The organism is Microbacterium helvum (assembly GCF_014779795.1).
Lineage (GTDB): Bacteria > Actinomycetota > Actinomycetes > Actinomycetales > Microbacteriaceae > Microbacterium > Microbacterium helvum.
In genome coordinates, this window is the sequence record NZ_JACXZS010000002.1 from 228270 (window position 1) to 458955 (window position 230686).

Consider the following 230686-nt stretch of genomic DNA (forward strand, 5'->3'; position numbering starts at 1 on the left):
ACACGGTGTCGCGCGAGATCGTCTCGCCGATGTCGTAGCGCTGCGAGTAGTTGAAGACGTTCTGCGCCGTCGGCAGCGCCGCGAGCACGGTCACGACGAGGACATCGTGCGCGCTCAGGCCGAAGACGAACTCGGCCGCCGCCCACGCGACGACCGGCATCGCGATCAGCTTGAGCGCCGTCGCGAGGACGATGTCGCGGCGTCGGCCGGACGGACCGAGCACGCGCTGACCGTGCAGCGAGATGCCGTACGCGATGAGCAGCACCGGCACGCAGGCGTTCGCGATGAGCAGCGCCGGCTCGAGCACGATGGGAGGCAGCTCGATGCCGAGCACCGAGACGAGCGTCCCCAGTGCCGATCCGAGCACGATCGGATTCGTCGCGACGCGTGCCACAGAGCGCCAGAGCGACGTGCGGGCAGTGGTGACGGCATCCAGGATCGCCATCGTGATGGGCGTGAAGACCAGCAGCTGCATGAGGATCACCGGCGCCGGATAGGCCGCGCTGCCGAGCAGATACAGCGACAGCGGGATGCCGATGTTGTTGGAGTTGACCTGCCCGGCGCTGAGCGCGCCGATGACGGTCTCGCCGACCGAGCGGCGGAACGCGAAGCGTGCGATGAGCGCGTAGACGAGGATCACCGCGACCGCCGCGATCGCAGAGACCGGCAGGAGCGACGAGAACAGCGTGTGGACGTCGGCCTGCGACAGCACGGTGAACAGCAGGAACGGCGACAGCACGAAGAAGGTGAGGCGCGCCAGCACGGGCTTGGCGTGCTCGCCGAGCAGGTCGATCCGGCCCAGGATCCATCCCACCAGGATCGCCACGCCCACCACGACGAATCCGGTGAGCGATTCCAGCATGAGTCGAGCCTAGAGAAATCGTTCTCTAGGCGGGAATCGTGTGTCGGGGTCTGACAGACTGTCTCGCTGAGAAGACAGGCCCGTGGTGAACAGACAGGCCCGTGGTGAACAGACAGGGGAGTCGGATGCCGGAACCACGTGATCGAGCCACACGCAAGGCCGACTTGATTCGGGCGCTCACGGCGCCGGCCGCCGACGTCTGGGTGGCGACGGCATCGCCGGATGCCGTGCCCCATCTCGTGCCGCTGTCGCTGGCGTGGATCGACGAGCGCGCCGTGATCGCGCTGGATGCGGCATCCATCACGGCACGCAATCTGCTGCGTTCGGGCGTCGCGCGTCTCGCCGTGGGCCCGACACGCGATGTCGCCGTGCTGGATGTGTCGCTGGACCGCTCTGCGGGCGTCGATGAGGATGCGGCGCTCGGCGAGGCCTACGCGGCTCAGGCCGACTGGGATCCGCGCGGCCTCAGCGGCTACGTCTTCCTGGTGCTGCGGCCCACGCGCATCCAGGCCTGGCGTGAGTCGAACGAGCTGTCCGGTCGCGTGCTGATGCGCGATGGTGCGTGGGTGGTCTGAGAGGACCTGCGCGCGCCGTTCGAGTCTTGCGTGAGATTGCGTGAAGTCTTGCGGTGGCTTGCGTGAGATGACAACTGGGTCATCGGGCGCGTCGCGCACCCTCGGCGGGGTTCTCGCGAGCGAGTGGATGCCGGCGGCAACCCCTTCTGGAGTGGTTGAAGGTCGAGAGGGGCTGGTGGCGAGGTCTCGGCCACCTGCGAAGGATCGCCGATAATACACATTATGTCAGATCGCGTGGAGCTGACTCAGTCGGTGCGGTTTCGACGCTCCCCTCGATCTCGCTCGCGCGTGAGCCACCGCTGGGGCTTGTGGCGCTGGGCGTCTTCCGCTGAAATGACTCGTGATCTCGTTCTTTCCCGTGTGTTCGCGTGGCCGGCCCTGACAACCGCGTCGAGATCGGTTCAGTGAGTTCCTGAGGAGCCAGGCATGAAGAAGCGAACGATCATCGCAGGCGCAATCGTCGTCGCGGCCGGTCTGGTGACGGTCGGCGGGCTGTCCGCGTTCGGTGGGTCACCTGCGAACCCTGAAGCAGGTCCCCTGCCCGACGGTGTGACCGTCGTCACTCAGCAGGTGTACGACGACGCCTACGCGAAGCTCAAAGCCTGCATGAAAGAAGGTGGCGCCTCGCTCGCCGCCGAGCGGGTCGTCGGTGGTGTGTACGAGTTCTCCGTCCTGGCGTGGGAGATGCCGGTGTACGACGAGTGCTACGTCGACTTCGCGCCGATCGACTTCAGGTGGCAGGTCGCCCATTCGTACGAGTCTGAGACATTCATCAGATACCGCGAGTGCCTGACCGACATGGGCATCGAGCCGGGCAAGGATGCCGACGCGGTCCTGGCGCAGGTCGAAGAGAGCGGCATGGACGTCAGGACGTGCTTCGAGCCGGCAGCGAACGGGTGAATGCTCCTCCGAAGCACTGAACCGGCATCACGGCGGCACCGCCCCCGTGACGCATCGATGCGTCAGTCGTACAGGCCGGCATCCGTCAGGATCGGGACGACATAGGGCTGTGCGGCCAGGCTCCGAAGGTCTTCTCGCATGAACCACGCGACGTCGGCCAGCTCGTCTTCTTCGAGCGTGAACGAGTCCGACCCGAGGCGGCACTCGTAGGCGGCTGTGACGTATGCGCACCGATCGCCGTTCGGGTAGGTGATGAACATCCTCTCGCCGCCGTAGACGCCGATGATCCGGTCGACCGTCGCATCGACGCCGAGTTCTTCGCGGATCTCACGGACGATCGCGGTGGCCGGCTCCTCCCCCGGCTCCAGACCTCCGCCGATGAGAGCCCATTGCTCATCGCCGTGGGACCGCGCCAGCAGAACCCGCCCTCGATCATCGCGGATCACTGCGGACACGGCCGGAAGAAGCAGCAGGTCGTGGCCGACTCGCTCTCGAAGTGACGTGAGGTACGGCGAGGCAGGCATGATCGACAGCCTAGGGTCCCGCTCCCCCGGCATCGCCGCGGCTTCGTACACTGTCTGCATGATCTCGCTCGTGCTCCCCGATCGCTCCCGTTGGAACTCATGGGTTGCGGCGATGGACGAGTTCGACGGCGCGGTGCTGCACGGCTTCTCCACGTTCGGATTCGACGACGCCGATCTGCGGACGTCCGACGTCTTCGATCAGTGGCTGCGGCGCGAGGTCCTCCAGCGGTCGGAAGGCCAGGACGGTTTCGTGCCCGCCACCGTCTGGTGGATCATCGATGACGCGGATCCCTCGGAAGTCCTCGGCTCGATCCACCTTCGCCACGAGCTCAACGACCTGCTCCTGGCGGAGGGCGGGCACATCGGGTACGCCGTGCGCCCCTCGGCGCGCGGCCGCGGCGTTGCGACCGCAGCGCTGGAGCTCTGCCTGGAAGAGGCTCGACGGCGCGGAATCACGCGGATCCTGCTGGTCTGCGAGACGGACAACTCCCTGTCTCGGCGGACCATCCTGTCGGCGGGCGGTGTGCTGGAGAACACGCACGGCATCTTCGAGCGGTACTGGATCGCACTCGACGGATCCCGCGGACGAGTGGATGCCTCGCACTGACCCGCGACGGGTGTCCGGGGTATCTCAGCCTGGGCCGTTCGGATGGGCCAGATCGTAGGCCCGTGACACCTTCTGGGGCACGACCATGCGCCATGCGTCCACGACGAACTCGCGGGCTTCCGCGGGATCGAGCGCGGCGAGATCCGAACTCACCCAGTGGAACCGCAGATCGGACGGTGACGGTAGCCGGAACTTGTCGGGTTGGCCCCCGATGAGCCCGTCACGCATCTCTTTCGGGAACGCGAACTCCATGGTGCGCTCGTCACGCGAGAAGGCGACGTAGACCAGCTGTGCGACACGGAACTTCAGTCTGCCGCGCACGACGACTTCGTATGAGCGTTCGAGGCTGGATCCCAGCGCTCGCACATCTTCGATCGTCGCCATTCTCGACCTCCACCCACGAGAATATGACCTCATCCCCGGTCTCGACAGGTCTTCGCGTTGTGAAACAAAGTCTCGACAGTCGTGACGATCCGGGCGGCGACAGATGTCAGGTTACGACGGGAAAATCAACGGAAAACCTGGCAATCGCCGAATAAAGCTACTAAACTGGGCCAATGGAGCCCTCCCTCTCGCCGGTCGTTGAGCGAGTGGACCATGCGTTCGTGCTGGGTGAGCTTTTCATGGATGCCGAGGCCGCCCAGTTCGAGACGAACAGACGTGCCGCGCGTCAGTGCGAGCACCTCGCGGAGGTCCTGGAGTTCGCGCGTGCGCATCCGGACCTTTATGTGAATCCGGATTTCGATCCGAGGCTGTCCGGCGGCGTCCCGCCGATGGGCGGCGATGCGGCACTCGCCGAACGGTGCGCCGTGCTGGAGGCATCCTCGAGGCTGCGGTTGACGGAGACCGAGGTGCGTTCCTCGGCGGCGTTGGCGCAGCAGGCGCGCGACGTGCTCCCCTGGGTATGGGGTGCCGCGCGGGACGGGATCGTGACACTCGCACATGTGCGAGCTGCGGTCGCCCAGGTGACGGCGTTCGACGGTGATGCTGATCTGCTGGATGTGTTCGACGAGGCGATGCGCGAGGTGGTGGTCTCAGCCACGGTCGCGGGCACGAGGCGTCAGGCTCGGGTCCTCGCCGATCGTCTGACGGGCCGGACTCGGACGCAGCGGCATGCCGAGGCTTTCGTCCGTCGCCGGACGTACGTCGAACACGTCGCGGACGGCATGTCATGGGTACGGATTGGTCACGACGGAACGCGCGCACGCCATCGATCGAGGGCTGACGCGGTCAGCGAAGGGGATGACCGTCGAGCAGCGCGACGGGCGCACGGACGCGCAGATCCGTGCGGATCTGTTCGCCGATCTGCTCAGTGGCGGCGAGGTGTCGACAGCGAAAGTGAAGGTGCTGGTCACGGTTCCGCTGGATCGGCTCGCGCCCGAGGCCGGCGCGAGCGTTCGCACGCAGATCTTCGGCGCTGCCGGCCTCGATCTGAACGCAGAGTGCCTGATACCCGGCATCGGGCCGATCGACGACGCGACCGCCCGGCAACTGCTCCTGGACGCAGGCGCGTTCACCCGGGTGATCACCGATCCCGTGACCGGCGTGGTCCTCGACATGGACCGCCGCGCTCGGAAGGCGACGCGCGCACAGCGCGAGTGGCTTGCCCTGGTTCATGGGACGTGCGCCCGCGACGGGTGCGAACGACTGGCGATCGACTCCGATATCGACCACCACTGCGCGTTCCACGGCCCTGGCCGAGGCGAGACCGACATCGGAAATCTCGACCCGCTGTGCGCCCCTGACCATGCCCTCAAGGACACCACGCTGCTCCGACATCACCGTCGCGACGATGGCAGCATCGAGGTGCGGTTTCCGGACGGGCATCACACCCGGCATCCCTTCGCGGGGTTGACGGACCGTGTTCGCCGACTGCTCGACAGCCGCCCCGTGCTGGGCGACACCCCGCCGTTCTGACCCGGTGGGACACCGGGCGAGCCTCAGTCCAGCGTCATCACGGACTGCTCATTGGTCGCGGTGTCGCAGGTGGTGATGCGCCATTTCGGGGTGCCGTCCTCCATCACGCGCGTCATCTCGACGATGAGCGGACTCGGCCACTGCTCGCCCGAAGACATGGCCGCGCCGACCGCGCTGCTGCCGGTCGGCTGCTGCTCGGCGTCGGTGAGCTCGGTCTCTTGCGTGCTCAGGATCTCGAGCGTCCGGACATCGACGAGCGACTCCCTCCCGAAGCTCGGATCGTCGACGCGCTCGCCGAACGCGTCCTCCCTGGTGTCCGCGCTCCGGATGCGCCACATCCATTCGGAGTCGACGTACTCGAGTCGCAGACCGACGACGCTTCCGCCTACCGCGGCGGACTCGCCCGGCAACGACTCCAGGAAGTCTGACGGCCACGACAGCTCGGGTGGCATGCAGGTGCCCGGGTAATCGTCTCCGACGGCCTCCGGCGGCGGCGCGACACTCGCCGAGCACGCCGTGCACAGAGCGAGCACCGTCGGGGCGGTCATGCTGAGGGCGATACGACGGACTGTGCCCATCGGCACTCCTTCCCGTGGCGGTCGTGGGTTGCGTTCCGAGCCAGAATAGACGGATGCGTGCGGTGATCCTCGGCGGGACTGGTGCGATCGGCGGGGCGGCGGCGTCACGGCTGGCGCGAGCTGGTTGGGCCGTCGATGTGACGGGGCGCTCCCCCGAACTCATGCCGCAGCAGCTTCGCGATGCGGGAGTGCGGTTCCACGAGATCGACCGTGACGACACATCGGCGATCGAGCGCCTCATCGGCTCCGGCGCCGATCTGCTCGTCGACCTGCTCGCGTATCGTGCCGCGCAGGCCCGAGCCCTCGTTCCGGCGCTGGGCGCGGTGGGCTCCCCCGTCGTGATCTCGTCCCGCGCTGTGTATGTCGATGCCGAGGGACATCACATCAACGGCGATGCCCCTCCGCGATTCCCCGTTCCGCTCGCTGAATCCCATCCGACGCTTCCGCCCGCGGGCGACGACGTCGACCCGTATACGCGCGAGGGCTACGCGCCGTGCAAGGTCGCCGTGGAGCGGGTGCTGCTCGACAGCGGGCTGCCGGTCACCGTGATCCGGCCCTCGAAGGTGCACGGCAGATGGGCTCGCAATGCGCGCACGCGGATGTTCGTCGAGCGGATGGTGCGCGGCGACGAGGCGATCCCGCTCGCCCGGCGGGGAGCATCCATCGATCACCTCACGGCGGCCGACAACACCGCGGCGCTCATCGAGACCGTGGCGGGGTCACCCGCCGCGCGTGTGCTGAACAGTGCCGACCCGGATGCCCCGTCCGCGGCTGAGATCGTGCGCGCCATCGGCGATGCACTCGAGTGGCGAGGCCGCATCGAGCTGCTGCCGGGTGACGAGGACCGTGGAGCGCACCCGTGGGCCGCGCCCAACCCGATCGTGCTCGACACCACCGCTGCGCGGCGGCTGGGGTACCGACCCGTGGGGCGCGGCATCGACCTCATCGCGGACGAGGCGCGCTGGGTGGCCACGACGCTCTGACGCTCTGCCAAGCTGGACGCGTGCCTGCCGATGCGGCTCGAGAGCTGTATGTGGTGGTCGCGCTGCCCGAACCGCTCAGCGTAGCTGCGATGATCAGCCGCCGTGCGTGGCCGGCGCACGTCACGCTCGCCTCGAACTTCGTCGTGGACGGCGGGCCCGAAACGGTGACCCGTGCGGTCGCGGACTGCTGCGTCGACGAGCCGCCGCTGCGACTCCGTTTCGCAGAGCAGGCGTGGTTCGGACCCCGCCACGACATCGCGGTCCAGCTCGTCGAGTCGGCCCAGATCATCGCCCTGCACGAGCGATTGGCCGTGGCGCTCGAAGCGCTCGCCGGCTTCGGCGCGGAGACCCCCGAGTACTGGCGCGAGGGCTACCGCCCGCACGTGACACACGTCCCGGGGGTGGTGACGTCACCCGGCATGACCGCGCAGTTGCGCTTCCTCGCGATCGCCGTCATGACGGGCAGCACGGCCACGATCATCTCGGCCATCGATTTGGGGCGGGATGCCGGCGGCAGCTGAATCCTCGGCGGACGAGGCTCACGTGCCTCAGCAGGGTGGCGATCCCGGCCGGCATGCCGACCGGGATCGCCCCGTGTGTGATCAGGACTCGTCGAGCTGCTTGTTGCGCAGGATCGCGATGCCGACGAACGCCAGCCACAGCACGGTCAGTCCGTTGAAGGTCGCCACCGATCCCCAGCCGTTCGCGGCGTAGAAGTCGTACGAGTTGAAGCCGAAGAACATCGACGGCACGAGCAGCAGCTGCAGCACGGCCACCCCGAACGCGGTCCAGGCGACCCAGCGGCGCAGCATCCCGGTGCGCAGCACGACGTAGCCGAACGCGATGCCGAACACCATCAGCAGCAGATGCGTGATGGAGCCGTAGAGCAGATAGGTCGGCACGATGCGCGTCGGGTCGATCCATTCGGATTCCCGGATCGCGGTGCTGCCCTCGAGGCCCTTCGCGACCAGGTCGACGATCGTCCACGCGGCGCCGACGGTGCCCGCGACGGTGCCGAACCATTCGTACCTGCTGTCTGTGCGCGCGACCAGGTGTCTCACCCCGCTCATGAAGACGAGGAGCGAGATCAGCGCCACGAAGCTGAACACGGTGCGGGTGAGGATCAGCCAATCCGGCATCAGGGCCCCCGTCTCGGGGCCGCAGACGTTCACGTCGCAGGCCGGCGTCGCGAAGTACAGCGGAATCTCGATGAGCGGCAGGAAGCCGCCGACGACGGCCGCCGCGCCGATCCAGCGGCGGGTGGTGCGAGTCACGCGAGCGGGTTCGGGGGTCGCGGACGAGTTCTGTGTAAGCAATGAAGTGTTCATGGCATGCACAGTAGCCTTAACTGTGTAAGCCGTCTACTATTTGTTTCGAAGACGTCGAGAGGATGCCGCGCATGACGCCCGCCACCCCCAGCCCCCCGCGGGGCGCTGACCTCGCCGCGCTCCCGCCCGGCCTTGCCGCGGCGTGGGGCGTCGTCGAGACCGAAGGGCGCCGTGGGCCGAAGCCGGCGCACACCGTCGACGAGGTGGTCGAAGCGGCGACGGTCCTGGCGGACGAGGAAGGCATCGCTGCGGCATCCCTCCCCCGTGTCGCGGCGCGGATCGGGGTGAGCACGAACGCGCTCTACCGCTACGTGAGCTCGAAGGACGAGCTGCTCGTGCTCGTCGCCGACCGCGCGTGGGGCGACCCGCCGACGCTCCCGGGTGACGACTGGCGCCCGGCCGCGGCGACGTGGGCGCGGCGGCTGTTCGAGCAGTTCGTGGCACGGCCGTGGCTGCTGGATGTGCCGCGGACCGTCCCGCTCACCCCGCACAACGCGGCCTGGCTGGAGGTGCTGATCGGCGCGCTCTCGCCGACCGGAATGGGTGCGCAGCAGATGCTCAACTGCGCATACCTGCTCGACAGCCACGCCCGATACGGCGCGGATCTGCGTCGCAATGCGCCTACTCCGGCCGAGCTGCAGCGCGCGAACCCGGATCAACAGCGCGCAGTGGGCGCGGTGCGCGAGTTCCTCGATGCGCAGCTGCGTGCCCGCCGCCTCGATGCGGTCGCGGACGTCATGCAGGAGCCGATGTTCCTCGCTGACGAGCCCCCGCTCGACGGGTTCGAGTTCGGGTTGGATCGCATCCTCGACGGCATCGCGGCGTACGTCGAACGATAGTCGCGCCGCTCAACGGGTGATCGCGGCCGCGGCGATCGAGGCCAGCAGATGGTCGCGGGACTCCTCGTGGGCGGTGATCGTCACCACCGACGTGCCGGCGTCGTCGATCACGACGTACTGCCCGTACTTGCCGTCCAGGCGCCATGTCTTGCCGGGGCCCTCCCAGACCGCGAGTCCGTAGTGCGAGGAGGAGCCGCCGTACGGCGTGGTGACCCAGTCCGCGTGCATGTGGTCGACCCAGTCCGCGCTGACGAGCTGCGACGATCCCCAGCGGCCACGGTCGCGCAGCACCCGGCCGATGCGAGCGAGCTCCTCGGTGCGCAGCTGCAGTCCGCTGCCGCCGATGATCCATCCCTGCGGACAGCGATGCCACTGCGGATTGTGGATGCCGAGCGGGTCGAACAGCCGAGGCATGAGCCAGTCGCGCACATCGCCGACGACGCTCCCGAGCAGCCGCATCGCGGTGTACGTGCTCGCGTCGCTGTACTGGAACGTCGTGCCGGCGCCCACCGAGGGCCGCCGCAGCATCTCCTGCGCGAGGTCGGGCCAGGGTGCGGGCTGGTCGCCGAACCACTCGAAATCGATGCCGCTCGTCATGGTCAGCAGCTGCCTCATCGTGACACGATCGACGCCGTCACCGAGCTCGAAGGCCGGCAGCAGATCGTCGACGGTGGAATCGAGCGAGAGGATGCCGTCGTCAACGGCCATCCCGACGGCCAGTGCGCAGACGCCTTTCGAGGCCGAGTAGATGTTGACGCGGTCGTCGCTGCGCCACCGGTGCTGTGCTTCGTCCTCGTCGACGCGCACGTGGATGCCGTACGCGGCCAGTCCCAGCGCGTCGATCTCGGTGACGATGGTCTGCAGGACGGCGGCGGCGCTCACGTCCAGCAGTCTGGCAGACCCGGGACTCAGAGCGATCCGGCGAGGAGGGACTCGGCGACCTCGTGCACGGCGGAGCGCTCCGGGAACGCCCCCAGCTCGCCCGCGTACAGCAGATGCGCACCGCCGACGAGCGCGAGCGAAAGCGCGGGCACGTCGGCGTCCTGGCGGATCCACCCCACCTCGCGCCCGGCACCCAGCACGTCGATGACGACGGCGGTGGCATCCATCAGCAGTGGGATCCCGAAGGCGCCGTCTGCCCGTGCACGACGCCGCACCTCGTCGCGGCTGATGACGAGGGCGATCAGCGCGAGAGTCGTCCGGGTGAAGATCTGCTCGATCACGTCCGCGACCGCCGCAGCAGCGGAGCCCGCGGCGCGGGGCTCGATCGCACGGATCCGCACCGCGTCCTCGGCGACGAGGGTGGCGAGGTACGCATCGAAATCCTCGAAGTGCCGGTGCAGCACGCCTTTCGCCACCCCTGAGGCGATCGTGACGGATCGGCTGGTCACCGCGCTCGCCCCCTCGGTCGCCAGCAGCCTGCGGCCCGCGTCGAGCAGCACGGTGCGGGGGTCTTCGAGGGCGCGACCGGTCGGCATCGCATCGACCTTTCTAGTGGGCGGGTGCCCACTCCTAATGGGCACCCGCCCACTCTAGTCTTCTGGCAGACTTCCGGAATGCCGCACCCCGACACCCTCGCCCGTCTCTGGCCCGCCTCTGCCATCCGCGCGCGGGCAGGTGATCTGGAACTCCGCTGGATCGACGACGAGCTGGTCGTCGAGCTGGCGGAACTGGCCGGGCGCGGCATCCATCATCCCGACGCCATGCCGTTCGACCATCCGTGGACGCGCGGTACCGCGGACGAGGTCGCCCGCAGCGTGCTGCTGTACCAGTGGGAGAGCCGCGGGCACGTATCGCCGGAGACGTTCCGCCTCGAACTCGCGGTGCTGCACCGCGGCGTGCCGGTGGGCATCCAGAGCATGACGGCCAAGGACTGGACGGTGCTGCGCGCCGTGCAGACCGGCTCATGGCTCGGGCTGGAGCATCAAGGGCAGGGACTCGGCACCCGCATGCGGGCGCTCGTGCTGCAGCTGGCGTTCGAGGGTTTCGGTGCGCAGGAGGCGCGGTCGGGCGCGTTCGCCGACAACCCCGCCTCCAACGGGGTGTCTCGGCGCCTCGGGTACGAACCCGACGGAGCGTATCTGTCGGCCCGCGAGGGTGTGGCCGCGCTCCACAACCGCTACGTCATGTCGCGTGAGCGGTGGCAGACGCAGCGCGCCGCGCACGAGGCGCTGCTGGGGGCACCGGTGGAGCTGCGGGGCGTCGAGGCCCTTCGCACGCCCGCGGCCGGCTGAGCACCGCCGCGAGCGGCCCGAGTGGAGCGGGCACCCCCGCGCACCCGCTCCACGACTGTCTCGTCAGAGGCCGGCGGTGTCGTCCGGAGTGCGCGTGGTGCGACGCGTCACCTGTGCATCCGCGGCAGGGTCGACCGACGTGCTCGTGACGACGTCCGAACGGCGGCGGCGCATCATCAGCACGATGCCGACCAGGAAGATCACGACGCCGGCCCCCATGAGGATGTAGCCGATCATGTCGAGGTCGACCCAGTCCACCTGGACGTTCAGCGCGAACGTCAGGATGGCTCCGATCGCGAACAGTACGATTCCTGCTCCGATGCTCATGTGAAGCTCCTTTCCGGAGTGCTCCTCAGCCCTCCCCGGGCCGGGGGGACGGGGTTGTCCCGGGTACCACGCTGGCCGATCCGCCCGCCGCGGTGCAGGGGCTTGACAAAGTGGATGCCGGCGGCCGAGCCGTCGGCGATGACTACGCTGGAACGGTGCCCAGCCTGTCTCGTCCCGCGATGACGGGGCCGGGGGTGCGTGCCTGGGCGATCTGGAGCGTCGGTGTCGCGGCGTACGTGCTCGCGATCACGAACCGCTCCTCGCTCAGCGCCGTGGGCGTCGACGCGGCGGCCCGGTTCGACGCCGATGCGGCGACGCTGTCGATGTTCGCCGTGGTGCAGCTCGCGGTCTACGGCGGCATGCAGATCCCGATCGGCGTGCTGCTGGACCGCTATGGCGCGCGTCCGATCATGACGGTCGGCATGCTGCTCATGGCCGTCGGGCAGCTGACGATGGCCATCTCTCCCAGTGTCGGGGTGGCGATCCTCGCCCGGACGCTGCTGGGCGCCGGCGACGCGGCGATCTTCCCCGGCGTGCTTCGTCTCATCGCGACATGGTTCCCCGCGCAGCGCGGGCCGATCATGGTGCAGCTGACCGGCATCGTGGGCCAGACCGGTCAGCTCGTCGCGCTCATTCCGCTGGCGGCGCTGCTGCATGCGACGACGTGGACCATCACCTTCGGCAGCATCGCGGGGCTGGGCCTGCTGTTCGCGGTGCTCGTGTTCCTGCTGATCCGCAACCATCCGCCGGACCGGACCGAGGACGTGTCGGTCGACACCGACACCGGGGCGATCCGGGTCGTGACCTCGGCTGTCGACACGGGCGCTGGAATCCGCGCCGCCTGGGCGCATCCGGGCACACGCCTCGCCTTCTGGTCGCACTTCACCACGCCCTTCGCGGGCACGGCGTTCGTGCTGCTGTGGGGAATGCCGTTCCTCACCGCAGGCGAGGGACGCACGACCGCCGAAGCGGCGTCGATCATGTCGCTGTACGTCGTCGTCGGGATGGTGCTGGGCCCGGTGATGGGCGGACTGTCGCAGCGGATCCCCCACCTTCGCTCCCGCGCACTCGTGCTGCCGACCGTCGCGGTGCAGGCGCTTGCCTGGCTCACGGTCATCGCTTACCCGGGGCCGGCGCCGCTGTGGCTGCTGCTCACCCTCGCGGTGGCACTGGCGACGGGTGGACCGGCGTCCATGATCGCGTTCGACCACGCGCGGACCCACAATCCTTCGCACCGGCTCAGCACCGCGACGGGCGTGACGAACGCCGGCGGGTTCCTCGCCGCGCTCGTCGCCATCCTGCTCATCGGTCTCGCTCTGGACCTGCAGGGCGCCGGCACTCCGGCGACCTACACGCTGGACGCGTTCCGCCTCGCGTTCCTCACGCAGCTGCCGCTGTGGGCGCTCGGCGCGACCTTCATCGTCATCGAACGCAAGCGCACCCGCATCCGGCTGGGCATCGACCCGCCGCGTCGCCCGCGTCGCTGAACCGCGCGTCGATACTGTGGCGGTGTCGGATCCGACGACGATCGCGCGCAGAAGGGCCTGCGCGAAGCGAAAGGACGCGCCGTGACAGACCCACTCGTCATCGCTCCCGAGGTGCAGGCGGCTCTCGCCGCCGGCGAGCCCGTGCTGGCGCTGGAGTCCACGATCTTCACGCACGGGCTGCCGAGGCCGCGCAACCTGGACGTGGCTCTCGAAGCCGAGGCCCGCGTGCGGGCGCTCGGGGTGGTGCCCGCGACGATCGGCCTCATCGACGGGCGTCCGACCGTCGGCCTGACGCCCGACGAGATCGAGCGGCTCGGCACGGCCGACGGTGTGGTCAAGGCCAGTGTGCGCGACGTGCCGGTCGCGGCGGTGAAGGGCCTCAGCGCGGGCACGACCGTCGCGGCGACGGCCTATCTCGCGGCGCGTGCGGGTGTGCGGGTCTTCTCGACGGGCGGACTCGGCGGCGTCCACCGCGGCGCCCCTTCGACCTTCGATGAGTCCGCCGATCTTCCCGCGCTGGCGGGCCTCCCGCTGGTGGTCGTGAGCGCCGGGGTGAAGTCGATCCTCGACATCCCGTTGACGCTGGAGCGCCTCGAGACCCTGGGCCTCGCCGTCGTCGGGTATCGCACCACCGACTACCCCGGCTTCTACGTCGCGGACTCGGGTCACGACATCGAGTACTCCGTCGACTCCCCCGCCGAGATCGCCGCCATCGCCCGCACCCGCGACGGCCTCGGGATCGCGTCGACGCTGCTCGTCGCCAACCCGCTCGCCGCCGAGCGCGAGCTCGATCCCGTCGAACACGACCGCGTCCTGCGTCAGGCGCTCGCGGCCGCGGAGGTCCAGGGCATCGCGGGGCACGACACCACGCCCTTCCTGCTCGACTTCTTCCAGCGCGAGACGGCCGGACGCAGCCTCGACGTCAATGTCGAGGTGTATCGCGGCAACGTCGACCTCGGCGCCCGGATCGCGGTCGCGCTCGCGGACGCCGGCTGATGCTCGTGGTCATCGGCGATCTGGTCGCCGACCTCATCGTGCTGGGCAGCGCGTCGCTCGAGCGCGGGACGGACAACCCCGCCGAGATCCGGCTCACTCGGGGTGGCAGCGCCGCGAACGTGGCGGTTGCGGCCGGGTCGCGGCATCCAGCCCGCTTCATCGGCCGCGTCGGGGACGACACGCTCGCCGGGGCGCTCGTGGGCGAGCTCGAGGCCGCGGGCGTGGACGTGCGCGTGCAGCGTGCGGGGCGCACCGGCTCGATCGTGGTGCTCGTCGACGCGGTCGGCGAACGCACCATGATCACCGACCGCGGTGCCGCCGCGGAACTCGACGCGATCGACCCGACGTGGCTCGACGGCGCGACGTGGGTGCATCTGCCGCTGTACGGCTTGGCCGTGCCCGGTTCCCGTCTTGCCGTGATGGATGCCGCCGGGCGGGCGGCCGCCGCCGGCGCTGTCATCAGCCTCGACCTGTCGAGCGTCGCCACGCTGCGCGACCTCGGCGGCGACGAGCTGCGCGGGATCCTCGGGCGGCTGCGCCCCGACGTCGTCTTCGCCAACGAAGACGAGTCACGGGTCGCAGCTGACCTCGGGCTGGCGATCCCCGGGACGTACGTGGTCAAGCGCGGCGCCGCTCCCGTGCTCGTGACCGTCGGCGGCGAGACGCGTGAGGTGCCGGTCGACCGTGTCGCCGACGTGCTCGACTCGACCGGCGCGGGCGACGCGTTCGCCGCCGGCTACATCACGGCCGCGCTGGCCGGGGCGGACGCGCACCAGAGCGCTCGGGCGGGCAGTGTGCTCGCGATGAGCGCGCTGCGGCGCCCGGGCGCCCTGTGACGTGCTCGCGGGGTCAGGCCTGGAGGCGCTCCAGCACGCGCTCGATGTCGTCGATGAACGAGTTGTAGCCGGCGATCGTGGCGGCGACCTGCTCGTCGCTGAAGTCGGAGCGGTCCTGCCGGATCGTCAGCACGGTGCCGTCGTCGGTCTCTTCGAGATCGAAGAGCACGGGAAGCCCCGCATCGTCGCCGGGCTGGTCGGTGAGGGTCATCGCCAGGTGCGACGGCGGCTCGACCACCTTGTACTCGCCGGCCCAGTCGATCCGGTTGCCGTCGGGCAGGTGCATCACGGCCCGGAACTGGCCGCCGGGGCGCACGTCCATCGTGAGTGTCTCGTGCGGCACCTCGACGGCGGCGGTGCCGAACCAGACCGCGAAGTGCTCGGGCTTGACGAGGGTCTCGAACACCAGTTCGCGGGGTGCGCGCAGGGTGCGGGTCACCGTGAAGTACTCAGTCATGGTCTTGCTCCTTGTCGGTGGTGCTGTCGGTGCCCAGCTGCTGCAGGGCGTTGAGGTACTGGTCGAGGGCCGAGAGGCTGTCGTCCCAGAACTTCGCGTAGTCGCCGATCCAGGCGGATGCCGCCGCCAGCGGCCGTGCGTCGAGCTGGGCGGGCCGATACTGAGCGGTGCGCCCGCGCGTCACGAGCCCCGCGTCCTGCAGCACCCGGAGATGCTTGGACACGGCGGCGAAGGTCATGTCGAACGGCTCGGCGAGCTCCCCCACGGTCGCTTCGCCCTCGCTCAGTCGCGCGAGGATCGCTCGCCGCGTCGGGTCGGCCAGTGCCGCGAACGTGCGGCTCAGGGTGTCGGTCATGACCTACCTCCCGTTCCCGTCCTTGGTATTCAACTGATTGGTACTGTACGGAATGGTTGAATACATGTCAACCCCTCTGTCAGCCGTCCGCGGTACCTTGACGGCATGCCTCGCGTGATCTTCTACACGGCCACCACGCTCAACGGCTTCCTGGCCGACGAGCACGATTCGCTCGAGTGGCTGTTCGCCGCTCCGGGCGGTGAAGGTGGCGACGCGGACTTCCAGGAGTTCCTGGCCGGCATAGGCGTGCTCGTCCAAGGCTCGTCGACCTACCGATGGGTGGTCGAGCACGAAGACCTCGTCGCGCATCCCGAGAAGTGGCCGTCGTACTACGGCGATCGGCCGACGTGGGTGTTCTCGAGTCGTGCGCAGCCGGTGGTTCCCGGCGTCGACATCCGCTTCGCCTCGGGCGATGTGCGAGAGGCGTGGCCGCGGATCCGCGAAGCCGCGGGCGGTCGCGACGTGTGGATCGTGGGCGGCGGCGATCTCGCCGGTCAGTTCGCCGACGCGGGGCTGCTCGACGAGATCCGCGTGTCGGTCGCACCAGCCACTCTTCGCTCGGGCAAACCCCTGCTCCCCCGCGCGCTCGGCGCCGATCGCCTCGAACTCACCGCGGTGCGAAAGGCCGGCGCGTTCGCCGAGCTCACCTATCGGGTGACCGGTGCCGCCGATGAGTGACGCCGCGCGCACCCGATCGGGCTCGGAATACGCGCGGCCGGCGTCAGACTGACGGCGCGAACGTGGTCCATCCGCCGCCGAACTTCGGCTCGCGGCCGTCGCCCGACGAGGTTCCGGTGAGTCGCCGGCGCACCCACGGCCCGACGTGCTCGCGATAGTACGCGGCGCCGCGTGCTCCGGTCGCCGGCAACGGCGGGAGCGACCACCATTCCGGGTGGGGATCGAGCCCGAGCGCATCGAGCACGCGGGCCGCGACGCGGTGGTGGCCGCGCGAGTTCATGTGCAGGCGGTCGTCGGACCAGAACGGCGGTGTCGCGAGCTCGGTGTCGAACCAGTTGTACGCGCGCACCACGTCCGAGCGCGGCTCCAGGTGCGCTTCGACCGCGTGAGACAGCAGATCGCCTCGACGCTGGATGAGGCGGCGCATCGGCAGCTGCCCTGACGGGTTGGCGCCCGACAGCACGATGAGTCGCACGCCCTCCTCGTCGCAGCGGCGCAGCACCGTGTCGAACGCCTGAACGACGCCCGACACGCTCGTGCGCGGACGCAGCATGTCGTTGCCGCCGCCGTTGAACGACAGGTGCGTGGGCTTCAGCGCGAGCGCGGGCTCCAGCTGCTGCTCGACGATCGGCCACACCAGCTTGCCGCGGATGGCGAGGTTGGCGTACTCGATCGGCTCGCCGACGGCATCCGCCCATCCCTGAGCGACGAGGTCCGCCCAGCCGCGCACGTGTCCGTCGGGAAGCTCGTCGCCCACGCCCTCGGTGAAGGAGTCGCCGATCGCGACGTATCGAACGGATGCCACGTGCCCAGCCTACGTCGCCCTCACGCCCCGGTTCGTGGACCCACGTTGCGCGACGAGAACGCGTATGACGCCGTGTTCCGTTCCCGGACGCGCCGTTACCGACGGGGATTTCCCAGATCACACGGGATCGCTTCGATGTTCAGCACCCCGCACGCCCCGGATGCGGAAACGAGAGGGAGCCCCACATGAACGTACAGACACAAGGCCGCCGACGGCCCCGGACCGCGATCGCCGCAGCCGTCACCGCGAGCGCCCTGGCGCTCGCGGTGGGCTTGAGCGGATGCTCGGGCCCGGCGGCAGCGTCGGCCGGCGCCGCGGAAGAAGTCGACGTGCTTCGGTACCAGGGCTGGTCCAACCAGGTCAGCCTGCCCGAACTCGCCGAGGACCTCGGCTACCTCGGCGACGTGAAGCTCGAATGGGTCGGCAACACCATCAGCGGCCCGCAGGACATCCAATCCGCTGCGACCGGGCAGACCGAGTTCGGCGGCGCGTTCGCGGGCGCGGTGGTCAAGCTCATCGAGGCCGGTGCGCCGGTGACCGCGGTGATCAACTACTACGGCGAGGACGAGCAGGCCTTCAACGGCTTCTACGTCGTCGACGGAAGTCCGATCGAGTCGGCGAAGGACCTCATCGGCAAGAAGGTCGGCGTTAACACGCTGGGTGCGCACTCGGAGGCCGTTCTCGACACCTGGCTCGCTGACGAGGGGCTCTCGGACGACGAGATCGCGCAGGTGCAGCTGATCGTGGTGCCGCCGAACGACACGGAAGAGGCGCTCCGCCGCGGCCAGATCGACGTCGGCGTGCTCGGCGGCGTGCTGCAGGACCGGGCGATCGCCAATGGCGGACTGCACACGCTCCTCACCGACTACGACCTGTTCGGCGCGTTCGCCGGCGGCCAGTACGTGTTCCGCGACGACTTCATCGCGAAGAACCCCGAGACGGTGCACACCTTCACGACGGCGATCGCCAAGGCCATCGAATGGGAGCGCGAGACGCCGAAGGACGAGGTGATCGCCCGCTTCACCAAGATCATCGAGGGGCGCGATCGAGACGAGAGCACCGCGAACCTTCAGTACTGGAAGAGCCCCGGTGTTCCCGGCGTCGGTGGGATCAGCGACGAGGACTTCACCCGCTGGGAGGACTGGCTCGTGGGCTCGGGAATCGTCGACGGGAAGCTGACCCCGTCGGACTACTACACCAACGAGTACAACGATCTGGCTGAGGACTGACATGACCGCCAAGATCAGCTTGCGCGACGTCACACAGCGCTTCACGGTGCGTGGCCCGCAGGGCCCGACACAGCTCACCGCCCTCGACGGGGTCACCCTGGACGTGCAGGCCGGCGAGTTCCTCACGCTGGTGGGCCCGAGCGGGTCGGGCAAGAGCACCCTGCTCGATCTGCTCGCCGGCCTCACCACTCCCACGTCGGGCGAGGTGCTCGTGGACGGCGCCACCGTGACCGGCCCCGGCCCGGACCGCGCCGTCGTGTTCCAGCAGTACGCGCTGTTCCCGTGGCGCACCGCCTCGCAGAACGTGCAGATCGGGCTGGAGGGCAGCGGAATCCGCCGCAGGGAGCGGGTGGAGCGCGCACACCGGTACCTCGACCTCGTCGGACTGACCGGCTTCGAGGACCGCTACCCCCACGAGCTGTCGGGCGGCATGAAGCAGCGCGTCGCGATCGCCCGCAGCCTCGCCTACGAACCCGAGATCCTGCTGATGGACGAGCCGTTCGCCGCGCTCGACGCCCAGACGCGCGAACAGCTGCAGGCGGAGCTGCTGTCGATCTGGCATGCGACCGGAAAGACGATCGTGTTCATCACGCACGGCATCGACGAGGCGGTGTATCTCGGCCAGCGTGTCGCCGTGCTCAGCGCCCGACCCGGACGCCTGACCGCCGTGGTCGACATCGACCTGCCGCCCCACGACACGACCGACGGCGACGTGCGCTCCACCCCGGCGTTCGTCGAGCACCGTCACCGCGTCTGGACCCTCCTGCACGACCGTGCCGACGAGAGGAAGGCAGCCTGATGAGCACGCTCACCGCTCCACCCCGGGTCGCGCTCAGCCCCACCGACGGAGAAGTGGATGCTGCGGCATCCACTCTCCCGTCCGCTCGCTCGCACCGCGCACGCGCAGGATGGGCGCGAGTCGGGCGCACCGCCGGCTCGATCGCCTGGAAGTCGGCCGCGATCATCGGCTTCCTGCTGCTGTGGGAGATCGGACCCCAGCTCGCGCCCGCTTCGACCCAGGTGTTCCTTCCGCCGCTGCACCAGGTGCTCGCGGCATGGTGGGACCTCGTCACCACCGGCGCGCTGCAGGCGCACCTGGCCGCGAGCCTGACGCGCTCGGTCGCGGGATTCAGCGTCGCCGTCGTCGTCGGGATCGTGGTGGGGCTGGTGATCGCGTGGTACCGGCCGCTCGGCACCTTCCTGACACCGCTGCTGGAGGTGTTCCGCAACACGGCCGCTCTCGCACTGCTGCCCGTCTTCACCCTGCTTCTCGGAATCGGTGAGGAATCGAAGATCACGATCGTCGCGTATGCCGCGTTCTTCCCGGTGCTGCTGAACACGGTCGCGGGCGTGCGCACCGTCGATCCGCTGCTCATCCGCGCGGCGCGCTCGCTCGGGCTGTCGCAGGTCGCGCTGTTCCGCAAGGTGATCCTGCCGTCGGCGGTGCCGACGATCTTCACCGGCATCCGCATGGCGGGCACCGCATCGATCCTCGTGCTCATCGCCGCCGAGATGGTCGGCGCCAAGGCCGGACTCGGATTCCTGATCGTCAACGCGCAGTCGAGCTTCCTCATCCCCGCCATGTACGCCGGCATCCTCACCGTCGCGATCCTCGGATTCCTCGTGAACTCGGGTCTCGTCGGCGTCGAACGGCGGCTGTCGCGCTGGCGCACTCCCGCCGGCCACTGAACCGCTCCACCCATTCCGCACCACCCATTCCGCACCACCTCGAAAGGAAAAGCCATGTCCACCTCGACCCTTCTTCCGACCCGCCTGGAGTTCCGCAAGCTCGGCGAGCGCATCGGCGCCGAGATCCGCGGCCTCGATCTGAGCGCCGACCTCTCCGACGAGACCGTCGCCGAGATCCGCGCCGCCCTGAACGAGCACAAGGCGCTCGTCTTCCGCGACGCGAACATCCGCACCGACGAGGAGCAGGTGCGCTTCGCCTCGCGCTTCGGACCGCTGACGACGGCCCACCCGACGGTCGCCGCCGTCGACGGCGCGGCCAACGTGCTGCCCGTCGACAGCGAAGACGGCTCGGCCAACACGTGGCACACCGACGTCACGTTCGTCGTCAACCCGCCGCAGGCCACCACCCTGCGCAGCATCACGCTGCCCGCGTACGGCGGCGAGACGCTCATCGCCTCGAGCGCCGGCGCGTACCAGGATCTGCCCGCCGAACTGCGTGCCTTCGCCGACACGCTCTGGGCGGTGCACACGAACGACTACGACTACGCCGTGCCGAAGAACCTCGAGCACGACGGTGCCGAGGAGCGGCGCAAAGTGTTCACGCGCGAGATCTACCAGAGCGTGCACCCGGTCGTCCGGGTGCACCCGCTCACCGGCGAACGTGGTCTGTTCATCGGCGGGTTCGCGCAGCGCCTGCGCATCGTGGGCCTGTCGAACACCGAGTCGAAAGACATCATCCGTCTGCTGCAGGCCTACGTCACGCGACCCGAGAACGTCGTGCGGGTGAACTGGGAGCCGAACCAGGTGGTGCTGTTCGACAACCGCATCACAAAGCACTACGCGCCCGCGAACTACGGCGATCAGGCGCGCAAGCTCAACCGGGTCACGATCGCCGGCGACATCCCCGCTTCGATCGACGGCACCCGCAGCCAGTCGCTGCAGGGCGACTCGTCGGCGTACTCCGTCACCGTGGAGGTGTGACATGGCGCAGCGTGCGCAGAGGCGACTGCACCTCAACGCCTTCCTGATGAGCACCGGCCACCACGAGGCGTCGTGGCGGCTGCGCGAGAGCGACCCGCACGCGGGCACCGACATCGCCCACTTCGTGCGACTCGCCCAGACGGCGGAGCAGGCGAAGCTGGACTCGATCTTCTTCGCCGACTCCCCCGTGCTGTGGGGAAGCGTCGCCAAGCGGCCGACCAGCGCGCTCGAGCCCACGGTGCTGCTGGCGGCGCTCGCCGTGGCGACCTCGCGCATCGGGCTCATCGCGACCGCGTCGACGAGCTACAACTCGCCGTACAACCTCGCGCGCCGTTTCGCCTCGATCGACCACATCTCAGGCGGCCGCGTCGGCTGGAACGTCGTCACCACCGCGGGCGCCGACGCGGCGCGCAACTTCGGGCTCGACGCGCAGCCGCTCCACGACGACCGGTACGCGCGTGCCGCCGAGTTCCTCGACGTCGCCGAGAAGCTCTGGGACTCGTGGGACGACGACGCCGTGCTGGCCGACAAGGCCGCCGGGGTGTGGGGCGATGAGGAGCGTGTGCACCCCGTCGAGCACACCGGTCGCTACTTCTCGGTGCGTGGCCCGCTCGACATCCCGCGCTCGCCGCAGGGGCGCCCTGTCATCGTTCAGGCGGGGTCGTCCGAGAACGGCAAGGACCTGGCGGCGCGATACGCCGAGGCCGTGTTCACCGCGCAGCAGACACTCGAAGACGCGCAGGCGTTCTACGGCGATCTCAAGCGTCGAACCGCCGCGGTCGGCCGCGATCCCGAGAGCATCAAGATCCTGCCCGGCATCGTCCCCGTGATCGCGTCGACCGAGGCCGAGGCGCGGCGGCGCGACCGAGAGCTCGACGAGCTGATCCGTCCTGAGTACGCGCGCAATGAGCTCGCCGGCGTGCTGGGGCTGTCACCGCGGGATCTTCCGCTGGACGCCCAGCTGCCGGAGGATCTGCCGAGTGAGGACGCGGTCGAGGGCGCGAAGAGCCGATACACGCTGATCGTCGAACTCGCCCGTCGTGAGCACCTGACCGTGCGGGAGCTCATCGGGCGTCTCGGCGGCGGACGCGGCCATCGCACCATCGCCGGAACGCCGGAGCAGGTGGCCGATGCGCTTCAGACATGGTTCGATGCCGGCGCGGCCGACGGGTTCAACATCATGCCCGCGACGCTTCCCGGAGGCCTGGACGACTTCGTGGACCACGTCGTGCCGATCCTGCGTGAGCGCGGCCTGTTCCGCGCCGAATACGAGGGAGCCACCCTGCGCGAGCACTACGGACTGGCGCGCCCCATTCCGGTCCGCGCGGAGGCCGTTCCCGCCTGACCAGCCCTCTCGGCACGCCGACCATGCCCTTCTCTCGCCGACCATGCCCGAACGTTCGGGCATGGTGGCGGAGGGAGGGGCATGGTCGCGCGGGGACGGGCATGGTCGCGGAGGCGTAGCGTGGAGGGATGGCCCTGTTCGCGGATCGGCGGGCGGCCGGACGAGCGCTCGCCGCGGACCTCGAGAACCGGCGCGGGACGGATGCCGTCGTGCTGGGCATCCCGCGCGGCGGCGTCGTGGTCGCGGCCGCGGTCGTCGCGGAACTCGGCCTGCCGCTGGACGCGGTGCTCGTGCGCAAGCTCGGCGCGACCGGACACGAGGAGTTCGCGATCGGTGCGATCGCGGAGGGGGTGCGCATCGTGACCCCGGACGCCGTGCGCTGGGCCGGCATGACCGCCGGCGATGTCGACGACGTCGAGAATGCCGAGCGGGGCGAGCTCGCACGGCGCGAGGACGCGTACGGTGCCGGCTCGATCGACCTCGCGGGCCGCGTCGCGATCGTCGTCGACGACGGCGTCGCGACCGGGGCGACCGCGATCGCCGCCTGTCGCGCGTTGCGGGCGCGGCACCCCTCGCGGATCGTCCTTGCTGTTCCCGTCGCTCCGGACCGATGGATGCCTCCCGCCGACGCCGCGGACGAGTACGTGTGTCCGCATCGCGAAGACGACTTCTGGGCCGTCGGCCAGTTCTACGACGACTTCGCCCAGACGAGCGACGAGGAGGTCGTGGCGCTGCTGCAGCACCACGACCTCCCCTCATGAGGGACGCGTCAGCGCGACAGCGCGAAGCGCAGCGTGTCGAGGCCGACACCGCCGATGTCGAGCGCGCGCTTGTGGAACTGCTTGATCGAGAAGGCGTCGCCCTCGCGCGCGGCGACCTCATCGCGCAGCTGCTCCCAGATGCGCTGGCCGACCTTGTACGCGGGAGCCTGTCCGGGCCAGCCGAGGTAGCGGTTCACCTCGAACTTGACGAACTCGTCGGGCATGTTGACGTTGTGGAGCATGAAGTCCAGCGCGTAGTCGGCGTCCCACACGCCCTGGCCGTCGAGTCGCGGCTTCTCCAGGTGCACGCCGATGTCGAGCACGACGCGGGCAGCGCGCATGCGCTGGCCGTCGAGCATGCCGAGGCGGTCTGCGGGGTCCGACAGGTAGCCGAGCTGCTCCATGAGGCGCTCGGCGTACAGCGCCCAGCCCTCGGCGTGACCCGACGTGCCGCCCAGCAGGCGACGGTACGTGTTCAGCTGCGCACGGTTGTACACCGCCTGCGCGATCTGCAGGTGGTGGCCGGGAACGCCCTCGTGGTACACGGTGGTGAGTTCGCGCCACGTGTCGAAGTCCTCGACACCCTCGGGCACCGACCACCACATGCGGCCCGGGCGCGAGAAGTCGTCCGTCGGACCCGTGTAGTAGATGCCGCCCTCCTTGGTGGGGGCGATCATGCACTCCAGATCGCGGATCGGCGCCGCGATGTCGAAGTGCGTCCTGCCGAGCTCTTCGATGGCACGGTCGCTGGTCTGCTGCATCCACTTCTGCAAGGCGTCCGTGCCGTACAGCTTGCGCGACGTGTCATGCTCGAGGAATGCCACCGCCTCTTCCACCGAGGCGCCCGGCTTGATCTCGTTTGCGATCGACTCCTGCTCGGCGACCATGCGCGCGAGCTCCTCGACACCCCAGTCGTAGGTCTCGTCGAGGTCGATCGTCGCTCCGAGGAAGCGGCGGGAGTGCAGCGCGTACAGCTCGCGGCCGACGGCGTCCTTCTCGGCGGCTGCCGGCGCGAGTTCGTTCGACAGGAACGAGGCGAGCTCGTCGTAGGCGACGCGCGCAGCGTTGGCGTTGTCGGCCAGATCACGTGCGAGGGATGCCGGAAGCTGGCCCTCTTCGGGCGCCGCCTCGGCAGCGAACGTGGCGAAGAAGCCGCCGTCGGCCGTGTAGCGGGCGATCTGCGTGACGACCTCGACCACCTGGCGGCGCGCAGGGACGACATTCTGCGCGATGCCCTCGCGCAGCGAGGCGACGTAGCCGTCGATGGCGCCCGGGACCGCGGCGAGGCGCGTGGCGATGACGGACCAGTCATCGGTGGTGGCCGTCGGCATGAGGTCGAAGGCCGAGCGGATGTCCTGGGCGTGCGAGGAGATCACGTTCAGGTCGCGCAGGTGCCACTTCGCCTCGTCGAGGTCGAGGCCGAGCTGGATCTCGCGCGAGAGGTCATCCTTGGTCACCTCGTCGACGAAGTCGACAGGGGCCGCGGCTTGCAGTGCGGCGAGAGTCTTGCGGCCCTCTTCGGCGAGGCGCTCCTGTCCGGCCGGGCTGTAGTCGCCGAACCGGCCGTTGTGCTCGGTGCGACCGATGTAGGTCGCGAGCGTCGGCTCCAGTTCGGCAAGGGTGTCGACCCACGCATCTGCGATCTTGTCGATCTGCGTGGGCGTGCGGGTTTCGTCTGTCATGACTCTGAGCCTAAGTGCTGTCGCGGGTGGGATTCAGTGCCGGGGCGGATCGTCAGTGCCCGGCTTCGTTCCAGTCGCCGCCTCGGCCGATCTGCACGTCGAGCGGCACCGACAGCGTGGCGGCATCGCCCATGCGGGTGCGCACGATCTGCTCGGCGGCATCCCACTCCCCCGGCGCGACCTCGACGACGAGCTCGTCGTGGATCTGCAGCAGCACGCGTGAGCGCAGCTCGGCCGCCGCGAAGTCGTCGTGGATGTGGAAGAGCGCGATCTTCATGATGTCGGCCGCGCTTCCCTGGATCGGGGCGTTGAGCGCCGCGCGCTCGGCGTTCTCGCGCAGCACCCGGTTGGGGCTGGCGAGATCGGGGAACGGCCGGCGGCGGCCGAAGATCGTCTCGGTGTAGCCGTCGATCCGAGCCTGCTCGACGGATGAGCGCAGGTAGTCGCGCACCGCGCCGAACCGGGCGAAGTACTCCATCATGAGCTGCTTGGCCTCGGCCTGCTCGATGCGCAGCTGCTTCGACAGTCCGAATGCCGAGAGGCCGTAGACCAGCCCGTACGACATCGCCTTGACCTTCGTGCGCATCTGCGGGGTGACGTCCTCGGGTGCGACGCCGAACACGCGGGAGCCGACGAAGCGGTGCGTGTCCTCTCCGGAGTTGAACGCCTCGATGAGTCCGGGATCCTCGGACAGATGCGCCATGATGCGCATCTCGATCTGCGAGTAGTCGGCGGTCAGCAGCGTCTCGTACCCCTCGCCGACCGTGAAGGCCGAGCGGATGCGGCGGCTCTCTTCGGTGCGGATCGGGATGTTCTGCAGGTTGGGGTCGGTGCTCGACAGGCGGCCGGTCTGGCTGCCGGTCTGCACGTAGGTCGTGTGGATGCGTCCATCGTCGCCGATCGCCTTGTCGTTGCCGATGGAGCTGTCGAGCGACTCGATGATCTGTCGCAGCTTCGTGGCCTCGCGGTGCTGCAGCAGCAGATCGAGGAAGGGGTGGGGATTCGTCTCCTGCAGGTCCGCGAGCACGGCGGCGTCGGTCGAGTAGCCGGTCTTGGTCTTGCGGGTCTTCGGCAGCTGCAGCTCGTCGAAGAGCACCTCCTGCAGCTGCTTGGGCGAGCCGAGGTTCACCTCGCGCCCGATCGCCGCGTACGCCTCTTGGGCGAGGCCGTCGGCGCGCGCGCCCAGCTCGCCCGAGAAGGTGGACAGGATCTCGTGCGAGACGGCGACGCCCGCGAGCTCCATGTCGGCCAGCGTGTGCAGCGTGGGCAGTTCGATGTCGGAGAGCACGCCGGCGACGCTCGCGGGCAGCTCGGCGGTCACGGCGTGGGCCACCCGCAGGGTGTACCACGACAGCTGACCCGGGGTCGCTCCCTCGGTCTCGGGCACGAGCTGCGACGGGTCGGCCTCGGGAAGCTTCTCGTCGAGGTAGCGGTCGACGAGGTCTGCGAGGGTCTTGTCGGGGAAGCTCGGACGCAGCAGCCATCCGGCCAGCACGACGTCCATCACCAGCCCGCCCAGGCTCAGCCCCGCGCGGCGCAGCGCCTTGACCTGCGGCTTCGCGTCGGCGAACACCTTGGGCGCGTCGGACGCGAGCCACGGCGTGAGGGACGCCTCCACCTCCGGCGTCCATGACGCTTCGGCCGCAGAATCGGCGGTGGCCACGCCGATGCGCGCGGGAAGCCCGCGCTCGACGGTGAGCGTCACGCCCACCTCGCCGGTCGCGGCGTCGAGCCACCCCGCGAGATCCGCGCCCGACAGCTCGGCGGCGACCGGGGCGAGCTCTGCCGCTGCGGAGTTGACCGCGGCCATCTGCTGCTCGATGCCGGCGAGCTCTGCCACCCGTGGGATGAGCGTCTTGAACTCGAGGCGGGAGAAGATGTCGCGCACGGCCTGCGCATCCATCGGCTGCACCTCGAGGTCGGCCGGGCCGTAGGGCAGCTCGACGTCGCGCAGCAGCCGGTTGAGGCGACGGTTGCGCCGGACGTCCTCGGTGTGCGCGACCAGGTTGCCGCCGACGACGCCCTTGATGGTGCTCGCGCCTTCGAGCAGCGCGTCCAGCGAGCCGAACTGGTTCAGCCACTTGACCGCCGTCTTCTCACCGACCTTCGGCACGCCGGGAAGGTTGTCGCTGGTCTCGCCGACGAGAGCGGCGATGTCGGGATACTGCTCGGGCGGCACCCCGTAGCGGTCGATCACGGCCTGACGGTCGTAGCGCTTGAGCTGCGACACGCCCTGCACGTTCGGGTAGAGCAGCGTGATGTCGTCGTTGACGAGCTGGATGGTGTCGCGGTCGCCCGAGCAGACGAGGACGTTGAAGCCCTGCTCGGCACCCTGCGTCGCGAGTGTCGCCAGGATGTCGTCGGCCTCGATGTCTTCTTTCTGGATGACGGTGATGCTCATCGCCGCGAGGCAGTCCTGCAGGAGCGGGATCTGACCCTTGAACTCGTTCGGCGTCTCAGAGCGGTTCGCCTTGTACTCCTCATACTCGCGCGTGCGGAACGACTGCCGTGACGTGTCGAACGCGATCGCGAGATGCGTGGGCTTCTCGGCCTTCAGCAGGTTGATCAGCATCGCGAGGAACCCGTAGATGCCGTTGGTGTGCTGCCCGTCCTTGGTCGAGAAGTTGTCGACCGGGAGCGCATAGAACGCTCGGTAGGCCAGCGAATGGCCGTCGACGACCAGAAGGGTAGGCTTTGCGGAGTCCGTCACCCTGCCAGCCTAGCCAGGGCCGACGACACCCGATCTCCGTCGCGGGCGCCGCCCCCGCGGCCCGACCGAAGGTGCGCCATGCCCGATCACTCCCCCGCTGCCGCCGCGTCCGCCGAGGTGGACGGACTCGCGTGGGCGATGAGCCGCGGCATCGGCGCCCTCGCCGAGAAGATGGGGTTCGAGTGGCTGGAGTTCACCCCCGAGCGTGCGGTCGCGCGCATGCCTGTCGAGGGCAACACCCAGCCCGTCGGCCTCTTCCACGGTGGAGCGTACGTCGTGCTCGGCGAGTCGCTCGGCTCCATGCATGCCAACTTCCACGCCGGTCCCGGCCGCCTCGCCGTCGGCGTCGACATCAACGCCACGCACACGCGCTCCGCGACCGCCGGCCACGTGACCGGCGTGTGCACGCCGCTGCACCTCGGCCGCAGCCTCACCGTCCACGAGATCGTCGTGACCGACGATCAGGGCCGCCGCTGCTCGACCGTGCGCATCACGAACCACATCAAGGATCTGCCGCCGCAGAAATGAGAAGAGTGGATGCCGCGGGTCGCGGCATCCACTCTCTCAAGAGTTCGGTCAGCCCTTCTTGGGCGCGAGCTGCTCGATGATCGCCTTCGCGACGTCCTGCATCGTGAGGCGGCGGTCCATCGACGCCTTCTGGATCCACCGGAAGGCCTCGGGCTCGGACAGGCCCATCTTCTCGTTCAGCAGGCCCTTCGCGCGGTCGACGAGCTTGCGGGTCTCGAAGCGCTCGACCATGTCGGCCACCTCGGCCTCGAGCGTGATGATCTGCTCGTAGCGGGCCAGTGCGATCTCGATCGCGGGCAGCAGGTCGTTGGGGGTGAAGGGCTTCACGACGTACGCGAGGGCGCCGGCCTCGCTCGCGCGCTCGACGAGCTCCTTCTGGCTGAAGGCGGTCAGCAACACGACCGGCGCGATGTGGTTCTTGCTGAGCTTCTCAGCCGCCGAGATGCCGTCGAGCTGCGGCATCTTCACATCCATGATCACGAGGTCGGGGCGCAGCTCGGTGGCGAGGGCCACAGCCGTCTCACCGTCCCCGGCTTCGCCGACGACATCGAATCCGTTGTCGCGAAGGATCTCGACGATGTCGAGGCGGATGAGCGACTCATCCTCTGCCACGACGACACGACGGGGGGTGGACGCCGTCGTAGCGGCGGTCTGCTCCTGCTCAGTCACCTGCCAATCCTACGGTATGGTCGTTCGCGGACGCGCGGAGGGCCGCGCGCGCCGGTGTGGCGGAATGGCAGACGCGACCGACTCAAACTCGGTTGCCCGCGAGGGCGTGTGGGTTCGACTCCCACCACCGGCACCTGAGCGAACAGAAGAGTGGATGCCTCGGCGCGAGGCATCCACTCTTCTTCTGTTCTGCGGGCGCTACTTCTCGTCGATCGTCGTGACCGCCGTGGTGTTCGGGTCGGGCAGGGTCTCGACCTGCTCCGGCGAGCGGAGATCGACGTCGGCCGGAGCCTTCTTGTCGAGCTCGGGCGGCACCTCCAGCGGCCGCCGCGAGTAGTAGACCTTCGCCTTCCGGTAGAAGAGCGCGAGCGGCACGATGCCCAGCACGATGAGCCCGATGCCGAGCCAGTTCACGATCGCGTCGTTGCTCGGGATAGACGCGAAGAACGCCCAGCCCATGAACACCGCGCCGGCGGCGGGCCACAGCCCGATCAGCAGGAAGTTCTTCACGGACTGGAAGAGCACTCTTCGATACGCCACCACGACGGCGACGCCGGCGAGCGTGTAGTAGAACGCGATCTGGAGGCCGATCGACAGGATGGCGTTCTCCATGATCTCGCCCACACTGCCGAGGAAGTTCGACCCCACGAAGAGCAGCAGCGAGACGACGAGGATCACGATCGTCGCGAACGTCGGGGTCTTCCATCGCGGGTGCACGCGACCGAACGCGCGCGGGATCGTGTGGTCGCGACCCATCGCGAACAGCGAGCGGGTGACCTGGATGAGCGTGGTCTCCAGCGTGGCGATCGTCGACAGCGCCACGGCGATGATCAGGATCTTGCCCCCGAGTCCCGGCCAGATGACATCGCCGAGCACGGACAGGATGTTGGCGCTGTTCGCCTCGATCTGCTCCTGCGACAGCATGATGAGCGTCGCGATCGTGAAGACCTCGAACAGCACGAAGACGATCCCCACACCGATGAGTCCTGCGGCGCCCGCCGACTTGTGGCCGTTCGTGGTCTCCTCGTTGAGGTTCGAGCTGACGTCCCAGCCCCAGTAGTAGAAGGCCGCGATGAGCGCCGCGCCGACGAAGATGCCCGGCCCGGCGAGATGCGAGAAGCCGAGCCACTCCCAGGAGAAGTCCGGGCCGTCGTGGGTGGTCGTGGCGGCGCGGAAGAGCGCGAGCGCCGCGAACACGACCAGGATGCCGACCTCGATGGTCGACATGATCCACTGGGCGCGCGCGGTGATGTGGACGCCGAAGTAGACGCACGCGGCCATGATCACGAACCACACGGCGCCGACGCTCGTGATGAGCGGCACGTTGTCGGCCTGCGACGGGTCGAACAGCGACACCGTCATGGCGCCGGCAGGCAGGGCTCCGGCGACCATGAAGATCGTCGCCGAGATCACCAGCGCCCACCCCGACAGGAAGCCGAGGGCGGGGTGGAGCGCGCGCGCCACCCACGAGTAGGCGGCGCCGGCGTTGACATCGGCGCGGCCCAGATACAGGAACGCCCACGCGATGCCGAGCATCGGGATGCCGCACCACAGCAGGGCGGCCGGGGCGCCCAGTCCTGCGACGCCGACGAGCGTCGCGGTGGTGGCGGCGATGGAATACGCCGGCGCGCTGCCGGCGACGGCCATCACGATCGAGCCTGCGGCGCTCACGCCGCCTGCCTGCAGGTCGTGACGCTCGGGGGTGCTCTGGTCGTCGGGTGCGACCGGTGAGCCGACTCGGGTCATCGAAGCTCCTTGCTGCCGCCCCTGTGGCGGCGGATGGATGGACAGTACACCCCGGCCTCGGAAAATCTTGCTATTCGGTGTTGCTAAGTACTGGTACTCAGTGTTACTTTGTACTGGTACTCAGCAAGACAGAGTAGCTGGCAAGAAAGGAGGTGCCGCGATGGGCAAGCAAGAGACCGAGATGCTCAAGGGCACGTTGGAGGGGATCGTCCTCGCGATCCTGTCCGGACGCCCCGCCTACGGGTACGAGATCACCGCATGGCTTCGTGACCAGGGGTTCTCCGACATCGCCGAGGGCACCGTCTACGCCCTCCTGGTGCGGATCGAACAGCGCGGACTCGTCGACGTCGAGAAGGTCCCGTCCGAGAAGGGGCCGCCGCGCAAGGTCTACACGCTGAACGCGCAGGGTCGCGATCAGCTCTCGGAGTTCTGGAGGACGTGGAGCTTCCTCGCAGATCGCATCGAACAGCTCCACCAGCAGAACACCGACAACTCCCCCGAGAAAGAGGACTGATCATGGCCGCCAAGTGGTACGAAGTCGTCACCGGCTCGCTCGAGCAGAAGAAGCAGTGGAGGCAGTACAAGGCACGCGTCGAGGCTCTCCCCGAGCCGTACCGGGGCGTCGCCAAGGCCGTCGAACGCTACCTCATGTACGCCGGCGGCCTGGTCGACGGCGACAGCATGATGGCGATGTACGGCGATCTCGCCGACCTGTGGGAGCGCGCGGTGGCCGACGGCACGTCGGTGCGCGACCTCGTCGGCGACGACCCGGCGGCCTTCGCGGAGGAGTTCGCCGCCGCCTACAACGGCAAGCAGTGGATCGACAAGGAGCGCGACCGCCTCAGCAAGGCGATCGACGAGGCAGAACGAGGTGAGAACCGATGACCGAGGCAGCGATCGCGGTCAAGGGACTGCAGAAGTCCTACAAGGACCTCCACGTGCTCAAGGGCGTGGACTTCGAGGTGGAGCGGGGCAGCATCGCCGCCCTCCTGGGCTCCAACGGCGCGGGCAAGACCACCGTCGTGCGGATCCTGTCGACACTGCTGCGAGCGGATGCCGGCACCGCCGTCGTCGGCGGGTACGACGTGTCGGCCGACGCCCAGCGGGTGCGCGAGACGATCAGCCTCACCGGGCAGTTCGCCGCGGTCGACGAGGTGCTCTCGGGACGCGAGAACCTCGTGCTCATCGCGCAGCTGCGCCACCTGAAGAACCCCGGCGCGATCGCGGACGACCTGCTCGCCCGTTTCTCGCTCACCGAGGCAGGCGGCCGCAAGGTCGGCACGTACTCCGGCGGCATGCGCCGCCGGCTCGACATCGCCATGAGCCTCATCGGCGACCCGTCCGTGATCTTCCTCGACGAGCCGACCACGGGGCTGGACCCCGCGGCCCGCCTGGAGGTCTGGGAGGCCGTCACGAAGCTCGCCCGCGGCGGCACCACGGTGCTGCTGACCACGCAGTACCTCGAAGAGGCCGAGCAGCTCGCCGACCGGATCGCGATCCTCCACAAGGGCACGATCGTCGTCGACGGCACGCTCGACGAGCTCAAGCGCCTGCTGCCGCCGGCGAAGGTCGAGTACGTCGAGAAGCAGCCCAGCCTCGAAGACGTCTTCTTCGCCCTCACCGGCGAGGTCGACACCGAATCCGCGAAGGAGGAATCATGACCACCGCAACCGCCACCGCGCCGCGCACCGCTTCCGGCGCCCGCTTCTTCAGCGACACCGCCGTCCTCACGAGCCGGTCGCTGCGCCACATCCTGCGCAGCCCCGACACGATCATCACGACCGCGGTCACCCCGATCGCGCTGATGCTGCTGTTCGTCTACGTGTTCGGCGGCGCGATCGACCTGGGCGCCGGCCAGGGGTCGTACATCGACTACATGCTGCCCGGCATCCTGCTCATCACGATCGCGTCGGGCATCGCGTACACGGCGTACCGGCTGTTCCTCGACATGCAGGGCGGGATCTTCGAGCGGTTCCAGTCGCTGCCGATCTCACGGTCGGGCGTGCTCTGGGCTCACGTGCTCACCTCGATGGTGTCGGTCGCGGTCTCGCTGGCCATCGTCATCGGTGTGGCACTGCTGATGGGCTTCCGCACGGGGGCGAGCTTCGCGGCCTGGCTCGGTGTCGCGGGGCTGCTGATGCTCTTCACGCTGGCGCTCACGTGGCTCGCGGTGATCGCCGGGCTCTCGGCCAAGACGGTGGACGGTGCGAGCGCGTTCTCTTACCCGCTCATCTTCCTGCCGTTCATCAGCTCGGCCTTCGTCCCGACCGAGAGCATGCCCGGCCCCGTCCAGTGGTTCGCAGAGAACCAGCCCGTCACCTCGATCGTCGACTCGATCCGCGCCCTGTTCGCGGGCCAGCCGGTCGGCGGCGACATCTGGGTGGCGATGGCCTGGCTCGTCGGGATCCTGATCGTCGCCTATGCGATCTCGATGTCGATCTACCGGCGCAAGATCAGCTGAGGACTCCCCCGCGCCGTGTGCGCACAGCAATGAGAAGAGTGGATGCCGGGCGCCCCGGCATCCACTCTTCTCATTCGTCTTACGCGCCGAAGTACTGGTTGCCCAGCGCCTTGCTCTTCAGCGCGTCATACTCGCCCTGCGAGATCGTACCGGCGTCCAGCAGCGCCTTCGCCTTCGCGATGTCGTCGGCGGGACTCGCCGACGCTGCGGGGCGGTAGTCGTCGGACTCGGGCACGACTCCGCGTCGAGCCGCCTGCGCCCGCTGAGCCATCCCCTTGCCACGGGCGATCACGTAGATCAGACCCGTCAGGAAGGGCACGAACACGAGCGCGATGATCCACAGCGCCTTGAACCAGCCGTTGAGCTTCTCATCACGGAACAGATCCATGATGACGACGATCACGATGTACAGGTACGCGACGAAGTAGAAGCTCCACAGAAGGAACCAGAACAGGTCCTGGAAGAACATTCGAGGTATCACTTTCCACGAGAAACGGGCTGACGCGATCACACTAGTGGTCGCGGCAGCCCGTTCGCGGGATCCGGTGAGGGATCAGCTCCGTGTCTGGTAGATCGGCGCCTTGCCGTGCACCGCGTCGCCCACCTTGTGGATGCGGATGTCGTTCGTGGAGCCGATGATCCCAGGAGGGGAACCCGAGATCACGACGACCTTGTCGCCGACCTTCGCGAGGTCGTTCGACAGCAGGTAGTCGTCGACCTGGATGAACATCAGGTCGGTGTGCGCGACATGCTCGACGAGGGTCGACTGGACGCCCCACGTGATCGCCATGCGACGGCGGATCGCCGGCTCGGGCGCGAACCCGATCATGGGGATGCGCGGACGCAGGCGCGACATGCGGCGGGCGGTGTCGCCCGACTCCGTGAAGATGCAGAGGTACTTCGCGTCGACGAACTCGGCGACCTCCATCGCGGCGAGCGTGATGGCGCCGCCCTGCGTGCGGGGCTTCGTGGTGAGGGGCTGGATGCGCTCCAGCCCGTGCTCCTCGGTCGAATCCACGATGCGGGCCATCGTCTCGACGACCGTCACCGGATACTTGCCGACACTGGTCTCGCCCGAGAGCATGACCGCGTCCGCGCCGTCGAGCACGGCGTTGGCGACGTCGCTCGTCTCGGCGCGGGTGGGCACCGGGTTCTCGATCATCGACTCGAGCATCTGCGTGGCGACGATGACGGGCTTCGCCATGCGACGGCACAGCTCGACCGCGCGCTTCTGCACGATCGGCACCGCCTCCAGCGGCAGTTCGACTCCCAGGTCGCCGCGGGCGACCATGATGCCGTCGAACGCGTCGATGATCTCTTCGAGGTTGTCGACGGCCTGCGGCTTCTCGATCTTGGCGATGACCGGGACGTGGCGTCCCTCTTCAGCCATGATGACGTGGACGCGCTGGACATCCTTCGCGTCGCGGACGAACGACAGCGCGATGAGGTCGGCGCCGGCGCGCAGACCCCAGCGCAGGTCGGCCTCGTCCTTCTCGGACAGCGCCGGTACGTTGACCGCGACGCCCGGCAGGTTGATGCCCTTGTTGTTCGAGACGGGGCCCGCGACGATCACCTTGGTGGTGACGACGGTGCCGTCGGTCTCGACGACCTGGACGCGCACCTTGCCGTCGTCGATCAGCAGGAAGTCGCCCGGCTTGACGTCGTTCGGCAGGCCCTTGAACGTCGTGCCGACGATCTCTTTCGTGCCGAGGATGTCTTCGGTCGTGATCTTGAAGATGTCGCCGACGGCGAGCTCGTGGGGGCCGTTCTCGAACTTGCCGAGGCGGATCTTCGGGCCCTGCAGGTCGACGAGGATCGCGACGGCACGTCCGGCGTCGTCGGCGGCCTTGCGCACGTTGGCGAAGTTGTTGTCGTGGACCGAGTAGTCCCCGTGGCTCAGGTTGAATCGGGCCACGTCCACGCCGGCGTCGATGATCGCGCGGACCATCTCATACGTCGATGTGGCGGGACCCAGGGTTGCGACGATCTTGGCGCGTCTCATCCGTGGTTTCTCCGGGTTGGGTGAATTGGCGAGTGCCTCGGCCAGCCTACGCGGGCTGCAGGCCGATGGCGATATCAGTCGGGCGGACCGGCTCGGGCAGCTCGGTCTTGCCCATCAGGAAGCGGTCGACGCTCGCGGCGGCCGCTCGGCCCTCGGCGATCGCCCACACGATGAGCGACTGTCCGCGTCCGGCGTCGCCGGCCACGAACACGCCCGGGGCGGTCGTCTGGTAGTCGTCCTCGCGGCGCACATTGCCCCGCTCGGTGAACCGGGCGCCGAGCTGCTCCTCCAGGAGCGCCTGCTCGGGGCCGGTGAAGCCCATGGCGATCAGCACGAGGTCCGCGGGGATCTCACGCTCGGTGCCGCTCTTGGGGACGCGGCGGCCGTCGACGAACTCGGTCTCGGCCACGCGCAGCGCGCGCACCTCGCCGGCGTCGTTCGCGAGGAACTCCACGGTCGAGGCGAGGTAGGCGCGGTCGCCGCCCTCTTCATGCGCCGACGAGACCTCGAACACGGTTGGATCCATCGGCCAGGGCTGGTGCTCCGGACGCTCGCCCGGGGGGCGGCGGCCGATCGCGAGGTTCGTGACGCTCAGCGCGCCGTGGCGGTGCGCCGTGCCGATGCAGTCGGCGCCGGTGTCGCCGCCGCCGATCACGACGACGTGCTTGCCCTCTGCCGTGATCTGATTCGGGACGGCGTCGCCCGCGACGGCCTTGTTCGACTCCACGAGGTACTCCATCGCGAAATGCACGCCCGCCAGGTCGCGACCCGGGATCGGCAGGTCGCGCGGGATCGTCGACCCGGTGGCGACCACGACGGCGTCGTAGCGTGCACGCAGGTCGGCCCACGTGATGTCCTTGCCGATCTCGACGCCGGCGCGGAAGCGCGTGCCCTCGTCCTGCATCTGGCGAAGACGCGCCTCGAGGTGCTTCTTCTCCATCTTGAAGTCCGGGATGCCGTAGCGCAGCAGTCCGCCGATGCGGTCGTCGCGCTCGAACACAGCGACCGTGTGGCCGGCGCGCGTGAGCTGCTGGGCGGCGGCGAGTCCCGCAGGGCCGGAGCCGACGACGGCGACGGTCTTGCCCGTCAGGCGCCCCGGCGGCTCGGGCTCGATCCAGCCGTTCGCGAACGCCTCGTCGGCGATCGACACCTCGACCTGCTTGATCGTCACGGCGGGCTGGTTGATCCCGAGCACGCACGCGCTCTCGCACGGTGCGGGGCACAGCCGCCCGGTGAACTCCGGGAAGTTGTTCGTCGCGTGCAGGCGCTCGCTCGCGGCGCGGCCCTCACCGCGCCACGTGAGGTCGTTCCACTCGGGGATCAGGTTGCCCAGCGGGCAGCCTTTGTGGCAGAACGGCACGCCGCAGTCCATGCAGCGGCCGGCCTGGCGGCGCAGCACCGCCGTGTCGCCGGGCTCATAGACCTCTTTCCAGTCCATGATGCGCACCGGCACCGGCCGCCGCGCGGGCAGCTCTCGCTCGGTGACCTTCAGAAAGCCCTTCGGGTCAGCCACCCGTCACCTCCAGGATGCGGTTCCAGACGACGTCGCCGTCGGGGTCGAGCCCCTCGGCCACAGCCTCCTGGCGGGTCTGCAGCACCGCGGCGTAATCGCGCGGCAGGACCCGGACGAAGTTCGCCAGCTCGGCCTCGAAGTCGTCGAGGAGAGCCTGGGCGAGGGTCGATTCGGTCTCCGTGACGTGCTGGACCAGCAGGTCACGGAGGATCTCGGCGTCGCCCGCGCCGAGCGCGCCGAGTTCGAGCTCGCCCGAGGCGAGCGCCTCGCGGTTGACGAGCTTGCTGTCGAGGCGGTGGATGTAGGCCATGCCGCCCGACATGCCGGCACCGAGGTTGCGCCCGGTGGCCCCGAGGATCACCGCGAGGCCGCCTGTCATGTACTCGAGCGCGTGGTCGCCCACGCCCTCGACCACTGCGGTCGCGCCGGAGTTGCGGACGAAGAACCGCTCGCCCACGACGCCGCGCAGGAACATGGTGCCCTGCGTCGCGCCGTAGCCGATGACGTTGCCGGCGATGACGTTCTTCGAGGCGTCGAAGGTCGCGCCGCGCGGCGGCCGGACGACGATCTGGCCGCCGGAGAGCCCCTTGCCCACGTAGTCGTTCGAGTCGCCCTCGAGGCGCAGCGTGATGCCGGCCGGCATGAAGGCGCCGAACGACTGCCCAGCCGAACCCGTGAGGTTGACGACGATGCTGCCCGACGGCAGGCCGTTCTCGCCGCGCGCCTTGGTGACGTGGTGGCCGAGCAGGGTGCCGACGGCACGCTCGGTGTTTCGGATCGGCAGGTCGATCGTGACCTGACCGCCGTTCGCGATGACGTCCTGTGCCTTCTCGAGCAGACCGATGTCGAAGTGCTCGTCGAGCTCGTGCAGCTGCGCGGTCGTGTTGCGCCGCGGCTCGTCCTCGGCGAACTGGGGACCCTGGAGCACCGGCGTGAGGTCGAGACCGCTCGCCTTCCAGTGCCGGACCGCGCCGTCGACGTCGAGCAGATCGCTGCGGCCGATCGCCTCGTCCAGCGTGCGGAAGCCGAGCTCGGCGAGGTACTCGCGCACCTCTTCGGCGATGAACTCCATGAAATTGACCACGAACTCGGGCTTGCCCGAGAAGCGCGCGCGCAGGACCGGGTTCTGCGTCGCCACGCCCACGGGGCACGTGTCGAGGTGGCAGACCCGCATCATGATGCAGCCTTCGACCACGAGCGCCGTCGTGGCGAAGCCGTACTCCTCCGCCCCCAGCAGCGCGGCGATGATCACGTCGCGGCCGGTCTTCAGCTGGCCGTCGGCCTGCACCACGACACGGTCGCGCATGCCGTTGAGCATGAGCGTCTGCTGCGTCTCGGCGAGGCCGAGCTCCCATGGCGTTCCCGCGTGCTTGAGCGAGTTGAGCGGGCTGGCGCCGGTGCCGCCGTCATGACCCGAGACCAGGATGACGTCGGCCAGCGCCTTCGCCGTGCCGGCCGCGACCGCGCCGATGCCGGACTGGCTCACGAGCTTCACGTGCACGCGGGCACCCGGGTTGGCGCGCTTCAGGTCGAAGATCAGCTGCTTGAGATCCTCGATCGAATAGATGTCGTGGTGCGGCGGCGGCGAGATGAGCCCCACGCCGGCCGTGCCGCCGCGCGTGCGCGCGATCCACGGGTACACCTTCGTCGGGGGCAGCTGACCGCCCTCGCCGGGCTTGGCGCCCTGTGCGAGCTTGATCTGGATGTCGTCGGCCTCGGTGAGGTACAGGCTGGTGACGCCGAACCGTCCGGACGCGACCTGCTTGATCGCGCTGCGGCGCTCGGGGTCGAGCAGACGCTCGACATCCTCGCCGCCCTCGCCGGTGTTCGACTTGCCGCCGATGCGGTTCATCGCGATCGCGAGCGTCTCGTGCGCCTCGCGCGAGATCGAGCCGTAGCTCATCGCGCCGGTCGAGAACCGCTTCACGATCGACGACACCGGCTCGACCTCGTCGATCGGCACCGGCGTGCGTCCCTCGGTCTTGAGGGCGAACAGCCCGCGCAGCGTCTTCAGCTCGTTCGCCTGGTCGTCCACCAGCTTCGTGTACTCGCGGAAGATGTCGTAGCGGCGCGTGCGCGTCGAGTGCTGCAGACGGAACACCGTGTCGGGGTTGAACAGGTGCGGTGCGCCGTCGCGGCGCCACTGGTACTCGCCGCCGGTCCAGAGCCGCTCGTGTGCTCGGACGGCAGCATCCTCGGGATAGGCGAAGTCGTGACGCGCCTGGTTCTCGGCGGCGATCTCTTCGATGCCGATGCCGCCGAGCTTGGACTCGGTGCCGGTGAAGTAGGCGTCGACGAACTCCTGCGACAGGCCGATCGCCTCGAACACCTGCGCGCCGGTGTACGACGACACCGTCGAGATGCCCATCTTCGACATGATCTTCAGGACGCCCTTGCCGAGCGCGTAGATCACGTTGCGGACGGCCTTCTCAGGCGTGATGCCGGTGATGAACCCGGAACGGACGAGGTACTCGACCGTCTCCATCGCGAGGTACGGGTTGACCGCCGACGCGCCATAGCCGAGCAGCGTCGCGACGTGGTGCACCTCGCGGACGTCGCCCGCCTCGACCAGCAGCCCCACCTTCATGCGGTTCTGCTGGCGGATGAGGTGGTGGTGCACCGCCGACACCATGAGCAGCGACGGGATGGGGACGAGGTCCTTGTTCGAGTCGCGGTCGGACAGGATGATGAACTCCGCGCCGTCGGCGATCGCCGCGTCGACCTCGGCGCACATCTCGTCGATGCGCGCCTTCATCGTGCCGGGGCCGGCATCGAAGTGGTACAGGCCGCGGATCGTGACCGCGCGGCGGCCCGGCATCGTGCGCTCGATGTTCTGGATCTTCGCGAGCTCGTCGTTGTCGAGCACCGGGAAGTCGATCGTGATCTGGCGCGCATGGTCGGGGCCGGACGAGAGCAGGTTGCGCTCGGGGCCGATGCCGGTGCGCAGGCTTGTGACGACCTCTTCGCGGATCGAGTCCAGCGGCGGGTTGGTAACCTGCGCGAACTGCTGGGTGAAGTAGTCGAACAGCAGGCGCGGACGCTCGCTGAGCACCGCGACGGGCGTGTCGCTGCCCATCGCGCCGAGCGGCTCTGCCCCGGTCTGCCCCATCGGGGTGAGGAGGATCTTGACCTCTTCCTCGGTGTATCCGAAGGTCCGCTGGCGGCGTGTGATCGAGGCGATCGGGTGCACGATGTGCTCGCGCTCGGGCAGCTCCGACAGCTGCAGACGCTGGCGCATCCACAGGCCCCACGGCTGCAGGGTCGCGAGCTGCTGCTTGATCTCTTCGTCCTCGATGATGCGCCGCTGGGCGGTGTCGACGAGGAACATGCGTCCCGGACGCAGGCGGCCACGGCGCTTGATGCGCGCGGGCTCGAAGTCGAGCACACCGGTCTCGCTGCCGATCACCACGAGACCGTCGGTGGTCTCGGTCCAGCGACCCGGACGCAGGCCGTTGCGGTCGAGGGTCGCGCCGACGGAGGTGCCGTCGGTGAAGATGAGCGCGGCGGGGCCGTCCCACGGCTCCATCTGCATGGAGTGGTAGTCGTAGAAGTCGCGCAGCTCGGGGCTGATGTCGGCCTGCTTCTCGTAGGCCTCGGGCACCATCATCATGATCGCGTGCGGCAGGCTGCGACCGGTGAGGGTCAGGAGCTCCAGCACCTCGTCGAACGAGGCCGAGTCGCTCGCGCCCTCGGTGCAGATCGGCAGCAGCGGCTGGATGTCGCCGAGCAGCTCGGACTCGAGCTGAGACTGACGGGCGCGCATCCAGTTGCGGTTGCCGCCGACTGTGTTGATCTCGCCGTTGTGGGCGAGCATGCGCAGCGGCTGGGCGAGCGGCCACGACGGGAAGGTGTTCGTCGAGTAGCGGGAGTGCACGACGGCCAGCTCCGAGGCGAAGCGCTCGTCCTGCAGGTCCGGGTAGAAGGGCTCGAGCTGCAGCGTCGTGACCATGCCCTTGTAGCCGAGCGTGCGCGCCGACAGCGAGACGAAGTACGCGTCGAGCTCGTTGCGCGCCCGCGTGCGCAGCCGGTACGCGCGGCGGTCCAGCGCGATGCCCGAGAGCGCCGGGGCTCCGTCGGTCGCGGGGTGCGAGACGAACAGCTGCTCGAACACCGGACGTGCCTCGAACGCGAGCTTGCCGAGGTTGTCGTCGACGGTCGGAACGTCGCGCCAGCCGAGGACGGTGAGGTTCTCGGATGCCGCGATCCGCTCGATCCCGGCCTTCTGAGCGGCGCGCGCGTCCGCGTCGCGGGGCAGGAAGGCCATTCCCGCCGCGTACTCCCCCACCGGCGGCAGATCGAATCCGACCACCGCGCGAAGGAACGCGTCAGGCATCTGCGTGAGGATGCCTGCGCCGTCGCCGGTGCCGGCGTCCGAGCCGATCGCGCCGCGGTGCTCGAGGTTGCGCAGCGCTGTCAGCGCCAGATCGATGATGTCGTGACCGGCCTCGCCGCGGAGCGTGGCGACCATCGCCAGGCCGCACGCATCCTTCTCGAAGGCGGGGTTGTACATCCCCTGCTTCTGCGGGAATCCGGCCCGGCCGGACGAAGCGGGGGTGGGCGCCTGCACAGAGGCGCTGTGACGGGGGCTCGAAGCCATACCTACCGTCCTCACGTTGATAGTCAAGATGGGACGACGTCGGCCCTGGAACGCCCGCTCAGAACGAGCGGAGCGTCATTTGCTGGCAGGAGTGCTTGTGGCGGTAGCCCCTTCGGCCTCGGACGTCGGGGGTTCGCTGACGTCGACGAAGTCGTCGGTGTTCTGCGATTGTACAGCCTGTCCGGCGGTCCACTCGCGGCCGGACACATAGGGCGACGGCTCGAGGCCCGGGTGACGGCGCTTCTGGACGAAGAAGATCACGATGCCGAGCACGACGCCGAAGATCGCCGCCCAGACGTTGCTGCGCAGGCCGAGGATGATCTCACTCGGGTCGATGCGGATCGACTCCCACACGATGCGGCCTGCGCTGTACCAGACGAGGTACACGGCGAACAGGCGGCCCCACTGCAGGCGGAAGCGGCGGCCGACCCAGACGATCACCAGCACGCCCAGGACGTTCCAGATGACCTCGTAGAGGAACGTGGGCTGGAAGAGTGTGCCCTCGGGAAGTCCGATGGGCCACGCCGGGTTCGGGTAGTCGATCTCGAGGCCCCACGGGGCGTCGGTGGGCCAGCCGAAGAGCTCCTGGTTGAACCAGTTGCCGAAGCGGCCGATCGCCTGGGCGAGCAGCAGGCCGGGCGCGAGCGCGTCGGCGAATGTCCAGAAGCGGATGCCGGTCCACTTGCAGCCGAGCCACGCACCGAACGCGCCGCCGATGAGGGCGCCGTAGATCGCGATGCCGCCCTCCCAGATGTAGAGGGCCGAGAGCGGGTTCGCGCCCTCGCCGAAGTAGAAGCCCCAGTGGGTGAGGACGTGGTAGATCCGAGCGCAGATGATGGCCAGCGGCACGGCGAGCAGCGCGATGTCGATCACGACCCACGGCTCGGCGCCGCGCTTGGTGAGGCGGGCATTGGTCCACAGCACCGCGACGATGATGCCCGCGATGATGCACAGCGCGTAGATGTGGATCCGCAGGGGCCCGATGTCGAAGTAGCTGATCGACGGGCTCGGGATGCTGGCGACGACGCTCGCGGCGGCGTTGATCATGGGAGAACCGTGTCCTTGCTGGATCCGTGCGTGGGATGCCGGCGCCGGGCGCCGACCTGAGAAGTCTAGTTCGCGTCGCGCGCTGTGCCTGCGGCGAGGGCGCGAGCGGTGTCGGCGAGACCGTCGAGGCCGCCCTCGCGCAGTGCGCGCACGAGCGCGGTTCCGACGATGGCACCGTCCGCGTACTCCAGCACGCCGGCCACCTGCTCCGCGTTGGAGATGCCGATGCCGACGCACGCGTGCCCGACCCCGTGGGCGCGCAGACGCCCGACGAGCGTGCGTGCGGCGGCATCCAACTCGGCACGCTCGCCGGTGATGCCCATCGTCGAGACGGTGTAGACGAACCCCGTGGAGTTGCGCACGATCAGGTCGAGGCGCTCGTCGGTCGAGGTCGGTGCGGCGAGGAACACCCGGTCGAGGCCGGTGCGCTCGCTCGCGGCGATCCATTCGGACGCCGCCTCGGGGGTGATGTCCGGCGTGATGAGGCCCGCTCCGCCGGCCGCCAGCAGGTCGTCGGCATAGCGCTCGACGCCGTACTGCAGCACCGGGTTCCAGTAGGTCATGACGAGGACGGGCACATCGACGCGGCGCGTGATCTCGCGTACCGCGGTGAAGGTGTCCCGCAGGCGGAACCCGCCCGCGAGCGCGGCCTGCGTGGCCTCCTGGATGACCGTGCCGTCCATGACGGGGTCGGAATACGGTGGGCCGAGCTCGAGGATGTCGGCGCCGTTCTCGGCCAGCGTGACCGCGGCGTCGATACTCGTCTGCAGGTCGGGGAACCCGAGCGGCAGGTAGCCGACGAAGGCGCCGCGGCGGGCGGCGTGGGCGGCGTCGATCGCCGCGGCGACCCGCGAGGTCATAGCTTCTCTCCCTCGCCGTGGGCGGCGTCGTCGGGCGGAGCAGATGCGGCGGCTGCGGCATCCGCACCCTTGTCGTACAGCCCGAAGTAGCGAGCGGCGGTGTCCATGTCCTTGTCGCCGCGGCCCGACAGGCACACCGCGAGGATCGCGTCGGGGCCGAGTTCGCGGCCGATGCGCAGCGCGCCGGCGAGAGCGTGAGCCGACTCGATGGCGGGGATGATGCCCTCGGTCTGCGACAGCAGGCGCAGCGCCTGCATGGCCTCGTCGTCGGTCGCCGGAATGTACTCCGCCCGTCCGATCGAGGCGAGCCACGAGTGCTCGGGGCCGACGCCCGGGTAGTCGAGCCCGGCCGAGATCGAGTGCGACTCGATGGTCTGGCCGTCCTCGTCCTGCAGCACGAACGTCTTCGCCCCGTGCAGCACGCCCGGACGCCCGCGTTCGATGGATGCCGCATGCCGAGGTGTGTCGACGCCGTCACCGGCCGCCTCGACGCCGTAGAGCTTGACGTCCTCGTCGTCGAGGAACGCGTCGAACATGCCGATCGCGTTCGAGCCGCCGCCGACGCACGCGAGCACGGCATCGGGAAGTCGGCCGGCCTCTTCGAGCAGCTGCGCGCGCGCCTCTTCGGAGATGACCTTCTGGAAGTCCCGGACCATGGCGGGGAACGGGTGCGGACCGGCGGCGGTGCCGAAGATGTAGTTCGTCGTCTCGACGGTCGCGACCCAGTCGCGGTATGCGTCGTTGATGGCGTCCTTCAGCGTGCGCGATCCGGTCTTCACCGGCACGACCTCGGCGCCGAGCAGGCGCATGCGCGCGACGTTCAGAGCCTGGCGCTCGGTGTCGACCTCGCCCATGTAGATCGTGCAGTCGAGACCGAACAGGGCCGCAGCGGTGGCCGTGGCGACGCCGTGCTGGCCGGCGCCGGTCTCGGCGATCACGCGGGTCTTGCCCAGGCGCTGGGTGAGCAGCGCCTGCCCGAGCACGTTGTTGATCTTGTGCGAGCCGGTGTGGTTGAGGTCCTCGCGCTTGAGGAACACCCGGGCGCCGCCGGCGTGCTCGGCGAATCGGGGCACCTCGGTGATCGGCGACGGGCGACCCGCGTACGAGAGCAGCAGCCGGACGAACTCGGCCTGGAAGGCGGGATCCGCCTTCGCCGCCTCGTACTCGGCCGTCAGCTCGTCGATGGCCGCGATGAGCGATTCCGGCATGTAGCGGCCGCCGAACTCTCCGAAGAACGGACCGGATGCCTCACGAAGACTCACTTGCCTGCCTCCAGGAATGCGCGCAGGGTGGAAACGGGGTCGCCCGTGACGAGCGCCTCGCCGACCAGCACCACGTCGGCGCCGGATGCCCGGTAGTGGGCCACGTCGGCGGGTGCGAGTACGGCGGACTCGGCGATCTTCACCGCGCCGGCCGGGATGCGCTCGGCGAGACGGCCGAACAGGTCGCGGTCGAGCTGGAACGTCGACAGGTCTCGCGCGTTCACGCCGATCAGCTTCGCGTCGATGTCGGCGGCGCGCTCGACCTCATCAGCCGAGTGCGTCTCGACCAGCGGCGTCATGCCGAGTTCGCGCACGAAGGCGTGCAGGCGCTCGAGCACGTCCTGCTGCAGCGCTGCGACGATCAGCAGCACCAGGTCGGCGCCCGATGCCCGGGCCTCGAGCACCTGGTACTCCGTGGCGATGAAGTCCTTGCGCAGCACCGGGAGCGACACCGACGCCTTCACGGCTTCGAGGTCGGCGAGGCTTCCCTTGAAGCGGCGGCCCTCGGTGAGCACCGAGATCGCCGACGCGCCGCCCTCCTGATACCGGGAGGCCTGCAGGGCGGGGTCAGGGATGTCGGCGAGGTCGCCGCGCGAGGGGCTGGCCCGCTTGACCTCGGCGATGATCTTGACGCGGTCGGCGGGGGCGAGGGCGGCCAGTGCGTCCAGCGCCGGGCGCTGAGCGAGGGCTGCGGCCTCGACGACCTCGAGGGGCCGCCCCGAGGCACGTGCCTCGGCATCCTCCACCGCGCCGGCCGTCAGGTCGGCGAGCACGTTCAGTGCTCTTTCGCCGCGACCTTGGAGCCGCCCACGCCGTAGCCGGCCTTCTTCATGCCCCAGCCCACGAGCAGGCCGACGACCAGCAGGGCCGCGGACGCCCACACGAGCGCCGGCACGTCGAGGAAGAAGAACAGGGTGCCGATCGACACGGCCACGAGCATGATCACGACGGCCGTCCAGGCGGCGGGCGAGTGTCCGTGGCCGGGGTCGCCGATGTTGTTGCTCATGGAAATCTCCTTGTGGTTCCGGGCAGAAGTGAAGCCGGGCGGGATGCCGCCAGTCTAGCGGTCTACGCGGTCGGATCCTCGCCACGCGACAGGTCGTCCCAGTCGTCGATGGCGTGCGATCCGGCTGCGTCGTGAGGGCGCGGTCCGGCGGGCGCGGCAGACTTCGCGGCGTCCCCGGTGGTCGAGTCGGAGGTGCGGTAGCGGCGGCCCGTACCGGCCCAGCCCCGCGCGGTGACGAGGACGAAGCCGCCGGCGATGATCAGCACCGCCCAGACGACCAGGGTCACCGCCGGCCAGCCCGACGCCGTGATGGTCGCGATGAGCTGAGCCACCGCCTTCTCACCGGCGATCCCGGTGGATTCGGTCACGACGGACGCGACCGCCGAGACGGGGTGCTCGAACGCGACCTGGGCGGTCAGCCAGGCCAGCGTTCCGCCGATGAGGATCGCCAGCGCGCCGAACAGGTAGCGCAGCACCAGGCCGACGATCGACAGCGCTGCTCCGAGCGCGAGGACGGCGAGGCTGAGCGGCGCCAGCACGGGCACGGCAGACGCGCCCGGCACCTCCAGGGTGTGATGGGCGCCGTCGGCGAGCTCGACCGTGAGCCATGTCTGCGTGGACGAGATCACGCCGATCGCTCCGCACAGCACGATCACGACGACCGACAGCAGTCGCGCGCGCCGCATCACGCCGGCAGCTCCGGACCGCGCGCGGCCTCGAGGTCGTCGGCATCGAAGCATGTGCGGGTGCCGGTGTGGCACGCCGGCCCCACCTGCTCCACCTCGACCAGCACGGCGTCGCCGTCGCAGTCGAGCCGTGCGCCGCGCACGAGCTGGATGTGGCCGGACGTATCGCCCTTGCGCCAGTACTCCTGGCGCGAGCGCGACCAGAAGGTCACGCGGCCCTCGGTCAGCGTACGGCGCAGGGCCTCGGCATCCATCCATCCCAGCATCAGCACCTCGCGGGAGTCCCACTGCTGGATGATGGCGGCGACGAGGCCGTCGCCGTTGAAGGTGACGCGTGCGATGCGCTCGTCGACGGTGTCGCTCATGCCGCCACCTCGCGCACCGGGATGCCGTCGGCCAGCAGCGAGCGCTTGACGTCGCCCACCGTGAGCTGGCCCGAGTGGAAGACGGATGCCGCCAGCACCGCGTCGGCGCCGGCCTCGATCGCGGGGCCGAAGTCCTCTGCCTTGCCCGCCCCGCCCGAGGCGATCACCGGGACGCTCGACACCTCGCGCATGAGGCTCACGAGCTCCAGGTCGAAGCCCTCTTTGGTGCCGTCGGCGTCGATCGAGTTCACGAGCAGCTCGCCGGCACCCCGCTCGATCGCCTCGCGGGCCCATCCCAGCGCGTCCAGCTCGGTCTCGGTGCGGCCGCCGTGCGTGGTGACGACGAAGCCGGAGTCGGTGTTCGGCGACCGTTTCACGTCGAGCGAGAGGACGAGCACCTGTGCGCCGAAGCGGTCTGCGATCTCATCGAGCAGCGGCGGCCGGGCGATCGCCGCGGAATTGACGCCGATCTTGTCGGCGCCGACGCCCAGCAGACGGGCCACGTCGTCGGCGCTGCGGACTCCCCCGCCGACGGTGAGCGGGATGAAGACCTCTTCCGCTGTGCGGCGGACGACGTCGTACGTGGTCGAGCGCTCGTCGACGGTGGCGGTGACGTCGAGGAACGTGATCTCGTCGGCACCCTGCCGGAAGTACTCCCGTGCGAGTTCGACGGGGTCGCCCATGTCGCGCAGGTTCTGGAAGTTGACGCCCTTGACCACGCGCCCGCCGGCGACGTCCAGGCACGGGATCACGCGGCATACGAGCGACATCAGAGCCTCGCGTTGTGGATCGCGGTGACGAGGATCGCGCGGGCGCCGATCGCGTACAGCGCGTCCATCACCTGGTTGACGCCGGCGCGGGCGACCATGACCCGCACGGCGACCCATTCCGGGTCGCGCAGCGGCGAGATCGTGGGCGACTCGACGCCCGGGGCGATCTCCACGGCTCGGTCGATCAGTCGAGCCGGCAGGTCGTAGTCGACCATCACGTAGCGCCGGGCCACCATGACGCCGCGCAGGCGGCGCAGCAGCGTCTCGGTGCCCTCCGCCTCGGTCGGAGCGCCGATCAGGACGGCCTCGGATCTGAGGATCACCGGCCCGAACACCTCGAGGCCCGCCTGACGCAGGGTGGTCCCGGTCTCGACGACGTCGGCGATCGCGTCGGCGACCCCGAGCTCGACGGCCGACTCGACCGCGCCGTCCAGCGGCACCAGATCGGCCGCGACGCCGTGCTCGTCGAGGAACCCGTCGACCAGGCCCGGGTACGACGTCGCGATGCGGACGCCGTCGAGGTCCTGGACGTCGGCGAAGCGTCCCGCCGGGGCGGCGAAGCGGAAGGTGGATGCCGCGAACCCGAGCTTCTCGATCTCTCGGGCGCCCGGCATCCGGGCATCCAGCAGCAGGTCGCGACCCGTGATGCCGACGTCGAGCGCACCCGAGCCGACGTACGTGGCGATGTCTTTGGGGCGGAGGTAGAAGAACTCGACCTCGTTGGCGGGGTCGATGACGTGGAGGTCCTTCGGGTCGCGGCGACCGGTATAGCCCGCCTCGGCGAGCATCTCAGCGGCGGTCTCGGCCAGCGATCCCTTGTTCGGCACGGCGATGCGCAGCATTCGCGGATCCTTAATGTGGGGATGAGAGGGGTCGGAGCGGGAGCTCAGAGATGTCGGTAGACATCCTCGAGGCTCAGACCCTTCGCGAGCATCAGCACCTGCAGGTGGTACAGCAGCTGCGAGATCTCTTCGGCCGCAGCATCCGTCGACTCGTACTCGGCAGCCATCCACACCTCGGCGGCCTCTTCGACGATCTTCTTCCCGATCGTGTGCACGCCGGCGTCCAGCTCTGCGACGGTCCCCGATCCCTCGGGGCGCTCGGCCGCCTTCGCGGTCAGCTCGGCGAACAGGGCATCGAACGTCTTCACGATTCCAGGGTATCGAACCGCAGGGCGCCGAGGCGCCGCGTGACGCCGCGTCAGTGCGCGTGGGCGCGCGCGGCAGCGGCGCGCAGCCCCGCGATGGCGTTCGCGGGGTCGGCCGCCCCGAAGACCGCGGAGCCCGCGACGAACGTGTCGGCCCCCGCTTCGGCGGCCTGAGCGATCGTCGACTCGCCGATGCCGCCGTCGACCTGCAGCCACACCGACGATCCGCGCCTGCGGGCCTCGTCGGCGAGCCGGCGCAGCTTGGGCATCGTCTCAGGCATGAACGACTGGCCGCCGAAGCCGGGCTCGACGGTCATCACGAGGATCTGGTCGAAGTCGTCGAGCAGGTCGAACAGGCTCTCCACCGGTGTGGCGGGTTTGACGGCGACGCCCGCGCGCGAGCCGATGTCGCGCAGCCGCCGCGCGAGCGCGACGGGCTCGGTCGCGGCCTCGAGATGGAACGTCACCGACGCGGCGCCGATCTCGGCGTAGCCCGGCGCCCAGCGGTCCGGATCGGCGATCATCAGGTGCACATCCAACGGCACGGGGCTCGTGGCCTGCACGCGCTCGACCATCTGGGGGCCGAACGTGAGGTTCGGCACGAAGTGGTTGTCCATCACGTCGACGTGCACGAAGTCCGCCGTGGCGATACGTGCGAGCTCAGCCTGCATGTTCGCGAAGTCCGCCGCGAGGATGCTGGGGTTGATGCGGATGCCGTCGTCGCGGCCGGTCTCGGAGGTCGGGAACACGCCTCCATTATGGTCGAGCCGTGGATCCGATCACGGCGCTCTTGCATGAGGCGCTCGAGGGGGTACGCGGCCTGGATGCCGGTGCACCCGCGAGCTACATCCCCGAACTGGCGAACGCAGACCCCGAGCTGCTGTCGCTGGCGGTGGTCGGGCCGCACGGCCGCGTACGGGTCGTGGGCGACGTCGAGCAGGACTTCACGATCCAGTCGATCTCGAAGCCCTTCGTGCTGGCGCTGGCGCTCGCGGATCGCGGGCGCGACGCCGTGCTGCGCAAGGTGGGCGCCGAGCCGAGCGGCGAGCCGTTCAACGCGATCAGCCTCGAGGCCGGCACGGGCCGCCCCGCGAACCCGATGGTCAACGCGGGCGCGATCGCGACGTCGGCCCTCATTCCCGGCGACGGGGTGGACGACCGCACCGCACGCATCGTGGCCGGTCTGTCGGCGTTCGCCGGACGCTCGCTGTGGGTCGACGAGCAGGTGTACGCCTCGGAATCCGGCACCGGCGATCGCAACCGGGCGCTCGCCCACCTGCTGCGCTCGTACGGCGTCATCGACGGATCGGTCGACATCGCGGTCGAGACCTACTTCCGCCAGTGCTCGCTGCTGGTGACCGCGCGCGACCTGGCGGTCATGGGGGCGACCCTCGCCTTCGGCGGCATCAACCCGGTGACCGGCGACCGGGTCGTCGCCGAGGCCGTCGCCCGCGACGTGCTGTCGATCATGACGAGCTGCGGCATGTACGACTACTCGGGCGAGTGGCTGCTGCGCGTCGGCCTTCCGGCCAAGAGCGGCGTGAGCGGGGGTCTCATGGCGGTCGCCCCCTCGCAGTTCGGCGTTGCCGCCTTCAGCCCGCGACTGGACGCCTATGGCAACTCCGTGCGCGGCGTCGCGGTGATCGAGTCCCTGTCGGAGAGGTTCGGGATGCATCTGCTTGAGCCGCACGACAGCGTCGCGGTGCCGGCCTTCACTGTCGACGACACCGACAGTGGTCGTGTGCTGCGGCTCTCGGGCGAGCTCGGGCTGGCGGGGACGGAACGGGTGGTCGCCGTCCTGCGCGAGCTCGCCGATGCGATGCCCGCCGGCGCCGCGGTCACGGTCGACGCGCGGGAGCTCGGACGCACGCACCGCGAGGCGCTCATCGCCCTGCGCGCCGAGTTCGAACGGATGCCGCGCAGCTTCGTGCTGCGCGAGTGAACCCGGCCGCGGCGTGACCGCTCAGACGCCGCACGACCGCTCAGACGCCGCACGACCGCTCAGACGCCGCACGACCGCTCAGACGCCGCACGACCGCTCAGACGCGTCGCAGCAGCGAGATCGACATACCGTCGGTGTTGTGGCGATGGGGCCACAGCTGTGCGCGACCGCTGCCGTCCGCCTGTGCGGGCAGCGCGGGGTCGGCGTCTGAGAGCCCGGTGATGACATCGCGCGCCGAGATCTCTTCGAGCGCCTCGCCCCATTCGCGGCGGATGTCGCCGACGACGGCCGACGTCTCGGCGAGATGCGGCGAGCAGGTCACGTAGGCGACCACGCCGCCGGGCTTCAGCGCGCCGACGGCCGCGGTGAGCAGTTCGCGCTGCAGGGTGGTCAGCGCCGGGACGTCGCCCGGCGACTTGCGCCAGCGCGCCTCGGGGCGGCGGCGGAGTGCCCCCAGCCCGGTGCACGGCGCATCGACGAGGATGCGGTCGTAGGCGGCGGGGGCGGCCTCGGCGCGTGCCCGCCCGTCCGCTTCTGAGACCGGGACCTCGAGCGGCACGCCCGCGAGCGCCTGGCGCACCAGTCCGGCGCGGGCAGGCGAGATCTCGTTCGCCTCGAGCCGCGCGCCGTGCGCGAGGGCTTCGGCGGCGAGCACGGCGGTCTTGCCGCCCGGCCCGGCGCACAGGTCGAGCCAGCGCTCCCCCTCGGCGACCGGCAGCGCTCGGCTGAGCGCCAGCGCGGCCAGCTGCGAGCCCTCGTCCTGCACCCGGATGCGCCCCTCGGATCCGCGCACCGTCTGGTCGGGGTCTCCCCCGCCGAGGCGGAATCCGATGGGCGAGAAGGGCGTGCGGCGCGCGTCGTCCGGAGCGTCGGCAAGCCCCGGAAGGGCGGCCATCGTCACGCGGGGCGATGCGTTGTCTGCCGTCAGCAGAGCTTCCAGCTCTTCGGCACGCCCTTCGGCTGCGAGGGCGCGGCGGAAGGCCCGCACCACCCACACCGGATGCGAGAACAGCAGTCCGAGCTGCTCATCGTCGGAGCGGGCGCTGGCGGCGACGTGCGTCATCCAATCGCCGGGAGTGTCGCGCGAGACGCGGCGGAGCACCGCGTTCGCGAAGCCGGCGGCGCCGCGGCCGCCTGCGGCGCGCGCGAGTTCGACGGACTCGTTGACGGCGGCGTGCGAGGCGACACGCGTCGACAGCAGCTGGTGCACGCCGAGGCGGAGCGCGTCGAGCACGGCCGGATCGATGCTCGAGACGGGGCGGTCTGCGGCGATCGCGATGACGGCGTCGTAGGTGCCCTGCCGGCGCAGGGTGCCGTAGGTGAGCTCGGTGGTCAGCGCGGCGTCGGCGGGCGAGAGATCGGCGCGCGCGATCGCGGTCGGCAGCAGCAGGTTGGCGTACGCGTCGGACTCGTGGACGGCCCGCAGCGTCTCGTACGCGATGCGTCGCGCGGCGACCGGGCGGCTCATGAGCCGGCCACCGGGGTGTCGCGCAGCCCCCGCCACCAGTCCGCGGCCCGCATCGCCGCCTTGCCTGCAGGCTGGACCATATCGAGCGCGATCGGCGTCGACGCGGTGCCGGCCAGCACCCGCTTGTCGTGCAGCGCGAGTTCGCCCGGTCTCAGCGCGGGCGCACCGGAGGGCGCCGCCGACACGGCCAGCACTTTCATGCGGGCGCCGTCGATCGTCGTGTGGGCGCCGGGTTCGGGGGTGACGCCGCGGATCCGGCCGAGCACCGCAGCGGCCGGCTCGTCCCAGCGGATCCGGCCGTCGTCGTCGCCGAGCTTCGCGGCGTAGCTCGGCTCGCCCACCTGCGGACGCGCGACCGCCGACCCCGCGGCGATCGCGTCGACGACGTCGGCGAGCAGGTCCGCGCCCGCATCGGCGAGGGCCGAGAGCAGATCGCCGGCTGTGGCGTCGGCGGGTACGGGATGCTCGAGCTCGGCGAACACGTCGCCGGCGTCGAGCTCTGCGACCAGCTGGAACACGCTCGCCCCGGTGGCGGCATCCCCCGCGATCAGCGCATGCTGCACCGGGGCGGCACCACGCCACCGCGGCAGCAGCGAGAAGTGCAGGTTGATCCACCCGTGCGCGGGAGTCGACAGCAGCGGCTCGCGGACGAGACCCCCGTACGCGACGATGACGCCGAGGTCGGGCCTCAGGGCGGCGATTCGGGCCGTCGCGTCGTCATCGAGACGGTCCGCCTTGATGACCGGCAGGCCGAGCTCGTCGGCAGCCGCCGCGACGGGCGACGGCGTGAGCACGCGCTTGCGTCCCAGCGGGGCGTCGCGCCGTGTGATCACCGCGGCGATGTCGTGAGTGGATGCCGCAAGCCGGCGCAGTGACGGGACCGCCGGCGTCGGAGTGCCGGCGAAGACGAGACGCATGTGACTCCAGGTCGTGTGGCGGTGGGGATCAGAGATCGAGGTCGGGGATGTCGACCCGGACTTTCAGTGTATTGGCGGCGCCGGGCGGGCGGCCCTTGGCGGGGCGCCGGCCCTTGACCGCCTGGCTGACGACCGAAGCGCGCAGGCTCTCGGCCACCCGGGTGCCCAGACCATAGTCGAAGCGCACGAGGGCGCGCACCGTGTCACCGTGGGCCAGCGGGCCGAGCACCGCCTCGGCGTCGAGTTCGGGAACCGCGCGGCGCAATTCGGCCAGGGCGGCATCGACCGTCTTGCGGGGGCCGTCGAGTGCGGCGACGCGCACCGTCGGAGGCATGCGCAGCGGCGCACGGTCGGCGAGCTCGGATCGCGCGTAGGCGGGCTGGGTCCACGTCGCCAGCGAGCGGGCGATATCGCCGCCGACGCCGACGAGATGGACGGGCGCGCCGGGCGCCGCGAGGGCGGCGGCGTTGGACCACCAGCGCAGACAGGACTCGCCGATGCGCAGGTCGTCGGCCATGAGCATGCGGTCGCCGTCCAGCAGGATCACGGCGCGGTAGCCGCCGACCGCGAGGGGCTCGGCGCCGCGCGTGGCGACGACGAGCGCCGGGCGGCCCTCGACGCTCACGACGGGGTGGTCGCCGTCGGCCACGATGACGCGCACCCCGGGAAAGGCACGGCCGAGTTCGTCGGCCGTGCGCTCGCTGCCAGAAGAGGCCATCCGCAGCATCGTCGACGAGCACTCCGGGCACGTCCAGGCGTGCGCCGCGCGTCCGCACCAGGAGCACGCCGGGACCGCGCCGTGCCGCGCCGCGTGGAGCGGGCCGCCGCAGTGCGGGCAGCGGGCAGGATGCCGGCACTGGGCGCACACCAGCACGGGTGCGTAGCCCGGACGCGACACCTGCACGAGCACCGGCCCCTCGACGAGGGCTTCGCGGGCGGCGGTGAAGGCGGAGGACGGCACGCGCGCCGCACGGGACTCGCCTTCGCGCTGGGCCGTGAGGACGACGCGCGGACTGCGTCGACGTGCGGCCGGGACCTCTCGCACCCAGCCGACGGCGACGAGGCGCTCGACGTCGGTCGTCCGCGTGTGGCCCGCGAAGACGAGCGCCCCGCCGTCGAGCTCCTGGCGCAGGAGCGCCGCGTCGCGAGCGTGCACGCCGGGGCTGAGCGGCTCGCCGAACAGAGGGTCGCCGTCGTCCCAGATCGCGACCATCCCCAGGTCGGCGACAGGCGCGTACACGGCCGAGCGGTTGCCGATCACGATGCACGGTGCGTCGGCCAGCGCGCGCAGGAACGCGGTGTAGCGGGTCGGACCGCTCTGCTTCGCGTCGTCGCGGACCAGTGCGTCGGCGGGCACGCGCGCCTGCAGTGCCGCCTCGAGCTGTGCACGATCGCGGTGATCGGGGACGGCGACGATCGCGCTGCGTCCTCCGGCGAGCACCCGCACCGCGGCGGCGGCCAGCAGCAGCGCCCACGCGCCGACCGGAGTCCCGTCGTCGAGAAGCGCGGGCTGCGGCGGGGCATCGACGGCCAGCCGTGCGCCGGCGAGGAGCTCGTCGGCCAGCCCCGGGTACTCGTTCAGGACGGCGTCGGCCCAGGCGCGCGCGTCGCCGGTGACCTCGGGGACGGCCGGAGGATCGGCCGCGAGCCAGGCCTTCTCTGCCCGCACCATCCGCTTCGGGATCGCCAGGCGCAGGATGTCGCCCGCCGATCCGGCCGCGCGGTCGGCGGCGCGGCGCGCGAGCGCGTACAGGCGCGGCGTGAGCACCGGCATGGGCGAGACGACGGCCTCCAGCTGCGAGAGCGGCCGATCGGAGGCATCCGGCTCCCCCAGCTCCACGAGGAATCCGTCGACGACCCGCCCCGCGCTGCGCAGCGGCACGCGCACGCGCACGCCGGGCACCGCGTCGCCCGCGAGCTCATCGGGGATCTCGTAGTCGAACAGGCGATCGAGCTGCGGCAGGGGCGAGTCCAGCAGCACACGCGCGACGCGTCGGCGGCGGATCGGCGTCGGCACCGCCTCGGCGTCGCACTGCGCCTCGTCGGGCACCGCGCTCATGCGGCTCGAGTCAGAGACCGGCGGCCGCGCGCAGCGCGTCGGCGCGGTCGGTGCGCTCCCACGTGAAATCAGGCAGTTCGCGCCCGAAGTGCCCGTACGCGGCGGTCTGTGCGTAGATCGGGCGCAACAGGTCGAGCTGCTCGATGATCGCCTTCGGCCGAAGGTCGAACACGTCGAGGATCGCACGGGTGATGACGTCGTCGGCGACGCGGCCCGTGCCGAACGTCTCGACGTACAGGCCCACCGGCTTCGCCTTGCCGATCGCGTATGCCACCTGCACCTCGAGGCGCTCGGCGAGTCCGGCCGCGACGGCGTTCTTGGCGACCCAGCGCATGGCGTACGCGGCTGACCGGTCGACCTTCGACGGGTCCTTGCCGCTGAAGGCGCCGCCGCCGTGACGCGACGCGCCCCCGTAGGTGTCGATGATGATCTTGCGGCCGGTGAGGCCCGCGTCCCCCTTCGGGCCGCCGATGACGAACGGGCCCGCCGGGTTGATGTAGAACTTGACGTCCGACACGTCGAGGCCGGTCGATTCGAGCACCGGGTCGATGACCTCGGCGCGCACGGCGGCCCGCAGCGCCTTCTGCGAGATGTCGGGGTGATGCTGGGTCGACAGGACGACGGAGTCGACGGTCCTCGGCGTCTGGCCGTCGTAGCCGAGCGTGACCTGGGTCTTGCCGTCGGGGCGCAGGAACGGCAGCTCGCCCGACCGGCGCACCTCGGCGAGGCGCTCGGCCATGCGGTGAGCGGTCCAGGCGGCCATCGGCATGAGCTGCGGCGTCTCGGTCGTCGCGTAGCCGAACATGATGCCCTGGTCGCCGGCGCCCTGCAGGTCGTGCGGGTCTTCGGAGCCGTCCTCGCGGCGCTCGAACGCCTTGTCGACACCGGCGGCGATGTCGGAGGACTGCGCGCCGATCGACACGCTCACGCCGCAGGAGTCGCCGTCGAAGCCGGTCTCGCTGGACGTGTAGCCGATGCGGTTCACGACGTCGCGCACGATCGCCGGGATCTCGACGTACGCCGAGGTCGACACCTCACCCGCCACGTGCACGAGTCCGGTGGTGACGAGCGTCTCGACGGCGACGCGCCCGTTCGGGTCGGCCGTCAGGATCGCGTCGAGGATCGAGTCCGAGATCTGGTCGCAGATCTTGTCGGGGTGCCCCTCGGTGACGGATTCGGACGTGAACAGACGCAGATCGGTCATCGGTTCTCCAGTACTCGGGGCGGTGTGTGCCGGAAGCGGGGCGGTGGGGCGGACACCAGTATGCCCCCGAGTGCGGACATCGCCGCCCTCGGGGGCATCTGGGTCGTAACGTGCGTTACTCGGCGCGACGAAGACGCAGCTTGTCTTCGTGGATCTCGTGCATCGCGATCGTCAGCGGCTTGTCTTCGACCGTCGAGTCCACGAGCGGACCGACGTTGTCGAACAGGTTGCCCTCGTGCAGGTCGGAGTAGTAGTCGTTGATCTGACGCGCGCGCTTGGACGCGAAGATCACCAGCTGGTACTTCGAGTCGACCTTCTCGAGCAGGCTGTCGATGGGGGGCTCGATGATGCCCTGATTCGTTCCGGCCATGGGAACCTCCTGGTGGATGTCGATGGGCGCGCGCGATCAGCGCGCGGACGCATCGGACCAGTCTACCGGGTCAGCGCGTGAGGCGGGCGACCTCGGCGGCGGCGCGGGCCACGTCGTCGTTCACGACCCGGAAGTCGAACTCGGCCTGCGCCGCGAGCTCGGTCTTCGCGGTGCGCAGGCGGCGTGCCCGCTCGGCGGCGTCCTCGGTGCCGCGGCCGACGAGACGCTGCACGAGCTCGTCCCAGCTCGGCGGCAGCAGGAAGACGAGCGTCGCCGAGGGGTCGGCCTCGCGCACCTGTCGGGCACCCTGCAGGTCGATCTCGAGCAGGACGGTGCGGCCTTCGGCCAGCGCCTTCTCGATCGGACCGCGCGGCGTGCCGTACCGGAACGCGTTGTGCACGGTGGCGTGTTCCAGCAGCTCGCCGTCGGCGATCATGCGGTCGAACTCCGCGTCGTCCACGAAGTAATAGTGCTCGCCGTCGACCTCGCCCGGACGCGGTGCGCGGGTCGTCGCCGACACCGACAGCATGATCTCGGGGTGGTGGTCCTTGATGTAGGCGGCCACCGTGCCCTTGCCGACGGCCGTGGGGCCGGCGAGCACGACCAGCCGGCTGCGACCGCCGCGCGGCTCGAGCTCGGGCCAGCGCGCGTCGAGGAACCCGCGCAGGTCTTCGCGCTGGCGCGAGCCGAGACCGCCGAGTCGCTTGACCGGCGAGATCTCGAGATCGTGCAGGATGCGGTCGCGCTTGCCCTCGCCGATGGCGGGGATCGCCGTCAGGAACTCGGGGACGCGCATCGCGCCGGCAGGAGACGACGGCTCCGCGAGTGCACGCCGCAGCAGCTCCTGCGGTGTGATGACGCGCATCGCGACGTCCTTCTTCAGAGCGGCGCGCTCGCGTCGGGCGGCGACGGCGCGACGGGATGCCGCCACCCTGTCGACCTCGGGCGGTCGGGTCGCGGAGTGGGCAGGGGCCCCAGTTTCAGGGGTGCGTGAATCGGGCATGTCAATCACCACAGTAGAGATGGGCGAGCTCAGAAATGCGCGGCGCGAGCCGGTCGGGTCCGGCTGTTCTCGCTGCGATTCTCTGACGCTATCACCGGAGGGGCAGGCTCACCGAAACCACTCCGTGGCGCGGGAATTCTTCCCGTTCCCGTCCGACGCAGGACAGCGTTTACCCCGTCACCGCGGCGGTGTACAGCGCAGCGCGCTCGGCGATCCGGGCGGCGATCCCGTCGGGGCCGGTCGAGAGGATGCTGCGGCTCTCCGACGCGATGACGGCATCCGAGAGCGCCCCGAACCGTTCGCGCAGATGCACCGGCTCCGCACCCTGATGACCGAATCCCGGGCCGAGGATCGGGGCGACCGGCGAGAACGGCCGGAGGCCGGCATCCCGCCAGTCCACCGTCCCGCCGATGACGAACCCGAGGCTCGCCCACTCCCCCTCGGGGGTCGTGCGGGCGTTGCGTTCGGACACCTCGCGGACGATCTCGGCCGCCACGGTCGTGCCGCCGGACGACTGCGCGCCCTGCAGCGGCCGCGCGTCGGTGTTGCTCGTCGCGGCGAGCACGAAGACGCCCTTGCCGTGGCGCTCGGCGAGAGCGAACGTGCCCTCCAGCGCCCCGACGCCGAGGTACGGGCTGGCCGTCATGGCATCGGCCTCCAGCGGCGATCCGGGCGTGAGCCACGCCTCGCCGTAGGCGTCCATCGTCGAGCCGATGTCGCCGCGCTTGGCGTCGGCGATGATCACCAGTCCGGCGTCGCGGGCAGCGGCCAGCACGTCCTCCAGTGCTGCGAACCCGGCCGATCCGTACCGCTCGAAGAACGACACCTGTGGCTTGACGACGCCCACCCGGCCGGCGGCCGCCTCGACCACGCGCAGCCCGAACTCGCGGGCGGCGGCGGCTGAGGCATCCATCCCCCACTCGGCGAGCAGGTGCGCGTGCGGATCGATTCCGACGCACAGCTGTCCGTGCGACCCGAAGGCCGCACGGACACGCTGCCCGAACGAGGTCATGCGCGTGCCTGCCGATCGAGCGCGTACTCCTGGAGGCTCCTCACCCCGAAGCCCTCGCGCAGCACCGGAAGTGCGCTCACCGCCGCGCCGAGGACGGCCATGGTGGTGAACAGCGCCTTGTCGCCGGCGACCGCGGCGGCGCGGATCTCGTAGCCGTCCGCGCGCGCGGCACCGCCCGACGGGGTGTTCACGACGATGTCGATGTCTCCCGCGTTGATGAGGTCGACGATGTTCGTCGCACCCGACTCCTGGGTCTCGGAGTACTTGCTCACGACCTGGACGTCGATGCCGTTGCGGGCGAGGATCTCGGCGGTGCCCTCGGTCGCGACGAGGTCGAAGCCGAGCTCCTGCAGGCGGTGGGCCGGGAGGATCACGGCGCGCTTGTCGCTGTCGGCCACCGAGATGAACACCGTGCCCGACTGCGGCATGCCCCCGTACGCGGCCTCCTGCGACTTCGCGAACGCGGTCGGGAAGTCGCGGTCGATGCCCATGACCTCGCCGGTCGAGCGCATCTCGGGGCCGAGGACGGAGTCGACGGTCTGCCCCTCGCGGGTGCGGAACCGCTTGAAGGGCAGCACGGCCTCCTTGACGGCGACGGGGGCGTCCAGCGGCACCCGGGAGCCGTCCTGCTCGGGCAGCAGGGCCTCGGCCTTCAGCTCGGCGATGGTGGCGCCGGCCATGATGCGCGACGCGGCCTTCGCCAGCGGGATGCCGAGAGCCTTCGACACGAAGGGCACCGTGCGGCTCGCGCGCGGGTTCGCCTCGATCACGTAGAGAACCCCCGCCGAGATCGCGAACTGGACGTTCAGCAGTCCACGCACGCCGACGCCCTCGGCGATGGCGCGCGTCGCCTCGCGGACGCGATCGATGTCGGTGCGGCCGAGGCTCACCGGCGGGAGCGTGCACGACGAGTCGCCGGAGTGGATGCCGGCCTCTTCGAGGTGCTCCATGACGCCGCCGATGTACAGCTCTTCGCCGTCGAACAGCGCGTCCACGTCGATCTCGATCGCATCGTCGAGGAAGCGGTCGACCAGGAGCGGCAGACCCGGGCCGATGATGGCCTGATCGGCGATGCGCACGAAGTAGTCGCGCAGCGCCTCGGTCGAGTAGACGATCTCCATGCCGCGGCCGCCGAGCACGAAGCTCGGGCGCACGAGGACGGGGTAGCCGATCTCTTCCGCGACCGTGACCGCGCCCTCGACGTCGATCGCGGTGCCGTTGCGGGGCGCCACGAGGCCGGCGTCATCGAGCAGGCGCGAGAACAGCTCGCGCTCCTCGGCGAGGTCGATCGCGGCCGGCTTCGTTCCGAGGATCGTGTAGCCGGCGTCTTCGATGCCCTTCGCCAGGCCCAGCGGCGTCTGACCGCCGAGCTGGCAGATGACCCCGAGGATGGTGCCGGACTGCGCTTCGGCGTGCAGCACCTCGAGGACGTCCTCGAGCGTCAGCGGCTCGAAGTACAGGCGGTCGGAGGTGTCGTAGTCGGTCGAGACCGTCTCGGGGTTGCAGTTGACCATGACGGTCTCGTACCCGGCGTCGGCGAGGGCGAACGACGCGTGCACGCACGAGTAGTCGAACTCGACACCCTGGCCGATGCGGTTCGGACCCGAGCCGATGATGACGACCTTGGTGCGCTCGGACGGCGTGACCTCGGTCTCGAAGTCATAGCTGGAGTAGTGGTACGGCGTGAGCGCCGGGAACTCCCCCGCGCACGTGTCGACCGTCTTGTAGACCGGGCGCACGCCGAGTCCGTGACGGAGGCCGCGCACCTGAGCCTCGGTGTCGCCGCGGAGCTGAGCGATCTGAGCGTCGCTGAAGCCGTGCTCCTTCGCGACGCGCAGGGTGGCGGCATCCAGCTCCTCCGCCTTCGCCACGAAGTCCGCCACCTCGTTGATGAGGACGATCTGGTCGAGGAACCACGGGTCGATCTTGGTCGCCGCGAACGCCTGCTCGACGGTGGCGCCCTTGCGCAGCGCCTGCTGCAGCACCACGATGCGGCCGTCGGTCGGGGTCTTCGCGATCTCGAGCAGCTCGTCCGCCGAGCGCTCCTCGTCGCCCCAGTGGAAGCTGGAGCCCCGCTTCTCGAGCGATCGCAGCGCCTTCTGCAGCGCGGTCGCGTAGTTGCGGCCGATCGCCATCGCCTCGCCCACCGACTTCATGGTCGTCGTGAGCGTCGTGTCGGCGGCGGGGAACTTCTCGAAGTTGAAGCGGGGCACCTTCACGACGACGTAGTCGAGCGTCGGCTCGAAGCTCGCCGGCGTCACCTTCGTGATGTCGTTCGGGATCTCGTCGAGACGGTAGCCGATGGCGAGCTTCGCGGCGATCTTCGCGATCGGGAAGCCGGTGGCCTTGGACGCGAGCGCCGACGAGCGCGAGACGCGGGGGTTCATCTCGATCACGATGATGCGGCCGGTCTTCGGGTCCACCGCGAACTGGATGTTGCAGCCGCCGGTGTCGACGCCGACGGCCCGGATGATGTCGATGCCGATGTCGCGCAGCTTCTGGTACTCGCGGTCGGTGAGGGTCAGCGCCGGCGCGACCGTGATCGAGTCGCCGGTGTGCACGCCGACGGGGTCGACGTTCTCGATCGAGCAGACGACGACCGTGTTGTCGGCGGTGTCGCGCATGAGCTCGAGCTCGTACTCCTTCCAGCCGAGGATCGACTCCTCCAGGAGCACCTCGTTGGTGGGCGAGTCGTGCAGGCCGGCGCCGCCGATGCGGCGCAGATCCTCCTCGTCGTACGCGAAGCCCGAGCCGAGGCCGCCCATCGTGAACGAGGGGCGGACCACCAGCGGGTACCCGAGCTTCTCGGCACCGGCCAGCAGCTCGTCCATCGTGTGGCAGATCACGGAGTCCGCGACGTCCGCGCCGGCGTCGAGTACCAGCTGCTTGAAGATCTGGCGGTCCTCGCCCTTGTTGATCGCCTCGAAGTCCGCACCGATGAGCTCGACGCCGTACTTCTCGAGGATGCCGTGCTTGTGCAGGTCGATCGCCGCGTTGAGCGCGGTCTGGCCGCCGAGGGTCGGCAGGATGGCGTCGGGCTTCTCCTTGGCGATGATCGTCTCGATCACGCGCCAGTTGATCGGCTCGATGTACGTGGCGTCGGCGAAGTCCGGGTCGGTCATGATCGTGGCCGGGTTGGAGTTCACCAGGATGACGCGCACGCCCTCCTCGCGGAGCACACGGCAGGCCTGCGTGCCGGAGTAGTCGAACTCACAGGCCTGGCCGATGACGATCGGGCCGGATCCGATGACGAGGACGGAGTTGATGTCGTCGCGCTTGGGCATTACTTCGCGGCCTTCTTCTCGAGGTTCGCGACCACGAGGTCGCGGAAGCGGTCGAACAGGTAGTTGGCGTCGTGCGGGCCGGCGGCGGCCTCGGGGTGGTACTGCACGGAGAAGGCGGGGATGTCGAGCGCGCGCAGGCCCTCGACCACCTGGTCGTTGAGGCCGACGTGGCTGACCTCGACGCGGCCGTAGCCGTTCGGGCTGTCGAACTCTCCCTCGACGGGCGCGTCGACCGCGAAGCCGTGGTTGTGGGCGGTGATCTCCACGCGACCGGTCGACTTGTCGAGGACCGGCTGGTTGATGCCGCGGTGGCCGAACGGCAGCTTGTAGGTGCCGAGGCCCAGCGCGCGGCCCAGCAGCTGGTTGCCGAAGCAGATGCCGAAGAACGGGAGCCCGTCGTCGAGCACGCCGCGCAGCAGGTCGACATGGTCTCCCGAGGCCGCCGGGTCGCCGGGGCCGTTGGAGTAGAACACCGCGACGGGGTCGATCGCGCGGATCTCGTCGATCGTCACATCCTGCGGGAGCACGTGCACGTCGAAGCCGCGGGCCGCGAGGTTGTCGACGGTCGCCTGCTTCACGCCGAGGTCGAGCACGGCGAGGTTGCCGATGCGCTCGCCGGTGGCCGGGGTGACCTCGGCGGCGGCGACCGACACCTCGGCTGACAGGTTCTGGCCGGCCATCTCGGGCGCCTCGCGCACCAGGCGCAGCTGCTCTTCGGCGTCGAGGGCGGCGGCCTCGCCCGAGAAGATGCCGCCGCGCATGCTGCCCGCGGAGCGGATGTGACGGGTCACGGCGCGCGTGTCGATGCCGCTGATTCCGATGACCCCGTCGTTCACGAGCGCGTCGTCGAGCGACTCGTCGGCGCGCCAGTTGGACACCACGCGGGAGGGGTCGCGCACGATGTACCCCGAGACCCAGATGCGCCGCGACTCCGGGTCCTCGTCGTTCATGCCGGTGTTGCCGATGTGCGGCGCGGTCTGCAGCACGATCTGACCGGCGTACGACGGGTCGGTGAGGGTCTCTTGATACCCCGTCATGCCGGTGGCGAAGACGACCTCGCCGAGCGTCGTGCCCTGGGCGCCGTAGGAGCGGCCGACGTGGCGGGTGCCGTCCTCGAGCACGAGGACGGCGGGGGCGGTCTGGAACAGGGAGGTCATGCGTTCGTTCCCGTCTGGTTCGGGGGAAGGATGCCGGCCACGGCGTCCGCGAGGGCGCGGGCCGAGGCATCCTGTGGGCGAAGGTAGGAGTCGACGACGGTGCCGTCGTCGAGGCGCCACGCGAGGCGCACGAGCCCGTCGGGCTCGACGACGCGGTCGATCGCGACGGTCGACTGACCGACGTCGGCGATGCGGTCCGCGGCGAGGAACACGCGGGGCTGGCCGGTGAGGTCGAGCGCGACGCCGGCGTCGGTCACGGTGACGTCCGATCGGGAGCGGAACCCGAGACCGGCGATCGCGAGCCGCTCGAGCGGGTCGCCGTGCCGCGTCGTGGCGACGTACAGCGCCGCGAACTCCGCGAGCTGGTGCGCGCCGCCCGGGATCTCGCCGACCGGCGCGGAGAACGCCGCGTCGCGCCGCGTTCGTCGCCACCACGCCCACACGAGCGCCGCGAGCAGACCGACGGCGACGGCGATCATGATCGCCAGGGCGCCCTCGCGGGTCATGCCCGCACTCCCGGAGCGTCGAGCAGAGCGCCGTCGGCGACGGTCACGGTGCCGCGGTGCAGCGTCCAGCGCACGTCGCCCGGCAGCTCGCGGCCGAGGTACGGCGAGTTGACACTGCGGCCGCGAAGGTCGTCGGTCGTGAACGTCCGGCGCGGCGACGGGTCGTAGAAGGCGAGGGATGCCGGCTGCCCTGCGGTCAGCGGCGTCCCGTGTCCTTCGAGCCGGCCGATGCGCGCTGGCTCGCGCGACATGATGCGCGCGACGTCGCCCCAGGTGATGAGGCCGGTGTCGACCATGGCCTGCTGGACGACGCGCAGCGCGCTCTCCAGCCCCACCATGCCGTTGGCGGCCGCGTGCCACTCGCACGCCTTCGCCTCGGCCGGGTGCGGCGCGTGGTCGGTCGCGACGATGTCGATCGTGCCGTCGGCGAGGCCCTCACGCACCGCGAGCACGTCCTCTTCGCGGCGCAGGGGCGGGTTGACCTTGAAGCGTGCGTCGTAGTCGCGCACGAGCTCGTCGGTCAGCAGCAGGTGGTGAGGCGTGACCTCGGCGGTGACGTTGACGCCCCGCTTCTTCGCCCACCGGATGATGTCGACCGACCCCGCTGTCGAGAGGTGGCACACGTGCAGGCGCGAGCCGACGTGCTCGGCGAGCAGCACGTCGCGCGCGATGATCGACTCCTCGGCGACCGCGGGCCAGCCGGCCAGGCCCAGCTCGGCCGAAACGGCGCCCTCGTTCATCTGGGCACCCTCGGTCAGACGCGGGTCCTGCGCGTGCTGGGCGATGACGCCGTCGAACGCCTTCACGTACTCCAGGGCGCGGCGCATGATCAGCGGGTCCCACACGCAGAAGCCGTCGTCGCTGAAGACGCGCACACGGGCGCGCGAATCGGCCATCGCACCGAGCTCGGCCAGGCGCTCGCCCTTCTGCCCGACGGTGACGGCGCCGATCGGCTGCACGGTGACGAATCCGGCGGCCTCGCCGAGGGCGAGCTCCTGCTCGACCACGCCGGCGGTGTCGGCGACGGGCGAGGTGTTCGGCATCGCGAAGACGGCGCTGTAGCCTCCGGCGGCGGCTGCGCGCGACCCGGTGAGGATGGTCTCGGATGCCTCGTACCCGGGCTCGCGCAGGTGCGTGTGCAGGTCGACCAGACCCGGCAGCAGCACCAGGCCGTCGGCGTCGACCACGGTCGCGCCGGCGCGGCTGAGGCCCGGACCGATCTCGGCGATGACACCGCCGTCGACGATGACGTCGGCGGCCGTGGTGCCCTCGACCAGCGCTCCGCGGAAGAGGAGGGTCTCGCTCATCGGGTGTTCTCCTTCGCTGTGCCGGCGGGGGCCGTGGTCTCGGTCGTGGGGGCGTCCGCACCCGCCAGCAGCAGGTAGAGCGCGGCCATGCGCACCGAGACGCCGTTGGTCACCTGCTCGAGCACGGTCGAACGGGGCGAGTCCGCGGCTTCTGCGGAGATCTCCAGACCCCGGTTCATCGGGCCGGGGTGCATGACAATGCTATCGACACCGAGTGCGTCCAGGCGGCGGGCGTCGAGCCCCCATCGGCGCGAATACTCCCGTTCGGTGGGGAAATAGGCGGCGTTCATGCGCTCCAGCTGAATGCGCAGCATCATGAGCGCGTCGGGGCCGGCGGCGATCGCGTCGTCGAGGTCGTAGAGCACCTCGACGGGCCACCCCGTCACGTCCTGTGGGACGAGCGTCGGCGGTGCGACGAGCGTGACCTCGGCGCCGAGGGCGGTCAGCAGCCACACGTTCGAGCGCGCCACGCGCGAGTGCAGGACGTCGCCCACGATGGTGACCTTCACCCCGGCGAGGTCGCGGCCTCGGCTGTCGTCGCCGAAGCGGCGCTTGCGGATCGTGAACGCGTCCAGCAGCGCCTGCGTCGGGTGCTCGTGCGTGCCGTCCCCGGCGTTGACGACTCCGGCGCTGATCCAGCCGCTCGTGGCGAGCGTGCGCGGAGCACCGGACGCGCCGTGGCGGATGACGACGGCATCCGCCCCCATCGCCTGCAGCGTCTGCGCCGTGTCCTGCAGGGACTCGCCTTTCGAGACGCTGGAGCCCTTTGCCGAGAAGTTGATGACGTCGGCCGACAGCCGCTTGGCCGCGGCCTCGAACGAGATGCGCGTGCGCGTGGAATCCTCGAAGAAGAGGTTCACGACGGTCTTGCCGCGCAGCGTCGGGAGCTTCTTGATCTCGCGACGCTGGGTGTCGGCCATGTCTTCGGCCACGTCGAGGATGCGCAGCGCGTCCTCGCGCGCGAGCGTCTGGGTGTCGAGCAGGTGCCTCATGATCCGGACCTCACCGCCCCTCGATCGTGACGGACTCTTCGCCGTCGTTCTCGTGGAGCAGCACGTTCACGCGCTCTTCGCGGGAGCTCGGCAGGTTCTTGCCCACGAAGTCGGGACGGATCGGGAGCTCGCGGTGCCCACGGTCGACGAGCGTCGCGAGACGCACGGCGGCGGGGCGGCCGATGTCCTGCAGGGCGTCGAGCGCCGCGCGGATGCTGCGACCCGAGAAGAGCACGTCGTCGACGAGCACCACGACCTTGCCGTCGATGCCGCCGTCGGGGATGTGGGTGCGCTGCGGCGCACGCGTCGGGTTGCGGTGCAGGTCGTCGCGGTACATCGTGACGTCGAGCGCCCCGATCGGCACCGCAGTGCCGCCGAACTGCTCGACGAGCGCGCCGATGCGATTCGCGAGCGTGACGCCGCGAGTGGGGATGCCGAGCAGAACCAGGCCATCGGGTCCCTTGTTGGACTCGAGGATCTCGTGCGAGATCCGAGTCAGGGCCCGGGCGATGTCGGCCTCGTGCAGCACGATGCGCGTGCTCATCCGCCGCTCCCTTCTCCGCCTCACGGGACGGTGTTAAAGGTTGCTGTGATCGCCGACCAGTCTACGCCACGGGGCCGCCGGCCCAGAAACGCGAACCGGGGCGGATCGTCACGATCCGCCCCGGTTCCGTGCTCAGAGTCACCGTGGGCGCGGTGCCGAGCGGAGGGCGCGGGATGCCACGACCAGCGCCGCGGCCACCAGGACGACGTCCTTCAGGATGTACTGCGCGGTGAGCGTCGGCGCGGGCGTGAACAGGTCGGCCGTGAAGAACACCAGCGGTGACAGGATGCCGACGAACGTCACCGCCAGCAGGGCCAGCGCGAACCGCTGGAACACGCCGATCACGAGCAGGATGCCGACGACGGACTCCATCGCCGCGGTGAGGGCCATCGCCGGGTAGCCGGTGACGATGCCGAACGACAGGGCGTCCCACGTGCGCACCACGAGCGCTTCGATGGGGCTCACGCCGGGAAGGAACTTCAGCGCGCCGAACACCAGGAAGACGAGGCCGAGCGAGACGCGCAGTGCAGGGATGCTCCAGCGCTCGAGGAACGCCTTGACGGCGGCCTCCGCACGGACTGCGGCGGCGAGGGCCGCACGCAGCGGCGTGGTGCGGCGAGCGGGGGTGGTGACGACGCCGGCGGCGCCGCGGACGGGAACGGTGGTCATGACGGGCTCCTTCGAGTTCTGATCGCCCGTCTGGCGGGCACGGTGATCAGGACGCGATCCCGAGCACGGTGATACTCCCCCGGCCACATTCGGCGCCGCCATACAACGAAACGCCCGCGTGCGCGGGCGTTTCCTTGTGCAAGTCCTACAAGTCGTGGTGTCAGGCGGCGGGTGCGGCCGACTCTCGTTTGTGCTCGACCTGGGACGCCCGGATCGGATGCCCCTGGCTGGTGAGGCATCGGCCGGACGCGAGATCCCACTTCCAGTCGTGCAGCGAGCACGTCAGGACGCCATCCTCGATCTTGCCGGTCTTGGTGAGATCGGCGCGCAGGTGTGGGCACCGGCGCTGAACGGTCCATTCGCCCAGCTGTGCGTCCTCGGTCTGGTCGGTCTGCTCCGAGTACCAGTTCTCCACATACTCGATGCGGTCGCGTGACAGGCACTTCAGGAAGGTCGTGAGGAACTCGTTGAACTTGCCGCTGCGGCCGACCTCGAACTGCATCGACAGGAAGATGGAGTTCGACCAGTCGATCTCGTGGTCGCGGATGTTCGTCGAGACGAGGTCGGCGGGGATCGTGTACCAGTAGATGCACTCCTCCCCGTCGTACTCGCGCACCTTGGCCTTGGGGAAGTCCACGACCATGTCGAGGTCGCCGATCCGGAAGCGCACGTTGCCGCCGACGCCGTTGCGGATCGTGCGGGCGCGGCGCAGCAGCGGCTCCCACCACTCGCGGATCGCGGCCAGCATCTGCTCCGGCGGCAGCATGGGAGCACGGGACGCCTCCTCGGCGCGGATCTCGTCCTGACGGCTGTCGCGCTGCTCGGCGAGGTAGGTCCACTTGTCGTCGAAGATGCGGTCGATCTCGGCGTCCGTGTACAGCGTCTGCGTGATCGAGACCTCGCTGCCGACGATGTCGACGACCGTACCGGGGACGAACTCGTACCCCTTCTGGTCGGGGCGCTGCTCGCGCATGTGCGCGAGGAACTCTCGCTGGTCGGTGAAGATCGCGTCGCCGTCGAGTCCCTGGCCGTTGTAGCGGAACAGCTCCTCGCGCAGGAACATCGGCGGGCCCGCCATCGGGAAGACGTGCTCGGCGTCGACCTTCTCGATGTAGTACATCGCTCGCTTGTTCTGCGCATCGCGCTTGAGCTTCGCGAAGTTCTGCTTGGCGTCCTGCGGCAGGTCGTAGACCATGGGCCACCAGATCGCACCCGACACCTGCGTGAAGTACGCGTCCGGCTTCGAGAACGACATGAGCTTCTCAAGATCCAGCGGGTGCGAGTCGTTCTGGTTCAGGATGCTGGCGGTGCCGTCGTCGACCGACAGCGACGAGTCGCCGATCGGGCCGTCGCTGGGCGCGCGCAGCGGCGTCACCATGAGCTTGAGGGGCCCGAACTCGAGCGGCACGCCGGCCTGGGTGTAGACGATGTTGTCGTAGCCGAGCGCGCGGAGATCCTGCTCCAGGTCGTCCGTCGGGTACTCGGGCAGCAGCACCTTGATGCTCTTCGGCACGACCCGCTCCATGAGCGCCGGGTCGAAGTGGTCGCGGTGGCGGTGCGAGATGTAGAGGAAGTCGGCGTTGCCGAACCGCTCCCAGTCGAGGCCGCGGTTGTCAGGGAACGGGAACCACGATCCGAAGAACGTCGGGCCGATCACCGGGTCGCAGAGGATGCTGCCGCCCGCCGTCTCGATGAACATTCCGGCGTGGCCGAGGCCCGTGACACGCATGGGAGGCCCTCCTCTTTCCTGCAGACGATCGGTGGAACCCGTCGATTCTAGGCGAGGCCGTCGGTGAGAGCGGGGCGCCCGGCCGTGCAAAAGCCAACGGCTCAGTCCTCGAACAGCCCCCGGATGTCGTCGGCGGTGAGCGCCTTGCCGAACAGGGCGTCATCGTCCAGCACCGCGCGGAACAGCCGCGCCTTGCGCTGCTGCAGCGCCATGACCTTCTCTTCGATCGTGCCGTTGGCGATCAGGCGGTAGACCATCACCTTGCGCTCCTGCCCGATGCGGTGCGCGCGGTCGACGGCTTGCGCCTCCGCTGCGGGGTTCCACCACGGGTCGAGCAGGAACACATAGTCCGCCTCCGTCAGCGTCAGCCCGAAGCCGCCGGCCTTCAGGCTGATGAGGAAGACCGGCGCCTCTCCCCCGCGGAACGCGGCGATCGCGGCATCGCGGTCTCGCGTCGAACCGTCGAGGTACGCGTACGGGATGCCTCGCGCCTCCAGCTGCGCGGCGGCGAGGCCCAGGAACGACGTGAACTGGCTGAACACGAGCGCGCGGTGGCCCTCGGCGAGCACTTCGTCGAGCTGCTCGAACAGCGCCCCCAGCTTGCTGGGCGCGATGTGGGCATGCGCGGGATCGACGAGCTCGGGCGCGAGGGCCAGCATGCGCAGCAGCGTGAGCGAGCGGAACACGATGAAGCGGTTGCGGTCGAGGTCATCGAGCAGCCCGAGCACCTTCTGCCGTTCGCGTTGCAGCACGGTGTCGTACAGGGCGCGGTGCGCGGCGCCGAGCTCGATGCGCACCTCCTGCTCCTGCTTGGGCGGCAGGTCGGCCGCGACCAGCTGCTTGGTGCGGCGCAGCACGAGCGGGCGGATCCGCCGACGCAGCCGGGCCAGCCGTCCGGCGCGGTACTGGCCGCCCTCCTGGTTCTCGGGCACCTTGCCCTTCTCGATCGGTCCCACGTACTCCTCGCGGAACCGGCGCGCCGACGCGAACAGCCCAGGAGCGGCGAGTGACAGCAGCGCCCACAGCTCGGTGAGGCTGTTCTCCATCGGGGTCCCCGTGATCGCGAACACCACGTCCGCGGGCAGGTCCCGGGCCGCGCGATAGACCTTCGTCTGGCTGTTCTTGACGAATTGCGCCTCGTCGAGCACGAGCCCCGCCCACTCGACCGAGCCGAACTCGCGCTCGTCGAGTCGCAGCAGCGTGTACGAGGTCACGACGATGTCGGCGGATGCCGCTGCCTCCGCGACCGACGCCCCGCGCTTCGCGCGCGTGGCGTCGATCACCTCGACCCGCAGGCCGGGTGTGAACCGGGCGGCTTCGCCGCGCCACGTCGAGAGCACCGAGGTCGGCGCCACCACGAGGAACGGTCGCGCCTCGCCGTTCTCCTTCGCGTGCGCGACGAGCGCGAGCAGCTGCAGCGTCTTGCCGAGGCCCATGTCGTCGGCGAGGATCCCGCCCAGCCGGTGCTGCCACAGGAACGAGAGCCAGTCGAAGCCCTCACGCTGGTACGGCCGAAGCTCGACCTGCAGTCCTGCGGGAACCGGCGTCGCCGGAACCGACTCGACCTCCCGCAGCGCGTCGACCGTCGCGCGCCACGACACCGCCGGCAGCGCCTCATCGGCCAGGTCCTCGAAGTCGGCCCAGAGAGCGGTCTGGTATCTGCTGATCCGCGGCCCCGCCTCCCACTCGTCGAGGTCGCCCGCCTCGTCGATGAGGTCGCGCAGGCGCTGCAGCGACGGGTGCGACAGCGAGAAGTAGGCGCCGTCGCTCAGCAGGATCTTCTTGCGTCCGCGCGAGAGGGCGGTGAACAGCGTCCCGAACGGGATCGTGCGGCCGTCGATGGACACCACGACCCCCAGATCGAACCAGTCCGCATCGGTCGTCTCGACCGTGCTGATCTCGATGCGCGGATCGCCCGCCAGCTCGCGGTAGCGCGGCCGCTCGCCCGTGATCTCGACGTCGACGTCCGGGTCGGCCTCCAGCACGGGAAGCAGCACCGACGCGAACTCCGCGGCCTCCAGCCCGATCAGGGTGCCCGATGCCGCGAAGTCGACCGGCGAGCGGTCGCGCCACAGGCCCTCGACGCGCGAGCGGATCGCGAGCTCGGCCGCCTCATCGCGGTCCTCGCCGGCGGTGCCGAGCCCGAGCAGTCCGCCGTCGCCGTACCGCCACGCCAGCGTGAACACGATGCGATGCGCAGGCTCGAAGCGCACGAGCACCGCCAGGCGGGGCCGAGCCGGCGGCGGAAGATCGATGCCGGGCGCCGCGACCGCGATCCGCCGGGCAAGGCGCGGCAGATGGTCGCGCACGAACTCCGCCGAGTCCGCGTCGGGCACCGTGACGACCTCTCGCGCCGCGAGCAGTGCAGGCACCGGGTCGGGAAGAGGGACCTCGGCGAGGATCAGCGCGATCTGATCGCGCTCCACCGAGAACCGGTACAGGCCGGTGCGGCCCACCGGGCGCAGGGTGGCGGCATCCACTCGCTCCCCGTCGATCTCGACGACGGGCGTGACATCCAGACCGCGTGCGGTGCGACGGGCCTCGAGAGCGACGCTCGCGTCGCCGGCGAGTTCCACCGTCGTGCCGCGGCGGGTCGGGACGATCGGGATGCCGCGGTCCGAGGCCGCGGCCAGGTGCGGCCACAGCAGACTCGACTCGATGTCGTCCAGGGTGAGCCACTCCGACACGTCGGAGAACGCCCCGAACGAGCGGACGTCGCGTCCGATGCTGTGCAGTTCGGCGAACCACCGCGCCTGCGCAGGCTCGTACACCGTGTTCGGCCGGCGCAGCGTGTCCCACGACACCCCGCCCTTGATCCACGCCGCCGATCGGCCGGACCGCTGCAGCGGCCGCAGCCCGACGAGCACATCGTCGCCGAACTGGTGCAGGCCGCGCGGGGTCGCGGTCTCGATGCGGGCGGGCGCCCACGTGGAGGTGCCGCGGCGGACGCGCTGGCGCAGCTCGACGCCCAGCGCGAGCGGCGTGTGCGCGTTCGACCCGCTCGGCGTCGGCGCGAAGAGGGTGCGCCAAGACGTCTCGGCGGAGGGCGTCGGCGCCGCCTGCGCCTGCCGGTTGCCCGCCAGCAGCGTCGCGACGGTGTGCTTGCAGTCGAACTGCACCGGGCACGTGCACGACGTCGCCGCAATCGGGCGATCGGCGCGTTGCGTATCGAGACGGACGCGACTGCGGTACGCGCGCAGACCGCTGCCGGCGACGGAGGCGTCGAGCACCGACGCGACCGGGTCCCAGGTCAGCCGCTGGACGGCGCCGTCGGCGAAGTACGCCACCCCGCGCTCGTACGTGCCGCTGTCGGTGAACCGCCGGATATGCGCCGGGTCGACGAACGGCGGCGGTTCGTTGGTCGGCGGGGTCACAGCATCCATCCTGGCAAGTCCCGCCGACACGCGCGCCCGTGTGGCGACCGGCGTGTATCTCGGGGCGCCGTCAGAGCCTCACGGCATGCGTGAGGGGATTCCTGGGGCTGATCACGAACTTCAGCATGCCGCGGCTCAGCCGCTGGCTCATCGTCACGTCCGTCGCCCTGCTGACGGCCTGGCTGCAGGCGCACCTGCTGCTGGCGGTGCTGCATGACGACGGCAGCACCGTGCGCAACGCCATCACCGTGTACGACGACCCGGCGGTGCGCAGCCAGGTCTCGGGCGGCGTCGACTGGCTGCTCGATCAGGGCGTCGCCGTCAGCGGAGCCGCCGAGGTGATCGTTCCGGTCCAGCAGCAGCTTCGGGCCGTCCTCGCCGGAGGGCGGATTCCGCCGGCAGCCGCGGATGCGATCACGGTCGCCCTCGTCACGATGCGCGACGATGCGCTGTCGCAGTTCGAGTCCAGCGCTCCGACCCGGGCCCTCGTGATCGAGCTCGGGCCCGTGCTGACCGGCTTCGGCATCGCGCTCCCGCCCGAGGCGGGTCAGCTGATCGGCATCTCCGGCCAGTTCGCCGTGCCGATCGCCGACGCCGCGAGCATGGAGGCCTGGCGGACGAAGTATCACTGGACGACGATCATCGATCGCTGGGGCCTGCTCGCGGGCGCGGTCGCCGGAGTCGTCGGCATCGTGCTCGCGCGTCGGCCGTTGCGGGCCTTCGCCGGCTGGCTGGTCGTCGGCGGAGCGGCGGCGCTTCTCGCGATCCCGCTCTTCGGCGTGCTGCACGACTGGCTGCTCGCCGGCGGTGCCGGTCCCTGGACGCCGCTCGTGGCGCCGCTGGTGACCTCGACGCTGTCGGAGGTCTCGCCGTGGCTGCTGCCGCTCGGCATCGCGGCCGTGCTCGCCGGGGCGGGCCTGGGCGGATGGCTGATCCTGCGAGGACGCCGGAGCGCCGCGATCGGCGCGACGGAGGCGCCGACCGAGCCGGGCCGCTCGGTGCACGACGCGGCCGAGACGGTCGGCGACGGTCAGCCCGCCGCAGCGGGCTGACCCCGCGATCTCAGGACGCGCGGGCGATCCCCGCGAGCACGCCGTGCACGAACGCGCCGGACTCGTCGGTCGAGAACTCCTTCGCGAGCTCCACGGCCTCGTCGATGGCGACGGCCGTCGGCACCTCGTCGTTGAACATGATCTCCCACACGCCGATGCGCAGCACGGCGCGGTCCACCGCGGGCATGCGGGCGAGCGTCCAGTCCTTCGAGAACGTGGTGATCTGCTCGTCGATCGCGTCGCGGTTGTCGATCACGCCGTCGACGATGTCGCGGGCGTACAGCCACGAGGCCTGGCGTGCGGGCTCGCCCGCGGCGCGCTTCGCCTCGGCGGCGAGGATCGTCGCAGGCTCGTCGCCGCGGACGTCGGCCTGGAACAGGATGTCGAGCGCGCGCTTGCGCGCCTTCGAGCGGGCGCTCACGCCTTACTTCTCGCGGCCGAGGTACTCGCCCGTGCGGGTGTCGACCTTGACCTTGGTGCCGGTCTCGAGGAACAGCGGCACCTGGATCTCGTAGCCGGTCTCGAGCGTGGCGGGCTTGGTGCCGGCCGACGAGCGGTCGCCCTGCAGGCCGGGCTCGGTGTACGTGATCTCGAGGATGACGGATGCCGGCAGCTCGATGTAGAGCGGGTTGCCGTTGTTGAGCGCGATCTGCACCTGCTGGTTCTCGAGCAGGAAGTGGGCTGCGTCACCGACGGTGGCGGCGCCGACGTTGAGCTGGTCGTAGTCCGCCACGTCCATGAAGACGAAGTTCTCGCCGTCGTTGTACAGGTACGTGAAGTCGCGGCGGTCGACGTTCTCGATCTCGATCTTGGCGCCGGCGTTGTACGTACGGTCGACGACCTTGCCCGACACGACGTTCTTGAGCTTCGTGCGGACGAACGCGCCGCCCTTGCCGGGCTTGACGTGCTGGAACTCGACGACACTCCACAGCTGCCCGTCGATGCTGAGGACGACGCCGTTCTTGATGTCTGCGGTGGAAGCCATGGGGTGAATCTGTCCGTTCGTCAGGGGAAGTCTTTCGGGGCAGGCGACGCGGGGCGTCACGATGCCGACAGGTCATTCTACGGGATGCCGCGGCCCGCGCCCCGAGCGCGGCCGCGGCATCCCTTCATCGCGTCACTCCACGGCGTCGTCGGACCGCTCGCGCGCGACCGTGCCGGCGTGCTCCGGGATGAGCCCGAAGTCGGTGAGCAGCAGGCCCATCTGCGAGTTGTCGAGCCTGTCGAGCAGCCGGCCCTTGAGGAAGTTCGGCCCGGGAAGGTCGACGGCGGCGCCGTCCCGCAGGCGGGTCGTCGCCTTCAGCAGGTAGCGGATGTCGTAGGTCGAGTTGAAGACCTCGGGAACGCCGCGGTCGATGCCGAGAAGCTGATACGCGGCCTCCATCGCCGTGCGCACCGAGTACTCCGTCGTGAAGATGCAGTCGCGCGTGGTCTCGGCGAACTGACCGATGAACGCGAAGTTCACGCTGCCCTCGGGCACCACCTGCGGGCGGTCCCCCGCGGTGCGCGGCATGAAGAACGCCGTCACGTACGGCATCATCACCGGCACGCATTTGGCGCCGGTCGCCGCGAGCTCGGGGATCTCGTCGACGGGCACACCCAGGTGGTACAGCCACTCCTGCGTGATCTCCTCGCCGGTGCAGTCCTGCATCGGCTTCTTGACGAAGTCGCCGGGCGTCTCGACGAACAGCCCGTAGACCCACACGACGATCTCGTTCGGCTTCTGCGCCTTGAAGTGCGGCTGCCGGTTGACCGTCCAGCTCATGAGCCACGACGAGTCGCGTGCCGTCACGATCCCGCCGGTGACGACCTTGCCGCTGAACGGGTCGCGCTGGGCGATCTTCTCGATGTACGCCGGGATGCGCTCGTCCACGGTCGTGACGGTGGCCGATTCCCACTTCGTCTTGTCGATGTCGCCGCAGAACACCTCGGGCCGGCCGAAGTCGTCGGACTTCGCCGCGATCCGCTTCCACAGGTCCCAGGCCGGGGCGGGGCCGTCCTTGATCACCGCCGGTGTGTGGTGGTCGCCGTCGTCGGAGTTCTCGGTGAGCGATCCGATCGTGACGAGGCACAGATCGTCGGGCCCGAGGTCGGTCCCGCCCACCGCGCCGTCGCCGGTCACCCAGTCGATGCGCGTGGCCTGCGTGCGGCCATCCTGGAAGTCGAACTGCACATCGGTCACGGTGTGCTCGAACCGGAAGGTCACCCCTTGGTCGAGCAGCCAGCGGTACATCGGCAGCACGAGCGACTCGTACTGGTTGTACTTCGTGAACTTGAGCGCCGACAGGTCGGGCAGGCCGCCGATGTGGTGCATGAAGCGGTGCAGGTACAGCTTCATCTCCAGGGCCGAGTGCCACTCCTCGAACGCGAACATCGTGCGCCAGTACAGCCAGAAGTTGCTGCCCAGGAACTCGCGGGTGAAGACCTCGTCGATGCGCTTGTGCTCCATCTGCTCGCGCGTGGCGAGGATGACCGAGACGATCTCCTTCTGGGCCTTGTCCGAGAGCCCGAACAGCTTGTCGGTGTGGGCGTCCTGACCCTGCTTCTCGGTGACGCGGCACAGCGAGTAGTTGGGGTCGTCCTTGTTCAGCCAGTAGAACTCGTCGAGCACGCTGGCGTCCTCGACCTCCAGCGACGGGACTGAGCGGAAGAGGTCCCACAGGCACTCCATGTGGTCTTCCATCTCGCGTCCGCCGCGGATCACGAAGCCCTTGTGCGGATACTCGATGCCGTCCAGCGCGCCGCCGGGCAACTTCAGCTCCTCCAGGATCGTGATGCGATCGCCCGACATCCGCCCGTCGCGGATCATGAAGATCGCGCACGCCATGTTGCCGAGCCCCGCGCCCACGAACCACGCCGACTTGTCGTCGACGCCTTCGGGCTTGCGCGGTCGCGCGAACGCCTCGTAGTTGCCGCTGCTGTAGTACATCCAGACCCCCCGATCGGACTGAGAGCGCCGGACGCGGGTGCGATCCGGCGTGCCTTCTGTCTATCGGATGCCGGCGCCGAGCGATACCGGCGGACGGGGGTTGCGGCGTCCGGCCTGCGGCGCTACCCCTCGGCCTGGCCGGTCAGGATGTCGATCAGCCGTGCCGCCGCGGTGGCGTAGCCCGCGACCCCCTCGCCGATGACGTGCACGACGGCGACGTCGGCGACATACGAGTGGTGGCGGAACTCCTCGCGCGCGGTCACGTCCGAGATGTGCACCTCGGCCACGGGAAGGCCGACGCCCGACAGCGCATCGCGCAGCACGACGGACGTGTGGGTGAGACCGCCGGGGTTGATCACGATCCCGGCGCAGTCCTCACGCGCCGCGTGGATCGCGTCCAGCAGGACGCCCTCGTGGTTGCTCTGCACAGCCCGGACCTCGAAGCCACGCCGGGCGGCGGCATCCACCGTCACCTGCTCGACATCGGCGAGCGTCTGCGTCCCGTAGACGTCGGGCTCGCGCGTGCCCAGCAGGTTGAGGTTGGGTCCGTTGACGAGCAGCAGGCGGCGGGGCGTGGTCACAGGGCCACCCTACAGATCCCGGGCCATCTCGATCTCGGGGCCGATGGGCCCGGTGAAGCTCACGCCCGTCGGCGCGAAGCCGTTGCGGCGGTAGGCGGCCTGCGCGCGGTGGTTGTCGGCGTGCACGTCGAGCGTCAGCCGGTTGAGACCCTGGGATGCCGCCCACGCGGCGGCCGCGTCGAACAGGGCGTCGACGGCGCCCGAGCCTCGGTGTGCCGGGTTGACGTAGACGCCGACGACGTCGGCGCGACGATCGTCGACGAAGCGCCCGACGTGGTCTGTCTGGCCGGTGGCGCGGATCAGCACCGACATGCTGCCCACCCACGCGTCCGCCGACTCGGCCACAAACTGCGCCGCGACGTCGCTCTCGGCGGCGCGGACGGTGCGGTCCCGCCAGAACTCGTCGGTGCGGGCGGCGACCTGCTCGGGAGTCTCGAGGAACGCGATGGCGGCATCCGGGTCGCTCGTCGACTCCAGGCGCAGCGCGCGCACCCGCGGCCATTCGTCGGCCCGTATGCGGCGCACCGCGGCGATGGTCACCCTGCGACCTCCTGATAGGCCGCGAACAGCAGCGACTCGTCGGGCGCCTGCAGCACCGTGGGCTTCGCGATGTCGTCCAGCACGATGAAGCGCAGCATGCCGCCGCGGCTCTTCTTGTCGCGCTGCATGGTCGACAGCAGCTGCGACCACGCGCCCGGACGGTAGCTCGTCGGCAGGCCGAGCGACTCCAGGATGTCGCGGTGACGCTGGGCGGCGGCATCCGGAAGGCGGCCGGCCAGGCGCGACAGCTCGGCGGCGAACACCATGCCCACCGAGATCGCCGCGCCGTGGCGCCAGCGGTAGCGTTCGGCGTGCTCGATCGCGTGGCCCAGCGTGTGCCCGTAGTTGAGGATCTCGCGCAGCCCGGCCTCGCGCAGATCCTCGCCGACGACGCGGGCCTTCATCTCGATGGCGAGCTCGATCGTGCGGCGGAAGGCGGCGCTCTGCGGATCGACGGCGTTCTCGGGGTCCGCCTCGACGAGGTCGAGGATCGCGGGCGCCCAGATGAACCCTGCCTTGACCACCTCGGCGTAGCCGGCGACGCGCTCGTTGCGCGACAGCGAGTCCAGCAGGTCGAGGTCGCACAGCACGGCGCGCGGCGCCCAGAACGCGCCCACGAGGTTCTTGCCCTCCGCGGTGTTGACGCCGGTCTTGCCGCCCACCGCCGCATCGACCATGCCGAGCACGGTGGTGGGCACCTGCACGACCTCGACGCCGCGCAGCCACGTGGCCGCGACGAAGCCCGCGAGGTCGGTCACGGCTCCCCCGCCGAAGCCGACGACGGCGTCGGTGCGCGTGAAGTCCGCCTTGCCCATGACCTGCCAGCAGAACGCGGCGACCTCGATGCGCTTGCCCGCTTCGGCGTCAGGGATCTCCGCCAGCAGCACCTCGCGGTCGCCGACGAGCTGCGCGCGCAGTCGCTCCGCCTGCTCGGCGAGCGTCGGCGGGTGGATCACGAGCACCTTGCGCGCTGCGGGGGGCAGCGTGTCGCCGAGGGACGAGAGGATGCCGCGGCCCACGGTGATGTCGTAGCTCGCATCGCCGCTCACGGTGATGGTGGTGGCATCCGTCACTTCGTCTCCTCGGGGTCGTTCTCGTCGCGCACCCACGCGACCAGCGCGTCGACGATGTCCTGGATGGGGCCGCTGGATGTGTCGAAGGTCACATCGGCGAGCTCCTCGTACACGGGGCGGCGCTCCTCGAAGATCGCCGTCCACCGTTCGATCGCGTCATCGCCCTGCAGGAGCGGCCGATTCGAGTCGCGCACGCGGCCGGCGACGACGCGAGGCGCGACGGTCAGCAGCACCACGCGATGGTGCCCGAGATCCGCGCGCGTCTCGGCGTGCAGCACGGCGCCGCCGCCGAGCGAGACGATGCCGCCCGACGCCAGCCCCTCCTGCACCGCGGCGCGCTCGAGGGCGCGGAAGTGCGCCTCGCCGTGTGCGGCGAAGAGCTCCTCGATCGGGCCGTGGTCGCGGACGACCGCCGCGTCGGTGTCGAAGAACGGCACGCCGAGGGCGCGGGCGGCCTTCTTGCCGATGCTGGTCTTGCCGGCCCCCATCGGACCGATCAGCACGACGGCGTCAGAGCGCGAGGTCATGGCTGACAGCGGCGTCGCCCGTCAGAGCGCTGTCGCTCTCGCCCGCGGTGCGCAGCGATGCCGGGATCGCCGCAAGGTAGGCGTCGAGGTTGCGGCGGGTCTCTGCGACGCTGTCGCCGCCGAACTTCTCCAGCACGACGTCGGCGAGCACGACGGCGACCATGGCCTCGGCGACGACGCCCGCGGCGGGCACCGCGCACACGTCCGAGCGTTGGTGGTGCGCCTGCGCCGCGTCGCCGGTGGCGACGTCGACGGTGTGCAGCGCGCGAGGCACCGTCGCGATCGGCTTCATGCCGGCGCGCACGCGCAGCACGGTGCCGGTGGACATGCCGCCCTCGGTGCCGCCTGCCTTGTCGCTGGAGCGGGTGATGCCGTCCTGCGCGGCGAACAGCTCGTCGTGCGCGGCCGAGCCTCGGCGACGAGTGGTCTCGAAGCCGTCGCCGACCTCGACGCCCTTGATCGCCTGGATGCTCATGAGCGCCTGTGCGAGCTTGGCGTCCAGGCGCCGATCCCATTGCACGTGCGAGCCGAGCCCGGGCGGCAGCCCGTACGCGAGCACTTCGACGATGCCGCCGAGGGTGTCGCCGTCCTTCTTGGCGGCATCCACCTCTTCGACCATCGCGGCGCTGGTGGCTGGATCGAAGCAGCGCAGCGGATCCGCGTCGAGCGCGTCGACGTCGTCAGGAGTGGGGAGAGCCGCGCCCGCGGGAACCTGCACGGGACCGATCGAGAGCGTGTGACTGACCAGGCGGATGCCGAGCTCGCCGAGGAACGCGCGGGCCAGCGTGCCGAGCGCGACGCGTGCTGCGGTCTCACGTGCGCTCGCGCGCTCGAGGATCGGGCGGGCCTCATCGAAGCCGTACTTCTGCATCCCGACGAGGTCGGCGTGACCGGGGCGGGGACGCGTCAGCGCGGCACCACGGCCGCGCGACTTGTCGGTGAGCTCGACCGGCTCGGGGCTCATCACCTCGACCCATTTGGGCCATTCGGTGTTGCCGATGCGCAGCGCGATGGGGCTGCCGAGGCTGTAGCCGTGGCGCACGCCGGACGAGATGGTCAGTTCGTCCTCTTCGAACTTCATGCGCGAGCCGCGGCCGTAGCCGAGCTTGCGGCGCGCGAGATCCGCCTGGATCGCGGCGCGCGAGATCGGGACGCCCGCAGGCAGGCCCTCCATGACGGCGACGAGTTCGGGGCCGTGCGATTCGCCGGCCGTGAGCACGCGGAGCATTGCTCCAGTCTCCCACGCCCCGGGAGCCGGTTACGCCGCCGCGGGCGTCTCGAGCGCGCGGCGCATCGCTTCGAGCACGTCCGTCTCGGCCTCGAGCGGCATGTCGGGGTCGCCGTGCTGGAAGATCCGGATCTGCAGCACGGCCTGGTGCAGCAGCATCCCGAGGCCCGACCGCGCAGCCCCGCCGATGCGGTCCCACGCCGCCGAAAGCGCCGTCGGCCAGTGTCCGTAGACGACATCGAGCAGCAGGCCGCCGGTCTGGGCGAGCGTGTCGGCAGCGGCATCCGCCACCGGCGCATCGCCGGGAAGCGTCGCGATCGTGAGGGGGACGTCGTGAGAGGGGGATGCCGCGAACGGCGCCGCGGTCACCTCGATGCCGAGGCGGGCGCCGAGCGCGGTGAGCGGCCGGACCGCCTCGGGACGACGCGCGACGACCTCGACGGCCTCGGCGCCCAGTTCGCCGAGGGCCACGAGGGCCGAGGTCGCCGTCGCGCCGGCACCGACGATCCGCGCGCGCGGCACCGAGGCGATGCCGTCATCCGCGAGGGCGCGCACGATCCCGCCGACATCGGTGTTGAAGCCGCGCGGGCCATCGGAGTGCAGCAGCAGCGTGTTGACGGCACCGGTCAGGTCGGCCCGGCGATCGCGGTTCGCCGCTGCGGCGAAGGCGACGCCCTTGAGGGGCATGGTGAGCGACAGGCCGCGCCACGAGTCGTCCAAGCCGGTGAGCTCGTGGGCGAACGACGCCTCGTCGACACGGCGTCGGCCATAGGTCCACTCGAGCCCCAGCACCTCATACGCCGCCGAGTGCAGCTGCGGCGAGCGGCTGTGCGCGATGGGGTCCCCCCACACGGCGAGCCGCGTCGCGTCCGGCGTCAGCACCCCGAATCCGGGTGTTCGGAGCACCACTGCTGCATCTGCTTCACGAACTTCAGGTGCTCGTTGTACGTGGTGGTGAACTCGGTCTGGCCGGAATCCATGTTCACGGTCACGAAGTACAGCCACGGGCCGTCGGCCGGATGCATCGCGGCATCGATGGCGACGTCGCCGGGATTGGCGATCGGGCCGACCGGAAGTCCTGTCACGTAGTACGTGTTCCACGGGTTGGGGTCGTTCTGCGCCTCGTCCGACGTGCTGGCGGTGCCGTCGTGCAGTTCGCCGAAGCCGTACTGCGCGGTCGAGTCCATCTGCAGCTTGCCGAAGGTCTCTTGGTTGTCCGGCAGAAGACGGTTCTCGATGACCCTCGAGACCTTGTAGAAGTCGTCCTCGAAGCGCGCCTCGCGCTGGATGATCGACGCGACGGTCAGCACGCGCTGGCGCTGGTCCGCAGGCACCCCCGCGGCATCCAGCGATTCGATCGTGCGGTTCACCAGCGTCTGGATCGCCGTCTGCGCAGTGACGCCCGGATCGAACGTGTACGTCGCCGGGAACAGCCAGCCCTCCAGCGGCTGCCCGCCCGCGGCGGCGATGGCAGGATTGACGGTGATGCCATAGGCGGCGGGGTCGGCTGCGGCGGCCTGCAGATCGGCCAGCGGGATGCCGGTGCCTTCAGCGATGCGTTCCAGCGTGCCGTCGACCGTGAAGCCCTCGGGGATCTGTGCCGTGTTCTCTTCGCGATTCGCGGAGTCCATCAGCGCGGCAAGCGCCGCCTCACTCGTCATCTGCTTCTGCAGCTTGTAGACGCCGGGCTGGAAGTTCGGGTTCTGCCCCGTCTTGATCAGGTAGTCGTAGAAGGCGTCGTCCGTCTTCGTGACTCCGGCCTCGTACAGCGCCGTCGAGATCGGCTGCCCCGTGTCGCCGGACGAGATCGTGATCGTCGCCTCGCCGTTGGCGAGCCCCGCCTCATAGTCCTTGGGCTCTTCCCAGCCCATGACCTCGCGGATCTTGTCCTCGTAGGTGTTCCACACGTACAGGCCGCCGGCTGTGATGCCGCCGAGGATGAGCAGCACGACCCCGAGCGCGATCCATCCGCCGATGCGGCGGCGCTTCTTGTTCTTGGGCGGTGGCACGTGTCCGATGTCGTCCGTCGAGGTCGAACCACTGAACAGATCATCGAGCGTCCCCGAAGCAGGGCGCTGCGCGGTCGGTTCTGGCGTCACGTCCGGCAGCGTCGCCGTCCGGGTCGCCGTGGCGGTCACCGTCGCGTTCGCGCCGGTGTTGCCACGACTGTAGGGCATCGCGGGCGCGGTGTCGCCTGAGAACAGCCAGGGGTCGGTCTCGGGCGTCGCGTCGACGTCGGTGCGGGTGGGGCGCGGCGCCCGCAGCGGGACGGGCTGGAAGCCGCTTCCCGGCACCGGCTCTGCGGGAGCCTCTTCGTGGATCGCGGCCACCGTCAGCTTGGTCGGCGCGACAGGCACCGCGGAGATGGGACCGCTCCCGACGACGGGCGTCGAACCGGTCACCAACGCGTCCCAGCTGGGAGCAGCGACAGCGGGAGGTGTGGATGCCGCCGGCATGGGCTGCGCGGAGGGCGCGGCGGATGCTGCCGGCACGCTGGGCGTTGTCGCCGCCGTGGGCGTCGCTCCTGTCGCCGCCGCTCGTGCCGCTGCCTCACGGGCGGCGCGACGCGACAGGGGTGCAGCTTCGCCGTCGGGCGATGAGTCGGGCATCAGGCGGGCTCCTGGGGGACGGGGATTCCGGGCGGGCGGCCGGTGCTCTTCTCGACATCGAGTGCCTGCTGGAGCAGCACCACCGCGGCGACCTGGTCAACGATGCTACGCGACGATCGCTGGGATCTGCCCGAACCACGCAGGGCCGCGTGCGCCGACACCGTCGACAGCCGCTCGTCGACCAGTCGCACGCCCAGTCCGGTCGCGGCCGCCAGGGCCGCCGCGAACTCGCGCGCGTCCTGCGTCGACGGCGTGTCCTCGCCGCGCAGATTCAGCGGCAGCCCGACGTAGAGTTCGAACGCCGAGTGCTCCTCGGCCAGCGCGGCGATGCGCGCCACCGAGGCGTCGTCGCGCGGCACGGTCTCGACCGGCGTCGCGAGCAGCCCGTCAGGGTCGCTCTTCGCGACGCCGACACGGGCCTTGCCCACGTCGATGCCGAGCCTGGCGCCGCGTCTGAAGCCGCTCACGCGCCGACGGCGTCCTTCACCGACGTCAGCGCGGTCGGCAGGGCCGCGGCATCCGCTCCCCCGCCCTGGGCGACGTCGTCGCGTCCGCCGCCGCCGCCGCCGAGCACTCCGGCCGCGGTCTTGGCGAGCACGCCCGCCTTGGCGCCGGCTGCGCGCGCGGCGTCGTTGGTCGCGACGATCACGATCGGACGATCGTTGACCACAGCACCGAGGGCCACCACGGCAGCGTCCGCACCGAGGCGCTCGCGCACCTGCAGCGCCAGCGAGCGCACGTCGTCGGCGGATGCTGCCGACCCGAGCGACTCGGCCACGACGAGCGTATCGCCGACACGGGTGGCGGCCGAAGTCAGCGCCGGCAGACGATCACCGAGGGCCTTCGCCTCGAACGCCGCGATCTTCTTCTCGGCGGCCTTGAGGTTCGCCTGCAGCTCGGCGATGCGCTGCGGCAGCTGCTCGCGCGGCGCCTTCAGCGACGAGGTCAGCTGCGACACGAGCGCGCGCTCGGCCGCGAGCGACCGGAAGGCGTCGAGACCCACCAGCGCCTCGACGCGGCGGTTGGACGCGCCGACCGACGACTCGCCGACCAGGTTGATGAGGCCGATCTCGGCGCTCGTCGACACGTGGGTGCCCGCGCACAGCTCGCGCGACCACGGACCGCCGATGTCGACCATCCGCACCGTGTCGCCGTACTTCTCGCCGAACAGCGCCATCGCGCCGAGGGACTTCGCCTCGTCCAGCGGCAGCACCCGGGTGGTCACCTCGAGGTTGTCGCGGACCGCGTTGTTGGCGATCTCTTCGATCTCGCTCTTCGTCTCGTCGGACAGCGCCTGGCCCCACGAGAAGTCGAAGCGCATGTACCCGGCACGGTTGAGTGACCCCGCCTGCGTGGCCGTCTTGCCGAGCGTGTCGCGCAGCGCGGCGTGCACCAGGTGCGTGGCGGAGTGCGCCTGACGGGCAGCGCGCCGGTTGGCGGCATCCACCACCGACGTCGCCGGCTGGCCGACGCCGACCTCGCCGGACGACACCTCGACGGTGTGGCTGATGAGGCCCGGCACGGGCTTCTGCACGTCGAGCACCTCGAGCTCGTAGCCGGGACCGACGATGACGCCCTTGTCGGCGACCTGACCGCCCGACTCCGCGTACAGCGCGGTCTCGGCGAGGATCACCTCGGCGATCTGACCCGTGGTGGCACGGTCGACCGACACGCCGTCGACGAGGATGCCGAGCACGCGCGACTCGGTCTCGAGGTCGGTGTATCCGGTGAATCCGGTCTCGCCCAGCGCGCGCAGATCGCGGTAGACGCTGGTGTCGGCGAGCTGGCGCTTGCGGGCGCGCGCGTCGGCCTTCGCGCGGGCGCGCTGCTCCTGCATGAGGGTGTCGAACGCGGCGCGGTCGACCGACAGGCCCGCCTCTTCGGCGATCTCGAGGGTGAGGTCGATCGGGAAGCCGTACGTGTCGTGCAGCAGGAATGCCTCGGCGCCGGCGATCGTGGTGCCGCCGGAGGACTTCGTCTCGACGAGCGACTCCTCGAGGATCGACTCCCCCGCCGCCAGCGTGCGCAGGAACGTCGCCTCTTCGGCCAGCGCGTACTGCGAGATACGGGCCCAGTCGGTCTCGACGACCGGGTACGCGCTCTTCATGGCGTCGCGGGATGCCGTGAACAGCACCTCGAACGTCGGCCCGTCGACGCCCAGCAGGCGCATCGAGCGGATCGCGCGGCGCATGAGACGGCGCAGGATGTAGCCGCGGCCGTCGTTGGATGGCGTGACCCCGTCCGACATCAGCATGAGCGACGAGCGCACGTGGTCTGCGACGACGCGGAACCGCACGTCGTCCTCGTGGTTCGCGCCGTACGTGCGGCCCGAGAGCTCCACGGCCTTGTCGAGGACCGGACGCACCTGGTCGGTCTCGTACATGTTGTCGACGCCCTGCTTGATGAACGCGATGCGCTCCAGGCCCATGCCGGTGTCGATGTTCTTGTTCGGCAGCTCGCCGACGATGTCGAAGTCGTACTTCGAGCGCACATTCGTGATCTCGTACTGCATGAACACGAGGTTCCAGATCTCGACGTAGCGGTCGTCGTCGGTGGCGGGACCCCCGTCGATGCCGTACGCGGGGCCACGGTCGAAGAAGATCTCCGAGCACGGCCCGGCGGGACCAGGGAGCCCGGTGCTCCAGTAGTTGGTGTCCTTGCCCAGGCGCTGGATGCGCTCGGCGGGCAGGTCCGTCAGCTGCAGCCAGAGGTCGTGCGCCTCGTCGTCCTCTTCGTAGACGGTGACCCACAGGTCCTTGGGGTCGAATCCGAGCCCGCCGTCCTCCTCCGGGCTGGTCAGCAGCTCCCACGCGTAGCGGATCGCGCCCTCTTTGAAGTAGTCGCCGAACGACCAGTTGCCGAGCATCTGGAAGAACGTGCCGTGACGGGGCGTCTTGCCGACCTCTTCGATGTCGTTGGTGCGGATGCACTTCTGGTTGTCGGCCGCGCGCGCGTAGGGGGCGGGCACATCGCCCGACAGGTACGGGATGAACGGGACCATCCCGGCCACCGTGAACAGCAGCGCGGGGTCATCGGTCACCAGCGACGCCGAGGGGACGATGGTGTGGCCGTTCTTCTCGAAGTAATCGAGGTAGCGCTGCGCGATCTCGGCGGTCTTCATGCGGGTCCTTGCTGTACGTGCGGATGCGTGTCGGGCGGCACGCCGACTCTCCGGCCCTGCCGGTGAGCGGTATGCGACGGTCAGTCGGTGAGCTTGTCGGCCGCGTTCTTCGCGGCGTCCGCGACGGCGTCGGCGGCGGTGGATGCCGCGTCCTTGGCGGTGCCGGCGGCCTCCGCCGCGGCGTCCCGCACGTCGTCGACGATGCCGGCGAAGCGGGCCTCCTGCTCGCGGTACGCGTCCCCGATGCGATCGGTGAACTCGGTGATGCGCGCGTCGACGTCGGCGAGGATCTCGTGCCCGCGCGGGTCTTTGTTCATGAAGTGAGCCACGACGAATCCTCCGGCGATGCCGAGCAGGAACCACACCAGGTTCTTCATGTCACCACTTCCTCGCGGGCCGCCGGGGCGCGGCATCCCTCCATCGTATGCGGAAACGACGAAGGGCGTCGGGTGACCCCGACGCCCTTCGCGTGTTCGCAGAACTCAGCGAGCTGCGTAGTACTCGACGACGAGCTGGACGTCGCAGACCACGGGGACCTCGGCGCGCTTGGGGCGGCGCACGAGACGGGCCTGGAGCTTGTCGAGCTCGACCTCGAGGTAGCCCGGAACCGGGGGCAGGACCTCGGCGTGACCGCCGAGAGCTGCGACCTGGAAGGGCTCGATGCCCTCGCTCTTGGCCTTGACGTGGATGAGCTGACCCGGCTTCACGCGGAACGACGGGCGGTCGACGAGCTGGCCGTCCACGAGGATGTGGCGGTGCACGACGAGCTGGCGCGCCTGCGCGGTGGTGCGGGCGAAGCCGGCGCGCAGCACGAGCGCGTCCAGACGCATCTCGAGCTGCTCGACGAGGTTCTCACCCGTCAGGCCCTGGGTGCGGCGGGCCTCGTTGAACTGGATGCGCAGCTGCTTCTCGCGGATGCCGTACTGCTCGCGCAGACGCTGCTTCTCGCGGAGGCGGACGGCGTAGTCGCTGTCCTGCTTGCGCTTGGTGCGGCCGTGCTCACCCGGAGCGTAGGGGCGCTTCTCGAGGTACTTGGCGGCCTTCGGGGTGAGGGCCACGCCGAGAGCGCGGGACAGACGGACCTTGCGGCGGTCCTGGGACTTCGTTGCCACGAAGTGTTCCTTTCGATGACGCTGCCGTGTCTTTCACGGCTCGCGGACGTATCGCCCTGTCTTCGCCCTGTCCGGACTGCACGCCGGGGCATGCCGGAAGGTAGGTGAAGAAGAGAGGGGATGCCCGAAAACTGCGTTTCGAGCCGCTCAAGCTTATCAGACGCGGGCTTTCACCCGATCAGCCCGCCGGAACGAGTGCCGACGAGACCTGGACGATGCCGGGGCCGTACCGGTCGTCGAAGCCGGTCTGGAGCGTCCCGTCGTCATGGATGACGGTGACGCTCACGGATCCGGCCGTGCCGTTCGGACCGATCGACAGCACGCCGTCGGTCGACTCCATGATCTCGTCCTGGATGTTCTGCAGTTCGCCGGCGGTGCGCTCGGCGCGGGTGACGCAGAGCATCCCGCCCCACACCTCGCGCAGATCCGCCTCCGCCGCGGCGGGGTCGCCGGTCACGCGCACGTTCACGATCGAGAGCCGCGGGTCGTTCATCGTCTGCTCAGGATCGTCCGGCGTGCTCGTGCCGGACGCCGGATTCGGTGACTGATCCAGCCACGCGGCCGCATAACCGGGCAGTCGCTGTGCGCGCTGGAAGACGGCATCCATCGACTCCGGGGTCGCCTTCGCCTCGTCGATCACGCGCCAGCCCCCGAAGGGTTCAGGGCACGGTGACGAGAAGTCGGGCATCGTGGCCTGCGGAGACTCGGCATCGGAGCCGGGGATGACGTCCGTCGCGGTGAAGCTGTCGGCGTCGGCATCGTAGGTGCCGGTGACGAGGAAGCTCCCCCAGCGGACGCCGTCCGACTCTTCGTAGTCGCCCTCGTGCTCTGCCCAGTCCCAATCGACCAGCGACGGGCCGCCGCACTGCGGTGGCAGGGAGTCCAGGACGCCCCCGAGGCACAGCTCCGCTCCGTCGCCGTCATCCAGCACCGTGACCGGGTAGCTCGTGGTGAGCAGGCCGGGATCGTCAGCGGTGGGTGCGGTCGCGAGGTGTCCCGTGGCGCAGGCGCTGAGCAGCAGCGTGCCCGAGGCGAGCACGACGAGCAGCGGGAGCACATGCTGACGTCGATCGCGCATCGCCCCGCCCTTCGGTTCCGTCATCCCGTGTGCGTCGACGGTGGGCTGATTGTCTCATGACCTCGGAGAGCCCGGATCACGATTCGGTGACGATCATTCGCCGCCGAGCATGCGGCGGATCTTCTCCAGTCGTGTCTGAACGTCGCGCTCGGCGCCGAGCGCCTTCGGCTCGTAGTAGCGACGACCCCGGAGCTCGTCGGGCAGGTACTGCTGCGGCGCGATCCCGATCTCAGAGTCGTGCGGATACACGTACCCCTTGCCGTGGCCGAGGCGTTTGGCGCCGGGGTAATGCGCGTCGCGCAGATGCACCGGCACGCGCCCGAAACCGCCAGCGCGCACGTCGGCGATGGCCGCATCGATGGCGAGGTAGGCGGCGTTCGACTTCGCCGTGGTGGCGAGGTAGGCGGTGGCCTCGGCGAGCGGGATGCGGCCCTCGGGCATGCCGATGAACTGCACCGCGTCGGCTGCCGCGACCGCGATGGGCAGCGCCTGCGGGTCGGCCAGGCCGATGTCTTCGGCGGCCGAGATGATGAGCCGGCGCGCGATGAACCGCGGGTCCTCGCCCGCCTCGATCATGCGAGCGAGGTAGTGCATCGCCGCGTCGACATCCGAGCCTCGGATCGACTTGATGAACGCGCTGATGACGTCGTAGTGCTCGTCGCCCTGCCGGTCGTACCGCAGCAGCGCGCGGTCGACGGCCTGCGCCACCTGGTCGGCGGTGATCTCGGGGACCGCTGTTTCTTCGTCGGCCTCCTCGTCCGGTTCCTCGGGGATCGCGAGGGATGCCGCCGCCTCGAGCGCTGTGAGGGCCCGGCGCGCGTCGCCCGAGGCCAGCCGCACGAGCGCGTCGCGGGCGTCGTCGCCGAGCCGGACAGCCCCAGCCAGCCCGCGCGCATCGGATACCGCGCGGTCGAGCAGCATCGCGAGGTCGGCATCGGTCAGCGGCTTGAGCGTCAGCAGCAGCGAACGCGACAGCAGCGGCGAGATCACGGAGAACGACGGGTTCTCGGTGGTCGCCGCGATCAGCACGACCCACCCGTTCTCGACGCCCGGGAGCAGTGCGTCCTGCTGCGCTTTGGTGAACCGGTGGATCTCATCGAGGAAGAGGATCGTGGACTGGCCGTACAGATCGCGCTGCGTGAGCGCCTCTTGCATGACCTCGCGGACGTCGCGGACGCCGGCCGTCACCGCCGACAGCTCGACGAAACGCCGACCCGACGAGCGCGCGATCGCCTGGGCGAGCGTCGTCTTGCCGGTCCCGGGAGGACCCCACAGGATGACGGACGTCGCAGCTCGGGCAGCGGCATCCGGATTCGCCAGCGTCACCAATGGCGACCCCGAGCGCAGGAGGTGCGACTGGCCCGCCACCTCGTCGAGCGACGACGGGCGCATCCGCACGGCCAGCGGCGTCAGCCCCTGGAAGAGCGCGGTCGGCGAAGTCACGCTCCCAGGCTATCCCGGGGGCACGACAGCGGCTCCGGCGCGTTTTGGCCGCCGCGCCGGCGGGCCTTAGGATCAACCCGCCCCGGGCCTATGTGCCTGAGCGCGCCCGAGACGACAGAGGAGGCCCTGTGGCCGGCGGTAAGGACAAAGACGCACGTGCCGCGCGTGAGCGGGCGCGGACCTATCAGGCCCGCCGTCAGTTCCACGACGACCAGGCTCGCCGCCGTACGCGCGACAACCTGATCGCGGGCATCGCCGGCGGCATCCTCGTGCTCGGCATCGTGGGCATCCAGACGGCGTACTTCGTCGCCGGACCCGGCGCTCCCGCCCCTGAGCCGACCTCGACGTCCACGCCCACGCCGACCCCCGCTCCGAGCGACGCGCCGACCCCTGCCCCGAGCACGAGCGCGACTCCGACGCCCACGCCCTGATCGTCGCGTGCGACGTCGCCCGCAACAGCACCGGGATGCGGCATCCGCCGTACTAGGCTGTGAGCCGTCCTACTCCCACAGACGGCGCAAGCCGCGATGAGGTGCATCCCGTGACTGCTGCAGCAGACCCCCAGCCCGAGACCGACGCCGAACTCCCCGAGAGCGGCGACAACGACACCGCGTCGTCCCCCGCCGAGAATCCCGTCGCAGACGGCGCCGTCGCCGACGCGGCTGCCGAGGAGGATGCCGCCGCCGACGCGCCCGCGGAGCCCGCCGAGGCCGAAGCCGGTGAGCCCGAGGTCGTGGAAGTCGTCGAAGTCGTCGAGATCACCGAAGACGCCGAGGGCGAGGTCGTCGCCGTCGAGGTGACGGAGATCGTCGTCGAGGAGTCAGCGCCGCAGACCGGCGACGACGAGCCGTGGGGCCGCGTCGACGACGACGGCACCGTGTCGGTCCGAGAGGCGGGCGGCTGGCGCGTCGTGGGTCAGTACCCCGACGGATCGCCCGAAGAGGCGCTCGCCTACTTCGAGCGCAAGTACGCCGACCTCGCGAGCGAGGTGACGCTGCTCGAAGTGCGCCACCGCCGCGGCGGAGCATCGGCCTCCGACCTGCGCTCGACCGCGCGCACCATCAACGGCAAGCTCGTCGACGCGGCCGCGGTGGGCGACCTCGCCAGCCTGGTCGCCCGCGTCGCGGCCCTCACCGAGGCGCTCGCGGCGCAGAGCGAGACCGAGGCCGTCGCCGCCCGCGAAGCCGTCGACGATGCCGTCAAGGCCCGCACCGAGCTCGTCGAGAAGGCCGAGGCCCTCGCCGCCCGCGACCCGCGCACGGTGCAGTGGAAGCAGGCGACCGCCGAGATCAACGGACTGTTCGACCAGTGGCAGTCGCAGCAGCAGAACGGCCCGCGTCTGCCCAAGTCGACGGCCCAGCAGCTGTGGAAGCGATTCCGCGATGCGCGTGCCACGGTCGACAAGCACCGCCGTGCGTTCTACGCCGAGCTCGACGAGGCGCACAAGGGCGTCCGCGACCGCAAGACCCGGCTGGTCGAGAGGGCCGAGGCCCTCGCACCCAAGGGTGAGGACGGCATTCCGGCGTACCGCGACCTGCTCGACGAGTGGAAGACGGCCGGCCGCGCCGGCAAGAAGGTCGACGACGCGCTCTGGGCGCGGTTCAAGGCCGCCGGCGACGCCCTGTACGGTGCACGGGTCGAGCGCGAGGCCGCCGACGCCGAGGCATCGCGCGAGAAGATCGAGGCCAAGCGTGCACTGCTCGACGAAGCCAAGGCCGTCGGCGACGAGCGAGACATCGCGAAGGCCCGCTCGATCCTGACCGCCATCCAGCGCCAGTGGGACGAGATCGGCCGCATCTTCCCGCGCGACGCCGAGCGTTCGCTCGACGACGAGCTGCGTCGCATCGAGAACGCCCTGCGCACGCGCGAGGACGCGGACTGGAAGCGCAACGACCCCGAGCAGAAGGCTCGTGCCAACGACATGACGCGTCAGCTCACCGACGCGATCCAGAAGCTCGAGGACGAACTCGCGGCCGCGGAGAAGTCCGGCGACAAGAAGGCCATCGCGCAGGCGTCCGACGCGCTCGAGGCGCGCAAGTCGTGGCTGAAGGCGCTCGGCGGCTGAGTCGTCCGCACGACAGCTGTGAGGGCCTCCGGCCGGCATCATGCCGGCCGGAGGCCCTTCCGGTTGTCCACAGGCACCGGCCGGCAGCATCCCTTCGTCGGCCGGTCTGGGGCACACTTCACGCATGCCTTCGCCGTTCCTGTACTTCGCCGACGACCGGCTGTCGCGCGCCGAGCTGACGGCCGCCTGTCTGGACGGCGACCTCGTCGAACTGGGTGACGCCTACATTCCGGCGGATGCCGTGGAGACCCCCGCGCTGCGCGCCGGATCGCTCGCGCGCGTGCTCGGCGACGCGCTGGCGGCGACGCACCTGTCGGCGGCGTGGATCCACGGGGGACTCCCCCAGCCGCCGGCCCGGCACACGGTGCAGCGTGCGGTGACGCGGCGTCTGCACGTCGTGCCCGACCGCCACGTCCTCTACCGTGACACCGCCGTGCCGGACGAGGACCTCGAACTGCTCGGCGGCATCCGCGTGACGACCTCGGTGCGCACCCTGATCGACCTCACCAGGATCGACGATGCCACACACGCCCGGGCTGCGCGCCTGCTGGCCGCCGTCCGGCCCGCCGCCGTGGCCCCGGCGATCGCGCGGCTGGAGCACGGCACCCTGCCGTACAAGCGACCGGCCCTCGCGCTGCTCGAAGAGATCGCCGCAGCGCCGGCGAGGGCTGATCAGGACGAGGTGACGCGGTAGACGTCGTAGACGGCGTCGATGCGTCGAACCGCGTTGAGGACCCGGTCCAGGTGGACGATGTCGCCCATCTCGAAGACGAACCGGCTGAGCGCCAGGCGGTCGTTGGTCGTCGACACCGTCGCCGACAGGATGTTCACGTGGTGCTCGCTGAGCACCCGGGTGACGTCGCTCAGCAGTCCAGAGCGGTCGAGCGCCTCGACCTGGATCTGCACGAGGAACACGCTCTTGGTCGTGGGCGCCCATTCGACGTCGATGATCCGGTCCGGATCCTCCATCAGCGAGGCGACGTTCGTGCAGTCGGCGCGGTGAACCGACACGCCGCTGCCCCGGGTCACGAAGCCGACGATCTGATCGCCGGGTACGGGCGTGCAGCACTTGGCGAGCTTGACCAGGATGTCGGGCGCACCACGCACGAGCACGCCGGAGTCGCCGCCGCGAGGCGCGCGGGACCGTCCCACCGGCGGAAGGTCGATGGGACCGGTCGCGGTGTCGTTGGCGGCGACGAGCGCGGTGACCTTCTCGATCACCGACTGCGTCGACACGTGCCCTTCGCCGACCGCCGCGTACAGCGCCGAGACGTCCTCATAGCGCAGCTGGTGCGCGACCTCCGAGAAGGAGTCCTGGCTCATCAGACGCTGCAGCGGGAGGTTCTGCCGCCGCATCGCGCGGGCGATCGACTCCTTGCCCTGCTCGATCGCCTCTTCGCGCCGCTCCTTGGTGAACCAGCCGCGGATCTTGTTGCGGGCACGGGTGCTCTTGACGAAGCCGAGCCAGTCCTGGCTCGGCCCCGCGTCGGGGTTCTTCGACGTGAAGACCTCGACCACATCGCCGCTCTTGAGCTCCGACTCCAGCGGCACGAGGCGTCCGTTCACCTTCGCGCCCATCGTGCGGTGGCCGACCTCGGTGTGGACGGCATACGCGAAGTCCACCGGAGTGGCGCCCGCGGGCAGGCCGATGACACGCCCCTTCGGTGTGAAGACGTAGACCTCTTTCGCGCCGATCTCGAAGCGGAGCGAGTCGAGGAACTCCCCCGGGTCGGCGGTCTCGGCCTGCCAGTCCGAGATGTGCGCGAGCCACGCCATATCGGTGTCGACGGACTTGGAGTCCGTCTTGCCGCCGTTCATCCGCTCCTTGTACTTCCAATGCGCCGCGACGCCGTACTCGGCCTGCTGGTGCATCTCGTGGGTGCGGATCTGGATCTCGACGGTGCGGCCGCCGGGCCCGATGACGGTGGTGTGCAGCGACTGGTACAGGTTGAACTTCGGGGTGGCGATGTAGTCCTTGAACCGCCCCGGCAGCGGCGTCCAGCGGGCGTGGATGGCGCCGAGCACGGCGTAGCAGTCGCGGACGCTGCCGACGAGCACGCGGATGCCGATCAGATCGTAGATGTCGTCGAACTCGCGGCCGCGCACCACCATCTTCTGGTACACGGAGTACAGCTGCTTGGGACGCCCCATCACGCGGCCGCGGATGCGCAGTTCGCGCAGATCGCTGTCGACGGCGTCGATGACGTTCTGGACGTACTGCTCGCGCTGCGGCGTGCGCTGCTTCACGAGGCTGTCGATCTCGGCATACAGCTTCGGCTGCAGCACGGCGAACGACAGGTCCTCCAGCTCGGACTTGATCGCCTGGATGCCGAGGCGGTGCGCGAGCGGGGCGTAGATCTCGAGGGTCTCCGTCGCCTTCTTGCGCGCCTTCTCCGGCGGGACGAAGCCCCACGTGCGCGCGTTGTGCAGGCGGTCGGCCAGCTTGATGAGCAGGACGCGGATGTCGCGCGACATCGCGACGATCATCTTGCGAACCGTCTCGGCCTGCGCGCTCTCGCCGTACTTGACCTTGTCGAGCTTCGTGACGCCGTCGACCAGCATCGCGACCTCGTCGCCGAACTCGGCGGTGAGCGTCTCGAGTGCGTAGTCGGTGTCTTCGACGGTGTCGTGCAGCAGCGCCGCGGCGATCGCCCGGGGACCGAGGCCCAGGTCGGCGAGGATCTGCGCGACCGCGAGCGGATGTGTGATGTACGGCTCGCCGCTCTGCCGCGCCTGGCCGGAATGCGCCCGCTCGGCCACCGAGTAGGCGCGCTCGATGATCGACAGGTCGCCCTTGGGGTGGTGCGTGCGCACCGTGCGCAGCAGCTGCTCGACGTCGTCACGTCGCGCCGATCGCGAGAAGATGCGCGGCACCAGACGGCGCAGCGAGGACGATTGGGCGGGCGGGATGGTCTCGGTCACGCGAACCCCTCCCTCCGGCGAATCCCACAATCCTACGCCCGCGGCACGGTCCCTCCGGTCCGCACGGCTGCCGCGGCCGCTCGCACCTGGGCCGGGATGAGCCGGCCCAGGTGCGGCGTCACGCCGGGATGCGTGCGAGCGCGCGCGCGTCGAGCACGCGCTGGTCGCGCGTCTTGATCGCCGGCTCGTTCTCGCGCAGCAGCGAATACAGCGGCGACGCGACGAAGAGGGTCGAGTACGCGGCCACGATGGTGCCCACGAAGATCGCCAGCGACAGATCGGTGAGGGTCTGCGCGCCGACCCAGACCAGGCCGATGAACAGGATGGCACCGGTCGGGAGGATCGCGACGACAGTCGTGTTGATCGACCGGACGAGGGTCTGGTTGACGGCGAGGTTGACCGACTCGCCGAACGTCCTGCCCGACACTTCGCCGTCTTCGCTCGTGTTCTCGCGGATCTTGTCGAACACGACGGTCGTGTCGTACAGCGCGTACGACAGGATCGTGAGGAATCCGATCACGGCGGCGGGCGAGATCTCGAAGCCGAACAGCGCGTACACGCCGATCGTGATCACGAGCACGTCCACCAGTCCGATGATCGCCGAGACCGACATCTTCCACGTGCGGAAGTACAGCGCGAGGATCAGGAAGGTCAGCGCGAGGAAGATCGCGAGACCCCACAGCGACTGGCGCGTGACGTCGGCACCCCAGCTCGGGCCGATGAACGAGGCGCTGACCTCGCTCTCCGGCACGTCGTACGCCTCGGCCAGCGCTGCCGTCACCTCACGGCTCTGGGCGTCGGTGAGCTGGTCGGTCTGCACCCGGACCGCGGTGTCGCCCACCGTCGCGACCTTGGTCGTCGCATCGGGCACGACCGAGTGCACGGCCTCGGTGGCCGTGATCTGATCGATGGGCGCTTCCAGGCCGGTCACCGTGAACTGCGAACCGCCGGTGAACTCGATCGAGAACTGGATCGGGCGGAACAGCGGCACCAGGGCGGAGGCGATCACGAGGATCGCGGCGATGAGGAACCACAGCCGCCGGCGTCCGACGAAGGGGAACGAGGTCTTGCCGGAGTAGAGGTCGTTTCCGAGCTGGTTCATGGAGCGCATCACTCGTCTCCTTCCTTGACGGTCGTGACGGGTTTGGCGCCCTCGGCGGCGGCCTGCTCGGCCTGCTTGCGCTCGGCGATCGTCTGACGCCGCGCAGCCTCGCCGCGGGACTTGGCATTGCGGCGGCCGGCGGTGCCGGTCGTGAGCACCGGCTCGCGGAACTGCGCGCGTCCTCGATAGACGGCGCCGAGCGCGGTCGGGTCAAGTCCCGACAGCGGGTGTCCCGATCCGAAGAACCTCGTCCGCGCCAGCAGCTGCAGCACCGGGTGGGTGAACAGAATGAAGATCAACACGTCGATCGCGGTGGTGAGACCGAGAGTGAACGCGAAGCCCTTGACCGTGGCATCCGCGAGGATGTACAGCACGACGGCGGCCAGGATGTTGATGGACTTCGAGATGTAGATCGTCCGCTTGGCGCGGCCCCAGCCGTCCTCGACGGCCGCGGTGATGGACTTGCCGTCGCGGAGCTCGTCCCGGATGCGTTCGAAGTACACGATGAACGAGTCCGCCGTGAATCCGATCGTCACGATCAGGCCGGCGACGCCGGCGAGCGACAGGCGGAAGCCCATGCGCCACGCCAGGATGCAGAGGGTGAGGTAGGTCAGGACCGCCATCACCACGAGCGAGGCGATGATGATGAAGCCGAGCGCGCGGTAGACGATGAGCGAGTACAGCGCGACGAGGGCCAGACCGATGAGACCCGCGATGAGGCCGATCATCAGCTGCTGCGAGCCGAGCGTGGCCGAGATCGAGTCCGAGCTCACGACCGTGAAGCTCAGCGGCAGGGCGCCGTACTTGAGCTGGTCGGCCAGCACCTTCGCGCTCTCCTGCGTGAAGTTGCCCGTGATGCTCGGCTTGCCGTCGAGGATCTGGGCGTTCATCGACGGGGCGGAGAGCACGTAGCCGTCGAGCACGAACGCGAACTGGTTCAGCGGCGCGTCGGCGCCGTACAGGCGCTTGCTGATCTCGCCGAAGGTCTTGGTGCCGTCGGCGTCGAACTGCAGGTTGACGGCCCACTGGTTGTTGTTCGTCTGCAGGCCGAAGGTGGCGTCGTCGATCGACGAGCCGTCGAGCTCGACGGGGCCGAGGATGTACTTGACCGATCCGTCCGCCTCACACGTGATGAGCGGTTCGTCCTTGGGCTCGTTCGCGGGATCGTTGGCGGGATCGGAGCAGTCGTAGGCCTGGAACTCGGCGAAGAGCGCGGGCGTGATCCAGGCCGGGTCGCTGCCGTTGGTCGGCGACGAGGTGGGCGTGGACTGCAGCGTCGGATCGGGCGTCGGGTACGGCGTCGCGTTCCCGTCGTCGCCGACGAAGGTGTTGGCGGGGGCTCCGGTGTAGAGCACCGCCCGCAGCTGCAGCTGCGCGGAGGCCTCGATGCGGTTGCGCGTCTCCTCGTCGGCCTGGCCGGGGATCTGCACGACGATCTGGTTGCCGGACTGCGTCGTCACGTCCGCCTCGCCGACGCCCGAGGCGTCGACGCGCTGGCGGATGATCGTGACCGCCTGCTGCATCTGCTCGGTCGACGGGTCGGCGCCGTTCTCGGTCTGCGCCTCGAGGACGATCTGCGTGCCGCCCTGGAGGTCGAGCGCGAGCGACGGGAGCCAGGAGCTCTTGCCGAAGGCGTACACGCCGAGCGCGTTGATGCCGACGAGGATCGCCACGATGGCGAGAAGGCCGGTCAGCGCGCGCCACGCATGCCGGACGGGAGTGGATGTCGCCACGTCTTCGCTTTCTGGAGGTGCCCGAACGGGCGAACGGTCAGACCTTAGTCCTGTGCCTTGGTGCCGGACGCGGTGTCGCCGTTGTCGGCGTCCTTGTCCTTCGCCTTGGCGGCGTCGTCGCTGATCGAGCTGATGTCGCCGTTCGCCACGCCCTCGGCGTACTCGGCGTGGCTCTCTTCGGCCTCGAGGTACTCGTCCTCCGAGACCGAGTCGGTGCCGGGAGTCACGACGCGCAGGATGGCCTGGCTGTGGACCTTGATCTCGACGCCGGGCGCCAGTTCGACGATGGCCGGCTGGTCGAGGTTGTCGGGGTCGTACGCCACGATCGTGCCGTACAGGCCACCCTGCAGGAGCACCTCGGAGCCCGGTACGGTCTGACGCGCCTTCTCTTCCTGCTCGGCCTTCTGCTTCTGCATACGGCGGCGGGAGCTCCAGAACATGAAGACGAGGAGCACGACCAGCAGGATGATGAGGCCGTAGTTGCTCAGGAAGGCAGCGAAGTCCATGGAGCCGGTGGCACCTTTCGGGTCAGGCACGCGCCGTGGCGGCGGTGCCTTGCAGGAGGGGGGTAGGCGAAAGCCTCCAGCGATTATAGGTCATCGAATCCGAGCACCGATTCGACGCTCGCGACGCCGAGGTGCGCGTAGGCCTCGGGCATCGCGATGCGTCCGCGCGGTGTGCGGCCCATGAATCCGATGCGCACGAGGTAGGGCTCGACGACGGATTCGATCGTGTCGGGCTCTTCGCCGACCGCGACCGCCAGTGTGCTGAGGCCGACCGGACCGCCGCGGAACCGCCTCACGAGCGCGTCGAGCACCGCCCGGTCGAGGCGATCGAGGCCGATCGCATCGACGTCGTACAGGTCGAGCGCGGCGTCGACGGTGGCGATGTCGGCGCCGGTGCGGCCGTGCACGACGAGGTAGTCGCGCACCCGGCGCAGCAGGCGGTTCGCGATGCGTGGCGTGCCGCGCGAGCGACGTGCGATCTCAGCACGCGCCGCCGGAGGCAGCGACACGCCGAGCATGACGGCCGAGCGCTCGATGACGCGCTCGAGCTCTTCGGGCTCGTAGTACTCCAGGTGCGCCGTGAAGCCGAACCGGTCGCGCAGCGGATTGGGCAGCAGGCCCGAACGCGTCGTGGCACCGACTAGCGTGAACGGCGCGAGGTCGAGCGGGATGCTGGTCGCACCGGCCCCCTTGCCGACCATGATGTCGATGCGGAAGTCCTCCATCGCGAGATACAGCATCTCTTCGGCGGACCGCGCCATGCGGTGCACCTCGTCGATGAACAGCACCTCGCCCGGCGTGAGGCTCGACAGCAGTGCCGCCAGGTCGCCCGCGTGCTGGATCGCCGGCCCGCTCGACAGGCGCAGCGGGCGCCCGCTCTCGTGGGCGACGATCATCGCGAGAGTGGTCTTGCCGAGCCCGGGCGGGCCCGACAGCAGGATGTGGTCGGCGGGCCGCTGCTGGATGCGTGCGGCGTCGAGCAGCAGCTGCATCTGCCCGCGCACCTTCTGCTGCCCCACGAACTCCGAGAGCGAGGTCGGCCGCAGCGCTCCCTCGATCGCGAGCTCGGTCTCGTCGACGGGCTCGGCGTCGTCGTGGACGTCAACCACCGACGGTCTCCTTCCGTGCCGGGCCCAGTGCCGCCAGCGTCAGGCGCAGCAGCGCGGGCACGGATCCGCGGTCGGACTCGGGAGCCTCGGATGCCGCAGCCTCGACGGCCTCGGCGGCGGTGCGCTCGGACCAGCCGAGGCCGACCAGCGCCTGCACGACCTGGGCCGGGACGGCGGCCGAGGCGGCGGCATCCACTCCCCCCGATCCGGAGGGACGCGAGACCGCGATCTTTCCCGCCAGCTGCACCACGATGAGCTTCGCCGTCTTGGGGCCGATCCCCGACACGCGGCGGAAGGGCGCGTCGTCATCGCCTGCGACGGCATCGGCGATCTGCGGCACGGTGAGCGTCGCCAGCACCCCGAGCGCGGACTTGGGGCCGACACCCGTGACACCGAGGAGCTGGCCGAAGACGGTCAGTTCTTCGCGCGACTCGAAGCCGAACAGCGACAGGGCGTCTTCGCGCACGATCAGCATCGTGTGCAGCAGCACGGTGTCGCCGACATGGGTCGTGCGGGCGACCTGCGGCGTGACCGCGACGTGGAGCCCGACTCCCCCGACCTCGACGACGACCGAATCCGCATCGACGTGCACGGCGGTGCCGCGGACTGAGGAGATCATGCTGCGAGCCTACGGGGTGGTTCGGACGTTTGTTCGAGCGACACGCGCCCTCACGCTTCGACCGGCTCAGCGCCGGGCGAGCCGCTCAGCGTCGGCCCACGCGCGCTGCGCGGGCGTCAGGGAGCCGCTGGCGGCGGCGGTGGCGGGTGCGCCGCGCCACGCATGGCAGAGAGCGAGGGCGAGCGCGTCGGCCGCGTCGGCGGGCCTGGGCAGCTCGTCCAGGCGCAGCACGCGGGCCACCATGGTCTGCACCTGGCGCTTGTCGGCGTTGCCGTAGCCGGTGATGGCGGCCTTCACCTCGGAGGGCGTGTGGGTCGCGGCGGGGATGCCGCGCTCCCCCGCCACCAGCAGTGCGATGCCGCTGGCCTGTGCGGTGCCCATGACGGTCGCCCGGTTGTGCTGGGCGAAGACGCGCTCCACGGCCACGACATCGGGGGCGTGCGTGTCGAGCACGAGCCGGAGCCCCGCTGCGATGACGGCCAGGCGCTCCTCGATCGGGGCGTCGGTGTCGGACCGGACCACGCCCACGTGCACGAGCTGCGCGGAACGGTCCGCGGCGACATCGACCACGCCGACGCCGCAGCGGGTCAGGCCGGGATCGATGCCGAGGACGCGGAGCGGACCGCGCGAGCTGCCGTTTCGCACTCCCCCACGCTAGATGAGAGGAGCGGATGCCTCGGCCAGGCGCGCTGCGCCGGATGAGGCATCCGCTCGATCCGTGGTGTGCTCAGTCCTCGTCGGACTCGAGCTCCGCCTGCACCTCGGCGGTGAGGTCGAAGTTGCTGTAGACGTTCTGGACGTCGTCGCTGTCTTCGAGCGCGTCGATGAGACGGAACACCTTGCGCGCGGTGTCGGCGTCGACCTCGACCTTGAGGTTGGGGACGAACTCCACGTCGGCCGACTCGTACTCGATGCCCGCGTCCTGCAGCGCCGAGCGGACCGACACGAGGTCGGACGCCTCGGTGATGACCTCGAAGCCCTGCGCGTGCGGCTCGACCTCTTCGGCGCCGGCCTCGAGGACGGCGAGCATGACGTCGTCCTCGCTGGTGCCCTCGCTGCCGACCACGATCACGCCCTTGCGGGTGAAGTTGTACGCGACGCTGCCCGGGTCGGCGAGCGTGCCGCCGTTGCGGGTGAGCGCGGTGCGCACCTCGGCCGCGGCGCGGTTCTTGTTGTCGGTCAGACACTCGATCATGAGCGCGACGCCGTTGGGGCCGTAGCCCTCGTACATGATCGACGCGTACTCGACGGACTCGCCGCCGATGCCCGCACCGCGCTTGATGGCGCGATCGATGTTGTCTTTGGGGACCGAGGTCTTCTTCGCCTTGAGCACGGCGTCGAACAGCGTCGGGTTGCCCTGCAGGTCAGGGCCGCCGAGCTTGGCGGCGACTTCGATGTTCTTGATGAGCTTGGCCCACGACTTGGCACGACGCGCGTCGATGACGGCCTTCTTGTGCTTGGTCGTGGCCCACTTGGAATGCCCGGACATGGTCCTCCTGAAAATCGCTCGTCAGCGGAAGGCGCGTGAGCGCCTCGCCCGATGGACCAGTTTATCCCCCGGCTACAGGGCGAACTCGAAACCGAACCGCGACGACAGCAGCGCGACGAGGTCGCGCGGCACCTTCGTGAGGTACGCGGGGGCGGGCGCGAGCGTCTCGGGCGAGCCGATGAACGGGAAGTACACGGGCCCCTCGGTGAGGGCTTCGACCCGGTCGCGCACGGCGACGATCTCGGATCCGACGCGCCGCAGACTCGGCAGCGTGATGGGCGAGGCGAGCCGCAGCGTGTCGCTGATGGGCATGCGCCAGTGCGGCAGGTCGTCGCCGCGGCGCTCGCGTGTCTCCTCGCCGAGCGGGCCGAGCACGCGGCCCCACGCCGCGATGCCCGGCACCGGCAGCGTGCGGTCCCACACGAACAGCGTGTCGCCCGGTTCGGTGAAGCCGACGAGCTCGTGAGACCACTCGAAGCGGTGCTCGTCGCGCGCCTTGGGCGCCGACAGGGCGTCGCCGACGACACCGCGCGACGGCGCGATCATCCAGTAGCGCTCCTCGGGCTGCTCGCGCCACCAGTCGTTGATCGTCATGCGTCAGAATCTACCCCGCCGTGCGCGCTGTTCCCTCAGCGGACGCGCTCGCGCACCATGTCGAGGAACAGGCGATGGAACCGGTCCTCGCCGCTCACCTCGGGGTGGAACGAGGTGCCGAGCAGCGCGCCCTGGCGGACCGCCACGACACGGCCGTCGTCGAGCGTGGCGAGCCGCTCCACCGCGTCGCCGGCGTCGAGGACGAGCGGCGCGCGGATGAAGACCGCGTGCACGTGCGGGGCGCCGAGGGCGGGTACATCCAGATCCACCTCGAACGAGTCGACCTGGCTGCCGAACGCGTTGCGCTGCACCGTCACGTCCAGACCCCCGAACGTCTGCTGGCCGACGATTCCGTCAGCGATGCGATCTGCGAGCAGGATGAGCCCGGCGCAGGTCCCATAGACCGGCATGCCGTCGCTGATCGCTTCGCGAACGGGATGCCGCATCCCGAACGTCCTCGACAGCTTGTCGATCACGCTCGACTCGCCGCCGGGGATCACGAGGCCGTCGACGGAGGCGAGCTCGTCCGGACGACGGACGGCGACCACGTCGGCGCCCAGGTCCGCGAGCACGCGCGCGTGCTCGCGGACATCGCCCTGCAGCGCCAGGACGCCGACGCGCGGAGCGGTCACCAGCCGCGCTCGGCCAGGCGGTGCGGAGCCGGCAGGTCGGCGACGTTGATGCCGACCATGGCCTCGCCGAGGCCGCGCGACACGTCGGCGATCACCTTCGCGTCGTCGTAGAACGTCGTGGCCTTGACGATCGCGGCGGCGCGCTCGGCCGGGTTGCCCGACTTGAAGATGCCCGAGCCGACGAACACGCCGTCTGCGCCGAGCTGCATCATCATCGCCGCGTCCGCAGGCGTCGCGACGCCTCCCGCGACGAAGAGCACGACAGGCAGCTTGCCGGTCTCGGCGACCTCGGCGACGAGCTGATAGGGCGCCTGCAGCTCCTTGGCCGCGACGTACAGCTCGTCCTTCGACATCGAGCGCAGGGCGTTGATCTCGGCGTTGATCTTGCGGATGTGCTTGGTGGCCTCCGACACGTCGCCGGTGCCCGCCTCGCCCTTGGAGCGGATCATGGCGGCACCCTCGTTGATGCGGCGCAGCGCCTCGCCGAGGTTCGTCGCACCGCACACGAACGGCACCGTGAAGTTCCACTTGTCGATGTGGTTCACGTAGTCGGCGGGCGAGAGCACCTCGGACTCGTCGATGTAGTCGACGCCGAGCTGCTGCAGCACCTGGGCCTCGACGAAGTGGCCGATGCGGGCCTTGGCCATCACCGGGATCGAGACGGCCTCGATGATGCCATCGATCATGTCGGGGTCGCTCATGCGCGAGACGCCGCCCTCGGCGCGGATGTCGGCGGGCACGCGCTCCAGCGCCATGACGGCGACGGCACCGGCGTCCTCGGCGATCTTGGCCTGCTCGGGCGTGACGACGTCCATGATGACTCCGCCCTTGAGCATCTCGGCGAGGCCGCGCTTGACGCGGTCCGTTCCCGTGTCGGCAGTGCTCACGACGGTTCTCCCTTGGCTTGAACTCGACGGTCCACGCCGCCGAACGATCGGGTCAGGACAATGCACATATTGACCTAGGCCAAAAGATAGCATGGTCTGCGCCGTACAATCGGCGAGGACCGGCGAAGAGCAGGGACGGTGACATGACCTCCGACATCCGCGGCCGATCCGCGACCGAGATCGCCGACAGCGTGCGCGCGCTCATCGAGCGTGCGCGGCTGAGCCCGGGCGACCCGCTGCCGCCGGTGCGATCGCTCGCCGACGAACTCGGCGTCAACCGCAACACCGTCGTCGCCGCGTACCGGCAGCTGACGCAGGCCGGCGTGGTCGTGACGCTCGGCCGTGGCGGCACCCGTGTGGCGGACCTCGCCCCCGTCGCGCAGGAGGGCTTCGCAGCGGGCAGCGTGCTGCGCGATGTCGGCACCGGCAACCCCGACCCGGACCTCATCCCCGACATCGCGCCCGCGCTGGCGAGCATGGCGGGCCGCCCGGTGCTCTACGGCGAGCCGGTCATCGATCCCGACCTCGAACGCTGGGCGCGGGGGTGGATGAGCGTCGGCCTGGATGCGGTCGACCTGCGCCTCACCATCACGAGTGGTGCCGCCGACGCGGTCGAGCGGCTGCTCGCCCAGGCGCTCACGCGCGACGATGCCGTCGCGCTGGAGGACCCGTGCTTCCTCACGAGCATCCACACCGTGCGGATCGGGGGGTACCGCGCCGTCCCGGTGGCCGTCGACGACGAGGGGATGACGGTCGATGGTCTGCGCGCCGCGCTCGAGCAGGGCGTGCGGGCGGTCGTGCACACGCCCCGTGCCCAGAACCCCACCGGCGCGAGCCTGTCGGCCGCGCGTGCCGCCGAGCTGCGCGCCGTGCTGCGCGACCATCCGTACGTCCTCGTGATCGAGGACGACCATTTCTCGATGCTGTCTCAGCAGCCGTTCCACTCCCTCGTCTCGCCCGAGCACCGGCGCTGGGCGCTCGTGCGGTCGGTGTCGAAGTTCCTCGGACCTGACATGTGCCTGGCGGTGACGGCATCCGATCCCGAGACGGCAGAGCGCCTGGCGATGCGCCTGACTCCCGGCACGACGTGGGTCAGTCACCTGCTGCAGCGGCTCACGCTCGCGCTGGTGACCGACGAGGCGACCGCTGCCGGCATCGCGCGGGCCGGCATCCACTACGCCGCGCGCAACGCCGCGTTCGTCGAACGGCTGACCGCGTACGGTCTCGACGCCGAGGCGGGCGACGGACTCAACCTGTGGATCCCGCTGCCCGTCGCCGCACGCGCCGTCTCGGAGCATCTCATGCGCCGCGGTTGGCTCGCCCGCACGGGCGACGAGTTCCTTCTGTCGGGCGACGAGCCTTCGCATCGCCTGCGTCTGACCGTCCACGATCTCGACGACGAGGATGCCGCGCAGCTGGCCGCCGACCTCGCGGCCGCCGTCGCGGCCGCAGGCGGCAGGCTCCTCGTCCGCGAAGTGGGATGATCGACCGGTGAAGATCCTCTCGATCCAGTCGGCGGTCGCCTACGGCCACGTCGGCAACTCGGCAGCCGTGTTCCCGCTCCAGCGCATCGGCGTCGAGGTCATGCCGGTGTACACGGTCAACTTCTCCAACCACACCGGCTATGGCGCGTGGCGCGGCCCGATGATCAGCCCGGACGATGTGCGCGAGGTCATCCTCGGCATCGAGGAGCGCGGGGCCTTCCCCGGGATCGACGTGATCCTGTCGGGCTATCAGGGCGGCGAGGGAATCGCCGACGTCATCCTCGAGGCCGTCGCCCGCGTCAAGGCCGTCAACCCCGACGCCGTGTACGCGTGCGACCCGGTGATGGGCAATGCCAAGTCGGGCTGCTTCGTCGCTCCCGCCATCCCGGTCCTGCTGCGCGACCGCGTCGTGCCGGCGGCCGACATCATCACGCCCAACCAGTTCGAGCTCGGCTTCCTCACCGAGACCGAGCCCGCCGACCTCGAGTCCACCCTGGCGTCGGCCGACCTCGCCCGCGAGATGGGGCCGCGCACGGTGCTCGTCACGAGCGTCGAGCGACCCGACCGGCCCGAGGGCACCATCGAGATGCTCGCCGTCACGGACGACGGCGCGTGGATCGTGCAGACCCCGCACATCCCCATGAAGGCGAACGGCTCGGGCGATGTGACGGCCGCACTGTTCACGGCGCACTTCCGCCGCACCGGCGACGCCGCGGACGCGCTGGCGCGCACCACGTCGAGCGTCTTCGACCTGCTCGAGCGCACGCACGCCTCGGGCGAGCGAGAGCTGCAGCTCATCGAGTCGCAGGACGCCTACGCGAATCCCCGACTGCAGTTCACCGTCGAGCAGGTGCGCTGAGACTTCGTGGAAAGAGGGATGCCGGGCGCCCGGCATCCCCTCTCCTTATGCGTTCCAGGCGTCCGAGACCGCGCGCCGCACCTCGCCGAGCAGCTGCGGGAGTGCCTTCGTCCTGGCGATGATCGGGAAGAAGTTCGCATCTGAGGCCCACCGCGGCACGATGTGCTGGTGCAGGTGCTCGTCGACCCCGGCGCCGGCGACATGGCCCTGGTTCATGCCGATGTTGAACCCGTCGCATCGCGAGACCTGACGCAGCACGCGCATGCCCTGCTGCGTCAGGCGTCCGATCTCGGCGACCTCTTCGTCGGTCGCCTGGTCGTACGTCGCGATGTGGCGATACGGGCACACCAGCAGGTGGCCTGAGTTGTACGGGAACAGGTTCAGCAGCGCGTAGGCGGTGTGCCCCCGGAAGACGATCAGGCCGTCCTCGTCGGACTTGTGCGGCGCCTCGCAGAAGGGGCACTCCTTGCGCAGCACCTCGGGACCCGCCTGGATGTACGCCATCCGGTGCGGGGTCCAGAGGCGCTGGAACTCGTCCGGCACTCCCGCGAACGTGGCGGCGTCGACGAGGGCCGGGTCGGCGGCATCCCCTTCGGGAGCGACCGGCCCGGCCACGTCGACGTCCGTCACGAACCCTTCGACAGGCTCAGGGACCGTGACTTCGCGTTCGCGACTCCCCGCAAGCGGGTCGTCGTTCACGCGAAGTCCTCCGCGGTGTTCACCAGCGCATGCGCTGCGATCGCCTCGCGCACCCGGCGCACCGCGTCGGCGATGGGCACGCCGTTCTCTTGCGAGCCGTCGCGGAAGCGGAACGACACCGTGCCTGCGGACTGATCCTGCGCACCCGCGATGAGCTGGAGCGGCACCTTCTGGGTGGTGTGCGTGCGGATCTTCTTCTGCATCCGGTCGTCGGAGTGGTCGAGCTCGGCGCGGACGCCCTCGGCCTTGAGCAGGTCGACGACCTCGCCGAGGTAGTCGGCGAACTCCTCGGCGACGGGGATGCCCACGACCTGCACCGGCGACAGCCACACCGGGAACGCCCCCGCGTAGTGCTCCAGCAGGATCGCGAAGAACCGCTCGATCGAGCCGAACAGCGCGCGGTGAATCATGATCGGCCGCTTCTTCTGGCCGTCGCGGTCGGTGTACTCCAGCTCGAACCGCTCGGGCAGGTTGGGGTCGACCTGGACGGTCGACAGCTGCCAGGTGCGGCCGATGGCGTCACGGGTCTTGAGGTCGATCTTGGGGCCGTAGAACGCCGCCTCGCCGGGCACTTCGGTGAGCTTCAGACCGCTCGCGAGGGCGACGTTGCGGAGGGCGTTCGTCGAGTACTCCCAGAACTCGTCCGAGCCGATCCACTTGTCCTTCTCGTCGTCGCGCATCGACAGCTCGAGCTCGAAGTCGTCGAGACCGAAGTCGCGGAGCATCGAGATGACGAACTCGAGCACGCGGGTCGCCTCGCCCTCCAGCTGCTCGGGGGTCACGAACAGATGCGAGTCGTCCTGGGTGAAGCCGCGCACGCGGGTGAGGCCGTGCAGGGCGCCCGAGAGCTCGTTGCGGTAGACCGTCCCGTTCTCGGCCAGGCGCATCGGCAGATCGCGGTAGCTGCGTGCGCGCTCCTTGTAGATCAGGATGTGCATCGGGCAGTTCATGGGCTTCAGGTAGTAGTCCTGGCCCTGCTTGGTGATCTCGCCGTGCTCGTCGCGCTCCTCGTCCATCACGATGGGCGGGAACATGCCCTCCTTGTAGGTGACGAGGTGGTTCGAGGTGAGGAACAGGTCCTGCTTCGAGATGTGCGGGGTGTACACGTAGGTGTAGCCGCCGGCGATGTGACGGCGGCGCGCGTGCTGCTCCATCTCGCCGCGGACGATGCCGCCCTTGGGATGCCACACCGACAGGCCCGACCCGATCTCGTCAGGGAACGAGAACAGGTCGAGGTCCTTGCCGAGCTTGCGGTGGTCCCGCTTGGCCGCCTCTTCCAGACGGGTCTGGTAGGCCCGCAGCTCGTCCTTCGACGGCCACGCGGTGCCGTAGATGCGCTGCAGCTGCGGGTTCTTCTCGCTGCCGCGCCAGTAGGCCCCGGCGACGCGCTGCAGCGCCCAGCCGTTGCCGATCAGGCGGGTGCTGGGCAGGTGCGGCCCGCGGCAGAGGTCCTTCCAGACCGTCTGGCCGTCACGGTCGACGTTGTCGTAGATGGTCAGCTCGCCGGCGCCGACCTCGACCGAGGCGCCCTCGGTCTTCTCCGCCCCGCCGCCCTTGAGTCCGATCAGCTCGAGCTTGAAGGGCTCGTCGACGAGCTCGGCGCGCGCCTCTTCGTCGGTCACGACACGGCGCACGAAGCGCTGGCCCTCGCGGACGATGCGCTGCATCTCCTTGTCGATCGCCTTCAGATCTTCGGGAGTGAAGGGATGCTCCACACCGAAGTCGTAGTAGAAGCCGTCGGTGATGGGCGGGCCGATGCCGAGGTTGGCCTGCGGGTTGATGCGCTGGACGGCCTGCGCCATCACGTGCGCGGTCGAGTGGCGCAGGATCGCCAGCCCGTCGGGGCTGTCGATGGTGACCGGCTCGACGGCATCCGTCTCGGTCACCACGGTCGCGAGGTCTTTCAATTCGCCGTTCACCCGCAGCGCGACCACGGATCGGTCGGGGAACAGGGCGAAGCCGTCGGCGGGATAGGGCACAGCGTCAGTCACGGAAACTCTCCTGGGAATGGCTCGGATCAAGGCTACTCAGCTTCGGGCGCACGCCGCGCCCCGCCCGCTCAGGCGCCGAGCGTTCGCGTGATGGTCTTGAGTGCCGCCGCGGCGGTCGACCAGACGAGTTCCACGCGACGATTCTACCCAGTGGCCTGGGCCGGAGCCGCCCCGAGATGCTTGAGCGCCTCACGGCGTGTCAGCGGGCTCAGCCCGTGCGTGTCGACGTAGCCCCGCACCCACCCCGGCGCGACGCGTGCGTACTCGCGCAGCGCCCAGCCGATCGCCTTGCGGATGAAGAACTCCGCGTCGGAGGTGTTCGGATCGACGGTGTCGACGAGCACGTCGGGATCGAGGCGGATGCCGCGCCCGAGCTGCGACAGGATCGCGATGCGCCGGATCCACAGATCGGCGTCCCGAGCCCACTCGTGCACGAGCGCCGCGGTGTCGGCGGGGCGTGCGTCATGGAGGTCGGCAAGGCGATGCGCGAGCTCGTCGGTGTAGTCCCACCACTGGCCGGTGCGCACCATGTGCTCGACGACGGGAACGAGCCGGGCGTCGGCATGAAGGGGCCGCAGCGAAAGCAGTGCCATGGCCGCGTACCGCTCCTCGCGGAATCCGGCGGCGTCCCACAGCTCGAGGGCCGCATCGCTCAGCGCCGCGGCATCCATCCCCTTCGCGAGGCTCTTCGCGACGCGGCGGGCCTCGGGAACGCGGACGCCGAGGAACGGCATCTCGGACTTCATGTACCGCTGCTGGCCGGGCGCGCGCTCGGGATCGGCGACGGCACGCAGTCCCGCCCGGATCCGGTCGGTGAGCTGATCGGTCACGCGACCACGGTAGCGGTCGGCTCCCTGGTCGGCGGCGTAGCCTGAGGCGATGCGGCGAGAGCAGCTGGACTCCACGGCGATCGCGTCGGCCGGCTACGACGTCGGCACCGGCGTGCTGGAGCTCGAGTTCACGTCGGGCGAGGTGTACCGCTACTTCGCGGTGCCGCCGTCGATCCACCGAGGGCTCGTGTCCGCCGCGAGTGCCGGGCGCTTCTTCCGGGAGCGGGTTCGGGACGTCTACCCGGCCGAGCATGTCCGTTGATCGGAGGCGACAAAAAAACCCCCGGAGAACCGAGGGTTTCATCGTGCGCGATACTGGGATCGAACCAGTGACCTCTTCCGTGTCAGGGAAGCGCGCTACCGCTGCGCCAATCGCGCCTAAAGAGGCTGTTCAGTTGTCGGCGAGGTGGCGACGGGATTCGAACCCGTGTAAACGGCTTTGCAGGCCGGTGCCTAGCCGCTCGGCCACGCCACCGCGTGTGGTTTGACCCCACGTGCCGTGATCCCTGGAGGGGATCCCTGCACTTGAGCGGATGACGAGACTCGAACTCGCGACCCTCACCTTGGCAAGGTGATGCGCTACCAACTGCGCTACATCCGCATTTCGTTCCCTTCGCTCTCGCGCCGGGCACTTGTAAGACTTTAGCCGACGTTCGGCCGCATGCAAAACCAGATGCAGCCCGCGCGTGTCACACCGTTGTGGTTCGAGGCATGCCCCGGCATCCGGTACTATCGTTACTCGTCCCCCTCGGGGCACGGGCGATTGGCGCAGTTGGTAGCGCGCTTCCTTCACACGGAAGAGGTCATCAGTTCGAGTCTGGTATCGCCCACCATGAGAAAACCCCCGGTCCGCCGGGGGTTTTCTCAATTTCGTACGGCGGTATCGTGCTCTCCATGGTGCTCGATCCGAATGAGCGGGAGTCCGTCGTCGCGTTCCTCCGCGACCACGGCCGCGGCGTCGTCGCGACCGTCTCACCCGAAGGGGTTCCCGAAGCCGCCCTGGTCGGGCTCGTGGCGCTCGACGACGGCTCGATCCTCTTCAACGCCCTCGCCTCATCCCGCAAGGTCGCGAATCTCGGAGCCCGGCCGGTGATCGCGATCGTGGTCGGCACCGACGGCGACGTCACGCTGCAGATCGAGGGGCCCGCGTCGATCGCGGGTCCCGACCGACGTGCCGCGCTGGGCGAGGAGTTCCTGCGTCACGCGCCGGGATCGCGCGTGCACGAGGAAGGGTTCGCCCTGGTCGTGGTCACGCCTGAGTGGGTGCGCGTGTACGACGCGTCCGCCGCACCGTCGGTGAGCGCAGAGGCGCGCTGGGACGCCGGCATCCCGCCCGTGGCCTAGCGAGGCTCCCCCACCGCCCACCCGTAGCGGCGGTGAAGGGCGTCCGCGACGCGCACGAAGCGCTCCAGGTCGAGCGCGGCCGCCTCGCGCCGCATGCCGGCGCGGTGAACGAGGTAGAACTGGTCGATGTCGACCCACGACGGACGGCCCTGCGAGTCCCACGCGCCGGATCCGATCGGAAGGAAGTCGCGCTGGCCGTCGTGAGCCTTGCTGGTCAGCTTCACGGCGTAGACCGTGTCGGCGTCGCGCCGCCCGATGACCAGCACCGGGCGATCCTTGCCACGACCGTCGCGCTCCGCGTACGGCACCCAGGTCCAGACGATCTCGCCGGCATCGGGGTCCGCGTCGTGCACCGGCTTGTACGTGATCCGCAGCGACGACCGGTCCGGCGGGTCGATCTCTCTTGTGGCGGTGCCGCCTGAGCGGCCCGGAGCGTCAGCTCCCGGGGCGGTCGGCGTCGTCGAGCGACGCCGGGACGGCGTGAAGAGGTTCAGCAGGGAGGAGAGGATGCCGCGGGCCACGGGATCACGATAACGGCCGTGTGCGGCATCCTCTCTTCACGTGCCCCCGGCCACGCCGAAGGGGCGTCGCGGCGGGGGGAACCGCGACGCCCCTTCGGATCTGGATCGTCGTGTCAGGCGCGGGCGCCCTCGAGGACGTAGCCCTCTTCTCCGTGCACGACGGTGTCGATGCCGGCGACCTCGTCCTCGTTCTTCACGCGGAAGCCGATCGTCTTCTCGATGACCCAGCCGATCGCGTAAGCGAGGACGAACGAGTACACGAGCACTGCCAGGGCGGCGATCGTCTGCACCAGCAGCTGCGTCAGGTTGCCGCTGTAGATGAGTCCGGTCGTGTTGGCGAAGAAGCCGAGGTAGAGCGTGCCGAGAAGACCGCCGACCAGGTGGATGCCCACGACGTCGAGCGAGTCGTCGAAGCCCCACTTGTACTTGAGCTCGATCGCCAGGGCGCAGACAGCACCGGCGACGAGGCCGAGCACGATGGCCCAGATCGGGGTGAGCGAGGCGCAGGCGGGCGTGATCGCGACCAGACCAGCGACGGCGCCGGAGGCGGCGCCGACCGAGGTGGGCTTTCCGTCCTTGATCTTCTCGACGAGCAGCCACGCCAGCAGAGCCGCGGCGGGAGCGGCGATCGTGTTGACGAAGGCCACGGCGGCGGTGCCGTCGGCGGCGAGCTCGGAGCCCGCGTTGAAGCCGAACCAGCCGAACCACAGCAGGCCGGCGCCCAGCAGCACGAACGGCGGGTTGTGCGGCACGTGCACGCCCTTCTGGAAGCCGAGGCGCTTGCCGAGCACGAGGGCGAGGGCGAGGGCGGCCGCACCGGCGTTGATGTGGACCGCGGTGCCACCGGCGAAGTCGATCGCGCCGACCCCGAAGACCTCCTGCATGCCGTAGGTGATCCAGCCGCCGTACGCGAAGCTGCCGTCGTCGGCGAGGCCGAAGTTGAACACCCAGCTCGCCACCGGGAAGTACACGATCGTCGCCCAGATCGCGGCGAAGATCATCCACGAGCCGAACTTGGCGCGGTCGGCGATCGCGCCCGAGACGAGCGCGACGGTGATGATCGCGAAGGTCGCCTGGAATGCGACGAACGCGAGCGGCGGGTAGGCGGCGCCTTCCGGGACCTCCAGCAGGCTCGTCAGGCCGATGGCGGACCAGTCGATGGACCACGGCGGAACGAGGCCCTCAGAGCCGGGGAACGCGATGGCGTAGCCGTAGACGACCCACAGCACGCCGATGAGGCCGAGGGCGCCGAAGCTGAGCATCATCATGCTGATGACGCTCTTGGCCTTCACCAGGCCGCCGTAGAAGAACGCGAGGCCGGGCGTCATCAACAGGACGAGCGCAGCCGTGATGAGCATGAATGCGGTGTTGCCTTGATCCATCTCCGTGGAGAACCTCTCTGCGGGGGACGCAGGATAGCGTCGGGTCCCCTCAGTGTCGCGAGGTGCCGTTTCGGCGGCGGGCCATCCCGTGTTTCCCGTTGGTTACACGAGGGCCCCGAGCGTAAACATCGTGTTTCGGCGCGCCGAACGGGGCCCGTGAATCAGGCCGGAGTCGACTGGTCCAGCGGGTGTCGCGCGCTCAGGCGAGCGTCGAGGCCACCAGGCGGGAGATGGCGCGCAGGTACTTCTTGCGGTAGCCGCCGGCGAGCATCTCCTCGGGGAAGACGAGGTCGAGCGAGGTGCCCGTGGCGCGGATGGGCAGCTGCGCGTCGTACACGCGGTCGACGAAGGCGACGAAGCGCAGCGCCGCTGACTGGTCGGTGAACGGCTGGACGTCGCGCAGCCCCACCGTGGCCAGCCCGTCGATGAGGCGGATGTACCGAGAGGGGTGCACGTGCGCGAGGTGCGCGACGAGGGCGTCGAAGCCGTCGTCCGAGGCCAGTCCCGTCGTCGCGGCGTCCGCGATCGCCGCCTCGTACTGGGCGGCCGACAGCACCGCCGCGTGCCCGTCCACGGCGCGGTGGCGGTAGTCGGTGCCGTCGATGCGCACGGTCTGGAAGCTCGCGGCCATCGCGTGGATCTCGCGGAGGAAGTCCTGGGCGGCGAACCGCCCTTCGCCGAGCGCGTTCGGCGGCGTGTTCGAGGTCGCGGCCAGTCTCGTGCCCGACGACACGAGCTCGCCGAGCAGGCGGGTCATCACCATGGTGTCGCCCGGATCGTCGAGTTCGAACTCGTCGATGCACAGCAGGTCGGCCCCGCGGAACAGCTCCACCGTGTTCTGGTAGCCGAGCGCGCCGACGAGCGCCGTGTACTCGATGAACGAACCGAAGTACTTCCGGCGTGCCGGCATCGCGTGGTACACGGATGCCAGCAGGTGGGTCTTGCCCACGCCGAACCCGCCGTCCAAGTAGACACCGGGCTTGATCTCGGGCCGCTTCGCCCGTCGGAAGAGGCCGCCCTTGGCGGGGGCGCCACCGCCCGTGAACGCGATCAGGAGGTCCTTGGCCTCTTGCTGGGACGGAAAGGCCGCGTCGGCGCGGTAGGTGTCGAACGTCGCGCCGGAGAACTGCGGCGGCGGCACGAGCGCCGCGACCATCTCGGCGCCGGCGAGCTGCGGCGTCCGCTCCGTGAGGTGGACGACGCCGGTGCGGGTGGCGGAGACGGTCATACGGGTCCTCTGCGGGAGAAGAACGCGGCGACCTGTGACGGAGTCTTACGTCGAGGCCTCGCGCGGGCACATGGGAATCTAGGGTCGGAGTCGACGGTTCAACCCTAACCGTCAGCCCTGTGCGCATCATCCGCACGGCGCCGCCGACCCGAGCGCGTCCCGAGACCCAGGAGAAGCCATGTCCGTCGAGTTCGACACGTCGTCAGAGAAGTTCGCCGAGTACGCCGATCCCGGCCGTCTCGTCACCGGGGACTGGCTGCAGGCGCGGCTCGGGCAGCCGGGCCTGGTGGTCGTCGAGTCCGACGAGGACGTCCTGCTCTACGAGACCGGCCACATCCCCGGCGCCGTCAAGGTCGACTGGCACACCGAACTCAACGACCCGGTCGTACGGGACTACGTCGACGGCGAGGGCTTCGCCGAGCTCGTGGGCCGCAAGGGCATCTCGCGCGACGACACGGTCGTCATCTACGGAGACAAGAACAACTGGTGGGCCGCCTACGCGCTGTGGGTCTTCTCGCTGTTCGGCCACGAGGACGTGCGACTTCTCGATGGCGGCCGCGACAAGTGGATCTCGGAAGGGCGCCCGATCACGAGGGATGCCTCGACCCCGGCGCCGACCGAGTACCCGGTCGTGGAGCGCGACGACTCGCTGCTGCGCGCCTACAAGGATGACGTGCTGGCGCACCTCGGCAAGGGACCGCTGATCGACGTGCGCTCCCCCGAGGAATACGACGGGACGCGCACCTCCGCCCCCGCCTACCCCGAGGAGGGCGCTCTGCGCGGCGGGCACATCCCGACTGCGCAGAGCGTGCCGTGGGCGCGGGCGGTCGCCGAGGACGGCGGCTTCAAGACGCGTGCCGAGCTCGACGCGATCTACCGCGGCGAGGCGGGCCTGCAGGACGGCGACGCGATCGTCGCCTACTGCCGCATCGGGGAGCGCTCCAGTCACACGTGGTTCGTGCTCGCGCATCTGCTCGGCTTCCAGGACGTGCGCAACTACGACGGCTCGTGGACCGAATGGGGCAGCGCCGTCCGCGTGCCGATCGTGACCGGCGCCGAGCCCGGCGAGGCGCCCGGCCGCTGACGCCGGCATCCACATGCGAAACTGGTCCCGATGACTGATTCGCTGCCCGAGCGGCTCGCCGAGATCCGCGACGAGTTCCTCGAGCTCGCCGAACCCGACCGGCTGCAGCTGCTGCTCGAGTACTCGTACGAGCTGCCCGCGATCCCCGCCGAGTACGAGGGGCACCCCGAGCTCGCGGAACGGGTGGTCGAGTGCCAGTCGCCGGTCTACATCATCGTCGACGTCGACGACTGCGGCACGGTGGCGATGCACGCGACGGCTCCGGCCGAGGCGCCGACGACGCGTGGCTTCGCCAGCATCCTCGCGCAGGGGCTGACCGGACTCAGCGCTGCCGAGGTCGCAGCGGTCCCGGCGGACTACCCGCAGACGCTCGGCCTCACGCGAGTGGTCTCGCCGCTGCGCATCTCGGGCATGACCGGCATGCTGCTGCGCGCACAGCGTCAGGCGCGCGCGAAGTCCGGCCTCTGACGGCGCCGATCAGTCGCCGGCGAGCCCCTGCTCGGCGAGCCAGGAGCGGATGCTGCCAGACCACCGCTCCTGGTCGTAGTTCCACAGCTTGGTGTGGCGCGCGACCTCGAAGACCTGCATCTGCACGAGGTCGGGGCGTGCCGCGACCAGGCTGTGCGACGCGTCCGACGGCACGAATCCATCGTCGTCGCTGTGGAGGATGAGGATCGGATGCCGCAGCTCCGCCGCGCGGGCGACCACGTCGAGGCGGTCGAGATCGATCGCACCGCCCGTGCGGGTGAGCGGGGACGCCCACTCGTTCTGGAGGGCGCCGATCGCGAAACGGCTCATCGCGGCAGGCACCCGCTCCGCCCGCGCCTGGAACTGCAGCACCACGCGCCAGTCGACGACGGGCGACTCGAGGATGAGTCCGGCGATCGCGTCGCCGTGGGCGGAGTTCAGGGAGAGCTGCAGTGCGATGGCGCCGCCCATCGACCAGCCCATGACGATCACGCGGCGCGCACCGCGGCGACGGGCGAACCCGACCGCGGCGTCGACGTCGCGCCACTCGGTGTCGCCGAGCGCATACGTTCCGGTGCGGCTGCGCGGCGCCTCGCCGTCGTTGCGGTACGACACCACCAGCGACGTGATGCCGAGGGCGTGGAACACCGGGACGGCGCGCAGGCACTCCGCGCGCGTCGTGCCGCGGCCGTGGACCTGGATGACCCACGTGTCGCCGTCGCCCGCCGGGAACAGCCACGCGGGGCACGGACCGACCGTCGAGCCGATGAGCTCAGGGGTGAACGGCAGGTGGAGCTGCTCGGGGTGATCGAAGTACCACCCGCTGAACGCGGCGTCAGGCTCGAGCCGTGCGTCAGGACCGACGTGGGTGAGCAGCTTGCGCTTCACGCTCGTCGCGTCCTCCGACAGCACGGAGCCGAGCTTGACGTAGTCTGACGTGCCCGTCGTGAACAGGCCGTAGCGCCCGGGCAGCTCGGTGTCCGGCGTGCGTGAGAGCGTGATCGTCTGCGCCGCCGTGTCGAGCGCGAGGATCCGGGTGTCGGGCTGACGGCGTGACGGCGTGACGACGCGACGCGCCATCACGACCGAGCCGGTGGCCAGGGCGCCGAGCGCGGCTGCCAGGCCGAGACTCAGCACGGTGAGCGCGGCCCTGACGCCGAGGGCGTAGGCGGGAGCGGGCCGCGCGGCGCGCGATCCCGCAGCCCGCAGCCGGCGGGGAGGAGGAGTTGCGCCGTCTCTCGCGGCGCGCCTGGAGGCGACCATCGAGGCATCACTCTAGTCTGTCCGCGTGGTTGAGCAGCGTCCCCCCGCGGCACCGGGCTCGTTCGAGCAGGCCGCCGCCGCGGTGCGCGCGATCGTGTTCCGTGACGACCTGACGGTCACCGAGATCACCGCGCCGCAGGGCCTCGCGCCCGACGCCCTCGCGATCGCCGGCGACGTGCGGTCCACGCCGGACGACACCGAGGCGCCATACGGCACCGGTCGCCTCGTGCTGCTGCACGATCCGGAGGAACCCGCGCCGTGGAACGGCGCGTGGCGGATCGTCTGTTTCGCGCAGGCGCCGCTCGAGCCGGAGATCGGGATCGATCCGCTGCTGGCCGATGTCGCCTGGACCTGGCTCACCGACGCGCTGAAGTCCCGTCGGGCAGCGCACCACTCGGCGTCCGGAACGGCCACGAAGACACTGTCGAAGGGGTTCGGATCGCTGGCATCCGAAGGGGACGGTGCGCAGATCGAGCTGCGGGCGTCGTGGTCTCCGGAAGGCGACATCGCTCCGCACGTGGAAGCATGGGCGGAGTTGTTGTGCATGCTGGCGGGTCTGCCGCCCGGCTCGGAAGGGATCGCGATGCTCGATTCGCGCAGGTCGCCGCGTGGCTGACTACGACGTCATCGATGAGGTCGGCCGTGCCGTCGAAGCCGCCCGCCGGCTGGCCGACGGCACCGGTCCGGTGGCCGTCGACGTCGAGCGTGCCTCCGGCTTCCGCTATTCGCAGCGGGCGTACCTCGTTCAGGTCTATCGGCGCGGGGCGGGGGTGTTCCTCTTCGATCCGCCGCCCATCGGCGACTTCGGCGCGCTCGAAGACGCGATCGGCGGCGAGGAGTGGGTTCTGCACGCGGCGAGCCAGGACCTGCCGTCGCTGCGCGAGATCGGGCTCGAACCGCCGAGCATCTTCGACACCGAGCTGGCGGCAAGGCTGCTCGGACACGAGCGGGTGGGTCTGGGGGCCGTGGTCGAGGACACGCTCGGCATCACACTGGCCAAGGCGCACTCCGCATCCGACTGGTCGACGCGCCCGCTCCCCCAGGCCTGGCTCGAGTACGCCGCGCTCGACGTCGAGCACCTGATCGATGTGCGCGACAAGCTCGCGATCGAGCTGGACGAACAGGGCAAGACGGACTTCGCCGCGCAGGAGTTCCGCGCCGTGCTCGAGCGCGAGCCCAAGCCGCCCCGCGAGGAGCCCTGGCGGCGGCTGAGCGGCCTGCACACGGTGCGCGGCCGCAAGGCCCTGGCGATCGCCCGCGAGCTGTGGACGGCACGTGAGGAGTACGCGCGCGAAGAGGATGTCGCCCCGGGCCGGCTCGTTCCCGATCGCGCCCTGGTGGCGGCCGTGCTCGCCGACCCGAAGACGAAGAGCGCCCTCGCCGCCGTCAAGGACTTCACGGGCCGTGCCAGCCGCTCGCAGCTGGATCGCTGGTGGGCTGCCATCGAGGCCGGCCGTGCGGTGACGCAGCTGCCCCTCGAGCGAGCCTCCGGAGGCGACACCCTGCCGCCGCCCCGCGCCTGGATCGACCGCAACCCCGAGGCCGACGCACGGCTGAAGGCCGCGCGCCCGCTCGTCGAGCAGCGTGCCGAAGAGCTGAACATGCCGACCGAGAACCTGCTGACGCCCGAGCTGCTGCGGCGGGTCGCCTGGACTCCCCCGCAGCCGCTGTCGGCGGCATCCATCGGCGAAGCCCTCGCGGGACTCGGCGCGCGGCCGTGGCAGATTGAGCAGACCTCACAGCTGATCGCCGATGCCTTTGTGGATTCCGTGCAAGTCTCGTCGGAGGCGTCCGAAGCGGCTTCGTAGGTTCGGACCAATCGATTTCGTGAGACCCAGTCTCACCGTAGGCTGGATTCGATCCCAAACTATGGAGGCAGAGTGGCCGAGATCTCGGACGTCTTCTTCGTCGATGGAATGCGCACCCCGTTCGGGCGCGCCGGCGAGAAGGGCATGTACTGGAACACCCGAGCGGACGACCTTGCAGTCAAGGCGACGATCGGGCTCATGGAGCGCAACCCGAGCGTTCCCAAGGACCGCATCGACGACGTCGCCATCGCCGCGACCTCGCAGACCGGCGACCAGGGTCTGACCCTCGGCCGCAGCGTCGCGATCCTGGCCGGGCTTCCTCAGACGGTCCCCGGCTTCGCGATCGATCGCATGTGCGCCGGCGCGATGACGAGCGTGACCACGATGGCGGGCTCCATCGGCGTCGGCATGTACGACCTCGCCCTCGCGGGCGGCGTCGAGCACATGGGCCACCACCCGATCGGCGGCAACGCCGATCCGAACCCGCGCTTCGTCAGCGAGCGCATGGTCGACCCGGGCGCCCTCAACATGGGCGTCACCGCCGAGCGCATCTTCGACCGCTTCCCGCACCTCACCAAGGAGCGCTCCGACCGGTTCGGGATGCTGAGCCAGCACAAGGCGCAGGCCGCGTACGACGCGGGCAAGATCCAGCCCGACCTGGTGTCGGTAGCGATCAAGGATGCCGAGGGCTCGTGGGGCCTGGCCACCGAGGACGAGGGCCGTCGCCCGCAGACCACGATGGAGGACCTCGCGGCGCTGAAGACTCCCTTCCGTCCGCACGGCCGCGTGACGGCCGGCACCTCGTCGCCGCTCACCGACGGAGCCACGATGTCTCTGCTCGCCGGCGGCGGCGCCGTGAAGGAGCTGGGCCTGCGTCCCAAGATGAAGCTCGTGTCGTTCGCATTCGCGGGCGTGCAGCCCGAGATCATGGGCATCGGCCCGATTCCGTCGACCGAGAAGGCTCTCAAGAAGGCCGGTCTGACGATCGACGACATCGGCCTGTTCGAGCTCAACGAGGCCTTCGCCATCCAGGTGATCTCGCTGCTCGACCACTTCGGCATCGCCGACGACGACCCGCGCGTCAACCAGTGGGGCGGCGCGATCGCGCTCGGGCACCCGCTCGCCGCATCCGGTGTGCGCCTGATGATCCAGCTCGCGGCGCAGTTCGCCGAGCGCCCGGACGTCCGCTACGGCCTCACCGCGATGTGCGTGGGCCTCGGCCAGGGCGGCTCGGTCATCTGGGAGAACCCGTTCTACGACGGCAAGAAGAAGCGCTGAGGATCCGACAGATGACCAACTACGACGACATCGACTTCTCGCCGATCCTCGCACTGACCGAGGGCGAGGTGATCACCCACTCCCGCGTGCGTGACATCCGTCTCGGCTCGGGCAAGGTGCTCGCCCTCATCACGCTCGACAACGGCCGCGACCACACGCGCCCGAACACGCTCGGCCCCGCCACGATGTTCCAGCTCGGCGAGACGCTCGACGCCCTCAAGGCGCGCGCCGCGGCGAGCGAGATCCAGGCGGTCGGCATCACGGGCAAGCAGTACATCCTGGCCGCCGGAGCCGACCTCAGCGACATCACCAAGGTCGGATCGAAAGACAACGCGCGTCTGGTCGCGCAGCTCGGTCACAAGGTGTTCGGCAAGCTCGCCGACCTCGGCGTGCCGACGTTCGCCTTCGTCAACGGCCTCGCCCTCGGCGGCGGACTCGAGATCGCGCTCAACAGCGCCTATCGAACGGTGGATGCCTCGGCCGCGGCGATCGCGCTGCCCGAAGTGTTCCTCGGCATCATCCCCGGCTGGGGCGGCGCCTATCTGCTGCCGAACCTCATCGGCATCGAGAACGCGCTCGAGGTGGTCATCTCGAACCCGCTCAAGCAGAACCGGATGCTCAAGCCCCAGCAGGCGTTCGACTACGGGATCGTGGACGCGATCTTCCCCGCGGCCAACTACCTCGAGGACTCGCTGGCGTGGGCCGACGGCGTGCTGACCGGCAAGGTCAAGGTCGAGCGCAAGAACGAGCCCGGCAAGATCGAGCGCCTCACCAAGTGGCCGATCGCCATCAAGATGGCCCGAGGGATGCTCGAGTCCAAGATCGGCACCGTGCCGAAGTCGCCGTACGCGGCCCTCGAGCTGCTCGACAAGGCCAGGAGCGGCACGAAGGCCGAGGGCTTCGCTCGCGAGGACGAGGCTCTCGCCGAGCTCGTCACCGGCGACCAGTTCGCGGCGTCCATGTACGCCTTCGACCTGGTGCAGAAGCGCGCCAAGCGACCGGTCGGCGCGCCCGACAAGGCGCTCGCGAAGAAGGTCACCAAGGTCGGCATCATCGGTGCGGGCCTCATGGCGAGCCAGTTCGCCCTGCTGTTCGTGCGCAAGCTGCAGGTGCCCGTGCTGATCACCGATCTGGACCAGGCCCGTGTCGACAAGGGTGTGGCGTACATCCACGACGAGATCGGCAAGCTCGAGGCGAAGGGCCGCCTGGACGGCGACAGCGCCAACAAGCTGCGCGCGCTCGTGACCGGCACCACCGACAAGAGCCTCTACGCGGACTGCGACTTCGTGATCGAGGCCGTGTTCGAAGAGGTCGGCGTCAAGCAGCAGGTGTTCGGGGAGATCGAGCAGATCATCGCCGAGGACGCGATCCTCGCGACCAACACCTCGTCGCTCTCGGTCGAAGAGATCGGCGCGAAGCTCGCTCACCCCGAGCGCCTCGTCGGCTTCCACTTCTTCAACCCGGTGGCGGTCATGCCGCTCATCGAGATCGTGAGGACGCCGCACACGTCGGACGCCGCGCTGTCGACGGCGTTCGTCGTCGCGAAGAACCTCGGCAAGAACGCGGTGCTCACCGCCGACGCGCCGGGGTTCGTCGTCAACCGTCTGCTGGCCAAGGTCATGGGCGAGGCCGCGCGGGCCGTCTATGAGGGCACGCCCGTCGCCGAGGTCGAGAAGGCGTTCGCCCCGCTCGGCCTGCCGATGGGGCCGTTCCAGCTCATCGATCTCGTCGGGTGGAAGGTCGCCGCCCACGTGCAGGACACGATGGTGCGCGCCTTCCCCGACCGCTTCTACGCGAACGAGAACTTCCACGCCCTCGCGGAGTTGCCCGAGGTCGTCGAGAAGGACAAGGGCGGCCGCGTGACCGGCTGGACGAAGGCGGCCGAGAAGCTGCTCAAGCCGGCCGTGGGCTCGACGCCGGCATCGCCCGAGACCATCCTCGCGCGCGTGCAGGACGGACTCGCGCAGGAGATCAAGCTGATGCTGGACGAGGGTGTCGTGCCCGAGGTCGAGGACATCGATCTGTGCCTCATCCTCGGCGCAGGCTGGCCGTTCATCGACGGCGGAGCCTCGCCGTACCTCGACCGCGAGGGCGCCTCGCAGCGCGTGTTCGGCGACACCTTCCACCACCCGGTGATCAAGGGCATCGGCGGCTGACGCACACAGCGACACGACGACCCCGGGCATCCCGCCCGGGGTCGTCGTCGTTTCGGGATGCCGCCGACCTCAGCCGGCCGCCGGCTGCGCGGCGCGCACACGCAGCTCTCGGGCCAATCCGTCACGCTGTTCGATGACGAGCCGGCGCAGGGCGGCGGGCGCGTCGAGGTTGTCGGCGAGCCATGCATCGACATCGGTGAGCGAGTCCGAGGACGGGAACAGGCCGACCACGAGCCGCCGTGCGATCTCGATGCTGCGCTCGGCCCACGCGGGTCGGATCCGCGAGTAGTACTCGGCGTCGAAGCGTTCGACGAGGTCACGACGGTCGCCCGCGCGCACACCCGCGATCGTGGCGGCGAGGTGGTCGTTCGTCAGCGTGCGGTCATCCCAGGCGGCGTGCCAGGCGGCTTCGCGGACGGCGCTGTCGGGCCGTGCGGCGAGGACCGTCCGGTGCGCGACGTGTCCCTGCGCCGAGGGGTCCGTCGCGAGCTCGGCATCCGCGTCGGCGCCCGATGCGTGACCGGTCGCCGCCAGTGCCACCAGCCACGCCCAGCGCAGCTCGGGGTCGAGTGCGAGGCCTTCCGGTGCCGGCGAGCTCTGCGCGAGGATCGCCCGCATCTCGTCCGCGCGGTCCGCGGATCGGGCCGCGGCCGTCCCGAGGGCGCGGGCCCAGGCGAGCTGGGAGTCGGAACCCGATACGGCGGCCCAGAGCGCGTTCCAGCACGTCTCGAGCCATGCGTCGGCGAGCAGGCTGCGGTCATTCGCGGCCGCGTAGCGCCCGATCGCCACGTCGGCGTGTGCGAGGGCGTCGGTGACGAGCGCGATGTTCGTCTCGCGCGTCGCATGTTCGGAGACGATCTCGACCAGACGCGCCACCGGCAGCTCGCCGTCCCGGGTCGAGTTCCACAGGGACGCCCAGATCACCGCGCGCGCGACCGGATCCTCGATCGACGACAGGTAGGAGGCGGCGGCGTCGGTGGAGTCGTCGTCGAGACGGACCTTCGCGTACGTGCTGTCGTCGACGTTGGGCAGGACGAGATCGATCCCCGCGCCGGTCGCGCCGGTGAGCAGCGTTCGCGGCTCGACAGCGTCGACCTCGAACGTGCTCCGCTGTGTGAGGCGGCCGTCGGCGACGGTGAAGAGCCCGCTCGTGAGCCGATGCGGGCGCGGGTCCGTCTGCGTCAGCACGAGGGCGTCGGCGGCATCCCGCTCGATCGCGATCTCCGAGACCCCGCTGGTCTGCAGCCAGGCGCGACTCCACGCATCCAGATCGCGTCCGGACTCCGCCTCGAGGGCCGAGAGCAGGTCGGGCAGCGTCGTGTTGCCGAACGCGTGGTCGGCGAAGTACCGCTGCGCGCCGCGGAAGAAGGCGTCCTCCCCCACGAACGCGACGAGCTGCTTGAGCACCGAGGCGCCCTTGGCGTACGTGATGCCGTCGAAGTTCAGCTTGGCGGCCTCGAGGTCCGGGATGTCGGCGACGATCGGGTGCGTCGTCGGCAGCTGGTCCTGCACGTACGCCCATCCTTTGCGCCGGCTGGCGAACGTCACCCAGGCGTCGGGGAATCCCCCCGCGGCCACCGCGGCATGTGCGCCCATGAAGTCGGCGAACGACTCCTTGAGCCACAGGTCGTCCCACCAGCGCATCGTGACGAGGTCGCCGAACCACATGTGCGCCATCTCGTGCAGGATCGTGTTCGCCCGGCCCTCGTGCTGCGCCGCCGTCGACGCGCCGCGGAAGACGTAGCTCTCGGTGAACGTCACCAGGCCCGGGTTCTCCATCGCGCCGAGGTTGTACTCGGGGACGAAGATCTGGTCGTACTTGCCCCAGGGATACGGGTACGCGAACGCCCGCTCGAAGAACTCCAGACCGCGCCGGGTGATGTCGAGGATCTCGTCGGCGTCGAGGTGCCGGGCGAGCGAGGCCCGGCAGAGCACGCCGAGCGGCACGACGCGATCGTCGCTGCGCCATTCGCCGTCGACGCGGTGATACGGGCCGGCGGCGACCGCCGTGATGTAACTCGACAGCGGCAGCGTCTCGGCGAAGCGGACGCGCACACCGCCGGGGACCTCTTCACGCGCGACCTCGGCGCCGTTGGAGAGGATCTGCCATCCCGCCGGTGCGGTGACGGCGAACCGCCACCGCGCCTTCAGATCGGGCTGCTCGAAGACCGGATAGACCCGACGCGAGTCGGCCGGCTCGTACTGCGTGTACAGGTAGACCTCGCCGTCGACGGGGTCGCGGAACCGGTGCAGTCCTTCGCCCGACGTGCTGTAGCGACCGCGGCCCCGCACCGTGACCACGTTGTGGGCGGCGAGCCCGTCGACGCGGATGCGGGCGCCGTCCCACTCGACGGGCCGGTCCGAGCCGTTGACCGTCACGCTCTCGACGGCGTCGCCGAGGAAGTCGATCCAGGTCTCGTCCGCCGTGGCCGCGAACGTCAGCGTCGCGACGGTGGGGAAGGTCTGCGTGGCCAGGTCCTGCGCGCTTCGCACGTCGAGATCCACCTCGACGGTCTCCAGGCGGATGGTGCTCGATCTGGCCGCCGTCTCGTCACGGCTGAGGTTCGAGGTCGTCATGCCATCCATGCTTTCACGCGCGCGGCGCGAGCTGTGACGTGCATCGATGGTACGTTCTGAACATGTTCAGTTCGGATGCCGCGGACCCGACGACCGTCCTCACCAAGAGCGAGCGCACCCGCGCCGCGCTGCGCGGGATCGCACTGCGCTCCTTCCGCGAACGCGGCTACGACGCCACCACCATCAGGCTCATCGCGCAGGAGGCCGACGTCTCGGTCGGCACGACGCACTACCACTTCGCCTCGAAGAACCACTTGGTGCAGGAGCTCTACCTCGATGTCCAGGAACGGCATCGGGATGCCGCAGAGCCGGCGCTTGCGGCATCCACCGATCTCATCGACCGGCTTGCGATCGTGTACCGGACCGGACTCGACCAGCTCACGCCGTTCCACGCGTTCGCCCCCGAGTTCCTCTCCGCCGCCGTGTCGCCGCGATCGCCGATCAACCCGCTCTCGCCGGAGTCGGCGCCGGCGCTGCAGGTCATCGAGGGGCTGTTCCGTGAGGCCGTGGACGGCGCCGCCGGAGCGCCACTGCCGGACGAGTTCCGCGCGTCGCTGCCCGATGCGCTGGTGCTGGGACACCTGCTGCTCGCGCTGTTCTGGGTCTATGACCGCTCGCCCGGACAGCAGCGCACCCGCACGCTGCTCGATCGCGGGCTGCGACTGCTGCGCCTCGCGCTGCCCCTCACCCGGCTGCCGCTGCTGCGTACGCCCCTGCGGGAACTGCTCGACCTCGTGGCATCGGTGAAAGCATGAGGGCGGCGACCAGCCCGTTCGGGCCGCGGTGCGACGCGGAGCCCATGATGCCCACCCGGGAGGAGGCGCTTCGTGGCGCGATCTGGGCCCTCCTCGCGTTCAACGCATTGATGCTGACGACGCTGATCGCCTGTGCGCTCGTCGCCTCGATGCTTCAGCCGTCGGGCGGAGGGGCCATCGTGGCGCAGCTCTGGGCTTTCATCATGGTGCTGGGCTACGCGGTTCTCATCGGCGGCGCTGTCTCGACCGTGGTCGCATTGGCGGGTCTGCCGCTGGCCTGGCTGCTCGCCCGGGCGCTCCGCCGCACCGTCTCGATCACCGCGCATGCCGTCGCGTTCGGGGCCTTCGGATCGGGCATCGGGATCCTCGTGCTGCTGGTCTTCGCCATCTGGTCGACCAACTGGTCGACAGCGTTCCTGAGCCCGCTGACGCCGATCACCATCGCGTTGACCACGGTCTCGGTCCTCTTCGGCTGGTGGCGCGCCTCACGGCATGCGCGCAGAGGGATCGTGCCCACCGACCCTCGATCGCCCATCGGGATCGACGAGGCGTTCGAGGACTCGCTCTAGCGGCGCTCGTCCCTGCTGCGTGCGAGGTCGGGCAGCGTGGGGATCTCCGAGGTCTGCGCTCCCCGGGCGACCGGGATGCGGGTGCCGAGCACCTGCGCCACCACATCGTGGGCGATCTTCGACGCCGTGAGCCCGGCATCCTCGAGGATCTGCTCGCGTGACGCATGATCGATGAACTCGTCGGGCACGCCCAGCTCGTCCACGGCGGTGTCGACGCCGGCCTCGCGCAGCACCTGCCGCACGCGCGTGCCGATGCCGCCGACGCGGATGCCGTCCTCGATCGTGATGACGAGGCGATGGGATGCCGCCAGCTCGACGATCGACGGCTGCACGGGGATCGCCCAGCGCGGGTCGACGACGGTGGCGCCGATCCCCTGCGCACGCAGGCGTTCGGCGACGTCGACGGCGACGTGCGCCATCGGCCCGATGCCCACGAGCAGGACGTCCGGCGTCTCGGACCGCACGAGCACATCGACGCCGTCGTGCAGGCGCTCCAGCGTCGGGATCTCGGCGCTCACGCCGCCCTTCGGGAAGCGGATCACCGTCGGACCGTCGTCCACCGCCACGGCCTCGCGCAGCTCTTCGCGCAGGCGGGTCTCGTCGCGTGGCACCGCGATGCGGATGTGCGGAACGAGCTGCAGCATCGCCAGATCCCAGATGCCGTGGTGGCTCGGTCCGTCCGGTCCGGTGACGCCGGCGCGGTCGAGCACGAAGGTGACCCCCGCCTTGTGGAGGGCGACATCCATCAGCACCTGGTCGAAGGCGCGGTTCATGAACGTCGCATAGATCGCGACGACCGGATGCAGCCCTCCGAAGGCGAGACCTGCCGCCGAGGCGACGGCGTGCTGCTCGGCGATGCCCACGTCGTAGACCCGGTCGGGGAATCGCTGCGCGAACGGCAGCAGGCCGGTCGGGCGCAGCATCGCCGCCGTCATCGCGATGACGTCGGAGCGCTCCTCGCCCACCGACACCAGCTCATCGGCGAAGACGTCGGTCCAGGCGAGACCTCCCGAGCTGCCGAGCGCCTCGCCGGTCACCGGGTCGATCTTGCCGACGGCGTGGAACTGGTCCGCCTCGTCTTCGAGCGCCGGCGCGTAGCCGCGGCCCTTCTCGGTGATCGCGTGCACGATGACGGGGGCGCCGTAGGACTTCGCGAGCTCGAGGGTCTCGAGCAGCGCGGCGAGGTCGTGGCCGTCGACGGGGCCGAGGTACTTGATGTCGAGGTTCGAGTACAGGGCCGCGTTGTTCGTGAAGCGCGACAGGAAGCCATGGGTGCCGCCGCGGATGCCGCGGTACATCGCACGCCCCGCCGGACCGAACCGTCGGAAGAGCGAGTCCGAGCCGCGGTGCAGCGAACGATAGCCGTCGGTCGTGCGCACGCGATTGAGATAGCGCGCCATGCCGCCGATGGTGGGGGCGTAGGAGCGTCCGTTGTCGTTCACGACGATGACCAGGTTGCGGTCGTTGTCGTCGGAGATGTTGTTGAGCGCCTCCCACGTCATGCCGCCGGTGAGAGCGCCGTCGCCGACCACCGCGACGACGTGCCGGTCCTTGCGGCCGGTGCGCGTCAGCGCGCGTGAGACGCCGTCAGCCCAGCTGAGCGAGCTGGACGCATGTGAGGACTCCACGACGTCGTGCGGGCTCTCGGACCGCTGCGGGTAGCCGGCCAGGCCGCCGCGCGTGCGAAGCCTCGTGAAGTCCTGCCGCCCCGTCAGCAGCTTGTGCACGTAGGACTGATGCCCGGTGTCGAACACGATGGGGTCGTTCGGGGAATCGAACACGCGATGAAGCGCGATCGTGAGCTCGACGACACCCAGGTTCGGGCCGAGATGACCGCCCGTGCGGGACACGTTCTCGACGAGGAACCCGCGGATCTCGTCCGCCAGCTGTTCCAGCTGATCGACGCTCAGGGCATCGAGGTCACGGGGCCCGGTGATGGACGACAACAGCGACATCCCCGCTCCTTTCCCGGCCCGGACGGGCCCTGTCAGTCTACCCGCGGCACGACGAAGGACCGGGTGCCGAGGCACCCGGTCCCCCGTGAATCCGCTGTCAGACGAGCGAACGCAGCACGTACTGCAGGATGCCGCCGTTGCGGTAGTAGTCGGCCTCACCGGGAGTGTCGATGCGGACCACGGCGTCGAACTCGACGGTCTGCTTGCCCTCGGGCGAGAACTCGCTCGGCTCGGCGGTGACGCGCACCGTCTTGGGTGTGACGCCCTCGTTCAGCTGCTCCAGGCCCGAGATCGAGATGACCTCGGTGCCGTCGAGGCCCAGCGACTTCCAGCTCTCGCCGGCCGGGAACTGCAGCGGCACGACGCCCATGCCGATGAGGTTCGAACGGTGGATGCGCTCGAAGCTCTCGGTGATGACGGCCTTGACGCCCAGCAGGCTCGTGCCCTTCGCCGCCCAGTCTCGCGACGAGCCCGAGCCGTACTCCTTGCCGCCGAACACGACGAGCGGGGTGCCCTGCGCCTGGTAGTTCTGGCTCGCGTCGTAGATGTACGACTGCGGGCCGCCCTCCTGGGTGAAGTCGCGGGTGAAGCCGCCCTCGACGATCTGACCGTCGTTCACCGCCGCGACGAGCTCGTTCTTCAGACGGATGTTCGCGAACGTGCCGCGGATCATCACCTCGTGGTTGCCGCGGCGGGAGCCGTACGAGTTGAAGTCCTTCTGCGCGACACCGTGCTCGGTCAGGTACTGCGCGGCGGGCGTGCCGGCCTTGATGTTGCCGGCGGGCGAGATGTGGTCGGTCGTGACCGAGTCGCCGAGTGTGGCCATCACGCGAGCGCCCGAGATGTCGGCGACCGGGGTCAGCTCCATCGACATGCCGTCGAAGTACGGCGCCTTGCGGACGTATGTCGAGTCGGCGTCCCACTCGAACACGGGGCCCTCGGGCGTCGGCAGGTTCTGCCAGCGCTCGTCGCCGTCGAACACCGTCGCGTACTGCTTGATGAACTGCTCGCGCGAGATCGACGTGTCGATGATCTGCTGCACCTCTTCGGGCGAGGGCCAGATGTCCTTCAGGAACACGTCGTTGCCCTCGGTGTCCTTGCCGAGCGGATCGGTCTCGAAGTCGAAGTTCATCGAGCCGGCCAGCGCGTACGCCACGACCAGCGGCGGCGAGGCGAGGTAGTTCATCTTCACGTCCGGGCTGATGCGGCCCTCGAAGTTGCGGTTGCCCGAGAGGACGGCCGTGACGGCCAGGTCGTTCTCGTTGATCGCGGCCGAGACCTCTTCGATGAGCGGACCCGAGTTGCCGATGCAGATCGTGCAGCCGTAGCCGACGGTGAAGAAGTCGAGGCCCTCGAGCGCCTTGTCGAGGCCCGACTTCTCGTAGTAGTCGGTGACGACCTTCGAGCCGGGACCGAGCGTCGTCTTGACCCACGGCTTGCGCTTGAGGCCCTTGTCGACCGCCTTCTTGGCAAGCAGGCCCGCCGCGATCATGACGGAGGGGTTGGAGGTGTTGGTGCACGACGTGATCGCCGCGAGGGTCACCGCGCCGTTGTCGAGGATGTACGCCTCGCCGTCGGGCGTGGTCACCTTGATCGGCTTGGAGGCCGTCGCGGGGGCACCGCTGTTGATGTGCACGGGACGTGTCGAGGGCTCCTCCTCGCCCGGGACCTGACCGGGGTCGGATGCCGGGAACGAGTGCTTCGACTCGAGGTCGACGATGTCGTCCGTGGTGGACGGCGTCGCGTAGTTCACGATGTCCTTCTCGAACTGCGCCTTCGCCTCGGACAGCAGGATGCGGTCCTGCGGACGCTTCGGGCCGGCGATCGAGGGGACGACCGTCGAGAGGTCGAGCTCCATGTACTCGCTGAAGTTCGGCTCGTTGGCGGCGTCGTGCCAGAGCGACTGCTCCTTCGCGTACGCCTCGACGAGCGCGACCGCGTCCTCGTCGCGACCGGTCAGACGCAGGTAGTCGAGGGTGACGTCGTCGATCGGGAAGATGGCGGCGGTCGAGCCGAACTCGGGGCTCATGTTGCCGATGGTGGCGCGGTTGGCCAGCGGCACCGAGGCGACGCCCTCGCCGTAGAACTCCACGAACTTGCCGACGACGCCGTGCTTGCGCAGCATGTCGGTGATCGTGAGGACGACGTCGGTCGCCGTGACGCCCGCCGGGATCTCGCCGGTCAGCTTGAAGCCCACCACGCGCGGGATGAGCATGGAGACGGGCTGGCCGAGCATCGCGGCCTCGGCCTCGATGCCGCCGACGCCCCAGCCGAGAACGCCGAGGCCGTTGACCATCGTCGTGTGCGAGTCGGTGCCGACGCAGGTGTCGGGGTAGGCGCGAAGGACGCCGCCCACCTCGCGGTCGTAGATGACCTTGGCGAGGTGCTCGATGTTGACCTGGTGGACGATGCCCGTGCCCGGAGGGACGACCTTGAAGTCGTTGAACGCGGTCTGGCCCCAGCGCAGGAACTGGTATCGCTCGCCGTTGCGCTCGTACTCGATCTCGACGTTGCGCTCGAGGGCGTCTTCACGACCGAACAGGTCGGCGATGACGGAGTGGTCGATGACCATCTCGGCGGGCGAGAGCGGGTTGATCTTGCTCGGGTCGCCGCCGAGAGCGGTGACCGCTTCGCGCATCGTGGCGAGGTCGACGATGCAGGGCACGCCGGTGAAGTCCTGCATGACCACGCGCGCCGGCGTGAACTGGATCTCGGTGTCGGGCTCGGCGGCCGGGTTCCACGAGCCGAGGGCGCGGATCTGCTCCTGCGTGACGTTCGCGCCGTCCTCGGTGCGAAGCAGGTTCTCGAGCAGCACCTTCAGGCTGAACGGGAGCTTGTCGTAGCCATCGACCGTCGCGATGCGGAAGATCTCGTAGTCGGTGCTGCCGACCGTCAGGGTGCCTTTGGCACCGAAGCTGTCAACCGTGGACACGTCTGTCTCCTTCGTCGGCGGCGGGAGCTGGCCGGAACACCGGCATCCCCATCTTCCCCCGCGACGTGGCCCTCTGCTAGTGAGGTCGCCCTAATCCCCGCGGCGGAAAACTATCTTGATGTCAAGATAAATGTATCACTTCGGGGCAGGCGGGTAGAGCGCTCGCACGGCGAGCCACGTGACGGCGACGAGCGGAGCGAACAGCGGCAGGCCCATCACGAGCTTGAGCGTTCCGAGCGCCGTCACGTCGTTCGCGAAGTACAGCGGCAGCTGCACGACGAGTCGCGCGGCGAACAGCCCCGCCCAGGCGATCGAGAGCCAGAAGAAGGCGCGGCGCTTGCGACGGTCGGCGCGCCAGGCGGTGCCCTCCCCCATCAGGAATCCGACTGCGAGACCGATGAGGGGCCACCCGACGAGCGCAGAGACGAGGAACGCCGTGCCGTAGACGCCGTTGGTGACGAAGCCCCACAGGAAGTTGTCGGCGGCTCGGCCGGTCCACAGCGACAGCGCGGCCGCGGCGACGGTCGCGATGAGGCCGCCGAGCGCCGCCGTGACGGGCTGCCTCTGGATCAGGCGGACGGCGGTGAACACGGCGGCGATGCCCACGGACACGCCCAGAGAGAGGACGAGTTCCTTCGTGATCGTGAAGAGGACCACGAAGGCGAGACTCGGCAGAACGGATTCGAGGATGCCGCGCCATCCGCCCATCGCCGACCAGACCACGTGCCCGGTGCTCTTGCCCTCGGCGGGGTCGAGCCCGGCGCGCCGGGCGGCGCCGCCGAGGGCTGCTCCCAGGATCTCGGACGCCGAGCCCGGCGCTTCGGGCGGTGTCGTGGACGGGCTGTCGGCCGGTGCCGCGGACGCGTCCTCGGACCGCGAGTCGTCGCTCACGCGGTGCCCGGCGTCGCCGGCATGCGCAGTGGGATGAGGTCTCGCGGCGGCATCGGAGACCCGCCGCGCACGACCACGATCGAGCGGAACAGGTCCTCGATCGCCGCGGCGGCGTCGACGTCCGCGGTCGCGGCCCCGCCGATGACGCCGCGCAGGAACCAGCGCGGCCCGTCGACGCCGACGAAGCGCGCGAGCCGTTTGCCGGCGGTGGCCTCGGGCCCCGCGGCGACCGGCACCTCGGCGAGCAGCTCGGGGCCGAGGGGGCCCTCGCGCTCCTCGACGCGGCCGCCCTGCTGGCGGATCTGCTGGCGGATCTGCTCGCGCGTCTCCTCCCACAGTCCGGCCGAGCGCGGCGCCGCGAACGGCTGAACCTGCAGCGTGGAGCCCGAGTAGTCCAGTCCGACGGCGACGATGCGCTTGGTCTGCTCCTCGACCTCGAGACGCAGGTTCAGGCCTTCGCGCGGGAGGATCTTGATGCCGCCGAGGTCGATGTACGGGCGCACCGGGTTCGCCTCGGACTCGTCGAACGGACCGGCCGTCGCGCGGTCTTCGGGGGCGACCTTGCGGGGGCCGTCCGCGGGCGTGGGGTCGGTCATGCGAGGACTCCGTCCTTCTGGTAGCCGGTGGAGCCGAAGCCGCCCTCGCCGCGGACGCTGTCGGGCAGCTCGTCCACCGGCACGAAGCGGGCGCGCGGCACCGGCATCACGATGATCTGTGCGATGCGGTCGCCGACCGCGATGTCGTGCGCCTGCTCGCGATCGGTGTTGAGCAGGATGACCTTGATCTCGCCGCGGTACCCCGCGTCGATGGTGCCCGGCGCGTTCACGACCGTGATGCCGTGCTTGGCCGCGAGGCCGCTGCGCGGGACCACGAAGGCGACGTGCCCGTCCGGCAGGGCGATGCGCACGCCGGTTCCGACGAGGGCGCGGTCGCCGGGTTCGAGGCGCACGGCCTCGGCGGCGACGAGGTCGGCGCCGGCGTCGCCCGGGTGCGCGTACACCGGGACGTCGGAGGCGATAATGGGGACGTCCACCGTTTCAGTCACCCAACGAGGGTAATGCAGAACACACCGCGCAATGCCGGGCCCGCAGCGGCCGCCGCCGGGGCGACCCCGGCGGACCGATATCGGGAGCGCCTCGGGCCCTCGCTGTGGATCCTCGTGGCGGCCGCACTGGCCGGTCCGATGGCCGCGCTGGTCTTCACGCCGATCGACACGACGGTGGCGCTGGTCATCGGGGCGGCGGTGAGCGTCCTGGTGATCTGTCTGCTGATCCTCGGGGCGCCGACCGTGTCCGTCCAGGACGGCGAACTGCGCGCCGGTCGCGCGCACATCGGCGCCGAGTTCCTCGGCGAGCCGCGCGCCTACACCGCGGACGACGCCCGCCACGCGCGCGGTGCGGGACTCGATCCGCGCGCGTGGCACCTGCTGCGCGGCGGGATCGACGGAGTCGTCGTGATCCCGGTGACAGACGAAGACGATCCGACGACCGCGTGGGTGATCTCCTCGCGGACGCCGGATCGTCTTGCCGCCGCTGTGCGGCGGGCTCAGGTCAAGCGGCGCACTCCGAGCAGATAGGCCCGTCTGCGCTCTCGTGGTCCAGCTGCGAGCGGTGCTTCACGAGGAAGCAGTTCGCACAGGTGAACTCGTCCTCCTGCGCGGGAAGCACGACGACGTCGAGCTCGAGGTCCGACAGGTCGGCGCCGGGCAGCTCGAAGCCCGACGGGTTGTCGGCGTCCTCCACGTCCACCGAGCCCGAAAGCTTGTCGGGAACCCGCTCCTTGAGGGCCTCGATCGACTCGCTGTCGTCCTCGGTCTTGCGGGGGGCGTCGTAATCGGTTGCCATGCGTGAAGATCTCAACTTCCGGGGTATCGCGGGTTGCGCTCGCCCTTACGGGCGGCGATAGTTTGCACGACGGCTACGGTTTTCGCAAATGCGCTCTGCCCGCATCCGACCGTGCGTTCGCGTGAAACTCGCGCCACGCGTGGGATATTCCCGGCCCCTGCGATGCGCTGTGACAGCATGGGCGGGACAGCTGGAAGGGGCGTTCGCATGGAACAGCTCAAGGTCATCGGAACCGAGGACGACAAGCTCATCCTGGCGACCGAGTCGGGCGACAGGTTCTCGCTCGACGTCGACGACGTGCTGCGGGTGGAACTTCGCAAGGCTCGTCGCGATCGAGACCCCGAGTCGCAGGCACCGCGGCCGAGTCCGCGCGAGATCCAGTCGCACATCCGCGCCGGTCTGTCGGCGCGTGAGGTCGCCGAGCTGCTCGGCGCCCGCGTCGAAGACATCGAGCGATTCGAAGGCCCCGTACTGGCCGAACGCGAGCACATCGTCGGCCAGGCGCTGGCCGTACCCGTGCTGCTCGGCGGCGGGGACTTCGACGGCGACGGCCAGGCGACGTTCGGGTCTGCACTGCGCGTCAAGCTCGCCGAGGCCGGCGCTTCCGGCGAACGCTGGACGAGCTGGAAAGAGCCGAGCGGCTGGATCGTGAAGCTCGAGTTCACCGCCGGTGAGGTCGACCACGACGCCCGGTGGGGATTCGATCCGCGGCGCAGCACGCTGACGCCGCTCAATGCGGACGCCGTGCAGCTGTCGCGTCAGGGCTCGCTTCCCGACGGGCTCATCCCCCGTCTGCGCGCCCTCGAGGTCGTCCACCCGAAGGACGACTCGAGATTCGACAGCGGCGCCTTCGGTCCGCGGCGTCTTCCGGATGCCGACCTCGAGTCGCCCGATCTGCCCGCGCCCGCGGCGCCGGCGGTGCAGCAGGCGGCGATCAAGCGTGCGAGCGAGCCCACCGTGGTGACGTCGGCAGAGACCGCGGACCTGCTCGAAGCTCTCCGCCGCCGCCGCGGCCAGCGCGAACCGCTCCCCGGCGCCGAAGAGGCAGCCGCTCCGCGCGGCTCGGCGCCGGTGGCGCTGTTCGACGCCCTCGAGCCCGGTTACGACGAGTCATCGGGCGACGACGAGCCCACGGCGTCGGACTATCAGGCTCCGTCCCCCGCGGTCGCCGAGGCAGGTCGGCGCAAGGGACGCACCTCGATGCCGTCGTGGGACGAGATCGTCTTCGGCGCCCGCACCGAGGACTGATTCCCGGACACGTGCTCAGGCGAACGCGCCGAGCCGGATGAGCGGCACCATCCGCTCCTCGTCGGTCAGCGATCCGTGCTGCCCGATCATCTTCTGCGGAGCCTTGTCGGCGACGCGATCGTCGTAGTACGCGATGCCCGACCGGGGCGCGACGATCACGTCCCCGATCCGCTCGCGCACTTCGGGGGCGACCTCTCCGAGCAGCCCCGAGGCGATGAGCTCGTCGCGCGAGGCGATCCAGGATCGGGATGCCTCGGCCTCGCGCCATCGTGCCAGCACCCCGTCGGCCGCACCGGCCTCGGCATAGAGGTGCAGCATGCGGGGCTCGCCTCCGATCAGGCGCACCCCCTCCACGAGGCGGTCGCCCTCATGCAGGAGGATGTGCCGGTGGCGTGGCACGTCGATCATGCCGTGATCGGACGTGACGACGACGCCCGTGCCGCGATCCAGGGCGTCCGAGAGCGTGCGGGCGGCGGCATCCACCCGCTCCAGGGTCGCGACCCACTCGTCGGACTCCCAGCCGCGCTTGTGGCCGACGGCGTCGAGATCGGGCGCGTAAAGGTAGGTCAGCGAACCGGGGTGGCGCGCGGCGAGGTCGGCGGCGATGCGGACGCGTTCGTCGAGATCGTCTGCGGCATGGAACTCAGCGGCGCCGAGCGTGGCCGCGGTGAAGCCGGTGCCGGCGTACTCGCGACGCGAGACGGCGAAGAACGGGCGCCCGAGGCGGGCCGAGAGCGGCGCCGCGCGCTGGAACGACAGCGGGAGACCGTCGGTGTCCCACCCGCGCAGCTGGTTGACGACGTCGTCGGTGCCGGGTACGCGGGCGCGGTAGCCCACGATGCCGTGCTCACCCGGCGGGGTGCCGGTCAGCAGACTGGTGAGCGCAGCCGCCGTCGTGGACGGGAAGACGGTGCGCGCGGCATCCCTCTTGGCCCGAGCCTCCGACAGGAACCGTGCGTGCCCCGCGCGCTGCGAGAGGTTGTGCACCCCCAGTCCGTCGAGCACCCAGACGATCGCGCTGCGCGCCGGCGCGAACCACTCCGAGGCGCCGTCCAGCGCGGCCGACATCTCGGGGACGACACGGATGAGGGTCCGGGCTCGGGGCGGGTCCGCGGGTAGGCTGAGTGACATCGGGGTCAGTCTCGCACACCGCGGTCGCGCCCCTTCTCTCCCGCCGTCACCCGAGGCTTCCAGGTCACATGCCCGCATCCCGCACCGACTCCTCCCCCGCCGACCACGGACGCATCGAGGACGTCGACGTCTCTTCCGAGATGCAGACGTCGTTCCTCGAGTACGCGTACTCGGTCATCTACTCGCGCGCCCTCCCCGACGCGCGTGACGGACTCAAGCCGGTCCAGCGCCGCATCCTGTTCCAGATGGCCGACATGGGCCTGCGGCCCGACCGAGGCCACGTCAAGAGCGCGCGCGTCGTGGGCGAGGTGATGGGAAAGCTGCACCCGCACGGCGACGCCCCCATCTACGACGCGCTCGTGCGGCTCGCGCAGCCGTTCTCGCTGCGGGTGCCGCTCGTCGACGGCCACGGCAACTTCGGCTCGCTCGACGACGGCCCCGCCGCGCCCCGTTACACCGAGGCGCGTCTGGCCGCGCCGGCGCTCGCGCTCACCGAGAACCTCGACGAGGACGTCGTCGACTTCATCCCCAACTACGACGGCCAGTTCCAGCAGCCGGAGGTGCTGCCCGCGGCGTTCCCCAACCTGCTCGTCAACGGCACCACCGGCATCGCGGTCGGCATGGCCACGAACATGGCTCCGCACAACCTCATCGAGGTCGTCGGCGCCGCGACGCATCTGCTCGACAATCCCGAGGCGACGGTCGAAGAGCTGATGGAGTTCGTCCCCGGACCCGACCTTCCCGGCGGCGGCATCATCGTCGGCCTCGACGGCATCAAGGACGCCTACACGAACGGCCGCGGCAGCTTCCGCACGCGCGCCAAGGTGTCGATCGAGTCGCTCGGCCCGCGCCGGACCGGCCTCGTGGTCACCGAGCTCCCCTACCTCGTCGGCCCCGAGCGTGTGATCGAGAAGATCAAGGACGCCGTCAACGCGAAGAAGCTGCAAGGCATCTCGGACGTCACCGACCTCACCGACCGCCACAAGGGCCTGCGCCTGGTCATCGGCATCAAGACAGGCTTCGACCCGCAGGCGGTGCTCGACCACCTGTACCGGCTCACGCCGCTCGAGGACTCGTTCAGCATCAACAACGTGGCCCTCGTCGAGGGTCAGCCGCAGACCCTCGGACTCCGCGAGCTGCTGCGCGTGTACCTCGACCACCGCATCAGCGTCGTCACGCGGCGCAGCCGCTATCGGCTCGACCGCCGCAAAGAGCGTCTGCACCTTGTCGAGGGTCTCCTCATCGCGATCCTCGACATCGACGAGGTCATCCAGGTCATCCGCGCATCAGACGACGGTGAGCAGGCGCGCACACGCCTCATGGACGTGTTCGACCTGTCGCAGCCCCAGGCCGAGTACATCCTCGAACTGCGGCTGCGTCGGCTCACGAAGTTCTCGCGCATCGAGCTCGAGACCGAGCGCGACAACCTCAAGGCCGAGATCGCCCAGCTCGAAGAGCTGCTCGGCAGCGACCTGCTGCTGCGTGCGCAGGTCGCCAAGGAACTGGATGCCGCCGCCGAAGCATTCGGGACGCCCCGGCGCACGCTGCTGCTCAACGGCGGACCGGTGCAGCCGCGGTCGCGCGCAGCCGCCGCGGTCGCCGATCTGCAGATCGCGGATTCGCCGTGCCGCGTGTACCTGTCGGCGACGGGCCGGATGGTGCGGGCCGAGCTGGACGCGACCGCACCCGGAGGCGGCATCGTCGCCCCGACCCGCCGTTCCAAGCACGACGCGGTCCGCTCGTCGGTCGACACCACGACGCGCGGCGACGTCGGCGCTGTCACGAGTCTCGGCCGCCTCGTGCGGTTCACTCCCGTCGACCTGCCGTCGGTGCCGGGCAACTCCGTGCAGCTCGCCGCAGGAACGCGTGTCGACCAGTACCTGGGGCTCGCATCCGGCGAGCACGTGGTCGCGCTCGTCCCGCTCGTCGACGCACCGCCGATCGCCGTCGGAACCGCGCAGGGCGTCGTCAAGCGCGTCGCCGCCACCGAGCTCGGCAGCAAGCACGACATCGAGATCATCTCGCTGAAGGACGGCGACCGCGTGGTCGGAGCCGCACCCGCCTCGGACGGCGCGGAGCTCGTGTTCGTCGCGAACGACGCACAGCTGCTGCGCTTCGACGCGTCGTCGGTGCGCCCGCAGGGGCGCTCGGCCGGTGGCATGGCGGGCATCCGGCTCGCGCCCGGCGCCGAGGTGATCGCCTTCGACGTCGTCGGCGCCACTGCCTTCGACGCCGTCGTGGTGACGATCGCGGGTTCGAACAGCGCCATCGCCGGGACCGACGCCGGCAGCGCGAAGGTGTCGCTGTTCAGCGAGTTCCCCGCGAAGGGGCGTGCCACCGGCGGTGTTCGCGCCCAGCGCCTGCTCAAGGGCGAGGATGCACTGACCCTCGCGTGGGTCGGCTCCGACCCCCGTGCGGTGGGCACCGACGGCGCGACGCGCGCGCTTCCCGAGCCTGGCGCCAAGCGCGACGCCTCGGGCACGCCCCTCGACGGCGTCATCGGCGCCGTGGGCACCGGCATCCACTGAGGTTCAGGCGAAGCGGGCCGCGGGCCTTACGGGGTTTCGACTCGCTTCGCTCGCTCAACCTTGAGTCGGGTCGCGTCAACGCTCCTTCGTCGCATTGACCCGACCCGACTCAAGCATCGATGCGTTCGCGCACCAGTCGGTCGCTCGAATCGATGATGAACTCCTTGCGCGGCGCGACGTCATTGCCCATGAGCAGTTCGAAGACCGTGGCTGCGGCCTCGGCGTCCTGCATGCGCACTCGGCGCAGCGTGCGGCCGGCGCGGTCCATCGTGGTCGTCGCGAGCTGGTCGGCGTCCATCTCGCCGAGACCCTTGTACCGCTGCACCGGCTCCTGCCAGCGCTTGCCGGCCTTCGTCAGCTTCGTGAGCAGCGTGTGCAGCTCCTGCTCGGAGTACGTGTAGATCGTGTCATTGGGCTTGGAGCCCGGGTTCATGACCACCACGCGGTGCAGCGGCGGGACGGCGGCATACACGCGGCCCTCGTCGATGAGCGGCCGCATGTAGCGGAAGAACAGCGTCAGCAGCAGCGTGCGGATGTGGGCGCCGTCGACATCGGCGTCGCTCATCAGGATGATCTTGCCGTAGCGGGCCGCGTCGAGATCGAACGAGCGTCCCGAGCCGGCGCCGATCACCTGGATGATCGCCGCGCACTCGGCGTTGGACAGCATGTCGCTGATCGACGCCTTCTGGACGTTGAGGATCTTGCCGCGGATCGGCAGCAGCGCCTGGAACTCGCTGTTGCGGGCGAGTTTGGCGGTGCCGAGAGCGGAGTCGCCCTCGACGATGAACAGCTCGGACTCGGCGACGTCGTTCGATCGGCAGTCAGCGAGCTTCGCGGGCAGCGACGAGGACTCGAGCGCGTTCTTGCGGCGCTGGGTCTCTTTGTGCGTGCGCGCAGAGATGCGGGCCTTCATCTCGGAGACGACCTTGTCGAGCAGCAGCGAGGTCTGCGCCTTGTCGTCGCGCTTGGTCGAGGTGAAGCGCGCCGTCAGCTCGCGCGTGACGACGTTCGACACGATCTGGCGGACCGCCGGCGTGCCGAGGACCTCTTTCGTCTGCCCCTCGAACTGCGGCTCAGGCAGCCGCACCGTCAGTACGGCGGTGAGGCCGGCGAGGATGTCGTCCTTCTCGAGCTTGTCGTTGCCGACCTTGAGGCGGCGGGCGTTCTGCGTCACCTGGTCGCGCAGCACCTTCATGAGCCCCTGCTCGAAGCCCTGCTGGTGCGTACCGCCCTTGGGGGTGGCGATGATGTTGACGAACGACCGCGACACCGTCTCGTAGCCGGTGCCCCAGCGCACCGCGATGTCGACGTGACACTCGCGCTCCACCTCGGTCGGCACCATGGCGCCGGAGGGCTGCAGCACCGGGACGGTCTCGGTGAACGTGCCCGCGCCCGTGAGGCGCCACGTGTCGGTCACACCGGAATCGGGCGCGAGGAAGTCCGCGAACTCCGAGATGCCGCCGTCGAAGCGGTAGCTCGTCTCGACCGGCTCCTCGGTCTCGCGGCCGGGACGCTCGTCGCGGATGACGATCTCCAGGCCCGGCACGAGGAACGCGGTCTGGCGCGCGCGCTGCTCGAGCTCCTGCAGGTTGAACGCGGCGTCCTTCGTGAAGATCTGCGGATCGGCCCAGTAGCGGATGCGGGTTCCGGTAGCGCCCTTGGGCGCGCGACCGGCGACGCGAAGCTCGCTGCGCTCCTGGAACGGCGTGAACGCGGACGCGGGGCTGCCGTTGGAGAAGACCCCGGGCTCGCCCCGGTGGAACGACATCGCCCACGTCTTGCCACCGCGGTCGACCTCTACGTCGAGGCGCTCGGACAGCGCGTTCACGACAGAGGCTCCGACACCGTGCAGACCGCCCGAGGCCGCATACGAGCCGCCGCCGAACTTGCCGCCGGCGTGCAGCTTGGTGAAGACCACCTCGACGCCCGAGAGGCCGGTGCGTGGCTCGATGTCGACGGGGATGCCGCGCGCGCGGTCCTGCACCTCGACGCTGCCGTCCTTGTGGAGGATGACGTCGATGCGCGTGCCGAAGCCGCCGAGCGCCTCGTCCACCGCGTTGTCGATGATCTCCCACAGGCAGTGCATGAGGCCGCGAGAGTCCGTCGAGCCGATGTACATGCCCGGGCGCTTACGGACCGCCTCGAGCCCTTCGAGCACCTGGAGATGATGGGCGGAGTACTCGGCGGTCACAATGTTCCATCGTAATCGGGGTGCCCGACACCCTCGCGCAGACACGCGTCGCCCGGGCGGGCACGTACGCGCTGAGCGAAATGTCGGCGGTATGCGGCATTCTCGGATGCTCGGCGTGGTTGTATTTCATGACCGGCAACGACGTTCTACGTATACGAGGAGGCACCGAGATGACCACGACACCCACTGAGACCGCCGCCGTCCTCGAGTACCGCCTCACGGCCATGGACCGCTGCGACTCCTGCGGCGCCCAGGCCTACATCGCGGCCGAGGTCAACGGCACCGAGATGCTCTTCTGCGCCCACCACGGCCGCAAGTACGAAGAGAAGCTCCGCGCCATCGCCACGTCGTGGCACGACGAGACGGCACGCCTCTCGGAGTGATCCGCGCGCTGCGCGTCACCCTTCGTAGATGCGCGGCACCTGCGGGGACACGCGCACCGCGATCTCCTCGCCGATCGTGCCGATGAGCTCGGCGAGGTCGGTGCTGGACCCCTCTCCGCGTGCACCCGCGCCGAAGATCGTCACCGTGTCGCAGGCTGCGGCACCTGGCCACGTCTCGACGACCGAATGCGTGTCGCCGATGGCTGTGAGCCGCCGAGCGCCGGCGGGCGAGCCGACCCGCGCGCCCTCGAGTGCGGACGGCAGCCCATGGAGCGCGCCGACCGCGACCTGCACCCCGTCCTCCGCGACACCGGTCACCGCTGCGTCCCACCGGGCGATGGGGCGCAGCCCCGACGCCTCGGCAGACGGGCCCCCTGCGGAGCGGATGCCGTAGCAGAAGGCCCCCACGCGCACCATGTCGTAGCGGAACTCGGGCCGCACGAATGAGGCTGCGCTGGCCGCCAGATGGCGGACAGACGGATGGATGCCGGCGGCCCCGGCCTCGCCGAGCGCCCGCTCGAACACGGCACGGGCGTCGTCGTCCTCGGCGTTCGAGGCCTCGGCGATGTGGCTCCAAACGCCCACGACGTCGATGATCCCGTCCGTCTGCAGCTGCGCGGCGCGCCGCACGAACGCGGGCCAGGCCTCGGGCCGCACGCCGTTGCGGTGCAGTCCCGTATCGATCTTGAGGTGGACGCGGACGGTCGCGTGTGCCGCGCGTGCGGCATCCACCAGCTCTTCCAGAAGCCCGGCATCGCCGATGCCCAGGTCGAGATCCGCGGCGATCGCGGCGTCGAGGTCGTCGCGCGACGCGGCGATCCACGCGAAGATGCGGGGGCCGTCGCCGAGGACGGCGCGCACGGCGGCGCCCGTGCGGACGTCGAACGCGCCGAACCATCGCACCCCGGCAGCGGCGGCGGTGCGGACCACCGGCTCGAGGCCGTGCCCGTACGCGTCGTCCTTCACGACGAGCATCAGCTCCGCCGGCGCGACGGTCGACCGCACCCGGTCGAGGTTCGCCGTGAGGGCCGCCAGATCCACGTGCAGCGCGGTCACGGAGCCTCCTCCCTGATCGCTCTCAGGCCGATCGTCGCCACGAGTTCGGACGCCCGCAGCCCGGTCGCGGCGACCCAGTCCGCCAGCGACGGCTCCCCGGCTGCGGGATCGCCCAGGAACAGCACCTCGTCGCCGCGCCGGACGGCGGCATCCGCGATCTCCACGACGCACACATCCATGGCGACGCGGCCGACGATGGGGTGGCGCTCCCCCGCTGTCGCGACCTCGACGACACCGCCGAGCCCTCGCACGATGCCCTGCGCGTAGCCGCCCGTGACGAGCGCGACGCGCGTGTCGGCCGACGCCCGGAAGGCATAGCCGTACGAGACGCCCTCGCCCACGCGCAGGTCCTTGACCGACAGCACGGTGCCGGTGAGGCGGAGCGCCGGAGTGGTGCCGGGGTGCACGAGGCCGAAGAGCTCCGACGGCGCCAGCGAGCCGCTGTCGGCTGCGCCCGGGGCGAGCCCCTCGCCGGCGAGCACGCTCTGGACGAGCTGCGCACCGTGGCCCCAGGCATCCGCCTCGAGGACCGACGGAGAGAACGAATGGATGCCGCGCGCCTGAGCCGCTCGTGCGTTCGCGGCCAGCGCAGACCGCGAGATGCGTGCGACAGGAGCGCTGCGAGGCCGGGATCCTGGCGTCGACATGTCGTGCCCAGGGATCGACGAACTCACGCCTCTAGACTATCGGGGTCCCCGAACCGAACCCGGAGCACGCATGTCTTCTCAGGGCCTCGCCCTCTCGAACCGCCTTCGCTACCTCGCCTGGCGGATCCGCCGAATCGACGTCGGATCCGTGCTGGAACGCGCGAAAGAGACCGCTCACGAGCACGGCAAGTGGACGCCGGCGGTGGTGGTCGACATGCTCTGGTCGGCCGGATTCAAGCAGGTCGGCTTCCAGGACTACGTCGACTACGACTTCGCCATCCTGAACCGTGCCGAGCGGGCCACCTACATGACGCACCCGGTGTCGAACGAGCTGTCGCAGAAGTACGACCACCCCGACTACCGCGGCCTGTTCCAGGACAAGGTCGAGTTCGACCGCGCGTTCAGCGAGTTCCTCCGCCGTGACTGGATGGTGGTGGAGGACGGGAACGCCGACGCGGTGCGCGCGTTCGCCGAGAAGCACGGCACGATCGTCACCAAGGAGCCTGTCGGTCAGGCGGGCACGGGCGTGCACAGGTACCACGCTGCGGAGATCTCCGACTGGGATGCATTCCACCGCGGTCTGCTGGAGCGCGGCGAGCTGCTCATCGAAGAGGTCATCCGCCAGCACGCCGACCTCGCCGCCGTGTGCCCGGGCACGGTCAACACGACCCGCGTCACCGCGTTCTTCGACGGCGAACGGACGCACATCCTCGCGATGGCGCAGAAGTTCGGGCGCGGCGCGGTCAGCGACCAGATGACGTTCGGCGGCTTCTACACGATGCTCGACGAGAACGGCCACGCGGTCGGCCCCGGCTACGACTCGCACTCCCACGTGCACGTCACGCACCCCGACAGCGGGTTCGTGATCGCCGACTTCCAACTGCCGATGGTCGACGAGGTCAAGGCGTTCGTCGACCGGGTGGCGCGCGTCGTCCCGCAGGTCCAGTACGTGGGGTGGGACATCGTGGTCAGCCCCGACGGGCCCGTGCTGGTCGAGGGCAACTGGGGCGCCGGCGTGTACGAGAACAAGCCGAGCGTCACCGGCATCCGCACCGGTCACAAGCCGCGCTACCGCGCCGCCATCGGCTTCTGACCGGCGAGCGGCACCGCTGATACGCGAAAGGCGCGGCCCCTGAGGGGCCGCGCCTTTCGCGTATCGCCGGTCAGACCGATCGGACGACGCCGAGCGGCGTCGACTGGTGGCCCTGACCGAGCGGGTTGTCTTTGAGGATCGAGACGAGCTGCTTCTCGCCGGCCTTGTCGAGCGTGGAGCCGAGGATGTTGCCGCCGAGGTCGTTGATGTCGACCACCGCCACCTCGGGCACGCCGCCGAGCAGCGACTTCAGATGCACGGCGACCTCGCGCGGGCGCTCGGGACCCAGCACGACCGCCTTGTTGTACGGCGGGATGGTGCCTGACGTCGGACCGTCGATCGCCCGCGCCTTGTCGCCGGCGATGCGGTAGAAGTCGCCCTTGCGCCCGAACAGCTTCGTGACCGCCGAGACCGCCGCGGCGAAGAGGATCCGGATCGTGCCGCACTCGCGCAGAGCCATCTCCATCGTCTCGGGCATGCCGAGGCCGATGCCGTGCGGCGTGCGCGTCACGTACTTCGAGAGGAAGAACGCGAGCTTGCGCGGCTTGATGTCCTCGACGAGGTATGAGCGGCCCTGCGTGATCGCGACGATCTTCTCCGTCACGAACAGCAGGTCGCCTTCGCGCACCACGTCGGACGCGTACTCGCGGACGAAATCGTCGAGGTCGTCGCCGGGCATCACGACCCGCGTGCGGATCGGGATGCGCGCGAACGACGAACCTTCGACCTGGACGGTGAGCGCCTTGCCGGCGTTCGCCTCACTCACTCGAGGTAGTCCCGCAGCGACTGCGAACGCGACGGGTGACGCAGCTTCGCCATCGTCTTGGACTCGATCTGACGGATGCGCTCACGGGTGACCCCGAACGTGTCGCCGATCTGGTCGAGCGTCTTGGGCTGCCCGTCGCCGAGGCCGAAGCGCATGCGGATCACGCCGGCCTCGCGCTCGGAGAGCGAGTCCAGCAGCGACTCGAGCTGACGCTGCAGCATCGTGAACCCCACGGCGTCGGCGGGGACGACGGCTTCGGTGTCCTCGATGAGGTCACCGAACTCGCTGTCGCCATCCTCACCGAGCGGCGTGTGAAGCGAGATCGGCTCGCGGCCGTACTTCTGCACCTCGATGACCTTCTCGGGGGTCATGTCGAGCTCGCGGCTGAGCTCCTCGGGCGTGGGCTCACGACCGAGGTCCTGCAGCATCTGACGCTGGACGCGGGCCAGCTTGTTGATGACCTCGACCATGTGCACCGGGATGCGGATCGTGCGGGCCTGGTCGGCCATCGCGCGCGTGATCGCCTGACGGATCCACCAGGTCGCGTACGTCGAGAACTTGAAGCCCTTGGTGTAGTCGAACTTCTCCACCGCGCGGATGAGGCCGAGATTGCCCTCCTGGATCAGGTCCAGGAACTGCATGCCGCGCCCGGTGTAGCGCTTCGCGAGCGACACCACGAGACGCAGGTTCGCGCCCAGGAGGTGGCTCTTCGCGCGCTGGCCGTCACGGGCGACCCACTGCAGGTCGAGCCCGAGCTGTGAGGTCTTCTCGGCCGCGGACATGTGCGACAGCTTCTCTTCGGCGAACAGGCCCGCCTCGATGCGCATCGCGAGCTCGACCTCTTCGGCCGCGTTCAGGAGCGGCACCTTGCCGATCTGCTTGAGGTAGTCCTTGACCGGGTCTGCGGTCGCGCCCGTGATCTGGGTCGAGTAGACGGGGACGTCGTCCTCATCGCTGGACGAGATGACGATCGCACCGGTCGGGAGCGGCTCGGTGAAGGCCGGCTTGGTGCTCTCCTCGTCCTCGTCCTCATCCTCTGAGGCGCTGTCGTCGCCGCTCGCCGACTTCGCGGCGCCCTTCGCGTCGGTCGCGTCGCCCGACTCGTCGTCGGCGGTCTCGTCGCCGCCCTCGAGCTCGACGTCGTCGTCGAGCTCCTCGACGTCGTCCTCGAACTCGTCGTCCGACTTCTTGGCGCGCTTGGACGCGGTCTTCGGCGCAGCCTTGGCCTTGGCGCCGCTCTTGGCGGCCGGAGCCTTCTTGGCGGCGGTGGTCTTCGTCTCGTCCGACTCGGTGTCCTTCGCGGCCGAGCGAGCCTTGGTGTTCGTGCCTGGAGTCACGTTTCGCCTTTCACCGGTCGACGCGCTCTGCGCGTCCCCGGTCGGTTTCGGACACTAGTAAGACCCTTGTCAAGTCCCGGTCTTCGCAGATTGCTCGTGCGATGACGGTTGACAACGGGTCAGAGCGTCTAGTATCTCATACTTGCCGTGCACCGCCAGCACCGCACGATCGCGTTGCCCCGTCGTGTCGGCGAGGCCTGTGCACCTCGACACAGGTGACAACGCGCAGGCCGGAGTGAGAATTCCGGGCGCGCGGCGCGCGAACGCTCAGGAGCGCTTGTCGTCGTCGCCCGGCCTGGTCGCCAGGAATCGCTCCAGTTCGGCCGCGAGCTCTTCGGCGCTCGGCAGATCGCCGGTGTGGATCATCGGCGTCGCGAGCGTGGATCCGGCCATGTAGGCGTCGTAGCGCTCTTCCAGGCCCTGCACCATGCGGGCGAGCTCGTCGCTGCCGTCGATCTGCTCGGTGACCTTCTCGAGGTACTCGCGGTTCTCATCGCGCAGCTCGTCGCCGGCGAACACGAGACCGGTGGCCACGGTGAGGCTGTCGAGCGCCGCGAGCGCCGCCGCCGGATACTCGGAGTCTCCGAGGTAGTGCGGGACCAGCAGCACGAAGCCCGCGACGCGGACTCCGGCCTCGGTCAGTCGGTACTCGAGCAGATGCCCGGCGGTCGCCGGCACCTGCGTGTGCGGCTGCCAGACCGAGTGCGCCTCGGTGAGCTCGGTGCGCGTTCCGCTGACGGTGGTGCCGATGGGCCGGGTGTGCGGCACCGGCATCGGGATCGCGTGGACCCACGTGACGGTGGAGACGCCGTACAGCTCTGTGAGGTCCACCACGGCGGAGGCGAAGGCATCCCACGCGAAATCCGGCTCGTACCCGGCCAGCACCAGGAACGGCTGCCCGAGCGAGTCGTGCGCGAACGACAGCTCCAGACGAGGCGGACGGTAGTCGGTCAGGTGGTCCTTCTCGAACGACACGATGGGCCGACGGGCACGGTAGTCGAGGAGCGTGTCGTTGGAGAACACCACGAGCGGCGCGGGCGACAGATCGTCGCGCACGTAGTCGATGACACGGCTCACGGCGCTGCCCGCATCCGTGAAGCCGGTCAGGGCGATCACGAGCGGCAGACCGCGCGGTACCGGGGGCGCGGATGCCGCGCGCTCGAACAGCGGGCCGGAAAGAGGCATGCATCCATGCTACGAGCCGAGAGAGGGGGCGAGGGTGGGGCGGTCGCGCTCAGAGCGAACACGCGGCTCCCTAGGATGGACACCATGGCGTTCCCCGACCTCGAGTACCGCACCACACCCGTCCGAGAGTCCGAAGCCGACGCACTGCTGCTGGCGCTGCCGCCGGTCGAAGGCGACAGCGCCCCCGACCTGTCCGATTGGCCCGGGCTGCGCGACGCCCTGTCGGGCGTCGGCTTCAGCGGTGCGCCGGGCTCCTTCCTGCGGGTGTTCGCGCCCGAGGTGACGACCCTGCCGCTGGCCGTCGTGGGCACCGGTTCGGACGTGGATGCCGCGGCCCTGCGAGACGCCGTGGGCACCGGCATCCGCTCGCTCACCGGGTACGCGACCGTCGCCGTCGCCGCTCCGTTCGCGGATGAGGATCTGTGGACAGCCGCGGCCGAAGGCGCCGCGCTCGGCGGGTACCGCTTCGACGGCTACAAGAGCGAGGCCCCCAAGGCGCGCGCCGCGCGCGTCGTCGTGCACGGCACCGCCCCCGCGGATGACGCCGCACTTCGCCTGGTCGCGGAGACCGCGGCATCGGTCGCGCTCGTGAAGGACCTCGTCAACATTCCGGCCGAGTGGCTCGGCCCGGCGGACATGGCCGAGCGTGCCGCGGCGGCCGTCGCGGACCTGCCCGTGGACGTCGAGATCCTCGATGAGGCCGCGCTGCGCGATCAGGGGTTCGGGGGCATCCTCGGCGTCGGGCAGGGATCCGAGCGCCCGCCGCGCCTGGTGCGCCTGGACTATGCGCCCGCGGGCGCCACGCGCCACGTCGCGCTGGTGGGCAAGGGCATCACGTTCGACACCGGCGGTCTGTCGCTGAAACCTGCGGCGTCGATGGTCGGCATGAAGTACGACATGGCCGGTGCGGCGACGGTGCTCGCCGTGCTGCGGGCGGCCGCGGCCGTCGAGGCTCCCGTCCGAGTCACCGCGTGGCTGTGCGTCGCCGACAACATGCCGTCCGGCAGAGCCACGCGTCCCGGCGATGTGCTGCGCATGCTCGACGGGACGACGGTGGAGGTGCTCAACACGGACGCCGAGGGTCGTCTCGTGCTCGCAGACGGCCTCGTCGCCGCCAGCCGCGAGCATCCCGACGTGATCGTGGACGTCGCCACGCTGACGGGCGCGATCCTCGTCGCCCTCGGCACGCGGCACACCGGGGTGATGGGCGACGACGACGCGGTCGCCGCCTACCTCGCCGCGGCCGGCCAGGCAGGCGAGCTCGCCTGGCAGCTGCCCCTGCCCGGTCACATGGTGGACGAACTCGACTCCCCCATCGCCGACCTGCAGAACGCGAAGATCGGCGACCCGGCGGGCGGCTCGCTGTTCGCGGGACTGTTCCTGCGTCACTTCGTCGGCCGTACCGGTGACGAGGCTGACGCTCCCCGCATTCCGTGGGTGCATCTCGACATCGCCGGCTCGGGCACTCACAAGGGTGCGCCGTATGGCTTCACCGACAAGGGTCCGACCGCGGCGAGCGTCCGCAGTCTGATCCGCTTCGTCCTGGCAGACCTCGACGCGGAGGAATGATGACCGACCACACCTTCGACCTCGTCGTGCTCGGTGGCGGCAGCGGCGGTTACGCCGCGGCGCTGCGCGCGGCCGAGCTCGGCAAGACCGTCGCCCTGGTGGAGAAGGACAAGGTGGGCGGCACCTGCCTTCACCGCGGCTGCATCCCCACCAAGGCGCTGCTGCACGCGGCCGAGGTCGCCGACACCGCCCGCGAGGCGGCGGCGTACGGGATCCGTACGACGTTCGACGGCGTCGACGCGGCGGGTGTGCGCGCGTACCGAGAGGGCATCGTCGCCAAGAAGTACAAGGGCCTGGAGGGCTTGGTCAAGGCGCGCGGGATCACGGTCGTCGCGGGCGAAGGCCGGCTCGAGTCCGGTCCCGCCGTCCGGGTCGGGGACGATGTGTACCGCGGCACCGACGTGATCCTCGCGACAGGCTCGCACAGCCGCACGCTGCCCGGATTGGAGATCGGCGGGCGCATCCTCACGAGCGAGCAGGCGCTCGAGCTCGAAGAGACTCCGAAGAGCGTGGTGATCCTCGGCGGCGGCGTGATCGGTGTCGAGTTCGCGAGCGTCTGGCGTTCGTTCGGCGCCGAGGTGACGATCGTCGAGGCGCTGGACCACCTCGTCCCCAACGAGGACCTCGCGCTCAGCAAGGCGCTCGAGCGCGCGTACCGGCGTCGAGGCATCCAGTACTCCCTCGGGGTGCGGTTCCAGTCTGCGACGCAGACCGCGGATGCCGTCACCGTGACACTCGAGGACGCCAAGACCTTCACCGCCGACTATCTTCTGGTCGCCGTGGGCCGCGGCCCGGCGACCGCAGGCCTGGGATACGAGGAGGCAGGCGTCCGGCTGGACCGCGGCTTCGTCCTGACCGACGAGCGACTGCGTACCGCGGCTGCCCATGTGTGGGCAGTCGGCGACATCGTGCCGGGACTGCAGCTCGCCCACCGCGGCTTCCAGCAGGGCATCTTCGTCGCCGAAGAGATCGCGGGGCTGTCGCCCGTCATGATCCCCGATGCGCACATCCCCAAGGTCACCTACAGCCACCCCGAGGTCGCGTCGGTGGGGCTGACCGAGGCCCAGGCCGCAGAGCAGCTCGGGGTGGACGGCGTCGTCGCCTATGAGTACAACCTGGCAGGCAACGGAAAGAGCGAGATCCTCGGCACCAGCGGGATCGTCAAGGTCGTGCGTGCCAAGGAAGGTCCAGTCCTCGGTGTGCACCTGATCGGCGACCGCGTCGGAGAGCTCATCACCGAAGGCCAGCTCGCAGTGGGATGGGAGGCGCACCCCGAAGACATCGCGCCGTTCATCCACGCGCACCCGACGCAGTCCGAAGCGCTGGGCGAGGCGTTCCTCGCTCTGGCAGGCAAGCCCCTGCACGCGCTCTGACCCTCCAGACCGCCCCCCATCACTAAGCTAGATCCGATATTCATTCAGAAGGAGACATCCTCATGAGCACATCCGTGGTCCTCCCCGCTCTCGGCGAGAGCGTCACCGAGGGTACGGTCACCCGCTGGCTCAAGAACGTCGGCGACACGGTTCAGGCGGACGAGGGCCTGCTCGAGATCTCCACGGACAAGGTGGACACCGAGATCCCGTCGCCGGTGAGTGGCGTGATCGAGGAGATCCTCGTGCAGGAGGACGAGACCGTCGAGGTCGGCGCCGTCCTCGCCAAGATCGGTGACGGTTCGAGCGCTCCTGCCGCCGCGCCCGCTCCCGAGGCCGCTGCTGCGGAGCCGGCGCCCGCCGCTCCTGCCGAGGCGCCTGCCGCCCCTGCCGAGGCGCCTGCGCCCGCCGCTGAGGCCCCCGCGGCTTCGGCCGCCCAGCCCGCCGCCCCCGCTGCCGGCGGCGCCGGCAAGGAGGTCGTGCTTCCCGAACTCGGCGAGAGCGTGACCGAGGGCACCGTCACCCGCTGGCTCAAGCAGGTCGGCGAAGAGGTCGCCGTCGACGAGCCGCTGCTGGAGATCTCGACCGACAAGGTCGACACCGAGATCCCGTCGCCGTTCGCCGGCGTGCTGCAGGAGATCCTGGTGAGCGAGGACGAGACCGTCGCCGTCGGCGCCGCCCTCGCCCGCATCGGCGAGGCAGGCGCTGCGGGGACTCCGGCTCCCGCGCCCGCCGAGGCTCCGGCCGCCCCGGCTCCCGCTCCGGCTGCAGCTCCTGCCCCCGCTGCCCCGGCCCCGGCCGCAGCTCCGGCTCCCGCACCTGCCCCGGCTGCAGCCCCCGCCCCGGCTCCCGCACCTGCCCCGGCTGCAGCCCCCGCCCCCGCTGCAGGCCCCGCCGCGGCGGAGGACGACGGAGTCACCTACGTGACGCCGCTGGTGCGCCGGCTCGCTCAGCAGCAGGGCGTCGACCTGGCATCTGTGAAGGGCACCGGGGTCGGTGGACGCATCCGCAAGGAGGATGTGCTGAAGGCCGCCGAGTCAGCCGCCGCGCCCGCGGCAGCGACGGCTGCCGCAGCCGCTCCCGCTCCTTTGGAGGTCTCTCCGCTGCGGGGTACGACCCAGCCGATGTCGCGTCTGCGCAAGGTCCTCGCACAGCGTGCTGTCGAGTCGATGCAGTCGACGGCGCAGCTCACGACCGTGGTCGAGGTCGACGTCACCAAGCTCGCGAACTACCGCGACCGCGTGAAGAACGACTTCCTCGCCAAGACCGGCGACAAGCTGTCGTTCCTGCCCTTCTTCGCTCTGGCGGCCGCCGAGGCGCTCCAGGCATACCCCGTGATCAACTCGACCGTCGACGGCGACCAGATCGTCTACCCGGCGACCGAGAACCTGTCGATCGCCGTCGACACCGAGCGCGGCCTGCTGACGCCGGTGCTGCGTGACGCGGCCACGAAGAACCTCGCGCAGATCGCGCATGAGATCGCCGACCTGGCTGCGCGCACGCGCGACAACAAGCTGAAGCCGGACGAGCTGGCGGGCGGCACCTTCACGCTCACCAACACGGGTTCGCGCGGTGCGCTGTTCGACACGCCGGTCGTCTTCCTGCCGCAGTCGGCCATCCTCGGCACCGGCGTCGTCGTGAAGCGACCGGGCGTCGTGAGCGTCGACGGCAAGGACGCGATCTCGGTCCGCTCCTATGTCTACCTGGCGCTGTCGTACGACCACCGCGTGGTCGACGGCGCTGACGCGGCCCGGTTCCTCGGTGCGGTGAAGACCCGCCTCGAAGCCGCCGCATTCGAGGGTCAGATCGGAATCTGACCCGGAGCAGGTCAACCCTCAGGCTGCTGCGCGACGTCATGGACGTCGCGCAGCAGCCATTTCTCGTCCTGTCGCAGGATCACGACGAGCTGCGAGGGCTCGGGTGCATCGACCGCGTCGACCCGCAGCACGGCGAGATCACCGAAATCGTCCAGCAGGGTCACCGTCCGCTCCGCCGCGCCCAGGTCGATCGCTCCGTGGACGGGCGACGCCGTCGGGTCGACCACGATGCCCGCGAGGCATTCGAGGTCGCCTGCGCATGCGGCTCGCGCATCGAGCAGCGCTGCGGCGACGGTTGTCAGATCGGCGGGCGGTGCGGCTCCCGCGGCATCGGAGTCATCCGCCGAAGTCGTCGGTGCCGCTGCGCCGCTCGCGGTCTCGGCGGGATCACCGGCGGTCTGCGTCGGCTCCCCGATCGTGGCCGTCGGCGCCGCGGTGGCCGGCGCGGCACCGCCCGCGGTCGCAGGGCCGCCACCCGGCCAGAGAGCGCCGACGGCGAGGACGGCTGCGGCGACGGCACCGCCGACGATCCACGGAGCGCGACGGCGGGCCGGCCTCGCCTCTGGGCCGGATCCGCCGCCGCGCAGGCGTCGCCACACCGCTGTGGTCGCGCGCGACACCGAGTCGGCGAGATCGTCGTCGACGCCCACGAGGAGGTTCTGCCAGACGGAGCGCGGCCGTCCGTCGGAGTCGAGCGCCGGGCGCGCGGAGGGCGTCGGCGGAGCGGCATCGGCTGCGGGGCGCGGCGCGAGGCTCGTCGTGCTGAGCGGCTCCGGAGCTGCCAGCGCGAACATGGCGTCCTCGGCGGCGGCCAGATCGTGCGCCGATATGCGCTCTGCGGTCAGGGAGCGCAGCGCCGTGTCCCACGTCCGCTGCAATGATGCCGCCACGTCGAGGCTCGTCATCGACTCCACCGTGGCGTCGATCGCCCGCCGGGCGGATGTCTCGGTCGCCAGGACCGGGCGCCCGGCATCGTCGAGCCACCATTCCCCCGTCGTCTGCGGCGAGGGCGCGATCTGCGCGCATCCGCGCAGCAGGCTGACGCCGAGCGTCACCGTCTCACCCGGCGTCAAGGGCAGGCGTGCGGCGCGACGACGCAGGAAGTCATCCAGCCGCTCGACGCACACCGGCAGCACGACATCGTGCCCGTCGCGGCGCCGGGCGACGTCGACCGGTGCCAGGACGTGGCCATCGGTTGCGGCATCCCACCCCGTCCACGCAGGACCCAGCTCCGCGGCGTCGACGAGCAGCCGCATCGTTCCCGCCGCTTCGCGCACCAGCACGCCCGGCCACGGGGCGTCCTCTCTCGCGCGCACCGCGCGCACCGCGCGGTAGGGGCTGGCGAGCATGCCGTCGTCGGGGATCACGAACCCAGTGTGGGTACGTCCACGTCGCAGCGGCGGCCGCATTCGAGGATCTGTGGACGGTGACCGACGAAGCAGGTCTGGGGAGGAGCCGAGGAGGACCGTCCGAAAAGGTAGGCTGGAAGTTATGGCCGCGCGCAGTTCCGCACCCGAGAAGAGCCCCGGTTTCTTCTCTCAGATCCGTACCCTCTACACCTTCACGCAGAAGGCGTTCCCCTGGCTGCCGTTCCTGCTGGCCGGCATCCTGCTCGTCGGCGCCGGGATCGGCGTGGCGATCGGGTTCCTCCTGCCGCCCGTGGCGATCTGGAGCATCATCCTCTGGGGCATCACGGGTCTCATGCTCGGTCTGCTGGCCTCGATGATGACGATGACCCGTCTGTCGACCAGAGCGATGTACAAGAAGATCGATGGGATGCCGGGAGCCACGGGACACGTGCTGTCGACGTCGCTCGGACGCTCCTGGCAGGCCAGTGAGATGCCCGTCGGCATCAACCCCAAGACGCAGGAGGCCGTGTACCGCGCGGTCGGCAGGGGCGGCGTCGTGATCGTCGGCGAGGGTGCCCGCGGTCGACTGACGCGCCTCGTCAACGACGAGCGCTCCAAAGTGCAGCGCGTCGCCGCAGGCGTCCCGGTCACGGTGCTCTATGTCGGGCACGGCGAAGGCGACGTGACGATCGCGAAGCTCGCCTCGACCATCAAGGCGCTCCCCAAGAAGATCGACCGCACGACGCAGGCGGCGGTCATCAAGCGCATCGAGTCCGTGTCGCAGTCGCTCACCTCGCTGCCGATTCCGAAGGGCATCGACCCGACGAAGGCTCGCGCCCCGCGTCCGCGCTGACAATCTGCGAGCCTCACAGCCGCGCTCGGCCACGCCGGGCGCGGCTGTCCGTCGTCTCAGGCCCGCAGCAGGACGGTGCCCGCGACCTTGTCGTGCAGGCCGCGGTGGTCGGCGTCCCAGATGACGGCGGGGATCACGAGGACGAGCAGCGCCGTCCGCACGATCGGTCGCCACAGTCCCACCCAGGCTCCGTCGAGGCGCACCAGCCGCAGACCGAAGAGCCGGTGGCCGGGGCTCCCCTGCAGCGTCGGCAGGAAGACGAGCTGGATGGCGGCGAACAGCGCGAGGATCGCCATCGGGTCCCACCCGAAGAATCCGGAGATGAGATACGCGGCACCGTAGTCGATGAACAGCGCGCCGACGCGGCGACCCAGGTGCCCGATCGATCCGCTGCCGTCACGGGGCAGTCCGAGTCGTTCGCCGGGGTAGTCCTGAGTGCTCTGCGTCACTTCTCAAGCGTACCCAGGCCGTCGTAACATCCCGGAAACACAAGTGATACTGCCGGGCAATCCCCTGCCGGTAGCTTGCCAAGGAGCCCGGCCCGCACGGGCGGATCCGAATGCCCTACCTCTGGAGTCTTCATGTTCAAAGATTCATCCGAGGTGCTGAAGTTCATCAAGGACGAGGACGTCAAGTTCCTCGACATCCGTTTCACGGACCTTCCTGGCGTGCAGCAGCACTTCAACATCCCGGCCTCGACCGTCGACGAAGAGTTCTTCACGGTCGGCCAGCTGTTCGACGGCTCCTCGATCCGAGGATTCGCGAACATCCACGAATCGGACATGCAGCTGATCCCGGACGTGTCGACGGCGTACCTGGACCCGTTCCGCGAGGCGAAGACGCTCATCATGGTCTTCGACATCTATAACCCGCGCAACGGCGAGATCTACTCGAAGGACCCGCGTCAGGTCGCCAAGAAGGCCGAGAAGTACCTCGCGTCGACCGGCATCGCCGACACCGCGTTCTTCGCCCCCGAAGCCGAGTTCTACATCTTCGATGACGTGCGGTACGAGGTGAAGCAGAACTCCAGCTTCTACTCGGTCGACTCCGAAGAGGGCGCATGGAACACGGGCCGCGCCGAAGAGGGCGGCAACCTCGCCAACAAGACCCCGTTCAAGGGCGGCTACTTCCCTGTCTCGCCCGTCGACAAGACGGCCGATCTGCGCGACGACATCAGCCTGCGACTCATCGAGTCGGGGCTGCACCTCGAGCGTGCGCACCACGAGGTGGGCACCGGCGGTCAGCAGGAGATCAACTACCGCTTCGACACGATGGTGCACGCGGCCGATGACATCCTGAAGTTCAAGTACATCGTCAAGAACGTGGCGAACGAGTGGGGCAAGGTCGCGACCTTCATGCCCAAGCCGCTCTTCGGCGACAACGGCTCCGGCATGCACACGCACCAGTCGCTGTGGCTCGAGGGCAAGCCGCTGTTCTACGACGAGAAGGGCTACGCGCAGCTCTCGGACGTCGCCCGCTGGTACATCGGCGGCATCCTGGCCCACGCTCCGGCGCTGCTCGCGTTCACCAACCCGACGCTCAACTCGTACAAGCGCCTCGTCAAGGGCTACGAGGCGCCGGTCAACCTGGTGTACTCGGCGGGCAACCGCTCGGCGGCCATCCGCATCCCGATCACGGGTTCGAACCCCAAGGCCAAGCGCATCGAGTTCCGCGCGCCGGACGCATCGGGCAACCCGTACCTCGCCTTCGCGGCGCAGCTCATGGCCGGCCTCGACGGCATCCAGAACCGCATCGAGCCGCACGAGCCCGTCGACAAGGACCTGTACGAGCTTCCTCCCGAGGAGGCGAAGAACATCCCGCAGGTGCCGAACTCGCTGCTCGACTCCCTCGACGCGCTCCGCGCCGACCACGAGTTCCTGCTGAAGGGCGGCGTGTTCACGCCCGAGCTCATCGAGACGTGGATCGAGTACAAGATCGAGAACGAGATCCAGCCGCTCAACGCGCGTCCGCACCCGTTCGAGTACGAGCTGTACTTCGGCGTCTGACGTTCCAGCACCGCGAAGAGGGCCCCGGTTCGCCGAACCGGGGCCCTCTTCATGCGCGGCGCACGAGGATGCCGCACAGCGGCCCGCGGCTTAGGCTGAACGGAGCCGTCCCCGCCGCCCGGCCGAAAGTGAAGACGATGCCTGCCCCCTCCGCTGTGGAGACGCCGCCGCGCCGCGTCCCACGCTCGAAGGCGTCGCGCGCGTCGGCGGCACGCCGTGGGCGTCGGCGTGCGCGTGTGCGTTCCCGGTGGCCGCGGGTCGCCCTCGCCGTCGCGGTGCCGGTCGTCCTCGTGTCGGTCTTCCTGATCGGCGCGGGATTCCTCGCGCGATCCCTCGACGACGTGTTCGGCGGGTATCGCGCTGACCCGGTGCCTGCGGTCGCGGGATACCGCGTCGAACAGCTCGCCAACGCCTGCACGATCGTCGTGGCGGGCCGCGATCTCGGCCTCGACGCGCGCGATCAGACCATCGCGGTGATGACGGCGATGGGCGAGTCCTCGCTGCGCAACCTGGACTACGGCGACTGGGAGACGAACGGGGTGCGCAACCCCGACGGCTCGCGCACCACGTCGATGGGGCTGTTCCAGCAGCAGGACTCCTGGGGTTCGCGGGAGGCGCGACTGGACCCCTACACCGCCGCGGTCCTGTTCTATCGCGCGATGACCGATCGCGTACCCGACCGTGCGTCGCTGGAGCCCACCCTGGTCGCACATCGCACGCAGGTCAACGACGACGCGGACCACTACGCGCGCTACTGGGACCGGGCCGTCCGCGTGGTCGCCGCGGTGACCGGCAGTCCGCAGCCCGGCGACAGCATCGACGGCATCCCGCAGTGCCCGGCAGCGTGACGGCCCACCGCGGACTCGGACACGGCCTGCGGTGCGGCATCCCTCAACCGTAGAAGAGCTTCTCGAAGACGCGGCGGGCACGACGCGTGGTGCCCAGGTAGTCGTCCTCGACGCGACTGGCCGAGCGCGGCGGATACTCGAGCAGGCGTCCGATCCCGTCGAGCTTGCCGCGATCCACCGGCAGCACGTCGCTGGTCTGCCCGGACAGCAGCGTGTTGGCCGATCGGAGCCGGCTCGCCAGCCGCCACGCCTCCGCGAGACGATCAGCGGACGTGGACGGGATCAGATCGGCGTCGACGGCCGCGCGCAGCGCGTCGAGCGTGGAGGTCGTGCGCATCGCGGGCACGGCGTGCGCGTGCTGGAGCTGCAGCAGCTGCACGAGCCATTCGACGTCGCTGAGCGAACCGGGCCCGAGCTTGAGATGCCGTGACGGATCGACGCCCTGCGGCAGACGCTCGCTCTCGACGCGTGCCTTGATGCGCTTGATCTCGCGCACCGCCGCGAGGTCCACCGTCTCGGGGTAGCGCACCTGGTCCGCCATCTGCATGAAGTCGGCGATCAGCTTGACGCTTCCGGCGACGCCCCGCGCGCGCAGCAGTGCCTGCGCCTCCCACGAGAGCGCCCAGCGCCGGTAGTACTCGGCGTACGCGTCGAGCGAGCGTGCCAGCGGCCCGTTGCGGCCTTCGGGCCGCAGATCGGCATCGAGCTCCAGGGGGACGCGGTGATCCTCGGAGTGCGTCCGCAGACCCGCGACGAGCTTCAGTGCCAGCTCGTGCGCGCGCTGGGGCTCGATGCCGTTCGCCCGGTAGACGTACATGACGTCGGCGTCCGAGCCGAAGCCCAGCTCGGCGCCGCCGAAGCGGCCCATGGCGATGACGGAGAAGTCCAGCGCGGCGTCCTCCGGCGGGACGATGTCACGGCGCACCGCGCGCAGCGTCGCCTGGATGGTGACCTCGGTGATCGTCGTGAGCGCCTCGGCGACCTCTTCGATCGTGACGGCACCGAGGATCGCCGCCATCGCAAGGCGCAGCTGCTCGCGACGGCGCAGCGCCCGGACGGCGCGCATCGCATCGGTCACGGTCGCGTGACGGGTCTGGATCGCCCGCGCCTCCTGCTGCAGCGCGACGCCGGACCGGGGCCGCAGCAGCTCGGGATCGTCGAGCCAGGCGGCCGACTCCGGGATCCACTCGATCAGCTCGCCCACGTACCGCGAACCGGACAGCACACGCGAGAGGCTCTCGGCGGCGCCCGACGAGTCGCGCAGCATGCGCAGGAACCAGTGCGTGTCGCCCAGGCGCTCGCTCAGCCGGCGGAACGCGAGCAGGCCGTAGTCCGGGTCGACGCCGTCGGCGAACCATCGGATCATCACCGGCATGAGGTGCCGCTGGATCGTCGCCTTGCGACTGAGACCGCTCGTCAGGGCGGCGATGTGCCGCAGGGCGCCGGCCGGGTCGGCGAAGCCGATGGCCGCGAGGCGGTCATGCGCCTGCTCGGTCGACAGCACGCGCTCGTCGGCCGGCAGGGCCGCGACCGCGGACAGCAGCGGCCGGTAGAAGAGGCGCACGTGGATGTCGCGCACCTCGCGCTTGGTGGACTCCCACAGATCCCACACGCCCTGGCCGGTGTCGGCGAGGGCGGTCGCCCGCGCCAGCACGCGCAGGTCCTCAGCGCGCGACGGCATCAGATGCGTCCGCCGCAGCTGCCGCAGCTGCACGCGGTGCTCGAGCAGGCGCAGCACCCGGTAGTCGTGCGAGAAGGCCGACGCCTCGACGCGGCCGATGTAGCCTTCGGCCACCAGCGCATCGAGGGCTTCCAGCGTGCCGCGCTGGCGGATCCGGTCGTCCGACAGCCCGTGCACCAGCTGCAGCAGCTGGACGGTGAACTCGATGTCGCGGATGCCGCCCGGGCCGAGCTTCAGCTGGTAGGGCACGTCCGACGCGGGGATGTGCTCGGTCACGCGCTCCCGCATGCGCTGCACGCTGTCGACGAAGTTCTCGCGCGCGGCGCTCGTCCAGACCTTCGGCTGTACGGCGGCGATGTAGGCCTCCGCGACGACCGGATCGCCGGCGATCGGCCGTGCCTTGAGCAGCGCCTGGAACTCCCAGCTCTTCGCCCAGCGCTCGTAGTACGCGACGTGGGAGTCGACGGTGCGCACGAGCGCGCCCTGCTTGCCCTCGGGCCGCAGGTTGGCGTCGACCTCCCACAGCGGCGGCTCGATCTCGACGCCCGAGATCCCGCGCATCGTCTGCACGGCCAACCGCGTCGCGATGTCGACGATGCGGCTCTCGCCGTACTCGGCCATCGCTTCGTCGGACCCGCCGGCGACGAAGATCACGTCGACGTCGCTGACGTAGTTGAGCTCCCTGGCCCCTGTCTTGCCCATGCCGATGATCGCGAGTCCCGCTTCGGCGACCTGTTTGCGAGGGAACAGCCCGGCTCCCGCGGCGCCGCCGGATACGCGCGTGCGTGCGACCGCGAGGGATGCCTCCAACGCCGCCCCCGCGGCATCCGCAAGCCTCATCGACACGACGGGGATCTCGTCGACCGGCGACGGGCTCAACAGGTCGTACGCAGCGATGCGGGCGAGCATGCGCCGATAGCGGACCCGCAGGGCCACCCAGGCGCTCTCGCCGCCGTCCGCCGCGAAGCCGTCCGTCGCACCGACGGCGTCCAGCAGCTCTTCCCGCAGCTCGGCCTTGGTCGGCAGACGGTCACCGGCATGCGCCAGCTCGTCGAGCTCGGCGGGATGGCGGGCGAAGAACTCGCCGAAGCCCGTCGACGCGCCGAGCAGCGCCCACAGCGCACGCCAGGCGCCGGAACGCTGGTGCGCGCGTCGCACGGCCCGGTCGTCGCGGCGAGCCAGCTTCGTGACGGCGTGCAGCGCCTCGTCGGGATCGGCCGCCGTCGCGGCGCGCTCCAGCACGACTTCACGAGGGATGCCGGTCAGCCCGGTGAGCTCGTCCAGCAGCTGCTCGGCATCGCCGAGGCTGCTGAAGCCGACGCGCGCGAGCGGGGTGAGAGATCCGGACCGGTCGCTCGCAGACATGCGTCGGAGGGCCTCAGAGCAGTTCGAGGTTGCTCTTGAGCTCGAACGCCGTCACCTGGGAGCGGTACTCCTGCCACTCGCGGCGCTTGTTGAGGAGCACGTGGTTGAAGACCTGCTCGCCGAGAGTCTCGGCGACGAGCTCGGATTCCTCCATGTACTCGAGCGCGTGATCGAGGCTGGCCGGCAGCGGGGCGTAGCCGAGGGCGCGCCGCTCGGCATCGGTCAGCGACCACACGTTGTCTTCGGCCTCGGCGGGCAGCTCGTACTCCTCTTCGATGCCCCTGAGTCCGGCCGCGAGCATGAGCGCGTAGGCGAGATACGGGTTGGCGGCCGAGTCGAGCGCGCGGTACTCGACGCGCGAGGACTGGCCCTTGCTCGGCTTGTAGAGCGGCACGCGCACGAGGGCGGAGCGGTTGTTGTGGCCCCAGCAGATGAAGCTCGGGGCCTCGTCGCCGCCCCACAGGCGCTTGTACGAGTTGACGAACTGGTTCGTCACGGCCGAGATCTCGTTCGCGTGGCGGAGCAGGCCGGCGATGAACTGGCGGCCCACCTTCGACAGCTGATACTGCGCGCCCTCTTCGTAGAACGCGTTGACGTCGCCCTCGAACAGCGACATGTGGGTGTGCATGCCGCTGCCCGGCTTGCCGGTCATCGGCTTCGGCATGAACGTCGCGTAGACGCCCTGCTCGATGGCGACCTCTTTGATGACGGTGCGGAACGTCATGATGTTGTCGGCCGTGGTCAACGCGTCGGCGTACCGCAGGTCGATCTCGTTCTGGCCGGGGCCGCCCTCGTGGTGGCTGTACTCGACCGAGATGCCGAGGTCCTCGAGCATGCGGACCGAACGGCGGCGGAAGTCGTGGGCCGTGCCGCCGGGGACGTTGTCGAAGTACCCGGCCGAGTCCACGGGCTCGGGGCCCTCGGTGCCGAACGACGACGACTTCAGCAGGTAGAACTCGATCTCGGGGTGCGTGTAGAACGTGAACCCCGCGTCGGCGGCTTTCGCGAGGGTGCGCTTGAGCACATGACGCGGATCGGCCACGGCGGGCTGGCTGTCCGGCGTGGTGATGTCGCAGAACATGCGCGCGGTCGGATCGATCTCGCCGCGCCACGGCAGGATCTGGAAGGTCGTCGGGTCGGGGTGCGCGAGCAGGTCGGACTCGTACGACCTCGTGAGCCCCTCGATGGCGGAGCCGTCGAAGCCCAGACCTTCGGTGAACGCGCCTTCGACCTCGGCCGGCGCGATCGCGACCGATTTGAGCGTGCCGATGACGTCGGTGAACCAGAGGCGGACGAACTTGACGCCCCGTTCCTCGATGGTCCTCAGAACGAAGTCACGCTGCTTGTCCATCGCGTCCTCTCCGGTGCCCGTGCGGCCCGCTCGTCCCTGCGAACCGGGTCGAAGCCAGACTACTGGTCGGCGCCGGGGTCGTCCGACACGGAGCCGGTCCCCCACGAGTCCTCGCGGGCCTCTTCGTCGGCCCACGCCTTCGAACGCCCACGGATGACCTCCGGGGCCTTCGCCGCCTCTTCCGGCGTATCGAACGGGCCCGCGCGGTCGGGCGCAGGCGACTCGAACCCCTTCTCGACCTCGCCGGTCTTCAGGTTGTACCAGTACTTCTCGCTGCCGTCCGTCATCGTCGCACTCCCTGATCGCGGGCCGGTGATCGTCAGCACGATCCTACTGACGCGCCGCCGGATCGGCCCTCCGATGGATGTCTCGGGCGGGGCCGCGTGTCGTCGGTAGGCTGTCGGCATGGCATCTGACGCGGCACGCGCCGTCGGCGTGGACATCGGCGGGACGGGCATCAAGGCGGGGATCGTCGATCTCGAACGGGGTGAGCTCGTGAGCGACCGGGTGAAGGTCGCGACCCCCGCAGGGGCTCACCCGCCGGACGTCCTGGCGGCGGTCACCGAAGTGCTCTCCACACTCGGCGTCGCCGACGACGCATCGGTTCCGCTCGGGGTGGCCTTCCCCGCGATCATCAAGCGCGGGCGCACCATGTCGGCGGCGAACGTCTCGGACCAGTGGATCGGGTTCGAGGCCGAGAAGTTCTTCGAGGACGGCCTCGGGCGCGACATCCATTTCGCCAACGACGCGGACGTCGCCGGTGTCGCCGAGGTGAGATACGGCGCTGCGAAGGATCAGCCGGGGCTCACGATCCTCACAACCCTCGGCACCGGCATCGGCTCGGCACTGCTCTACGACGGGGTTCTCGTGCCCAACTCCGAGCTCGGGCACGTGCAGCGCGCGAAGCACGGCGGCGACGCCGAGTCCTATGCGGCGTACTCCGCCATGGAGCGGCACAATCTGTCGTGGGCGAAGTGGGCGAAGCGGCTGCAGTGGTACTACAGCCACATCGAGTTCCTGTTCAGCCCCGACCTCTTCGTCGTCGGCGGCGGCGTCTCGAAGCACTCCGACCAGTTCCTGCACCTGCTCGACCTGAACACGCCGATCGTGCCGGCGGTGCACCGCAACAACGCCGGGATCATCGGGGCCGCCGCGCTGGCGCGCGGCTGAGTCGTCCCGCGGCGAGAGGGCGAATGGGCCGGCCTGTACGCCGGGTTCTGTCCGGGGGCTGACGCCCCGTAGACGGTCATCTCTCTCGGCGACACGTTGCCGTGCCGCTCCAGCGGCCTACCCGGGGACTCGGCGGGCCGCGTCGTCATCCCCTGTCTGGCCTTGCTCCGGGCGAGGTTTGCCGTGCGGGTCGTGTCACCACGACCCCGGTGGTCTCTTACACCGCCCTTTCACCCTTACCCGGCCGAAGCCGGGCGGTCTGCTCTCTGTGGCACTGTCTCGCGGATCGCTCCGGGTGGGTGTTACCCACCGCCCTGCCCTGTGGAGCCCGGACGTTCCTCGGCGCGGTGACCCGCGACGCGACCGTCCAGCCGACCCATTCGCGTCGGCGAGTCTATCGCCCGCGGCCTGGGTCTGTGCTCCGCGTCAGTCCTTGAGCGCCGTTTCTGCGATGCGCACGTCGAGCCGGAAGTCGAGCGGGAACCCGCCGAACAGCAGGCGGCCCGCCGCGGTGGCGGCGTCCTCGACCGCCTGCGCTGCTGCCTCCGCGTGCTCTTCCGGGGTGTGGACGATGACCTCGTCGTGCAGGAAGAACGCCAGGTGCGGACGGTCGGCGAACACCGGGCCGGAGCGCGGCGCGGCGTGCGCGGCATCGACAGCAGGCATCCCGGCCAGTCGCGTCCGCAGATCCGCCAGCCATGCCAGCGCCCACTCCGCGGCCGTGCCCTGTACGACGAAGTTGCGGGTGAAGCGGCCTCGGTCGCGTGCACGTCGCCTCGCGCGCGTCTCGTCGGCTCCGGATGCCTCGGCCTCGGTCGCCCGTGACTGCAGCGCCGACCAGTCCGACGACGGCGACGGCGACGTGCGGCCGAGCCACGTCGAGACGGTGCCGCCGTCCTCGCCGGTGCGGGCCGCTTCGTCGACCAGACCCATGGCACGCGGATACGCGCGGCGCAGCCGCGGCACGAGACGCCCGGACTCCCCCGTGGTGGCGCCGTACATCGCGCCGAGGATGGCGATCTTCGCCTCCTGCCTGCTCGCGACGGCGCCGCTCTCGACGATGCCGGCGTAGAGATCGCGGCCTCGCGCGGCCGCTGCGAGCGCGGTGTCGCCCGACATCGCGGCCAGTACGCGAGGCTCGAGCTGTGCCACGTCCGCGACGACGAGCCGCCAGCCCGGGTCGGCCCGCACCGCTTCACGCAGTTGGCGCGGCAGCTGGAGCGCCCCGCCTCCTGACGACGCCCATCGGCCCGTGACCACGCCGCCGGGGATGTAGACGGGCCGGAACCGCCCGTCCGCGACCCACTCTCCCAGCCACGTCCAGCCGTTGGCAGAGAGCAGTCGCGACAGCTTCTTGTACTCCAGCAGAGGCTCGATCACCGGATGCCGCTGCTCGGCGAGCTCCCACCTGTTGGTGGATTCGACCAGGACGCCCACCCGGTGAAGCGCACGCAGCAGCTTGGGCTGCGAGTCCAGGCTCGCACCGGGATCCCCCAGCGCGTCCCGCACGCGGGCGGCCGCAGCAGCCAGCAGTGCGGGCTGCCCACCTGCGAGCGGTCGCTCACCGAGCGTGGCGACGAGGATCCGGTCGTGCTCGGCGGCGTCCCACGGCAGTCCCGCAGCCCGCATCTCGGCCGCGACCAGGGCGCCGGCCGACTCCGCTGCCGTCAGCAGCCGGAGCCTGCCGGGGTCGCGCGAGCCTGCGATCGCCGCGCGCTGCCGGGCGAACTCGGCAAGAGAGTCCTCCGGGCCCTCCGGAAGCGTGAGCCTGCCGGAGGCTGCGCCGTCGAGCTCGAACAGGGCGGGCACCGCGTGTTCCTGGGCGTGCGGTGCGGCATCCCACTCGACGGCGTCGCGGAGGTCACCCGCGGACGCGATCAGCGCCGAGTCGCGCAGGATCGCGTGGCACAGCCGCAGATCGTGGCAGCGGGCGACGCGCACGCCGGCCGCGAGCAGGTCCGCATACCAGCGCGGGGTGTCGTTCCAGACCCACCGCGGGGCGTGGGCCGACTCCGCATCGGCCACCCATCCGGCAAGAGAGTCGACCGTGAGTGTCACACGCGCGCGCTCGGCCGCGACCTCGTCGAGCAGAATCGCCGTCACTCCGTGCGGGGACCGCCCGAGAACGATCCAGGCCGGTGCGTCAGCGGCGTCCACGATGCGGACGCGAGCGGCGGATCACAGTCCGGAATCCACGTCGATGACGAGGATGCAACCGCACTCGGGGCAGTTCACGACGGCGTCGTCGGGGGCTTGGCGGAGCACCTGCAGATCGGTGCCCGCGAGGACCATGTGACAGCCCTCGCACGTACGGGCGCGCAGGAACGCGGCGCCTGCGCTGCGGGTCGCGAGGCGGTCGTACAGAGCGACGAGGTCTGCGGGGAGCGTGCCGGCGAGGGCGGCGCGGTCGCGTTCGGCCGCCTCGAACGCGGCGGTCGCCTCGGCGACGGCGCGCTTGCCCTCGGCGCTCAGCTCGGCGCCCTCGGCGTTGGTCGCGGCGATCAGGGCCTCTTGCTCCGCGACTGCGGCATCCGCCGTCTCGAGCCGCTCCATGACGGCCAGTTCGGCGTCCTCGAGGTCGCTCTTGCGGCGTGCGAGCGCGGCGAGCTCGCTCTCCAGGCTCTGCGCTTCTTTCGGGTTCGTCGACGCGGCCAGCCGGTCGCTGTCGCGCGCGGCCCGCGCATCGACGACGGCGACGTCGGACTCGATGCGCGCGAGCTCGGTGCGGAAGTCGTCACGGGCGCCGAGGCGCACCGACAGCTCCTGCGAGAGCTCCTGTCGACGGCCCAGCAGCTCCTGGACACGCGCAGCCTGCGGCGGGTTCTTGCGCGCGTGGTCGGCCTGTCGGATACGGGCGTCGAGCTGTGCGACCTCGACGAGGCGGCGCTGGTCTGCGTGGCTGGCGTTCACGGAACCAACCTATCGCGGGCCATCGACGCGGCGAACGGCGAGGACTAGCATTCGACGACGGCCCTTCCGATGACGAAAGGCGCAACGATGGGTGTTCTGCGAACCAAATCGGTCGAGCAGTCGATCGCCGACACCGACGAACCGGAATTCCGGCTGAAGAAGTCGCTGACCGCGCTCGACCTGACCGTGTTCGGCATCGGCGTCGTGATCGGCGCCGGCATCTTCACGCTGACGGGGCGGGCTGCGCACGAAGTCGCGGGCCCGGCGATCGTCATCAGCTTCGTGGTCGCCGCGATCGCGTGCACGCTGGCGGCCCTGTGCTACGCCGAGTTCGCGTCGACGGTCCCGGTGTCGGGGTCGGCGTACACGTTCTCGTACTCGTCGCTCGGCGAGCTGTTCGCGTGGATCATCGGCTGGGATCTGATCCTGGAGATGTTCCTCGGCGCGAGCGTCGTGGCACAGGGCTGGAGCGCCTATCTCGGAACGCTGCTGGCGCAGCTCGGCATCCAGATCCCCGCCGCGATCGGCTACGGCGGCACGGTCGACCTGATGGCGATCCTGCTGGTGCTGGTGCTGGGCGGGCTGATGACGTTCGGCATCAAGGAGTCCCTGCGGGTGAACCTCGTTCTGGTCGCCGTGAAGCTCTTCATCGTGCTGTTCGTGATCGTCGCCGGTCTGCTCTTCGTGAATCCTGCCAACTGGTCGCCGTTCGTCCCCGATCCGTCTCCGCGTGAGGCCGCGACCGGGCTCAGCCAGCCGCTGCTGCAGTTCTTCTCGGGCATCGAGCCGACCGCGTTCGGCGTCGGGGGCATCTTCGCGGGCGCCGCCCTGGTCTTCTTCGCGTACATCGGGTTCGACGTGGTCGCCACCACGGCGGAGGAGACCCGCAATCCCCAGCGCGACATGCCGATCGGCATCATCGCGTCGCTGGTGATCTGCACCCTGCTCTACTGCGCCGTCGCACTCGTGGTCACCGGAATGGTGCCGTATCAGGAGCTCGACCCCGCCGCGGCGCTCGCCAACGCCTTCGTCTTCCACGGGGCGACCTGGATGGCGACGCTGATCTCGGCGGGCGCCGTCGCCGGCCTGACGACGGTCGTGCTCACGCTGCTGATCGGCGCGACCCGGATCATCTTCGCGATGTCGCGCGACGCGCTGCTTCCCGCCGCGCTGGCGAAGGTCCATCCGCGGCTGCGGACGCCCTGGCTGATCTCGCTCATCGTGACGGTGATCGTCGCCCTCGTGGCGGGGTTCACGCGCGTCGGGGTGCTCGAAGAGATGGTGAACATCGGAACGCTCTCGGCGTTCGTGCTCGTCTCGGTCGGGGTCATCGTGCTTCGCCGGAGACGCCCCGATCTGCGTCGCAGCTTCCGTGTGCCGCTCAACCCCTGGCTGCCCGGTCTGTCGGCCGCGATCTGCATCTACCTGATGCTGAACCTCACCGTGGAGACATGGCTGCGCTTCGTGATCTGGCTCGTGATCGGCTTCGTCATCTACTTCGCCTACTCGCACCGTCATTCGCGGGTCGGCCGACCCGGCTACGAGGAGTTCGCGCTCCCCCACGTCGTGTCGCATGAACGCGAGGACGACGAGGAGCGAGGGTGAGCGGCATCCACTGATCCGGAAGTGGGCCCTGCCGGGATCGAACCGACGACATCCACGGTGTAAACGTGGCGCTCTACCAGCTGAGCTAAAGGCCCTCGCCGCCAGTCTACGAGGTGCGTCCGCAGGCGCTCGAACTCGGTAGGCTGGCAGATGGTGCGTTGTGACGGGCAGACAAAGTCCGCCCCGCTCCGGTAGCGATTCCCTGGCACGATCTGCCAGACGACGAAAGGTCTTCTGTGACTGTCAACGATCAGGATCCGTACTCGCAGGACTCCCTCGACAGCGATCCCGACGAGACCTCCGAGTGGCAGGAATCCCTGCAGCAGCTCGTGCAGGCCAAGGGCCACGGTCGTGGCCGCGAAATCATGCTGAGCCTGCTGCAGACCTCGCACGAGCTCCAGCTGAACGTGCCGCAGGTCCCGACGACGGACTACATCAACACGATCGCGCCCGAGAACGAGCCCGAGTTCCCCGGCGATGAAGAGCTCGAGCGTCGGTACCGGCGCTGGATCCGGTGGAACGCCGCCATCACGGTGCACCGCGCGCAGCGCCCCGGGATCGGCGTGGGCGGCCACATCTCCACGTACGCGTCGTCGGCCGCACTGTACGAGGTCGGCTTCAACCACTTCTTCCGGGGTCTGGACCACCCCTCGGGCGGCGACCAGGTCTTCTTCCAGGGCCACGCCTCCCCCGGCATGTACGCCCGCTCGTTCCTCGAAGGCCGACTGGGCGAGGACGACCTCGACGGCTTCCGTCAGGAGAAGTCGCACGCGCCGCACGCGCTGCCCTCGTACCCCCACCCCCGCCTGATGCCGGACTACTGGCAGTTCCCGACGGTGTCGATGGGCCTGGGCCCGATCAACGCCATCTACCAGGCACAGGCGAACAAGTACCTCACCAACCGCGGCATCAAGGACCTCTCCGACGCCCACGTGTGGGCGTTCCTCGGCGACGGCGAGATGGACGAGGTCGAGAGCCGCGGCCAGCTCCAGGTCGCCGCGAACGAGGGGCTCGACAACCTCACGTTCGTCGTCAACTGCAACCTGCAGCGCCTCGACGGCCCGGTCCGCGGCAACGGCAAGATCATCCAGGAGCTCGAGGCCTTCTTCCGCGGCGCGGGCTGGAACGTCATCAAGGTCGTGTGGGGTCGCGAGTGGGACGACCTGCTCGCGCGCGACCGCGACGGCGCGCTGCTCAACCTCATGAATGTCACGCCGGACGGCGACTACCAGACGTACAAGGCCGAGAACGGCGCGTATGTGCGCGAGCACTTCTTCGGCCGGGACGAGCGCGCCGCGGCCCTCGTCAAGGACTACTCCGACGAGCAGATCTGGAACCTCAAGCGCGGCGGTCACGATTACCGCAAGGTGTACGCGGCGTTCAAGGCGGCCGTCGAGCACAAGGGCCAGCCGACCGTCATCCTCGCCAAGACCATCAAGGGCTACGGCCTCGGTCCGCACTTCGAGGGCCGCAACGCGACCCACCAGATGAAGAAGATGACGCTCGAGGACCTCAAGCACTTCCGCGACGGGATGCAGATCCCGGTCACGGACGCGCAGCTCGAGGCGAACCCCTACCAGCCGCCGTACTTCCACCCGGGCGAGCAGGACGAGACGGTGCAGTACATGCTCGACCGTCGCCGGAGCCTCGGCGGGTACCTTCCCGAGCGCCGCAGCCACCACGTGCCGATCTCGCTCCCGGGCGACGAGGCGTACGCGCTGCCGAAGAAGGGCTCGGGCAACCAGGAGATCGCCACGACGATGGCGTTCGTGCGTCTGCTGAAGGACCTGCTGCGCTCGAAGGACTTCGGCCACCGCATCGTGCCGATCATCCCCGACGAGGCGCGCACGTTCGGCATGGACGCGTACTTCCCGACCGCGAAGATCTACAACCCGAACGGCCAGCACTACACCTCGGTCGACCGCGAGCTGCTGCTGGCGTACAAAGAGAGCCCGCAGGGCCAGATCGTGCACGTCGGCATCAACGAGGCCGGCGCTATGGCGGCCTTCACGGCCGCGGGCACGTCGTACGCGACGCACGGCGAGCCGCTGATCCCGGTCTACATCTTCTACTCGATGTTCGGCTTCCAACGCACCGGCGACGCCAACTGGGCAGCCGGCGACCAGATGGCGCGCGGCTTCGTGGTGGGCGCGACCGCCGGCCGCACCACTCTGACCGGTGAGGGTCTGCAGCACGCGGACGGACACTCGCCGCTGCTGGCCTCGACCAACCCGGCGACCGTCGCGTACGACCCGGCCTACGGGTACGAGATCGCGCACATCGTGCGCGCGGGCCTGGACCGGATGTACGGCGGCAACCACCCCGACCCCAACGTCATGTACTACCTCACGGTGTACAACGAGCCTCTCGTGCAGCCGGCCGAGCCGGCAGACGTGGACGTCGACGGCATCGTGCGCGGCATCCACCGCATCTCGGTCGCCGAGGGCGAAGGGCCGCGCGCGCAGATCTTCGCGTCGGGCGTCGGCGTGCCGTGGGCGCTCGAGGCGCAGCAGCTGCTGCGTGAGGACTGGGGCGTTCAGGCTGACGTGTGGTCCGTCACGTCGTGGTCGGAGCTGCGCCGCGACGGCCTCGCCGCCGACGAGCACAACTTCCTCTTCCCCGGCGAGGAGCCGCGCACCGCGTACCTCACCGAGAAGCTGAAGGACGTCCAGGGCCCCGTGGTCGCCGTGAGCGACTTCATGCACGCGGTCCAGGACCAGATCCGTCCGTGGGTGCCGAACCGCTTCGCGACGCTCGGGGCCGACGGCTTCGGCTTCTCGGACACGCGCGCGGCCGCCCGCCGGTTCTTCAAGATCGACGGCCCGTCCGTCGTGGTCCGCACCCTCCAGGCGCTGGCCGAAGAGGGCGCGGTCGACCGCGGCCTCGCTGCGCAGGCGATCGAGAAGTATCGCCTCCACGACGTGACCGCCGGTACGAGCGGGAACGCGGGCGGCGAGAGCTGATCCGCGAATGGGCAAGCCTGTCGAGGTGATGGACAAGACCGAGACGCTGGCGTGGCTGCGCCGCATCTCGGGCGATATCGCGACCGTCACCATCAAGCGCCTCGAAGACACGCTGCCCTGGTACGCCGAGATGCCACCGGCCCGACGGTCCGCCGTCGGGCTGGTGGCCCAGGCCGGTATCACCTCGTTCATCCAGTGGTACGACGATCCCGGCTCGACGCCGTGGATCGCCTCCGACATCTTCGCGGCCGCGCCGCGGGAGCTGCTGCGCAGCGTCAGCCTGCAGCAGACGCTGCAGCTCATCCGCGTGACCGTCGAGGTCACCGAGGAGCGGGTGGCCGGCAAGGGCGAGCATCTGCGAGAGGCGATCCTGCTGTACTCGCGAGAGGTCGCGTTCGCCGCAGCCGACGTGTATGCACGAGCCGCCGAGGCCCGAGGACTGTGGGACGCGCGCCTGGAGGCGCTCGTCGTCGACTCGATCCTGACCGGAGAGGCCGACGAAGAGCTGCCGAGCCGCATCGCGGCACTGGGCTGGCACGGCCACGGCGAGGTCGCGGTGCTCGTGGGCACCACGCCCGCACAGTTCGACGTGGACCAGCTGCGCCGCACCGCGCGCAAGCTCGATGTGGACGTGCTGATCGGCGTGCAGGGCTCGCGTCTCGTGCTGGTGCTCGGGCGCGCCGAGCCGCCGACGGGCAGCGAGGACACGGTCGCGGAGCTGCCGTTCGGCGAGATCGCCAAGCGCCTGGAGCCCGGCTTCGGCGCGGGCCACCTCGTGCTCGGTCCCACGGTGCCGGCGCTGGTGGACGCGAGTCAGAGCGCCCGCGCGGCGCTGGCGGGGTTCGCCGTCGCCCGCGCCTGGCGGCACGCGCCGCGCCCCGTCGAGGCGGACGACCTGCTGCCCGAGCGTGCGCTGGCCGGCGATCCCCTCGCGAAGCAGACGCTGGTCGAGCGGATCTATCGTCCGCTGCAGGCGCACAGCGCAGACCTGGTGTCGACGCTGTGGGCCTACCTCGACAACGGGCGCTCGCTCGAGGCCACCGCGCGCGAGCTGTTCGTGCACCCGAACACCGTGCGATACCGCCTGAAGCGGGTCTCCGAGGTGATCGGGTGGGATGCGACCGGCCCCCGTGAGGCGCTCATCCTGCAGACGGCGCTCATCCTGGGATCGATCGGGACGGATGCCACCCGCCGGCGTCCGACCGCGGCCCGGCGCGGACCGCTCTGAGCGACCGCGACCGCCGGTGCGCGACGCCGGTGTGGGACGCGACGCCGGTGTGGGACGGGCACAAAGGTTCGCAGAATACTTGTGACGGTGTCTTCAGAACCCGCGTGCTGATCCTTGGCAGGATGGAACGGTGCGTATCGCTGTCTTCCCCGGGCAGGGCTCTCAGTCCCCCGGCTTCCTGACTCCCTGGCTCGATCTCGACGGCACCGCCGATCGACTGGCGCAGTACTCCGAGTGGGCGGGCATCGACCTCGTCGCGGCCGGCACCGAGTGGGACGCCGACCGCATCCGCGACACCCAGGTCGCCCAGCCGCTCATCGTCGCGGCGAGCCTGCTGTCGTGGAACGCGATCCCGGATCGGACAGGAATCGCGGGCGTCGCCGGCCACTCGGTGGGCGAGTTCGCTGCGGCTGCGGCCGCCGGCATCCTCAGCGAGCAGGCGGCGCTCACGCTCGTCGGCATCCGGGGTCGCGCGATGGCAGAGGCGGCAGCAGCCGCTGAAACGGGCATGAGCGCCGTCATCGGCGGCGACGAGGCCGCCGTCCTGGCCCGCCTGGCCGAGCTGGATCTGTCGCCCGCGAACTACAACGGCGGTGGCCAGCTCGTGGTCGCCGGCGCGATCGAGGGACTGCAGGCGCTCGCGTCCGAGCCGGTGGCGGGCACGCGCGTCATCCCGCTGCAGGTCGCCGGGGCATTCCACACGCAGTACATGGCGCCGGCGGTCGAGACGCTGCGTGCCGCCGCGGCGGAGGTGGCGGCATCCGATCCGTCGGTCACGATCTGGACCAACCGCGATGGGTCCGCCGTCACGTCGGGCACGGATTTCGTCGGCCTGCTGGTCGAGCAGGTCGCCTCTCCGGTGCGCTGGGACCTCTGCATGGCGTCTTTCGCGGACGCCGGTGTGTCGGGCATCGTGGAGCTGTCGCCGGCAGGCACCCTGGTCGGGCTCGCGAAGCGTGCGCTGCGCGGGACCCCCGCCGTGGCTGTCAAGACACCCGAAGACCTGGAGGCCGCCACTGCTCTGGTGGCCGTCGACGCCTGACCGGAGAGAAGCATGACCCCCACCCTCGTCCAGCCCACCGGGGCCGCCCACACGCGCATCTACGCCTACGGTGCCGCCCGCGGCGAGATCGCCGTGCCCAACGACGACCTCGTCGGTCCGATCGACTCCAGCGACGAGTGGATCCGCCAGCGCACCGGCATCGTGACCCGCATGCGCGCAGTTCCCGAGACCGATGCGATCGACCTCGCGACGGATGCCGCACGCGAGGCGATCGAGCGCTCAGGTGTCGACCCCAGTCAGGTCGACGCGGTCATCGTCGCCACCATCAGCAACCCGAAGCAGACCCCGTCGGTGTCGGCGATCGTCGCGGACCGCGTGGGCGCCAACCCCGCCGCGGCCTACGACGTCAACGCCGCGTGCGCGGGCTTCGCCTACGGCATCGCGCAGGCTGACGCCCTGATCCGCGCCGGCGCGGCCCACTATGCCGTCGTCATCGGCACCGAGAAGCTCAGCGACATCGTCGACCCGACCGACCGCAGCATCTCGTTCCTCCTCGGCGACGGAGCAGGGGCGGCCGTGGTCGGTCCGAGCGACACCCCCGGGATCGGTCCGACGGTGTGGGGCTCGGACGGCTCCAAGGCGGATGCCGTCGGCATGAACCACACGCTGACCGAGTTCCGCGACGGCGCCGCACCGTGGCCGACGCTCCGCCAGGAGGGCCCGACCGTGTTCCGGTGGGCCGTGTGGGAGATGGTCAAGGTCGCACGACAGGCGCTCGAAGAGGCCGGGGTCGAGGCATCCGATCTCGCCGCGTTCGTCCCCCACCAGGCCAACATGCGCATCGTCGACGAGTTCGCCAAGCAGCTGAAGCTCCCCGAGAGCGTGGTCATCGCCCGCGACATCGAGACGACCGGCAACACGTCGGCCGCGTCGATCCCGCTGGCCACGCACCGCCTGCTCGAGGAGCACCCCGAGCTCAGCGGAGGCCTGGCCCTGCAGATCGGCTTCGGCGCCGGACTGGTGTTCGGCGCCCAGGTCATCGTGCTCCCCTGACCCGGCGAGCCGCGACTCTAGACTGATTCCCGGCCCGTCCGGGCACCCGTACCCCTAACAAACACAGGAGAATCCCATGGCATTCACCAACGACGAGGTCCTCGCCGGACTCGCCGAGCTCATCACCGACGAGACGGGCATCTCGGCCGACGAGGTCGCCCTCGAGAAGTCGTTCACGGACGACCTCGACATCGACTCGATCTCGATGATGACCATCGTCGTCAACGCCGAGGAGAAGTTCGGCGTGACGATCCCCGACGACGAGGTCAAGAACCTCAAGACGGTCGGCGACGCCGTCACCTTCATCACGTCCAACCAGGCGTAACCCCTCCGGTGGGGGCTGCGGCCCCCACCGGCATGAACCCCACGAGGATCAAGAACGACATGAGCAACTCCCGCATCGTCGTGACCGGCATCGGCGCGTCGTCGCCGCTGGGCGGTACGGCACCCGAGAGCTGGTCCGCGCTCCTGGACGGCGTCTCCGGCACCCGCACCCTCGAATACGACTGGGTCGAGCAGTACCAGCTGCCCGTCACCTTCGCGGCCGAGGCCAAGGTGCGCCCCGACACCGTGCTCGAGCGTCCCGTCGCCAAGCGTCTCGACCCGTCCTCGCAGTTCGCGCTGGTCGCGGCGCTGGAGGCGTGGGCGGATGCCGGCAGCCCCGAGGTCGCGCCCGAGCGCCTGGGCGTCGACTTCGCGACGGGCATCGGCGGTCTGCACACCCTGCTCGACGCCTGGGACGTCCTGCGCGAGAAGGGCCCGCGCCGGGTGCTGCCGATGACGGTGCCGATGCTGATGCCGAACGCGGCCGCGGGCAACCTGTCGCTCCACTTCAACGCCCGTGCGTACGCCCGTACCGTCGCCAGCGCCTGTGCGTCCAGCACGGAGTCGATCGTGAACGCGATCGAGCACATCCGGGCCGGGTACGCCGATGTCGTGATCGCCGGCGGCACCGAGTCGGTCATCCACCCGGTGACCCTGGCCGCGTTCTCGTCCATGCAGGCGCTGTCCAAGCGCAACGATGACCCCGGGACCGCCTCGCGTCCGACGAGCATCGACCGCGACGGCTTCGTCATGGGCGAAGGCGCCGCCGTGCTGATCCTCGAGACCGAGGATCACGCGCGCGCCCGCGGCGCCAAGATCTACGCGGCCGTCGTCGGCGGCGGTGTCACCGCCGACTCGTACCACATCACCGCCAACGACCCCGAGGGCCTCGGCGCATCGCGCGCGGTGCGCCTCGCGCTCGACATGGCGGATGCATCGGTCGACGACGTCACGCACATCAACGCGCACGCGACGTCGACGCCGGTCGGCGACCCGAACGAGTACAGTGCCCTCCGCTCGGTGTTCGGTCCGCGCATCGACGAGATCCCCGTGTCGGCCACCAAGGCCTCCACAGGGCACCTGCTCGGCGGCACCGGCGCGCTCGAGGCCATCTTCACCGTCCTCGCCCTGCGCGACCGGGTCGCTCCCCCGACGATCAACCTGACGACGCAGGACCCCGAGGTGCCGTTCCGCATCTCGGGCACCCCGACGCCGCTCGGTGACGGGCCGCAGCTCGCGATCAGCAACTCCTTCGGCTTCGGCGGCCACAACGCCGTCGCCGCGTTCGCCTCGGTCTGAGGCATCCACCTCACCGCACTCCGCCGCGACAAACGAAGACGCCCCCGGGAAGCCTCCGGGGGCGTCTGTCGTGTCAGGCGGTGGTTCGCGGTCCCGCGACCCGGGATTCATGGCCTCCGAGCCTCGGTAGTGGCGCCTCGCACCGCCTGCGTCTGGGGAGCGGGCCGCGTCAGCCGACCTTGTGCAGCCACACGACCGGAGCGGCGTCACTCGCGTGACGGAACGGCTCCAGCTCTTCGTCCCATGCCGAGCCGAGCGCGACCTGGAGTTCACGGCTCAGCTCAAGCGGGTCGCTGCCCGAGATCTCCAGGGCGTAGCGGATGCGGTCCTCGCCGATGACCACGTTGCCCGCGGTGTCGGTCTGGGCGTAGTGGATGCCGAGACCCGGCGTGTGCAGCCACCGGCCGCCGTCACTGCGGGGAGTGGGATCCTCGGTGACCTCGAAGCGGAGGTGCTCCCAGCCGCGGATAGCCGTCGCGAGCGCGGCGCCGGTGCCGGCCGAGCCCTCCCAGTAGAACTCCGAACGACGGCTTCCGGCCAGGACGGGCTGATCGGCCCAGTCGAAGCTCACCGCACGACCGAGTGCGCGTCCTACCGCCCACTCCAGGTGGGGGCACAGCGCCCGTGGCGCGGAGTGGATGAAGATCACCCCGCGCGCCTGTGTTGTCGCCATGATCTCTCCGTTCGTCAGGTGCGTCTTCCCCTACGACCTGAAACGGGTTCATGGCTGCTGTTCGGTTGTTGCCGCCCATTATGGCCGAGAGGGCGGGGGAATCACAAGACTGTGATTCCCCCGCCCTCTCGGAGGACGTCGAGGCTCAGGCCTCGCTCATGGCCTGGACCTCTGCCTTGCCCTTGGCGGCGTAGTAGGCCGCACGGGCCGCGTCCCGGCGGGCCTGCTCGACCTGACCGGCGTCGAGGACGTCCTGCGGGACCTCGAACTGCGGTGCGGTGGGCACGCCGTGGTACTTCTCGATGTAGGCGTCGAGCTCGGGGCCCGACTCCCACGACGTGATGAGGCAGTAGCGCGGCTCGGTGCCGTCGTGGTGGACGGCGTGCCAGAGGCGCTGGGTGTCGACGATGAGCTGGGCGCCGGCCGGCAGCGCCACGCGGTACTCGATGCTCGGGTCGGTGCGGTTCTCACGCAGCACGAAGTAGCTGTTCTTGTCGTCGGTGAGGTTGAAGAAGCCACGCACGACCCAGCCGGTGCCGTCGGGGTTGAGGCGGTTGTTGTCGTCCTGGTGCAGGTTGTACAGCGCGTCCGCGTACGAGTTCGGCTGCAGTTCGATGATGCGGCAGCGGCCGACGTTGGCGCCCGGCTCCTGCGCGCGACGCGTCAGCGTCGGGGCCTTCTCGGTCTGCTCGGGGATCCAGACGCCATCCTTGTCGGTGCGCGGCGGCGTGTGGTTCCAGAAGCCGTTGCACTCGATCTCGCCCTTGGCCGAGGCCAGCGGAGCGAAACGGGTGTCACCCGACGACTTCCAGTCGACGTACTCGATGCTGAGCCATTCCTTCGGGTCGATCTCTTCCCCATAGGAGTCGAGGACCACGAAGCCGGTCTCGTCGAGAGCGGCGGACTTGATGTAACCCATGACGAATCATGCCTTTCGGTCAGTGAGCCAGCACGTTTTAACAGGCTCAACTTAGGCAAGCCTACATCGGGGCCTCGAGACGGCCCGGTGGCATCGCCGTGAATAACCCCGCGGCCGCCCGGCGAGCGGCAGGGCACCGCCCGCCCCCTCATAGACTGGAACGGCTATGGTCACTGCCACGAACGTCGACGCCACTGCTGTCAACACGGTCGGGTGGCTGTCAGCCGCCGACTGGACGATCGTCGTCCCGGTCTATCAGCGGCAGTACCGGTGGGACATCGGGGGGTGCGAGCAGCTCCTCGCCGACATCCGCGCGGTGGCAGACCTCGATGACCGTCACATGCACTTCATCGGGTCCATCCTCTCGTCGGCGAGCGGCGAGGGGCCGGACGCGGAGCTCGTGCTCATCGACGGTCAGCAGCGCACGACGACTCTCATGCTGCTGGTGGCGGCGCTGCATCACACCGTCCGTGAGAGCGATCCGGCACTGGCCGACGAGCTCCAGCGCGTGCTCGTCCACTCGAATGACGCGACGCGCACGAAGCTGCGCCCGCATCGCGCGTGGGCGTCGGTGTTCGAACGCGTCGTGCTGGACCTGCCGCTGCCGCCGGGCGAGCAGCGCGACTCGCGGTTCGACGACAACTACGCCTTCTTCCGCAGCCAGATCAGCCTCGACGAGGCGGCGCACATCTGGCGCGGCCTGCAGAAGCTCGAGCACGTGGCCATCACCCTCGGGGCGGGCGCGAACGCCCAGCAGATCTTCGAGAGCCTCAACTCGACCGGCGAACCGCTGCGCGACCACGAGCTCATCCACAACTACGTGCTGATGGGGCTCACCCACGCCGAGCAGCGCGAGATCGAGGCCGACTACTGGCAGCCGATCGAGCAGAATACGGGCGAGGCCATCGCCGAGTTCTGGCGGCAGTACCTCGTCATGCGCACGGGCCGCGAGGTGACAGTGGTAGGCGGCCGCGGCGTCTACGACGCGTTCCGGGTCGAGTTCCCCCGGCTCGAGTTCGCGGATCTGGTGCGCCACGCCGACGAGTGGCGGGCGTTCTCACGCGTCTACCGCGTGCTGCTGCACCCGGACGAGGCTCCGGATGCCGTCGTCTCACGCCATCTCGCCTACCTCGGCACGTTCGGGTCGGGCATGTACCCGCTCGTCATGCGCGCGTACCGGGACGTCGAAATCGGTGCGACCGATCGTGACGCGCTGGTGGAGACGCTCGAGATGGTCCAGTCCCTGCTGGCGCGCCGTAGCGTCGTCGGCACCGGCACGGAACGTCTCGTCGCCCGGCTGTGCCGCGCCCGCGAAGAGGGCCCGGAGGCACTCGTGTCGGCGATCTCGCGCATCACGCCGTCTGACGAGCGCATCGCGGTGGCGCTCAAGTACTCGGAGCTGCCGCACGCGTCGTACATCCTGGGGCGCATCGCCGGCGTCGACGGAGCCGGCGGTCTGGATGTCGAGCACATCTTCCCGCTCGCACCGGGCGACGCCTGGTCCGGCGACGGCGTGCGCGAATGGTCCTCGTACAGCGACGACGAGCAGAACAGCCACCGCGCACTCGCGAAGACGATCGGCAATCTCACGGTGCTCGAAGAAGACCTCGCCCTTCGCGCGTTCGACCGCTCCTTCCCCGAGAAGCAGGCGGTCTACGCGCGCAGCGCGGTGCCGGCGACATCCGCTCTGGCCGAACTCCCCGCGTGGGGCACGGCGGCCATCGCCGAGCGCTCCGCGCAGCTCACCGAGCGCTTCGTCGAGGTGTGGCGTCGCCCAGGCGGTCCGGCCATCGACGACGACGGGCTGACACCGATCCTCGATGCGGTGCGCCGCCGCGGCTGGCCTGCGGGCTGGCACCGGGAGTGGTCGTATGTCGAGTACTGCGGCGAGCACTGGGAGGTGCCCGACGTCAAGTATCTCTTCAACCGCGTCTTCAAGCGGCTGTGGGCGGACTCTCGCGAGTCGGTCGTCTCTTACAGCGCCCGCCGCGGCGGACCGGTGTACACCGCCCAGTCGTGGAACGGGCAATGGGATCGCCTGGACGACGAACACTGGCTGTACATGGGCTGGGACTCCAGCTACATGCTGGCCGCCGTCCAGGGTGTGCTCGAAGAGGCGGGCCTGGCGCCGGAGGTCTTCGTCAAGTACTCCTACATCGGCTCGGCGATGTGAAAGAGGGAGTGGATGCCGCGAGCCGCGGCATCCACTCCCCCCTCCATGCCGACGATTACTCGAACGCGACCGTCGCGTTCTCGTTGTTCAGCACGATCACCGGGGTGATCGACGGGTGGCCGGCGGCCTGGATCTTGGCGAGGTCGAATCGCAGCAGCGGGGTGCCCGCAGTGACCTTCTGACCCTTCTCGACCAGCGTCTGGAAGCCGTCGCCCTTCATGCTGACGGTGTCGATGCCGACGTGGATCAGCAGCTCGGTGCCGTCGTCGAGGACGAGGGCGACCGCGTGGCTGCTGTCGAAGGTGGCGCCGATGGTGCCGTCCGCGGGCGCGACGACCGTGTCACCGGTCGGCTCGATCGCGAGGCCCGGGCCCATGATCCCCTGCGCGAACGTGGGGTCCGGCACCTCCGAGAGCGCGACGACCTTGCCCTCGAGCGGCTGGCGCAGCGTGACGGTCGCCTTGGCGGTGTCGGTCAGCACGGCCGTGCTGCCGGCCGCCGCCTCGACGGCGGGCTCGGGCGTCGCGCCCTGCGGCGCTTCGGCCTGCCCGGTCATGATGGCCTCCATGGCGTCCTTCACGAACTGGACGTTGGTGCCGTAGACGACCTGCACCGAGGTACCTCCGGGCTTCATCGTGCCGGCGGCGCCGGCGCGCTTGAGAGCGGCGTCGTCGACCTTGCTGACGTCGGCGACCTCCAGCCTCAGGCGGGTGGCGCAATTCTCCAGGTCGGTGATGTTCTCCTTGCCGCCGAGGGCGGTGAGGAAGCGGCCCGCCGTGACCAGGTACTTGTCGTCGCCCGACGATGTGTCGTACTCCGTACCCTGCGTGAGGGTGTCGTCGTCCTCACGACCAGGGGTCTTGAGGTTGAACCGCTTGATCAGGAAGTAGAACACGCCGAAGTAGACGAAGAACCAGAACACGCCCATGACCGGGATGAGCCACGGGTTCTGCGCCATCGGGTTCATCCAGCCGAGGACCAGGTCGATGAAGCCGGCCGAGAAGCCGAAGCCCATGCGCACCGGCAGGATCTGGCTGATCGCCATCGAGATGCCCGTGAAGATCGCGTGCACGACGTACAGCAGCGGCGCGACGAACATGAACGCGAATTCGAGCGGCTCGGTGACGCCGACGAAGAACGACGAGATCGCGCCGGCGAGCAGGATGCCGTAGGCGATCTTCTTCTTCGTGGTCTTGGCCGTCAGGTACATGGCCAGGGCCGCGCCCGGGAGGCCGAACATCATGATCGGGAAGAAGCCCGTCATGTACTGGCCGGTCACGCCGTAGGTGCCTTCACCCGCGAGGAAGTTGTTCAGATCGTTGATGCCCGCGACGTCGAACCAGAACACCGAGTTGAGCGCATGGTGCAGGCCGACGGGGATCAGCAGTCGGTTGAGGAAGCCGTAGATGCCGGTGCCGAAGGGCCCGAGCGTCACGATCCACTCGCCGAACGTCACCAGACCGCCGTAGACCCACGGCCACACGAAGTACAGCACGATGGCGACGACCAGAGACACGGCCGCCGTGACGATCGCCACCGAGCGCTTCCCCGAGAAGAACGACAGTGCGTCGGGCAGCTTCGTGTCTTTGAACTTGTTGTAGCAGTACGCGCCGATGAGGCCGCAGATGATGCCGACGAAGACGTTCTGCACCTTGAGGAATGCCGGGTCGACCTCGTTCACGTCGGCGATGCCGGTGTAGAGGGCCACCGTCTCGGGCTTCAGGAGCGTCGTGACGGTGAGCCACGACACGAGGCCCGCGAGCGCGGAGGTGCCGTCGGACTTGTTCGCCATGCCGATCGCGATGCCCACCGCGAACAGCAGCGCCATGTTGTCGAGGAGCGCGCCACCGGCGGCGCCGAGGAACGCCGAGACGATGTTGTCTCCGGCTGCGGACTTGATCCAGTAAGAGATGCCGGCGAGGATCGCGGCGACCGGCAGCACAGCCACCGGGAGCATGATCGATCTGCCGAGCCTCTGCAAGAACTTCATTGTTGCCTCCGTCGAGGAGTCAGGGACAGGTGTGCTGTCGATGACGCTACAGCCAATGCACCCGCAAAGTCAGTAGCTCTCCCCCCGAAAGTTAGGAGGGTGAACGAAATATCTCGAGAAACACACGGACGCCGCGGCTCTCGAGAGCCGCGGCGTCCGTGTCACGTAGGGCGGGTGGGACTTGAACCCACGATCGTCGGGTTATGAGCCCGCTGCCTTGACCAGCTTGGCCACCGCCCCTTGCGCGTGTGCGCAACCGAGCCTACCGTCAGCGCTCGTGTCTCTTGTCGGTGGCGTCCTTGTCGGCGGAGTCCTTGACCGGCGGCTCGGGCCACACCTTCGACACGGCCTCGGTGACCTTGATGGACCCGGTGCGCGGGTGGGCGGCATCCACCACAGATCCAGAGCTGCCGCGCTGGATCGGAAGCTCCTGGCTGTCGCTCACCACCTGAGGGTGGTGGCGCGCGAGCTGGAACACGCCCCACACCGCGATCGCGCCCACCACGCCGAACGAGATGAACACCCACAGCGGCGCGCCGGCGGCCTCTTGCAGGATCGTGAGACCGATGATGATGGCCACGATCGGGTCCACGACCGTGAGGCCCGCGACGACGAGGTCCGGCGGTCCTGATGCGTAGGCGCTCTGCACGAAATAGGCGCCGACGATGGCGGCGACGAGGAGCGCGCCGAGGCACGTGAAGGTCAGCCAATCGAAGTCGGATGTCTTGATGCGCTCGATGATGACCTTGGCGAGGGTCGCCACGAACCCGTAGAGCACGCCCGCGGCGATGATGTAGAACAGCGGCCCGATCCGCTTGCGCAGCCAGATCCACAGACCCGTGAAGACGAGGGCGACCACTGCCAGCAGCACGAGGATCGTGATCAGCTCGGTGTTGGACACCGGCTTCTCGGTCGCGAAGAGGGCCGCGATGGCCACGAAGATGAAGATGCCGCCGACGCATGCGGCGATCGCGATGAGCGAGCGCTTCGTGGGCTTGTGGCCGCTGATCTGGGCATTCAGCAGAGTCGTGATCACCAGGGCGATGGCCCCGAGCGGCTGCACGACGATCAGCGGTGCGAACGCGAGGGCCGAGAGCTGGCAGACGATGGCGAGCCCCAGCATGAGGGTGCCGATCACCCACGACGGGCGGGCGAGCAGCTTGAGGAGGTGGCTCGCCTGCAGACCGCCGCTGCCCGACGAACCGGTGAGCCGTTCGACCTTGGTCACGCCGCGGTGTTGGTACTGCGCCCCGAACGACATGAACACCGCACCCAGGAGCGCGAGCGGGATGCCGATCAGGATGCCCGGGTTCTGGAACGCGCCGACGAGCTGATCGCCGACGTCCCCGAGTTCATCCGCAGTCCACACCACCCTTCGACACTAGCCGGAGGCGCCCCTCGGTAGGCTCAAGGCGTGGCTGTTCTTCCGATTCGCATCATGGGCGACCCCGTCCTGCACTCCCCCGCGTCGCCCGTCGGCGAGATCACCGACGAGATCCGCACGCTCGTCGCCGACATGTTCGAGACGATGGATGCCGCACCCGGCGTGGGCCTCGCCGCCCCGCAGGTGGGGGTGGCGCTGCGGATCTACACCTACACGTACGCCGACGACGACGGCAACCCGTGGCGCGGCGTCGTCATCAACCCGGAGCTGTGGATGCGTCCCACCGAGCCCGGTGCGCCCGACCCCGACGACGAGTCCGAGGGGTGCCTGTCCTTCCCCGGCGAGCGATTCCCGCTGCGCCGTTCGGACGAGGTGCTCGTGACCGGGATCGACCTCGACGGCGAGCCGGTGCGCATCCAGGTCGACGGCTGGCGCGCACGCATCATGCAGCACGAGTTCGACCATCTCGACGGCATCCTCTATGTCGACCGGCTCGACGACGGCGACTGGAAGACGGTGCAGAAGATCGCGCGCAAGCGCGGCTGGGGCCGCCCCGGCAGCTCGTGGACGCCCGGCGTCGACGACCTCGAAGCCTGAGTCCTCTCGATTCCGGCATACCCGATGGGGGTATGCCGTAGAGTGGTGCGCACGCGAACGGTCCGTGTCACGCCCCGGAGGAGAATGGATGCCGCACCCTCCTGCCCTCCCCTCGTCGCGGCTCGGCGCCGCCATGGCCCGACTGCTGCTGGCGGCCGCGCTCATCGCGGGACTTCTCGGCATGCATGTGCTGATGTCGCCTTCCGCTCACGCGGGGCACGCCGCACCGCCCATGACGCTCGCCGCATCCGAGACCGGATCGCACGATCCGCCGATGCCCGACGCCGCCTTCCGCGCCGAGGCTGCGCACACGTCGGTGTCGTGCGCGACCTCTGCGTGCGCTGACCTCGTGCCGGCCTCCGACGAGGGTGTCTGGGCGGTCGTCTGCGTCCTCGCGCTGCTGCTCACCGCTGTCTTCGCGGCACGCCTGCGAGGCTTCCGACGGCTGCCGCGGAGCGCGTCGTCCTCGGCCGAGGTCCGCGGGTCTGCGGCCGCAGACCGCGGGCCGCGGCATCCGCCCTCTCTCATCGTCCTCTCGATCAGCCGGACCTGAACCGCCTGCTGCCCGGAACGACCGGGCGAGGCATCGCCGCGCCTGCGCGGAATCAGTCACCGAACAGAAGAGAGAGACAATGAACACCCGTACCCGCACGCTGCTCGCGGCACTCCCCCTCGTCGCTGCGCTCGGACTCGCCGGCTGCGCCGATTCGGCGGACGACGGCGGAAGCATGGCAGGCATGGACCACGGCTCGAGCACCCACAGCGAGACGGCCGCCGCGGCGACACCGGCCGACATCATGTTCGTCACGATGATGATCCCGCACCACGAGCAGGCCGTCGAGATGGCCGATCTCGTGCTCGCCAAGGACGGCGTGGACCCGCGGGTGGTCGCGATCGCCGAGCGAGCCCAGGCGGCGCAGGCTCCTGAGATCGAACGGATGCAGGGCTGGCTCGCGGAGTGGGGCGTCGACCCCGGGGCCGCGGAGTCCGGCATGGATCACGGCGACGGCATGATGTCGGAGGACGACATGACCGCGCTGGAGCAAGCGGACGGCGCCACCGCGGGTCGCCTGTTCCTCGAGCAGATGGTCGTGCACCACGAAGGGGCCGTAGACATGGCGGCCGCCGCGCTGGCGGACGCGAAGGACGTCGACGTGCGAGACCTCGCTCAGCAGGTGATCGACGACCAGACGGCCGAGATCGCCGAGATGCAGCAGCTGGCCGACAGCCTGTGAGCTTGCGGGCCGGGGTGGTCCGTCGGACGGCCCCGGCCCGTCACGCAGCGGGCGGGCCGACGCGGCGGTTCTGCCGCTCCACCCACCGGCGCAGCTCGGCCTCGGCGCCCGGAGGCGCCTGGGCGATCACGTTCATGCCCTGGCGCACGAGATGCGTGCCGACGCGCATCGGCCCCCACACGCGCGCCGTCGAGAGAGCACCGGTGTCGACGTCGCGCACCTGCACCTGTGTCGTGTCGGTGGACGACCGACGTCGCGATCCACCCGCGACGTGCTGGACGACGAGAACGGGCAGCCCGTGCGCCGAGGCGGTCGCGAGCACGGTGTCGAGGTCGTGCGCCGCCCACTGCCGCCGGATGCCGCGCACCGTCCAGAGCGCGACCGCGACCACGACCGCCGTCGCGATTCCGGTCGGCACCAGCCACAGGCTCGCGAGCGTCAGCACGCCGGCCCACAGGGCGTTGCCTCGGAACGCCAGCAGGATCGCGGCCGCCGACGGCACCAGGCCGAGGAACAGCCACGGAGCAGGCGCGTCGATGAGCAGCATCCACGGCTCGCCGCCGAGGAGCACGACGATCCCCACCCAGGCGACCACGCAGGCATACCCCGCGAGCACGGTGAGCAGCGGCACGGAGCGATACAGCGGTCGCGGAGCGGGAACAGCGCCTTCGATCGCGAGCAGCGGCGAGGACTTGGCGCGACCCGGCATGACACCCTTCGAGAACGGACCAGGAACGAAGAAAGCCCCGGGGGTGGAGCCCCGAGGCCTTCGCTCCCCCACTTGGACTCGAACCAAGAACCTATCGGTTAACAGCCGATTGCTCTGCCAATTGAGCTATGGAGGAATGTTCCGCACTCTCGTGCGGGCAACCAGTCCATACTAGCAAAGCTCAACCCGTGCTCATGACCATCGCGGGCATCGATCACGACCCGACGAGCCGCCGGTCGGCATCGCCGCTGGGAGTCCACAGCAGATCGCGGGTGCCGTGGCCGTACGCGACCGGGTGTCCGCCGCGCAGCACGAGGACGTCGGCATCCAGGTCGGCCACCGTGTCGGGCTCGTTGGTCACCACGAGGGCAGCCATGCCGAGTTCGCGGCGGCGACGCACGATCGCGTCGCCTGCCGCCTTGCGCACCTCGACGTCCAGATTCGCGAACGGCTCGTCGGCGATCAGCACACGCGGCTGCAGCACCAGCGCTCGCGCGAACGCGACCCGCTGGCGCATCCCGGCGCTGAGCTCGTACGGGTACTTCGCCGACGCGCCGAGCGGCAGCATCAGCTCGTCCAGCAGCGATGCGATGCGCACCGCCAGCCCGCGGGCGCTGACGCGGCGATCCCGGCTCGTGATGGGCTCACCGATCACCTCGGCGACGGTCAGGCGCGCCGGCAGGTGCGCTCCGGCGGACTGCGGCAGATAGCCCGCGTAGTACGTCAGGTAGCGACGGTCGCGACCGGGATGCCGCACCGAGACGCCCTCGACGGTGCCTTCGCCGCCCACGACGGCGAGCCCCTGCTCATCGGCGCCGGCGAGCACGGCCGCCAGCGAGGACTTCCCGGAGCCGGTCGGGCCCATCACCGCGAGCGTTCCGCCTCGTCCGAGCCGGAACGTCACCCCGTCCACGACGCGCTGCGCCGGCCCGCCCCGTCCCGTCCGGGCGATCGACAGGTCGGAGCAGTCGATCGCCAGATCTGCATCTCTTCGGCGAGCCATTCCCTCATCCTGCCGTGCCGTGCGCGCAGACACCAGCAGCCGACGCCGTTCCACAGCGAGGCGCGATCCGCGCCGGTCTCAGGAGGCTTCGTCGACCACCGTCTGCCGGCGCACATCGAGCTCGCGCAGGCGCAGACGGATGCCCCGGCCCTCTTCGGAGTCCGCCGGCACGCGCTGGATCGCGCCGAGCAGCTCCGCCTTCTCGCGGTCGAGTCCGCGCAGAACGAGCCGACGCAGCAGATCGCTCGCCGAGGCGACTGCGGCGTCGTCATCCAGCGCCGGGAAGTTGCCGGCGAGGAGCTCCGCCGCGAGCGATCGATACGGCTCCCGGACGGTGGCGACAGCATCCGCCGACCATCCGGGGCGCTGCGTCGTCCCCGCCGCCGCGACCACGGCCACGCGCACCGCATCCAGCGCCGGCAGTCGGAACGGCAGTTCGAGCGCGCGGCCCACCAGGGCGGGGTCCATGCGGTGCCCGAACTGGAGGACCCCCATGAGCGCGTCGCGCTCCAGAGCGGCCTCGGGTGTGCGGGGCAGCGTGGCGAGCGTCACGCGCAGGGCGCTGTCGCCGGTCGGCTCGCTCGTCGGCTCCGCCTGCGGTCCGACGTCACGGCGGCGATCCTCGCGCGGGCCGCTGCGCGCGGCGCGCTCGACCTCGCGACGGACGTCCTCGGTGTCCATCCCGAGGCGTCGGGCCAGCACCCGGATGTATTCGGGCTGCAGCAGCGGGTCACGCAGCTCGGCGACCACTGGCGCCGCCGTGCGCAGCGCACCGACCCGGCCCTCGACGCTCGCGAGGTCGAACCCCGCGATGCGCTGGTCGAGGACGAACTCCACCATGGGCACCTTGGTCTCCATCAGGCCCCGCACCGCGCCGTCGCCGCGCGCGAGCCGCAGATCGCACGGGTCGAGGCCCTCGGGGCCTGTCGCGACATAGGTCTGCGCGTTGAAGCGCTTGGCGTCCGCGAACGCGCGCAGCGCCGCCTTCTGCCCGGCTGCGTCCGGGTCGAACGTGAAGACGACCTCGCCGGCGGTCGAGTCGTCGCCCATCACGCGGCGCAGCACCGTGATGTGGTCCGCTCCGAAGGCGGTTCCGCACGTCGCGATGGCGGTCGTGATCCCGGCCAGGTGGCAGGCCATGACATCCGTGTAGCCCTCGACCACGACGACCCGGTGCTCGCGCGAGATGTCGCGCTTGGCGAGATCGAGGCCGTAGAGCACGTTCGTCTTCTTGTAGAGCGTCGTCTCGGGCGTGTTGAGGTACTTGGGGCCCTTGTCGTCGTCATAGAGCTTGCGGGCGCCGAAGCCGATCACCTGCCCGGTGACGTCGCGGATCGGCCACACCACGCGGCCGCGGAAGCGGTCGTACACGCCGCGCTGCCCCTGCGACACCAGGCCGGCCGAAGAGAGCTCCTCGTCGGTGAAGCCCTGGGCGCGCAGCGCCTTGGTCATGCCCTCCCAGCCCTTCGGGGCGTAGCCGACTCCGAAATGCCCGGCTGCGCCGGCGTCGAACCCGCGCTGCCCGAGAAAGCGGCGCGCGGTGTCGGCCTCGGGCGTCATCAGCTGCGTGCGGAAGAAGTCCGCCGCGGCGGAGTTCGCCGCATACAGGCGCGCGCGGCCCGTGTGCTCGGGCGCGGCCCCGCCGTCCTCGTAGTGCAGCGCGTAGCCGATGCGGCCCGCGAGCCGCTCGACAGCCTCGGTGAACGACACGTGGTCCATCGCGCGGAGGAACGAGTACACGTCACCCGACTCGCCGCAGCCGAAGCAGTGATAGAAGCCGGCCTGCGGGCGCACGTTGAAGCTGGGGCTGCGCTCGTCGTGGAACGGGCACAGCCCCTTCAACGAGCCGACTCCCGCCGACTTGAGCGCCACCCGCTCGCCGATGATGTCGGCGATGTTGGTGCGTGCCTTCACCTCGTCGACGTCGGCCTGGCGGATCCGTCCCGGCATCAGCGAGCCTCGTGGGCTGTGGAGTCCATCGGCCGGGCTCCAGGCGCCCACACGCCGACCGTGGCCGCGTCCACCGGCGCGACGAGCGCCCCGTGCCAGGCGATGGCGAGCTGATCGGTCAGGCTCGCGACCTGGTCGACGACGGCGCGCCGGCGCGCGGTGTCGGTCGTCGCCGCCGCGAAGTCCTGCGTGTGGATCGCGTCCAGAGCTTCCGGTCGCTCCCAGAGCGCCGTCGCGAGGCGCTTGAGCAGTCGTCGCTGCTCCTTGTAGAGGTCCTTGCGGCCCTCGATCGACACGACGGCCGCGCCGATGATGCCCTTGAGCACGGCCATCTCGGCCTCGACGATGCGCGGCACGATGAGGTGGCCGCGGTAGCGGGTGAGCACGGAGAGGTCGTAGGCCTCGCGCGTGGCGGTCGTGGCCGCGCGGGCGAAACGCCCGATCAGATCGGACGTCAGGTTCTTCAGGCGCGCCAGCGCGGCGCGCGTGCCGTCGAACGAGTCGATCCATTCCGGCATCCGCGTGAGCCGGAACAGCGCGTCTTCGAGCTCGTCGCGCGCGAAGTCGAAGCCGACCCACGACTGGATGGCCGTCAGCAGGCCCTCGTGCTCGCGCGGATCGACGAGCCGTGCGGGGTCGAGGTAGCCGTTGACGATGGCGTCCTCGAAGTCGTGCACCGAGTAGGCGATGTCGTCCGACAGGTCCATCACCTCGGCCTCGATGCAGCGCACGCGCCCCGGCGCGTCGGCACGCAGCCAGTGGAAGACCTCTTCGTCGTCGGGGTATACGCCGAACTTCAGGCGCCCGCCGGGGTCGGGAAGCGGATGGTCCGCCGTCCAGGGGTACTTGCACGACGCGTCGAGGCTCGCCCGCGTCAGGTTCAGACCGAAGCTGCGGCCGTCGCCGTCGATCACCTTCGGTTCCAGGCGGGTGAGGATCCGCAGGGTCTGCGCATTGCCCTCGAACCCGCCGAAGTCCTCGGCCCACTCGTTGAGAGCCCGTTCGCCGTTGTGCCCGAACGGCGGATGACCGAGGTCGTGGCTCAGGCACGCCGTGTCGACGACATCGGCGGCGAGCTGCAGCGCGGTCGCCAGCTCGCGCCCCACCTGGGCGACCTCGAGGGAATGCGTCAGGCGGTTGCGCGCGAAATCGGCGGGGCTGGCGGGGCTCAGCACCTGCGTCTTTGCGGCGAGGCGCCGCAGCGCCGCCGAGTGCAGCACCCGAGCACGATCACGCGCGAAATCGTCTCGCTGCGACCGGTGGCGTTCGGCGTGGAACCGTGCGGCATCCGCGTCGTCGTAGCCGAAGGGCCGTTCCGACGCGCCCGCCTCGTCAGCCGCCACTGTGGTCGAGTTCCGCTTCGGCGAGGGCGATGGATGCCGCGGCCCCGAGCTCGCGGGAGTTCAGCCAGCCGTCGGGCAGGGCGGGCCGCTTGGGGGTGCCGGCGCGACCGCGCTGACCCTCGGCGGCAGCACCCGGATAGGGTGCGTCGAGGTCGAGCGTGGCGAGCAGGTCATCGATCTCTGCGAGGGTCGACGCCGTCGCGAGGCTGGCGCGCAGCTCGCCGCCCACCGGGTAGCCCTTGAAATACCATGCGACGTGCTTGCGAATGTCGCGGCAGCCGCGGCCCTCGTCGTCGAAGAACTCGACGAGCAGCTCGGCGTGACGGCGGAAGGCCGCCGCCACGAACCCGAGGGTCGCGTCGACCGGCTGGGCCGGCGCGGCATCGGGACCGCCCAGCGCGCGGGCGAGGTCGCCGAACAGCCACGGGCGGCCGAGGCAGCCGCGCCCGACGACGACGCCGTCGCATCCCGTCTCTGCCATCATGCGGACCGCGTCCTCAGCGGACCAGATGTCGCCGTTGCCCAGGACCGGCACGCTGGTGACGGTCTCTTTGAGCTTCGTGATGGCGGACCAGTCGGCGGTGCCCGAGTAGAACTCGGATGCGGTGCGGGCGTGCAGCGCGACCGCGGCGACGCCGGCGTCCTCGGCGATGCGGCCGGCGTCGAGGTAGGTCAGATGGTCGGCATCGATGCCCTTGCGCATCTTCACCGTGAGCGGCACGTCGCCGGCGGCGCGCGCCGCGCGGGTCACGATCTCGCGGAACAGCCCGAGCTTCCACGGCAGCGCCGCTCCCCCGCCCTTGCGGGTGACCTTCGGGACGGGGCAGCCGAAGTTGAGGTCGATGTGGTCGGCGCGGTCCTCGTCCACGAGGAGTCGCACGGCAGCCTCCGTCGTCGCCGGGTCCACGCCGTAGAGCTGGATCGACCGCGGCTTCTCGGAGTCGTGGTGGGTGATCAGTCGCATGGTGGTCGCGTTGCGCTCGACCAGTGCGCGGGTCGTGATCATCTCGCTCACGTAGAGCCCCGCGCCGTACTCGCGGCACAGGCGCCGGAACGCGGTGTTGGTGATGCCCGCCATCGGCGCGAGCACCACGGGGGCGTCGAGTTCGATGGGCCCGATGCGCAGCGTGGGCGCGGGGGCGATGGCAGTCGTCACGACTCCATTCTCTTACAGGAATCCGGCCCTTGGCTGAACGCGAAGGCATAGCCTGGGGATATGACCGAGGCCACGATCACCGACCTGCGCCAGATCCCCTTCCAGACGGCCGATGGCGGAACCGCCACCCTCTCCGATTACGGCGACCAGGTGCTGCTCGTGGTCAACGTAGCGTCCAAGTGCGGGCTGACCCCGCAGTACGAGCAGCTCGAGCAGCTGCAGCGCGCGTACGCCGACCGCGGGTTCACCGTGCTCGGGTTCCCCTGCAACCAGTTCATGGGCCAGGAGCCCGGTTCGATGGAAGAGATCCTCGAGTACTGCTCGACCACGTGGGGCGTCAGCTTCCCGGTCTTCGACAAGATCAAGGTCAACGGCGGTGGTGCGGCCCCGCTGTACAAGGCGCTCAAGAGATCGAAGGACGCCGAGGGCGGGCGCGGTCCGATCGTGTGGAACTTCGAGAAGTTCGTGCTCACACCGGACGGCGGCATCCACCGATTCCGTCCCAACGTCAAGCCGGACGACCCGGCGATCGTCGACGTCATCGAGGCGAACCTCCCCCGCTGAACACGCGACGGCCCGCCACGATCTCTCGTGATGGGCCGCCCGGTGATCAGGCTCAGGCGACGGCTTCGTCGGCCTCGACCTCGCCGTCGTTGTGCTCGGCCCACACCTGGCGCACGATCTGCGCGAAGGCGTCGGCCGGCTGCGCTCCCGACACGCCGTACTTGCCGTCGATCACGAAGAACGGGACGCCGTTGATGCCGTACGCGGCCGCCTGGGCCTGGTCGGCGCGGACCGCGTCGAGGTAGCGTCCGCTCTGCAGCGCATCGCGTGCCGCGTCCGCGTCGAGCCCGCTGTCGGCGGCGAGCGCGACCAGTTCGTCCTCACGGCCGAGGTGGCGGCCTTCGGTGAAGTAGGCGGCCATGAGGCGCTCCGCGAGCTCATGCTGCCGCCCCTGCTCCTTCGCGAAGTGCAGCAGCTCGTGCGCCTTGACGGTGTTGGTGTGCTTGAGCAGGTCGAAGCGGTACTCCAGACCGGCGTCGGCGGCGACGCCGGTGACGCGCTCGAGCATCTGCTGCACCTGCTCGCGCGGCATGCCCTTGTGCTTCGCCAGGAAGTCGAGCTCGTCGCCCTCGAAGTCCACGGGGGTGTCGGGCGAGAGCTCGAACGAGTGGAAGGTCACCTCGACGGCGGGGGCGTCCTCGTCGGTGGATGCCGCGGCCAGGCCGTTCTCGAGGTTGCGCTTGCCGATGTAGCACCACGGGCAGGCGATGTCGCTCCACACGTCGATCTTGATGGCGTCTGTCATGTTGAGGACAACCCCGGGTGGACCTGCTCGTATTCCATCGACCGCCGGGCGAGCACCGCGGCGAGGAAGAAGCACACCGCGCCGAGGAACGTCCCCAGGTTCACCCAGCGCACGTCGTAGACGGTCCCGGACGCAGGGGCCACGTACGCGCCGACGGCCGAGAACCCGAACGCGACGGAGCCGGCCATGTTCAGCCACGTGCCGTGCGCCGTGCGCGCGTCGGGATCCCACAGGTCATGGCGGCGGTGCGCTGCGACGAGGGCGAGCACGCTCGCGATCAGGAAGGCTGCCGATCCCCAGGCGTCGGGGGTCCATCCGGTCGACGGTGTCGACGTCGACCGGATGGCGCCGATCAGCACGGCCGCGGTGCTGACGTTGAACAGCAGAGTGCCGACGAACTGCACGGCCGCCGACCACCAGTCCGCGAAGTCGGCGGTCGACGACGAGCGGCGGGGCGGCCGGCGACCGCTGAGCGCGAGCTGGATGAACCCCGCGGCGGTGAAGAAGACCGATCCGGCGAAGAAGGTCGCCGCGTCCCACACCGCTCCGACCGCGTCGACGTACCAGGGGACGACCCCGACGGCGAACAGGACGGATCCGATCGCGAAGCCCCACGATTCCCGGCGCAGGCGCGTGACCCGGGATGGTGGTGTGTGCCCCGCCCGGTCGCCGCGGGCAGTGGTCCCCATGTTCGTGCCCTCCGCTCAGTGGTGGAAGGACCCGGCCTCTTCCTCGCTCATGGGCACCGTGATCGGGTGCCTGTCGAAGTGCTCGATCGCGGCGCGGTAGTCGTCCATGAGGAGGGATGCCTCATCCCGGCCGAACCCGACGCGCACGAGGATCCGCTGGATCGCGAGATCCTCGCGGTCCGGGGGCATCGTGTAGGCCGGCACCTGCCAGCCGCGGGCTCGCAGCCGGTCGGCGAGGTCGAACAGCGTGAACGGATGCTCGACCCCCTCCTTCAGCTTCCACGACACGGCGGGGATGCCTGCCTGCGGGCTGCCGTCGTTGATGATGTCGAAGTGCTCGAGCTTGCCGATCTCGTCGGCGAGGTACATCGCGGTGTCGTAGCAGGACTGGTGGACCTTGCGGTAGCCCTCTCGTCCGAGTCGCACGAAGTTGTAGTACTGCGCGACGATCTGGCCACCCGGGCGTGAGAAGTTCAGAGCGAAGGTGGGCATGTTGCCGCCGAGATAGTTCACGTCGAAGACGAGCTCTTGAGGCAGGTCCTCGGCGTCGCGCCAGACGATCCAGCCGACGCCGAGCGGAGCGAGCCCGAACTTGTGCCCGGACGTGTTGATCGACTTCACGCGAGGCAGGCGGAAGTCCCACACGATCTCGGGCGCCGTGAACGGCGCGAGGAACCCGCCGCTGGCACCGTCGACGTGGATGGGGACGTCCAGGCCTGTCTCGGCCTGGTGGGCGTCGAGCGCATCGCTCACGGCCTGCACCGGCTCGTACCCGCCCGTGAAGGTCACACCCAGCGTCGGGACCACGCCGATCGTGTTCTCGTCGACCCGCTTCATCACCTGCTCGGGCGTCATCAGGAACCGGTCGCCCTCCATGGGGATCTCGCGAAGCTCGACGTCCCAGTACCGGGCGAACTTGTGCCAGCACACCTGCACCGGGCCGGTGATGATGTTGGGCTTGTCGATGGGCAGCCCCGCCGCGCGGCGGCGCGCGCGCCAGTTCCACAGCAGCGCCATGCCGCCGAGCATCGCCGCCTCGCTGGACCCGGTCGTCGACGTGCCCAGCGTGTTCGCGGCATCCGGCGAGTTCCACAGATCGGCGAGGATGTGCACGCACCGCTCCTCGATCGCGGCAGTCTGGGGATACTCGTCCTTGTCGACCATGTTCTTGTCGAGCGTCTCGGCCATGATGAGCAGGACCTCGGGTTCGAGCCAGGTCTGGCAGAAGGTCGCGAGGTTCTGGCGGGAGTTGCCGTCCATCATCAGTTCGTCCGAGATGACGCGATAGGCGTGCCGCGGCAGCTGTTCACGTTCCGGCATGCGGTACTTCGGCAACGAGTTCGCCAGATCGGATGACGAGTAGATCTCGTCGAGCATCTCGTCACGGATCGAATCGCGCTTGTGCAACATCGCTGGCTCCTGTCCCGGCCGCCCGGTCGGTCTCGCAGAGAGGGGCTGACGCCTCAACGCAGTTCTATCCCGCGGCACGCGGGACGGCATCACCCAGACGGTGTGATTGTGAGTCGGGGCTCAGGCGTCGTCGGCGCGCGGAGTGTCGACGGCGCCGCCGAACCGGCGGTCACGGCCCAGGTACAGATCGATGCCGTGCCACAGATCGGCCCGGGTGAAGTCGGGCCACAGCGTGTCGAGGAACACGAACTCGGCGTAGGCCGACTCCCACAGCAGGAAGTTCGAGGTGCGCTGCTCGCCGCTGGAGCGGAGGAACAGGTCGACGTCCGGCATCCCGGGCTGATAGAGCCGGCGCTGGATCAGTTTCTCCGACACGGCGGACGGCTTGAGCCGCCCGGCCGCGACGTCGTCGGCGATCGAGCGCATGGCATCGACGAGCTCGACGCGGCCGCCGTAGTTGACGCACATCGTGAGCGTCAGCACGTCGTTGCCGGCGGTGAGGCGCTCGGCGAACTGCAGCTCCTTGATCACCGAGCCCCACAGCCGCGGCTTGCGACCGGCCCACTGGATCCGCACGCCCCACTCGTTGAGCTGGTCGCGCCGACGGTGCAGCACATCGCGGTTGTAGCCCATGAGGAAGCGCACCTCGTCGGGCGAGCGAGACCAGTTCTCGGTCGAGAAGGCGTACACCGACAGGTGCTTCACGCCCGCCTGGATCGCTCCGGCGACGACGTCGAGCAGCGCCGCCTCACCCGCCTTGTGCCCTTCGATGCGGGTCAGGCCGCGGCGGTTCGCCCAGCGCCCGTTGCCGTCCATGACGATCGCGACGTGGTTCGGCACGGCGCCCTTCGGATATTCGGGCGGGTACACCCCCGTCCAGTCGAGCGGACGGTACGGCACCGCGTCGCGGTGCGTGTAGGGCTTCGGGGTCACCTGGGGCCTTCCGATGGAGCTGCGGAGACGTGCGAGAGGGAGCGGATGCCGCGCTCCAGATGCCACTGGGCATATGCGGCGATGAGGCCCGACGCTGCCGCCGTCGAACCCGGGGCTGCGGCATCCACCGCCTCCCACTCCCCCGCCATGAGCGACTGCAGCAGCGATACGGTGGCAGCGTCGACGCGCGCCGCACCGACCGGGGCGCAGTCGCGGCACACGATGCCGCCCTGCTGCGCGACGAACGTGTCGTGCGGGCCGGTGCGGCCGCACCGGGCACACTCGCCGAGACCGGGCGCCCAGCCCGACAGCGCCATCGCCCGAAGCAGATACGAGTCCAGGACGCTGCGCGCCGCGTGCTCGCCGCGCGAGAGCGCGCGCAGGCCGCCCACGAGAAGCAGATACTGCTGCGGCGTCGCCTCGGCCTCGTTGAGCCGGTCGGCGGCTTCGACCATCGCGTGGGCGGACGTGTACCGGTCGTAATGCGCGACGATGTCGGCCCCGTAGGACCCGAGCGACTCGGCCTGCTGCACGATGTCGAGCGAGCGCCCTTCGTACAGCTGGACGTCGGCGACCATGAACGGCTCCAGGCGCGCGCCGAACCGCGACGACGTGCGGCGCACGCCCTTGGCGACGGCTCGCACCTTGCCGTGACGACGGCTGAGCATCGTCACGATCCTGTCGGCCTCGCCCAGCTTGTGGGTGCGCAGGACCACGACTTCATCGCGGTAGGTGGGCACCCTGCCATTATCGCCGCACGGGGATCATCGCCGGGTCGGCCCGCCGTCGGGTGCCCCGTACCGCGACAATGGAGGGGTGAACGAGCCGGTCTTCGTGATTCCGCTGTGGGCGGACCTCACCGCCGTCGGCCTCGGCGGCATCCAAGGCGCCCTGTTCGCCTCGGGATTCCGCGGCGAGCGGCGACTCGACATGCTGGGGGTCGCCATCATCGGCGTCGTGGTCGGCATGGGCGGCGGACTCATCCGCGACCTGCTGCTGAACGTCTCGCCGACGACCCTGCAGAGCAACTGGTACCTGCTGACAGCCACCGGCGCGGCGCTGTTCGGCATGCTGCTGGCCGGCGTGTTCCAGCGGCTGAACGCTGTGATCGTCGGCCTCGACGCCCTCGTGATCGGCCTGTTCGGCGCGTTCGGCACGAGCAAGGCGCTCGTCCTCGGGCTGCCGCTGGTACCGGCGGTGTTCGTCGGCGTGTGCTCGGCCGTCGGCGGCGGGATCCTGCGCGACATGATCATGGGACTGCCCGTCGCCATCATGCACGTCGGGTCGCTCTACGCCGTCGCCGCCGGCGTCGGATGCCTCGTCCTCGCGTCCGCCCACGAACTGGGGGTCAACATCGTGGTCGCCGCGATCATCGGCATCGTGGTCACCGCCGTCATCCGCCTGCTCGCGGTCATCTTCGACATCTCGCTGCCCGAGCAGCGCGCGCTCTATCGCCGCAAGGTGGCGGTGGAGACCTCGACGATCCCGATCGTCAAGCCCTGAGGCATCCACCCGAAGAACACCGACGGGTGCGCGCGGGGATCGCCCGCGCACACCCGTCGACGGTCAGCGCTCAGACGCCCGCGAGGGCTTCTGAGCGCTCCCGCGTGCGGATGGCGCGGTTCACGCCCGACACGATCGCCTTGAGCGATGCGGTCGAGATGTCTGAGTCGATGCCGACGCCCCACAGGCGCTCACCGTCGACCTGGAGTTCGATGTAGGCGGCCGCCTGCGCGTCGCCGCCGGCGCTGAGCGCGTGCTCGACGTAGTCGTACAGCGTCACCTCGAAGCCCTGTGCCCGGACGATCTCGAGGAACGCGGCTACCGGGCCGTTGCCCCGGCCCGACTCCTCGCGCCGCTCGTCGCCGTCGCGCAGAGTGATGTCGAGCGCGACATCGCCGGACAGGTCGCTGCGGGTGCTGGTGGCCAGGAGCTCGAAGCGGCCCCAGCGCTCGTCGGCGACCTCGGAGGGCAGGTACTCGTCGGTGAAGATCTTCCAGATCTGGTCGCTCGTGATCTCGCCGCCCTCGGCGTCGGTCTTGGCCTGCACGACGCCCGAGAAGTCGATCTGCAGCTTGCGCGGCAGGTCGAGGGAGTGGTCGGTCTTCAGCAGGTACGCGACGCCGCCCTTGCCGGACTGCGAGTTGACGCGGATGACGGCCTCGTACGAGCGGCCCAGGTCCTTCGGGTCGATGGGCAGGTACGGCACCGCCCACTCGATCTCGTCGACGGTGACGCCGGCCTCGGCCGCGCGCGCCTCCATCGCCTCGAAGCCCTTCTTGATGGCGTCCTGGTGCGAACCGCTGAACGCGGTGAACACCAGGTCGCCGGCCCACGGGCTGCGCTCGTGCACCGGCAGCTGGTTGCAGTACTCGACGGTGCGCTTGATCTGGTCGACGTCGCTGAAGTCGATCTGCGGGTCGATGCCCTGCGTCAGCAGGTTGATGCCCAGTGCGACGAGGTCGACGTTTCCGGTGCGCTCGCCGTTGCCGAACAGGCAGCCCTCGATGCGGTCGGCCCCCGCCATGTAGCCGAGTTCGGCGGCCGCGATCGCCGTGCCGCGGTCGTTGTGCGGGTGCAGCGACAGGATGACGTTCTGGCGGTGGGCGAGACGCCGGCTCATCCACTCGATCGAGTCGGCGTAGACGTTCGGCGTCGCCATCTCGACGGTCGCAGGCAGGTTGATGATGACCTTGCGGTCGGGCGTCGGCTCGAAGATCTCGATGACCTGGTTGCACACGTCCAGCGCGAACTCGAGCTCGGTGCCGGTGTAGCTCTCAGGCGAGTACTCGTAGAAGACCCGGGTCTCGGGGATGCGCTTCTCGAACTCGCGGCACAGGCGCGCGCCCTCGAGGGCGATGTCGATGATGCCCTGCTCGTCGGTGCGGAAGACGACCTCGCGCTGCAGGACGCTCGTCGAGTTGTACAGGTGCACGATCGCCTGCTTGGCACCCGCGATCGCCTCGTACGTGCGCTCGATCAGGTGCTCGCGCGCCTGCGTCAGGACCTGGATCGTGACGTCGTCCGGGATCAGGTCCTCTTCGATCAGCTGGCGCACGAAGTCGAAGTCGGTCTGGCTCGCCGAAGGGAAGCCGACCTCGATCTCTTTGTAGCCCATCTGCACGAGCAGATCGAACATGATGCGCTTGCGCTCGGGGCTCATCGGGTCGATGAGCGCCTGGTTGCCGTCGCGCAGGTCGACGGCGCACCAGCGGGGCGCGACCGTGATGCGCTGGTCGGGCCAGGTGCGGTCGGGCAGATCCACCCGGATCTGCTCGTGGAAGGGCCGGTACTTGTGAACCGGCATGGCCGAGGGCTTCTGGGTGTTCTTCATGATGTCGTCGCTTCTCTTCGTTGTCGCGGCCGCGAAGGGCCAGGCGATGCCTGATGATGCGGGCCAACGAAAAGCTCCGCGACGAGGAAGGCCCTAGAACGAGGTCTCGTCGCGGCGGCTAAGAAGAAGGAGCCCGCCGAAGCGCATGGCCTCAGGGTACACCCGTGATCGACGTGAACGCGAACCGGGACCGGGAAAGGATGCCGCACCCGCCGTTCTGAGACGATCCCGGCGGCGCCGACACATGTGGGATATGAGACGTCTCTCCAGATCGTCCGGCATCGTCGCCGCCGGCGCCTTCGTCCTGCTCGCACTGACCGCGTGCGCGTCCGCCGCGCCCGCCTCCGGCGGTCCGGCCGCATCCGGCGATGCGACCGCATCTCTCGGCGCTGTCACGCCGGCTCCGCCCGAGGGCGAGGTCACCGCGACCGGCACGGTGCTGGAGGTCGGCGGCGCCGCTCAGCTCTGCCTCGGGCCGGTCGCCGAGTCCGCTCCGCCGCAGTGTTCCGGCATCCCCCTCGCGGGCTGGTCCTGGGACGGCGTCGACGGCGCCACGACGTCCGGCGAGACGACGTGGGGCGCGTATGCCGTGCGCGGCACGTACGACGGCGGCACGTTCACCGCGACACGGCCGCCCGTGCAGCTCGCGCTGTACGACCCCATCGCGCTGCCCGACCCGACGGGCGGCGAACCCGGAACCGGCGACGCCGCCACGCTCGCGGCGATCCAGGATGAGCTTCCGGATCGGCTCGGGGACTCATACCTCGGTTCCACGCCGCAGGACGGCTGGCTCTGGGTGGACGTGGTGTGGGACGACGGCACCTGGCAGGACGCCGCGGACGCAGAGTACGGCGACCAGGTCGTCATCATCCGTTCGGCCATCCGCGACATGGACGGCTGAGCGGCCGTCAGAACCCGAGCCGGCCGAGCTGCTTCGGGTCGCGCTGCCACTCCTTGGCGACGCGCACGTGGAGCTTGAGGAACACCTTCGTGCCGAGCAGAGGCTCGATCTGCGCCCGCGCCCGCGTGCCGACATCGCGCAGACGAGAGCCCTTGTGTCCGATGATGATGGCCTTCTGGCTGTCGCGCTCGACGACGATGTTCGCGTAGACGTCGGTGAGGCCGCCGTCTTCGCGTTCGGCGACATCGTCGATCGTGACGGCGATCGAGTGCGGCAGCTCGTCGCGCACCCCCTCCAGCGCGGCCTCGCGGATGATCTCCGCGATGCGGTCCTCGGTCGACTCGTCCGTCACGACATCGTCCGGGTAGAGAGCGGGGCCGACCGGCATGAGCGCCAGCAGCTCATCGCTCAGCACATCGAGCTGATCGCGGGTCAGAGCGGACAGCGGGATCACCGCGGCCCAGTCCTCGCGCAGGCTGTCGACCTCCATGAGGCGCTCGGTGATCTGGTCGCGCGACGCGGCGTCGGTCTTGGTGACGATCGCGACCTTCTTGGCGCGGTTGTAGCCGTCGAGGGACTCGGCGATGCGTCGATCGCCCGGGCCGACCTTCTCGGTCGCCGGCACGCAGAACCCGATGACGTCGACGTCGCCCAGCACCTGTTCGACGAGGTCGTTGAGCCGTTGCCCGAGCAGCGTGCGCGGCTTGTGCAGACCGGGCGTGTCGACGATCACGAGCTGCCCGCCGGGACGGTTCAGGATGCCGCGGATCGCGCGGCGCGTCGTCTGCGGCTTGTCGCTGGTGATGGCGACCTTCTCGCCGACCAGCGCGTTGGTCAGCGTCGACTTGCCGACGTTCGGCCGTCCGACGAACGTGACGAACCCGGAACGCCCTTCGGCAGGCTCCGGGACCGCGGTCCGCGCATCGGGGTCGGGGGTGGACGGGGACTCGCTCATGGCGTCTCCTCTTTCTTCGGCAGCCGGATCTCTCCGGTGCGCGGATTCACGATGCGGATCTCGCCGGTGCGCGGCGACCGGCTCAGATCGGTGGCGGGGTCGCCCCGCTCGACGAACACCGTCGAGATCCCGCGACCTCGACCCCGCGACGCGCCTCCGGTCAGGATCAGGCCCGCGTACTCGGCCGTCGCTCCCGGCTGCGGGACGCGCCCCAGCGCCTTGCCGAGCAGGCCCCCGATCGAGTCGACGTCCTCGTCCTCGAGCTCCAGGCCGAACAGGTCCCCCACCTCGTCGAGACCCAGGCGCGCGCTCACGCGGTAATGGCCGGGCTCCAGCTCGGTGACCTCCTCGGCGCGGGGGTCGTACTCGTCCGAGATGTCGCCGACGAGCTCCTCGATGAGGTCCTCGAGCGTCACGAGCCCCGAGACCCCGCCGTACTCGTCCACCACGAGGCACACGTGCACGGCGTCGCGCTTCATCTGCTGCAGCAGAGTCTCCGCCTTCATCGACTCGGGCACGAAGACCGCCGGTCGCGCGATGCGTGCGATCGGCGCATCCCGCCAGCCGCTCTCGTCACGGAACCCGAACTGCACGAGATCCTTGAGGTAGAGCACGCCCACGACGTCATCTGCGTCGTCGTCGACGATGGGCACGCGGGACACGCCCTTCTCGAGGAAGATCGTCATCGCCTCACGGGTCGAGGTCGAGGCATCCACCGTCACCATGTCGGTGCGCGGCACCATGACGGCGCGCACGAACGTGTCGGTGAAGTCGAAGACCGAGTGGATCAGCTCGCGGTCGTCCTGCTCGATGAGCTCGTTCTCGGCCGCCTCGTCGATGATGCTGAGCAGCTGCTCCTCGGACGCGAACGTCGACCCGCGCGACCCGCCGGGCGTGATGCGCGTCCCCAGGGCGACGAGGCCGTGGGCGAGCGGGCCGAGGATGATCCGCACGCCACGGATCACCGGGGCCGCGCTGCGCAGAAGTCCCTTCGCGTGCAGGCGCCCGACGGTGCGCGGACTGGCGCCCACGACCACGTACGACACGCCGGTCATGAGCACCGCTGCCGCGAGCATGGCCCACCAGATGTTCGAGAAGAGCAGGGTGAAGGCGACGGTGACGAGGACGGCGGCGGTCGTCTCCGCCAGAACGCGGATGAACAGCACCGCGTTGCTGTGCGCCTCGGGGTCGGCGGCGATCCGCTGCAGCGCGGGGGCGTTGCGCCCGCCCGCGCCGAGCTCGGCGAGGTCGGCACGCGAGGTGACGCCCAGCGCGGCGTCGATCGCGACCATGAGCGCGCCGAAGGCGAGCAGCAGCGCCGCGGCGACGAGGAGGAGTGCTGCGGTCATGCGCGCGGTCGTCGGCGTTCGGACGCCTGGAACGACGCGATGAGCTCGCGCTGGAGACCGAACATCTCGCGCTCCTCCTCCGGCTCGGCGTGGTCGAACCCGAGCAGGTGCAGCAGCCCGTGCGTCGTGAGCAGGATGAGCTCGTCGAGCGTCGAGTGCTTCGCCGCGACCGCCTGCGTCTCGGCGACCTGCGGGCACAGCACGATGTCGCCGAGCAGTCCGGCGGGCGTGGGCATGTCCTCGGTGCCGGGGCGCAGTTCGTCCATCGGGAAGCTCAGCACGTCGGTCGGACCGGGCTCGTCCATCCACTGCACGTGCAGCGCCTCCATGGCGCCCTCATCGACGAGCAGGATCGCCACGTCGGCGTCGGGGCTGACGTGCAGCTCCGCGAGGTTGTGCTCCATCAGACGCAGCAGCACCGTCTCGTCGACGGCGATACCGGACTCGTTGCCGATCTCGATGGTCATGAGCGTCCTCGCTTCGGAAGGTGGTCACGGGGGCCGCCGGAGCGCGGGATCCCCGCGCGCCGCTCGGCGCGGTTGGCGAACTCGGATGCCTCGTCACGCTCGCGACGGGCGGCCAGGCGCAGCTCGTCGTACTCGCTGTACGCGTCGACGATGCGGCCCACGAGGCTGTGGCGCACGACGTCGTCGCTGGTGAGGTAGGCGAAGTGGATGTCGTCGATGTCCTTCAGCACACGTGTCACGAGCCGCAGGCCCGACGCGCCCTGTGGCAGGTCCACCTGCGTGATGTCGCCGGTGACGACCATCCGGGTGCCGAAGCCGAGTCGCGTGAGGAACATCTTCATCTGCTCGGGCGTGGTGTTCTGCGCCTCGTCGAGGACGACGAACGAGTTGTTGAGCGTGCGCCCGCGCATATACGCCAGAGGAGCGACCTCGATCGTGCCCGTCGCCATGAGCTTCGGGACGATCTCGGGATCCATCATCTCGTTGAGCGCGTCGTACAGCGGCCGCAGGTACGGGTCGATCTTGTCGGTGAGCGTGCCGGGCAGGAATCCGAGCCGCTCCCCCGCTTCGACCGCCGGACGCGTCAGGATGATCCGCTCGACCTCTTTGCGCTGCAGCGCCTGCACGGCCTTGGCCATCGCCAGGTATGTCTTCCCGGTGCCGGCCGGCCCGATCCCGAACACGATCGTGCTCTCTTCGATGGCGTCGACGTAGGCCTTCTGCCCGAGCGTCTTCGGGCGGATCACACGGCCTCGCGACGAGAGGATCGCCTCGCCCAGCACTTCGGACGGTCGCGGACCGCCGTCGGCGGTCGTGCGCAGGATGCGGTTGGACGACGTCACATCGGACTCGCCGAGCGCGTGCCCCGCTCTGGTCATCGCAAGCAGCTCATCGACGAGAGAGCGCGCCGCGGCGACGGCGTCGGCATCCCCCGTGAGGGTGATCTCGTTGCCGCGCACGTGCACGTCGACGCCGGGGTGCTCCTTCTCGACGACGCGCAGGAGCCGGTCCTGCGGGCCGAGCAGCTGCACCATCGCCACGCCGTCGGCGTAGACCCGGTCGGTGATGGAGTTCTCTGAGGGGTGATCAGGCACCGAGGCTCTTCTCATCGAGTCCGCCTGCCAGCACGTGGGCGTGCACGTGGAAGACGGTCTGGCCCGCGTCGGGGCCGGTGTTGAATACGAGGCGGAAGTCGCCGTCCGACAGCTCGGCGGCGACGGTGTTGGCGAGCCCGACGACCTCGGTCAGCAGTGCCGGATCGGCGGCGGCGAGCTCGACGACGTTGCGGTACTCCTGCGTACGCGGGAACACGAGGACGTGCACGGGCGCCTTCGGAGCGATGTCTTTGATCGCCACCGCGTTCTCGGTCTCCCCGACGAATTCGGCGGGGATCTCGCCGTTCAGAATGCGGGTGAAGATCGAGGGTTCGCTCATGCGCCAAGTCTAGCGACGCGACCCTTCGACAGGCTCAGGGACCGGATGCTGCCTGGTCGGCTCACCAGCGTCCCAGCCGGGTGCTGACCACCGCGAGGGCGGCGGGCCCGGCCGTCGAGGTGCGCAGCACCGTCTCGCCCAATCGCACCAGGCGCGCGCCGGCACCGGCCAGCGCCTCCAGCTCGTCGGGAGCGATCCCGCCTTCGGGCCCCACGACCAGGAGGATGTCGCGCTCACCGGCCGGGTCGAGGTCGATCGCGCTGAGCGCGTCCACAGCGGTCGGCTCCAGGACGAGGACGATGGATGCCGCGGCCCGCTGCGCGAGGAGCGTCGTGGTGACGACGTCCGAGACCTCGGGCAGCCACGCCCGGTGCGCCTGCTTGGCGGCCTCGCGGGCGATCGCCGCCCAGCGCGCCCGGCCCTTGGCGGCCTTCGCCGCATCCCACCGCGAGACGCTGCGCGCGGCCTGCCACGGCACGATCTCGTCGATGCCCAGCTCGGTCGCCGCCTGCACGGCCAGCTCGTCGCGGTCGCCCTTCGCGAGCGCCTGCACCAGCACGACGCGCGGGCTCGGGGCGGCAGCATCCTCTCGCTCCTCGACGGCGACGACCACCTCACGCGGCGCGACCGACGCGACGCGACCGGTCAGCCACGCGCCCCGGCCGTCGCCGAGGGTGACCTCCTCGCCGACGCGCACGCGCCGGACCGTGGCGGCGTGATGCGCCTCGGCACCCGCCAGCGTCACCGTGTCGCCCGGTCCGGCCGCGAGGGGTTCGTCGACGACGAAGTGCAGCGCCATGGATCAGCCGTTCCGGAAGCGATCGCGCAGCTTGGCGAACAGTCCCTGATGGAACTCGGCGAGCTTGGGGGCGGGTGCCTTGGTGCGCTTCGCGAACTCCTCGATGAGGGCGCGCTCCTTGTGGTCCAGCCGCGTCGGGGTGACGACGTGGACCCCCACCTTGAGGTCGCCGCGCTGCGATCCGCGCAGCGGCGTGATGCCTCGGCCCTTGATCGTCAGGATGTCGCCGGCCTGCACCCCGGGACGCACCTCGAGATCGACCGGGCCGTCCAGCGATTCGATGGTGGTGGTCGTGCCGAGGATCGCGTCGGGCATCGACACCTCCAGCGTCGCGAGCAGGTCGTCGCCGTCGCGGCTGAAGACCTCGTGGGGCGTCACCGTCACCTCGATGTAGAGGTCGCCGTTGGGTCCGCCGGCCGGGCCGACCTCGCCCGAGCCCGGCAGCTGCAGGCGCAGGCCGGTCTCGACGCCGGCCGGGATGTCGAGCGACACCGTGCGGCGCGAGCGGACGCGTCCCTGGCCCTGGCACGTGGCGCACGGGTACGGGATGGTCGTGCCGTAGCCCTGGCAGACGTTGCACGGCTGGGTGGTGACGACGTTGCCGAGGAGGCTCCGCACCTGGCGCTGCACGTGACCGGTGCCGTGGCAGATGTCGCACGTGACCGGCGTGGTGCCGGGCTGGCAGCACGAGCCCTCGCAGGTCTCACACGTCACTGCCGTGTCGACCTCGATGTCGCGGTGGACGCCGAACACGACGTCGCCGAGGTCGAGGGTCACCCGGACCAGGGCGTCCTGGCCGCGCTCACGACGCGACCGCGGCCGTCCGCCGCGCGAGCCCCCCGCCGCGCCGAAGAACGTCTCGAAGATGTCACCGAAGCCGCCGAAGCCGCCCGTGCCTCCGCCGAACGGCGAATCGCCCCCGCCCATGTCGTATCGCGCGCGCTGCTCGGGATCGCTCAGGACGTCGTACGCGTGCGTCACGAGCTTGAACTTCTCGGATGCCTCTTCACCCGGGTTCACGTCCGGGTGCAGCTGGCGCGCGAGGCGCCGATAGGCCTTCTTGATCTCGTCGGGGGTGGCGTCGCGTGAGACGCCGAGGACCTCGTAGTGGTCAGCCACTTTCGCCTTCCTGCCGCGGCCGGGCCGCGGGATCGTGTCTGCGTGCGCTTCAGCGGGAGGAGTCGTCCTGCTCGAGCATGCGCGTGAGATAGCGCGCGACGGCACGGACCGCCGCGAGGTTCGTGGGATAGTCCATGCGCGTCGGCCCCAGCACGCCGACGCGGGCGCGCGAGCCCGTCGCGTCGTAGTCGCTGGCGACGACGGATGCCTCGGCCAGCCCGAAGGGCTCGTTCTCGCGGCCGATGCTCGCGGCGAGACCCTGCTCGTCGGCGACCATCTCGCCCATGAGGCGCAGCAGCGTCACCTGCTCTTCGATGGCCTCCAGCAGCGGGTAGATGCTGCCGCGGAAGTCTGCCTCTCGGCGCGCGAGGTTGGCGCTGCCGGCCATCACCAGCTTGTCCTGCCGGAACTCTTCGAGCTCTTCGGCGACGGCGCGCACGATCTCGTCCGTGGCGCGCACATGGGCAGGAGCCTGCGCGGGGGCCGCTGCCAATCGGTCGGCGATGCGCTGCAGGCCGTCGCGGACCGGGCGGCCCACCAGCAGCGTGCCGAGCTCGGCGCGGATGCGAGCGAGGTCGACGTCGTCGAACTCGTCGCCGACGAACGTGAGGCGCTGCGATACGCGCCCGGTGTCGGTCACGACGATGACGAGCATGCGGCCGCCGCCGAGCTGCACGAGCTCGACGTGGGTCACGTGGGCGCGAGCGAACGACGGGTACTGCACGATCGCGACCTGGCCGGTCAGCTGCGTGAGTGCGCGCACGGTGCGCACCAGCACGTCGTCGAGGTCGCCCGAGCCGTCGAGGAACGAGGCGATCGCGGCCCGCTGACCGGTGCTGAGGGGACGCAGCTCCGTCAGATGGTCGACGAAGACGCGGTACCCCTTGTCTGTGGGCACCCGGCCCGAGGACGTGTGCGGCGCGGCGATCAGATCCTCATCCTCGAGGAGCGCCATGTCGTTGCGGATCGTGGCGGCCGAGACGCCGAACGCGTGCCGCTCCACGATCGCCTTGCTGCCGACCGGTTCGCGCGTGTCGACGTAGTCCTGCACGATCGCCTGCAGCACCTGCAGACCCCGTTCGCTGACCATCCCGCCTCCTCAACGCGCCGTGGGCGCCATGCACCTGGCACTCGCATGTCTTGAGTGCCAATTCTATCCGATCGGCATCGTGCGATCGCTGACCGCGGCGCGCGAGTCGGACCCGGCACAATGCCGGGCGTGAGGTGTCCGGTCAGTCCGTGAGCGCGCGGACGACGGCATCCGCCAGCAGCCGGCCGCGTCGGGTCAGCACGATGCGGCCCCGCACGGCGTCGCCGCCTTCGATCAGACCGTCCGCGATGAGACCGGCGACGGCGTGCCTGCCTTCGCCCAGCAGCTCGGAGACCTCGAGTCCCTCGCGGATGCGCGTGCGCAGCAGCACGCCCTCCAGAGCTCGGGCCGAGGCATCCGGGATCTCTCGTCCGGCACCGGGCGACTCCCCCGACGCGAGCCGCTGCGCATACGCGGCGGGATGCTTGACGTTCCAGAACCGCACGCCGGCCACGTGGCTGTGCGCACCGGGGCCGAAGCCCCACCAGTCCGCACCCGTCCAGTACGCGAGGTTGTGCCGGGAGCGGTGGCTCTCGCCCCGCGCCCAGTTCGACACCTCGTACCAGTCGAACCCCGCGGCGGCGAGCAGCTCGTCGGCCAGCTCATACATGTCGGCCTGCAGGTCGTCGTCCGGCGCGGGCACCTCGCCACGTCGGATCTGGCGCGCGAGCTTCGTGCCCTCTTCGATGATCAGCGCGTATGCCGAGATGTGGTCCGGTTCCAGGGCGATCGCCGCCTCGAGCGAGGCTCGCCAATCGGCCGGCGATTCCCCCGGGGCGCCGTAGATGAGGTCGACGCTGACATCGAGGCCGGCCCCGCGCGCGGCGGCGACGGCCGAGCGCACGTTCTCAGGGTCGTGGGTGCGATCCAGCGCGGCCAGGACGTGCGGCACGGCGGACTGCATGCCGATGGACAGCCGGGTGACGCCCGCCGCCGCGAGGTCGGCCGCCACCGCCGGAGAGACCGTGTCGGGATTGGCCTCGACGGTCACCTCGGCGCCCTGCACCAGCCCGAACGCCTCGCGCACGCCGTCGAGCATGCGGGCGAGATCGCCGGGCGGCAGCAGCGTCGGCGTGCCGCCGCCGAAGAACACGGTCGTGGCGGGGCGCAGCCCTCCCGCGCCGGCGAGCACCGTGGTCGCCAGACCGACCTCTTGCAGAAGGGTGTCGGCGTACTGATCCTGACGCGCGCCCCGCAGCTCGGACGACGTGTACGTGTTGAAGTCGCAGTACCCGCAGCGCACCCGGCAGAACGGCACGTGCAGGTAGACGCTGAAGGGCGCGGCGGGATCGACGTGGATGCCGTCGGGCAGGCGTCCGTCCGTCGGCATCGGATCCCCGAGCGGCAGTGCGGAGCCCATCAGCGTCCCGCGCTCACGCGGGCGTGGTGTACAGCGGCGAGATCGCGCGCAGGTAGCGCGTGAACAGCTCGCGGCGGCGCCGCTTGGTGAGGCCGGGGAGCAGCTTGTACAGGAAGGCGTGCGGCGCGTCGAAGGCGCGCACCGTGAACCACACCTCGTCGTTGTCGTACCACTCGAGCATGAACGACTCCTCGCCGCTGACGACCGAGTCGCTCACGGTGCCGAGGGCGAACCCCACGCGTCGCGCCTCTTCGAGGGCGAAGATCACTCGCAGCTCGGCATCCGCCTTCAGGCCGCTCACGCGGCCGTCGAGACGGACGGTGGCGCCCGCGCTCACGAACGGCGTGCCGTCCGCGTCGAAGCGCTGCTCGGCCTCGGAGCGGCTCGGCGCGATCGGGTTGCCGTCGGCGTCGAAGCTCACCCCCGAGTACATCGGGCCGGATGCCGGGCGCACGTCCTTGACGACGAGGCCGGCGCCGCGCTGCGCCGTCCACGACATCAGCGCCTCGGAGGCGGCGCGGAAGCGCGTCTCGCCGCTGCCGATGCGCCACGACTCCTCCGCCGGGATGCTGCGCTCCGGCGGATACTGCATCAGATCCGGCGCCTGCGTCGCCCCGACGGCGGCGTAGTCGACGGTGTCGTCACGGAAGGTTCCTCGACGCATGCGGACCAGCCTACTTGGAGGCTTTCCCTTCGACGTCGCCCGACAGGGCGGCGATGAACGCCTCCTGCGGAACCTCCACGCGTCCGACCATCTTCATGCGCTTCTTGCCTTCCTTCTGCTTCTCCAGCAGCTTGCGCTTGCGCGTGATGTCACCGCCGTAGCACTTGGCGAGGACGTCCTTGCGCATGGCGCGGATGTTCTCACGCGCGATGATGCGGGCGCCGATCGCCGCCTGGATCGGGACCTCGAACTGCTGACGCGGGATGAGCTTGCGCAGGCGTTCGGTCATCATCGTGCCGTACGCGTACGCCTTCTCGCGGTGCACGATCGAGCTGAACGCGTCGACCTTGTCGCCCTGCAGCAGGATGTCGACCTTCACGAGGTCCGACTCCTGGCTGCCCGAGGGCTCGTAGTCCAGGCTCGCGTAGCCCTGGGTGCGCGACTTGAGCTGATCGAAGAAGTCGAACACGATCTCACCCAGGGGCATGTTGTAGCGCAGTTCCACGCGCTCCTCGCTGAAGTACTCCATGCCCAGCAGCTGGCCGCGCCGCGACTGGCACAGCTCCATGACGGTGCCGACATAGTCCTTGGGCAGCAGGATCGCAGCCTTGACCATGGGCTCGGACACCGAGGCCACGCGGCCGTCGGGATACTCGCTGGGATTCGTGACGGTCACGTGCTCGCCGGTGTCCGTCGTGACCTCGTAGACCACCGACGGTGCGGTGGTGATGAGGTCGAGGTCGAACTCGCGCGACAGTCGCTCGGTGATGATCTCGAGGTGCAGGAGTCCCAGGAAGCCGCAGCGGAAGCCGAAGCCCAGCGCGACCGAGGTCTCGGGCTCGTACTGCAGCGACGCGTCCGAGAGCTTCAGCTTGTCGAGCGCCTCGCGCAGATCGCCGTAATCGCTGCCGTCGATCGGGTAGATGCCCGAGAACACCATCGGCTTCGGGTCGGTGTAACCGGCGAGGGCGTCGGTGGCGGGCTTGCGCGCATTGGTCACGGTGTCGCCGACCTTGGACTGGCGGACGTCCTTCACACCGGTGATCAGATAGCCGACCTCGCCGACGCCGAGGCCCTTGGTGGGGATCGGCTCGGGGCTCGACACGCCGATCTCGAGCAGGTCGTGCGTCGCCTTCGTCGACATCATCTGGATGCGCTCGCGCGGTTCGAGCTTGCCGTCGACCATGCGGACGTACGTCACCACACCCCGGTACGAGTCGTAGACCGAGTCGAAGATCATGGCGCGCGCGGGGGCATCGGCGTTGCCGGTCGGGGCAGGGATCTGCTCGACGATGCGGTCCAGCAGGTCCTCGACGCCCATGCCGGTCTTGCCCGACACGCGCAGCACGTCGTCGGGCGATCCGCCGATGAGGCCGGCGAGCTCGGCCGCGAACTTGTCGGGGTCGGCCGCGGGCAGGTCGATCTTGTTGAGCACCGGGATGATGTGCAGATCGTTCTCGAGCGCCAGGTAGAGGTTCGCGAGCGTCTGCGCTTCGATGCCCTGTGCGGCGTCGACGAGCAGGATCGCGCCCTCGCACGCCGCGAGCGACCGGCTCACCTCGTACGTGAAGTCCACGTGTCCGGGCGTGTCGATCATGTTGAGGGCGAAGGTCCCGTCCGAGGTCGACCACGGCATGCGCACGGCCTGCGACTTGATCGTGATGCCGCGCTCACGCTCGATGTCCATGCGGTCGAGGTACTGAGCGCGCATGTCGCGCTCCGCGACCACGCCGGTGATCTGCAGCATGCGGTCGGCCAGCGTGGACTTGCCGTGGTCGATGTGGGCGATGATGCAGAAATTGCGGATCAGCTCAGGAGGGGTCGCAGACGGCTCGAGAGGCTTCAGGGCGCGCGGTGACATGTCCAGACGATTCTACGGGTGCCGCAGCCAGGAGCCCGCGTGTGCGGTGGCTAGCCTGTGTGCATGACGGTTCAGGTCGTGCTCGTGCACGGGATCCGGACGTCCGCGACCATGTGGCGCGCGCAGGTGGAGTACCTGCGCGCGCGGGGCAACCCGGTCGTCGCGGTCGACCTGCCCGGGCACGGATCGCGCATGGCCGAGACGTTCACGCTGGACGCCGCGTTCGCGACGATCGACGAAGCGGTGAGGGATGCCGCCACCCGGGGCCCCGTCCTGCTCGCCGGGCACTCCATGGGCGGGTTGCTGTGCATCGAGTACGTGGGCGGCGAGGACCGCCCGCCCGTCGCCGGGTTCATCGCCGCGTCCTGCACCGCCATCCCGCGCGGCGTCGGACTGGCCACCTATCGCATGCTCGCTCGCGGGTTCGATGCACTGCCCGATCGCGGCATGTGGCTGGCGGATCAGGTGCTCGATCGCACCCTGCCCGTCGAGACGCGGGCGGACTTCGGTGCCGGCGGCTACGCCTTCGACACGCAGGACGTCGCGCTGCGGAGCCTGTCGGTGCTCGACCTGCTGGCGGCGCTGCACCGCATCGACGTGCCGCTGTGGTTCATCAACGGGCAGTTCGATCAGCTGCGCGTCAACGAGAAGCTGTTCCTCAAGGTCGCGAAGGACGCCGAGCTCATCGTCGTTCCGCGCACGAGCCACCTCGTCACGGCCATGCGGCCCCGCGTCTTCAATGCCCTGCTGGGCCTGGCGCTCACGACGCTCGCCCTTCGACAGGCTCAGGACCCGTTGGAGACCTGATAGAATCCTTGTTTGGCTTGCGTGTGGGTTCGTCCCTCACGACCGCCGCGAGGCGCCCTCTCTCGCCGAACGGCATATTCAAACCGATTCACCTCCGAACGAAAGAACGTCGACACGTGGCGAACATCAAGTCGCAGATCAAGCGCAACAAGACCAACGAGAAGGCTCGCGAGCGCAACAAGGCCGTCAAGAGCGAGCTGAAGACCGAGGTGCGCCGCACCCGCGAGGCCATCGCCTCGGGTGACAAGGCTGCCGCCGAGAAGGCGCTGAAGACCGCGTCGAAGAAGCTCGACAAGGCCGTCAGCAAGGGCGTCATCCACCAGAACCAGGCCGCGAACCGCAAGTCGGCGATCGCGAAGCAGGTCGCCGCGCTCTGACGCAGCTCCGGTTCACACGAGCGTGAAAAGGCCCGTCCCGCAAGGGGCGGGCCTTTCGCATGCGGCCGGTGTGCGATACCGCTCAGGCGCCGTACGGTGCGCGGGTGGCGATCACGGTGATCATGCGCTCGAGCGCGAACACCGCGTCGCGCGAGCCGCCCTTGACCTCGGCATCCGCGCGCGCCGTCGCCTGGATCGCACGGCCGAGGCTCTCTTCGTTCCAGCCGACGAGATCACGACGCGCGCGGTCGATCTGCCAGTCCTTCATCCCCAGCCGGGCCGCGAGTGCGGCCGACGATTCCCTGGTGCCGGCGACGCGTGCCATCGACCGGAGCTTCATGGCGACGGCGGCGACGAGGGGCACCGGGTCGGCGCCGGAGGCCAGCGCATGGCGCAGCGCGATGAGCGCCTCGCCGTAGCGGCCGGCGATGGCGGTGTCGGCGACGGTGAACGCCGAGGTCTCGACACGGCCGCCGTAGTAGCGCTCGACGACCTGCTCGGTGATGTCGCCCGGGACGTCGGCGATCAGCTGCTGGCAGGCGGCGGCGAGTTCGGTCAGATCGTCGCTGAAAGCCGACACCAGCGCACGCAGTGCCGGCGGGGCGATGCGCTTCTTGGCGGCCTGGAACTCCCCCGCGGCGAAGTCGTACCGGTCGGAGTCGCGCTTGATCGCGGGGCAGGCGATCTCGACGCCTGACCCCTGGCCGGCGCGGATGGCGTCGAGCAGCTTCTTGCCGCGGACGCTCGCGCCGGTGTGGCGGAGGACCACGGTCGCGCCGTCCTGCGGCGCGGCGAGGTACGACACCGCCTCGGCGAGGAAGGTGTCGGAGCACTTCTCGACGCCGCTGACCCGCACGAGGCGCGGCTCACCGAACAGCGACGGCGACGTGACCGACAGCAGCGTGCCGGCGGCGTAGTCGTCGGCACGCAGGTCGGTGACCTCGAGAGTCGGGTCCTCAGCGCGCAGATAGTCGCGCACTCCGGCGATGGCGCGCTCCGCGCACACCTCTTCAGGGCCCGACACCAGCACCACCGGTGCAGGCTGCGGCGCGCGCCATGACAGCTGCGGGATGGCGCTGCGCGGAGCCTTGGCGGCGGGTCGACGCGCGGATGATGCCATGCACCCAGCCTACCGAGGCCGGCGACATCGGCCGCTCGTCATCGGCTCGTCAGCCCCCGCGCTCACGCCACACGACCACGCCCGGGTCGCCGCTCCACAGCGCGATGATGCCCTCCTGGTCAGTGCGCACGATGTGCGCCCTGACATCGGCGAGCATCGCGAGAGTCTCGTCACGCGGATGCCCGTAGTCGTTGCCCGTGCCCACCGTCACCAGCGCGACGCCAGGCCGCGCGGCGACGTACAGCCCGGCGTCCTGATCCGCGCTCCCGTGGTGGGCGACCTTGACGATCGCGTACGGCGGGTCGAGGCCGCCGGCGGCGGTCAGCGCGCGCTGCGGCGATGCGGAGAGGTCCCCGAGCAGCAGCGTCGGCGGGATGCCGCCTCCCCGCACGTCGATGACGACGCTCGCGTCGTTGCCGGCGGGGAAGGCGCGATCGTCCGGCCGCGGCCAGAGCACGCGCCAGCGCGCGTCGCCGAGCGCCCCCGACATGCCCGTGGACGCCGTCGCCTCGCTCGCGCCGGCAGACGTGAGCGTGCGCACGGCGGCGTTGCCGGGCGCGTCGCCGGGACCGTGCAGCACCAGGCCCACGCGTCCGAGCACCGCGGCCACACCGCCGATGTGATCGAGATCCGAGTGGGTCAGGACGAGCAGGTCGATCCTCGCCACACCGACACGGTCGAGGCACGCCGCCAGCGGTGCCGGATCAGGGCCGGTGTCGACGAGCGCCACCATGCCGGCAGAGCGCAGCAGGACGGCATCGCCCTGTCCTACGTCGCACGCGAGGACGCTCCACTGCGACGGCAGCGTCCACCGGCCGGCGACCGACGAGAGCGCACTCGATCCGAGCCCGACGCCCGCGAGTACGGCCACGAGCACGATCGACATCGTGCGTGCGCGGCGACGCCACCGGCCACCTCGGCGAGGGAGCACGATCGCCGCGCCCACGGCAGCGCCGACGACCGCGAGCGCGACGGCGCCTGGCCAGCCCTCGAGCCACGGCAGTGCCTCGGCCGGCAGTGTCGAGACCGTGTGCGCGGTCGCAGCGATCCACGATGCCGGCAGCCACGCGAGCGCGGCGAGTCCTGACTGCAGCCACGGGAACGGCAGGGCGAGGCACGCAGCGAGCCCGAGGACGGTCGCGGCGGGGGCCGCCGGTTCGGCCAGCAGATTGGCGAGCACCCCGTACAGCGGGATCGTCGGCTCGATCAGCACAAGCAGGGGTCCGCACGCGAGCTGAGCGGCGAGCGGGATCGAAAGTGCGAGCGCCAGGGCGCGCGGCATGACGCGCCCGAGGCCGCTCGCGAGCGGTCGCGCGAACAGCAGGAGGGCGCCGGTGGCGGCCACCGACAGAGCGAAGCCGAGGGATGCCGCCAGCCAGGGGTCGGTGATGAGCAGCACCGCCACCGACAGGGCGAGGACCGCCGTGCCCGCAGCCGTGCGTCCCTGCAGCACCGCGAGCATCGCGATGGCCGCCATGACGGCGGCGCGGATCACGCTCGGCTCCGGTGTCACCAGCACGACGAACCCGACGAGCACCGCCATCCCGACACACACGCGCCCGGCACGTGAGGCGCCCAGGAGCGCGGCGACGGCGAAGGCGATCCCCACGACGAGCGCGCAGTTGGCGCCTGAGACGGCGGTGAGATGCGAGAGCGACGAGGCTTTCATGGCCGCGTCGAGCTCGGGTGTCACCGCCGACGTGTCGCCCACGGCGAGGCCGGGCACGAGACCGGCGCCTGCGCCCGGCAGGCCCGAGACCGCCCGCACGAGGCCCTGGCGCAGTGCCGCCGTCGCCGCGGCGGCGCCCGTCGGTGCGCTCATCACGTCGACGCCGCGCGACGCCCAGACCGTGAGGACCGCCCGTTCCCCCGCGTGCGCGGGCCGCGCCGTGCCCCGCGCGACGATGCGGGAGCCGACGTCGAGTGCGTCTGGTCGATCCACATCGTGCGCGTCGACCCGCACCACGATCTCGACGCCGGCGTCCTGCGCAGCGCGCCCGGTCGTGAACAGCGTCGCGTGAGCGTCGAACGCCAACGATCCGTCGGCCCGTCGTTCCACCTTGCCCACGACGGTCGCGTCCACGTCGACCGCGCGGCCGCCGTCCAGCGCCTGTGCGGAGACCTGGGTGCGCGCAGGCTGCGCCAGCGCGACATGCGATGCCGAAGCGGCGGCGGCCGCCAGCGACAGCACGAGGACGAGCAGTGGAGCGGCCACGCCGCGGTGCGGCATCCCTCGTCGGCCTATCGCGAACGTGACGCCGATCGCCAGCGCGACCGCGATCCACAGCGCCACCGCGAGTCCGGCCGCCGTGGACGGCAGGTGGATCGCGACCGCCGCGATGACCCATGCCGCCGCGGCGACGGGAACCAGCCGCAGCCCTCGGGAGCGCCGCACGTCACACCGTCACCAGGTCGCGGAGCGACTCGAGCATCTTGTCGCCGATGCCGGGCACCGCCAGCAGGTCCTCCACGCTCGTGAAGCGGCCGTTGTCGTCGCGCCACGCGATGATGCGCTCGGCAAGGGCCGGGCCGATGCGGGGCAGCTCCTCCAGCTGCGATGCGTCTGCCGTGTTGAGGTTGACGCGGCCGTCGGAGGCCACGGGCGCGCCACCCGGAGCGGCCGCCGTCTCGCCGAGACGCGGGACGGGAAGCTGCTCGCCGTCCTGGACGGCGCGGGCGAGGTTCACGGCGTCTCGATCCGCATCCTCGGCGAACCCGCCCGCGGCCGCGATCGCGTCGACCACACGGGAGCCGGCCGGCAGCACATAGAGTCCCGGGGTCCGCACGGCACCCGACACGTGCACGTAGAGGTCCGCCGTGCGGGCCGTCACCCCCGTCGCAGTGGGCTCCACCACGACCTCGTCGGTGGGTGTCACCGCACCGCGCACGATGCCGATGCCGACCGTGACGACGAGCGCGGCGATCACCAGGACCACGACAGCGCCGATGCCGAGCCGTCGGCGAGGGGATGCGGCATCCCCCTCGTCCGGGCTGGCCGGGTGCTCACCGCGTGTCACGTCGCCACGCTAGGCGGCTGGACGCCGCCGGCTGTCCGCAGAACCCGCTTCTGTGGACACCTCAGTCGGTGCGGGCGCTGTGGAGGACGCTCGCTGGGGGTCACTCCCGCGCGGTCGCCTCCTCCGGGCCGCCGCGGGTGGGAGTCGTCCGCCGTCGTGGAGCCGATCCGGTGCTCTCGCGCAGCAGCACCTGCGTCGACAGTTCGACGGTGGGGGTCCGTGGCATGCGGCCGTCGATGAGGGTGGACAGCAGCAGGACCGCGAGTCGGCCCATCTCGTCGAGGGGCTGACGCACCGTCGTGAGGCGCGGCTGCGTCACGTGGCCGACATCGAGGTCGTCGAAACCGGTGAGCGACAGGTCCTTCGGCACACGCAGCCCGAGGTCGGATGCCGCGCGCAGTGCGCCGGTGGCCACCTTGTCGTTGAAGCACATCAGTGCGGTCGGCGGATCGGGCGCGGAGAGCAGTTCCTGAGCCGCCGCGACACCGCGCTCGAACGTGGGGTCGATCGAGCGTACGAGCGCGTCCTCGTGGAGGATGCCGACGTCGGCGAGTGCGGCACGGACGCCGGCGCGCCGCGCCGTCGACACGCTCCACTCGCGCGGCCCGACGATGACCCCGATGCGGCGATGCCCGAGGGCGACCAGATGCTCGGCCAGTTCCCGGGACGCCGCGGCGTGATTGACACCGATCGTGGCGATCCCGGCCGGCAGCCGTTCCCGAGGATCGACGACCACGAGGGGCATGCGCGCGGCGACGTGCGCGAGTTCCGCCGGGGATTCGGTCGGCAGCACCGTGATCGCCCCCGCCACCTCCGGTCGCTGCGTCAGGGCGAAGAGCGGATGCCCGCTCTGGGCGGTGTTGCCGGCATCCAATTCGACTCGCCAGCCGCTCCCTCGCAGCTCCTCGGCGATCCCCGACACGATGAAGCCGAAGTAGTCCGTCAGGACGTAGGGGCACCGGACGAAGACCACGCGGTCTGCGATCGGGCGCGGATCCCGCGTCCGTGGGGTGGGCCCGGTGCCGCCGAGAGCGTCGATCGCCGCGCGCACGAGCGAGGCGACCTCGGGCGAGACCGAGCGGGCGCCGTTGATGACGCGCGACACGGTGGCCGGCGAGACACCGGCGTGCTCGGCGATCATGCGCACCGTCGGCGTACTCGAGCGGGGACGCCCCATCGGATCACCGTCTTTGAAACTTGGGAAACAAAACTGTCAGCCCTTGACGATAGCCCACGCTCGATGCCACCGTGCCTGGGCCTCATCGCCGAGGCGCTGTTTCATTCTGTTTCAGGCGGAACGTCGCCGTTCCGCGAAAGGACCGACATGCCATTCCCCACATCGTCCCGTCGGCGTCGACTGCGAGCAGGATCGCTGTCCGCGTGCGCGGCGGTCGCCGGCGCACTCCTGCTGGCGCCCACGACGTCCTCCGTCGCAGCCGCGGCGCCGCCGCCCCACCTCGCGACCGGGACGTACTCGTCTCTCACCGACGGCTCCGTGCAGTGGCAGCCGCTGCCCGCCGCCGTCGTCGAGAAGACCAAGAAGAACGGGAAGGATGCCTCACCGTCGCCGGTCGACGAGACGATCGTCGTCGACACGTCGCAGTCGTTCCAGCGATATCGCGGGATCGGCATCTCGATCGACGAGACCGCCGTGGCGAACCTGTTCCAGCTGTCCGAGGCCGAGCGCCGCTCGGTCATCGAGCATCTCGTCAGCCCGACCGACGGGGCGGGCATGGACCTGTTCCGCATTCCCATCGGAAGCCCTGACCTCATCGCCCACCTTCCGTTCTGGTCGTACGACGATCTGCCTGCAGGCGTGACCGAGGACTTCGGTCTCGAACACTTCTCGATCCAGCGCGACATCGACCTGCACATCGTCGAGACCATCAAGCTCATCCAGGAGTACAACCCCGACGCGCGGTTCTTCGGGTCGGCGTGGAGCGCTCCTGCCTGGATGACGACGTCGAACACGTTCACGGGCTTTGTCGAGCCCAACCCGAACGGATCGGGCTTCGTACAGGCGAGCCGGCTGCGGGACGACGCCATCGACGTCTTCGCCCGCTACTACGTCAAGTTCATCCAGGCATACGGCGCGCAGGGCATCCCCATCGATGCCATCACGCTGCTGAACGAGCCGGGCATGGACGTCGTGTACCCCGCGATGGACATCTCGATCCCTCAGCAGCAGAAGCTCGCACTCGCGATCAAGCGCGAGTTCTCCGCGGCAGAGCTCTCGACCGAGCTGTGGATGCACGACTTCAACTTCTGGGACTGGCGCGATCCGAACAGCACCGAGACCAAGAACTACTACCGCGTCTTCGAAGACGCGGCCGACGGGTCCATCACCGGTGCTCAGGTGCTCGACGCGGCGGACGGCATCGCCTTCCACCCGTACTGGGGCAGCCCGTCAGTGATGCGTGACGCCAACCGCGAGACCGGGCTGCCGGTGCACATGACCGAGACCAGCGATGTCTCGCTGTCGACGGTCCTGGACTACCTGCACCTCAACGTCGACTCGTACGTCATGTGGGCGCAGATCACCGACCAGGACGGCGGCACGCTGCACTGGACCGACAAGCGCGACAACAACGTCGACTGGGACGAGGTCGCACGAACGTCGAAGTGGAAGAACCGGCTCGTCACCGCGCACATCGACACCGGCACCGCGACGTACCGCGAGACGGAGATCAGCGGGTTCGGGCAGATCGCACGCTACCTCGACACCGATGACGTCCGCGTGCAGTCCAGCTCGCCGGGCGACCTCGACACCGCCGTGTTCCGCGACGACAAGGACGTCTTCACCGCGATCGTCCAGAACACCGGCGCCGCGACCACGGTGCGCTTCGCGCTGACCGGGCAGAGCTTCACCGCCGAGATCCCCGCGGCGAGCGTCGCGACGTTCCAGTGGCGCGGCAAGACGCCGAACGGTCACGACAGCGCCCCGACCCTGGCGCCGCTCGGCGACCTGTCGGTGGCGCAGAACTCCACCGCGACGGTCCGCCTCCAGGCCTCGGACCGCGACGGCGATCGGCTCCTGTACTACGGCACCGAACTGCCCGACGGCGTCTCGGTCGACGCCCAGACGGGCGTGGTGACGATCACGCCGTCCAAAGCGGGCCTTTTCACACCGACCTTCACGGTGACGGACGGCATCGAATCCGCGACGGTGTCGCTCGCGCTCGTCGTGGAGCCGGCGCCGGTCCCGATCGGCACGCGACTGGAGGCGGAGGACTTCGTCACCCAGACCGGCTGGGCCGACGGGGCGCAGATGGTCGAGAGCAACGCATCGGCATCCGGCGGCCGGAATGTCGGCTGGATCGCGACGGGCAACACGCTGAGCTTCCTGATCGACGTCCCGGTGGCGGGCACCTACAGCCTCGAGGTCGGCGTCGCGAACGGCGGCGGTGCGGCGATCGCCGACGCGGTCGCCCTGACGGATGCGGCCGGCACCACGCTCGGCAGCGTGTCGGTGCCGGTCACCGGCGGCTGGGCGTCATTCGTGCCCACCCGCACCACGGTCACCCTCGGAGCGGGTGTGCAGACGGTCGCACTCCTTGCTGTCACGTCCGGCTTCAATCTGGACTACCTGGTGCTGACGCCCGCGGAGTGAGCCAGCCGACGGCAGAACGAGGGATGCCGTACCCGCGAGGTGCGGGTACGGCATCCCTCGGTTCAGCGCATCACTTCGTCGAGAAACTCACGACCTTGGGCGGACGCACGACGGCACGCACGATCTCGCGGTCGCCGAGCGATCGCACGACCTTCTCGTCGGCGCGCGCGAGACGCTCGAGCTCGGCGGCGTCGATGCGGGCCGACACCTGCAGCGTGCCGCGCACCTTGCCGTCGACCTGCACGACGGCCGTCACGCGCTCCTCGACCAGCAGCGTCGGGTCGGCGGTGCGCCACGGCACCAGGCCCACGAAGCCCTCATAGCCGAGGATCTCCCACATCTCCTCCGCGGTGTGCGGGGCGAACAGGTCGAGGACCATAGCGGTGACTTCCGCAGCCTCGCGCACGGCGGGGTCGGCGGGGCCGGCGCCCGAGTCGATCACCTTGCGGGTGGCGTTGACGAGCTCCATGAGGCGGGCGACGACCACGTTGAACTTCGTCTGCTCGACCAGTCCGGGGGCATCGGCGAGCAGACGGTGCGTCACGCGGCGCAGCGCCTCGTCGCCGTCGGCCCACACCACGTCGGGCGCGCTCGAGACGTCGTTCGCGACGCGCCAGGCGCGGGCGAGGAACTTCTGGGCGCCGGTCGTCGACACGTCCTCCCAGTTGATGTCGTCCTCGACGGGTCCGGCGAACACCATCGCGACGCGCGAGGCGTCGGCGCCGGGGTCGACCATGCTCGACGCGAACTCGACCAGGTTGCCCTTCGACTTCGACATCTTCGACCCGCCCAGCAGCACCATGCCCTGGTTGATGAGGCTCGAGAACGGCTCGGTGAAGTCGATGAGCCCCATGTCGAACAGGACCTTCGTGATGAAGCGCGCGTACAGCAGGTGGAGGATCGCGTGCTCGACGCCGCCGATGTAAGAGTCGACGGGCGCCCAGCGGTCGGCTTCGGCCGACGGGAAGGCCTGCGTCGGGTCGTTCGGCGCGAGGAAGCGCAGGAAGTACCACGAGCTGTCGACGAACGTGTCCATCGTGTCGGGATCGCGCAGCGCGGGCTCGCCGGTCTCGGGGTCGACGGTCTGCATCCACTCGGTCGCGCCGCCCAGCGGCGACGTGCCCTTGGGCTTCAGGTCCAGCCCTCGGGCGTCGGGCAGCTCCAGCGGCAGCTGGTCGTCGGGCACGGGGACGATGCGACCGTCCTGCGTGTGGATCATCGGGATCGGCGTGCCCCAGAAGCGCTGACGCGAGATCAGCCAGTCCCGCAGGCGGTACGACTTCGCAGCGCGGCCCGTGCCGGCCGCCTCGAGCTGCTCGATCATGCGCGCGATCGCGTTGCGCTTGGACAGTCCGTCGAGGGCGCCGGAGTTGATCAGGCGGCCCTCGCCGGTCAGCGCGATGCCGGTCCTGGCCGGGTCCACGTCGGCCAGGGCCTCGGAAGGACCGGGATCGAGCGGCACGCCCTCGTCGTCGAGCTCGATCACCGGGATCGCGCCGGTGATGGATGCCGTCGTGTCGACGACCACCTTCACAGGCAGGTCGAACGCGCGGGCGAAGTCCAGGTCGCGCTGATCGTGCGCCGGCACCGCCATGACGGCGCCGTGCCCGTAGTCGGCGAGCACGTAATCGGCCGCCCAGATCGGCAGGCGGTCGCCGTTCACCGGGTTGATCGCGAAGCGGTCGAGGAACACGCCCGTCTTCGGGCGATCGGTGGACTGGCGCTCGATGTCGCTCTCACGCTGCACGGTCTCGAGGTAGTCCTGGAAGCGCATGCGCACCTCGGCCGTCGAGCCGGCGGCCAGCTCCGCGGCCAGGTCGCTGTCGGGGGCCACGACCATGAACGTCGCGCCGTGCAGCGTGTCGGGGCGCGTCGAGAAGACGGTCACCTTCTCGGCACGGCCCTCGATCTCGAAGTCGATGTCGGCCCCGATCGAGCGGCCGATCCAGTTACGCTGCATGCGCAGCACCTTCTGCGGCCAGAAGCCCTCGAGCTGGTTCAGGTCGTCGAGCAGCCGGTCGGCGTAATCGGTGATCTTGAAGTACCACTGCGTCAGGTTCTTCTTGACCACTTCGGCGCCGCACCGCTCGCAGTGGCCGTCGACGACCTGCTCGTTCGCGAGCACGGTCTGATCGTTCGGGCACCAGTTGACGGGGCTCGCCTTGCGATACGCCAGGCCGCGCTCGTAGAGGCGCTGGAACAGCCACTGGTTCCAGCGGTAGTACTCGGGGTCGCTGGTGTGCAGGATGCGCGACCAGTCGTACGAGGAGCCGTACTCGCGGAAGCTCTTCTTGTGCTGCTCGATGTTCGCGTAGGTCCACTCGCGAGGGTCGGAGCCGGCGCCGCCCTTGATCGCCGCGTTCTCGGCCGGGAGCCCGAACGAGTCCCACCCGATCGGGTTGAGGACGTTGTAGCCGCGGTGACGCCAGAATCGTGCGACGACGTCGACGTAGGCGTAGTTCTCGGCGTGCCCCATGTGCAGGTCGCCGGAGGGGTAGGGGAACATGCCGAGCACGTACTTGCGCGGGCGCGTGTCGTCCTTGCCGCCCGCGCGGAACGGGTCGGCCTCGGCCCAGCGCGCCTGCCACTTCTGCTGGACGGCGTACGCGTCGTAGCCATCGGCGGGCGACGTGGTGTCGGTAGACATGGTCTGACTCACGGAGAAGTACCAATCCTGGGAGGCCTGAAGGCGGGCACGACGCAGAACGCGCCGGCCAGCGCATCTTCCAGGTTAGCGGACCGGTCGGGTCACCAGCCCGGCGGAAGCGTCGCGCCGAGCGCGGCGAGCGGCCCGCGGGCCTTGAGGCCGACCTCGGCGACCTCGGCCGCGGCATCCGATCGCCACGTGATGCCTCCTCCTGCGCCGACGTACGCACCGGACGGGTGCACGACGATCGAGCGGATCACCATCGCGAGGTCGAGGGCGCCGTCGTCGCCCACCCAGCCGAAGCAGCCGGCGAACACGCCGCGGGGCGCCCGCTCGAGCCGATGGAGGATCGTCATCGCCGAGAGCTTCGGTGCGCCGGTCATCGATCCGGCGGGGAAGGTCGCGTCCAGCAGCTCGCCCACCGTGGTGCGCGGCAGGAGTCGTCCAGAGACCGTGCTCACGAGCTGGTGCACCGCCGGATACGTCTCCACCTCGAGCAGTGCGTCCACGCCGACCGTCCCGGCCGCGCACACGCGCGAGAGGTCGTTGCGCATGAGGTCGACGATCATGACGTTCTCGGCGCGCTCCTTCTCGTTCGCGCGCAGCTCGGCGGCGAGGGCGGCGTCGGCGGCGGCATCCGCTCCGCGCGGCCTCGTCCCCTTGATGGGGCGCGTGCGCACGACCGGCCCGTCCGGCTCGCCGGTCACCTCGAGGAACTGCTCGGGACTCGCGCTCAGCAGCGCCACCTCGCCGGAGCGGATGAACCCTCCGTGATGAGCGGGCGTCGCGCCGCGCAGCCGCGCGTAGACGGCGACCGCGTCGACGGATGCCTCGACCCCGAAGCGCGTCGTCAGGCACAGCTGATACGCGTCACCGTCGCGGATGGATGCGCGGCAGCTCTCGATGAGCGCCGCGTACTCGTGGGGCGTGTGCCGCGCGCGCGCGTTTCCGAGATCGGCCGTCTGCGGGGCGAGTGAGGGGCGGACGGATGCGGTCACGCCGGCGATCGCCGCGGCGAGAGCCGCCGCGGGCTCAGGCGCGGCGTGGACGGTGACCCGACGAGCAGCGTGATCGAACGCGACGACCTGGTCCGCGCGCAGCCACAGCTGGGAGGGGGCCTCTGTGTCGCCGAACGGTGCCGCGGCTCCCGCGCCGGCCGCGGCGTCGTCGTAGCCCGCCCATCCGACCCAGCCGCTGCCGAAGCGCGCGCCCACCCGCGGTGCCGCCGCGGTCGCACGCACGCGCTCCGGATCGTCGGGCACCCCGGTCCCCATCCAGCTGTGCCCCGCCGCGGCGTGCGGTCCGGCATCCAGCCAGAACACGTGCGGCGCATCGGCGAAGAGCGCGGCGAACACGTCTGCCGGATCGGTCCACCCGGGCAGGCCGACCGCGACGAGAGCCTCCGACATGTTCCCAGGTTAGAGGGACGGCAAGGCCTCTAGGCTCGTGCCGTGAACGAGTTCCTGACGTGGCTCCTCGACGCCGTGCAGAGCGTCGACCCACTGGTCAGGACGATCCTCGCCGGCGTCGCGATCATGCTCGAGACGAGTGTGCTGATCGGCCTCGTGATCCCGGGCGACACCGTGGTCATCGTGGCCGCGACGGCCGTGTCGACGCCGATCGAGGGCATCCTCCTCGGTGTGGCGGTGGTCGCGGGCGCGATCGCCGGCGAGAGCATCGGGTTCTGGCTGGGCCGGGTCCTCGGCCCGCGCATCCGTCATTCCCGCCTCGGGCGCCGCATCGGCGAGGAACACTGGCAGCGGTCGGAGCGATACCTGCAGAGACGCGGGGGCCCTGCCATCTTCCTCTCCCGATTCCTGCCGGTGCTGCACTCGCTGGTGCCTCTCACGGTCGGCATGAGTGGCTATTCGTACCGCCGGTTCCTCGCCTGGACGATCCCGGCATGCGTGATCTGGTCCACCCTCTACATCTCGGTGGCCGCCGCGGCGGCCGGCACCTACCGCGAGCTCGCGGACCAGCTGCACTACGCCGGCTACATCTTCGTCGCGGTGATCGTGGCGTTCCTGCTGCTCGTGTTCGTCGCGAAGAAGATCATCGAGCGCAGCGAGCGCAAGCACCTCGAGCACGACGCCTCGACGGACGGTGCGGCCGAAGCCGCGGGGCCGGACGTGAAAGACTGAGGGCGATGCCCGAAACCGACACGTCTTCCGCGCGCGCCAAAGTCCTGTGGCTCGCTCGTCTGGAGTACCGGTTCCACGCGTGGCGCGAACGCCGCGCCCGCCGTCGCGGCCAGACCCCCACGGTTCTGCCCTTCCCCGGGTACGGCGCCCCCGACTGGGTGCGCGTCCTCGGCCGCGTGATGATCGTGCCGCCGGTCAAGCCGGTGGGCGAAGGCGAGTACGCCAGTGTCCGCGGCTGGCGCAGCTTCGTGGCCGTGCCCATCGGGTACGCGCAGGTCACGGTGACGATCGGCGGGGTCGCGCATGAGGTCGTCGCCGACCGCGGCGGGGTGATCGACACCCGCATCCCCGCGCAGCTCGAGCCCGGCTGGCAGACGTTCACGATGTCGGTCGAGGGCGGAGACCCCGTCGAGACGCGCGCCTTCATCGTGTCGCCCGAGGTCCGCTTCGGCGTCGTGTCCGACGTCGACGACACGGTCATGGTGACCGCTCTCCCCCGCCCGCTCCTGGCGGCGTGGAACTCGTTCGTCGTCGACGAGCACGCGCGTCAGCCCGTTCCCGGCATGGCGGTGCTCATGGAGCGCGTGGTGCGCGAGAACCCCGGCGCGCCGCTCATCTACCTCTCGACCGGCGCCTGGAACATCGCGCCGACGCTCATGCGGTTCCTCGGTCGTCACGTCTTCCCGCCGGGGGCGATGCTGCTGACCGACTGGGGACCCACGCACGACCGCTGGTTCCGCAGCGGCAGGGCGCACAAGCTCTCCAATCTGCGACGGCTCGCGCAGGAGTTCCCGCAGGTGCGCTGGCTGCTCATCGGCGACGACGGCCAGCACGACGACGCGATCTACACGACGTTCACCGACGAGCATCCGACCCAGGTGGTCGCCGTCGCCATCCGCCGGCTGTCCCCCGCCGAGGCCGTGCTGGCGGGCGGACGCACCGCGGTGAACGACCACGCCGCCGCCGAAGTTCCCTGGGTGAGCGACAACGACGGTGCGGGCCTGCTGGAGCGCCTCGAAGACGTCGGCGTCGTGCGCACCGCTCAGCCCTGACCACCGGCCCGACGTCGGACCCCGCGCGTAGGCTGACAGCATGTGCGGACGCTTCGTGGTGGCCAGTGCCGGATCCGATCTCGTCGGCGTGCTGCGCGTCGATGTCGAGGGCGATGATCTGCCCGAACCGTCGTACAACGTCGCGCCTACCGATCGTGCGGCGATCGTGCTCGATTCGGCCAAGACCGAGCCGCCGACGAGGCGTCTGGAGTCTGCGCGCTGGGGCCTCGTGCCCTCGTGGGCGAAGGACACCAAGGTGGGCGTCCGTGCCTTCAACGCGCGAGCCGAAGAGCTCGAAGACAAGCCGATGTTCCGCAGCGCGCTCGAGAAGCGGCGAGCGGTGGTGCCGACGTCGGGCTACTACGAGTGGAAGACGGTCGACGGCGTCAAGACGCCCCACTACATCCACCCTGCAGACGGTGAGCCCCTGTTCCTGGCCGGGCTGTACGAGTGGTGGCGCGACAAGACGAAGGGCGACGACGACCCCGAGAGATGGCTGCTCAGCTTCACGATCCTCACGCGGGACGCGATCGGTCACCTCGGCTCGATCCATGACCGCATGCCGCTGTTCCTCGACCCTGATCACGCGGACGCGTGGCTCGATCCCACGACAGACAACGTGCGCGACGTGCTCGACGCCGCGATCGACGCGGCGCCGGCTCTCGCCGAGACCCTCGACGACCACGTCGTCTCCAAGGCGGTCGGCAACGTCCGCAACAATTCTCCCGAGCTGATCGAGCCCGTCGACGACTGACCGGGCGGGTGCCCGCGCCCCGCGTATCCTCGAACGGTGACGATCGCTCGCCCGGCTCCGGCGGTGCTCGCCGCCGAGACCTGGCGCGAGCGCGAACGTGCGCACACCGCGCGTGCGCACGGGCTCACGCGCGCGCATCGCGAACGCGCCGCCCGGCACGAGCCGCACCCCGTCGAGGACTTCCTGTTCACCTACTACTCGTACAAGCCCGCCGTCCTGCATCGCTGGCATCCGGGCGAGGACATCGAGCTTCGGGATGCCGCGACCGACGCCCGCGCGGACTGGCGCTGGTACGCACCGGGCACGACGCCGGGTTCACTCGTCGTCGACGGCGCCGCGTTCCGCGATGACCGTCGCGTGCTGATCGCGAACATCGGGAGCATCGTGCGCGCGACGGCAGGCCGAGCGCCTGGCTTCGGCTGCTTCGGTCTGCACGAGTGGGCCATGGTCTACCGGCAGCGCGAGCACCGGCATCCCGTCCCGCTGCGGCTGGGTCGCGACGGCACCGACGCCGTCGTCGAGGCGCACGATCTGCGCTGCACGCACTTCGACGCGTTCCGGTTCTTCACACCGGACGCCGTGCCGCGCAATCGAGAGACGCCGACGCGCCAGCAGCAGGCCGCGCTGGAGCAGCCGGGCTGCCTGCACGCCGGGATGGACCTGTACAAATGGGCGGTCAAGCTCGGTCCGCTCGTGCCCGGAGAGCTGTTGCTGGATGCGTTCGAACTCGCCCGCGACATCCGCGAGCTCGACATGAAGGCCTCGCCGTACGACCTCGCGGACTGGGGCTATGAGCCGGTCCGCATCGAGACCGCAGTGGGCAAGGCCGCCTACGTGCGCGCGCAGCGCGGCTTCGCCGTGCGCGGCCAGATGCTGCGTTCGCGGCTGCTGGCGATCGTCGACGCCTGAGCCGCCGCCAGGTCCTCGCGACGCTCAGCCGGCGGGCGTGCACTCCGGGCACGGCAGCAGCGCCTGCCCCTGCGCAGCGAGGTGCAGACGGAGGGCCGCGACGCGGGTCGCAGCCTCTTCGAGGCGCGCCGCGGGCAGCGTGCCCGTCTCGACCGCGGCGACCACCGCGTCCACGATGCGCGGCGCGGTCTCGGGTGTGGACGACACGACCGTCAGTACGAGATCGTTGCCCGCGGCGAGCGCCGCGACCGCGTTGACGGACGGATCGGCGTACTGCGGGTCGCCTGATGCCTGCAGCATGCCCAGGTCGTCGGTCACCGAGACGCCGGTGAAGCCGAGGTCCTCGCGGGCGATGCGATGCCACTCGGGCGACAGGCTCGCCGGCGCCGGATCGACGGCCGTGTAGGCGAGATGCCCGAACATGAGCACGGGCGCGTCTGTGGCGATTCCCGCGGCGAAGGGCACGGCGGCGGTCTGCCGCCACTGGTCGAAGGGCAGCGACGTGGCCGGGATCGTGGCGTGGGAGTCGGCCTCGGTGACCCCGTGCCCCGGGAAGTGCTTGAGCGTCGAGGCGACGACATCGCTTTCACCGCGGACCGCGGCGGCGACGCTCGTGGCGGCCGCATCGGGCGTGGTGCCGAGCACACGGCGGTAGATGAACGACCGCGGGTCGTCCGTCTCGTCGGCGACGATCCCGAAGTTGACGCCGATACCAGCACGGCGCACGAGCGCCGCGCGGCCGGCGAATGCGTCCTCGACCGCTTCCGGCGGCGCGCCCTTGAGGGTCAGGGCGGACGGGAAGTCGTCCCAGGGCAGGCGTGAGACGTCGCCGCCCTCCTGGTCGACGGCGAGGAGCGGCGGAAGTGCGGGATCGACGGTGAGCGCGGCCGTGACGGCGCGCAACGAGGCCTCGTCGCCGGGGATGTTGGCGCCCATCAGGAGGAACCCGCCGATGCCGGTGGACTGCATGTACGCCTGCAGCGCGGCGGGATCGGTCGTCGGCACATGCCCCATGACGACGCTCGCCGCCTGCTCGCGAATGCTCATCGCACGGACGAGCTCGCGCGCGTCTTCCTCGACTGCTGCGTCCGTGGCAGGTCGTGCCACGGCACCTGCCGGGCGCGACGCCGACGCGGCAGGCGCGCCGAGGGCGAGCGTGATCGCGGCGACGGCCAGCGCCGCCGCAGCACCCGGCCACATCCGGCGCGACGACCTCACTCCTTCAGGGTAGGCCGCGTGACGCCGCGACGCCCGCGAGGTCTGCACTGCGCGGTGTCGTGCCACCCTCAGTGACGGGCGACGATCGCCGCGGCATCCGTCCCGGTGGGGAGCACCCCGTACTGCGCGCCGCGGTCTTCGCCGAGTCGTGCGCCGATGAACGCCTCGGCATCGGGCGTGGGCGCGTGGCGGAGCATGAGCGACGCCTGGAACGCGAGCGCGAGTCCCTCGGCGAGCCGGCGGGCCTGGGCGGCGGCCTCGTCGGCGTCAGCCGATGACAGCCGCCGGAGAAGCGCCAGTGTGCGATCGACGTGGGAGTCCAGGAGCGAGGATGCTCCGGCGCTGCTGGCCAGCTCGTCCGCGAAGGCGGCGGCCGAGTCGGGATCGCGTGTCAATGCCCGGAGCACATCGAGCGCGATGACGTTGCCGGATCCCTCCCAGATCGCCATCACGGGTTGCTCCCGGTAGCGGCGGCCGAGCGGGAAGGACTCCGTGTAGCCGTTGCCGCCCAGGCATTCCATCGCCTCGTACGCGTGGTGGGGGCCGCGCTTGCAGATCCAGTACTTCGACACCGGTGTGGCGAGGCGACGCAGCGCTATGTCGCGATCGGCGGCGTCGGCCTCGAAGAGCTGCGCCAGCCGCAGCCCGGTCAGCATCGCGGCCTCGTACTCGAGCGCGAGGTCGGCCAGCACCGACGTCATCGCCGGCTGATCCACCAGCAGCCGGCCGAACGCCGCACGCCCGCGTGCGTGCCACACCGCCTCGGCCACGGACTGGCGCATGCCCGCGGCCGTGCCCAGCACGCAGTCCAGGCGCGTGCGCTGCACCATCTCGATGATCGTGCGCACGCCGCGGCCCGGTTCGCCCAGCAGGAAGCCGACGGTACCGTCGAACTCGACCTCGGAGGACGCGTTCGAGCGGTTGCCCACCTTGTCTTTCAGCCGCTGGATGCGGAACACGTTGCGCACCTCGTGCGGCAGGACGCGGGGCACGAACAGGCACGTGAGGCCGTCGTCGACGCCGCCGTCGCGCGTCTGGGCGAGCACCAGGAATGCGTCCGACATCGGCGCCGAGCAGAACCACTTGTGTCCGGTGAGCTCGTACGCGTGCCCACCCATCGCCTCGCCGACCGTCGTTCCGGCGCGGACGTCCGAACCGCCTTGCTTCTCGGTCATCGCCATGCCCACCAGCGCACTGCGCTTGTGCCGGCCGAGCAGACGCGGGTCGTACTCGCGCGACAGCAGGCGCGGCATCCATTCGTCGGCGATCCACGGGGATCCCTCGATCGAGGCGACCGCGGCGTGCGTCATCGACACGGGGCATGCATGGCCCGGCTCGACCTGGGCGAACAGCATGAACGTCGCTGCCCGGGCGACGGCGGCGCCCGGGCGCGGATCGGCCCACGCCGAGGTGTGGGCGCCGCGGGCGACCGCCTCGCCGATGATCCGGTGATACGACGGGTCGTACTCCACCTCGTCGATGCGGTTGCCCCAGCGATCGTGGACGCGTGCGACGGGGCTGTGCACGTTCGCCCGCTCGGCGTCGCTCTGGAACGAGGCCGAGCCGACGAGCCGGCCGGTCTCGCGCAGCTCGTCGTCCGCCCACGCCGCTCCGAACGCGCGCACCGCCTCCGCGAGCGGCGCGTTCACCGAGTACTCGTCCAGGTCGACCCGCCATGGCGGCTGGTTCTCGACGCGATGGGTGGCGGGAGTGCGCGGGGCGGCGCCGCCGGTGCTCATGCGCGCTCCACGTCCCCGGCGGTGGCCAGCGCGTACTGCTCGCTCGGGCTGAGGGGCGCGCGCGTCACGATGTCGTGGATGAACGCGAGCTTGTGCCGCACCGGCGTCACGATGGTGAACGGGTAAAGATCGCCGAAGCCCATCGACCGGTTGATCCGGTTGAAGCCCTGAGACATCCACTCCCAGTCGGTGAGGAGCCGTTGGATGGGCGCGTCCTCGTAGGAGCCGAGGGGCACGACGTCGGTGTCACGGAGGTTCGTCACGGAGGCGTCGAGATGGATGCCGATGATCGCCGCCGTCTGGAGCGTCCCGGTGATGTGCAGATAATGCGCGAAGGTCTCGGCGAAGTCCTCCCAGGGGTGCATCGTCGCGTACTCCGAGATGAAGGACTCGTGCCAATCGGCAGGGGCGCCCAGCTTGTAGTGACGCTGCAGGGCGTCGCGGTAGCTCGCGCGCTCGTCGCCGAACAGCTCCCGGCAGCGGTCCCACAATGCGGGCTCGGTGAGCAGCACATTCTGGTAGTAATGCCCCACCTCGTGACGCAGGTGTCCGAGGATCGTCCGGTAGGGCTCGCCGAGCTTCACACGCAGTGCTTCACGACGGTCGTCGAGACTCTCGGCCAGATCGATCGTGATGATCCCGTTGGCGTGCCCGATCGTCACGCGTTTGCCGTCCGACAGGCTGGAGATCAGGTCGAAGCCCAGCCCGCCCTGCTCGGTGTCCCACCCGACGATCGGGAGTCCGAGATCGGCCAGCTGCAGCAGCAGCCGGCGCTTGGCCTCCTCGGTCTTGGCGAGCTTCTCCAATGCCACGGTGTCGTCGGCGGCGGGGCGTCGCCGCGTGAGGCGGCACGAGAAGCAGCGTCCGGCGGGCGCGTTCTCCCACACCAGCCAGTTGCAGGCCCACTCACGGTTCGAGCATGCGTACCAGACCTCGCCGTCGATGACGGTCTGACCGTGGCGGATCCCCTGGAACTCGCGCGAGGGAAGGTGATAGCCGATCTCGGCTTCGCAGTTCGGACACCGCAGGGTGTCGAGGTAGACGAAGTGGCGGCAATGCGGACAGCGGGGCTGCGAGCTCACGGTCTCACCGTAGCGTGCCGACGCGCATCCGCCTCGCGCGTCAGGACGCCGGTCCGAGGCGCACGCGCAGCAGCAGATCGTCCTGCGGGCCCGGATCGCCACGTCCGTCGGTGTTGTTCGTCAGCACCCACAGCGACCGGTCAGGCAGTGCGACGACGTCGCGCAGGCGCCCGAACTCGCCGGTGAGCGCAGCGGCGGGCTCGCCTGCCACCCCTCCGTCGGCGGTGTCGACCTGCCACAGTCGCTCGCCGCGCAGACCTGCCAGGAAGAGCGTCCCGCCGACGGCGGCGAGGCCGCTGGGGCTCGCTTCGCTCGTCGGCCACTGGGCAACGGGATCCGCATAGCCGGCCTGGCCCGCGACCCCCTCCACGACCGGCCAGCCGTAGTTCGCGCCCGGCTCGATCCGGTTGAGCTCGTCCCACGTGTTCTGCCCGAACTCGCTCGCCCACATCGTGCCGTCGGAGGTCCACGCGATGCCCTGCACGTTCCGGTGGCCCATCGACCATACGGCGGTGCCCCAGGGATTGCCCGGGGCAGCATCGCCGTCAGGTGTCAGCCGCAGGATCTTGCCGCCCAGCGCATCACGGTCTTGAGCCGTCTCACGCCGGCCCGCATCCCCCGTCGTGACGTAGAGGAACCCGTCCGGCCCGAACGCGAGACGTCCGCCGTCGTGATTGCCGGCTTTCGGGATGCCGTCGAGCAGGACTTCAGCGTCTCCGAGCCGGAACGCGCCGGGGTCGCCGACGAGCGGCATCCGCACCACACGATTGTCGTCGGCTGCTCCGAAGTACGCGTAGAGGAGCGGTCCGTCGGGCGCGTCGAGCAGGGCGAGCCCGTGCAGACCCGACTCTCCGCCGGAGACGACGCCCTCCACCTCGCCCGCCGTGCGCAGGTCACCCGCAGGCGTGAGCTCCAGCACGACGCCGTCGTCGCGCTGGGAGATGAGGGCACCGCCGCCTTCCAGCGGGACGACCGACCACGGCGACCGCAAGCCGGACGCCAGGGTCGCGATGTCGTCGTCGACGCGCCAGAACCCCGTCTCCGCCGTACCGGACGGAGACGGAGCGACGGAGGCGGTCGCCGACGGAGGAACCGGTCTCGGCGCCGGGGCCGCACACCCTGAGACCGCGAGCAGTGCCAGGATGCAGCATCCGATCGCCGTCGTCCGGACGTCGGGACTCATCCGTCGGCCACAGCGGCCTCGAGTGTCGCCAGGTCGATCCGGCGCATGCGCAGCATCGCCTGCACGGCGCGGTGAGCGATCTCGGGGTCGGGGTGGCGGATCAGCTCGACCAGGCGATCGGGGATGATCTGCCACGACAGGCCCC

Annotated in this window: 212 protein-coding genes, 8 tRNA genes and 1 other RNA gene (2 of these 221 only partly in view); 75 read left to right on the forward strand and 146 right to left on the reverse strand. The window is 70.0% G+C overall.

Features of this window, described 5'->3' with window-relative positions:
• Nucleotides 1-862, reverse strand: the 5' portion of a protein-coding gene (locus IF188_RS04180; protein WP_191170532.1) for an AEC family transporter. Its footprint begins 59 nt before the window's first position; the window shows 862 of its 921 coding nt (coding positions 1-862); it begins with the start codon at nt 860-862; the stop codon falls past the left edge of the window.
• 125 nt (nt 863-987) lie between these two features.
• Between IF188_RS04180 and IF188_RS04185 the strand changes: the two genes are divergently transcribed.
• Complete coding sequence (locus tag IF188_RS04185) at nt 988-1437, forward strand: pyridoxamine 5'-phosphate oxidase family protein (protein WP_191170533.1); 450 nt, start codon at nt 988-990, stop codon at nt 1435-1437.
• Between the two features lie 426 nt (nt 1438-1863).
• Nucleotides 1864-2337, forward strand: coding sequence for a hypothetical protein (locus IF188_RS04190; RefSeq protein WP_191170534.1), 474 nt, complete (start codon nt 1864-1866; stop codon nt 2335-2337).
• A gap of 62 nt (nt 2338-2399) precedes the next feature.
• On the opposite strand, the gene IF188_RS04195 is transcribed toward IF188_RS04190, so the two are convergent.
• The gene (locus IF188_RS04195; protein ID WP_191170535.1) at nt 2400-2861 is read right to left on the reverse strand and encodes an NUDIX domain-containing protein; all 462 of its coding nucleotides are present in this window, start codon (nt 2859-2861) and stop codon (nt 2400-2402) included.
• 58 nt (nt 2862-2919) lie between these two features.
• On the opposite strand from IF188_RS04195, the gene IF188_RS04200 reads away from it, so the two are divergent.
• A complete protein-coding gene (locus IF188_RS04200; RefSeq protein WP_191170536.1) occupies nt 2920-3468 on the forward strand; it encodes a GNAT family N-acetyltransferase in 549 nt (182 codons plus the stop codon).
• 24 nt (nt 3469-3492) lie between these two features.
• On the opposite strand, the gene IF188_RS04205 is transcribed toward IF188_RS04200, so the two are convergent.
• Both IF188_RS04205 and IF188_RS04210 read right to left on the reverse strand, forming a co-directional pair.
• Nucleotides 3493-3852, reverse strand: a complete 360-nt coding sequence (locus IF188_RS04205) for an MmcQ/YjbR family DNA-binding protein (RefSeq protein ID WP_191170537.1) — start codon at nt 3850-3852, stop codon at nt 3493-3495.
• A gap of 125 nt (nt 3853-3977) precedes the next feature.
• Nucleotides 3978-4184: a hypothetical protein gene (locus IF188_RS04210; protein WP_191170538.1), complete on the reverse strand. Its 207-nt coding sequence runs from the start codon at nt 4182-4184 to the stop codon at nt 3978-3980.
• A gap of 526 nt (nt 4185-4710) precedes the next feature.
• On the opposite strand from IF188_RS04210, the gene IF188_RS04215 reads away from it, so the two are divergent.
• Complete coding sequence (locus tag IF188_RS04215; protein ID WP_191170539.1) at nt 4711-5385, forward strand: hypothetical protein; 675 nt, start codon at nt 4711-4713, stop codon at nt 5383-5385.
• A gap of 23 nt (nt 5386-5408) precedes the next feature.
• Here the strand turns inward: IF188_RS04215 and IF188_RS04220 are convergent, their stop codons facing one another.
• Complete coding sequence (locus tag IF188_RS04220; RefSeq protein WP_191170540.1) at nt 5409-5963, reverse strand: hypothetical protein; 555 nt, start codon at nt 5961-5963, stop codon at nt 5409-5411.
• 53 nt (nt 5964-6016) lie between these two features.
• Between IF188_RS04220 and IF188_RS04225 the strand changes: the two genes are divergently transcribed.
• Both IF188_RS04225 and IF188_RS04230 read left to right on the forward strand, forming a co-directional pair.
• Nucleotides 6017-6946 (forward strand): NAD-dependent epimerase/dehydratase family protein, encoded by a 930-nt coding sequence (locus tag IF188_RS04225; protein ID WP_191170541.1) that lies wholly within the window; start codon nt 6017-6019, stop codon nt 6944-6946.
• Nucleotides 6947-6966: 20 nt separating this feature from the next.
• Nucleotides 6967-7467: a 2'-5' RNA ligase family protein gene (locus IF188_RS04230; protein WP_191170542.1), complete on the forward strand. Its 501-nt coding sequence runs from the start codon at nt 6967-6969 to the stop codon at nt 7465-7467.
• Between the two features lie 81 nt (nt 7468-7548).
• Here IF188_RS04230 and IF188_RS04235 read toward each other — a convergent pair whose 3' ends face one another.
• Nucleotides 7549-8220, reverse strand: coding sequence for a hypothetical protein (locus IF188_RS04235; RefSeq protein ID WP_191170543.1), 672 nt, complete (start codon nt 8218-8220; stop codon nt 7549-7551).
• A gap of 125 nt (nt 8221-8345) precedes the next feature.
• Here IF188_RS04235 and IF188_RS04240 point away from each other — a divergent pair, with 125 nt between their 5' ends.
• Complete coding sequence (locus IF188_RS04240; RefSeq protein ID WP_191170544.1) at nt 8346-9113, forward strand: TetR/AcrR family transcriptional regulator; 768 nt, start codon at nt 8346-8348, stop codon at nt 9111-9113.
• Between the two features lie 9 nt (nt 9114-9122).
• Here IF188_RS04240 and IF188_RS04245 read toward each other — a convergent pair whose 3' ends face one another.
• Together IF188_RS04245 and IF188_RS04250 are read right to left on the reverse strand one after the other, a co-directional pair.
• Nucleotides 9123-9995 carry a serine hydrolase domain-containing protein gene (locus IF188_RS04245; protein ID WP_191170545.1) on the reverse strand — a complete coding sequence of 291 codons (873 nt, stop codon included), beginning with the start codon at nt 9993-9995 and terminating at the stop codon, nt 9123-9125.
• A gap of 26 nt (nt 9996-10021) precedes the next feature.
• Nucleotides 10022-10591, reverse strand: a complete 570-nt coding sequence (locus IF188_RS04250) for a TetR/AcrR family transcriptional regulator (RefSeq protein ID WP_191170546.1) — start codon at nt 10589-10591, stop codon at nt 10022-10024.
• Nucleotides 10592-10669: 78 nt separating this feature from the next.
• Here IF188_RS04250 and IF188_RS04255 point away from each other — a divergent pair, with 78 nt between their 5' ends.
• The gene (locus tag IF188_RS04255; protein ID WP_191170547.1) at nt 10670-11347 is read left to right on the forward strand and encodes a GNAT family N-acetyltransferase; all 678 of its coding nucleotides are present in this window, start codon (nt 10670-10672) and stop codon (nt 11345-11347) included.
• Between the two features lie 63 nt (nt 11348-11410).
• Here the strand turns inward: IF188_RS04255 and IF188_RS04260 are convergent, their stop codons facing one another.
• A complete protein-coding gene (locus tag IF188_RS04260) occupies nt 11411-11674 on the reverse strand; it encodes a DUF6458 family protein (protein ID WP_191170548.1) in 264 nt (87 codons plus the stop codon).
• Nucleotides 11675-11853: 179 nt separating this feature from the next.
• On the opposite strand from IF188_RS04260, the gene IF188_RS04265 reads away from it, so the two are divergent.
• The 3 genes from IF188_RS04265 to IF188_RS04275 all read left to right on the forward strand — a co-directional run bounded on the left by IF188_RS04265 (nt 11854) and on the right by IF188_RS04275 (nt 14993).
• On the forward strand, nt 11854-13161 hold the full coding sequence (locus IF188_RS04265) for an MFS transporter (protein ID WP_191170752.1): 1308 nt from the start codon (nt 11854-11856) through the stop codon (nt 13159-13161).
• Nucleotides 13162-13242: 81 nt separating this feature from the next.
• Complete coding sequence (locus IF188_RS04270) at nt 13243-14157, forward strand: pseudouridine-5'-phosphate glycosidase (protein ID WP_191170549.1); 915 nt, start codon at nt 13243-13245, stop codon at nt 14155-14157.
• Entirely contained in the window at nt 14157-14993 is an 837-nt protein-coding gene (locus tag IF188_RS04275; protein ID WP_191170550.1) for a carbohydrate kinase family protein, read from the forward strand. The genes IF188_RS04270 and IF188_RS04275 overlap by 1 nt, the downstream gene beginning before the upstream one ends.
• Nucleotides 14994-15006: 13 nt before the next feature.
• On the opposite strand, the gene IF188_RS04280 is transcribed toward IF188_RS04275, so the two are convergent.
• The gene (locus IF188_RS04280) at nt 15007-15450 is read right to left on the reverse strand and encodes an SRPBCC family protein (protein WP_191170551.1); all 444 of its coding nucleotides are present in this window, start codon (nt 15448-15450) and stop codon (nt 15007-15009) included.
• Nucleotides 15443-15805 carry an ArsR/SmtB family transcription factor gene (locus IF188_RS04285; RefSeq protein ID WP_191170552.1) on the reverse strand — a complete coding sequence of 121 codons (363 nt, stop codon included), beginning with the start codon at nt 15803-15805 and terminating at the stop codon, nt 15443-15445. Before IF188_RS04285 ends, IF188_RS04280 begins: the two co-directional genes overlap by 8 nt.
• 105 nt (nt 15806-15910) lie before the next feature.
• On the opposite strand from IF188_RS04285, the gene IF188_RS04290 reads away from it, so the two are divergent.
• Nucleotides 15911-16483 carry a dihydrofolate reductase family protein gene (locus IF188_RS04290; protein ID WP_191170553.1) on the forward strand — a complete coding sequence of 191 codons (573 nt, stop codon included), beginning with the start codon at nt 15911-15913 and terminating at the stop codon, nt 16481-16483.
• A gap of 43 nt (nt 16484-16526) precedes the next feature.
• Here IF188_RS04290 and IF188_RS04295 read toward each other — a convergent pair whose 3' ends face one another.
• Complete coding sequence (locus IF188_RS04295) at nt 16527-17288, reverse strand: SGNH/GDSL hydrolase family protein (RefSeq protein ID WP_191170554.1); 762 nt, start codon at nt 17286-17288, stop codon at nt 16527-16529.
• A gap of 185 nt (nt 17289-17473) precedes the next feature.
• On the opposite strand from IF188_RS04295, the gene IF188_RS04300 reads away from it, so the two are divergent.
• The 6 genes from IF188_RS04300 to IF188_RS04325 all read left to right on the forward strand — a co-directional run bounded on the left by IF188_RS04300 (nt 17474) and on the right by IF188_RS04325 (nt 23293).
• Complete coding sequence (locus IF188_RS04300; protein ID WP_191170555.1) at nt 17474-18517, forward strand: ABC transporter substrate-binding protein; 1044 nt, start codon at nt 17474-17476, stop codon at nt 18515-18517.
• Between the two features lies 1 nt (nt 18518).
• Nucleotides 18519-19316, forward strand: coding sequence for an ABC transporter ATP-binding protein (locus IF188_RS04305; RefSeq protein WP_191170556.1), 798 nt, complete (start codon nt 18519-18521; stop codon nt 19314-19316).
• Entirely contained in the window at nt 19316-20206 is an 891-nt protein-coding gene (locus IF188_RS04310; protein ID WP_191170557.1) for an ABC transporter permease, read from the forward strand. The genes IF188_RS04305 and IF188_RS04310 overlap by 1 nt, the downstream gene beginning before the upstream one ends.
• A 54-nt stretch (nt 20207-20260) precedes the next feature.
• Entirely contained in the window at nt 20261-21187 is a 927-nt protein-coding gene (locus tag IF188_RS04315; RefSeq protein ID WP_191170558.1) for a TauD/TfdA dioxygenase family protein, read from the forward strand.
• A 1-nt stretch (nt 21188) separates the two neighbouring features.
• Nucleotides 21189-22532, forward strand: a complete 1344-nt coding sequence (locus IF188_RS04320) for an LLM class flavin-dependent oxidoreductase (protein WP_191170559.1) — start codon at nt 21189-21191, stop codon at nt 22530-22532.
• Between the two features lie 128 nt (nt 22533-22660).
• On the forward strand, nt 22661-23293 hold the full coding sequence (locus IF188_RS04325; protein WP_191170560.1) for a phosphoribosyltransferase: 633 nt from the start codon (nt 22661-22663) through the stop codon (nt 23291-23293).
• An 8-nt stretch (nt 23294-23301) separates the two neighbouring features.
• On the opposite strand, the gene IF188_RS04330 is transcribed toward IF188_RS04325, so the two are convergent.
• Entirely contained in the window at nt 23302-24975 is a 1674-nt protein-coding gene (locus IF188_RS04330; protein ID WP_191170561.1) for a DUF885 domain-containing protein, read from the reverse strand.
• A 52-nt stretch (nt 24976-25027) separates the two neighbouring features.
• Nucleotides 25028-27685 (reverse strand): DNA polymerase I, encoded by a 2658-nt coding sequence (gene polA / locus IF188_RS04335; protein ID WP_191170562.1) that lies wholly within the window; start codon nt 27683-27685, stop codon nt 25028-25030.
• A gap of 78 nt (nt 27686-27763) precedes the next feature.
• Here polA and IF188_RS04340 point away from each other — a divergent pair, with 78 nt between their 5' ends.
• A complete protein-coding gene (locus IF188_RS04340) occupies nt 27764-28213 on the forward strand; it encodes a PaaI family thioesterase (protein WP_191170563.1) in 450 nt (149 codons plus the stop codon).
• A 48-nt stretch (nt 28214-28261) separates the two neighbouring features.
• Here the strand turns inward: IF188_RS04340 and IF188_RS04345 are convergent, their stop codons facing one another.
• Nucleotides 28262-28882, reverse strand: coding sequence for an ANTAR domain-containing response regulator (locus tag IF188_RS04345; RefSeq protein WP_018170749.1), 621 nt, complete (start codon nt 28880-28882; stop codon nt 28262-28264).
• Between the two features lie 50 nt (nt 28883-28932).
• On the opposite strand from IF188_RS04345, the gene IF188_RS04350 reads away from it, so the two are divergent.
• Nucleotides 28933-29015 (forward strand) — tRNA-Leu (locus IF188_RS04350).
• A gap of 65 nt (nt 29016-29080) precedes the next feature.
• On the opposite strand, the gene IF188_RS04355 is transcribed toward IF188_RS04350, so the two are convergent.
• On the reverse strand, nt 29081-30628 hold the full coding sequence (locus IF188_RS04355) for an APC family permease (RefSeq protein ID WP_191170564.1): 1548 nt from the start codon (nt 30626-30628) through the stop codon (nt 29081-29083).
• Nucleotides 30629-30788: 160 nt separating this feature from the next.
• Here IF188_RS04355 and IF188_RS04360 point away from each other — a divergent pair, with 160 nt between their 5' ends.
• From IF188_RS04360 to IF188_RS04375, 4 genes are read left to right on the forward strand one after another with little or no spacing between them, the layout of a single operon-like run.
• Nucleotides 30789-31142, forward strand: a complete 354-nt coding sequence (locus tag IF188_RS04360; RefSeq protein ID WP_191170565.1) for a PadR family transcriptional regulator — start codon at nt 30789-30791, stop codon at nt 31140-31142.
• 2 nt (nt 31143-31144) lie between these two features.
• Complete coding sequence (locus IF188_RS04365) at nt 31145-31513, forward strand: DUF1048 domain-containing protein (RefSeq protein WP_191170566.1); 369 nt, start codon at nt 31145-31147, stop codon at nt 31511-31513.
• On the forward strand, nt 31510-32289 hold the full coding sequence (locus IF188_RS04370; RefSeq protein ID WP_191170567.1) for an ABC transporter ATP-binding protein: 780 nt from the start codon (nt 31510-31512) through the stop codon (nt 32287-32289). Before IF188_RS04365 ends, IF188_RS04370 begins: the two co-directional genes overlap by 4 nt.
• Nucleotides 32286-33089, forward strand: a complete 804-nt coding sequence (locus IF188_RS04375; RefSeq protein WP_191170568.1) for an ABC transporter permease — start codon at nt 32286-32288, stop codon at nt 33087-33089. The genes IF188_RS04370 and IF188_RS04375 overlap by 4 nt, the downstream gene beginning before the upstream one ends.
• Nucleotides 33090-33168: 79 nt before the next feature.
• On the opposite strand, the gene IF188_RS04380 is transcribed toward IF188_RS04375, so the two are convergent.
• From IF188_RS04380 to rpe, 15 genes are all read right to left on the reverse strand, one after another.
• Nucleotides 33169-33558, reverse strand: a complete 390-nt coding sequence (locus IF188_RS04380; RefSeq protein WP_191170569.1) for an SHOCT domain-containing protein — start codon at nt 33556-33558, stop codon at nt 33169-33171.
• A gap of 84 nt (nt 33559-33642) precedes the next feature.
• Nucleotides 33643-35091 carry a pyruvate kinase gene (pyk, locus tag IF188_RS04385; protein WP_191170570.1) on the reverse strand — a complete coding sequence of 483 codons (1449 nt, stop codon included), beginning with the start codon at nt 35089-35091 and terminating at the stop codon, nt 33643-33645.
• Nucleotides 35092-35137: 46 nt separating this feature from the next.
• A complete protein-coding gene (locus IF188_RS04390) occupies nt 35138-36604 on the reverse strand; it encodes a glutamate synthase subunit beta (protein WP_191170571.1) in 1467 nt (488 codons plus the stop codon).
• The gene (gene gltB / locus IF188_RS04395; protein ID WP_191170572.1) at nt 36597-41201 is read right to left on the reverse strand and encodes a glutamate synthase large subunit; all 4605 of its coding nucleotides are present in this window, start codon (nt 41199-41201) and stop codon (nt 36597-36599) included. The genes IF188_RS04390 and gltB overlap by 8 nt, the downstream gene beginning before the upstream one ends.
• Nucleotides 41202-41276: 75 nt before the next feature.
• A complete protein-coding gene (lgt, locus tag IF188_RS04400) occupies nt 41277-42248 on the reverse strand; it encodes a prolipoprotein diacylglyceryl transferase (RefSeq protein ID WP_191170573.1) in 972 nt (323 codons plus the stop codon).
• A gap of 65 nt (nt 42249-42313) precedes the next feature.
• Nucleotides 42314-43108 carry a tryptophan synthase subunit alpha gene (trpA, locus tag IF188_RS04405; protein WP_191170574.1) on the reverse strand — a complete coding sequence of 265 codons (795 nt, stop codon included), beginning with the start codon at nt 43106-43108 and terminating at the stop codon, nt 42314-42316.
• Nucleotides 43105-44370, reverse strand: coding sequence for a tryptophan synthase subunit beta (gene trpB, locus IF188_RS04410; RefSeq protein ID WP_191170575.1), 1266 nt, complete (start codon nt 44368-44370; stop codon nt 43105-43107). Before trpB ends, trpA begins: the two co-directional genes overlap by 4 nt.
• On the reverse strand, nt 44367-45143 hold the full coding sequence (gene trpC, locus IF188_RS04415) for an indole-3-glycerol phosphate synthase TrpC (RefSeq protein WP_191170576.1): 777 nt from the start codon (nt 45141-45143) through the stop codon (nt 44367-44369). The genes trpB and trpC overlap by 4 nt, the downstream gene beginning before the upstream one ends.
• Nucleotides 45144-45145: 2 nt before the next feature.
• Nucleotides 45146-45376 (reverse strand): DUF6704 family protein, encoded by a 231-nt coding sequence (locus tag IF188_RS04420; protein WP_191170577.1) that lies wholly within the window; start codon nt 45374-45376, stop codon nt 45146-45148.
• A gap of 62 nt (nt 45377-45438) precedes the next feature.
• A complete protein-coding gene (locus IF188_RS04425; protein ID WP_191170753.1) occupies nt 45439-46062 on the reverse strand; it encodes a Trp biosynthesis-associated membrane protein in 624 nt (207 codons plus the stop codon).
• The gene (gene hisI, locus IF188_RS04430; RefSeq protein WP_191170578.1) at nt 46062-46427 is read right to left on the reverse strand and encodes a phosphoribosyl-AMP cyclohydrolase; all 366 of its coding nucleotides are present in this window, start codon (nt 46425-46427) and stop codon (nt 46062-46064) included. Before hisI ends, IF188_RS04425 begins: the two co-directional genes overlap by 1 nt.
• Entirely contained in the window at nt 46424-47197 is a 774-nt protein-coding gene (gene hisF, locus IF188_RS04435; protein ID WP_191170579.1) for an imidazole glycerol phosphate synthase subunit HisF, read from the reverse strand. Before hisF ends, hisI begins: the two co-directional genes overlap by 4 nt.
• Nucleotides 47197-48039: an ATP phosphoribosyltransferase gene (gene hisG / locus IF188_RS04440; protein WP_191170580.1), complete on the reverse strand. Its 843-nt coding sequence runs from the start codon at nt 48037-48039 to the stop codon at nt 47197-47199. Before hisG ends, hisF begins: the two co-directional genes overlap by 1 nt.
• A gap of 44 nt (nt 48040-48083) precedes the next feature.
• On the reverse strand, nt 48084-48347 hold the full coding sequence (locus IF188_RS04445; protein ID WP_026305444.1) for a phosphoribosyl-ATP diphosphatase: 264 nt from the start codon (nt 48345-48347) through the stop codon (nt 48084-48086).
• A 50-nt stretch (nt 48348-48397) separates the two neighbouring features.
• Nucleotides 48398-49093: a ribulose-phosphate 3-epimerase gene (gene rpe, locus IF188_RS04450; RefSeq protein ID WP_191170581.1), complete on the reverse strand. Its 696-nt coding sequence runs from the start codon at nt 49091-49093 to the stop codon at nt 48398-48400.
• A 20-nt stretch (nt 49094-49113) separates the two neighbouring features.
• Here rpe and glsA point away from each other — a divergent pair, with 20 nt between their 5' ends.
• Nucleotides 49114-50286: a glutaminase A gene (gene glsA / locus IF188_RS04455; RefSeq protein ID WP_191170582.1), complete on the forward strand. Its 1173-nt coding sequence runs from the start codon at nt 49114-49116 to the stop codon at nt 50284-50286.
• Nucleotides 50287-50383: 97 nt separating this feature from the next.
• Here the strand turns inward: glsA and IF188_RS04460 are convergent, their stop codons facing one another.
• The 16 genes from IF188_RS04460 to IF188_RS04535 form a co-directional block, all read right to left on the reverse strand.
• The gene (locus IF188_RS04460; protein WP_191170583.1) at nt 50384-51754 is read right to left on the reverse strand and encodes an RsmB/NOP family class I SAM-dependent RNA methyltransferase; all 1371 of its coding nucleotides are present in this window, start codon (nt 51752-51754) and stop codon (nt 50384-50386) included.
• Nucleotides 51751-52671, reverse strand: coding sequence for a methionyl-tRNA formyltransferase (gene fmt, locus IF188_RS04465; RefSeq protein ID WP_191170584.1), 921 nt, complete (start codon nt 52669-52671; stop codon nt 51751-51753). The genes IF188_RS04460 and fmt overlap by 4 nt, the downstream gene beginning before the upstream one ends.
• Nucleotides 52672-52699: 28 nt before the next feature.
• On the reverse strand, nt 52700-54730 hold the full coding sequence (locus IF188_RS04470) for a primosomal protein N' family DNA-binding protein (RefSeq protein ID WP_224751415.1): 2031 nt from the start codon (nt 54728-54730) through the stop codon (nt 52700-52702).
• A 10-nt stretch (nt 54731-54740) separates the two neighbouring features.
• Complete coding sequence (gene metK / locus IF188_RS04475; RefSeq protein WP_191170585.1) at nt 54741-55934, reverse strand: methionine adenosyltransferase; 1194 nt, start codon at nt 55932-55934, stop codon at nt 54741-54743.
• Between the two features lie 115 nt (nt 55935-56049).
• Nucleotides 56050-56304, reverse strand: coding sequence for a DNA-directed RNA polymerase subunit omega (gene rpoZ, locus IF188_RS04480; RefSeq protein WP_018170775.1), 255 nt, complete (start codon nt 56302-56304; stop codon nt 56050-56052).
• Between the two features lie 70 nt (nt 56305-56374).
• Nucleotides 56375-57307, reverse strand: a complete 933-nt coding sequence (gene gmk, locus IF188_RS04485; protein ID WP_191170586.1) for a guanylate kinase — start codon at nt 57305-57307, stop codon at nt 56375-56377.
• A 169-nt stretch (nt 57308-57476) separates the two neighbouring features.
• Nucleotides 57477-58319: an orotidine-5'-phosphate decarboxylase gene (pyrF, locus tag IF188_RS04490; RefSeq protein WP_191170587.1), complete on the reverse strand. Its 843-nt coding sequence runs from the start codon at nt 58317-58319 to the stop codon at nt 57477-57479.
• Entirely contained in the window at nt 58316-61603 is a 3288-nt protein-coding gene (carB, locus tag IF188_RS04495) for a carbamoyl-phosphate synthase large subunit (protein ID WP_191170588.1), read from the reverse strand. Before carB ends, pyrF begins: the two co-directional genes overlap by 4 nt.
• Nucleotides 61603-62760 carry a glutamine-hydrolyzing carbamoyl-phosphate synthase small subunit gene (carA, locus tag IF188_RS04500; RefSeq protein ID WP_191170589.1) on the reverse strand — a complete coding sequence of 386 codons (1158 nt, stop codon included), beginning with the start codon at nt 62758-62760 and terminating at the stop codon, nt 61603-61605. The genes carB and carA overlap by 1 nt, the downstream gene beginning before the upstream one ends.
• Nucleotides 62757-63266 (reverse strand): PH-like domain-containing protein, encoded by a 510-nt coding sequence (locus tag IF188_RS04505; protein WP_191170590.1) that lies wholly within the window; start codon nt 63264-63266, stop codon nt 62757-62759. The genes carA and IF188_RS04505 overlap by 4 nt, the downstream gene beginning before the upstream one ends.
• Nucleotides 63263-64573, reverse strand: a complete 1311-nt coding sequence (locus tag IF188_RS04510; protein ID WP_191170591.1) for a dihydroorotase — start codon at nt 64571-64573, stop codon at nt 63263-63265. Before IF188_RS04510 ends, IF188_RS04505 begins: the two co-directional genes overlap by 4 nt.
• Entirely contained in the window at nt 64570-65565 is a 996-nt protein-coding gene (locus IF188_RS04515) for an aspartate carbamoyltransferase catalytic subunit (RefSeq protein WP_191170592.1), read from the reverse strand. The genes IF188_RS04510 and IF188_RS04515 overlap by 4 nt, the downstream gene beginning before the upstream one ends.
• A gap of 10 nt (nt 65566-65575) precedes the next feature.
• The gene (pyrR, locus tag IF188_RS04520) at nt 65576-66109 is read right to left on the reverse strand and encodes a bifunctional pyr operon transcriptional regulator/uracil phosphoribosyltransferase PyrR (protein ID WP_191170593.1); all 534 of its coding nucleotides are present in this window, start codon (nt 66107-66109) and stop codon (nt 65576-65578) included.
• 138 nt (nt 66110-66247) lie between these two features.
• Complete coding sequence (locus tag IF188_RS04525; protein ID WP_191170594.1) at nt 66248-66778, reverse strand: DoxX family protein; 531 nt, start codon at nt 66776-66778, stop codon at nt 66248-66250.
• 160 nt (nt 66779-66938) lie between these two features.
• On the reverse strand, nt 66939-68507 hold the full coding sequence (locus tag IF188_RS04530) for a Rieske 2Fe-2S domain-containing protein (protein ID WP_191170595.1): 1569 nt from the start codon (nt 68505-68507) through the stop codon (nt 66939-66941).
• A gap of 101 nt (nt 68508-68608) precedes the next feature.
• Nucleotides 68609-71881: a DEAD/DEAH box helicase gene (locus IF188_RS04535; RefSeq protein WP_318152777.1), complete on the reverse strand. Its 3273-nt coding sequence runs from the start codon at nt 71879-71881 to the stop codon at nt 68609-68611.
• 89 nt (nt 71882-71970) lie between these two features.
• Between IF188_RS04535 and IF188_RS04540 the strand changes: the two genes are divergently transcribed.
• The gene (locus tag IF188_RS04540) at nt 71971-72933 is read left to right on the forward strand and encodes a hypothetical protein (RefSeq protein ID WP_191170597.1); all 963 of its coding nucleotides are present in this window, start codon (nt 71971-71973) and stop codon (nt 72931-72933) included.
• A gap of 10 nt (nt 72934-72943) precedes the next feature.
• Here the strand turns inward: IF188_RS04540 and nusB are convergent, their stop codons facing one another.
• The 16 genes from nusB to IF188_RS04620 all read right to left on the reverse strand — a co-directional run bounded on the left by nusB (nt 72944) and on the right by IF188_RS04620 (nt 89123).
• Nucleotides 72944-73354: a transcription antitermination factor NusB gene (gene nusB, locus IF188_RS04545; RefSeq protein ID WP_191170598.1), complete on the reverse strand. Its 411-nt coding sequence runs from the start codon at nt 73352-73354 to the stop codon at nt 72944-72946.
• Nucleotides 73355-73357: 3 nt separating this feature from the next.
• Complete coding sequence (gene efp, locus IF188_RS04550) at nt 73358-73918, reverse strand: elongation factor P (RefSeq protein WP_191170599.1); 561 nt, start codon at nt 73916-73918, stop codon at nt 73358-73360.
• Between the two features lie 132 nt (nt 73919-74050).
• A complete protein-coding gene (locus tag IF188_RS04555; RefSeq protein ID WP_191170600.1) occupies nt 74051-75862 on the reverse strand; it encodes an oleate hydratase in 1812 nt (603 codons plus the stop codon).
• A gap of 122 nt (nt 75863-75984) precedes the next feature.
• Nucleotides 75985-76443 carry a type II 3-dehydroquinate dehydratase gene (gene aroQ, locus IF188_RS04560; protein ID WP_191170601.1) on the reverse strand — a complete coding sequence of 153 codons (459 nt, stop codon included), beginning with the start codon at nt 76441-76443 and terminating at the stop codon, nt 75985-75987.
• A gap of 9 nt (nt 76444-76452) precedes the next feature.
• On the reverse strand, nt 76453-76983 hold the full coding sequence (locus tag IF188_RS04565) for a GNAT family N-acetyltransferase (RefSeq protein ID WP_191170602.1): 531 nt from the start codon (nt 76981-76983) through the stop codon (nt 76453-76455).
• Nucleotides 76980-78056: a 3-dehydroquinate synthase gene (aroB, locus tag IF188_RS04570; RefSeq protein WP_191170603.1), complete on the reverse strand. Its 1077-nt coding sequence runs from the start codon at nt 78054-78056 to the stop codon at nt 76980-76982. Before aroB ends, IF188_RS04565 begins: the two co-directional genes overlap by 4 nt.
• Nucleotides 78053-78583 (reverse strand): shikimate kinase, encoded by a 531-nt coding sequence (locus IF188_RS04575; RefSeq protein ID WP_191170604.1) that lies wholly within the window; start codon nt 78581-78583, stop codon nt 78053-78055. Before IF188_RS04575 ends, aroB begins: the two co-directional genes overlap by 4 nt.
• On the reverse strand, nt 78567-79811 hold the full coding sequence (aroC, locus tag IF188_RS04580; protein ID WP_191170605.1) for a chorismate synthase: 1245 nt from the start codon (nt 79809-79811) through the stop codon (nt 78567-78569). The genes IF188_RS04575 and aroC overlap by 17 nt, the downstream gene beginning before the upstream one ends.
• A 30-nt stretch (nt 79812-79841) precedes the next feature.
• Complete coding sequence (locus IF188_RS04585) at nt 79842-80720, reverse strand: shikimate dehydrogenase family protein (protein WP_318152779.1); 879 nt, start codon at nt 80718-80720, stop codon at nt 79842-79844.
• On the reverse strand, nt 80687-82420 hold the full coding sequence (gene mltG / locus IF188_RS04590) for an endolytic transglycosylase MltG (RefSeq protein ID WP_191170606.1): 1734 nt from the start codon (nt 82418-82420) through the stop codon (nt 80687-80689). The genes IF188_RS04585 and mltG overlap by 34 nt, the downstream gene beginning before the upstream one ends.
• A complete protein-coding gene (gene ruvX / locus IF188_RS04595) occupies nt 82420-82887 on the reverse strand; it encodes a Holliday junction resolvase RuvX (protein WP_191170607.1) in 468 nt (155 codons plus the stop codon). Before ruvX ends, mltG begins: the two co-directional genes overlap by 1 nt.
• Nucleotides 82884-85541: an alanine--tRNA ligase gene (gene alaS / locus IF188_RS04600; RefSeq protein WP_191170608.1), complete on the reverse strand. Its 2658-nt coding sequence runs from the start codon at nt 85539-85541 to the stop codon at nt 82884-82886. Before alaS ends, ruvX begins: the two co-directional genes overlap by 4 nt.
• Before the next feature lie 80 nt (nt 85542-85621).
• The gene (locus tag IF188_RS04605) at nt 85622-85918 is read right to left on the reverse strand and encodes an ATPase (protein WP_191170609.1); all 297 of its coding nucleotides are present in this window, start codon (nt 85916-85918) and stop codon (nt 85622-85624) included.
• 105 nt (nt 85919-86023) lie between these two features.
• Entirely contained in the window at nt 86024-86653 is a 630-nt protein-coding gene (rpsD, locus tag IF188_RS04610; protein WP_018170803.1) for a 30S ribosomal protein S4, read from the reverse strand.
• Nucleotides 86654-86831: 178 nt separating this feature from the next.
• A complete protein-coding gene (locus tag IF188_RS04615; protein WP_191170610.1) occupies nt 86832-87731 on the reverse strand; it encodes a hypothetical protein in 900 nt (299 codons plus the stop codon).
• 93 nt (nt 87732-87824) lie between these two features.
• On the reverse strand, nt 87825-89123 hold the full coding sequence (locus IF188_RS04620) for a replication-associated recombination protein A (protein WP_224751487.1): 1299 nt from the start codon (nt 89121-89123) through the stop codon (nt 87825-87827).
• A gap of 179 nt (nt 89124-89302) precedes the next feature.
• Between IF188_RS04620 and IF188_RS04625 the strand changes: the two genes are divergently transcribed.
• From IF188_RS04625 to IF188_RS04635, 3 genes are all read left to right on the forward strand, one after another.
• Nucleotides 89303-89605, forward strand: a complete 303-nt coding sequence (locus tag IF188_RS04625; protein WP_191170612.1) for a dioxygenase — start codon at nt 89303-89305, stop codon at nt 89603-89605.
• A 110-nt stretch (nt 89606-89715) separates the two neighbouring features.
• Nucleotides 89716-91239 carry a DUF349 domain-containing protein gene (locus tag IF188_RS04630; protein WP_318152780.1) on the forward strand — a complete coding sequence of 508 codons (1524 nt, stop codon included), beginning with the start codon at nt 89716-89718 and terminating at the stop codon, nt 91237-91239.
• Between the two features lie 124 nt (nt 91240-91363).
• Nucleotides 91364-91933, forward strand: coding sequence for a hypothetical protein (locus tag IF188_RS04635; RefSeq protein WP_191170613.1), 570 nt, complete (start codon nt 91364-91366; stop codon nt 91931-91933).
• Here IF188_RS04635 and IF188_RS04640 read toward each other — a convergent pair.
• The 11 genes from IF188_RS04640 to pdxS form a co-directional block, all read right to left on the reverse strand.
• On the reverse strand, nt 91912-94161 hold the full coding sequence (locus IF188_RS04640) for a RelA/SpoT family protein (RefSeq protein WP_191170614.1): 2250 nt from the start codon (nt 94159-94161) through the stop codon (nt 91912-91914). The two genes, IF188_RS04635 and IF188_RS04640, sit on opposite strands and share 22 nt — an antisense overlap.
• Before the next feature lie 118 nt (nt 94162-94279).
• Nucleotides 94280-95272, reverse strand: coding sequence for a protein translocase subunit SecF (gene secF, locus IF188_RS04645; protein ID WP_191170615.1), 993 nt, complete (start codon nt 95270-95272; stop codon nt 94280-94282).
• On the reverse strand, nt 95272-96996 hold the full coding sequence (gene secD, locus IF188_RS04650; protein WP_191170616.1) for a protein translocase subunit SecD: 1725 nt from the start codon (nt 96994-96996) through the stop codon (nt 95272-95274). Before secD ends, secF begins: the two co-directional genes overlap by 1 nt.
• A gap of 44 nt (nt 96997-97040) precedes the next feature.
• Nucleotides 97041-97502, reverse strand: a complete 462-nt coding sequence (locus tag IF188_RS04655; protein ID WP_191170617.1) for a preprotein translocase subunit YajC — start codon at nt 97500-97502, stop codon at nt 97041-97043.
• A gap of 83 nt (nt 97503-97585) precedes the next feature.
• The gene (gene ruvB, locus IF188_RS04660) at nt 97586-98611 is read right to left on the reverse strand and encodes a Holliday junction branch migration DNA helicase RuvB (protein ID WP_191170618.1); all 1026 of its coding nucleotides are present in this window, start codon (nt 98609-98611) and stop codon (nt 97586-97588) included.
• The gene (gene ruvA, locus IF188_RS04665) at nt 98604-99230 is read right to left on the reverse strand and encodes a Holliday junction branch migration protein RuvA (RefSeq protein WP_191170619.1); all 627 of its coding nucleotides are present in this window, start codon (nt 99228-99230) and stop codon (nt 98604-98606) included. The genes ruvB and ruvA overlap by 8 nt, the downstream gene beginning before the upstream one ends.
• Nucleotides 99231-99296: 66 nt before the next feature.
• The gene (ruvC, locus tag IF188_RS04670; RefSeq protein WP_191170620.1) at nt 99297-99875 is read right to left on the reverse strand and encodes a crossover junction endodeoxyribonuclease RuvC; all 579 of its coding nucleotides are present in this window, start codon (nt 99873-99875) and stop codon (nt 99297-99299) included.
• 82 nt (nt 99876-99957) lie between these two features.
• Entirely contained in the window at nt 99958-100719 is a 762-nt protein-coding gene (locus IF188_RS04675) for a YebC/PmpR family DNA-binding transcriptional regulator (protein WP_191170621.1), read from the reverse strand.
• A 72-nt stretch (nt 100720-100791) separates the two neighbouring features.
• Nucleotides 100792-101313, reverse strand: coding sequence for a hypothetical protein (locus tag IF188_RS04680; RefSeq protein ID WP_191170622.1), 522 nt, complete (start codon nt 101311-101313; stop codon nt 100792-100794).
• Nucleotides 101314-101348: 35 nt separating this feature from the next.
• Nucleotides 101349-101945, reverse strand: a complete 597-nt coding sequence (pdxT, locus tag IF188_RS04685) for a pyridoxal 5'-phosphate synthase glutaminase subunit PdxT (protein WP_396652738.1) — start codon at nt 101943-101945, stop codon at nt 101349-101351.
• The gene (gene pdxS / locus IF188_RS04690; protein ID WP_191170623.1) at nt 101942-102832 is read right to left on the reverse strand and encodes a pyridoxal 5'-phosphate synthase lyase subunit PdxS; all 891 of its coding nucleotides are present in this window, start codon (nt 102830-102832) and stop codon (nt 101942-101944) included. Before pdxS ends, pdxT begins: the two co-directional genes overlap by 4 nt.
• A gap of 143 nt (nt 102833-102975) precedes the next feature.
• On the opposite strand from pdxS, the gene IF188_RS04695 reads away from it, so the two are divergent.
• A complete protein-coding gene (locus tag IF188_RS04695; RefSeq protein ID WP_191170624.1) occupies nt 102976-104316 on the forward strand; it encodes an aminotransferase class I/II-fold pyridoxal phosphate-dependent enzyme in 1341 nt (446 codons plus the stop codon).
• 7 nt (nt 104317-104323) lie between these two features.
• Nucleotides 104324-105175: a pyridoxal kinase PdxY gene (pdxY, locus tag IF188_RS04700; RefSeq protein ID WP_191170625.1), complete on the forward strand. Its 852-nt coding sequence runs from the start codon at nt 104324-104326 to the stop codon at nt 105173-105175.
• A gap of 45 nt (nt 105176-105220) precedes the next feature.
• On the opposite strand, the gene IF188_RS04705 is transcribed toward pdxY, so the two are convergent.
• The 3 genes from IF188_RS04705 to IF188_RS04715 form a co-directional block, all read right to left on the reverse strand.
• Nucleotides 105221-105790, reverse strand: coding sequence for an HIT family protein (locus IF188_RS04705; RefSeq protein ID WP_191170758.1), 570 nt, complete (start codon nt 105788-105790; stop codon nt 105221-105223).
• An 80-nt stretch (nt 105791-105870) separates the two neighbouring features.
• Nucleotides 105871-107865 carry a threonine--tRNA ligase gene (gene thrS, locus IF188_RS04710; RefSeq protein WP_318152781.1) on the reverse strand — a complete coding sequence of 665 codons (1995 nt, stop codon included), beginning with the start codon at nt 107863-107865 and terminating at the stop codon, nt 105871-105873.
• A gap of 143 nt (nt 107866-108008) precedes the next feature.
• Entirely contained in the window at nt 108009-108695 is a 687-nt protein-coding gene (locus tag IF188_RS04715; RefSeq protein ID WP_191170626.1) for a DNA alkylation repair protein, read from the reverse strand.
• A gap of 49 nt (nt 108696-108744) precedes the next feature.
• On the opposite strand from IF188_RS04715, the gene IF188_RS04720 reads away from it, so the two are divergent.
• A complete protein-coding gene (locus IF188_RS04720; RefSeq protein WP_191170627.1) occupies nt 108745-108957 on the forward strand; it encodes a KTSC domain-containing protein in 213 nt (70 codons plus the stop codon).
• A 44-nt stretch (nt 108958-109001) separates the two neighbouring features.
• Here the strand turns inward: IF188_RS04720 and IF188_RS04725 are convergent.
• From IF188_RS04725 to IF188_RS04735, 3 genes are all read right to left on the reverse strand, one after another.
• Nucleotides 109002-109073, reverse strand: a tRNA-Val gene (locus IF188_RS04725).
• A 26-nt stretch (nt 109074-109099) separates the two neighbouring features.
• Nucleotides 109100-109170, reverse strand: a tRNA-Cys gene (locus IF188_RS04730).
• Nucleotides 109171-109223: 53 nt separating this feature from the next.
• Nucleotides 109224-109296: transfer RNA gene (locus IF188_RS04735), tRNA-Gly, on the reverse strand.
• Between the two features lie 156 nt (nt 109297-109452).
• Between IF188_RS04735 and IF188_RS04740 the strand changes: the two genes are divergently transcribed.
• Nucleotides 109453-109528: transfer RNA gene (locus tag IF188_RS04740), tRNA-Val, on the forward strand.
• A 61-nt stretch (nt 109529-109589) separates the two neighbouring features.
• Nucleotides 109590-110039 carry a pyridoxamine 5'-phosphate oxidase family protein gene (locus tag IF188_RS04745; protein ID WP_191170628.1) on the forward strand — a complete coding sequence of 150 codons (450 nt, stop codon included), beginning with the start codon at nt 109590-109592 and terminating at the stop codon, nt 110037-110039.
• Here IF188_RS04745 and IF188_RS04750 read toward each other — a convergent pair.
• From IF188_RS04750 to zapE, 3 genes are all read right to left on the reverse strand, one after another.
• Nucleotides 110036-110560 carry a type II toxin-antitoxin system PemK/MazF family toxin gene (locus IF188_RS04750; RefSeq protein ID WP_191170629.1) on the reverse strand — a complete coding sequence of 175 codons (525 nt, stop codon included), beginning with the start codon at nt 110558-110560 and terminating at the stop codon, nt 110036-110038. The genes IF188_RS04745 and IF188_RS04750 overlap by 4 nt on opposite strands.
• 113 nt (nt 110561-110673) lie before the next feature.
• Entirely contained in the window at nt 110674-111942 is a 1269-nt protein-coding gene (locus tag IF188_RS04755) for an ammonium transporter (protein ID WP_191170630.1), read from the reverse strand.
• Nucleotides 111943-112141: 199 nt separating this feature from the next.
• Nucleotides 112142-113170: a cell division protein ZapE gene (gene zapE / locus IF188_RS04760; protein WP_191170631.1), complete on the reverse strand. Its 1029-nt coding sequence runs from the start codon at nt 113168-113170 to the stop codon at nt 112142-112144.
• A 178-nt stretch (nt 113171-113348) separates the two neighbouring features.
• Here zapE and IF188_RS04765 point away from each other — a divergent pair, with 178 nt between their 5' ends.
• Together IF188_RS04765 and IF188_RS04770 are read left to right on the forward strand one after the other, a co-directional pair.
• Nucleotides 113349-114254, forward strand: a complete 906-nt coding sequence (locus IF188_RS04765; protein WP_191170632.1) for a sulfurtransferase — start codon at nt 113349-113351, stop codon at nt 114252-114254.
• 30 nt (nt 114255-114284) lie between these two features.
• Nucleotides 114285-114722: a SufE family protein gene (locus IF188_RS04770; RefSeq protein ID WP_191170633.1), complete on the forward strand. Its 438-nt coding sequence runs from the start codon at nt 114285-114287 to the stop codon at nt 114720-114722.
• 9 nt (nt 114723-114731) lie between these two features.
• Here the strand turns inward: IF188_RS04770 and IF188_RS04775 are convergent, their stop codons facing one another.
• The gene (locus tag IF188_RS04775) at nt 114732-115985 is read right to left on the reverse strand and encodes an alpha/beta hydrolase family protein (RefSeq protein ID WP_224751417.1); all 1254 of its coding nucleotides are present in this window, start codon (nt 115983-115985) and stop codon (nt 114732-114734) included.
• A gap of 25 nt (nt 115986-116010) precedes the next feature.
• On the opposite strand from IF188_RS04775, the gene IF188_RS04780 reads away from it, so the two are divergent.
• The 4 genes from IF188_RS04780 (at nt 116011) to IF188_RS04795 (ending at nt 121227) form a co-directional block, all read left to right on the forward strand.
• Nucleotides 116011-116601 carry a DUF3000 domain-containing protein gene (locus IF188_RS04780; protein WP_191170634.1) on the forward strand — a complete coding sequence of 197 codons (591 nt, stop codon included), beginning with the start codon at nt 116011-116013 and terminating at the stop codon, nt 116599-116601.
• Nucleotides 116594-117793: a ribonuclease D gene (locus IF188_RS04785; protein WP_191170635.1), complete on the forward strand. Its 1200-nt coding sequence runs from the start codon at nt 116594-116596 to the stop codon at nt 117791-117793. The genes IF188_RS04780 and IF188_RS04785 overlap by 8 nt, the downstream gene beginning before the upstream one ends.
• 72 nt (nt 117794-117865) lie before the next feature.
• A complete protein-coding gene (locus tag IF188_RS04790; protein WP_191170636.1) occupies nt 117866-119071 on the forward strand; it encodes a thiolase family protein in 1206 nt (401 codons plus the stop codon).
• Nucleotides 119072-119082: 11 nt separating this feature from the next.
• Nucleotides 119083-121227 (forward strand): 3-hydroxyacyl-CoA dehydrogenase NAD-binding domain-containing protein, encoded by a 2145-nt coding sequence (locus tag IF188_RS04795; RefSeq protein WP_191170637.1) that lies wholly within the window; start codon nt 119083-119085, stop codon nt 121225-121227.
• 69 nt (nt 121228-121296) lie between these two features.
• Here IF188_RS04795 and pepN read toward each other — a convergent pair whose 3' ends face one another.
• Nucleotides 121297-123804: an aminopeptidase N gene (gene pepN, locus IF188_RS04800; RefSeq protein WP_191170638.1), complete on the reverse strand. Its 2508-nt coding sequence runs from the start codon at nt 123802-123804 to the stop codon at nt 121297-121299.
• A gap of 62 nt (nt 123805-123866) precedes the next feature.
• Here pepN and IF188_RS04805 point away from each other — a divergent pair, with 62 nt between their 5' ends.
• On the forward strand, nt 123867-124559 hold the full coding sequence (locus tag IF188_RS04805) for a TetR/AcrR family transcriptional regulator (protein ID WP_191170639.1): 693 nt from the start codon (nt 123867-123869) through the stop codon (nt 124557-124559).
• 47 nt (nt 124560-124606) lie between these two features.
• Entirely contained in the window at nt 124607-125128 is a 522-nt protein-coding gene (locus IF188_RS04810) for a hypothetical protein (protein ID WP_191170640.1), read from the forward strand.
• On the opposite strand, the gene dxs is transcribed toward IF188_RS04810, so the two are convergent.
• From dxs to dut, 5 genes are all read right to left on the reverse strand, one after another.
• On the reverse strand, nt 125125-127083 hold the full coding sequence (gene dxs / locus IF188_RS04815) for a 1-deoxy-D-xylulose-5-phosphate synthase (RefSeq protein WP_191170641.1): 1959 nt from the start codon (nt 127081-127083) through the stop codon (nt 125125-125127). The genes IF188_RS04810 and dxs overlap by 4 nt on opposite strands.
• Nucleotides 127084-127180: 97 nt before the next feature.
• Nucleotides 127181-130015: an aconitate hydratase AcnA gene (gene acnA / locus IF188_RS04820; protein ID WP_191170642.1), complete on the reverse strand. Its 2835-nt coding sequence runs from the start codon at nt 130013-130015 to the stop codon at nt 127181-127183.
• 135 nt (nt 130016-130150) lie between these two features.
• The gene (locus tag IF188_RS04825; RefSeq protein WP_191170643.1) at nt 130151-130906 is read right to left on the reverse strand and encodes a DUF3159 domain-containing protein; all 756 of its coding nucleotides are present in this window, start codon (nt 130904-130906) and stop codon (nt 130151-130153) included.
• Entirely contained in the window at nt 130903-131502 is a 600-nt protein-coding gene (locus IF188_RS04830) for a DUF3710 domain-containing protein (RefSeq protein ID WP_191170644.1), read from the reverse strand. The genes IF188_RS04825 and IF188_RS04830 overlap by 4 nt, the downstream gene beginning before the upstream one ends.
• Nucleotides 131499-131951 (reverse strand): dUTP diphosphatase, encoded by a 453-nt coding sequence (gene dut, locus IF188_RS04835; protein ID WP_191170645.1) that lies wholly within the window; start codon nt 131949-131951, stop codon nt 131499-131501. Before dut ends, IF188_RS04830 begins: the two co-directional genes overlap by 4 nt.
• Nucleotides 131952-131963: 12 nt before the next feature.
• Here dut and IF188_RS04840 point away from each other — a divergent pair, with 12 nt between their 5' ends.
• Nucleotides 131964-132482, forward strand: coding sequence for a DUF3093 domain-containing protein (locus IF188_RS04840; protein WP_191170646.1), 519 nt, complete (start codon nt 131964-131966; stop codon nt 132480-132482).
• Here the strand turns inward: IF188_RS04840 and IF188_RS04845 are convergent.
• The gene (locus IF188_RS04845) at nt 132457-132750 is read right to left on the reverse strand and encodes a DUF4193 domain-containing protein (RefSeq protein WP_191170647.1); all 294 of its coding nucleotides are present in this window, start codon (nt 132748-132750) and stop codon (nt 132457-132459) included. The two genes, IF188_RS04840 and IF188_RS04845, sit on opposite strands and share 26 nt — an antisense overlap.
• Nucleotides 132751-132957: 207 nt before the next feature.
• Here IF188_RS04845 and sepH point away from each other — a divergent pair, with 207 nt between their 5' ends.
• Nucleotides 132958-133998 carry a septation protein SepH gene (gene sepH / locus IF188_RS04850; RefSeq protein ID WP_191170648.1) on the forward strand — a complete coding sequence of 347 codons (1041 nt, stop codon included), beginning with the start codon at nt 132958-132960 and terminating at the stop codon, nt 133996-133998.
• Nucleotides 133999-134013: 15 nt separating this feature from the next.
• Here sepH and IF188_RS04855 read toward each other — a convergent pair whose 3' ends face one another.
• Nucleotides 134014-135129 (reverse strand): alkaline phosphatase family protein, encoded by a 1116-nt coding sequence (locus IF188_RS04855; RefSeq protein ID WP_191170649.1) that lies wholly within the window; start codon nt 135127-135129, stop codon nt 134014-134016.
• Nucleotides 135130-135197: 68 nt separating this feature from the next.
• Here IF188_RS04855 and IF188_RS04860 point away from each other — a divergent pair, with 68 nt between their 5' ends.
• Nucleotides 135198-137657, forward strand: coding sequence for a DNA gyrase/topoisomerase IV subunit A (locus IF188_RS04860; protein WP_191170650.1), 2460 nt, complete (start codon nt 135198-135200; stop codon nt 137655-137657).
• A gap of 109 nt (nt 137658-137766) precedes the next feature.
• Here IF188_RS04860 and IF188_RS04865 read toward each other — a convergent pair whose 3' ends face one another.
• Nucleotides 137767-139848 carry a type IIA DNA topoisomerase subunit B gene (locus tag IF188_RS04865; RefSeq protein WP_396652739.1) on the reverse strand — a complete coding sequence of 694 codons (2082 nt, stop codon included), beginning with the start codon at nt 139846-139848 and terminating at the stop codon, nt 137767-137769.
• Between the two features lie 170 nt (nt 139849-140018).
• Here IF188_RS04865 and IF188_RS04870 point away from each other — a divergent pair, with 170 nt between their 5' ends.
• On the forward strand, nt 140019-140231 hold the full coding sequence (locus IF188_RS04870; RefSeq protein WP_191170651.1) for a DUF7455 domain-containing protein: 213 nt from the start codon (nt 140019-140021) through the stop codon (nt 140229-140231).
• Nucleotides 140232-140246: 15 nt separating this feature from the next.
• On the opposite strand, the gene IF188_RS04875 is transcribed toward IF188_RS04870, so the two are convergent.
• Nucleotides 140247-141287 carry an alanine racemase gene (locus tag IF188_RS04875; RefSeq protein ID WP_191170652.1) on the reverse strand — a complete coding sequence of 347 codons (1041 nt, stop codon included), beginning with the start codon at nt 141285-141287 and terminating at the stop codon, nt 140247-140249.
• Entirely contained in the window at nt 141284-141961 is a 678-nt protein-coding gene (locus IF188_RS04880; protein ID WP_318152784.1) for an alanine racemase C-terminal domain-containing protein, read from the reverse strand. The genes IF188_RS04875 and IF188_RS04880 overlap by 4 nt, the downstream gene beginning before the upstream one ends.
• A 43-nt stretch (nt 141962-142004) precedes the next feature.
• Here IF188_RS04880 and IF188_RS04885 point away from each other — a divergent pair, with 43 nt between their 5' ends.
• Nucleotides 142005-143027, forward strand: a complete 1023-nt coding sequence (locus tag IF188_RS04885; protein WP_191170653.1) for a sugar-transfer associated ATP-grasp domain-containing protein — start codon at nt 142005-142007, stop codon at nt 143025-143027.
• A 70-nt stretch (nt 143028-143097) separates the two neighbouring features.
• On the opposite strand, the gene IF188_RS04890 is transcribed toward IF188_RS04885, so the two are convergent.
• The 3 genes from IF188_RS04890 to IF188_RS04900 all read right to left on the reverse strand — a co-directional run bounded on the left by IF188_RS04890 (nt 143098) and on the right by IF188_RS04900 (nt 146315).
• Nucleotides 143098-143793 (reverse strand): coenzyme F420-0:L-glutamate ligase, encoded by a 696-nt coding sequence (locus IF188_RS04890; RefSeq protein ID WP_191170654.1) that lies wholly within the window; start codon nt 143791-143793, stop codon nt 143098-143100.
• Entirely contained in the window at nt 143790-145130 is a 1341-nt protein-coding gene (locus IF188_RS04895) for an RNA polymerase sigma factor (protein WP_191170655.1), read from the reverse strand. The genes IF188_RS04890 and IF188_RS04895 overlap by 4 nt, the downstream gene beginning before the upstream one ends.
• A 267-nt stretch (nt 145131-145397) precedes the next feature.
• On the reverse strand, nt 145398-146315 hold the full coding sequence (locus tag IF188_RS04900; RefSeq protein WP_191170656.1) for a proteasome assembly chaperone family protein: 918 nt from the start codon (nt 146313-146315) through the stop codon (nt 145398-145400).
• Nucleotides 146316-146399: 84 nt separating this feature from the next.
• On the opposite strand from IF188_RS04900, the gene IF188_RS04905 reads away from it, so the two are divergent.
• The 3 genes from IF188_RS04905 (at nt 146400) to sucB (ending at nt 151071) form a co-directional block, all read left to right on the forward strand.
• On the forward strand, nt 146400-147884 hold the full coding sequence (locus IF188_RS04905) for a leucyl aminopeptidase (RefSeq protein ID WP_191170657.1): 1485 nt from the start codon (nt 146400-146402) through the stop codon (nt 147882-147884).
• Nucleotides 147884-149257, forward strand: a complete 1374-nt coding sequence (lpdA, locus tag IF188_RS04910) for a dihydrolipoyl dehydrogenase (RefSeq protein ID WP_191170658.1) — start codon at nt 147884-147886, stop codon at nt 149255-149257. The genes IF188_RS04905 and lpdA overlap by 1 nt, the downstream gene beginning before the upstream one ends.
• 62 nt (nt 149258-149319) lie before the next feature.
• Nucleotides 149320-151071, forward strand: coding sequence for a 2-oxoglutarate dehydrogenase, E2 component, dihydrolipoamide succinyltransferase (sucB, locus tag IF188_RS04915; RefSeq protein ID WP_191170659.1), 1752 nt, complete (start codon nt 149320-149322; stop codon nt 151069-151071).
• A gap of 11 nt (nt 151072-151082) precedes the next feature.
• Here sucB and IF188_RS04920 read toward each other — a convergent pair whose 3' ends face one another.
• Entirely contained in the window at nt 151083-152438 is a 1356-nt protein-coding gene (locus tag IF188_RS04920) for a hypothetical protein (protein ID WP_191170660.1), read from the reverse strand.
• Between the two features lie 124 nt (nt 152439-152562).
• Here IF188_RS04920 and IF188_RS04925 point away from each other — a divergent pair, with 124 nt between their 5' ends.
• Nucleotides 152563-153273 (forward strand): DUF4191 family protein, encoded by a 711-nt coding sequence (locus tag IF188_RS04925; protein ID WP_191170661.1) that lies wholly within the window; start codon nt 152563-152565, stop codon nt 153271-153273.
• A gap of 56 nt (nt 153274-153329) precedes the next feature.
• Here the strand turns inward: IF188_RS04925 and IF188_RS04930 are convergent, their stop codons facing one another.
• Entirely contained in the window at nt 153330-153722 is a 393-nt protein-coding gene (locus tag IF188_RS04930) for an RDD family protein (protein WP_191170662.1), read from the reverse strand.
• A gap of 132 nt (nt 153723-153854) precedes the next feature.
• Here IF188_RS04930 and glnA (IF188_RS04935) point away from each other — a divergent pair, with 132 nt between their 5' ends.
• The gene (gene glnA / locus IF188_RS04935; RefSeq protein ID WP_191170663.1) at nt 153855-155279 is read left to right on the forward strand and encodes a type I glutamate--ammonia ligase; all 1425 of its coding nucleotides are present in this window, start codon (nt 153855-153857) and stop codon (nt 155277-155279) included.
• A gap of 137 nt (nt 155280-155416) precedes the next feature.
• Complete coding sequence (locus tag IF188_RS04940; protein ID WP_224751418.1) at nt 155417-156127, forward strand: peptidase M23; 711 nt, start codon at nt 155417-155419, stop codon at nt 156125-156127.
• A gap of 43 nt (nt 156128-156170) precedes the next feature.
• Here the strand turns inward: IF188_RS04940 and IF188_RS04945 are convergent, their stop codons facing one another.
• From IF188_RS04945 to IF188_RS04955, 3 genes are read right to left on the reverse strand one after another with little or no spacing between them, the layout of a single operon-like run.
• Nucleotides 156171-159173, reverse strand: coding sequence for a bifunctional [glutamine synthetase] adenylyltransferase/[glutamine synthetase]-adenylyl-L-tyrosine phosphorylase (locus IF188_RS04945; protein ID WP_191170664.1), 3003 nt, complete (start codon nt 159171-159173; stop codon nt 156171-156173).
• A 13-nt stretch (nt 159174-159186) separates the two neighbouring features.
• Nucleotides 159187-160524, reverse strand: coding sequence for a type I glutamate--ammonia ligase (gene glnA / locus IF188_RS04950; protein ID WP_191170665.1), 1338 nt, complete (start codon nt 160522-160524; stop codon nt 159187-159189).
• A gap of 59 nt (nt 160525-160583) precedes the next feature.
• Nucleotides 160584-160811: an SPOR domain-containing protein gene (locus IF188_RS04955; protein WP_191170666.1), complete on the reverse strand. Its 228-nt coding sequence runs from the start codon at nt 160809-160811 to the stop codon at nt 160584-160586.
• A gap of 118 nt (nt 160812-160929) precedes the next feature.
• Here IF188_RS04955 and ppgK point away from each other — a divergent pair, with 118 nt between their 5' ends.
• On the forward strand, nt 160930-161694 hold the full coding sequence (ppgK, locus tag IF188_RS04960) for a polyphosphate--glucose phosphotransferase (RefSeq protein WP_191170667.1): 765 nt from the start codon (nt 160930-160932) through the stop codon (nt 161692-161694).
• A 20-nt stretch (nt 161695-161714) separates the two neighbouring features.
• Here ppgK and rnpB read toward each other — a convergent pair.
• The 3 genes from rnpB to IF188_RS20480 all read right to left on the reverse strand — a co-directional run bounded on the left by rnpB (nt 161715) and on the right by IF188_RS20480 (nt 164604).
• Nucleotides 161715-162073, reverse strand: an RNA gene (gene rnpB / locus IF188_RS04965) — RNase P RNA component class A.
• Nucleotides 162074-162120: 47 nt separating this feature from the next.
• Complete coding sequence (locus IF188_RS04970) at nt 162121-163851, reverse strand: bifunctional 3'-5' exonuclease/DNA polymerase (protein WP_191170668.1); 1731 nt, start codon at nt 163849-163851, stop codon at nt 162121-162123.
• A gap of 21 nt (nt 163852-163872) precedes the next feature.
• Nucleotides 163873-164604 (reverse strand): zinc ribbon domain-containing protein, encoded by a 732-nt coding sequence (locus IF188_RS20480; protein WP_191170669.1) that lies wholly within the window; start codon nt 164602-164604, stop codon nt 163873-163875.
• 87 nt (nt 164605-164691) lie between these two features.
• Between IF188_RS20480 and IF188_RS04980 the strand changes: the two genes are divergently transcribed.
• Complete coding sequence (locus tag IF188_RS04980) at nt 164692-166209, forward strand: amino acid permease (protein WP_191170670.1); 1518 nt, start codon at nt 164692-164694, stop codon at nt 166207-166209.
• A gap of 22 nt (nt 166210-166231) precedes the next feature.
• Here IF188_RS04980 and IF188_RS04985 read toward each other — a convergent pair.
• Nucleotides 166232-166304: transfer RNA gene (locus IF188_RS04985), tRNA-Val, on the reverse strand.
• Between the two features lie 141 nt (nt 166305-166445).
• On the opposite strand from IF188_RS04985, the gene aceE reads away from it, so the two are divergent.
• The 6 genes from aceE (at nt 166446) to IF188_RS05015 (ending at nt 174079) form a co-directional block, all read left to right on the forward strand.
• Nucleotides 166446-169172 carry a pyruvate dehydrogenase (acetyl-transferring), homodimeric type gene (aceE, locus tag IF188_RS04990; RefSeq protein ID WP_191170671.1) on the forward strand — a complete coding sequence of 909 codons (2727 nt, stop codon included), beginning with the start codon at nt 166446-166448 and terminating at the stop codon, nt 169170-169172.
• Between the two features lie 7 nt (nt 169173-169179).
• Nucleotides 169180-170400 carry a PucR family transcriptional regulator gene (locus IF188_RS04995; protein WP_224751419.1) on the forward strand — a complete coding sequence of 407 codons (1221 nt, stop codon included), beginning with the start codon at nt 169180-169182 and terminating at the stop codon, nt 170398-170400.
• 130 nt (nt 170401-170530) lie between these two features.
• Nucleotides 170531-171442, forward strand: coding sequence for an ACP S-malonyltransferase (locus IF188_RS05000; protein ID WP_191170672.1), 912 nt, complete (start codon nt 170531-170533; stop codon nt 171440-171442).
• A gap of 12 nt (nt 171443-171454) precedes the next feature.
• Nucleotides 171455-172456, forward strand: coding sequence for a beta-ketoacyl-ACP synthase III (locus IF188_RS05005; protein WP_191170673.1), 1002 nt, complete (start codon nt 171455-171457; stop codon nt 172454-172456).
• Nucleotides 172457-172532: 76 nt separating this feature from the next.
• A complete protein-coding gene (locus tag IF188_RS05010; RefSeq protein ID WP_013586517.1) occupies nt 172533-172781 on the forward strand; it encodes an acyl carrier protein in 249 nt (82 codons plus the stop codon).
• A gap of 59 nt (nt 172782-172840) precedes the next feature.
• Nucleotides 172841-174079 carry a beta-ketoacyl-[acyl-carrier-protein] synthase family protein gene (locus tag IF188_RS05015; RefSeq protein ID WP_191170674.1) on the forward strand — a complete coding sequence of 413 codons (1239 nt, stop codon included), beginning with the start codon at nt 172841-172843 and terminating at the stop codon, nt 174077-174079.
• Nucleotides 174080-174248: 169 nt separating this feature from the next.
• Here IF188_RS05015 and IF188_RS05020 read toward each other — a convergent pair whose 3' ends face one another.
• Both IF188_RS05020 and IF188_RS05025 read right to left on the reverse strand, forming a co-directional pair.
• On the reverse strand, nt 174249-174752 hold the full coding sequence (locus tag IF188_RS05020) for a DUF3145 domain-containing protein (RefSeq protein WP_191170675.1): 504 nt from the start codon (nt 174750-174752) through the stop codon (nt 174249-174251).
• Between the two features lie 145 nt (nt 174753-174897).
• Nucleotides 174898-175671 (reverse strand): hypothetical protein, encoded by a 774-nt coding sequence (locus tag IF188_RS05025; protein ID WP_191170676.1) that lies wholly within the window; start codon nt 175669-175671, stop codon nt 174898-174900.
• A 166-nt stretch (nt 175672-175837) separates the two neighbouring features.
• Here IF188_RS05025 and IF188_RS05030 point away from each other — a divergent pair, with 166 nt between their 5' ends.
• Nucleotides 175838-177844, forward strand: coding sequence for a DUF262 domain-containing protein (locus IF188_RS05030; RefSeq protein ID WP_191170677.1), 2007 nt, complete (start codon nt 175838-175840; stop codon nt 177842-177844).
• Nucleotides 177845-177899: 55 nt separating this feature from the next.
• On the opposite strand, the gene nagE is transcribed toward IF188_RS05030, so the two are convergent.
• The 3 genes from nagE to IF188_RS05045 form a co-directional block, all read right to left on the reverse strand.
• Nucleotides 177900-179834: an N-acetylglucosamine-specific PTS transporter subunit IIBC gene (nagE, locus tag IF188_RS05035; RefSeq protein WP_191170678.1), complete on the reverse strand. Its 1935-nt coding sequence runs from the start codon at nt 179832-179834 to the stop codon at nt 177900-177902.
• A gap of 166 nt (nt 179835-180000) precedes the next feature.
• A tRNA-Ile gene (locus tag IF188_RS05040) sits at nt 180001-180074 on the reverse strand.
• 28 nt (nt 180075-180102) lie between these two features.
• Nucleotides 180103-181206, reverse strand: coding sequence for a DMT family transporter (locus tag IF188_RS05045; protein ID WP_191170679.1), 1104 nt, complete (start codon nt 181204-181206; stop codon nt 180103-180105).
• Between the two features lie 42 nt (nt 181207-181248).
• Here IF188_RS05045 and def point away from each other — a divergent pair, with 42 nt between their 5' ends.
• From def to IF188_RS05060, 3 genes are all read left to right on the forward strand, one after another.
• Nucleotides 181249-181815 carry a peptide deformylase gene (gene def, locus IF188_RS05050; protein ID WP_191170680.1) on the forward strand — a complete coding sequence of 189 codons (567 nt, stop codon included), beginning with the start codon at nt 181249-181251 and terminating at the stop codon, nt 181813-181815.
• A gap of 88 nt (nt 181816-181903) precedes the next feature.
• The gene (locus tag IF188_RS05055) at nt 181904-182368 is read left to right on the forward strand and encodes a DUF6153 family protein (protein ID WP_191170681.1); all 465 of its coding nucleotides are present in this window, start codon (nt 181904-181906) and stop codon (nt 182366-182368) included.
• 79 nt (nt 182369-182447) lie between these two features.
• Nucleotides 182448-183050, forward strand: a complete 603-nt coding sequence (locus tag IF188_RS05060) for a DUF305 domain-containing protein (RefSeq protein WP_191170682.1) — start codon at nt 182448-182450, stop codon at nt 183048-183050.
• A gap of 40 nt (nt 183051-183090) precedes the next feature.
• On the opposite strand, the gene IF188_RS05065 is transcribed toward IF188_RS05060, so the two are convergent.
• The 6 genes from IF188_RS05065 to dusB form a co-directional block, all read right to left on the reverse strand.
• A complete protein-coding gene (locus tag IF188_RS05065) occupies nt 183091-183759 on the reverse strand; it encodes a hypothetical protein (RefSeq protein ID WP_191170683.1) in 669 nt (222 codons plus the stop codon).
• 63 nt (nt 183760-183822) lie between these two features.
• Nucleotides 183823-183895, reverse strand: a tRNA-Asn gene (locus IF188_RS05070).
• Between the two features lie 78 nt (nt 183896-183973).
• On the reverse strand, nt 183974-184762 hold the full coding sequence (locus IF188_RS05075; RefSeq protein ID WP_191170684.1) for an ATP-binding cassette domain-containing protein: 789 nt from the start codon (nt 184760-184762) through the stop codon (nt 183974-183976).
• 78 nt (nt 184763-184840) lie between these two features.
• Nucleotides 184841-186712 (reverse strand): DNA primase, encoded by a 1872-nt coding sequence (gene dnaG / locus IF188_RS05080; RefSeq protein WP_191170685.1) that lies wholly within the window; start codon nt 186710-186712, stop codon nt 184841-184843.
• Nucleotides 186712-188055: a deoxyguanosinetriphosphate triphosphohydrolase gene (locus IF188_RS05085; protein ID WP_191170686.1), complete on the reverse strand. Its 1344-nt coding sequence runs from the start codon at nt 188053-188055 to the stop codon at nt 186712-186714. Before IF188_RS05085 ends, dnaG begins: the two co-directional genes overlap by 1 nt.
• Nucleotides 188045-189211 (reverse strand): tRNA dihydrouridine synthase DusB, encoded by a 1167-nt coding sequence (dusB, locus tag IF188_RS05090; RefSeq protein ID WP_191170687.1) that lies wholly within the window; start codon nt 189209-189211, stop codon nt 188045-188047. Before dusB ends, IF188_RS05085 begins: the two co-directional genes overlap by 11 nt.
• Before the next feature lie 60 nt (nt 189212-189271).
• Here dusB and IF188_RS05095 point away from each other — a divergent pair, with 60 nt between their 5' ends.
• The gene (locus tag IF188_RS05095) at nt 189272-189775 is read left to right on the forward strand and encodes a glutathione peroxidase (RefSeq protein ID WP_191170688.1); all 504 of its coding nucleotides are present in this window, start codon (nt 189272-189274) and stop codon (nt 189773-189775) included.
• 52 nt (nt 189776-189827) lie between these two features.
• Here the strand turns inward: IF188_RS05095 and IF188_RS05100 are convergent, their stop codons facing one another.
• The 5 genes from IF188_RS05100 to recO all read right to left on the reverse strand — a co-directional run bounded on the left by IF188_RS05100 (nt 189828) and on the right by recO (nt 194292).
• On the reverse strand, nt 189828-190520 hold the full coding sequence (locus tag IF188_RS05100) for a DsbA family oxidoreductase (RefSeq protein WP_191170689.1): 693 nt from the start codon (nt 190518-190520) through the stop codon (nt 189828-189830).
• Nucleotides 190517-191209 carry a YrhK family protein gene (locus IF188_RS05105; protein ID WP_191170690.1) on the reverse strand — a complete coding sequence of 231 codons (693 nt, stop codon included), beginning with the start codon at nt 191207-191209 and terminating at the stop codon, nt 190517-190519. The genes IF188_RS05100 and IF188_RS05105 overlap by 4 nt, the downstream gene beginning before the upstream one ends.
• Nucleotides 191210-191224: 15 nt before the next feature.
• On the reverse strand, nt 191225-192619 hold the full coding sequence (locus tag IF188_RS05110; RefSeq protein ID WP_191170691.1) for a glutamate decarboxylase: 1395 nt from the start codon (nt 192617-192619) through the stop codon (nt 191225-191227).
• Nucleotides 192620-192739: 120 nt separating this feature from the next.
• Complete coding sequence (locus tag IF188_RS05115; RefSeq protein WP_191170692.1) at nt 192740-193552, reverse strand: isoprenyl transferase; 813 nt, start codon at nt 193550-193552, stop codon at nt 192740-192742.
• Entirely contained in the window at nt 193549-194292 is a 744-nt protein-coding gene (gene recO / locus IF188_RS05120; protein WP_191170693.1) for a DNA repair protein RecO, read from the reverse strand. Before recO ends, IF188_RS05115 begins: the two co-directional genes overlap by 4 nt.
• A gap of 76 nt (nt 194293-194368) precedes the next feature.
• Here recO and IF188_RS05125 point away from each other — a divergent pair, with 76 nt between their 5' ends.
• A complete protein-coding gene (locus IF188_RS05125) occupies nt 194369-195055 on the forward strand; it encodes a trimeric intracellular cation channel family protein (RefSeq protein ID WP_191170694.1) in 687 nt (228 codons plus the stop codon).
• Nucleotides 195056-195125: 70 nt separating this feature from the next.
• Here the strand turns inward: IF188_RS05125 and leuA are convergent, their stop codons facing one another.
• Complete coding sequence (leuA, locus tag IF188_RS05130; protein ID WP_191170695.1) at nt 195126-196886, reverse strand: 2-isopropylmalate synthase; 1761 nt, start codon at nt 196884-196886, stop codon at nt 195126-195128.
• Nucleotides 196887-197139: 253 nt separating this feature from the next.
• Here leuA and IF188_RS05135 point away from each other — a divergent pair, with 253 nt between their 5' ends.
• Nucleotides 197140-197787, forward strand: a complete 648-nt coding sequence (locus IF188_RS05135; protein WP_191170696.1) for a hypothetical protein — start codon at nt 197140-197142, stop codon at nt 197785-197787.
• 7 nt (nt 197788-197794) lie between these two features.
• On the opposite strand, the gene era is transcribed toward IF188_RS05135, so the two are convergent.
• The 11 genes from era to lepA form a co-directional block, all read right to left on the reverse strand.
• On the reverse strand, nt 197795-198742 hold the full coding sequence (era, locus tag IF188_RS05140; protein WP_191170697.1) for a GTPase Era: 948 nt from the start codon (nt 198740-198742) through the stop codon (nt 197795-197797).
• Nucleotides 198739-200091: a hemolysin family protein gene (locus IF188_RS05145; protein ID WP_191170698.1), complete on the reverse strand. Its 1353-nt coding sequence runs from the start codon at nt 200089-200091 to the stop codon at nt 198739-198741. Before IF188_RS05145 ends, era begins: the two co-directional genes overlap by 4 nt.
• Nucleotides 200088-200558, reverse strand: coding sequence for an rRNA maturation RNase YbeY (ybeY, locus tag IF188_RS05150; RefSeq protein ID WP_191170699.1), 471 nt, complete (start codon nt 200556-200558; stop codon nt 200088-200090). Before ybeY ends, IF188_RS05145 begins: the two co-directional genes overlap by 4 nt.
• The gene (locus IF188_RS05155; protein ID WP_191170700.1) at nt 200555-201667 is read right to left on the reverse strand and encodes a PhoH family protein; all 1113 of its coding nucleotides are present in this window, start codon (nt 201665-201667) and stop codon (nt 200555-200557) included. The genes ybeY and IF188_RS05155 overlap by 4 nt, the downstream gene beginning before the upstream one ends.
• Nucleotides 201645-201992 carry an HIT domain-containing protein gene (locus tag IF188_RS05160; protein ID WP_191170701.1) on the reverse strand — a complete coding sequence of 116 codons (348 nt, stop codon included), beginning with the start codon at nt 201990-201992 and terminating at the stop codon, nt 201645-201647. Before IF188_RS05160 ends, IF188_RS05155 begins: the two co-directional genes overlap by 23 nt.
• Nucleotides 201993-202053: 61 nt before the next feature.
• Nucleotides 202054-202791 carry a 16S rRNA (uracil(1498)-N(3))-methyltransferase gene (locus tag IF188_RS05165; RefSeq protein ID WP_191170702.1) on the reverse strand — a complete coding sequence of 246 codons (738 nt, stop codon included), beginning with the start codon at nt 202789-202791 and terminating at the stop codon, nt 202054-202056.
• Between the two features lie 3 nt (nt 202792-202794).
• Entirely contained in the window at nt 202795-203910 is a 1116-nt protein-coding gene (dnaJ, locus tag IF188_RS05170; RefSeq protein WP_191170703.1) for a molecular chaperone DnaJ, read from the reverse strand.
• 49 nt (nt 203911-203959) lie between these two features.
• Nucleotides 203960-205000 carry a heat-inducible transcriptional repressor HrcA gene (gene hrcA, locus IF188_RS05175; RefSeq protein WP_191170704.1) on the reverse strand — a complete coding sequence of 347 codons (1041 nt, stop codon included), beginning with the start codon at nt 204998-205000 and terminating at the stop codon, nt 203960-203962.
• A 142-nt stretch (nt 205001-205142) separates the two neighbouring features.
• Complete coding sequence (gene hemW, locus IF188_RS05180; protein ID WP_191170705.1) at nt 205143-206360, reverse strand: radical SAM family heme chaperone HemW; 1218 nt, start codon at nt 206358-206360, stop codon at nt 205143-205145.
• Nucleotides 206361-206373: 13 nt separating this feature from the next.
• The gene (locus tag IF188_RS05185; RefSeq protein ID WP_191170706.1) at nt 206374-207024 is read right to left on the reverse strand and encodes a DUF1990 family protein; all 651 of its coding nucleotides are present in this window, start codon (nt 207022-207024) and stop codon (nt 206374-206376) included.
• Nucleotides 207025-207034: 10 nt separating this feature from the next.
• Nucleotides 207035-208885 carry a translation elongation factor 4 gene (lepA, locus tag IF188_RS05190; RefSeq protein WP_191170707.1) on the reverse strand — a complete coding sequence of 617 codons (1851 nt, stop codon included), beginning with the start codon at nt 208883-208885 and terminating at the stop codon, nt 207035-207037.
• A 63-nt stretch (nt 208886-208948) separates the two neighbouring features.
• Between lepA and IF188_RS05195 the strand changes: the two genes are divergently transcribed.
• Nucleotides 208949-209692, forward strand: coding sequence for an alpha/beta fold hydrolase (locus tag IF188_RS05195; protein WP_191170708.1), 744 nt, complete (start codon nt 208949-208951; stop codon nt 209690-209692).
• 116 nt (nt 209693-209808) lie between these two features.
• The gene (gene rpsT, locus IF188_RS05200) at nt 209809-210069 is read left to right on the forward strand and encodes a 30S ribosomal protein S20 (protein WP_018170963.1); all 261 of its coding nucleotides are present in this window, start codon (nt 209809-209811) and stop codon (nt 210067-210069) included.
• A gap of 82 nt (nt 210070-210151) precedes the next feature.
• Here the strand turns inward: rpsT and holA are convergent, their stop codons facing one another.
• The 4 genes from holA to IF188_RS05220 all read right to left on the reverse strand — a co-directional run bounded on the left by holA (nt 210152) and on the right by IF188_RS05220 (nt 215383).
• Nucleotides 210152-211189 (reverse strand): DNA polymerase III subunit delta, encoded by a 1038-nt coding sequence (gene holA, locus IF188_RS05205; RefSeq protein ID WP_191170709.1) that lies wholly within the window; start codon nt 211187-211189, stop codon nt 210152-210154.
• A 49-nt stretch (nt 211190-211238) separates the two neighbouring features.
• Nucleotides 211239-213584, reverse strand: a complete 2346-nt coding sequence (locus tag IF188_RS05210; RefSeq protein WP_318152788.1) for a ComEC/Rec2 family competence protein — start codon at nt 213582-213584, stop codon at nt 211239-211241.
• Nucleotide 213585: 1 nt separating this feature from the next.
• Entirely contained in the window at nt 213586-214137 is a 552-nt protein-coding gene (locus IF188_RS05215) for a helix-hairpin-helix domain-containing protein (RefSeq protein ID WP_191170766.1), read from the reverse strand.
• 169 nt (nt 214138-214306) lie between these two features.
• Nucleotides 214307-215383: a LacI family DNA-binding transcriptional regulator gene (locus tag IF188_RS05220; RefSeq protein WP_191170710.1), complete on the reverse strand. Its 1077-nt coding sequence runs from the start codon at nt 215381-215383 to the stop codon at nt 214307-214309.
• 147 nt (nt 215384-215530) lie between these two features.
• Between IF188_RS05220 and IF188_RS05225 the strand changes: the two genes are divergently transcribed.
• On the forward strand, nt 215531-217816 hold the full coding sequence (locus tag IF188_RS05225) for a carbohydrate-binding protein (RefSeq protein ID WP_191170711.1): 2286 nt from the start codon (nt 215531-215533) through the stop codon (nt 217814-217816).
• Nucleotides 217817-217886: 70 nt separating this feature from the next.
• On the opposite strand, the gene leuS is transcribed toward IF188_RS05225, so the two are convergent.
• Nucleotides 217887-220463, reverse strand: a complete 2577-nt coding sequence (leuS, locus tag IF188_RS05230; protein ID WP_191170712.1) for a leucine--tRNA ligase — start codon at nt 220461-220463, stop codon at nt 217887-217889.
• 101 nt (nt 220464-220564) lie between these two features.
• A complete protein-coding gene (locus IF188_RS05235; protein ID WP_191170713.1) occupies nt 220565-221872 on the reverse strand; it encodes an anthranilate synthase component I family protein in 1308 nt (435 codons plus the stop codon).
• 42 nt (nt 221873-221914) lie between these two features.
• Here IF188_RS05235 and IF188_RS05240 point away from each other — a divergent pair, with 42 nt between their 5' ends.
• From IF188_RS05240 to IF188_RS05255, 4 genes are read left to right on the forward strand one after another with little or no spacing between them, the layout of a single operon-like run.
• Complete coding sequence (locus IF188_RS05240) at nt 221915-222604, forward strand: DedA family protein (protein WP_191170714.1); 690 nt, start codon at nt 221915-221917, stop codon at nt 222602-222604.
• Between the two features lie 5 nt (nt 222605-222609).
• Nucleotides 222610-223656, forward strand: a complete 1047-nt coding sequence (locus IF188_RS05245) for an App1 family protein (RefSeq protein WP_191170715.1) — start codon at nt 222610-222612, stop codon at nt 223654-223656.
• A 40-nt stretch (nt 223657-223696) separates the two neighbouring features.
• The gene (locus tag IF188_RS05250; RefSeq protein WP_191170716.1) at nt 223697-224410 is read left to right on the forward strand and encodes an SOS response-associated peptidase; all 714 of its coding nucleotides are present in this window, start codon (nt 223697-223699) and stop codon (nt 224408-224410) included.
• Nucleotides 224411-224446: 36 nt separating this feature from the next.
• Nucleotides 224447-225319: a 3-methyladenine DNA glycosylase gene (locus IF188_RS05255; RefSeq protein ID WP_191170717.1), complete on the forward strand. Its 873-nt coding sequence runs from the start codon at nt 224447-224449 to the stop codon at nt 225317-225319.
• A 24-nt stretch (nt 225320-225343) separates the two neighbouring features.
• Here IF188_RS05255 and IF188_RS05260 read toward each other — a convergent pair whose 3' ends face one another.
• From IF188_RS05260 to IF188_RS05280, 5 genes are all read right to left on the reverse strand, one after another.
• Entirely contained in the window at nt 225344-226537 is a 1194-nt protein-coding gene (locus IF188_RS05260) for a glycoside hydrolase family 3 N-terminal domain-containing protein (protein WP_318152789.1), read from the reverse strand.
• Between the two features lie 68 nt (nt 226538-226605).
• Nucleotides 226606-228276: an acyl-CoA dehydrogenase family protein gene (locus tag IF188_RS05265; RefSeq protein WP_191170718.1), complete on the reverse strand. Its 1671-nt coding sequence runs from the start codon at nt 228274-228276 to the stop codon at nt 226606-226608.
• The gene (locus tag IF188_RS05270; protein ID WP_191170719.1) at nt 228273-229358 is read right to left on the reverse strand and encodes a zinc-binding metallopeptidase family protein; all 1086 of its coding nucleotides are present in this window, start codon (nt 229356-229358) and stop codon (nt 228273-228275) included. The genes IF188_RS05265 and IF188_RS05270 overlap by 4 nt, the downstream gene beginning before the upstream one ends.
• A 40-nt stretch (nt 229359-229398) precedes the next feature.
• Nucleotides 229399-230541 (reverse strand): PQQ-dependent sugar dehydrogenase, encoded by a 1143-nt coding sequence (locus IF188_RS05275; RefSeq protein ID WP_191170720.1) that lies wholly within the window; start codon nt 230539-230541, stop codon nt 229399-229401.
• Nucleotides 230538-230686, reverse strand: the final stretch of a protein-coding gene (locus IF188_RS05280; RefSeq protein ID WP_191170721.1) for a VOC family protein. It continues 328 nt past the right edge of the window; only the last 149 of its 477 coding nucleotides appear in the window; its start codon lies beyond the right edge, outside the window; the stop codon is at nt 230538-230540. The genes IF188_RS05275 and IF188_RS05280 overlap by 4 nt, the downstream gene beginning before the upstream one ends.

Bases quoted from the DNA above. Each gene is read 5' to 3' on its own strand.
- IF188_RS05030 (WP_191170677.1), top strand. From the start codon at position 175,838: ATGGTCACTGCCACGAACGTCGACGCCACTGCTGTCAACACGGTCGGG.
- leuS (WP_191170712.1), bottom strand. From the start codon at position 220,463: ATGTCTACCGACACCACGTCGCCCGCCGATGGCTACGACGCGTACGCC.
- glnA (WP_191170663.1), top strand. From the start codon at position 153,855: ATGTTCAAAGATTCATCCGAGGTGCTGAAGTTCATCAAGGACGAGGAC.
- IF188_RS04205 (WP_191170537.1), bottom strand. From the start codon at position 3,852: ATGGCGACGATCGAAGATGTGCGAGCGCTGGGATCCAGCCTCGAACGC.
- nagE (WP_191170678.1), bottom strand. From the start codon at position 179,834: ATGAAGTTCTTGCAGAGGCTCGGCAGATCGATCATGCTCCCGGTGGCT.
- IF188_RS04870 (WP_191170651.1), top strand. From the start codon at position 140,019: ATGACCACGACACCCACTGAGACCGCCGCCGTCCTCGAGTACCGCCTC.
- IF188_RS05250 (WP_191170716.1), top strand. From the start codon at position 223,697: ATGTGCGGACGCTTCGTGGTGGCCAGTGCCGGATCCGATCTCGTCGGC.
- IF188_RS04375 (WP_191170568.1), top strand. From the start codon at position 32,286: ATGACCACCGCAACCGCCACCGCGCCGCGCACCGCTTCCGGCGCCCGC.
- IF188_RS05145 (WP_191170698.1), bottom strand. From the start codon at position 200,091: ATGACCGCAGCACTCCTCCTCGTCGCCGCGGCGCTGCTGCTCGCCTTC.
- IF188_RS04765 (WP_191170632.1), top strand. From the start codon at position 113,349: ATGTCCGTCGAGTTCGACACGTCGTCAGAGAAGTTCGCCGAGTACGCC.
- IF188_RS05020 (WP_191170675.1), bottom strand. From the start codon at position 174,752: ATGGCGACAACACAGGCGCGCGGGGTGATCTTCATCCACTCCGCGCCA.
- IF188_RS04855 (WP_191170649.1), bottom strand. From the start codon at position 135,129: ATGTCACTCAGCCTACCCGCGGACCCGCCCCGAGCCCGGACCCTCATC.
- IF188_RS04325 (WP_191170560.1), top strand. From the start codon at position 22,661: ATGGCCCTGTTCGCGGATCGGCGGGCGGCCGGACGAGCGCTCGCCGCG.
- carA (WP_191170589.1), bottom strand. From the start codon at position 62,760: ATGACCTCCCTGTTCCAGACCGCCCCCGCCGTCCTCGTGCTCGAGGAC.
- IF188_RS05065 (WP_191170683.1), bottom strand. From the start codon at position 183,759: ATGCCGGGTCGCGCCAAGTCCTCGCCGCTGCTCGCGATCGAAGGCGCT.
- sepH (WP_191170648.1), top strand. From the start codon at position 132,958: ATGGAACAGCTCAAGGTCATCGGAACCGAGGACGACAAGCTCATCCTG.
- hemW (WP_191170705.1), bottom strand. From the start codon at position 206,360: ATGGGCTCCGCACTGCCGCTCGGGGATCCGATGCCGACGGACGGACGC.
- pyk (WP_191170570.1), bottom strand. From the start codon at position 35,091: ATGAGACGCGCCAAGATCGTCGCAACCCTGGGTCCCGCCACATCGACG.
- hisG (WP_191170580.1), bottom strand. From the start codon at position 48,039: ATGCTGCGCATCGCCGTGCCGAACAAGGGATCGCTGGCCGAGACCGCC.
- IF188_RS04240 (WP_191170544.1), top strand. From the start codon at position 8,346: ATGACGCCCGCCACCCCCAGCCCCCCGCGGGGCGCTGACCTCGCCGCG.
- IF188_RS04320 (WP_191170559.1), top strand. From the start codon at position 21,189: ATGGCGCAGCGTGCGCAGAGGCGACTGCACCTCAACGCCTTCCTGATG.
- IF188_RS04840 (WP_191170646.1), top strand. From the start codon at position 131,964: ATGCAGAACACACCGCGCAATGCCGGGCCCGCAGCGGCCGCCGCCGGG.
- IF188_RS05060 (WP_191170682.1), top strand. From the start codon at position 182,448: ATGAACACCCGTACCCGCACGCTGCTCGCGGCACTCCCCCTCGTCGCT.
- IF188_RS04775 (WP_224751417.1), bottom strand. From the start codon at position 115,985: ATGGTCGCCTCCAGGCGCGCCGCGAGAGACGGCGCAACTCCTCCTCCC.
- IF188_RS05055 (WP_191170681.1), top strand. From the start codon at position 181,904: ATGCCGCACCCTCCTGCCCTCCCCTCGTCGCGGCTCGGCGCCGCCATG.
- IF188_RS04805 (WP_191170639.1), top strand. From the start codon at position 123,867: ATGTTCAGTTCGGATGCCGCGGACCCGACGACCGTCCTCACCAAGAGC.
- IF188_RS05015 (WP_191170674.1), top strand. From the start codon at position 172,841: ATGAGCAACTCCCGCATCGTCGTGACCGGCATCGGCGCGTCGTCGCCG.
- IF188_RS04620 (WP_224751487.1), bottom strand. From the start codon at position 89,123: ATGCGCCCGTCGTCGCTCGACGAGGTGGCGGGCCAGTCGCACCTCCTG.
- IF188_RS04200 (WP_191170536.1), top strand. From the start codon at position 2,920: ATGATCTCGCTCGTGCTCCCCGATCGCTCCCGTTGGAACTCATGGGTT.
- secF (WP_191170615.1), bottom strand. From the start codon at position 95,272: ATGCGCTCCATGAACCAGCTCGGAAACGACCTCTACTCCGGCAAGACC.
- IF188_RS04460 (WP_191170583.1), bottom strand. From the start codon at position 51,754: ATGAGCCGCCCGGTCGCCGCGCGACGCATCGCGTACGAGACGCTGCGG.
- IF188_RS04330 (WP_191170561.1), bottom strand. From the start codon at position 24,975: ATGACAGACGAAACCCGCACGCCCACGCAGATCGACAAGATCGCAGAT.
- IF188_RS04945 (WP_191170664.1), bottom strand. From the start codon at position 159,173: ATGTCTGCGAGCGACCGGTCCGGATCTCTCACCCCGCTCGCGCGCGTC.
- IF188_RS05105 (WP_191170690.1), bottom strand. From the start codon at position 191,209: ATGGGGACCACTGCCCGCGGCGACCGGGCGGGGCACACACCACCATCC.
- dxs (WP_191170641.1), bottom strand. From the start codon at position 127,083: ATGTCGCTGTTGTCGTCCATCACCGGGCCCCGTGACCTCGATGCCCTG.
- IF188_RS04615 (WP_191170610.1), bottom strand. From the start codon at position 87,731: ATGCGCGATCGACGTCAGCATGTGCTCCCGCTGCTCGTCGTGCTCGCC.
- IF188_RS04830 (WP_191170644.1), bottom strand. From the start codon at position 131,502: ATGACCGACCCCACGCCCGCGGACGGCCCCCGCAAGGTCGCCCCCGAA.
- IF188_RS04505 (WP_191170590.1), bottom strand. From the start codon at position 63,266: ATGACCCGCGAGGGCGCCCTGGCGATCATGATCGCCGTCGCCGTCGGT.
- ppgK (WP_191170667.1), top strand. From the start codon at position 160,930: ATGGCATCTGACGCGGCACGCGCCGTCGGCGTGGACATCGGCGGGACG.
- IF188_RS04420 (WP_191170577.1), bottom strand. From the start codon at position 45,376: ATGAGCAACAACATCGGCGACCCCGGCCACGGACACTCGCCCGCCGCC.
- IF188_RS05225 (WP_191170711.1), top strand. From the start codon at position 215,531: ATGCCATTCCCCACATCGTCCCGTCGGCGTCGACTGCGAGCAGGATCG.
- gmk (WP_191170586.1), bottom strand. From the start codon at position 57,307: ATGCCCGATTCACGCACCCCTGAAACTGGGGCCCCTGCCCACTCCGCG.
- IF188_RS04995 (WP_224751419.1), top strand. From the start codon at position 169,180: ATGGGCAAGCCTGTCGAGGTGATGGACAAGACCGAGACGCTGGCGTGG.
- IF188_RS04745 (WP_191170628.1), top strand. From the start codon at position 109,590: ATGGTGCTCGATCCGAATGAGCGGGAGTCCGTCGTCGCGTTCCTCCGC.
- hisF (WP_191170579.1), bottom strand. From the start codon at position 47,197: ATGTCGCTCGTATGCCGCGTGATCCCGTGCCTGGACGTCGCCGGCGGG.
- IF188_RS04510 (WP_191170591.1), bottom strand. From the start codon at position 64,573: ATGAGCGAGACCCTCCTCTTCCGCGGAGCGCTGGTCGAGGGCACCACG.
- IF188_RS04310 (WP_191170557.1), top strand. From the start codon at position 19,316: ATGAGCACGCTCACCGCTCCACCCCGGGTCGCGCTCAGCCCCACCGAC.
- IF188_RS04360 (WP_191170565.1), top strand. From the start codon at position 30,789: ATGGGCAAGCAAGAGACCGAGATGCTCAAGGGCACGTTGGAGGGGATC.
- leuA (WP_191170695.1), bottom strand. From the start codon at position 196,886: ATGAAGAACACCCAGAAGCCCTCGGCCATGCCGGTTCACAAGTACCGG.
- IF188_RS04555 (WP_191170600.1), bottom strand. From the start codon at position 75,862: ATGTACTACAGCAGCGGCAACTACGAGGCGTTCGCGCGACCGCGCAAG.
- gltB (WP_191170572.1), bottom strand. From the start codon at position 41,201: ATGGCTTCGAGCCCCCGTCACAGCGCCTCTGTGCAGGCGCCCACCCCC.
- IF188_RS05075 (WP_191170684.1), bottom strand. From the start codon at position 184,762: ATGGCTCGCCGAAGAGATGCAGATCTGGCGATCGACTGCTCCGACCTG.
- aroC (WP_191170605.1), bottom strand. From the start codon at position 79,811: ATGCTCCGCGTGCTCACGGCCGGCGAATCGCACGGCCCCGAACTCGTC.
- IF188_RS04185 (WP_191170533.1), top strand. From the start codon at position 988: ATGCCGGAACCACGTGATCGAGCCACACGCAAGGCCGACTTGATTCGG.
- IF188_RS04255 (WP_191170547.1), top strand. From the start codon at position 10,670: ATGCCGCACCCCGACACCCTCGCCCGTCTCTGGCCCGCCTCTGCCATC.
- IF188_RS05010 (WP_013586517.1), top strand. From the start codon at position 172,533: ATGGCATTCACCAACGACGAGGTCCTCGCCGGACTCGCCGAGCTCATC.
- lgt (WP_191170573.1), bottom strand. From the start codon at position 42,248: ATGATCAACGCCGCCGCGAGCGTCGTCGCCAGCATCCCGAGCCCGTCG.
- IF188_RS04655 (WP_191170617.1), bottom strand. From the start codon at position 97,502: ATGGACTTCGCTGCCTTCCTGAGCAACTACGGCCTCATCATCCTGCTG.
- glnA (WP_191170665.1), bottom strand. From the start codon at position 160,524: ATGGACAAGCAGCGTGACTTCGTTCTGAGGACCATCGAGGAACGGGGC.
- IF188_RS04955 (WP_191170666.1), bottom strand. From the start codon at position 160,811: ATGACGGACGGCAGCGAGAAGTACTGGTACAACCTGAAGACCGGCGAG.
- IF188_RS04300 (WP_191170555.1), top strand. From the start codon at position 17,474: ATGAACGTACAGACACAAGGCCGCCGACGGCCCCGGACCGCGATCGCC.
- IF188_RS05160 (WP_191170701.1), bottom strand. From the start codon at position 201,992: ATGAGCGAACCCTCGATCTTCACCCGCATTCTGAACGGCGAGATCCCC.
- hrcA (WP_191170704.1), bottom strand. From the start codon at position 205,000: ATGGTCAGCGAACGGGGTCTGCAGGTGCTGCAGGCGATCGTGCAGGAC.
- IF188_RS04225 (WP_191170541.1), top strand. From the start codon at position 6,017: ATGCGTGCGGTGATCCTCGGCGGGACTGGTGCGATCGGCGGGGCGGCG.
- IF188_RS04925 (WP_191170661.1), top strand. From the start codon at position 152,563: ATGGCCGCGCGCAGTTCCGCACCCGAGAAGAGCCCCGGTTTCTTCTCT.
- IF188_RS04220 (WP_191170540.1), bottom strand. From the start codon at position 5,963: ATGGGCACAGTCCGTCGTATCGCCCTCAGCATGACCGCCCCGACGGTG.
- IF188_RS04795 (WP_191170637.1), top strand. From the start codon at position 119,083: ATGACCAACTACGACGACATCGACTTCTCGCCGATCCTCGCACTGACC.
- zapE (WP_191170631.1), bottom strand. From the start codon at position 113,170: ATGACCGTCTCCGCCACCCGCACCGGCGTCGTCCACCTCACGGAGCGG.
- IF188_RS05100 (WP_191170689.1), bottom strand. From the start codon at position 190,520: ATGACAGACGCCATCAAGATCGACGTGTGGAGCGACATCGCCTGCCCG.
- IF188_RS04215 (WP_191170539.1), top strand. From the start codon at position 4,711: ATGACCGTCGAGCAGCGCGACGGGCGCACGGACGCGCAGATCCGTGCG.
- fmt (WP_191170584.1), bottom strand. From the start codon at position 52,671: ATGCGTCTCGTCTTCGCCGGCACTCCGACGCCGGCGGTCCCGTCACTG.
- mltG (WP_191170606.1), bottom strand. From the start codon at position 82,420: ATGCCCGACTCATCGCCCGACGGCGAAGCTGCACCCCTGTCGCGTCGC.
- IF188_RS04280 (WP_191170551.1), bottom strand. From the start codon at position 15,450: ATGACTGAGTACTTCACGGTGACCCGCACCCTGCGCGCACCCCGCGAA.
- IF188_RS04380 (WP_191170569.1), bottom strand. From the start codon at position 33,558: ATGTTCTTCCAGGACCTGTTCTGGTTCCTTCTGTGGAGCTTCTACTTC.
- IF188_RS05165 (WP_191170702.1), bottom strand. From the start codon at position 202,791: ATGGCGCTGCACTTCGTCGTCGACGAACCCCTCGCGGCCGGACCGGGC.
- rpoZ (WP_018170775.1), bottom strand. From the start codon at position 56,304: ATGGCCGGAACGAATCAGGGCATCATCGAGCCCCCCATCGACAGCCTG.
- IF188_RS04525 (WP_191170594.1), bottom strand. From the start codon at position 66,778: ATGACCACCGTTCCCGTCCGCGGCGCCGCCGGCGTCGTCACCACCCCC.
- hisI (WP_191170578.1), bottom strand. From the start codon at position 46,427: ATGAGCGACACCGTCGACGAGCGCATCGCACGCGTCACCTTCAACGGC.
- IF188_RS05185 (WP_191170706.1), bottom strand. From the start codon at position 207,024: ATGCGTCGAGGAACCTTCCGTGACGACACCGTCGACTACGCCGCCGTC.
- IF188_RS04315 (WP_191170558.1), top strand. From the start codon at position 20,261: ATGTCCACCTCGACCCTTCTTCCGACCCGCCTGGAGTTCCGCAAGCTC.
- dnaG (WP_191170685.1), bottom strand. From the start codon at position 186,712: ATGCCGGGACGGATCCGCCAGGCCGACGTCGACGAGGTGAAGGCACGC.
- IF188_RS04860 (WP_191170650.1), top strand. From the start codon at position 135,198: ATGCCCGCATCCCGCACCGACTCCTCCCCCGCCGACCACGGACGCATC.
- IF188_RS04285 (WP_191170552.1), bottom strand. From the start codon at position 15,805: ATGACCGACACCCTGAGCCGCACGTTCGCGGCACTGGCCGACCCGACG.
- IF188_RS04680 (WP_191170622.1), bottom strand. From the start codon at position 101,313: ATGACGATCAACGACTGGTGGCGCGAGCAGCCCGAGGAGCGCTACTGG.
- metK (WP_191170585.1), bottom strand. From the start codon at position 55,934: ATGACCGATCTGCGTCTGTTCACGTCCGAATCCGTCACCGAGGGGCAC.
- IF188_RS04365 (WP_191170566.1), top strand. From the start codon at position 31,145: ATGGCCGCCAAGTGGTACGAAGTCGTCACCGGCTCGCTCGAGCAGAAG.
- IF188_RS04250 (WP_191170546.1), bottom strand. From the start codon at position 10,591: ATGCCGACCGGTCGCGCCCTCGAAGACCCCCGCACCGTGCTGCTCGAC.
- IF188_RS04305 (WP_191170556.1), top strand. From the start codon at position 18,519: ATGACCGCCAAGATCAGCTTGCGCGACGTCACACAGCGCTTCACGGTG.
- lepA (WP_191170707.1), bottom strand. From the start codon at position 208,885: ATGTCACCGCGCGCCCTGAAGCCTCTCGAGCCGTCTGCGACCCCTCCT.
- holA (WP_191170709.1), bottom strand. From the start codon at position 211,189: ATGGCATCATCCGCGCGTCGACCCGCCGCCAAGGCTCCGCGCAGCGCC.
- alaS (WP_191170608.1), bottom strand. From the start codon at position 85,541: ATGAAGACCGCCGAGATCGCGCAGCGCTACCTCGATTACTTCGAGAAG.
- IF188_RS04605 (WP_191170609.1), bottom strand. From the start codon at position 85,918: ATGAAGAACCTGGTGTGGTTCCTGCTCGGCATCGCCGGAGGATTCGTC.
- IF188_RS04810 (WP_191170640.1), top strand. From the start codon at position 124,607: ATGCCCACCCGGGAGGAGGCGCTTCGTGGCGCGATCTGGGCCCTCCTC.
- efp (WP_191170599.1), bottom strand. From the start codon at position 73,918: ATGGCTTCCACCGCAGACATCAAGAACGGCGTCGTCCTCAGCATCGAC.
- IF188_RS04635 (WP_191170613.1), top strand. From the start codon at position 91,364: ATGCCTTCGCCGTTCCTGTACTTCGCCGACGACCGGCTGTCGCGCGCC.
- pepN (WP_191170638.1), bottom strand. From the start codon at position 123,804: ATGACGACCTCGAACCTCAGCCGTGACGAGACGGCGGCCAGATCGAGC.
- IF188_RS04845 (WP_191170647.1), bottom strand. From the start codon at position 132,750: ATGGCAACCGATTACGACGCCCCCCGCAAGACCGAGGACGACAGCGAG.
- era (WP_191170697.1), bottom strand. From the start codon at position 198,742: ATGAGCGAGTCCCCGTCCACCCCCGACCCCGATGCGCGGACCGCGGTC.
- IF188_RS05275 (WP_191170720.1), bottom strand. From the start codon at position 230,541: ATGAGTCCCGACGTCCGGACGACGGCGATCGGATGCTGCATCCTGGCA.
- IF188_RS04260 (WP_191170548.1), bottom strand. From the start codon at position 11,674: ATGAGCATCGGAGCAGGAATCGTACTGTTCGCGATCGGAGCCATCCTG.
- IF188_RS05220 (WP_191170710.1), bottom strand. From the start codon at position 215,383: ATGGGGCGTCCCCGCTCGAGTACGCCGACGGTGCGCATGATCGCCGAG.
- IF188_RS04425 (WP_191170753.1), bottom strand. From the start codon at position 46,062: ATGCGGCGCGCGCGACTGCTGTCGGTCGTCGTGATCGTGCTGTGCGGA.
- lpdA (WP_191170658.1), top strand. From the start codon at position 147,884: ATGACCGACCACACCTTCGACCTCGTCGTGCTCGGTGGCGGCAGCGGC.
- IF188_RS04575 (WP_191170604.1), bottom strand. From the start codon at position 78,583: ATGACCTCGCGCTCTGACGCCGTCGTGCTGATCGGTCCGATGGGGGCC.
- IF188_RS05095 (WP_191170688.1), top strand. From the start codon at position 189,272: ATGACCGAGGCCACGATCACCGACCTGCGCCAGATCCCCTTCCAGACG.
- IF188_RS04515 (WP_191170592.1), bottom strand. From the start codon at position 65,565: ATGAGGCACCTGCTCGACACCCAGACGCTCGCGCGCGAGGACGCGCTG.
- carB (WP_191170588.1), bottom strand. From the start codon at position 61,603: ATGCCCAAGCGCGACGACATCAACTCCGTCCTCGTCATCGGATCCGGC.
- IF188_RS04275 (WP_191170550.1), top strand. From the start codon at position 14,157: ATGCTCGTGGTCATCGGCGATCTGGTCGCCGACCTCATCGTGCTGGGC.
- sucB (WP_191170659.1), top strand. From the start codon at position 149,320: ATGAGCACATCCGTGGTCCTCCCCGCTCTCGGCGAGAGCGTCACCGAG.
- pyrR (WP_191170593.1), bottom strand. From the start codon at position 66,109: ATGAGCACGCGCATCGTGCTGCACGAGGCCGACATCGCCCGGGCCCTG.
- IF188_RS04755 (WP_191170630.1), bottom strand. From the start codon at position 111,942: ATGGATCAAGGCAACACCGCATTCATGCTCATCACGGCTGCGCTCGTC.
- IF188_RS04695 (WP_191170624.1), top strand. From the start codon at position 102,976: ATGACCTCCGACATCCGCGGCCGATCCGCGACCGAGATCGCCGACAGC.
- IF188_RS04370 (WP_191170567.1), top strand. From the start codon at position 31,510: ATGACCGAGGCAGCGATCGCGGTCAAGGGACTGCAGAAGTCCTACAAG.
- IF188_RS05135 (WP_191170696.1), top strand. From the start codon at position 197,140: ATGAGACGTCTCTCCAGATCGTCCGGCATCGTCGCCGCCGGCGCCTTC.
- IF188_RS04355 (WP_191170564.1), bottom strand. From the start codon at position 30,628: ATGACCCGAGTCGGCTCACCGGTCGCACCCGACGACCAGAGCACCCCC.
- IF188_RS04470 (WP_224751415.1), bottom strand. From the start codon at position 54,730: ATGAGCGCGGTGCCCGACGAGGCGCAGTGCGACGCCGAGGCGGTGCCG.
- IF188_RS04340 (WP_191170563.1), top strand. From the start codon at position 27,764: ATGCCCGATCACTCCCCCGCTGCCGCCGCGTCCGCCGAGGTGGACGGA.
- IF188_RS04210 (WP_191170538.1), bottom strand. From the start codon at position 4,184: ATGCGCACGCGCGAACTCCAGGACCTCCGCGAGGTGCTCGCACTGACG.
- pyrF (WP_191170587.1), bottom strand. From the start codon at position 58,319: ATGACCTCGTTCGGGCAGCGTGTCCGTGCGGCCTTCGGGTCGCACGGA.
- ruvA (WP_191170619.1), bottom strand. From the start codon at position 99,230: ATGATCTCCTCAGTCCGCGGCACCGCCGTGCACGTCGATGCGGATTCG.
- IF188_RS04905 (WP_191170657.1), top strand. From the start codon at position 146,400: ATGGCGTTCCCCGACCTCGAGTACCGCACCACACCCGTCCGAGAGTCC.
- IF188_RS04980 (WP_191170670.1), top strand. From the start codon at position 164,692: ATGGGTGTTCTGCGAACCAAATCGGTCGAGCAGTCGATCGCCGACACC.
- IF188_RS04530 (WP_191170595.1), bottom strand. From the start codon at position 68,507: ATGCGTGTCACGGGCCTCGGCCACGCCGGAATGTTCATCGAGACGGCG.
- IF188_RS05195 (WP_191170708.1), top strand. From the start codon at position 208,949: ATGACGGTTCAGGTCGTGCTCGTGCACGGGATCCGGACGTCCGCGACC.
- IF188_RS05005 (WP_191170673.1), top strand. From the start codon at position 171,455: ATGACCCCCACCCTCGTCCAGCCCACCGGGGCCGCCCACACGCGCATC.
- trpA (WP_191170574.1), bottom strand. From the start codon at position 43,108: ATGACCTCGCGGGTCGCCGCGGCGATCGACGCCGCCCACGCCGCCCGC.
- IF188_RS04265 (WP_191170752.1), top strand. From the start codon at position 11,854: ATGACGGGGCCGGGGGTGCGTGCCTGGGCGATCTGGAGCGTCGGTGTC.
- IF188_RS04195 (WP_191170535.1), bottom strand. From the start codon at position 2,861: ATGCCTGCCTCGCCGTACCTCACGTCACTTCGAGAGCGAGTCGGCCAC.
- IF188_RS05235 (WP_191170713.1), bottom strand. From the start codon at position 221,872: ATGTCGGAGGCTCTCGTCGCGGTCGGCCTGCCCGGGTGGACCGATCCG.
- IF188_RS04675 (WP_191170621.1), bottom strand. From the start codon at position 100,719: ATGTCCGGGCATTCCAAGTGGGCCACGACCAAGCACAAGAAGGCCGTC.
- ybeY (WP_191170699.1), bottom strand. From the start codon at position 200,558: ATGACCATCGAGATCGGCAACGAGTCCGGTATCGCCGTCGACGAGACG.
- IF188_RS05110 (WP_191170691.1), bottom strand. From the start codon at position 192,619: ATGTTGCACAAGCGCGATTCGATCCGTGACGAGATGCTCGACGAGATC.
- IF188_RS04720 (WP_191170627.1), top strand. From the start codon at position 108,745: ATGCGGCGAGAGCAGCTGGACTCCACGGCGATCGCGTCGGCCGGCTAC.
- IF188_RS04770 (WP_191170633.1), top strand. From the start codon at position 114,285: ATGACTGATTCGCTGCCCGAGCGGCTCGCCGAGATCCGCGACGAGTTC.
- IF188_RS05025 (WP_191170676.1), bottom strand. From the start codon at position 175,671: ATGGGTTACATCAAGTCCGCCGCTCTCGACGAGACCGGCTTCGTGGTC.
- IF188_RS05245 (WP_191170715.1), top strand. From the start codon at position 222,610: ATGCCCGAAACCGACACGTCTTCCGCGCGCGCCAAAGTCCTGTGGCTC.
- IF188_RS05265 (WP_191170718.1), bottom strand. From the start codon at position 228,276: ATGAGCACCGGCGGCGCCGCCCCGCGCACTCCCGCCACCCATCGCGTC.
- IF188_RS05155 (WP_191170700.1), bottom strand. From the start codon at position 201,667: ATGAGAAGAGCCTCGGTGCCTGATCACCCCTCAGAGAACTCCATCACC.
- IF188_RS04940 (WP_224751418.1), top strand. From the start codon at position 155,417: ATGCCTGCCCCCTCCGCTGTGGAGACGCCGCCGCGCCGCGTCCCACGC.
- IF188_RS04900 (WP_191170656.1), bottom strand. From the start codon at position 146,315: ATGCCTCTTTCCGGCCCGCTGTTCGAGCGCGCGGCATCCGCGCCCCCG.
- IF188_RS04190 (WP_191170534.1), top strand. From the start codon at position 1,864: ATGAAGAAGCGAACGATCATCGCAGGCGCAATCGTCGTCGCGGCCGGT.
- IF188_RS04290 (WP_191170553.1), top strand. From the start codon at position 15,911: ATGCCTCGCGTGATCTTCTACACGGCCACCACGCTCAACGGCTTCCTG.
- IF188_RS04885 (WP_191170653.1), top strand. From the start codon at position 142,005: ATGTCTTCTCAGGGCCTCGCCCTCTCGAACCGCCTTCGCTACCTCGCC.